This window comes from Nocardia terrae, assembly GCF_009760405.1.
Taxonomy (GTDB): Bacteria; Actinomycetota; Actinomycetes; order Mycobacteriales; family Mycobacteriaceae; genus Nocardia; species Nocardia terrae.
Genome location: NZ_WRPP01000008.1, coordinates 114,393 through 284,835, shown reverse-complemented (window position 1 = coordinate 284,835; position 170,443 = coordinate 114,393). Strand labels below are relative to the sequence as shown.

The 170,443-nt window shown below is 67.2% G+C and carries 158 protein-coding genes, 1 tRNA gene, 1 rRNA gene and 4 pseudogenes (1 of these 164 running past the window's edge); 97 read left to right on the top strand and 67 right to left on the bottom strand.

Features of this window, described 5'->3' with window-relative positions:
* The 8 genes from rrf to GPX89_RS34395 all read left to right on the top strand — a co-directional run bounded on the left by rrf (window position 1) and on the right by GPX89_RS34395 (window position 4,313).
* Window positions 1-117 (top strand): 5S ribosomal RNA (gene rrf, locus GPX89_RS34430).
* A gap of 105 nt (window positions 118-222) precedes the next feature.
* Complete coding sequence (locus GPX89_RS34425; RefSeq protein ID WP_157391867.1) at window positions 223-738, top strand: SUKH-3 domain-containing protein; 516 nt, start codon at window positions 223-225, stop codon at window positions 736-738.
* A 105-nt stretch (window positions 739-843) separates the two neighbouring features.
* Complete coding sequence (locus GPX89_RS34420) at window positions 844-1,362, top strand: hypothetical protein (RefSeq protein ID WP_157391866.1); 519 nt, start codon at window positions 844-846, stop codon at window positions 1,360-1,362.
* Window positions 1,322-1,867, top strand: a complete 546-nt coding sequence (locus GPX89_RS34415) for a hypothetical protein (RefSeq protein ID WP_157391865.1) — start codon at window positions 1,322-1,324, stop codon at window positions 1,865-1,867. Before GPX89_RS34420 ends, GPX89_RS34415 begins: the two co-directional genes overlap by 41 nt.
* Window positions 1,868-1,913: 46 nt before the next feature.
* Window positions 1,914-3,058, top strand: a protein-coding gene (locus GPX89_RS34410; RefSeq protein ID WP_157391934.1) for an IS3 family transposase whose coding sequence is annotated in 2 segments (ribosomal slippage) — window positions 1,914-2,190 and window positions 2,190-3,058 — 1,146 coding nt in all. Because the reading frame shifts where the segments join, the coding sequence is not laid out codon by codon here.
* On the top strand, window positions 2,940-3,500 hold the full coding sequence (locus GPX89_RS46350) for a toxin glutamine deamidase domain-containing protein (RefSeq protein WP_407939521.1): 561 nt from the start codon (window positions 2,940-2,942) through the stop codon (window positions 3,498-3,500). Before GPX89_RS34410 ends, GPX89_RS46350 begins: the two co-directional genes overlap by 119 nt.
* A 10-nt stretch (window positions 3,501-3,510) precedes the next feature.
* The gene (locus tag GPX89_RS34400; protein WP_157391864.1) at window positions 3,511-3,807 is read left to right on the top strand and encodes a YrhB domain-containing protein; all 297 of its coding nucleotides are present in this window, start codon (window positions 3,511-3,513) and stop codon (window positions 3,805-3,807) included.
* 35 nt (window positions 3,808-3,842) lie between these two features.
* A complete protein-coding gene (locus tag GPX89_RS34395; protein WP_157391863.1) occupies window positions 3,843-4,313 on the top strand; it encodes an SUKH-3 domain-containing protein in 471 nt (156 codons plus the stop codon).
* 285 nt (window positions 4,314-4,598) lie between these two features.
* On the opposite strand, the gene GPX89_RS34390 is transcribed toward GPX89_RS34395, so the two are convergent.
* The 5 genes from GPX89_RS34390 to GPX89_RS34370 form a co-directional block, all read right to left on the bottom strand.
* Window positions 4,599-8,072, bottom strand: a complete 3,474-nt coding sequence (locus GPX89_RS34390; protein WP_328602634.1) for a DEAD/DEAH box helicase family protein — start codon at window positions 8,070-8,072, stop codon at window positions 4,599-4,601.
* Window positions 8,069-9,265: a restriction endonuclease subunit S gene (locus tag GPX89_RS34385; protein WP_157391862.1), complete on the bottom strand. Its 1,197-nt coding sequence runs from the start codon at window positions 9,263-9,265 to the stop codon at window positions 8,069-8,071. The genes GPX89_RS34390 and GPX89_RS34385 overlap by 4 nt, the downstream gene beginning before the upstream one ends.
* Window positions 9,262-10,773 (bottom strand): type I restriction-modification system subunit M, encoded by a 1,512-nt coding sequence (locus GPX89_RS34380; RefSeq protein ID WP_157391861.1) that lies wholly within the window; start codon window positions 10,771-10,773, stop codon window positions 9,262-9,264. The genes GPX89_RS34385 and GPX89_RS34380 overlap by 4 nt, the downstream gene beginning before the upstream one ends.
* A gap of 342 nt (window positions 10,774-11,115) precedes the next feature.
* Window positions 11,116-11,340 carry an eS19 family ribosomal protein gene (locus tag GPX89_RS34375; protein WP_157391860.1) on the bottom strand — a complete coding sequence of 75 codons (225 nt, stop codon included), beginning with the start codon at window positions 11,338-11,340 and terminating at the stop codon, window positions 11,116-11,118.
* A gap of 7 nt (window positions 11,341-11,347) precedes the next feature.
* Window positions 11,348-11,551, bottom strand: a complete 204-nt coding sequence (locus GPX89_RS34370; RefSeq protein WP_157391859.1) for a hypothetical protein — start codon at window positions 11,549-11,551, stop codon at window positions 11,348-11,350.
* A 227-nt stretch (window positions 11,552-11,778) separates the two neighbouring features.
* Between GPX89_RS34370 and GPX89_RS34365 the strand changes: the two genes are divergently transcribed.
* The 5 genes from GPX89_RS34365 to GPX89_RS34345 are packed head-to-tail and all read left to right on the top strand — an operon-like array spanning window position 11,779 to window position 16,568.
* Complete coding sequence (locus tag GPX89_RS34365; RefSeq protein ID WP_157391858.1) at window positions 11,779-12,678, top strand: helix-turn-helix domain-containing protein; 900 nt, start codon at window positions 11,779-11,781, stop codon at window positions 12,676-12,678.
* Complete coding sequence (locus GPX89_RS34360) at window positions 12,675-12,881, top strand: DUF397 domain-containing protein (protein WP_328602633.1); 207 nt, start codon at window positions 12,675-12,677, stop codon at window positions 12,879-12,881. The genes GPX89_RS34365 and GPX89_RS34360 overlap by 4 nt, the downstream gene beginning before the upstream one ends.
* 48 nt (window positions 12,882-12,929) lie before the next feature.
* Window positions 12,930-13,250 carry a DUF6416 domain-containing protein gene (locus GPX89_RS46345; RefSeq protein ID WP_407939514.1) on the top strand — a complete coding sequence of 107 codons (321 nt, stop codon included), beginning with the start codon at window positions 12,930-12,932 and terminating at the stop codon, window positions 13,248-13,250.
* Between the two features lie 19 nt (window positions 13,251-13,269).
* Complete coding sequence (locus tag GPX89_RS34350; protein WP_157391856.1) at window positions 13,270-15,327, top strand: McrB family protein; 2,058 nt, start codon at window positions 13,270-13,272, stop codon at window positions 15,325-15,327.
* Window positions 15,324-16,568, top strand: coding sequence for an McrC family protein (locus GPX89_RS34345; protein WP_157391855.1), 1,245 nt, complete (start codon window positions 15,324-15,326; stop codon window positions 16,566-16,568). Before GPX89_RS34350 ends, GPX89_RS34345 begins: the two co-directional genes overlap by 4 nt.
* 121 nt (window positions 16,569-16,689) lie before the next feature.
* On the opposite strand, the gene GPX89_RS34340 is transcribed toward GPX89_RS34345, so the two are convergent.
* From GPX89_RS34340 to GPX89_RS34325, 4 genes are all read right to left on the bottom strand, one after another.
* Window positions 16,690-20,469 (bottom strand): DEAD/DEAH box helicase, encoded by a 3,780-nt coding sequence (locus tag GPX89_RS34340; protein ID WP_198347725.1) that lies wholly within the window; start codon window positions 20,467-20,469, stop codon window positions 16,690-16,692.
* A 116-nt stretch (window positions 20,470-20,585) separates the two neighbouring features.
* Window positions 20,586-21,401 (bottom strand): DUF4145 domain-containing protein, encoded by an 816-nt coding sequence (locus GPX89_RS34335; RefSeq protein ID WP_157391853.1) that lies wholly within the window; start codon window positions 21,399-21,401, stop codon window positions 20,586-20,588.
* Entirely contained in the window at window positions 21,398-25,921 is a 4,524-nt protein-coding gene (locus GPX89_RS34330; protein ID WP_157391852.1) for an AAA domain-containing protein, read from the bottom strand. Before GPX89_RS34330 ends, GPX89_RS34335 begins: the two co-directional genes overlap by 4 nt.
* A 760-nt stretch (window positions 25,922-26,681) precedes the next feature.
* Window positions 26,682-28,439, bottom strand: coding sequence for a GIY-YIG nuclease family protein (locus tag GPX89_RS34325; protein ID WP_157391851.1), 1,758 nt, complete (start codon window positions 28,437-28,439; stop codon window positions 26,682-26,684).
* A 164-nt stretch (window positions 28,440-28,603) separates the two neighbouring features.
* Here GPX89_RS34325 and rnhA (GPX89_RS45040) point away from each other — a divergent pair.
* From rnhA (GPX89_RS45040) to GPX89_RS34310, 3 genes and pseudogenes are all read left to right on the top strand, one after another.
* Window positions 28,604-29,068 (top strand): annotated as a pseudogene (rnhA, locus tag GPX89_RS45040) (ribonuclease HI); the annotation flags it as partial.
* Window positions 29,069-29,612: 544 nt separating this feature from the next.
* Window positions 29,613-29,951, top strand: coding sequence for a hypothetical protein (locus GPX89_RS34315; RefSeq protein ID WP_157391849.1), 339 nt, complete (start codon window positions 29,613-29,615; stop codon window positions 29,949-29,951).
* Entirely contained in the window at window positions 29,951-30,643 is a 693-nt protein-coding gene (locus GPX89_RS34310) for an enhanced serine sensitivity protein SseB C-terminal domain-containing protein (RefSeq protein ID WP_157391848.1), read from the top strand. The genes GPX89_RS34315 and GPX89_RS34310 overlap by 1 nt, the downstream gene beginning before the upstream one ends.
* Window positions 30,644-30,774: 131 nt before the next feature.
* Here the strand turns inward: GPX89_RS34310 and GPX89_RS34305 are convergent, their stop codons facing one another.
* Window positions 30,775-31,050, bottom strand: coding sequence for a DUF7683 domain-containing protein (locus GPX89_RS34305; protein ID WP_157391847.1), 276 nt, complete (start codon window positions 31,048-31,050; stop codon window positions 30,775-30,777).
* Window positions 31,047-31,228 (bottom strand): annotated as a pseudogene (locus GPX89_RS34300) (colicin E3/pyocin S6 family cytotoxin). Before GPX89_RS34300 ends, GPX89_RS34305 begins: the two are co-directional and overlap by 4 nt.
* A gap of 502 nt (window positions 31,229-31,730) precedes the next feature.
* Here GPX89_RS34300 and GPX89_RS46060 point away from each other — a divergent pair.
* Entirely contained in the window at window positions 31,731-32,159 is a 429-nt protein-coding gene (locus GPX89_RS46060; RefSeq protein ID WP_328602632.1) for an uL11 family ribosomal protein, read from the top strand.
* A gap of 28 nt (window positions 32,160-32,187) precedes the next feature.
* Window positions 32,188-32,583, top strand: a complete 396-nt coding sequence (locus GPX89_RS46340; RefSeq protein ID WP_407939520.1) for a CGNR zinc finger domain-containing protein — start codon at window positions 32,188-32,190, stop codon at window positions 32,581-32,583.
* An 87-nt stretch (window positions 32,584-32,670) separates the two neighbouring features.
* Here the strand turns inward: GPX89_RS46340 and GPX89_RS34285 are convergent, their stop codons facing one another.
* Together GPX89_RS34285 and GPX89_RS34280 are read right to left on the bottom strand one after the other, a co-directional pair.
* On the bottom strand, window positions 32,671-33,399 hold the full coding sequence (locus tag GPX89_RS34285) for a hypothetical protein (protein ID WP_157391845.1): 729 nt from the start codon (window positions 33,397-33,399) through the stop codon (window positions 32,671-32,673).
* A 242-nt stretch (window positions 33,400-33,641) separates the two neighbouring features.
* Entirely contained in the window at window positions 33,642-34,832 is a 1,191-nt protein-coding gene (locus GPX89_RS34280) for a Fic family protein (RefSeq protein WP_328602631.1), read from the bottom strand.
* A gap of 266 nt (window positions 34,833-35,098) precedes the next feature.
* Here GPX89_RS34280 and GPX89_RS34275 point away from each other — a divergent pair, with 266 nt between their 5' ends.
* From GPX89_RS34275 to GPX89_RS34260, 4 genes are all read left to right on the top strand, one after another.
* Window positions 35,099-36,286, top strand: a complete 1,188-nt coding sequence (locus tag GPX89_RS34275; RefSeq protein WP_198347722.1) for a TIGR02679 family protein — start codon at window positions 35,099-35,101, stop codon at window positions 36,284-36,286.
* Window positions 36,287-36,367: 81 nt separating this feature from the next.
* Complete coding sequence (locus tag GPX89_RS34270; RefSeq protein WP_157391844.1) at window positions 36,368-37,891, top strand: TIGR02677 family protein; 1,524 nt, start codon at window positions 36,368-36,370, stop codon at window positions 37,889-37,891.
* The gene (locus GPX89_RS34265) at window positions 37,884-39,143 is read left to right on the top strand and encodes a TIGR02678 family protein (RefSeq protein ID WP_157391843.1); all 1,260 of its coding nucleotides are present in this window, start codon (window positions 37,884-37,886) and stop codon (window positions 39,141-39,143) included. The genes GPX89_RS34270 and GPX89_RS34265 overlap by 8 nt, the downstream gene beginning before the upstream one ends.
* A complete protein-coding gene (locus tag GPX89_RS34260) occupies window positions 39,140-43,186 on the top strand; it encodes a TIGR02680 family protein (RefSeq protein WP_157391842.1) in 4,047 nt (1,348 codons plus the stop codon). Before GPX89_RS34265 ends, GPX89_RS34260 begins: the two co-directional genes overlap by 4 nt.
* A gap of 264 nt (window positions 43,187-43,450) precedes the next feature.
* Here GPX89_RS34260 and rnhA (GPX89_RS34255) read toward each other — a convergent pair.
* The 7 genes and pseudogenes from rnhA (GPX89_RS34255) to GPX89_RS34225 all read right to left on the bottom strand — a co-directional run.
* Window positions 43,451-43,866: pseudogene (rnhA, locus tag GPX89_RS34255) on the bottom strand (ribonuclease HI); the annotation flags it as partial.
* Window positions 43,867-44,336: 470 nt separating this feature from the next.
* On the bottom strand, window positions 44,337-45,215 hold the full coding sequence (locus GPX89_RS34250) for a hypothetical protein (protein ID WP_157391841.1): 879 nt from the start codon (window positions 45,213-45,215) through the stop codon (window positions 44,337-44,339).
* Window positions 45,216-45,233: 18 nt separating this feature from the next.
* Entirely contained in the window at window positions 45,234-45,755 is a 522-nt protein-coding gene (locus GPX89_RS34245) for a hypothetical protein (protein ID WP_157391840.1), read from the bottom strand.
* A gap of 164 nt (window positions 45,756-45,919) precedes the next feature.
* On the bottom strand, window positions 45,920-48,472 hold the full coding sequence (locus tag GPX89_RS34240; RefSeq protein ID WP_157391839.1) for a TPR repeat region-containing protein: 2,553 nt from the start codon (window positions 48,470-48,472) through the stop codon (window positions 45,920-45,922).
* A complete protein-coding gene (locus GPX89_RS34235; RefSeq protein WP_157391838.1) occupies window positions 48,472-48,783 on the bottom strand; it encodes a hypothetical protein in 312 nt (103 codons plus the stop codon). The genes GPX89_RS34240 and GPX89_RS34235 overlap by 1 nt, the downstream gene beginning before the upstream one ends.
* 122 nt (window positions 48,784-48,905) lie before the next feature.
* Entirely contained in the window at window positions 48,906-50,375 is a 1,470-nt protein-coding gene (locus GPX89_RS34230) for a sodium:solute symporter family protein (RefSeq protein ID WP_157391837.1), read from the bottom strand.
* Entirely contained in the window at window positions 50,372-50,707 is a 336-nt protein-coding gene (locus GPX89_RS34225) for a DUF3311 domain-containing protein (protein ID WP_157391836.1), read from the bottom strand. Before GPX89_RS34225 ends, GPX89_RS34230 begins: the two co-directional genes overlap by 4 nt.
* A gap of 342 nt (window positions 50,708-51,049) precedes the next feature.
* Here GPX89_RS34225 and GPX89_RS34220 point away from each other — a divergent pair, with 342 nt between their 5' ends.
* The 7 genes from GPX89_RS34220 (at window position 51,050) to GPX89_RS34190 (ending at window position 57,549) form a co-directional block, all read left to right on the top strand.
* A complete protein-coding gene (locus GPX89_RS34220) occupies window positions 51,050-51,586 on the top strand; it encodes a hypothetical protein (protein WP_157391835.1) in 537 nt (178 codons plus the stop codon).
* Window positions 51,587-51,588: 2 nt separating this feature from the next.
* Window positions 51,589-52,707, top strand: coding sequence for an exonuclease domain-containing protein (locus GPX89_RS34215; protein ID WP_157391834.1), 1,119 nt, complete (start codon window positions 51,589-51,591; stop codon window positions 52,705-52,707).
* Window positions 52,708-52,924: 217 nt separating this feature from the next.
* Window positions 52,925-53,905: an alpha/beta hydrolase gene (locus GPX89_RS34210; RefSeq protein WP_157391833.1), complete on the top strand. Its 981-nt coding sequence runs from the start codon at window positions 52,925-52,927 to the stop codon at window positions 53,903-53,905.
* Between the two features lie 88 nt (window positions 53,906-53,993).
* On the top strand, window positions 53,994-54,263 hold the full coding sequence (locus tag GPX89_RS34205) for an adenylate cyclase (RefSeq protein ID WP_157391832.1): 270 nt from the start codon (window positions 53,994-53,996) through the stop codon (window positions 54,261-54,263).
* A 60-nt stretch (window positions 54,264-54,323) separates the two neighbouring features.
* The gene (gene gcvT, locus GPX89_RS34200; protein ID WP_328602630.1) at window positions 54,324-55,424 is read left to right on the top strand and encodes a glycine cleavage system aminomethyltransferase GcvT; all 1,101 of its coding nucleotides are present in this window, start codon (window positions 54,324-54,326) and stop codon (window positions 55,422-55,424) included.
* A gap of 312 nt (window positions 55,425-55,736) precedes the next feature.
* Complete coding sequence (locus tag GPX89_RS34195) at window positions 55,737-56,195, top strand: GNAT family N-acetyltransferase (RefSeq protein WP_328602629.1); 459 nt, start codon at window positions 55,737-55,739, stop codon at window positions 56,193-56,195.
* A gap of 253 nt (window positions 56,196-56,448) precedes the next feature.
* Window positions 56,449-57,549: a branched-chain amino acid aminotransferase gene (locus tag GPX89_RS34190; protein ID WP_157391831.1), complete on the top strand. Its 1,101-nt coding sequence runs from the start codon at window positions 56,449-56,451 to the stop codon at window positions 57,547-57,549.
* A 289-nt stretch (window positions 57,550-57,838) separates the two neighbouring features.
* On the opposite strand, the gene GPX89_RS34185 is transcribed toward GPX89_RS34190, so the two are convergent.
* On the bottom strand, window positions 57,839-58,555 hold the full coding sequence (locus tag GPX89_RS34185) for an MBL fold metallo-hydrolase (RefSeq protein ID WP_157391830.1): 717 nt from the start codon (window positions 58,553-58,555) through the stop codon (window positions 57,839-57,841).
* 159 nt (window positions 58,556-58,714) lie between these two features.
* Here GPX89_RS34185 and GPX89_RS34180 point away from each other — a divergent pair, with 159 nt between their 5' ends.
* Complete coding sequence (locus GPX89_RS34180; RefSeq protein WP_157391829.1) at window positions 58,715-59,569, top strand: RpnC/YadD family protein; 855 nt, start codon at window positions 58,715-58,717, stop codon at window positions 59,567-59,569.
* A 312-nt stretch (window positions 59,570-59,881) separates the two neighbouring features.
* Here GPX89_RS34180 and GPX89_RS34175 read toward each other — a convergent pair whose 3' ends face one another.
* Window positions 59,882-60,847, bottom strand: coding sequence for a carbohydrate kinase family protein (locus tag GPX89_RS34175; RefSeq protein WP_328602628.1), 966 nt, complete (start codon window positions 60,845-60,847; stop codon window positions 59,882-59,884).
* 119 nt (window positions 60,848-60,966) lie between these two features.
* On the bottom strand, window positions 60,967-61,317 hold the full coding sequence (locus GPX89_RS34170; protein ID WP_040815950.1) for a HesB/IscA family protein: 351 nt from the start codon (window positions 61,315-61,317) through the stop codon (window positions 60,967-60,969).
* A gap of 284 nt (window positions 61,318-61,601) precedes the next feature.
* Here GPX89_RS34170 and GPX89_RS34165 point away from each other — a divergent pair, with 284 nt between their 5' ends.
* Window positions 61,602-62,180: a DUF3043 domain-containing protein gene (locus GPX89_RS34165; protein ID WP_407939519.1), complete on the top strand. Its 579-nt coding sequence runs from the start codon at window positions 61,602-61,604 to the stop codon at window positions 62,178-62,180.
* Between the two features lie 143 nt (window positions 62,181-62,323).
* On the opposite strand, the gene GPX89_RS34160 is transcribed toward GPX89_RS34165, so the two are convergent.
* Together GPX89_RS34160 and GPX89_RS45635 are read right to left on the bottom strand one after the other, a co-directional pair.
* Window positions 62,324-62,548 carry a hypothetical protein gene (locus GPX89_RS34160; protein WP_157391828.1) on the bottom strand — a complete coding sequence of 75 codons (225 nt, stop codon included), beginning with the start codon at window positions 62,546-62,548 and terminating at the stop codon, window positions 62,324-62,326.
* Window positions 62,545-62,667 carry a hypothetical protein gene (locus tag GPX89_RS45635; RefSeq protein WP_268893414.1) on the bottom strand — a complete coding sequence of 41 codons (123 nt, stop codon included), beginning with the start codon at window positions 62,665-62,667 and terminating at the stop codon, window positions 62,545-62,547. The genes GPX89_RS34160 and GPX89_RS45635 overlap by 4 nt, the downstream gene beginning before the upstream one ends.
* Window positions 62,668-62,753: 86 nt before the next feature.
* Here GPX89_RS45635 and GPX89_RS34155 point away from each other — a divergent pair, with 86 nt between their 5' ends.
* From GPX89_RS34155 to GPX89_RS34130, 6 genes are all read left to right on the top strand, one after another.
* Window positions 62,754-63,719 carry a helix-turn-helix domain-containing protein gene (locus tag GPX89_RS34155; protein ID WP_157391827.1) on the top strand — a complete coding sequence of 322 codons (966 nt, stop codon included), beginning with the start codon at window positions 62,754-62,756 and terminating at the stop codon, window positions 63,717-63,719.
* A gap of 68 nt (window positions 63,720-63,787) precedes the next feature.
* The gene (locus GPX89_RS34150; protein ID WP_157391826.1) at window positions 63,788-64,060 is read left to right on the top strand and encodes an LppU/SCO3897 family protein; all 273 of its coding nucleotides are present in this window, start codon (window positions 63,788-63,790) and stop codon (window positions 64,058-64,060) included.
* A gap of 62 nt (window positions 64,061-64,122) precedes the next feature.
* Window positions 64,123-66,141, top strand: a complete 2,019-nt coding sequence (gene cobT / locus GPX89_RS34145; protein WP_328602626.1) for a nicotinate-nucleotide--dimethylbenzimidazole phosphoribosyltransferase — start codon at window positions 64,123-64,125, stop codon at window positions 66,139-66,141.
* 261 nt (window positions 66,142-66,402) lie between these two features.
* A complete protein-coding gene (locus tag GPX89_RS34140; protein WP_328602625.1) occupies window positions 66,403-67,149 on the top strand; it encodes an adenosylcobinamide-GDP ribazoletransferase in 747 nt (248 codons plus the stop codon).
* A gap of 185 nt (window positions 67,150-67,334) precedes the next feature.
* Window positions 67,335-68,141: a bestrophin-like domain gene (locus tag GPX89_RS34135; RefSeq protein WP_235948746.1), complete on the top strand. Its 807-nt coding sequence runs from the start codon at window positions 67,335-67,337 to the stop codon at window positions 68,139-68,141.
* Window positions 68,142-68,184: 43 nt separating this feature from the next.
* The gene (locus GPX89_RS34130; protein WP_157391825.1) at window positions 68,185-69,186 is read left to right on the top strand and encodes a hypothetical protein; all 1,002 of its coding nucleotides are present in this window, start codon (window positions 68,185-68,187) and stop codon (window positions 69,184-69,186) included.
* Between the two features lie 10 nt (window positions 69,187-69,196).
* On the opposite strand, the gene GPX89_RS34125 is transcribed toward GPX89_RS34130, so the two are convergent.
* Window positions 69,197-69,505: a MetQ/NlpA family ABC transporter substrate-binding protein gene (locus tag GPX89_RS34125; protein ID WP_157391824.1), complete on the bottom strand. Its 309-nt coding sequence runs from the start codon at window positions 69,503-69,505 to the stop codon at window positions 69,197-69,199.
* A 105-nt stretch (window positions 69,506-69,610) separates the two neighbouring features.
* Here GPX89_RS34125 and GPX89_RS34120 point away from each other — a divergent pair, with 105 nt between their 5' ends.
* The 3 genes and pseudogenes from GPX89_RS34120 (at window position 69,611) to GPX89_RS34110 (ending at window position 72,617) form a co-directional block, all read left to right on the top strand.
* Window positions 69,611-70,492, top strand: a complete 882-nt coding sequence (locus GPX89_RS34120; RefSeq protein ID WP_407939518.1) for a MetQ/NlpA family ABC transporter substrate-binding protein — start codon at window positions 69,611-69,613, stop codon at window positions 70,490-70,492.
* Window positions 70,489-71,523 (top strand): annotated as a pseudogene (locus tag GPX89_RS34115) (methionine ABC transporter ATP-binding protein); the annotation flags it as partial. The gene GPX89_RS34120 and the pseudogene GPX89_RS34115, both read left to right, overlap by 4 nt.
* Window positions 71,524-71,927: 404 nt before the next feature.
* Window positions 71,928-72,617: a methionine ABC transporter permease gene (locus GPX89_RS34110; RefSeq protein ID WP_157391823.1), complete on the top strand. Its 690-nt coding sequence runs from the start codon at window positions 71,928-71,930 to the stop codon at window positions 72,615-72,617.
* A 27-nt stretch (window positions 72,618-72,644) separates the two neighbouring features.
* On the opposite strand, the gene GPX89_RS34105 is transcribed toward GPX89_RS34110, so the two are convergent.
* The 4 genes from GPX89_RS34105 to GPX89_RS34090 all read right to left on the bottom strand — a co-directional run bounded on the left by GPX89_RS34105 (window position 72,645) and on the right by GPX89_RS34090 (window position 79,791).
* The gene (locus tag GPX89_RS34105) at window positions 72,645-74,063 is read right to left on the bottom strand and encodes a DUF1254 domain-containing protein (RefSeq protein ID WP_157391822.1); all 1,419 of its coding nucleotides are present in this window, start codon (window positions 74,061-74,063) and stop codon (window positions 72,645-72,647) included.
* 103 nt (window positions 74,064-74,166) lie between these two features.
* Window positions 74,167-76,722, bottom strand: a complete 2,556-nt coding sequence (locus tag GPX89_RS34100; protein WP_157391821.1) for an Hsp70 family protein — start codon at window positions 76,720-76,722, stop codon at window positions 74,167-74,169.
* On the bottom strand, window positions 76,719-77,141 hold the full coding sequence (locus tag GPX89_RS34095; protein ID WP_157391820.1) for a hypothetical protein: 423 nt from the start codon (window positions 77,139-77,141) through the stop codon (window positions 76,719-76,721). Before GPX89_RS34095 ends, GPX89_RS34100 begins: the two co-directional genes overlap by 4 nt.
* Window positions 77,142-77,157: 16 nt before the next feature.
* Window positions 77,158-79,791: a hypothetical protein gene (locus tag GPX89_RS34090; protein ID WP_157391819.1), complete on the bottom strand. Its 2,634-nt coding sequence runs from the start codon at window positions 79,789-79,791 to the stop codon at window positions 77,158-77,160.
* Window positions 79,792-80,032: 241 nt separating this feature from the next.
* Between GPX89_RS34090 and GPX89_RS34085 the strand changes: the two genes are divergently transcribed.
* The gene (locus tag GPX89_RS34085) at window positions 80,033-80,977 is read left to right on the top strand and encodes a DUF2157 domain-containing protein (protein WP_157391818.1); all 945 of its coding nucleotides are present in this window, start codon (window positions 80,033-80,035) and stop codon (window positions 80,975-80,977) included.
* Here GPX89_RS34085 and GPX89_RS34080 read toward each other — a convergent pair.
* A complete protein-coding gene (locus GPX89_RS34080; protein WP_235948743.1) occupies window positions 80,968-81,426 on the bottom strand; it encodes a DUF6223 family protein in 459 nt (152 codons plus the stop codon). The two genes, GPX89_RS34085 and GPX89_RS34080, sit on opposite strands and share 10 nt — an antisense overlap.
* A 179-nt stretch (window positions 81,427-81,605) precedes the next feature.
* Between GPX89_RS34080 and GPX89_RS34075 the strand changes: the two genes are divergently transcribed.
* Entirely contained in the window at window positions 81,606-81,782 is a 177-nt protein-coding gene (locus GPX89_RS34075) for a hypothetical protein (protein WP_157391817.1), read from the top strand.
* A gap of 33 nt (window positions 81,783-81,815) precedes the next feature.
* Here the strand turns inward: GPX89_RS34075 and GPX89_RS34070 are convergent, their stop codons facing one another.
* Both GPX89_RS34070 and asnB read right to left on the bottom strand, forming a co-directional pair.
* Window positions 81,816-81,962 (bottom strand): hypothetical protein, encoded by a 147-nt coding sequence (locus tag GPX89_RS34070; RefSeq protein ID WP_157391816.1) that lies wholly within the window; start codon window positions 81,960-81,962, stop codon window positions 81,816-81,818.
* A 118-nt stretch (window positions 81,963-82,080) separates the two neighbouring features.
* Window positions 82,081-84,048, bottom strand: a complete 1,968-nt coding sequence (gene asnB, locus GPX89_RS34065; protein ID WP_328602624.1) for an asparagine synthase (glutamine-hydrolyzing) — start codon at window positions 84,046-84,048, stop codon at window positions 82,081-82,083.
* Between the two features lie 313 nt (window positions 84,049-84,361).
* Here asnB and ctaC point away from each other — a divergent pair, with 313 nt between their 5' ends.
* Both ctaC and GPX89_RS34055 read left to right on the top strand, forming a co-directional pair.
* On the top strand, window positions 84,362-85,480 hold the full coding sequence (gene ctaC / locus GPX89_RS34060) for an aa3-type cytochrome oxidase subunit II (protein ID WP_157391815.1): 1,119 nt from the start codon (window positions 84,362-84,364) through the stop codon (window positions 85,478-85,480).
* 12 nt (window positions 85,481-85,492) lie between these two features.
* Window positions 85,493-85,909, top strand: coding sequence for a cytochrome c oxidase subunit 4 (locus GPX89_RS34055; RefSeq protein WP_157391814.1), 417 nt, complete (start codon window positions 85,493-85,495; stop codon window positions 85,907-85,909).
* A 193-nt stretch (window positions 85,910-86,102) separates the two neighbouring features.
* Here the strand turns inward: GPX89_RS34055 and GPX89_RS34050 are convergent, their stop codons facing one another.
* Complete coding sequence (locus GPX89_RS34050; RefSeq protein WP_157391813.1) at window positions 86,103-86,918, bottom strand: SDR family NAD(P)-dependent oxidoreductase; 816 nt, start codon at window positions 86,916-86,918, stop codon at window positions 86,103-86,105.
* A gap of 133 nt (window positions 86,919-87,051) precedes the next feature.
* Window positions 87,052-88,311 carry an FAD-binding oxidoreductase gene (locus GPX89_RS34045; protein WP_157391812.1) on the bottom strand — a complete coding sequence of 420 codons (1,260 nt, stop codon included), beginning with the start codon at window positions 88,309-88,311 and terminating at the stop codon, window positions 87,052-87,054.
* A gap of 167 nt (window positions 88,312-88,478) precedes the next feature.
* Here GPX89_RS34045 and GPX89_RS34040 point away from each other — a divergent pair, with 167 nt between their 5' ends.
* The 5 genes from GPX89_RS34040 to GPX89_RS44035 all read left to right on the top strand — a co-directional run bounded on the left by GPX89_RS34040 (window position 88,479) and on the right by GPX89_RS44035 (window position 92,059).
* Complete coding sequence (locus GPX89_RS34040; RefSeq protein WP_157391811.1) at window positions 88,479-89,666, top strand: hypothetical protein; 1,188 nt, start codon at window positions 88,479-88,481, stop codon at window positions 89,664-89,666.
* A gap of 96 nt (window positions 89,667-89,762) precedes the next feature.
* Window positions 89,763-90,317 (top strand): NADAR family protein, encoded by a 555-nt coding sequence (locus GPX89_RS34035; RefSeq protein WP_328602623.1) that lies wholly within the window; start codon window positions 89,763-89,765, stop codon window positions 90,315-90,317.
* 102 nt (window positions 90,318-90,419) lie between these two features.
* Window positions 90,420-90,905 (top strand): DUF2231 domain-containing protein, encoded by a 486-nt coding sequence (locus GPX89_RS34030; RefSeq protein WP_157391810.1) that lies wholly within the window; start codon window positions 90,420-90,422, stop codon window positions 90,903-90,905.
* A 45-nt stretch (window positions 90,906-90,950) separates the two neighbouring features.
* Window positions 90,951-91,490 carry an NUDIX domain-containing protein gene (locus GPX89_RS34025; RefSeq protein WP_157391809.1) on the top strand — a complete coding sequence of 180 codons (540 nt, stop codon included), beginning with the start codon at window positions 90,951-90,953 and terminating at the stop codon, window positions 91,488-91,490.
* Between the two features lie 209 nt (window positions 91,491-91,699).
* Complete coding sequence (locus GPX89_RS44035; protein WP_198347721.1) at window positions 91,700-92,059, top strand: hypothetical protein; 360 nt, start codon at window positions 91,700-91,702, stop codon at window positions 92,057-92,059.
* Between the two features lie 3 nt (window positions 92,060-92,062).
* Here GPX89_RS44035 and GPX89_RS34015 read toward each other — a convergent pair whose 3' ends face one another.
* Both GPX89_RS34015 and GPX89_RS34010 read right to left on the bottom strand, forming a co-directional pair.
* Entirely contained in the window at window positions 92,063-92,812 is a 750-nt protein-coding gene (locus tag GPX89_RS34015; RefSeq protein ID WP_157391808.1) for an SDR family oxidoreductase, read from the bottom strand.
* Between the two features lie 72 nt (window positions 92,813-92,884).
* Window positions 92,885-94,186 (bottom strand): RNA-guided endonuclease InsQ/TnpB family protein, encoded by a 1,302-nt coding sequence (locus tag GPX89_RS34010; protein ID WP_157391807.1) that lies wholly within the window; start codon window positions 94,184-94,186, stop codon window positions 92,885-92,887.
* A 249-nt stretch (window positions 94,187-94,435) separates the two neighbouring features.
* Between GPX89_RS34010 and GPX89_RS34005 the strand changes: the two genes are divergently transcribed.
* Together GPX89_RS34005 and GPX89_RS34000 are read left to right on the top strand one after the other, a co-directional pair.
* A complete protein-coding gene (locus GPX89_RS34005) occupies window positions 94,436-95,263 on the top strand; it encodes a helix-turn-helix transcriptional regulator (RefSeq protein WP_328602622.1) in 828 nt (275 codons plus the stop codon).
* A 118-nt stretch (window positions 95,264-95,381) separates the two neighbouring features.
* Window positions 95,382-96,554, top strand: a complete 1,173-nt coding sequence (locus tag GPX89_RS34000; protein ID WP_157391806.1) for an FAD-dependent monooxygenase — start codon at window positions 95,382-95,384, stop codon at window positions 96,552-96,554.
* A gap of 92 nt (window positions 96,555-96,646) precedes the next feature.
* Here the strand turns inward: GPX89_RS34000 and GPX89_RS33995 are convergent, their stop codons facing one another.
* Complete coding sequence (locus GPX89_RS33995; RefSeq protein ID WP_157391805.1) at window positions 96,647-96,886, bottom strand: hypothetical protein; 240 nt, start codon at window positions 96,884-96,886, stop codon at window positions 96,647-96,649.
* A 327-nt stretch (window positions 96,887-97,213) separates the two neighbouring features.
* On the opposite strand from GPX89_RS33995, the gene crcB (GPX89_RS33990) reads away from it, so the two are divergent.
* Together crcB (GPX89_RS33990) and crcB (GPX89_RS33985) are read left to right on the top strand one after the other, a co-directional pair.
* Window positions 97,214-97,732: a fluoride efflux transporter CrcB gene (gene crcB / locus GPX89_RS33990; protein WP_328602621.1), complete on the top strand. Its 519-nt coding sequence runs from the start codon at window positions 97,214-97,216 to the stop codon at window positions 97,730-97,732.
* Entirely contained in the window at window positions 97,729-98,091 is a 363-nt protein-coding gene (gene crcB, locus GPX89_RS33985) for a fluoride efflux transporter CrcB (RefSeq protein WP_157391804.1), read from the top strand. The genes crcB (GPX89_RS33990) and crcB (GPX89_RS33985) overlap by 4 nt, the downstream gene beginning before the upstream one ends.
* A gap of 7 nt (window positions 98,092-98,098) precedes the next feature.
* On the opposite strand, the gene GPX89_RS33980 is transcribed toward crcB (GPX89_RS33985), so the two are convergent.
* Window positions 98,099-98,329, bottom strand: a complete 231-nt coding sequence (locus GPX89_RS33980) for a hypothetical protein (RefSeq protein ID WP_157391803.1) — start codon at window positions 98,327-98,329, stop codon at window positions 98,099-98,101.
* A gap of 138 nt (window positions 98,330-98,467) precedes the next feature.
* A complete protein-coding gene (locus tag GPX89_RS33975) occupies window positions 98,468-99,379 on the bottom strand; it encodes a helix-turn-helix domain-containing protein (protein ID WP_157391802.1) in 912 nt (303 codons plus the stop codon).
* A 199-nt stretch (window positions 99,380-99,578) separates the two neighbouring features.
* Here GPX89_RS33975 and cysD point away from each other — a divergent pair, with 199 nt between their 5' ends.
* From cysD to GPX89_RS33950, 5 genes are read left to right on the top strand one after another with little or no spacing between them, the layout of a single operon-like run.
* Complete coding sequence (gene cysD, locus GPX89_RS33970; protein ID WP_157391801.1) at window positions 99,579-100,484, top strand: sulfate adenylyltransferase subunit CysD; 906 nt, start codon at window positions 99,579-99,581, stop codon at window positions 100,482-100,484.
* Window positions 100,484-102,346, top strand: coding sequence for an adenylyl-sulfate kinase (gene cysC / locus GPX89_RS33965; protein ID WP_157391800.1), 1,863 nt, complete (start codon window positions 100,484-100,486; stop codon window positions 102,344-102,346). Before cysD ends, cysC begins: the two co-directional genes overlap by 1 nt.
* Window positions 102,346-103,563 carry a hypothetical protein gene (locus GPX89_RS33960; protein WP_235948740.1) on the top strand — a complete coding sequence of 406 codons (1,218 nt, stop codon included), beginning with the start codon at window positions 102,346-102,348 and terminating at the stop codon, window positions 103,561-103,563. The genes cysC and GPX89_RS33960 overlap by 1 nt, the downstream gene beginning before the upstream one ends.
* Entirely contained in the window at window positions 103,560-104,405 is an 846-nt protein-coding gene (locus tag GPX89_RS33955) for an SDR family oxidoreductase (protein WP_157391799.1), read from the top strand. Before GPX89_RS33960 ends, GPX89_RS33955 begins: the two co-directional genes overlap by 4 nt.
* A 19-nt stretch (window positions 104,406-104,424) precedes the next feature.
* Entirely contained in the window at window positions 104,425-105,558 is a 1,134-nt protein-coding gene (locus tag GPX89_RS33950; protein WP_157391798.1) for a sulfotransferase family protein, read from the top strand.
* Between the two features lie 42 nt (window positions 105,559-105,600).
* On the opposite strand, the gene GPX89_RS33945 is transcribed toward GPX89_RS33950, so the two are convergent.
* Complete coding sequence (locus tag GPX89_RS33945; RefSeq protein ID WP_328602620.1) at window positions 105,601-106,605, bottom strand: metallophosphoesterase family protein; 1,005 nt, start codon at window positions 106,603-106,605, stop codon at window positions 105,601-105,603.
* A 71-nt stretch (window positions 106,606-106,676) separates the two neighbouring features.
* A complete protein-coding gene (locus GPX89_RS33940) occupies window positions 106,677-106,829 on the bottom strand; it encodes a hypothetical protein (protein ID WP_198347720.1) in 153 nt (50 codons plus the stop codon).
* On the opposite strand from GPX89_RS33940, the gene GPX89_RS33935 reads away from it, so the two are divergent.
* The gene (locus GPX89_RS33935; RefSeq protein ID WP_157391796.1) at window positions 106,828-107,421 is read left to right on the top strand and encodes a TetR/AcrR family transcriptional regulator; all 594 of its coding nucleotides are present in this window, start codon (window positions 106,828-106,830) and stop codon (window positions 107,419-107,421) included. The two genes, GPX89_RS33940 and GPX89_RS33935, sit on opposite strands and share 2 nt — an antisense overlap.
* Window positions 107,422-107,459: 38 nt before the next feature.
* Window positions 107,460-107,777, top strand: a complete 318-nt coding sequence (locus GPX89_RS45630) for a DUF222 domain-containing protein (protein ID WP_328602619.1) — start codon at window positions 107,460-107,462, stop codon at window positions 107,775-107,777.
* A 35-nt stretch (window positions 107,778-107,812) separates the two neighbouring features.
* Here the strand turns inward: GPX89_RS45630 and GPX89_RS33925 are convergent, their stop codons facing one another.
* Window positions 107,813-108,868: an NAD(P)H-dependent amine dehydrogenase family protein gene (locus GPX89_RS33925; protein ID WP_328602618.1), complete on the bottom strand. Its 1,056-nt coding sequence runs from the start codon at window positions 108,866-108,868 to the stop codon at window positions 107,813-107,815.
* 33 nt (window positions 108,869-108,901) lie between these two features.
* Complete coding sequence (locus tag GPX89_RS33920; RefSeq protein WP_157391795.1) at window positions 108,902-109,789, bottom strand: LLM class flavin-dependent oxidoreductase; 888 nt, start codon at window positions 109,787-109,789, stop codon at window positions 108,902-108,904.
* 153 nt (window positions 109,790-109,942) lie between these two features.
* Here GPX89_RS33920 and GPX89_RS33915 point away from each other — a divergent pair, with 153 nt between their 5' ends.
* The 3 genes from GPX89_RS33915 to GPX89_RS33905 all read left to right on the top strand — a co-directional run bounded on the left by GPX89_RS33915 (window position 109,943) and on the right by GPX89_RS33905 (window position 112,508).
* The gene (locus tag GPX89_RS33915; protein ID WP_157391794.1) at window positions 109,943-110,341 is read left to right on the top strand and encodes a hypothetical protein; all 399 of its coding nucleotides are present in this window, start codon (window positions 109,943-109,945) and stop codon (window positions 110,339-110,341) included.
* 5 nt (window positions 110,342-110,346) lie between these two features.
* Complete coding sequence (locus GPX89_RS33910) at window positions 110,347-111,018, top strand: TetR/AcrR family transcriptional regulator (RefSeq protein WP_157391793.1); 672 nt, start codon at window positions 110,347-110,349, stop codon at window positions 111,016-111,018.
* 134 nt (window positions 111,019-111,152) lie between these two features.
* Window positions 111,153-112,508: a TIGR03118 family protein gene (locus GPX89_RS33905; RefSeq protein ID WP_235948736.1), complete on the top strand. Its 1,356-nt coding sequence runs from the start codon at window positions 111,153-111,155 to the stop codon at window positions 112,506-112,508.
* 64 nt (window positions 112,509-112,572) lie between these two features.
* Here the strand turns inward: GPX89_RS33905 and GPX89_RS33900 are convergent, their stop codons facing one another.
* Both GPX89_RS33900 and GPX89_RS33895 read right to left on the bottom strand, forming a co-directional pair.
* A complete protein-coding gene (locus GPX89_RS33900) occupies window positions 112,573-112,989 on the bottom strand; it encodes a hypothetical protein (RefSeq protein ID WP_157391792.1) in 417 nt (138 codons plus the stop codon).
* A gap of 27 nt (window positions 112,990-113,016) precedes the next feature.
* Window positions 113,017-113,526, bottom strand: a complete 510-nt coding sequence (locus GPX89_RS33895; RefSeq protein WP_328602617.1) for a DUF2231 domain-containing protein — start codon at window positions 113,524-113,526, stop codon at window positions 113,017-113,019.
* Window positions 113,527-113,655: 129 nt separating this feature from the next.
* Between GPX89_RS33895 and GPX89_RS33890 the strand changes: the two genes are divergently transcribed.
* A complete protein-coding gene (locus GPX89_RS33890; protein ID WP_328602616.1) occupies window positions 113,656-114,360 on the top strand; it encodes a helix-turn-helix transcriptional regulator in 705 nt (234 codons plus the stop codon).
* A gap of 42 nt (window positions 114,361-114,402) precedes the next feature.
* On the opposite strand, the gene GPX89_RS33885 is transcribed toward GPX89_RS33890, so the two are convergent.
* Window positions 114,403-115,278: a serine hydrolase gene (locus GPX89_RS33885; protein WP_157391791.1), complete on the bottom strand. Its 876-nt coding sequence runs from the start codon at window positions 115,276-115,278 to the stop codon at window positions 114,403-114,405.
* A gap of 194 nt (window positions 115,279-115,472) precedes the next feature.
* Here GPX89_RS33885 and GPX89_RS33880 point away from each other — a divergent pair, with 194 nt between their 5' ends.
* On the top strand, window positions 115,473-116,075 hold the full coding sequence (locus tag GPX89_RS33880; RefSeq protein WP_157391790.1) for a dihydrofolate reductase family protein: 603 nt from the start codon (window positions 115,473-115,475) through the stop codon (window positions 116,073-116,075).
* Here the strand turns inward: GPX89_RS33880 and GPX89_RS33875 are convergent.
* On the bottom strand, window positions 116,072-116,746 hold the full coding sequence (locus tag GPX89_RS33875) for a TetR/AcrR family transcriptional regulator (RefSeq protein WP_157391789.1): 675 nt from the start codon (window positions 116,744-116,746) through the stop codon (window positions 116,072-116,074). The genes GPX89_RS33880 and GPX89_RS33875 overlap by 4 nt on opposite strands.
* A 142-nt stretch (window positions 116,747-116,888) precedes the next feature.
* Here GPX89_RS33875 and GPX89_RS33870 point away from each other — a divergent pair, with 142 nt between their 5' ends.
* The 6 genes from GPX89_RS33870 to GPX89_RS33845 all read left to right on the top strand — a co-directional run bounded on the left by GPX89_RS33870 (window position 116,889) and on the right by GPX89_RS33845 (window position 123,313).
* On the top strand, window positions 116,889-118,040 hold the full coding sequence (locus GPX89_RS33870) for an acyl-CoA dehydrogenase family protein (protein ID WP_157391788.1): 1,152 nt from the start codon (window positions 116,889-116,891) through the stop codon (window positions 118,038-118,040).
* Window positions 118,041-118,069: 29 nt separating this feature from the next.
* Window positions 118,070-118,819 (top strand): 3-oxoacyl-ACP reductase FabG, encoded by a 750-nt coding sequence (gene fabG, locus GPX89_RS33865; RefSeq protein WP_157391787.1) that lies wholly within the window; start codon window positions 118,070-118,072, stop codon window positions 118,817-118,819.
* Between the two features lie 68 nt (window positions 118,820-118,887).
* Entirely contained in the window at window positions 118,888-120,045 is a 1,158-nt protein-coding gene (locus GPX89_RS33860) for an acyl-CoA dehydrogenase family protein (protein WP_157391786.1), read from the top strand.
* Window positions 120,046-120,122: 77 nt separating this feature from the next.
* Window positions 120,123-121,319 carry a 3-oxoadipyl-CoA thiolase gene (gene pcaF / locus GPX89_RS33855; RefSeq protein ID WP_157391785.1) on the top strand — a complete coding sequence of 399 codons (1,197 nt, stop codon included), beginning with the start codon at window positions 120,123-120,125 and terminating at the stop codon, window positions 121,317-121,319.
* Window positions 121,320-121,340: 21 nt separating this feature from the next.
* Entirely contained in the window at window positions 121,341-122,825 is a 1,485-nt protein-coding gene (locus tag GPX89_RS33850) for a long-chain-fatty-acid--CoA ligase (RefSeq protein WP_157391784.1), read from the top strand.
* A gap of 38 nt (window positions 122,826-122,863) precedes the next feature.
* Window positions 122,864-123,313 (top strand): MaoC family dehydratase, encoded by a 450-nt coding sequence (locus tag GPX89_RS33845; RefSeq protein ID WP_157391783.1) that lies wholly within the window; start codon window positions 122,864-122,866, stop codon window positions 123,311-123,313.
* A 74-nt stretch (window positions 123,314-123,387) separates the two neighbouring features.
* Here the strand turns inward: GPX89_RS33845 and GPX89_RS33840 are convergent, their stop codons facing one another.
* On the bottom strand, window positions 123,388-124,026 hold the full coding sequence (locus tag GPX89_RS33840) for a YdcF family protein (RefSeq protein ID WP_328602615.1): 639 nt from the start codon (window positions 124,024-124,026) through the stop codon (window positions 123,388-123,390).
* 444 nt (window positions 124,027-124,470) lie between these two features.
* On the opposite strand from GPX89_RS33840, the gene GPX89_RS33835 reads away from it, so the two are divergent.
* Window positions 124,471-124,935: a carboxymuconolactone decarboxylase family protein gene (locus GPX89_RS33835; protein WP_157391781.1), complete on the top strand. Its 465-nt coding sequence runs from the start codon at window positions 124,471-124,473 to the stop codon at window positions 124,933-124,935.
* A gap of 113 nt (window positions 124,936-125,048) precedes the next feature.
* On the opposite strand, the gene GPX89_RS33830 is transcribed toward GPX89_RS33835, so the two are convergent.
* Window positions 125,049-125,591 (bottom strand): carboxymuconolactone decarboxylase family protein, encoded by a 543-nt coding sequence (locus GPX89_RS33830; RefSeq protein WP_157391780.1) that lies wholly within the window; start codon window positions 125,589-125,591, stop codon window positions 125,049-125,051.
* A gap of 86 nt (window positions 125,592-125,677) precedes the next feature.
* On the opposite strand from GPX89_RS33830, the gene GPX89_RS33825 reads away from it, so the two are divergent.
* Together GPX89_RS33825 and GPX89_RS33820 are read left to right on the top strand one after the other, a co-directional pair.
* Window positions 125,678-128,722, top strand: a complete 3,045-nt coding sequence (locus GPX89_RS33825; RefSeq protein ID WP_198347719.1) for an AfsR/SARP family transcriptional regulator — start codon at window positions 125,678-125,680, stop codon at window positions 128,720-128,722.
* A 94-nt stretch (window positions 128,723-128,816) separates the two neighbouring features.
* Window positions 128,817-128,891 (top strand) — tRNA-Asp (locus GPX89_RS33820).
* Between the two features lie 8 nt (window positions 128,892-128,899).
* Here GPX89_RS33820 and GPX89_RS33815 read toward each other — a convergent pair.
* On the bottom strand, window positions 128,900-129,751 hold the full coding sequence (locus GPX89_RS33815; RefSeq protein ID WP_157391778.1) for an SDR family oxidoreductase: 852 nt from the start codon (window positions 129,749-129,751) through the stop codon (window positions 128,900-128,902).
* A gap of 90 nt (window positions 129,752-129,841) precedes the next feature.
* On the opposite strand from GPX89_RS33815, the gene GPX89_RS33810 reads away from it, so the two are divergent.
* Window positions 129,842-130,297: a MarR family winged helix-turn-helix transcriptional regulator gene (locus tag GPX89_RS33810; protein ID WP_328602614.1), complete on the top strand. Its 456-nt coding sequence runs from the start codon at window positions 129,842-129,844 to the stop codon at window positions 130,295-130,297.
* Window positions 130,298-130,323: 26 nt separating this feature from the next.
* Window positions 130,324-130,599, top strand: coding sequence for an Lrp/AsnC family transcriptional regulator (locus GPX89_RS33805; RefSeq protein ID WP_157391776.1), 276 nt, complete (start codon window positions 130,324-130,326; stop codon window positions 130,597-130,599).
* A 21-nt stretch (window positions 130,600-130,620) separates the two neighbouring features.
* Here GPX89_RS33805 and GPX89_RS33800 read toward each other — a convergent pair whose 3' ends face one another.
* Entirely contained in the window at window positions 130,621-130,929 is a 309-nt protein-coding gene (locus tag GPX89_RS33800) for a hypothetical protein (protein ID WP_157391775.1), read from the bottom strand.
* 95 nt (window positions 130,930-131,024) lie between these two features.
* On the opposite strand from GPX89_RS33800, the gene GPX89_RS33795 reads away from it, so the two are divergent.
* The gene (locus GPX89_RS33795) at window positions 131,025-131,561 is read left to right on the top strand and encodes a phosphoribosylanthranilate isomerase (protein ID WP_157391774.1); all 537 of its coding nucleotides are present in this window, start codon (window positions 131,025-131,027) and stop codon (window positions 131,559-131,561) included.
* Here GPX89_RS33795 and trpD read toward each other — a convergent pair.
* Together trpD and GPX89_RS33785 are read right to left on the bottom strand one after the other, a co-directional pair.
* Complete coding sequence (gene trpD / locus GPX89_RS33790) at window positions 131,558-132,613, bottom strand: anthranilate phosphoribosyltransferase (RefSeq protein WP_157391773.1); 1,056 nt, start codon at window positions 132,611-132,613, stop codon at window positions 131,558-131,560. The genes GPX89_RS33795 and trpD overlap by 4 nt on opposite strands.
* Window positions 132,614-132,678: 65 nt before the next feature.
* Window positions 132,679-133,092, bottom strand: coding sequence for a hypothetical protein (locus GPX89_RS33785; protein ID WP_157391772.1), 414 nt, complete (start codon window positions 133,090-133,092; stop codon window positions 132,679-132,681).
* Between the two features lie 170 nt (window positions 133,093-133,262).
* Between GPX89_RS33785 and ctaE the strand changes: the two genes are divergently transcribed.
* The 4 genes from ctaE to qcrB all read left to right on the top strand — a co-directional run bounded on the left by ctaE (window position 133,263) and on the right by qcrB (window position 137,586).
* Window positions 133,263-133,874 carry an aa3-type cytochrome oxidase subunit III gene (ctaE, locus tag GPX89_RS33780; RefSeq protein ID WP_328602613.1) on the top strand — a complete coding sequence of 204 codons (612 nt, stop codon included), beginning with the start codon at window positions 133,263-133,265 and terminating at the stop codon, window positions 133,872-133,874.
* A gap of 84 nt (window positions 133,875-133,958) precedes the next feature.
* Complete coding sequence (gene qcrC, locus GPX89_RS33775; RefSeq protein WP_157391771.1) at window positions 133,959-134,819, top strand: cytochrome bc1 complex diheme cytochrome c subunit; 861 nt, start codon at window positions 133,959-133,961, stop codon at window positions 134,817-134,819.
* A complete protein-coding gene (qcrA, locus tag GPX89_RS33770; RefSeq protein WP_235948733.1) occupies window positions 134,816-135,964 on the top strand; it encodes a cytochrome bc1 complex Rieske iron-sulfur subunit in 1,149 nt (382 codons plus the stop codon). Before qcrC ends, qcrA begins: the two co-directional genes overlap by 4 nt.
* Entirely contained in the window at window positions 135,961-137,586 is a 1,626-nt protein-coding gene (gene qcrB / locus GPX89_RS33765; RefSeq protein ID WP_157391770.1) for a cytochrome bc1 complex cytochrome b subunit, read from the top strand. Before qcrA ends, qcrB begins: the two co-directional genes overlap by 4 nt.
* Before the next feature lie 57 nt (window positions 137,587-137,643).
* Here qcrB and GPX89_RS33760 read toward each other — a convergent pair whose 3' ends face one another.
* Entirely contained in the window at window positions 137,644-138,837 is a 1,194-nt protein-coding gene (locus GPX89_RS33760; protein ID WP_157391769.1) for an oxygenase MpaB family protein, read from the bottom strand.
* Between the two features lie 97 nt (window positions 138,838-138,934).
* Between GPX89_RS33760 and GPX89_RS33755 the strand changes: the two genes are divergently transcribed.
* Complete coding sequence (locus GPX89_RS33755; RefSeq protein WP_157391768.1) at window positions 138,935-140,011, top strand: AraC family transcriptional regulator; 1,077 nt, start codon at window positions 138,935-138,937, stop codon at window positions 140,009-140,011.
* On the opposite strand, the gene GPX89_RS33750 is transcribed toward GPX89_RS33755, so the two are convergent.
* A complete protein-coding gene (locus tag GPX89_RS33750) occupies window positions 140,008-140,628 on the bottom strand; it encodes a class I SAM-dependent methyltransferase (protein WP_157391767.1) in 621 nt (206 codons plus the stop codon). The two genes, GPX89_RS33755 and GPX89_RS33750, sit on opposite strands and share 4 nt — an antisense overlap.
* Window positions 140,629-140,985: 357 nt before the next feature.
* The gene (locus GPX89_RS33745; protein WP_328602612.1) at window positions 140,986-142,743 is read right to left on the bottom strand and encodes a DEDD exonuclease domain-containing protein; all 1,758 of its coding nucleotides are present in this window, start codon (window positions 142,741-142,743) and stop codon (window positions 140,986-140,988) included.
* A 586-nt stretch (window positions 142,744-143,329) separates the two neighbouring features.
* On the opposite strand from GPX89_RS33745, the gene GPX89_RS33740 reads away from it, so the two are divergent.
* The 11 genes from GPX89_RS33740 to GPX89_RS33685 all read left to right on the top strand — a co-directional run bounded on the left by GPX89_RS33740 (window position 143,330) and on the right by GPX89_RS33685 (window position 153,630).
* The gene (locus GPX89_RS33740) at window positions 143,330-143,959 is read left to right on the top strand and encodes a C40 family peptidase (protein WP_157391765.1); all 630 of its coding nucleotides are present in this window, start codon (window positions 143,330-143,332) and stop codon (window positions 143,957-143,959) included.
* A 211-nt stretch (window positions 143,960-144,170) separates the two neighbouring features.
* On the top strand, window positions 144,171-145,175 hold the full coding sequence (locus GPX89_RS33735; RefSeq protein WP_157391908.1) for an NlpC/P60 family protein: 1,005 nt from the start codon (window positions 144,171-144,173) through the stop codon (window positions 145,173-145,175).
* A 110-nt stretch (window positions 145,176-145,285) separates the two neighbouring features.
* Complete coding sequence (locus GPX89_RS33730) at window positions 145,286-146,290, top strand: peptidase MA family metallohydrolase (RefSeq protein ID WP_157391764.1); 1,005 nt, start codon at window positions 145,286-145,288, stop codon at window positions 146,288-146,290.
* A 386-nt stretch (window positions 146,291-146,676) separates the two neighbouring features.
* Window positions 146,677-147,831, top strand: a complete 1,155-nt coding sequence (locus GPX89_RS33725) for a glycosyltransferase family 4 protein (protein ID WP_157391763.1) — start codon at window positions 146,677-146,679, stop codon at window positions 147,829-147,831.
* 85 nt (window positions 147,832-147,916) lie between these two features.
* Window positions 147,917-148,309, top strand: coding sequence for an SRPBCC family protein (locus tag GPX89_RS33720; RefSeq protein ID WP_328602611.1), 393 nt, complete (start codon window positions 147,917-147,919; stop codon window positions 148,307-148,309).
* A 35-nt stretch (window positions 148,310-148,344) separates the two neighbouring features.
* Window positions 148,345-148,782 carry an SRPBCC family protein gene (locus tag GPX89_RS33715; protein ID WP_157391762.1) on the top strand — a complete coding sequence of 146 codons (438 nt, stop codon included), beginning with the start codon at window positions 148,345-148,347 and terminating at the stop codon, window positions 148,780-148,782.
* Window positions 148,779-150,311, top strand: a complete 1,533-nt coding sequence (locus GPX89_RS33705) for an ArsA family ATPase (protein WP_407939517.1) — start codon at window positions 148,779-148,781, stop codon at window positions 150,309-150,311. Before GPX89_RS33715 ends, GPX89_RS33705 begins: the two co-directional genes overlap by 4 nt.
* Window positions 150,308-151,435 (top strand): hypothetical protein, encoded by a 1,128-nt coding sequence (locus GPX89_RS45030; protein WP_235948795.1) that lies wholly within the window; start codon window positions 150,308-150,310, stop codon window positions 151,433-151,435. The genes GPX89_RS33705 and GPX89_RS45030 overlap by 4 nt, the downstream gene beginning before the upstream one ends.
* Window positions 151,432-152,436, top strand: a complete 1,005-nt coding sequence (locus GPX89_RS33695) for an ROK family glucokinase (protein ID WP_157391761.1) — start codon at window positions 151,432-151,434, stop codon at window positions 152,434-152,436. Before GPX89_RS45030 ends, GPX89_RS33695 begins: the two co-directional genes overlap by 4 nt.
* A gap of 175 nt (window positions 152,437-152,611) precedes the next feature.
* Window positions 152,612-153,337, top strand: a complete 726-nt coding sequence (locus GPX89_RS33690) for a lysophospholipid acyltransferase family protein (RefSeq protein WP_157391760.1) — start codon at window positions 152,612-152,614, stop codon at window positions 153,335-153,337.
* Between the two features lie 74 nt (window positions 153,338-153,411).
* Window positions 153,412-153,630: a cold-shock protein gene (locus GPX89_RS33685; RefSeq protein ID WP_157391759.1), complete on the top strand. Its 219-nt coding sequence runs from the start codon at window positions 153,412-153,414 to the stop codon at window positions 153,628-153,630.
* A 4-nt stretch (window positions 153,631-153,634) separates the two neighbouring features.
* On the opposite strand, the gene GPX89_RS33680 is transcribed toward GPX89_RS33685, so the two are convergent.
* A complete protein-coding gene (locus tag GPX89_RS33680; protein WP_157391906.1) occupies window positions 153,635-154,132 on the bottom strand; it encodes a polyadenylate-specific 3'-exoribonuclease AS in 498 nt (165 codons plus the stop codon).
* Between the two features lie 127 nt (window positions 154,133-154,259).
* Here GPX89_RS33680 and GPX89_RS33675 point away from each other — a divergent pair, with 127 nt between their 5' ends.
* Window positions 154,260-155,648 carry a class II 3-deoxy-7-phosphoheptulonate synthase gene (locus GPX89_RS33675; protein WP_328602610.1) on the top strand — a complete coding sequence of 463 codons (1,389 nt, stop codon included), beginning with the start codon at window positions 154,260-154,262 and terminating at the stop codon, window positions 155,646-155,648.
* A 194-nt stretch (window positions 155,649-155,842) separates the two neighbouring features.
* Here the strand turns inward: GPX89_RS33675 and GPX89_RS33670 are convergent, their stop codons facing one another.
* A complete protein-coding gene (locus GPX89_RS33670; RefSeq protein WP_198347730.1) occupies window positions 155,843-157,873 on the bottom strand; it encodes a Stk1 family PASTA domain-containing Ser/Thr kinase in 2,031 nt (676 codons plus the stop codon).
* A gap of 107 nt (window positions 157,874-157,980) precedes the next feature.
* Here GPX89_RS33670 and GPX89_RS33665 point away from each other — a divergent pair, with 107 nt between their 5' ends.
* On the top strand, window positions 157,981-158,349 hold the full coding sequence (locus GPX89_RS33665; protein WP_328602609.1) for an Rv2175c family DNA-binding protein: 369 nt from the start codon (window positions 157,981-157,983) through the stop codon (window positions 158,347-158,349).
* A gap of 139 nt (window positions 158,350-158,488) precedes the next feature.
* On the opposite strand, the gene GPX89_RS33660 is transcribed toward GPX89_RS33665, so the two are convergent.
* From GPX89_RS33660 to GPX89_RS33645, 4 genes are all read right to left on the bottom strand, one after another.
* Window positions 158,489-159,433 carry a phytoene/squalene synthase family protein gene (locus GPX89_RS33660; RefSeq protein WP_328602608.1) on the bottom strand — a complete coding sequence of 315 codons (945 nt, stop codon included), beginning with the start codon at window positions 159,431-159,433 and terminating at the stop codon, window positions 158,489-158,491.
* An 11-nt stretch (window positions 159,434-159,444) separates the two neighbouring features.
* Window positions 159,445-161,181 carry an alpha-(1->6)-mannopyranosyltransferase A gene (locus tag GPX89_RS33655; RefSeq protein ID WP_235948729.1) on the bottom strand — a complete coding sequence of 579 codons (1,737 nt, stop codon included), beginning with the start codon at window positions 161,179-161,181 and terminating at the stop codon, window positions 159,445-159,447.
* 85 nt (window positions 161,182-161,266) lie between these two features.
* Entirely contained in the window at window positions 161,267-162,862 is a 1,596-nt protein-coding gene (crtI, locus tag GPX89_RS33650) for a phytoene desaturase family protein (protein WP_157391757.1), read from the bottom strand.
* A 40-nt stretch (window positions 162,863-162,902) separates the two neighbouring features.
* A complete protein-coding gene (locus GPX89_RS33645; protein WP_407939516.1) occupies window positions 162,903-164,036 on the bottom strand; it encodes a polyprenyl synthetase family protein in 1,134 nt (377 codons plus the stop codon).
* 269 nt (window positions 164,037-164,305) lie between these two features.
* Here GPX89_RS33645 and GPX89_RS33640 point away from each other — a divergent pair, with 269 nt between their 5' ends.
* Together GPX89_RS33640 and GPX89_RS33635 are read left to right on the top strand one after the other, a co-directional pair.
* Complete coding sequence (locus GPX89_RS33640) at window positions 164,306-165,247, top strand: methylenetetrahydrofolate reductase (protein WP_328602638.1); 942 nt, start codon at window positions 164,306-164,308, stop codon at window positions 165,245-165,247.
* Window positions 165,248-165,375: 128 nt separating this feature from the next.
* The gene (locus GPX89_RS33635; RefSeq protein WP_157391756.1) at window positions 165,376-166,203 is read left to right on the top strand and encodes a hypothetical protein; all 828 of its coding nucleotides are present in this window, start codon (window positions 165,376-165,378) and stop codon (window positions 166,201-166,203) included.
* A gap of 204 nt (window positions 166,204-166,407) precedes the next feature.
* On the opposite strand, the gene GPX89_RS33630 is transcribed toward GPX89_RS33635, so the two are convergent.
* The 4 genes from GPX89_RS33630 to GPX89_RS33615 all read right to left on the bottom strand — a co-directional run.
* Window positions 166,408-167,544: a glycosyltransferase gene (locus tag GPX89_RS33630; RefSeq protein WP_157391755.1), complete on the bottom strand. Its 1,137-nt coding sequence runs from the start codon at window positions 167,542-167,544 to the stop codon at window positions 166,408-166,410.
* On the bottom strand, window positions 167,541-168,224 hold the full coding sequence (locus GPX89_RS33625; protein WP_157391754.1) for an LppM family (lipo)protein: 684 nt from the start codon (window positions 168,222-168,224) through the stop codon (window positions 167,541-167,543). The genes GPX89_RS33630 and GPX89_RS33625 overlap by 4 nt, the downstream gene beginning before the upstream one ends.
* Before the next feature lie 99 nt (window positions 168,225-168,323).
* On the bottom strand, window positions 168,324-169,142 hold the full coding sequence (locus GPX89_RS33620) for a carotenoid biosynthesis protein (protein WP_157391753.1): 819 nt from the start codon (window positions 169,140-169,142) through the stop codon (window positions 168,324-168,326).
* A 307-nt stretch (window positions 169,143-169,449) separates the two neighbouring features.
* Window positions 169,450-170,443 carry the 3' portion of a phytoene desaturase family protein gene (locus tag GPX89_RS33615; RefSeq protein ID WP_198347732.1) on the bottom strand. Its footprint extends 620 nt past the window's final position, so 994 of the gene's 1,614 nt are visible here — the last part of the coding sequence; the start codon falls outside the window, past its right edge — the gene reads right to left on this strand; its stop codon occupies window positions 169,450-169,452.

Genomic DNA, 170,443 nt, shown 5'->3' with positions numbered 1-170,443 from the left:
TACGGCGGCTATAGCGGTGGGGAAACGCCCGGTCCCATTCCGAACCCGGAAGCTAAGGCCACCTGCGCCGATGGTACTGCACTCGACAGGGTGTGGGAGAGTAGGACACCGCCGGAACATCATTCGCAAAACCCCCTGACTTCGGTCAGGGGGTTTTCGCGTATCTGGACAACTACACCAAATCGATACGCACCCACAGCTTTCCAGCGGCGAATAATCTCTATGCGCTTCTTCTGGCCCAATCCCATTACGGCACAAGCTCTCACAGCAGCTGGCTGGACCTCCCGCCGCCGCATCGACATCACCGAATGGACAGACCGCCTGGAAGCTGAAGGCTTCCACGTCTCCCGCCCCGCGGCCACCATCCTCAAGCGCTTCGGCAACCTCGCAATCCGCCCACCAGAAATCCCCAGCGCTCTGTGGTCGGAAGACCCACTATTCTTCGACCCCATCGACGTAGCCCACGGCATGTACGACCGCTACGCCGACTTCGAATTGGCCCTCGGCCGCCGAATGACCCCAATCGCGGTCAATGCCACCGGCACAACCTTCCTCCTGGTCCTCGACAACGGCAACGTCGTCTCCGACTCCACTTCGGCCCTCCACCTCCTGGGCCCCACCTTCCCCCAAGCCCTGGATCTCATAATCCGCCGCCACCGCGAGCCCGACCTCCTCCTCGCTCACAGCCCTCACCCCACCCGGGTGGCGCAGAGTTTCAGCTCCCCTCTGGTTTGCTGAAAAGCTGCTGTACGATCCACCGTCGGACGCGCCTGCTTCGGCCTCGAAGACGCGCTTCAAACGGCGCTCCTCACCGAAACCAAGGCCCTCGAGGACTGCAGCGGAATGGCCGGCGTCGACGAGGCCGGTGTCGCCTGGGGCAAGGCATACGACCAACGCGTGACCGACCTCCTCGGCATGGTCTCCAACCTCGGTGAAGCACTGGAGCAAATCGGCGGCGTGATCGTCCAGGCCGGCTACAACCACTACCTGGCCGAATACAACAGCATCGTCGATCACACGGGTTCCCCGACCGCGATGCCGCCCGTCCCTGCTCCGTCCTGCCGCATCTACGGCAGCCCACCATCTGCGGGTGGCCCCAGCCACGGCCTGCGCGACGACGCCAAATCCCTCATCCGTCTCGCCGACAAGGTGGGCCTCCCGGTCCCCGACGGTGATACTGGAAAGCTGCAAACCGCCGCCGACGCCTGGAGTCGTCTGCACACGGCCCACTCCGAGGCTTCGGTCCTGAAGAACGCCGCCGGAGTCCTGCAACGCAACGACTCCGAAGACGCCCAACAGCTCTCCCAAAAACTCCTCGACCTTGCAAGGCGCACTCGACGATGTCCTCGGCGCCTGCGGTGACCTCTCCACTTTCTGCACCGACCAGAAATCCGCGCTCGACAACCTCCGCCACGAAATCCTGACCGACATCCTGAAGGAACTCTGCCTCGCCCTCGGGGCCGACCTGGCGCTTACATACGCAGCATCCTTTCTGACCTTCGGCGTGAGCGCACTCGTCGGAACCGCCGCGACGGAGGGCATTGTCGCCACCTACGCGACGCGTGTTGCCGAGGCGGTAAAGAGCTGGAGCACGGCCAAACGACTCTGGGAATCACAGGTTGTTCTGCGCGATATGAGCAAGCCCCGCGCGGCGGTACTCGAGGCGAAGAGCCTTCGCCGAGGAGCGTTTTCACCCGCTGGCAAGGCCGAGTTGGCGAGTTTGCCCGAGGGCGCTGCCATCTCGAGCGCCAACGCCGATCAGGCCCTGTTCGACAAGTTCTTCCCCGAACTCGCCAACATCAACCCGATGTACAAAACCGGCGAGTGGGGTGGGCTGTCCCCGATGAATGAGACCACTTGGTATTAGAGTCCTTGTTTGGCCTGGTGAGGGCCGAGAAGGGACACTGATCGACATGGCAGGACGCAAGCGGCATTCCGCGGAGGACATCGTGCGGAAGCTGCGCCGTGCCGACGAGCTGACCGCCGCCGGTAAGACCGGCGAGGAGGCTGCCGCCGAAATCGGGGTATCAGCGGCGACGCTGTACAACTGGCGCCGCCAGTACGGCGGAGTCGATACCGACGCGGCCAAAGAGCTCAAGGAACTGCGAGAGCAGAATGCCCGCCTCAAGCGGCTGCTCGCGGATGCCGAACTGGAAAAGGACGCGTTGCGCGAGATCGCACGGGGAAAATTCTGAGCCCAGCGGCCAAGCGCCGCGCCGTCGACATGCTTCGTGAGTGCAAGAGCATGTCGGAACGGTTCGCGTGCAAGGTCGTTGGGCTGGCGCGGTCGACCTATCGGCGGCTGCCTATCAAGAACACTGCGACCGATCCGGATGCCGGTTTGCGGGCGTGGTTGCGCTCGTACGCGGTCAAGAATCCCGGGCATGGGTTCCGGCGCGCCTGGGCGGGGCTGCGGTTCGACGAGGGCGCGAGGGTCAACATCAAGAAGGTCCACCGGCTCTGGCGCGAGGAGGGCCTGCAGGTCCGCCAACATCACCCCCGCAAACGGGCCGGGGTTTCCTCGGTCCCGCCGGTCGAGGCCGATGCGCCGAAGGTGGTGTGGGCGTTGGATTTCCAGTTCGATTCCACCACCGACGGCCGAGCGGTGAAGATCGCGTCGATGATCGACGAGCACACCCGCGAATCGCTGCTGCACGTGGTGGAACGCTCGATCACCGCCGAGCGACTGGTCGCCGAGTTGGAGAAGGTGTTCGCCGCGGCCGGCGGCCCACCGAGAGTGCTGCGGATGGACAACGGCCCGGAGATGATTTCCGCTGCCCTGCAACAATTTTGCGGCGATCGGGTCGGGATCTCCTACATTCCGCCTGGCACACCCTGGAACAACGGCTTCGTCGAATCGTTCAACCGGCGGCTACGGACCGAGTGCCTCAACCGCAACCACTGGACGACCCTGCTCGAGGCCCGGGTGGTGATCGGCGATTTCAAGGCCGACCACAATCGGCGGCACCGGCATTCGGCGCTGGGCTACAAAACGCCGGCCGAGTACGCTGCGGCCTGCACCCACACCCACCACCCGGTGGCCTGCGGGACCAACTGAGCACGGAACGAAATCACCTGGCTCTACTCCCGGGTGGTCTCGTCATCGGGGACCGGTCAGGGGATTCCGGAACAACTGTCAGTCCTGTGTCGTCTCAGTCGAAGAGCGTCTCGCCGGGAACGAGGTCACCGCAGTCCGCCGTTCGGACAAGGCCGCCACCGACTTCACCTGGCCGGACGACGTTCTCAACGCAGTCGGGCACGGAAACTCCTTCCACCAGGTCTCCGGTTACAAGGAGATCGAGCAACAACTCCTCGACGCCGGACCAGGCTCCCGCGGCATCGTCCACGGAGTGTGGCTCGACGAGAACGGCCTCTACGAATCGGGCCACGTCTTCAATGTCATCAACAGAGGCGGCAAGATCTTCTACGTGGACGGCCAAACCGGAACCTGGGCCGACCTCCACAACTACAGCGGCTTCGAATTCCTCCGAACGAACTGAAAGAGCCAACATGGATGAACCCCAGGCACGCGCACTGGCAGCAAACTATCTCGAGGGCTTCTCCTCCGCGGAGCGCCCCCTGTCCTTGTACCCCTCCTCGAAGGACTACAGCCGGTGCTTCACCTTCGGCTGGAACACCCAGCGCTACCTCGAAACTCGAAATATGTCGGACTCGATGGGCCCCGGCACCGGCCCCATCGTCGTGGTGAAAGGCAGCGGTGATGTCTGGATGCTCTCCAGCACACCGTCTTTCGACACCCAACTCGCCACCTACGCCGCAGAGCACGATATTGAACTGGCTGATTGACGGGTAGCATCTGCCGATCGGTATCGGATGATGCTATGAAGATCGACTGGCCGAATCCGGTCACTTCCGAGGTTGTCCCTGCGGCCGGTTGGACGCCGGATCGCCGGATTGACGTCACGGATTGGTTTGCTGATCTGGACGACCAGGGATACCTCATGTCCCCAGCTGCCGTCGAAATCCTGGAGAGCTTCGGCAAGCTCGCTCTGCGCCCGCCAGAAGCCCCTGAAGCGCTGTGGGGTGCTGATCCGATCTTCTTCGACCCGCTCGAGGTCGGTGACGGAAATTACGACCGTTACGCGGATCTGGAAGCAAAGGTCGGGCATCGGATGTCGCCGCTGGCGGCCAAATCCAGCGGCACGAGTTCGCTCCTCATCTTGGACGACGGTCGCGTAGTTTCGGACGATGTTCTCGGACTTCGGCTCTTGGGAACTACTTTTCCCGAAGCGGTCGATCTCGTTCTGCGCCGATACCGGAGGCCGGAGTTCCTCCTTCGATACGCCCGCTGACGATGGCAGTGTCAATCGCTGAGAATATCCCGTAGTGGGTGTCGGTGATTCTGATACGAGTCTGCCGATGGTTCTCGCCCGCTCCGAGAGCAAGAACAACGTCACGGGGGCAAGGCGATACTCGAGCTTCGGCACCCACCGACGAGCGAATGTCCCGCTGCCCAACGCTTCGAAGATCCAACCCCACCCATGACGAAGCCTTCGAGAAAGACAGCGCGACGGTTCGGCCTTCCTCCGCACATCGGATGCCGATCGGAGGGGACGCCGAACCGTCGCTGGTTCGGATCAGGTGGCGATCCGGTCGGAGAGTTCCTGATCGCCTACCGGAACTGCTGTCGTACGGAGATTCCTCAGCACCGCGACCATCCCATTGACCTCGTCCTCCGTGAAGAGGTCTTCGGGTCCTTTGGGGGCCAGCGACAGGAACGGTGGCTTCCACAGCGCCTTGACCTCGACTAGACCGTTTTGGGCGATGACATCGATGAGCAGATCGAGGAAGTGCAGCTGGTTGGCGGTGAGGTTCTTGCCCGCTTGGAACTGGTCGAACGCCTCGGCGGCGGCTTCTCGGTCGAGGCCGGTCAGCGAGCGCAGGAACAGCCCCAGTCCGCCGTGCTCGGATTTGGCGTGCTCGATGTCGGCATCGGTGCCGAATCCGTTGTCCAGGAAGATCTTCTCCAGCTCGGTGAGGTCGGCGGTGGTGATCTGCTTGTTGCGCAGGATCTTCTGGACCGCCAACTGGTCCTCGTGGCTGCGTAGGTAGGTGCGGACCTTGGACTGGAATCGGGCCATGCCCTTGCCGCTGCCGGGCAGACCCTTCACCTCGGTGACGGTGATGTCGCCGAGTTCGTCCTCGAAGTCGGTGTACAGCGGGTTCTGCTTCCCCTTCGGCTGGATGTTCTTCACCAGTCCGCGTAGTCGGCGGCGCATGGTTTCCAGCATGGGCAGGGTGACGTCCTCCCACCAGGCATCGCCGGCGACGTCCTCGATGAAGTCGTAGCGCTGCTTGATGGCGGTGATGCTTTGCAGGGTCGGGTCGTGCAGCTGGGAGGCGATCTCCTGCACCTGTTCCCGCAGTTTCGTGAATTTCGGGTCGGCGGTGAGCACCGCCAGTTGCAGTCGCAGCGCGAGATAGTCGAAACGCTTGGCCTGCGGGCTGTTCTCGTTCTCCTTGTATTCGGTGGGCAGCGCCGCCAGTTCGTCGACCCGGATGCGGATGTCGGGGGTGACGATGTCCCAGCTGTTCGGTTTGCTGAACTCCTCGACGTAGCGGAGCTTGTGGCGGACCTCCACGTTCTGCGGGTTCATGTTCGCCACCTCGAGTTGCAGCCTGTCGGCCAGCTGCCAGCGCAGGTCGAGAGTGGAGCCGGGCTCGGTGTCGGCGATCTCGGCGGGTCGCTGGCCGGGCTGCTGCATCTGGTCGATATCGCGCAGCAGGTCGGCGCGGGCGCTGAACAGCCGTTCGCTCATCGACGGCTGCGCACGGCCCTCGGCGGTCGGGATGTCCTGGTTGAAGAATTCGATGTTCTCGCACAGGTCGAACACCAGGAAACCGGTCTTGTCCTGGTTGGGGCCGAACAGGTCCGGGCACAGGCGGGTGCCGCGGCCGATCATCTGCCAGTACTTGGTCTTGGACCGCACCAGTTTCGCGAATACCAGGTTCACCACCGCGGGCACGTCGAGACCAGTGTCGAGCATGTCCACCGACACGGCGATATGCGGTGCGCTGTTGGTGTTCTCGAACTTGTCGATGAGGCTCTGGGCGTGGCTGACCTGGTTGGTGATCAGCTTCGCGAATTCGCCCTTGTACTCCGGGAACAGCGCGTCGAAACGCTCCACGATCAGCTCGGCGTGCTTCTGGTTGCGGGCGAAGACGATCGTCTTGCCGAGACGTTCACCGTCGGCGACTTTCGCGCCGTACCGCATCAGCGTCTCGAGCATCTTGTCGATGGTGTCCTTGTTGAACAGGAAGCGGTTCAGGTCGTCCGCGGCGACCTCGTCCGGGACGCCGGAGTCCTCGTCCCACTCCAGTCCGTCCCACTTCTCCTTCTCCTCGTCGGGGAGATCGTCGTAGCGGATGCCGTGCAACTGGAATTTCAACGGCACCGCGACGGCCTTCGGCGGCACCAGATAGCCTTCCGCGACGGCCTGTTCCAGATCGTAGGAGTCGGTGGGCACCCCGTCCTCGAGGCCGAACAGCCGATAGGTGTTGCGGTCGACCTCGTCCTTCGGCGTGGCGGTCAAACCGACCAGTAGCGAATCGAAGTGCTCGAAGATGGCGCTGTACTTCTGGTACACCGACCGGTGCGCCTCATCGATGATGACCAGATCGAAGTAGCCCGGCCCGAACCTGCGCTCCTCCTTGTCGTCCAACTCGTTGATCATGTTCAACATCGTCGGATAGGTGGAGACGTAGACGCGGGCGTCGGTGCTCTTCTCGGTCAGCAGATTCACCGTCGGCATCCCCGGCAGGTGCGCCTTGAACGCGTTCACCGCCTGATTCACCAACACCTGCCGATCCGCAAGGAACAGGACCCGCTTCACCCATCCGGCCTTGTTCAGCAGATCCACCAGCGCGATCACGGTGCGGGTTTTGCCGGTGCCGGTCGCCATGACCAGCAGCGCCTGCCGCTGCTTGTCCTCTTCGAAGTGCTCACCGATCCGACGGATGGCGCGAATCTGATAATGCCGGTTGGCGATCTCCTCGTTGACCTTCTCCGTGCTCAGCGTCTTGCGCCCCGCACGACGCGAAACCAATAGCCGCAGTTGATCTTTGGTGTAGAAGCCCTGCACCCGGCGAGGAGGATAGAAGGCGTCGTCCCAGATGTGGGTGTCGTAGCCGTTGGTGTAGAAGATCACCGGCCGCTGCCCGTGCTGCTGCTCGAGCGCGTCCGCGTACAACTGCGCCTGATGCTTGCCCGCCTCGGCGCTCTTGGAGGCGCGTTTGGCCTCGACCAGCCCGAGCGGTTTCCCGTTGTCGTCCCACAGCACGTAATCGACATGCCCGGTGCCGCTTTCGGTCGGCATCCCGGTCACCGTGTACTCACGATCGTTCGGACCCGACAGGTCCCACCCGGCCTCCTTCAACAGCAGATCGATCAGATATGTGCGGGTCTCGGCCTCGTTGTAGTCGTGGTGATCGGGCCGGGCCGCATTGGCCGCCTTCGCGGCCTTGATCTCCGCGCGCAGCTGCGCGAGCTCCGCCTCCCACTCCTTGGATTTGCTTCGCTCCTCGGCCAACTGCTTGCGATGCGCTTCGAGATCGGCCGCCATCTGCTGAATCTCGGCCTGCTTCTTGCGCCGCACCTCGGCCGGAATCGGCTTGGGAATCAGATTCGCATCGAAGGCGAGCACATCGGCCGGCACATGCTGGGCCTGCAGCGCATACGTGCGGGCCATCCAGAACATGACGTGAAACAGCTCGGCCACGACCATGATCGCATCGGCGGCCGCCACCGGGTTCTTCCGGTGCACGGCGATATTGCCCTGCCGACGCACCACATCCATCTTCGCCGACAGCCCCGCCCCGACGAGGTCCTTCAACGTCGGCTCGTGAATCATCCCCGACAGATCGGAGTGATACGGCTTCTTCAGCGTCCCATCGGCCTGAAACACCCACTCCAGTGCCAACTCCAGCGCCCGTCGCGCATAGAAACACGACACCCGCGGATCGCCCACCGCCGCCCGCTCCGCCCGCACCGCCTCCGCGAACAGCTCCGGCCACTCCGGCCGCAGGAACGCGAAATTGCTGCCATTGCTCACGAGACACCCTCCCCTACAAGATCTTTCGCCTCATGCTGCCACAGCTCGCCTCGGAAGGCTCGGGATTGGAGGGAGGCGAAGAGGGCGTCGAGTTCGGCGAGATGATTGCGGTGTTCCTCCGCGATGAACTGCACGCTTTGCAGACGATCACCGAACCGGCGCTGCTGCTCCAGTGAGGCGTCCGGCACCTCGATACTCCGTATTTGCTCAAAGTTAAGGCCGGGCTTAGTCTGCCCATACTGCATCGACCTTATCTGTTTCTGACCACGGGCCGGTAGGCTAAGAAAGAAGGCAAGGAACTTCGGATCGATGGTGTCCCTCTGTGGGCGTAAAATTGCCACATGCTGGCTTACGTAAGCACCGTCAAGGGTCCCGAGAACGGGTGCAACGCGTCCAATGCGTGAACCTGTGATAGTTAGAAGCACATCACCTTCGAAAACGCGAGTTCGCTTTGCCTCAGCGTTATCCGGTGCGTTCACGTACGCTGCATCGGCATCGTCGATCCAATTCATTCGGACATCGAGGGAGCGAATGAACCGAGTTCCATTCTCTGAATAATACTTTGCCCAGCCGCGACCACCACTTGTGACAAAGCTGAGACTTTCGCTGAGCTTCACTGTCTTCATCGTTGTTGGGAACATGTCGAGGAAGATGGATTGGGCGAGGTCGTCGAGGAGGGCGATGGCCTTCCGCCGCTTCTCCCGCAGCGCATCCACCCGATCCAACACCTCCGCAATCCTCTGCTGCTCCGATATCGATGGGAGGGGCACTGAAATTCGCGCAACGAAAGACGGTCTGGCTCGAAGAAGTGAGCCACCCACACCTGCAACTGTGTTCATGAACTGCGAATGAAAGGCATCGCTAATAAGAAGCTGCCTCAGATAGTTCGGATAAAACATCTTTGACCGAAAGATGATCCATTCACCAGATGCAATCAATCGGCGATCCGTGTGTGGCTCGACAATCCAAGCGCGACGAATGTGGGGAACGATCTTCGACAACAAGACGTCGCCAGGCTTGACTATCTGTTTGTTCGATCCAATCTGCGCTCCTTCTGTAATGTCAGGTGTACCGGTATCGAAGGCCGGAATGCTGTAAAGCTCAAACTCTTCGTCGGGATATTGCGACGGATCTACTGTGCCGCCACGACTCACCATGAATTCCGAGAGCTCCACTTGCGCAACCGAGCTCATCCCAACATTCCCTTCAACTCCGACATGCCCTGCTGGATTTCGGCTTCGATCCGCTCCAATTCCTCGATGATCTCCAGTGGCGGCCGATGCTCGACCTCTTCGTGGACGATCTCCTTGTACCGGTTGAGGGACAGGTCGTAGTCTTGGGCGGCGATGGCGGCCTTGGGTACGCAGAAGCTCTGTGCAGTGCGGGCGCGCTCGCGTTCGCTTCCGTTGCGGCGTCCCCAACGTTCGAGGACGTCGGGGAGGTTGTTCTTGGCGTGCTCACCCTCGGTGAGTTTGGTGGACGGTACAGCGCCGAGCTTGTCCTCGCCCAGCAGCGGAGTCCGCTTGTCGTCGAGGCTGAAACCGTCGGCGGCGACGTCATAGAACCAAACGTGGTCTGTCTCATCGTCTTTGGTGAAGAATAGGATGGCGGTGGAGACACCGGCGTAGGGCTTGAACACACCACTGGGCAGCTTCACGATCGCGTCGAGCTTGTGCTCCTCGACCAGGGTCCGGCGAAGTTCCTTGTGCGCCTTGGTGGATCCGAACAGCACGCCGTCGGGCACGATGACCGCGGCCTTGCCGCCGGGCTTGAGCAGGCGCAGGAACAGCGCCAGGAACAGCAGTTCGGTCTTCTTGGTCTTGACCACCTGGAGCAGGTCCTTGGCGGTGGACTCGTAGTCGAGGCTGCCCGCGAACGGCGGGTTGGCCAGGATCATCGAGTACTTCTCGCCCTCTCCGGCCACGGTTTGCGCGAGGGAGTCGCGGTAGCGGATGTCGGGCTGCTCGATCTCGTGCATGAGCATGTTCATGCTGGCGATGCGCAGCATGGTGGAGTCGAAGTCGAATCCGTGGAACATGCTGTGGTGGAAGTGCTTCTGCTGTTCCAGGTCGGTCAGCATGCGGGGGTGGGTGTGCTTGATGTACTCGGCCGCGCCGACCAGGAAGCCGGCGGTGCCGCATGCCGGGTCGCAGATCTCGTCGTGCGGGCCGGGGGCCATCATCTGCACCATCAGGTCGATGATGTGGCGCGGGGTGCGGAACTGGCCGTTCTGGCCGGCGGAGGCGATCTTGCCCAGCATGTACTCGTACAGGTCGCCCTTGGTGTCGCCCTGGCCGAAGGACATGCCGTCGAGCATGTCGACGGCCTTGGTGAGCAGGTTCGCGGTGGGGATGGTAAAGCGGGCGTCCTTCATGTGGTGGGCGTAGGTGGAGTCCTCGCCGCCCGCCGAGCGCAGCCACGCGAACACCTCGTCGCGCACCGTGGCCAGCATGGCCTCCGGGTCCAGCTCCTTGAACTTCGACCACCGCAGGTGCTCGGTCGCCAAGGTGTAGATCGGATTCTCCACCGGCTCGCCGGTCCAGTGCGCCTGCCGCTCCTTCGCGGTCTGCACGTCGTCCAGGCGGCGCAGGAACATCAGGTAGGTGATCTGTTCGATCACCTCCAGCGGGTTCGAGATCCCGCCCGACCAGAAGGCGTCCCACAATCGGTCGATCTTGCTCCGCAGTTCCCCTGTAATCATGTGGTGAGGGTATCGAACCGCGCCGACGAGCCGACTCCTTTCCCAGGTCGCCGTATCTGTCGGTGGAACGGTCCGCACTGCCCGACATGGCGGGGCGGCCTGATCGCGCCGCGCCGACCATCTTGATCTTCAACCTGTTCGGTCGGCGGCGGAGGCTGACCTGGCGGGTGATGAGGGCGCTATGGAAGCCGACTGCTGGGCCGACGGCGAGTCCTCAGCGCGAAACGCCCCGCGTTGTGCAGAAGGCCCGACCTCCCGATCTGACGACTCGGCGTACCAGCGCCCGTGGTGGAGAGGTCCGGAGCCGAGTCAGCCGAGTCGACCCAGGGATCAGGCCGTGAGCTAGGCGAAACGCCTTCCCTTCGTCATCAGGGCGGCGCGGCCGCGAGGGCTGATTCGCCAGCGGCCGCGGGGGTGGCTGGGGATGATCAGGCCGCGGGATTCGAGTTGGGCGAGGGCGTTTCGGGTTCGCCAGGTGGTCAGGGTTGAGGCCTGTTGGATTTGGGCTGCGGTCAGGACGTTGTCGGGGTGGAGGGCGGCCAGGACGGCTACCTCGGCGGGGGTCATTGTTTGGTCACTTTCGGGGGCGGGAGCGGTGTCTTCCGGTGGGGTGGCCGGTCGAGCGGGGGACGTCGAGGTGGCCGCCGCCGGCGAGCGGGAGCCGTAGGGAAGTTGGGCTTTTCGAGTGGCTGTCGGTGTAGAAGCCCCAGCAGGACCAGAGGATGACAGTGATGCAGAGGGCGATGATCGACAGCAGTGCCCATGCGTCCCAAGGCATTACGGACTCCTGTGACTCGGATCGAGCGATGACGGACGGTGTTGTTCGATGTCTGCTCAGTAGAGGACCTGAGACGTCGAGTTCGCGGCGAGATTGGATGAACCAAAGGAATCCGCCCGTTTCCCCTGCGGGAGTTCCAGGCCACGCGGACAATGGAATCCGCAGTTCTTCAAGCAGTCACCCACGATCGGGCATGCGCGCCATCCAAAGATTTTGGAGCGGTCTTGATGAGCAAGAATCCGACGACGATTCCTCGGCGGCAGTTGGGGAGGCAACTCCGGGAGCTGCGGCAAGCGGTGGGGCTCTCCCTGGCCGATGCGGCCAGGCTGATCGAGCGGGGAGCCGGGACGCTACAACGATTGGAGAAGGGGGAGAATCCGCGGATACGTCAGCTTGACGTCGAGGCGTTGTGCAAGCTCTACGGCGTGCCGGAGGAGCAGACGCAGCAGATGAAGGCTCTCGCGCTGCAAGCGGATCGGCGCACGCGGCCAGTTGATGATTCCCACTGGTGGACGAGATACGAGGATCTGATTCCTGCTGATTTCGAGACTTACATGTCGCTCGAAGTGGCCGCCGAACGGATCACCATGTACCAGCCCGACACCGTGCCCGGAATCATTCAGACGGCTGATTACGCGAGAGCGCTGGATCGTGTGTTCTTCAGCTCGGATACGGTCATGGAGCTGGAGCAGCGGGTGCAGGTTCGGATTCAGCGGCAGGCTGCGATTACTCGTCGATTGTCTCCGGTCGAAGTCGACCTCCTCATCGACGAGGCGGTACTTCGGCGAGTGGCAGGTTCACCCAGAGTCATGGCGGCACAGCTGCGTAGATTGGCCGACACACCGCCGAACGTCAGAGTTCGTGTGGTTCCGTTCCGGGTCGGGTTTCCTGTCGGCGGTCATGTCGGGCCGTTCGTGATGCTGGAGTTTCCTCTCGATCCGAGTACTGGCGAACCGGTGGAGCCCACGACAATCTATGTCGAGTCGTACGGGACACGGTTGTACTTCGACAGCGACACAGACGTCTCCCGCTACCGGGATGCCTACGTGAAGATCGGCCGCGTAGCGTTGAGCGAGACGGACAGCAAGCATCTTCTGAGATCGGTTGCGAAGGAGTATGAATCGTGAATGATCTGGCCGGAGCGCGATGGTTCAAGAGCAGTCGGAGCCAGGGCGGGGAGGCATGCGTAGAGGCTGCTCATCTACGTACTGGCCGGGTTGCTGTGCGTGACTCGAAGTTGGGTGAATGCAGTCCCGTCTTGGTTTTTGATGGTCTAGCCTGGGACAGCTTCACTCGTGCTGTGAAAGCGGGAAGCTTCGATCGGCCGTAGCGACCGAATCGAATTGACGTCCCCACCTCGATCGACAACCCTTGCGGAGTGAACATAGCGACGCAGCCGTGGACTCCTTCCGATGCCGATCTCGCCGCCGAAGTGTGGGATCGATTGTCCGACAAGGCTCGGGCGTTGCTCTCGGTGCTAGTGGATGCTCCGGGGCGGGAGTTCTCCGGTCAGGAGTTGGCGGAGCTGCTCGGGTTGTCGGGGAGCCAGTCGGCGGCGGGGATATTGTCCAGGCCGAGCCGGCTGTGCGCGGAGGCTGGACGCGGATACATGTGGCGGTGGCGGTATCCGGATGGCCAGCCCTGCGTGTACTCGATGGATGAGGACATCGCGGCGCTGTTCCGGGGCGCTCGAGGCTGAAGCCGGACCGAAGGCAGACATGAACATTCGCAACGCGATCGCCGAGTTCGACCGTGCCGCCTTGGCCGAGACGCTCGCCGCGGCCGAGGAACAGCGGCAGCAGGTCTTGAAGCTTTTTCCCTTGGAGGAATGGCCGAGCTTGCCCTTGAGCCGGTATGCGCTGGGGCTCGGAGCTGACGGAGACGATGTCACCTACTGCCGTCTGCTGGAGTTCAACACCCCCGCGCTGGGCAGTATCAGCGGTGGCAGCGCGATCAAACACATGATCTACCGCCATAACTCGGGCGAATGGCGGCTGGCGGCGAACCTGCGGGGTATGGACGTCGAGGACGCGTGGGTGCGACTGCGCGGGGAGTTCGCGGCCGCGCTCGAGGCTGTCGGCCGCGGAGATTTCTCGGTCCTGGACGATCTGCCGGTGCTGCAGTCGGGACAGGCGTTGGCGACCAAGACGCTGTCGGTCTATTACCCGGACCAGTTTCTGCCGATCGCGTCCGGCTCCCACCTGCGAGCATTCGTCCAAGCCCTCGGCGGAACCCCTGAACGCAATGCTCCGGCCTGGCGAGTGAATCGGCACCTTCGTGACATTGTGGCGGCCGATCCAGAACTGGCGCAATGGCATCCGATCGAAGTGATGCACTTCCTCTACTCGGAGTTCGATCCCCGCCCGGAGAAGCGCACCGTGTGGAAGATCGCGCCCGGCCGGAACGCGAGCTTCTGGGACGAATGCCTCAGCGGCGGATACATCTGCGTGGAGTGGGACGAGGTCGGAGACCTGGCCCAGTACACCAGCGACACCGAACTCAAGTTCGCGCTCGACTCCTATTGGCCGCGCACCGCCGGGGGCAATCTGGTCAAGGCGCGAAACCTGCTGGCCTACCGGGATCTTCAACCCGGCGACCGGGTGGTCGCCAACCTGGGCATGACCCACATCCTGGCGATCGGAACGGTCACCGAGGGCTATCGCTTCGACGAATCCCGTGCTCTGGCCAAGCATGTCGTGCCGGTCGCATGGGATACGAGATACGAGCAGGACCTGCCGGAACCGCAGCGGGCCTGGGTTCCCACCTTTGCGAAGGTTTCCGAACAGCTTTTCTCGCAATTCCTTCGGATGGGAGACCTCGCTGAATCCGAGGCTCTCGAAGTGCCCGTCCCCGAGGATGTGTCACAGCTGCTGGCGGTACTCGACCGGAAGAAGCAGGCGATCCTGCACGGTCCACCCGGGACAGGCAAGACCCGCTTGGCCTTGAGCGCCGCATTGGCCGTCGACGGCCGTGCCGCATCGATCGACACGCCCGACCGGGGATCGGCGATCGCGAAAATGCTGGCGGACGGGCGAATTCAGCTCGTCACCTTCCACCCCTCCTACGGTTACGAGGATTTCGTCGAAGGCTACAAGCCGGTCCACGACGCCGCCGCGACCGGACTGCGGCTGGCGCTGACCGACGGACTGTTCCATGACCTGTGCACCGCCGCCGCCAAGGATCGTGATCATGTCTACCTGCTGATCATCGACGAGATCAATCGCGGTGATCTGCCGCGCATCTTCGGCGAGCTGATCACCCTGCTCGAATCCGACAAACGTGGCATCGAGGTGCAGCTCTCGATCAGCAAGCGCCGGTTCGCCGTCCCCGCCAACGTGCGCATCATCGGCACCATGAACACGGCCGACCGCAGTGTCAGCCACCTCGACGCCGCCATTCGCCGCCGCTTCGGATTCGTCTACGTCGGGCCGGATCCCGACGCACTGTCCGGGGCGATCGGCCCGCTCGAGCTGTCGGCCTTCCTTACCTCCCTCAATGGGCGTATCGCTGAATGCCTCGACACCGACCATCAGATCGGTCACGCCTATCTGCTGTGCGACAGCGAACCACTCGCCACCGATGAGGAGCTCTTCACCGCCTACTACCACGACATCGTCCCGCTGCTCGAGGACTACTGCGTCGGGCGCGCGGAACTGCTGCGCCAGATCCTGGGTGGACTGGTGGATCAGGACACCGGCAGACCCGCTCAGGTCGCGGTGCAAGATCTCGCGTCCGCGCTGGCCGCCGAATTCCTGGCCGGCGGGGAAGCCAGTTGACGCCTGAACCCCTCGAACTGTCCGAGTACGAGACGATTTCGGTGCCGTTCGATGATCTCACCGAGCACGACCTGCAACGACTGCGGGCGCTCGAGGCTCAGCGCCGGGTAACCGTGTCCGCCGACCGGCACGGGTGGCGACTGACCGCGGGCGCCACAGTCGGCGTACTCGCACTCGACCGCAGGCGCTTGATCATGACGCCCAAGATCGCCTTCCCACGCAACGCTCTCCTGACGTGGCTGAGCTACGCGATCCACGCCCCGGTGCCGCACGAAGCCACCCGTCGCCGATGGTCGATCGATCGGCACGGGATCGCTGACCCAGTCGCAGCCGCCCTCGCCGATGAATGCCGAATCCTGTTGCGGGACGGTCTTCGTCGCGACTACGTTCCCCACGATCGAGTCGCACCGGTACTGCGAGGCCGTCTGGACATCATGGCGCAAGCGACCAAACGATTCGGTATGGTCGACCAACTCCACGCCCGCACCCATGAACGGGCGGTGCAGGTGTGGGAGAACGAGGTCTGCGGACTTGCGTTGCGAGTCGCCCAGACTCGGGTCGGGGATGCCGGTCTGGCCCGTGAGCTCGCCGCACTGGCTGCCGAATTCCCCACCGGGTCGCGCAGTTCGGTGGCCCGTCACCTGGATCGGGCCCACTACACCCGACTCAACGCTCGCTATCGCCCCGCACTCACCTGGGCCGGATTGCTGCTCCGCGGTGGCGGTGTCACCGACCTGCTGATCGACCGGGGGCTGGATGCGGAGAGTCTGCTGCTGGACATGCCGAGGTTGTGGGAGGCGGCCGCCTGCCGCCTGATCGGGGACGCGGCTCCCGCCGGTGCGGAATTGGTCGCTTCCAGCGGGAAGACAGCTCTCACAGTCTTCGGCGATCGCGAGAGCCGCCCGCCGCTCCGGCCCGATGCCCTGGTCCGTCTGAGCGCCGACCGCGTGCGGCCCGCGCTGCTCCCCATCGACGCGAAGTACAAACGCTATGACTCGAAGACGGTGAGTGCGGCGGACGTGCACCAACTGCTCACCTATATTGCCGGGTACTCGCCGGGCGACTCACCCGTCGCAGCCATCGTGCATCCCAGTCCGGGTGTGCATTCTCATCGGACGTTGCGAATTTCAGGGAACGAACGAAATTTGGGAACCATCCATGTGCTCGGGATCGACACGGGCGCGCAGCCGACCGAGGCGATGACACATGTTCGTGACGCTCTCTGGCCAAGTGTGAAATAGCGTCCGAATCTTACCGTCCGGGCGCAGGCAGCCAGCGGGGCGAGCAGTCCGCCCGGTTCCGTGTATGCCGCGAGAGTGCTGAAATTCGGTGGCGTTGAACAGTTCCCGAAGCCGTCGGGGACTACTCGCGGGTGGGGGCGGGAGTCCAGTGCTCGAGCAGTCCGCCCGGCTTCGCGTGCTCGGCAAGTGCGCTGAAATTCTGCAGTGAGCCCCACCGGTGGAAGTCTCCGATCACGACGAGTCGGCGACGGGCGCGGGTAACGGCGACGTTGAGCAAGTTGGGTGTGCCCGAGGCCCATTCGCGGGCTCGATTTTCGTGGGTGGCGGTGCCCAGGACGAGAATGACGATGTCGGCTTCCTTGCCCTGCGTAGTGTGGACCGTGCCGAGCCGGTCGCGTGGGATCGGCATGCCCTCCCTCCGGAGGTAGCGGTCGAGTGCCGTGGCGACCGCCCGGAATGGGCTCACGATGAAGATCGACTCCGCGAAGCGGGCGGCGATCTCGGCGTCCCGGTCACGTGGGGTGGAGTGGTGGTCGGTGCCCTCTCGCCTCAACTCCTCGTCGACGATCGCCTCGATGCGACTGTGGACCCGACGCAGGATCGTCAGCGCCAGTCGGCCTTCCTCCGGATTCCACTTGCCGCCACTCGTTCGGGCATCGACCTGCACCCAGAGATTTCGGTCGCCCAAGGGAAACGGCTCGTCGCGGCCCGTGACGCCGTAGACCATCATGTTGTCGTAAGCGATGGTGTTACTGACCTCGAACATGAGGGGGTCGCACCGGCGGTGGACGCGCAGTGGTGAACCGACCCAGATCCGCTCGGAGGTGTCGGGCTCGGGCAGCCATGTGCCGTAGGCGTTGACCCGGTCGGCGATCGACTGGACCGACGCGAACTGCGGGGTCCAGCGTTTGGTGAGACCGAACTTGGCGTAGAGACGTTGCTGGCCTTGCCACGGCAATGTCACCACCGGCTCCAACTGCCGCGGGTCGCCCACGACGACCGCACGTCGGCTGCGCCACAGCGCTCCGACGGCGGCCTGCGGTGTCGCCTGTCCCGCTTCGTCGATGAACAACCAGCCGAGGTCTTCTCTTCCGAGCGCGTTGAACATCGTCGGCACGGACGCGAATGTCGTCGAGACCACCGGAACGGCGAAGAACAACATCTGCCATGCCGCACGGGCCTTGTGCGGCGGAAGCTCGACGGGTGCAGCACCTTTGACAACGTCGACGGCCGCGCGCAGGTTGTCCCAGGCGAGTTTGGGCTCGGCGGTCAGAACGGCGTGATGAAGGGCCAGTGCGGCCAGAAACACCCGGGACCGTGCTTCGGCGAATTCCTTGTCCATCCACGGCGCGGATCTCTCCCGCTTCTCCATGGCATTGCGTTGGTCATCGGCCGTGGCTTCCACGCCCAGGGGATTCCATTCGTCGCCGGGAACCGCCCCGTCCCACAATTCTCTCGCCTGCTCGAGCAGCGCCGCTTCCTGCTGAATCTCGAACTGCCGTTGCCGCACAGAGTGAACGGTGGATCGCGCGTTGGTTTGTGCTTGTTGAATCGCCTGGTCGCAGCGGTCCAAACGCTGTCGGCAGTCGTTCACCGCGGCTGCGGCCGTGCTGTATTCGTGCTGGCGCTTGTGCCATTCGGTCTCGTACGACCCGCACAGGGCCTGGGCCGCATCGGCCGAACGACGGGCATCGGTGACCTCGGCGAGGAAGGGCCCCGCGGCGTCCTCCCAGTCCGGCATCGCTGTCCCACCCGAGAGCAGCCGCTTCAACCAGCCGGGCTTGGTGCCCGCATGCGCGTACATTGCTCGCTCAGCGTCACCGAGGCGAGCAAGTGCGGCGCGCGCAGCCGCGTCAGCTGCCTCGAGTGCCTGGACTGCAGTGGAAACCGCCTGTTCTGCACGATTTTTCGCGGAGATTGCGGAAGTCTCGGTGCTGGAGAGATCGGCCCGCATCGCCTGGAGCCGTTGAATCTGTTCAACGTGGTTGCGGGCTTGTCGGCGAAGCGTTCTCAGGTACGGGTCCTCGGTTACCGCCCGCTCGGCGATCTCTGCGACGCGCTGCCGCTCGGCGGCGAGTCGGCGGACGGTCGCGACCGCGTTCCGGAACGTCTGGACCGCCCGCGCGAACAAGTCGGGATCAGGCTGCATACCCTGTTGCGCGAGGTCCCTCAGAATCGGGCTCAATCCCGTGAGCTCTGTATTCGCGGATTGGGGACCACCACGGTCGATGTTTCCCCACCAGAATCTCTTGACGAATTCGGACCTGTTGTTTCGGTTCCCCAATCGTGCGGCCACGGCACCCCAGCACGGTTCTCCCGCGAGCATTGTGGCCGGACCTGAGAAGTATTCGGCATCGGGAAATGTCTGGCGGTCGACGGAGTCCAGCGCCGGCACTTCCATCGTGATGTTTTCCACCGCACCGTTATTCGATGATGCAACCACCATCTCGAATCCGGTCAACTCGGCAATGAGCGGAGTGATCCGCCGGGTGTGCCCGCTCTCGACACATGTCCATTCAACTGTCGAGCTGGAGGAGGCGAAGGCCGCGCGGGGATTCGGCAGATCGGCCAGCCGTTCGGCGCGCTTCACGATGACCGCGGCTATGAGGTCGCGCAGCATGGTGGTCTTGCCAGTTCCCGGCGGGCCGTTGACCGCATAGATTCCACGGGCCTCGGGATCGCCCAGAGTGGCGAGGATCTGGTTGACCGCGAATTGCTGACTCAGGTTCAACGGATGCTCCGGCTTGGCCGGCCAGCGTCCGAGCGGCATCGCCTCTGGGGATACCGCTTTCAGCATCTCGTGCGGCTGCTGGCGTACGTCGATCCGGCCGTCCGCGTTGATCGACTCGTCCGAACGCAGATAGGCCGTCAACGCTCGCCCGGCATTCCTGTCGAGAATCTCGGTAGCGACCTTCTCCAGGTCCTTGGCGTAGAAGCTGTTGATGATCTCGTCGCCGGACATCTCGTCGGCATGTTTCGCCGAGACCCGGAAGGACTTCACCCAGATCTCGGTCGGTTCGAGGACATCGTCCACGCCAAGTGCCTCGGCCACCCAGCGTGTGATTGCTGAAAGATCCTCGACAGTAAGGGCTTTCGTACCGAGATTCTTGGGTGTCGATTCCTGGTCGGCGGCGTTCTCCGCAGACGGCTCCTCGTCGTTCTCGGTCTTCTTCGCCCGCTTCTCGATTGCCGATGTCGCATCCTTCGCGAGCGCGTCGGACATCTTCTCGGCGACTTTGCCGGCCACTTCACCAAAGTGTTCGGTGACCGCGGTGCCGACGATGCCGGCCAAGGAGGCCAGCCCGCCGGTCGCCATATCGAGCGCCACCCGGGCACTCACGCCTGCGATGGCTCGCAAGACTCGCTTACCACCCGATTCGGGGTTTCCAGATGCTTCGATGCGGACTCGGCCATCGCCGATTTCGAACAACGTGGCCCGTATGTCCTTACTGCAATCGTCGAACCCATCCAGCCATTCGCTACTGCCAGGACCCGGGGGCAGGACGGTTCTGCCCAGGGCCCAAGCGCAGGAGGACACGGTGACGCTCTCCCTGTACAAGCGCCCGGTGTCATCGAGGGTGAGACTGAGAAGCGCACTCTGGCCGTTGATTCGACCAGCGTGATCGGGATCGGGTTCCGGGGTGGGCAGCGCGGTTTGCAGCACGTCGCGGATCTTCTCGATGTCGAAGACGCCCGCGTATACGGTGTGCCGCCAGACGAAGCCGGGGAAGATCGGCTTGGCCTCGCGTTCCCAGGGCAGAAGCTGTCCGGTGAAGACTCGCTCGACCTCTTTGGGGGCCTTTTTCGGTGAGTCGACCTGCTGCGGACTGAAATACTCCACCGCGCGCCAGAATCGAACGATCCTGGCCTGCCGCTCGGCCTCCGCGATTGCGCTGTCCATCCCTGCCGACCTCCCCCAAAAACGTTGGTGCACTGGCGAAAACAATACCGCGAGGAAGCGCTTATCGATCTTGTTTCCCGTTTCCGACCTGCCTCGCAGCAGCAGGGAGCCCTCGGCTACCGCAAAGCCGCCAGGTCGTTGAGCGCCGCGACCACCACATTCCACGCGATGCGGACGAGGTCGTCCTCGGGGCGGTATAGCTCCTTCCATTGCTTCTTGGGGTGCACCAGGTTTCGGTGGTTGCGGAGGACGTCGGCGTAGTCAGCGACGTCGCGGCCGATCCACTCTTCGTCTCGCGCACGGGCGATGAGGGTTTGGAGGTGGTCGGTGGGTTGTTTGCCGGTGTCGGTGTGGTTGACGGCTACGTCGTAGAGGACGCCTTCGAGGACGCTGCCGAGGAGGATGATTGCGGCGGTGGGGGCGCCGGAGTGCCAGCAGGTGTAGGCCTCGTCGAGGCGGTCGCGGAGTTGGCCGGCGAAGACGGTGTCGGTGACTATGTCGGAGATGTTGGCGGTTAGTTCGGCGGGGGCCTTTGAGGCGAGACGTGAAGTGGTGGTGGAGCGTTCGACCAGGTGGGGGCGGCCCTGTTCTTCGATGATTTGGAGGGATTCCATGGCTAGTAGGGAGTCGAGCTCTTCGATGACCGCGGTGTAGCCTTCGTCGTTGTCGATGTATTCGCGGCGATCGGCCAAGCGCAGCAGCACTTTTCGGAGGCTGTCCGAGTCGTTGCCGATCTCGTTCAGGCGTTCCATGGTCCAGTCTTTGCGGTAGCCCTCGTATTCCGGGACGTTGGGGAGTCCGGCGGCCTTGAAGAACCGTTCCAGCTCCTTGGCGGTTCGGTAGTACGGGTCTCCGTCTTCGCCGCAGATCAGGACGGCGAGGTGTTCGAGTACCCGTTCGTCGAGTTGGACTGTCGGGATGGTCTCGGTCATGGCAGCGTCCCTTCCTCGTCGGATTCGTCTTCATCAGCGAGAGTTGAGGGCTGCCAGGGTGCGCGGCTGTCGCCGTCGATGGTGCCCGGCATGATTCCCTTGTCCTGCAGTGCCTTCCAGACCGGGATCATTGCTTGCTCGGGGTCGAATTCGAATTCGCTTTCCCGGATGCGGATCGTGGTCCAGCCCATCCTGAACAGTTCGCGGTCCCGCCGGGCGTCGTTCGCCTGCGCGGACACGTCGGTGTGCCAGTAGTGGCCGTCGCACTCGACCGCGATCCGCCCGTTGTCGCCGACGACCACGAGATCCAGCCTTCGCGAACCGACCGGGTACTGGGGGACGACGTGGTATCCGCGCGATCGGAGAATGCGGAAAACCCTTTGCTCGAAGAGGGATTCGAACGGCGGGGTGCGCTTGTGCTCGGACACTTCGTCGACCGAGAGCGAGTCCCCGAACACCGACGGTGGATCGAGCATGTAACCGAGTAGGGACGCTCGAAGGCAACCCGGCCGGAGCTGGTCCTGCCCGACCGAGATGAACAACCACAGCTGGTCCTTGGCGCGGGTCGCGGCGACGTTGTATGCCTGCCGGTAGATCTCGGACGAGATCATCCGCGGTGAGTCCGCGACAACCATCGACAGGAAGATGACGTCGCGTTCGTCGCCCTGGAAGTTCGGTGCGGTGCCGACGCGGATTTGGCGGATCTCACGCACTTCCGGCGAGATCGATTCGTTGACCAGGTTCTCCAGCAGTTGGATGTGGGATTTCATGCTCTGCAGGACGACGATGCCGAAGGTCTTGCGTTCGTACGCCGGATCGTCGAGGCACCGGACGAGCGTATCGACGAGCATCTTGGCTTCGATGGGATTGCGCCGCCGGATATCTCGGCCCTCGGTGTAACCGCCTTCGACCTTCGTGACCCGCAGCGGCGGCAGCGCGTCGTGTCGCCGCTCCCGCAGCGGGATCAGCCCGCCGCGCCCGGATCCATCGTCGTAGAACTGCCTGGACGACCAGTTGATGATCTCGGGGACGCAGCGGAAATGCTCACGCAGCCGCACCAGGGCGTCCTTACCCGAACGAGCCGACAGCACCTCATACAGGTTCGACCGCGGGGTGAGGATCGTCCGGATATCGGCATCGACCTCCGCGAGGTGTTCATCATTGCGCGCGAAAACCTGATCGAGCAGGCCAAGCGTGCTCGATCCCGGCGTGCACTGCTTGTCGTCGCCGACGACGATCACGCGCGGGGCCATCCACAGCAGGTACAGGTGCTCGATGCCCACCTGGCTCGCCTCGTCCACGATGACGACATCGAATCGATTGCGGTCCGCCTCGATGTTGTCCAGCAGGTTGGGCAGCGGAACGACCCACGCCGGCACCGCGTCCTGTGCCTTGGTCATCGCGGCGCGCGCAGCCTTCCGGAATTCCCTTGTCTTGCGGCCGGTTCCGGCACCGATCTTCGACATGTGGGTGCGGTAGGCATTCAGAGCCCGCTGTTGGTCGTCGGTCAACCGTCGCAGGCATGCGGCCTGCGCCTCGATCGCGACCAGGCGTGCCGACAGAATCTTGATCTCGGATTCGTTTGCCTCGTACTCGTCGAGAAGTTCGTGTTCATGCTCGGCGGTCCGGCGCAGGCCCACGAAACGCTGTGCCTTCGACCAGGCCCAGGCCGCCGCGATGTCCCGGTCTTCCCACACCGGGTCCGCGTAAGTCGTGTGCAGCAAGGTCAACAGTCTGGGATGTGTGTCCGACAGCATCCGCTCGAGCTGAATTGCGCGCTGCTCCCGGATCTGCTGGGTCCGCAAGCCATCGAGCGATTCGATCACCTGGGCGTACTGCTGCACATCGCGCCGGGAGACGGCGTCGACCGCGTGCGTCAGCTCGATGCATGCGTTCGGTGCCGACGCCAGAGCAGTGATGTCGGTCCGGACCTGCTCGATCCGACGTTTCGCGCGGGTCAGCTGTGCATGCTTCTCCGCACCGGAAACGGACTGCAAAACCATACGGATCGAGGCGATGTCGTACAGCGGCAGCGGAATCGAGTACCTGCCAACGATTTCCGCGATTCGATCTCGCGCCTGATGGATTTCTCCGATCGCGCCGAGCATCCGCGCGTGCTCGGCGAGTTCATGAAGGATCTGATTGGCCTGAGCGGCGAACTGCACACCCGCCGCCACCGGGATTCCGGACTCGAACCAGCTGCGGCTCAGCTGTATCGCGGAAATCTCGGCGTGCACCCGATCCAGGGCTGCGCGCAGTGTCTCCGGTGAGTCGGGCGCCCGGCCGTCGACTACGACCAAATCGAGGAAGGGCTGTGCATCCTTCTGCGGCTTGGATGCGAAACGGGTCTTGAGCTTTCCGCCGCCGTCCAGGAATGCAAGCAGCGCTGAACCGCCTTGCAGGCACGCACGAGCCGCGCCGAGGTACTGGTAGCTGATCGGTGCACGCAGGTCGATCACGTAGCCGGCGGCATTGATGGCGTTGAGTGCCGAGAGCAATCGGGACGGTTCGTGCATGCTCTGCAGCGGGCCGGTCCACAGCCCGACATTCCTCCCGCCCAGACGGTCGTCGACCGCCCGTGCCACCCACTGGCACCCGGGTGATACCTGCGCTGCCAACCCATAGCGGTGCAACAGCTCCCACATGTGGTTGGACGCGAGACGCAGCTGCGACAGATCGTCGTCGGTGAGCCGTCCGAGGAGAGCGGCGTGCTCGTCGAGCTCTGTCCCGACATCGGTCGCCGATTCACGCTCGGCCGCAACGAGGTTCGTGAGCTCCGCGACACTGGGCAATTCGCTGGCCGGCGGCAGCACCTGCGCGGCGTGCGGCCTGCGGTCGGGCAGCAGGCCATCGATTAGCAGGCGACGCAGTTCAGTCCATTCCGAGGGCGACAGGGGCGGGGAATCACCGGCCGACTCGGGCACCTGTGGCATCCAATCATGGGATACCGCATCGGCTTTCACGTCGTGCACGATCTCGGACAAGGTCCCCCGATAGCGGTCGCTGCATCCAGCGACGACCGGCTCGTACACCCTCGACTCATCAGAGCGAAGGTCGCTGATCTCGGCATTCAATACGACATTGCGGGCCTTGAGCTCAATCCGCCGGTCGGACAGTCGGCGTGCTTCGGCGGCCAGGGACGACGCATCGGTCGAGGCGATGGCGGTGGACAGCGCGTCGAGGCCTTGCTGCAACTCGACCGACGCGTCCTTGCTTCCACCGGTGAGCAGGACACATAAATGCCGGAGCTCGGGCGGGATCTTGTCTCGTAGAACCCGCAGCGCCTGATCCTTCTGGCTGGTGACCAGCACCCGCTGCCCCTGCGCGAGCAGGGCCGAGATCAAGTTGGCGATCGTGTGGGTCTTCCCGGTACCGGGAGGTCCCTGGACAACGACACCGATCTCCGTCCGCAGCAGATCCAGTACCCGCAACTGTTCGTCGTTGGTTGCCAACGGGAACAGCGGATCGTGTCCGAGGACGTCGCCTCGCACCGCGCCCTGCTGATCGAGCCAGCGTTCGCGGTCCACGCGCTCGGTGTCGACGACGATCTGCGCCAGAGCCACCGGAACCTCCGCGCCAGGTTGTCGTAGGGCTTCGCCGATCCGGCGATAGGCCTCAGCGATCCGTTCCTGACTGCGGCGTCGCAGGATCAGCGCCGGCGCCGGCGCGAAACGGGGATTCGAGACGAAATCCGATGGCTGGCTGCGTGTTTCTTCGAGCTCGAAGATCTCGTCGATGGCGAGACCCAGCCACTCGCGCATCCCGTCGATCGTTTTGGTTGTCAGTACGGACTCGTCGGCAATCTGCAGCTCGGCTTTGGCCGTCTTGCCTCGATCCGGGTGGTAGACGTCGAGCCCTTCGAAGATCTCCCGGTCTTCGATCCGGCGCTTGCCGGGGCGGGAAAGTCGGATCGTGCCGGTCCGGTCCAGCGTTGGAAGCACTTGTTCGGTAAGCAGATGCCGACATCGGCTGTCACCTTCTGCGGGAACTGTCACCAGGCCAATCGCCAGTACGAACTCATATTCGTCGTCTCGCTGCTCCATGGACTTTGCCGCGGCTTCGAGGCTCTCGTACAGTGCGCGACGGTGGACCAAGAGCCGCTCTTCCTCGGCCCAGGACCGCCACTGTCGCAGCCAGCCATCGAAGGCGCGTCCGATTGAGGCGTCCGGTTGGTCTGTTATGGGCGATCTTTCGGAGTCGTCGCGGAGTTTGGGTTCCGGTCCGTCCACTTTCCTGATCGACGACGGATCCACCCAACCGACCAATTCGTTCGGCAACTTCGGCGGCGAAGTTTTCGGTATCGGGTGAATTATCAGCAATAGATCGTCGGAGTCCGGATCCAGGCTGATGCCGGGTGGGAACTCCTCAATCCACAGCAGTTTCTCGATTGCACCGGATTGATCGTTGATGATGTCCCGCAGTGGTTTTCGTGCCGACGAGTCGGTTAGATCTGAAAGGTAGTCGACGAGCCCGACCGTGGCCCGCAGTGCCTTCGCTTCGAGTTGCCCTGCTGATGTCATTTCCCCGCCTCCCGATTGACAACAGAGCAGCTTACAACCGGCATCACTGCAATCCAGGGGGATTTATCTGATCGTGCTGTTGGACGTTTGAGCCGACGGCTCTCGCCGGGCATAAAGGACCAACCGATCAGTTTTATCCACTTTATGGTTATTGAACTGCCGCTCGACTCGCTGCGTTCGCTCCCAATTCGAATCCTCCATATCGATGCGAACGTGCATGACACTATGAATTCGATTGGGGCCGCGCGCTTTTCGGGTCTCCAAAGCCGGCGTTACCGTCGAAGTCGGGGGTTCCGAAAGGAGCGACGATGACCGATGGTCGTCTCTGGTCGATACAGGTGTTCGGCACTTACGGTCCGCGGATACGCGACGAGATCGGAAAGAATGGTCGAGGCCGAGCATCTCGCCTCCTCGGCCGCGCAGGAGGCATGCGGGCATCAGTCCCAGTCCGTCTACGGGCAGTTCCATGCCGGAATCAGCGAGCGTTTCGCCGATTTCGGCAAGCTACCCGGAGCGGTGCTTGTGCGACCCGGTCGGGCTCCCTACCAGGTCCCCGTCGTGAATGGCGTTGCGCTGTACCCTTGGCGGCACTCGCGGCATCCCGAAGATGATCTGGGCTCGAGTCGATTCGGGACTTCCGAGGCCCGCCTCGCAGTGGCGAATCTCCTGCCGCGGCCGGTGCAAGGAGTGCTCGATATCGGCTTACCGGACCCGGATCTCACCGAGGATGAAAAGCGACTCGTCGAGATTGCGGAGAGTGTCATGAACGACCCTGCTGTGACCAGGCTGGTCGTCGTCGCGATCCGCAGCTCTGCCAGCGGATTGCACGCCGTGGAATGGGGCGAGGTCGCACTTCAGCCGGACGAGCGCCTGGAATGGGTTGGGTTCCATGAGAACCTGGCCATCTCTTGATCGGGACGGTCACGTTTATCTGTCGCCGAAACGGGCGGCCCAGAATCCGGCGTTGCGGAGCGCCGTGATGTTCTGCTGCGGGTTGCCGTCGAAGGCGAATGCGATGAGGTCGTTCCAGATTGGGTTCTGGCCGCGGGTCAGCACCCAGACGGTGTCCTGTGCTGGTGTAGAGGTAGTACCGTCGAGGCACCGCGGGCGCCGGATCCCACGCCACCTTTACGGAGGAGCCGTCCCCTGGGCTGTGGGTGATGGTGCCCGTGAGATGAAAGTCCATCACGGACACCAGGTTTCCCCGGCGGTCAAAGGGAACATCGTCGGTGGCGACGTTGCGTCGGGTCTGGACAGCGATCCGCTCGCCGGGGAGCATGTCGGCCACCTTGTGTTCGAAACGGGGGTTGGGCTCCATGCGCCACTCGCCGTCAGCTAGGAAGTCGGCAGTTTGGTTGCGGCGAAGCTTCTTCGGCCCTGGAGTGACGATCCAGTAGCAGATGACGTCGATGGCGTCTTCGCCGTCATGCTCACTCCCATCGATCGCAGCATCATCCTCTGGCACCTCGTCGGCTTCGGCATAAAACAGCGTGGGAACCTCGACGGCGGTGGTGTGATCCTCGACTTCGGTTGTGGGCCTGCTGTACTCGGGATAGACCGACTGCACGATTTGAGGGCAGTGGTAGCGGGTGTACTGACAGAACCGCTTCTGCATGACGTCGAAGACCAGCTGTGCGGCGGCGGTGGTGACCTGCGGGTCGTCGAGTATTCGTTGCAGCGACTCCAGGGTTGAAGCGTAAAGCAGGATGTTGTCGCTGCCGCTGTCCTCGTAGGTTGTGTCGACCAGTTCGATATCCGGGTGACGGCGACGGAATTCCCGTTCGGCTCGCTCTGTCGGTGCGACCAGACTCCAGCGTGCGTTCACGAACCCCGTCAGGTCGTCGTTCAAGACGAGGACCTCCATCTTTCCGACGCTGACGCACAATCGACGACGCCCACTGTAGGTTCCGGTGCTGACCGACCAGTATTGGAATTCGGTCGCCCGCGGCGCTGGCACGCAGGCTTCGAGGAACGTCCGCAGTAGGGTCGTTACCGCGGGTTCCTCAGCCTTCTCGTGATAGCGCCGTGCTGCCGTGGAATACCGGATCTCCTGCGCCGCCATCGATTTCAACGGAGTTCGATCGGAGCGGTTGAACCCGCGGGGATCAAGCAGCCACCTGTTCTGATCGGAGGGCGGCAATAGCTCGTCGAGGGCGTCGCGGCCGGTGTCGATTCTGGTGTTCAGCACATTTCGGAGTGGCACCCCGAGTGCCTCGAGTTCGCGGGTGAGTTCCCGTTCGCGTCGCTTCAGTTCTTGCTTGGAAGCGAGCTGGACTCGAAAACGTACAGTCGCGATCTCCTCGCCCCACTTTGCGTCGTGTCCGGACATCCGCGTTCGAAGGTTCACCGACTCGCCCACGTAGAAGGTGTCGTCGCGGAATCGCAATAGGTACCAGCCGCTCTGCACAGCCTGCTCGGACGTTGACGCTGTCTTGCCGGCCTCTGCGAAAGGTGCTGCGGTACTGAAGATGTGAGAGTCCGCCCAGGAGTCGGCGAGGGCTGTGTGCGGTTTCGGCATTGCTCGAGCCTACGGATCCGACGTGTCTGTTGAAAGAGGCTGAGCAGCAACGGGTTACGCGGATGACCTGTGTAGAACGATATGGCAGAATCGGTCAAATGGGACGCTGTGTCGGTGTGTCCCGTCCGATCACCTTCGGGTGCATCGACGCTAACCTTGTGATCATGGACGTCGAGATCTATACCGATGGCGCGTGTAGTCCGAATCCTGGGCCGGGAGGGTGGGGTGCCGTACTTCGGTTCGGCCGGCACGAAAAAGACATCTACGGCGGGGATTCGGGGCCTACGACCAACAACCGGATGGAATTGACCGCTCCGATCGAGGCGCTGGAGCGGCTCACACGCCCCTCGACGGTTCGGATCTACACCGATAGCACCTATGTGCGCGACGGCATCACCGCCTGGGTGCGGAAATGGCAGGCCAATGGGTGGGTGACCGCGAAGAAGGAACCGGTCAAAAACGCCGACCTCTGGCAGCGGTTGGTGGCGGCGTGCACGCCGCACGAGGTCGAATGGGAGTGGGTGAAAGGGCATGCCGGGCATCCGGAGAATGAACGGGCGGACCGGCTGGCCGTTCGCGGCGCGCGTGAGGCGGGTGCGGTCGAGGAGCAGCCGGGTCAGCGGATTCGGCGGGAGCGCGTTGTCCGCCCGCCCGCCAAGGTGGCCGGTGGTCGGTGTCGAGCCGTCACCAAGGCGGGGGTCCCCTGTCCCACAGATGCGGGACCGTCCGGGCTGTGCCATATCCACGATCCAGCCCTGCAATGCGGGGCACGGACGGCGAAGGGCAAACCTTGCGGTATCGCCACGGGCGGCGGCCGGTGCAAGACGCATCAGGGTATGGAGCGGATGCCCGAGGGCGAGACACAGACGGAACTCGGTCTGCTGGATATCTGAGCCTCCGGGCGGGCTCTGAAGCCCCTATCACCTCGGTGGCCAATGTGCGATCGACAGCGCGGTCAAACCTCCAGTGAATCGACCCGAAGACCGGATTGCTGACCGGCGAATCACCTATCGACACCGTGTTCTCAGTGAAAATCCCGGCCGGGACCGAGGTGTATGTTGGCCCGGTCGGATACCAGTCAGGGGTCCATCTCGGCGGTGCGGCGGAGCAGATATTCGTCCCGCAGCCATGGAAGATTCCTGGAGTCGATGTCGTCGGATCGGGGCCTCTGAAGTGAATGCCGAGCAGTACCGTCGCAGCCGCGAGCAGGCCGTGGGCGCTGTAGCCGACGTGCTGGCCGTCCTGGAGGGCGAACCTCGGCGGCGGGATGTTCTCTTCTGGCAGAACAGGTTTGCCGAAATGGCTCGCTACCTCGCGAACACCGAGGTGGATGATGAGCAAGCGTTGCGCGAGACTTCGGAGTTCGTTTCGGAGCTTTACGCCAGAGGGCGGAACATCACCGACTTCTATCTGGTCCGCACCGACTTCGATGAGCAGCGAGCAGTGAACATCGAGTTCGAGAACAAGCTCGCGGTGCTCGAACGCATCGTCGGTCGCGGGAAGGGACTGTAATGACGTTCCCAGCCAACCAGCTTGAAACTATGCTCATGGCAGCGAAAGCGGGCGACATCTCGAATCAGCAACTGCTGGAGGGCCTTCGCGATTCGTCTCTGTTCGTGCTGGTTAAGGACGATGGTTGCGCGACGGGCTCCTACAGCCTGCCGGGGGTGACGATCGATGGCACGCAGTTTGTCCCCGCCTATTCCTCGGAGGAACAGCTTGTCCTCGGCGCTGGGGAGGTCCCGAGGATTGAGCTCGCGGTATCCCGGCTGGTCGATCTCATTCCGGCCGGGGTGGGTATCGCGCTGAATCTGGGTGCCCCGGCTCCCGGGCTGCCGATTACGCCGTCGGGAGTCGCGGCACTTCGTGGTGGAGGTTCGACGGTCGCGGCGGGTTCGGAAGTCCGGCTGGGTGAGCCTTCGAACCGGCCTGACGATTTTCTGGAGCGGCTCTCTCACCAGCTTCGGCAGGTCGGTGAATTGCGAACGGCCCGATTTGGTTTGATGCAGGTCGGTACAGCCGATCCTTCGTACCTGGTCGGCATCGTGTTGTCGGACAACTCGCCCGCCGTAAAACGGAGGACTGCCGACCTCGTGCAGCATGTTGCCTCCCAGTTCCAGTTGGAATACGGGGTCGACGTGTACTTCGCCGAGGACGACGAGTTCGGCCGCCAGGTCATGGCATTGCCGGCAATCGCTCCGTAGTCTCGACGCGGATGGGGGCCAGGAGGACCTGGTAAATCGTGGGCTCCTCGCTCAGACGATGGAAGCTCTATTCGCTCGGTTGCATGTAGATCGCATTGCTCCGAAAGAGATCGCGGCTCGCACCGGAGTCATCACTCGTCTGCATCGACCGGCGGCCAGGTCTCGCCGGGAAACTCGGCTTGCCCTTCGAGGAAGTAGCTGCGTTTGTCGGTATCGACTGTCAAGGCAATGCCTGTCCGGCGACTGATCTCGGAGACCTGTTCGCTGTTCAATGGCTGTACGTACACGAGGTTCTCGAATGGCACTCCCAGCAGTTCGGCGGCACTTTCGTGACCGACAGCGGTTACATCCACCTCCTCGACGAGTCCCGCAGAAGCGTTGTCGAACACGGTAACTACGAGTCTCACGGCTCCACCTTCCTGGATGGATCGGCCGGCTCGGTCTGTACGCCGGTTTCGGGATCGAATTCACCGAGGTGCTTTCCGCGGTTGTTGTACGTCACGACGGTCTTGTGCTGATAATCCCATTCGAGAATGTTGCCTTTGGGTCGTTCCATCTCGGACGGAGACCGCCACCACCCTGCACAGACGTTTTTTGCTGGGCTTTCGACGCATAGGAAAATCAGGTGGTCAGCGCCAGAATTCGCCACGGCCCGGTTCAGTTGCCCATGTGCGGGCAATTCGCGGGAATCAGACTTCCTGTTTCGATCAGTTTCCGCCTGGCCTGCGCCTTGGCCGCACAGACGGACGTCGTGCAGTGGATGTGAGCCTGCATGATTCGATGGGCGTGCGACGCGGTCAGGGAGGGTTCGGGCGTCGGGCTGTGGTCGAACGGTGGAAGGCCGAACATGGCGGGTCCTTTCCTTGAACCATGGGTTTGGGCATATGTGTTGGTAGACGCGCCATTTCGGTAATCGGTTCCCGGCCAGCGTGGGCCGAAGGGTTTCCTAGCTACTCGAGCTTGTTCGGCCGATCGCCGCATTCAGCGCGTCCAGCTCTGCGAGCACGTCGGTTGCGCTTCGGTGGCGCATGCTGTCGCGGCATTCGGTCTTGACTCTTCCGTAGCGTCAATTTCTAGTGTTCTGTAGGTGACGAATAAGCCAGCCAAGCAGATCCGTGGTGTGACGATTCAGCTCGACGGGGGCGATGCCTCGATGGTCGAGCTCGGAAAGATGCTGGGCCCCACCGGAATCCCGCCGTTCGAGGTGAAGAAGGAATACGACGCGCTGACGTCCGCCAATCGCGGCGAGATCATTCCGGCGGTCATCACGTACACGCCGGATCGGAAATGGTCGATGCGGTTGAAGACGCCGCCGACATCGGCGTTGATTCGGACGGCGGTCGGTGTGCGAGGGGCGAGTCGGCCGGGCCACGAAATCGTGGCGACGCTGACCAGTGCGCAGTTGCGTGGCATCGCTCAGCGCAAGCTGCCCGACTTGAACACCTCGGATATCGAGAAGGCGATGCGGATCGTGGCGGGTACCGCGCGGTCGATGGGTGTGCGTGTCGCTGGCTGACCAATCGAAGGAAGGCACGGTGAGTCGAATGTGCGCGGCTGTACCGCATTTCGCGGCATTGGAACCCGCCCTGTCGGAGTTTGGGAAGCTCATGACGAGGGAGCCGCGACTGAGAGCGATGGTGTCCGCTGCGGCGCGCGGTGATCTGGATGAGGCCTGTGACATTCTCAATGTGATGCTGGAAGCCGCCGGAGCCACAGTTCGAGTCCGTCGGGCGCCCACGGGTTGGGCGTTGACAACCACAGACGTCGCGGTATCGCCCGCGGAATGTGTGTCGAGTCTCGCCCATCTGATCGCGGCCGACGGTTGGCGACGCATCAAGGTATGTGAGAAGCCCTCGTGTACAGAGGCATTCATCGATCGAACCAACGGCGGGACCCGTCGATTCTGCGACTCGCATCGTCGGAACATGGGTCGGCAGTGAACGATTGGTTCCATCCGCCTGCGGTTCGGGAATGGTTCCCGGTCGGGAACCCGGGTGAGCCTCGGCGACATGGGTCCGAACCGCTTGTCAGCTCGCAGTCGACGGCCCGATCCATTCGGGGAATTGTGGGAGCACAGGGTGGTGGGGTGGGATGTATTTGGCAGGTGGATATAGGCCGGTGCGGCTGCCGTCGCCGTCACCGACGGGGGCGAAGCCGGGGAAGGCTTGTTTCCACCAGGCCAGGCAGCCTTCGGGGATCGGTTGCCAGGCCAGGCTGAGGGTTCCGGTGCGGGTTATCTTCCAGGGGCCGAAGACGTTCCAAGTCGGTGGCATCTGCGCCCGAGGATCGTAGTGCTCGGGGTTCGTATTCGCGATGCTGGCGCGGCCGGGATCGGTGCCGGTGTTCTCGAGACGAATTCGAGTAGCGGAGTTCAGCTGGTCCGGATACTCAACCGCGGTGTCCGGTGAGATAGCGTAGTCGCAGACAACGGCTTCAACGGCGTGGTCGTCGGCGGTGAAATCGACGATGTGGGCATAGTCTGTGACCGCTTTCGGTGGAATCGTGCCGCTGTTCCACCAGTCGCCGAGCTGGGCGTCGGCTTTGGGCACGTTGAGTGCGTTCTCGTAGCCCGGAAATGAAGGATGTCCGACTTGCGCGTAGAGCTGCCCTGATTCGAAGGTTGCCCGGATGAGTTCGGCACCTCGGGAGAACAGGTCGATGCCGGGGTCGGCGGACCAGACTCTGGTATACGGAATCGTTGGGGGCGGAACGGGTTCCTGGCGCGCCGGCTGGTGTGAACATGCGGTGAGGCTCAATCCGATGAGGGTGGCGGCTGCGATGCTCGTCGTATGCACGGCTCGTTTCAATTCGGCTCGTATTGACTGCGTGGACTTTGACTGCGTGGACTGCGTCGGTCTGCGTGGTACCGCCGTCGTCGATCTGTTCCCAGGGCTTCGGTTGGCCATCGTGGTCGAACAAAGTCGGATAGTCTCGCCGCAGGTTATCAGGGATATCCGCGTGCCAGATGACGACATAGAGGTGGATGGCTCACCTCGGGTCAGGTCTGCTCGATCGTGCGCCTGCCGATGGCCGCGCTCAGTGCGTCCAGCTCTGCGAGCACGTCGGTTGCGGCCCAGATTTGGTTGCGTTTGCTCTCCGAGAGGAGCTCGAGAATCCCGGCGTCAGTCAGTTTCCCCAGCGCCCGGTAGGTGCTGGCGGCGGTGGTCCCGGCGATCTGTTGTGCGGTGTCGGCGTTGAGGATTGGGGTTTCGAGTAGGGCAGCGAGGAGGGCCTCGTCCGCGGACTTCGCTCGTGGGCGGGCGATGTCTCGCCAGCGACTTGGCAGGTCGGCGAGTGCCATCGCCGAATCCTGTGCGGCTTCGCTGGCGTGGACCGCACCTATCGAGAGGTACTCGACGAAGCCGTCGACGTCCCCATCGCGGAATCGATTGAGGTGCATGAAGTATCGGCCGGTGTCTGCCAGCATGACCGATGCCAGCGGTACGGTCACACGGTTGGCGAGGCCGCGGCGGCGTAGTACGGCGCTGATCAGTGCGCGTCCGATGCGTCCGTTGCCATCGGTGAACGGGTGAATGGACTCGAACTGGGCGTGTGCGATTGCGGCTTGCGCGAGTATCGGCAGATCGTCCCTGTTGACGAAGGCGAGCAGATCGGTAATCAGGTCCGCGACCAGTTCGGGGGGTGGTGGGACATGTGTGGCATTGATCGGCGTGTAGTCGCTGCCGCCGATCCAGTTCTGCACCTCACGCAATGGCCCGGCATCGCGCGCGGTGTAGAAATCGACACCCATCAGCAATCTGTGCGCCTCGAGCAGATCGTCCAGCCTGATGCTGCCCGAGCCCGCGGCATCCACCATCGCGATCAGGGCCTTGACCGCTGCCAGCTGCGACTTCGCCTCGTCGCTGGCCTTCCCGCCTCCGATCGCTTTGCCGAAGGCTCGCCAGCCGGCGTCGATATGCTCGATCTTCGAAGAGGCGACCGACTCGCTGCGCAGCAGGAAGTCGGCCAGCGGTGCGAGATGCTCGCCGAATCCAGCTTCCAGGCGCGCGATTGCGATCAACGCCGATTCATGAACGCGCGCAACGGTTCCGGTCGGGTCGTAATCGAGTGCGGCGATCATGGGCGGAATCGATACCGTGATCCGATCGAGCGTCCGGTCCGCCCGCGAGCCCTGTCGCTGGCGAGCGGTCCAAGACCTCTCCTCGCGCCGGTGCGGTGGCCAGTTCACCCCTGTCTCCTACGGGTAACCTTGACGAACTCTACGTTTATTATAGTTTAGATATAATAAATGCGACTATAGACCGCCCTAGTGTGCTTTGTGTGGCGATCCGCCAGTCCATCCCATTTGGTCACCGGCCGATGCCCAGCTCGTCGATTGGTGGAACAGCTCGGTGATGGCCCCCTTTCGGGTGCGGTCCGGTTGCGGCGAAGGGGTGGCGGGTCGATAGCCTCGGCCGGGTGACAGACCCTACCGCGTTCGGGCTCCCTGCCGGTTTGGCGCCGTTGTGGCGGGAGTTGCATCGGCGGCTGTCGTCGGGGCGGGCGGTGGCCAGGGTCAGGGTGGGGCCGTTGGATGAGGGGCAGCGGACTGCGATTGCCGACTTTTTCGGGATGGCCTACCTGCCGGGGGAGTTCGTCAGCGTGGCGGTGCCGGAAGTTGAGGCGGTCGTGCGCGAGGTGACCGGTTCGTCACTGCGCGAAGTCGTAGCGGGGATCGAGGGGCCGATCGGAGATCGGGCCGCTGATCGGGAGCGGGTGATGGGGGAGCGGAACTCGTTGTGGGAGTGGCTCTTCGAGCATGAGGTTGTCCGGGATCAGCCTGCCCTGCTGGAGTGGGCGGAGGCTACCCGGCGGGCCGGGGTGATCGGGGGCTCGGTGGAGCGCACCCGTGCGGAATTGGAGCAGGCGCTGCGGGTGATTCGGGAATTGCCGGGTGCTGGAACACCATTGCCCGTGTTCGCGGAGACTGTGCTGGGGGATCCGCACGGGCTGGATGAGGGGCAGCGCGTGCAGGGGTTGGTGGTGCGGGCGCTCGTGGCGCTGTACGGGATCGATCCACCGACAGGTCGGGCGGGATTGCGGGCGTTATGGGAGCGGGCGGGATTGGCCGGTGACGAGCTGTCATCGACGGTGCTGACGGCCGGGTTGAGAGTGGGCGGGGATTCGGTGGTGGCGCGAGTGCTGGATTCTTGTGTCGATGCGGGGCTTGCGGCGGTGCTCACCCTGCAGCAGTTGCGTGCTGCCCGAGGCGTCGCCGCGGTGCCGCGGCGAGTCTGGGTCGTCGAGAACCCGAGTGTTATCGCCCTGGCCGTCACTCGATTCGGTGTGCACACGCCTCCTTTAGTGTGCACTTCCGGCTGGCCGCGCAGCGCGGCCGTGGTATTGCTCCGACGGCTTGCCGACGCTGGGACCGACCTCTATTACCACGGTGATTTCGATGGCGAGGGTCTGCGGATCGCCGCGCACATGGTTGCCCGGTTGGATGCGACGCCGTGGCGGATGACCAGCGCTGACTATCTGGCCGCTCTCGGTGTCGACGCACCGCCCGTCGGCCGGGTGAGCCCGGTGCCATGGGATCTGGAGCTGTCGGAACATCTGCTTGCGACCGGCAGGTCCGTGCCGGAGGAACGCGTTGCGCCAGCCTTGCTGGACGAGCTGGCGAGGACGGTCGTCCAGAGCTGAGCGGGCGATCCCGTCGGCGGCTGTTTCGTGTCGGTGTGCAGGGCTATCGTGGGCGGTCAGAGCTCAGCGGGGGAGGCGCCGATGGATCCGATTCGTGTGCCGCCCGAAATGTTCCGCTTCACCAGCGGGGATCGGGCCGGACTGTATGTGGCGGTGCTGCATGCCTTCGCGGAGGCCAATGAGCGTATGGAGACCGCCCTCGGGCTCGACGACGTTCGGGCCCGGATGCGGTCGGTGGGGTGGTTGGAAGCGCTGGAGGACGAGGATCTGACCGCGGCGCTCGGACAGTTGCGGGCTTGGGGCTTGGTCGACGTCATCCAGAATCACTCCGAAAACTACCGGACCGCAACCGAATACGAGCGCCGCAATCTGCAGTATTCGCTCACCAGGCAAGGGGAGGCGGCGTTCGCGGGTGTGCTGCACGCGATCTCGCTGCTGGCGTCCACTGGCGCCTTGCAGACCGCGGTTCTCGACGCCATCGCCGATCGACTGGGCGATCTGGTGCGTGAGTTGGACCAGGGCACCGACAAAAGGGTCTTCACCGTGTTGGCCGAACTGGAAGGACACCTGGAAGCGCTGCGCGCCAATACGAAACAGTTCAATGGCGAACTGCAGCGGTTGTTGCGGGCTGAGGGCGTCGATCTGGCGGTCTTCGGTGAAGTGAAAGCGGCCACGGTCGTCTACCTGCAGGAGTTCCTGACCAATCTCGACCATCGTGCGCACACCATCGCCGAGCGGGTCGGCCGCATCGAGAGCTCGGGCGTTTCACGAATGCATGAGCGTGCCTTGGCGGGCGCCGAATTGCCGCAACTACCGGGACAGGATCCGGCGGCGGCGTGGCTGGAGCATCGCCGGGCTCGCTGGGAGGGGCTGCGCGCCTGGTTCCGCCCCCTCGCCGGTTCGCCCGCCCGCATCGAGCAGCTGAACCTGGTCGGCCGCCGGGCGATTGTCACACTGCTGCAGGTGCTGGACCGAATCACCGAGTCACGCAGGCGATCCAGCAATGCCGTTGCCGACTTTCGGGAACTGGCCCGCTGGTTCACGGTGCTGCCGGAGACCGCCGACCTGCATCGGTTGTGGTCGACCGCTTTCGGGGTGGGCTCGGCTCGGCATGCCCACCTTGCCCATCCCGATCCGGAATTGGTCAGTTCGACGACGCCGTGGTCGCAGGCTCCGCCTGTCGACGTATCGGCGCTGCTGCGCGCCTCGGGGCGTACCGAGCGTTTCAGCCGCCCGGGTCGGGTGCGCGATGTGGCGGCGGTGAAGGCTCGGCGTGCGGAACTGGCGGCGCTCGAGCGGGCCGAACTGGAGGCGGCTTGGGACATGCTCGACACCGGGGGTGTGGTCCGGCTGTCGGCCTTCGGGCGGCTCGAGCACGAAGTCTTCGAGCGATTGCTCGATCTCCTGGGACGTGCGCTGGGCAGCGCGCCGGACTCCGAAGGGGTGCGGCGCGGCAGTACCGCGGATGGACGAGTCGAGATCACGATTCGTCCACCGACCGGGGGCGGTCAAGCCGAGTTGAAGACGCCGCGAGGGGTTTTCCGCGGTCCCGACTATGTGGTCCGGGTCAGTGCGCCCGGCCGGAAGGCGGGGCGCGATGAGTGAGCTGTCCAATCAGCTGGTGATCGCCGAGCGCGAAGAGGTCTCGCGCGGCATCCGCTGGCTGCTGGCGGATCCGCTCATTACCGACCGGAACGCGCCGGACAAGTTCGATCTGGTGCGTCGGCGCCGTGACCCGATCACGAAATGGTTCGATTACTACTGCGGCTGGGCGCTCATCGTCGAGCCCAGGCTCGGGTATGCCCGCCTGGCAAAGGTGCGCATCAGCGACGAAACCCGCCCGGCTCGCCGATCTCGTTCCGGCCGTGCTCCTTTCGACCGTCGCCGTTATGCGCTGTGCTGTGTCGTCGCAGCGGAGCTGTTCGCGGCACCATTGACGACGATCGGGATGCTCGCGGACCGGGTGCGTGTCGCCACCGCGACCGATCCGGTCGTTTCGGCATTCGACACCGCCAGCCGCGCCGAGCGGATGGCGTTCGTCGATGCCTTGCGGCTGCTGGAATCTTTCGGGGTGCTGGATGCGATCGATGGCAGCGCGGACTCCTTCGTGGAATCGGAGACCGCGAAAGTCCTTTACCGCGTGGACCATACGCTGCTGCTGCGCTTGCTGGCCGCACCAGTGGGGCCCTCCCAGCTGGGCGTCCCCACGGATGAGGTGCCGTTGCGAGTCGACGACCTGCTCGCCGAGTTGACCCGCGAGCGGCGGTATGGGTTGGCGGCGGGGCGCCACGCCGATGTGACGGGTGTGTCGGAGACGCAACGCAATCTGTGGCTGCGGCACTCGGTGTTCCGCCGCTTGGTCGATGATCCGGTGCTGTACTTCGACGAGCTCGATAGCGATGAACGCGCGTACCTTGCCTCGCCAACCGGCCGCCAGCTCGTGCGGCGGGCCGCGGATCAAGGCGGGTTCGTCCTGGAAGAACGGGCGGAGGGGCTGATGCTGGTCGACCCGGACGCTCTGGCTACCGACGGGCGATTCCCCGATGACACAGCCACCGCGAAGGTCGCGGCATTGCTGCTACTCGACGCCGTGCCGGGACCGACCACCCGCGAACAGCTGTGGCGTGACGCCGCCGCTCTACTGGAACGGTTTCCGCGTTGGGCGCGCGGCTATCGAGGAATCGACGGACCCCGACAACTGGTCGACGATGCCGTCGCGGTGTTGACGGCGTTCCGTCTCGTGCGGACCACCAGCGCGGGGCTGGTGATCCCGCTGCCCGCGGCGGCGCGCTACCGGGTCGGTGAGATTCGTATCTCTGGTTCCGAACCGGATCGGGAAGGGCAGGAATCCGAATGAGCATTGCCGAATCACATTTCAGTGCAGGTGATCTCGATGCCGACACCCAGCGTTGGACGCCGATCCGCGCAGGCATCGTCAACGTCTGGCGATATTACGACGAGATCTTCGAATTCCACGACGGCCGGCTGCTGTTACGTGGTCCGAACGGCAGCGGCAAATCGAAGGCATTGGAACTGTTGCTGCCGTTTCTGTTCGACGCCAGCCTGCGGGCCAATCGGCTGTCGACCTTCGGTACCGCCGAGCGGACCATGCACTGGAACCTGATGGGGGAGGGTGCCACCGGGATCACCCGGGTGGGATACGTATGGCTGGAGTTCGGTATGCGTGGTGCGCCCGGCCGGTATTTCACCTGCGGCGCGCGGTTGCAGGCCAGTACACACACCTCAACGGTGACTCCCGACTACTTCTCCACCGAGCTGCGCATCATCGGCGAAACAGCTTTGTCTGCAACGGGATACATCAGCTTGACCGCTGACGGTAGACCGCTCACTCGCAGTGCGCTGGAGGAGTGTCTCGGTGACCACGGCACGGTTCACCCCAACGCCGGCATGTACCGCGACGCGGTCCGGGCAACCCTGTTCCCGGGCATGACCGGGCAGCGCTACGACGCTCTCATCACGGCGCTGCTGCAATTGCGTACCCCGAAGTTGTCACAGCGTCTGGATCCCGCGTTGTTGTCCGCCCTGCTCTCGAAGGCACTGCCGCCGATGGATCAGGACGAGATCGCCGATCTGGCAGAGGGTTTCGAGCGGCTGGACGCGCAGCGTGAGCGGTTGACTCGGCTGGCGCAAGAGGTGGAAGCCACGAAAGTCTTGGCTCGCCAACAGCGAACGTACGCGCAGCGGGTGCTGCGCTCGGCGGCAGCCGCCTTGCTGAGCGCCACCAGTGAGGTGGACAAACTCTCGGCGGCGGCCAAACAGTCCCAGGATGACTACGAGCAGGTGCAACGTGACATCAGCACGTGTGAGGCACGCTTGGAAGCGTTCGCCGTCGAACATGACGCTGCCGAGGCCCGGCGTGAGACCTTGATGGACTCCGAGGCTTACCGTGAGGGCCAGCAGTTGGACCGGCTTCTGCAGCAGACTGAGCAAGCTCGGCGCCGGGCCGACGAATTGCGCGGATACGCACGGGTTGGGCTGTCCGACGCGCGACGTGCCGCAGAACGGTGTACCGAAGCTACCCAAGAGGCTGATCGGCAGCGGCGTGTCGTGGACAGCCGTCTCGCCGACGCCGCGCAGGCATCGGTGCGAGCCGGAATGAGCAGTGTGCACGGCGAACTTGTCGCGACGGCGGACATCAGCCGCGTCCGCCAGCTGCTGCGCGGTGCGGTGCAGGGTCGCCGGACTGCGATCAAGGCGCTGGAGCGGGCTCTCGATATCCATGACCGTGCGGTGGACACCCGCGAACGGGCCGAGCGGGAGCTCGAGGCTGGGCGGAACGCATACACCGCCGCCGATGATCATCGGTCGGCGGCGCACCGGGCGCTGACCGATGCGTTCGACGCGCTGCGCGAAGGCCTTAGCAACTGGGCATCCCGCTGCCGCCAGCTCAACTTCACTGCCGTCGAGGAGCTGACCGACCGCGTCGAGAACGAGGCGGCTGTGCTCGCAACGATCAATTCGGCAGCCAACGCCGTGTTCGACGAGATCACACGGCGGGAATCGCGCTGTGAATCGGATATCGAGGTGGCCCGGGCCGACCGTGCCCTGCTCGTCGCCGAGCGTGACCGGTTGCGGAACGAGGAGGACATACTGCCCACGCCCCCGCATTGGCGGACCGCTGAACGCGACCCCTCGGCTGGAGCGCCGCTCTGGCAGTTGGTCGACTTCGCCTCCGCCGCAGCGGTATCGGACCGGGCGAATATCGAAGCGGCACTCGAAGCGTCCGGTTTGCTCGACGCTTGGATCGCCGCGGACGGGACGGTCGTCGGACACGAGCTCTTCGCCCTGCCCTCGGCGCTGCCTTCGGTGAACGGCCGGTCGCTGGCCGATGTGCTGATTCCGCTCCCGAACGCGGTGATCGGCATCGACACGGTGCGACGGCTACTGTCGGCGATCTCCTTCGGTGAAAGCCTGCCGATGGGTGCGGTGGCGATTGCCTCCGACGGCAGCTGGCGGATCGGCAATCTCACCGGCTCCTGGACAAAGGAACAGCCTGCGTTCGTCGGTGCGCTGACCCGGCAGCGGAACAGAGAACGCCGTCTAAGCGTAATCGCTTCGCAGATAACCAGTTTGGACGACCTTCTGGCTCAGCTCGCCGATCGGCAGCGGGTGCTGTCCGAACGACGCTCGGCAGTCGATGCGGAAGTCGCCGCTCGCCCGCGGCACGACGATGCGGCGAATGCGCAATTCGCCCTCACCGCAGCCGAATCCGATCTTCGTTCCGTGGATCGTCTCGTCCACGACCGGATCGCCCATCTCGACGAGTGTGAGAAGGCGGTCCGCGCAGCGCTGGTGGAATTGAACGGTCTCGCAGCGGAACATGGCATGCCTGCCGAGCGGGCGGCCGTGGATCGGATGACCAGCGCGCTGGAGGGTTTCGCCACCGTCGCCGAAACCTGGTTGGACGACCACCATCGGTGGCGATCCTTGGTCTCGGTAGCGGATGAACGCACCGAACAGCGAGATCGGGCCGAGGCGACAGCTGCGCAGCAGGATGCGCTCGCGAGTACGGCTGAGTCCGACCATCGCAAACTCGAAGCCGAGCTCGCGGAGGCAGAAGCTGTGGCCGCGGGACTGGGCTATCAGGACGTGCTCGCACGCCTGCGCGACCTGCGGTCCCGGCTCACTGAACTCGACGGACTGCTGAAAGCAGAACGCCTCACGCAGAATCAGCTGAGCAACCGCAGCGGAGAGCTGAAGAGCAAACACGAAGCCCACGTCCGCGCTCACGACGAGACGGTCGCTCACCGCGACGAACTGACTCATCGATTCCGCCACCTCGCCACCGGAACCCTGGCGGCCGACACAGAAATGCCGGACTTCCCCGCATTCAAGGCCACAGTCGACGGCTCGGAAGGCGTTCGCGCGGCGCGTGATGCAGCCCGCCTGATCGCTGCCGCCTGGCCGACCATCCCGTATGCCGACAACAATGTCGGCGACGCTTTGAATCGCCTCGCAGCCTCCGTCCACGAATGCCGCACCACGTTGGCCGCCCGGGCCGACCTCGATCTCGAAACCGATGGCAACACACAGATTCTCACTGCCGTCATCGATGGCGTGCGGGTCGGCGCGGCCGAACTGCTGCGTATCCTGCGCACCGATGCGGACCGGGCGCGGCAGGAGATCACGGACGCCGAACACGGTTTGTTCGACCGTACCCTGACCGGCGACACCCGCCGGCATCTCGCGGCCCGAATCCGACAGGCCAACGAGCTGGTCGACAGCATGAATTCGCGTCTGGCGCAGGTTCGTACGGCATCTCACGTCTCGGTTCGCCTGGTCTGGGAGATCGCGCCTGATCTGCCGCCCGGTACCCGAGCCGCCCGGGAACTCCTGCTCAAGGACCCGGTCCGCCTCACCGAAACCGACCGTGAATCTCTGCACCGCTTCCTTCGCGACCGGATCGAGGCAGCCAAGGCCGAAGACACCGCGACCACCTGGGAACAACAGCTGGCCCAGGTCTTCGACTACACCTCCTGGCACCGCTTCGTCGTGAAGGTGGACCGGGGAAAGGGCGACGGCTGGCAACTCCTCACCAAGAAGCTGCACGGCGCCCTGTCGGGCGGCGAGAAGGCCATAGCCTTGCACCTACCACTCTTCGCCGCCGTTGCCGCCCATTACCAGACGGTGCCCGAGGCTCCCCGCCCCATCCTGCTGGACGAGGTCTTCGTCGGCGTCGACACCACCAACCGCGGCCAGATCTTCGCCCTGCTGTCGGCCCTGGACCTCGACTTGATGCTCACCTCCGACCACGAGTGGTGCACGTACACCGAACTGCGCGGCATCGGAATCCACCAACTTCTCACCGGCGATGGGGACGACGCCGTCACCACAGCGCGCTTCACTTGGGACGGAGAACAATTGGTTTCGGCGGAGTGAGCGCCGCCGGGAGCAACCGCGGAACGAGGGCTGGTGCATCGGGGCAGTCGCGAATGGGTTGCCTTTGCGATTGATCGCGCCGCATTGCAGCACGGGGTCGTGCACATGGCAGAGCCCTGATTCGCGTGTGGGAGTGGAGCACTGCGCACCGGATTTGGTCACGGCGCCACAGGGTTTCGTGGGCGAGGTCGACGGCGTGCGCGGCGCACGTGGGCTGGGAGAGACAGTGCCTGGCTGATCCGGCGATCCGCCCACCGCGACCCTCCCGCGAACGGCCAAACGATCGGCTCGCTCGTTCTCCGGGTGTCCGGCATGGCCCTTCACCCACTCCCACTCGACCTCGTGCTCAGCGCACGCTGCGTGGAGTCGTTGCCACAGATCAGCATTCTTGACCGGCTCCTTCTTCTGAGTGAGCCAGCCATTGGCCTGCCACTCCGGCACCCATGCGGTAATCCCATCGCGGACATAAGTGCTGTCGATGAAGATTCGAACCTGTGACGAGCGGGTAAGCCGCTCCAGCGCCTGAATCGGGGCGGTCAGTTCCATCCGGTTATTGGTGGTGGGTCCGGGATCTCCTCCACAGAGTTCGAGTTCGCGTGTTCCGTACCGCAACACGGCACCCCACCCACCCGGCCCGGATTCGGACTGCACGCTCCGTCTGTGTAGATCTGAATCTCCATGCCGCCCCGGCCCTTCCTCCCGATTCCCGTTCCTCACTATGGCATCTTGCACGGCTCTCGCCCCTGGATTGTCTAGTCCGGGCCACTGCCGTAGCCGAACTGGCGCGCCAACGCCCAGTTGCTCTCTTCGATGACGAAGGGGCCAGGAAATGTGGTGCTCGGATTCGGTGATCACGGCTTCCTGGGTGATGTATCGGAAGGCTTCGATCTCGTCTGTGTCCTCCTCGGCGAGATCGGCGGACCGGTATTCGTAGCTGGCGGAGCCGCCGAGCCGTCTGCCGGGCAGTCTCGTTGCCCGCCTGCACATCTGGCTTGAGGTGACCCGCATCGACGGTACGTGATCCAGGAAGGAGTCGCGACCTGCCGGGTTTCAATGAGTGCGATCGTGGTTCGGGTGACGCTTGCCTCTGCATGTTGGTGTCACGCGAACCAGCCGTATTGGGGCCGCGGCGTATTCCGGGGCGCATCGGTCATGGCGGTGTGGTTTCGTCGTTTCTCGCGAGGAGGAATCGGGGTGGTATCGTGTGGCGGGGGATGTAGGCGTAGCGGAGGTCCGAGCCGCCTGGTCGGGATATCACGCCGTACCGCAGGGGATCTCCGGCGAACCAGGCCTGCATTGTGGTGTGGTTGATGAGTTTGCCGCGCTGGTGAGGCCAGGTGCTGAGCAGCAGGACGGTGACCGGTTTGCCGGTGGGGCCCAGGAGAGCTACCCATTCGTAGCGGCCGCCGCCGATGTAGGTGATCGGCCAGGCGGTCCAGGGGTGTCGGCGCAGCGATCGCGACTTGCGGTGGTGGAGCCATACCGCCGCGGCACCGAACACCGTGCCCAGGATTCCGAAAACGCCGGATAGCTGGGTTGTGATGGAAATCAGGAAATCCGGATTCACCGACCGGTCGATGAGGAACACCGCGAGCACCGCGCTTCCGATGCCGGCGAGCAAGAGAAGCCAGGCGCGAAATGCGCTCGCCCGCAGATTCGCTCGCGCCGCGGGGAAGTCGATGGCGGGCATCGGGGCGGGATCGGGCTCGATGACCGCGTTCCTGAACTTGTCCAGCTCCGCTCCGAACGCTGTGTTCAATCGCCGCTGCTCGTCGAGATCGGTTCGGACGAGATAGAAGTCGGCGACACTTCGACCGCCGGTCGACAGCCTTCTCAGATGCTCGACGGCGCCTTGAACCGCCTCGATGTCGGTCAGCTCGGTGCTTGCCAGCAGGTCCGAGATATCGAGAAATCTGTTGCGCCAGAGCAGGATCTCGTTGGTCTGACGTTCATCGTCCAGCATCGCGATGATCCGGGAAGCGGCCTTCGCGGCCTGCTTGCGTCGTTCGCTCAGGTGAGGGCTGCTCATCGGACCCGAATACCGGCGCTATTTGCCTGTGGGAAGGGGAGCCGGGGGTTGTTGGATGAACGGGCTGGGCATGAAGGGTTCGCAGGTCTGGCGTGCGAGATCATCGGACTGGCCTGGCCGTTGAACGAAATCGGCGTCGGCGTTGCCGACTACCAACAGGCGAGGCGTCGGGGACTTCTCACCTGTTGCGGACGGCTCACCGGTGAGGGCGACTATCGATCGGTAAGGCGTGTAGCGGAGATTGGGATCGCTCAAACTCAGCTCGCCATTTCCGGTGGTGGAGTACGCGCCGGGGGAGTTGTACATGCAGTAGGTGACCAGCCATCGGTTGTCTGGCTGGTCGTTCACTGCGACGGTGCGGTAGATGACTTCGCCGGTTTCGGGGCGCGGTCGGATGCCATCCGAGGACCAGCGTTGGTCGTGGCTGACCCGAGCGTTGATCTGTGGGATCAACGAGTCGTCTGGATGCACCTGCATTTTGGACTTCAGCACCTTGGTTTCGAGGGCGAGGTCCGCTGCGGCCGATTCGAGACCGGTCAAGGGGACCGCGTTGTCGTGCCGAAACTGAAGCGGTGGGTACGGGAATGCGGCTGCTGTCGCGCTGGGTGGAGCCGAGGATGTGGGGCTGGAAGACTCTGTGCTCGAACAAGATACGGCTGCGGTTGATGCCAAGGCGATGCACAACGCGGTCGTGACCTTCAGCTTCAAAGTTGATTCTCCTTGCCGTACAGGATGACCGACAGGCTGGTGCCGTTCTGTCCGATGCCCTGGAGTACCTCGATCCCGTGCGTTTGGCCGTAGTCGGTCAGGAACTGTCCGAATCCCTCTGAATCGAGGTATGCCTGAACGGAATCGCGCTCGGGTCGATCCAAAGAATCGCTCAGATTGACGGCTTGACCCGTGTGCTCGTCGATCAGATTGTGGGGCAGCCTGCCGGTGTCATGTGCCGTATCCAGCAGTTCCTGGCGAAAATGGCGTATTCCTGCCTCGTTGATCTCGGTCGCGTTCGGATACTGCACTTCCATTTTGTGCGGCTCGGGAATGAACTTGCTGATCAGACTTTCCGTGACCTTGTCTCCCAGAACGTCGGATACCTTCGAACTCACCTCGCCGCCGGGAGTGAACCCGAGCGAGCTTTGACCGACCTTCGCCACGATCTCGGCGGCAGCTTTCTTCTTCTCGTAGATATCCTGCATCTTGCTGTTGTATTCGTGGATGCTGTTGTTGTCCTGATAGCTCAGAGCATTCTGTGCGGCGTTGGTGAACCGGCCGTCGAGGCTCGCCAACTGCTGCAGCGACGACTTCGCGTACTCACCCGGCGGCAGATCGTGCTGGGTGAACGCTTGGTTCAGGATTTGGGTTTCGTAGGACTGCCGTGCGACTTCCAATGTCAGTCGGCCCTGGTCGGATTGGCTGGCGAGGAACAGCAGGCGGTTGGCGTCTGTCACTTGGAGTTGAGCTTCGCCGACCTCTGGAAGATAGGCGGTCTTGGGTAGATTCGTCGCGTCGGCAAACGCGTCGATGTTCGAGCCCATCGCGTGCGCCAAGGCACGGGACAGCTCCGGATTGGCGACGAATGCGTCGGTGGTCTTCACGAACTTGTCGTGGTCGAGCACACCACCACTGCGATTCAGTTGTGGCTGGTCCCCGTGATGCGCGGGATCCTGCGGTGCTTCCAGCGGTGCGAAGATCCCGGGTAGTCGGGTGAGTGTCTCGCGGGCGTGTAGCGCCTGCAGCGTGGGCTTGCCATCGGGGCCCAGATCGTGGGAGTCGGTCCCGATCCAGTCGACCATCGAGCCGATTGCCTTGCCGCCATCGTCCCAATTCTTGTGCTGGAACATCGAGTTGACGACCTTGGGGTCGTATGGTTCGAAGCTCTGGCCCGGGACCCCTTTGCCGAACAATTCATCGCTGCCGTGCCCCGTGAGCGTGGCGTAGGTGGCTTCGTGGTTGCGGGCACCCACGCTGAGGAAGTCCTGAGCGCTGTGGTCGGTGTTGCGAACCCAGTCCGATTCTTCCAGGGTTGCCGACTTGTACGGGGCGTAGCCGCCGTGGTCGGATATCCAGATCTGATGTGCGGCTTGGCGTTCCAGTTCCACCCCGAGGCGCTGACCCGGTATGTAGTTTGGATCGCCGCTGTTGAGGAAGCGGCCGAATTTGACCATGTCCTCGGTGTAGTCGAACAGGGCGTGGCGGTCGTCGATCGGGCCTTTCCCCCACATGACAGCGCGGTAGTCGTCGGGAAGGTCACGGGTGTTGGAGTCCGGTGCGCCGCCGACCTTCGGTCGGGTGCCGATCATTTCGCGGACTTCCGAGTTCAGCTTGTTGTAGCCGCCGCGATCGGCGACCTGGCCATCGGGTCCTCGGGTGACAACCTTCTCGTTGGAGAGGGTCAGCATGTTGTTGATCAGTTCCTGCCGCAGCTGGAGAGCTTGCGGTGATCCGTTGGCTTTCAGGGAATCCGAGAGCTGCCACAGGCCGTCGCGGCCGGCCTTGTCGTAGAAGTTCGATAGGTAGTCCATGGTCGATTGCGGGACCGTGATCTCGCCGCCTTTGGCCAGGATCGCCAATTGATCCGGCGGCAGGCTCGTTCCGGCGAGACGGTCTGCGATCTGTGCGATCTTCTTGTCGGACAGTTTCCCATCGGAGACGTCCTCGCCGTCTTTGCGGCCGAGCTCGGCCGGATCGACCTTGGTCAGAGACGGTGTATCGATTCCACTGCCGAGTTGATCGCCGCGGGTCCGAACGTTGTTCGAGGCGTTGACGATTCCGGCGATCACTTCGCCGACCGCGGTCAGCAGGCCGGATTTCGCGGTATCGATCAAGCCCTGGTGGTGGTCGATCCGCTCCTGGATCTTCTTCTTGTCCTGGTCGGAATAATCGCTCGCGGTGTACGGCTTGGCGTGAACCTTCCAGCCATCGTCGACGGTCAGTCCGACAGGGCAGTCGCCGTCGTGCTCGGCATCGGACACGCGCCCGAGCAGGACGCGTCGTTCGTCGGCGAGGCGACTGTCCGCGGTACGCAGCGCCGTCGAGACGTCCCGGATCTCCTGCGAGAGTTTGAAGCCCTCGTCGTGCTCTTCACCGAATCGGTCATACGCGGCGAGATAGGCATTGCCGGACCAGTCGGTGCCGCGAAATTGTGTGACGCTGCGGTCGAGTTGGCCTTCGTAGCTGGTCGTCTTGGCATCGAGCTCGGTCGCCCACTCCGATAGCTTCTCGGGCTTCCAGCTCTCGACATCCTTACGGCCCGGCATCAGGCGGTATCCCCGGTGCGGAAGAAGTGCATTTGTTCGAGGCGGTTCTTGAACTCGGTGTCGGTGACCTTGATGTCGTCGGCGCACTGATTGACGATTCCGGCGAGCGTGCGCATGCGTTCGGCGATGCGTAGCCACGCGCCCTCGGTGTACTCGCCCGCCTGCGAGCAGGCCGCACCGATCGGAATGCCGGGGAGCGCGTCGCCGACCTTGTCCCCGGTCGTGCGAACGTCCAGGTTGTCGATCTCGTCGCCGACCGAGGTCACTGTTGTGGCCAGCTTCTTGAGTTCGTCGATATCGGCCTGGAACATGCTGCAGCCGCCCCTCTGATCATCAGCAATCTTCTGGAAATGACTCCGATCAGGTTTGAAGTCATGCCTTGAATCTGAATCTTGCCAGATAAGCGTGCTTGAAAGAGTCGCCGGGTGGGTCGTTATGCCTTGTTGACCGCCTGCCTTGCGGTGAGCGGCAAATTGTCAGCAGGCTCCGATTGTCGGGAGATCGCTGCGGCAACCGCCAGGTTTGCCGCCAGGGCGAACAAGCCGCCGTTCACTCCGAAGAGCGGGTCGTAACCGGTGGCGTGGAGTAGGAGGACGATGGCGCCACCGGTGAGGAGGCCTGCGCCGACGCCGATAGCGGTCAGACGGCGCCAGTAGAGGCCTAGCAGGACTGCGGGGACCAGTTGGGCGATGCCCTCGTAGGAGAGGACTGAGAGGTTGACGAGGAGCTTCGGGTAGAGGACGGCTCCGCCCAAGGCAAGCAGGCCGACGAGGAGACCGATTAGTTGGGAGGCGCGGCGTTGGCGGGAATCGGTGGCGTTGCCGTGGAGGCCGCCGCCGAGGATTGTTCGGCCGCAGAGGGTTCCGATGGCGATGAGGAAGACGCTCATGGGGACGATGGCGGAGAGGGCGCCGGCTGTGCCGATCAAGGCGACGATCGGGGAGGGGAGGGAGTCGGTTACCAGGGTGAAGAGGGCCAGGTCGGGGTTTTTCAAGGCCGGGGCGGCGAACAGCGCCGCTGCCCCGATCAAGATGGGGATCAGGAGGAGGACCTGGTACCAGGGGAGGAGGATTGAGTTGCGGCGGAGGGCGTTTGGGGATTTGGCGGAGAGGTAGCCGGCGACTGTGGTCGGGAAGACGCAGATGGTGATGGCGTTCAGGAGGATGGTGGAGACGAACCAAGAGGCGCCGAAGGTGCCGCCGCCCGCGCCGGGGAAAGTCAGCCAGTTGGGCTTTTCGGCCACGAGACGGTTCAGAAGCTCGCTCGGGCCGTGGAAGTAGTGCCAGGGGATGTAGATCGCGAGGATGGCGATCGACAGGACTGCGAGGCTGTCCTTGAGGACGCTGACCCAGGCTGAGCCGCGTAGGCCTGAGGTCAGGATGAAGGTTTCGGCGACTATGAATGAGATGACGGCGGCTGTTTTCAGGTTGATTGCGCCGTAGGACATGGCGTTGACGACTACGCCCATGCCCTGGATCTGGAGCTGTACGTAGGGCACCAGGAAGATCGTGCAGATCAGAGCGACTGCGATGCCCAAAGGGCGTGAGCGGAAACGGTGTTCGGCGATGTCGGCGATCGAGACCAGGTGGTGGCGGGCGCAGTAGGTCCACAGGGCGGGGGCTACGAGGTAGGCGACGGCCAGGCCGGTGCTCAGGTACGCGATCAGGTAGAAGATCGGGATGCCGTAGCGGTAGGACCAGCCGGCCGCGCCGAGGAACGAGAAGCTGGTGTAGCTTTCGCCGGCCATCAGGACCAGGACGAAGAGGGTGCCGAGGCCGCGTTCGGTGATGGACCATTCGGACAGGGAGCGGGCTCGGCCGCGGGCGGAGAGGACGCCGATCGCGACCGTGGCGAGCATGGCGGTCGCGAACAGGGATACCGCTACTGTCGCGTGGCCGCTCATCGGGGGTCCTCGGCTTCGCCGTTGGGGCGGGTGATGCCGGGGGTCGATGATTCGGGAGATTCGCCCGATGCCGCGGAGGGGTCGGCGGGGATGAATTCCGGCGCGCCGGAACGGTATGCGGGGTCGAAGCGGGCGACGAGCCAGATCAGTGGGCCGGTCAGAATCGTCACGGCGATGAGATAGGCGATCAGGAACGGGATGCCGAGGATCCGGGGTTCGATGCGGTTGGCGACGACAGGGGCCGAGCAGTAGAGGGCCCCGGGTAGCGCTAGGAGTAGCAGCGCGGGGCCACGGCGGCGCAGGGGGACGGCGGGTGAAGCCGGGTCGGACATGGATCCTCCGTGTCGCGGGGGCGCTGTCCGTGCGAACTATTCCACGCGCCGGATCAGGGGTGGCATTGCGGCGCGCGGGCGTTCGGCGCTGTACCTCACCGAGCTTGGCACTCTCGAACAGCTCGCCGCCCTGACCCGCTTCGGTCGTCGCGAACCGCGTCGCCGACCTCGGCGCTCGCGAACAGCGCGGTCATCAGGGGTGTCTCGGTCGATGTCCCGGGAGCGACACCGGTCGGTCGGAACTGTTTGGCTCCGTTGAGGATTCGAGCGGGGTTCCTGAAAGTTTGTCGGGGGGATGCTCTAACGTAACCCGGTATCTGTCCGCTACCACCGTGGAGCGTCATGGTTGCCTCGTTCGACCTTCATCCCCTGACGGTGCTGGGTGCGGCCGAGGAGCGGCTGGTCATCTGGCATGTGAATGTGGGGGCGGCGCTGGGGGAGTCGCGGCTATCGGGCGCTTGGGTGCTGGAGCGGTCGCGGGTCGCGGAGATCGAGAGTCTCACGCGGGGTTACCCGGTGGTGGTGACCGATGATGCTCGGGTCGGCGGTACCGCGGGGATTGTCGACGTTGATGCCACGGTGGAAACCGTGCGCGCCGCAATCGAATCCGCGGATGAGAAGTTCGATGAGCATCAGGCCGCGGGCGGGAAGCTGATCCGGCCGCAGTGGCCGGTCATCGTGCCCCCGGAGGAGGTGTCGCTGACGGACAGCCAGGTCGATGTCGTCGACGACTACATTCGGCCGGTGCTCACGCTGGCCCGGGGGCTGGCGGAGCTGGCCGATGCGTGGGCGGCGTTCGAATCGCTGCGGTTGGCCCGCGCGTTTCTGGTGGAGCTCGGTGGTTCCGTCGCGCGGCCGTTGCCGCTCGCGGTGCGGTGAGTATGGCGGGATTGTCGTTCGCCGCTATCGATGTCGAGACCGCGAATTCCGCGCGGGGCAGTATCTGCGCGGTCGGTGTCACGGTGGTTCGGGACGGGCGGCGCGGGGACACCGCGTCGTGGCTGTGCCGACCGCCCGCGGGGCTCGACTTCTTCAACTGGCACAACATTCGCGTGCATGGGATCTCCGCGGCCATGGTCGCCGACCAGCCGGAGTTCGCGCAGCGGTGGCCGGAGGTGGTCGGGCTGGTGGGTGAGCTACCGGTCATCGCCCACAATGCGGGGTTCGACAGCGGAGCCATCCGAGAAGCATGCGGCCGCAGCGGGATTCAGGCACCCGCCTGGTCATTCGGCTGCAGCCTGGCACTCGCGCGCCGCCACCTGAACCTCGACAGCTATCGCCTGCCGAATGTGGCGGCCGCCCTCGGCATCGACTTCACCAACCACCACGACGCGGCGGCCGATGCCGCGGCGGCGGCCGATATCGTGATCGCCTTGGCCGCCCGCGCGGGCGTCGATTCGCTGTCCGCGCTCGAGCGGATGGTGGTCGAACGTCCCCTGCGCGTCGAGCAGACGCCGCAGAGCTCTCGGGCCACCGGGCCGTCCGCGCAGACGTCGGCGGGCGGGCGGTGGAAAGCGCGGATGTCGGCGTCGAGCGGACAGGCGTCGGGTTCGTCGGCGTCCGCTGGCAGCCGGCCCGCGCGCACCTCCGATCGTGCGGCATCGGGTGCGGTCTCGACCGAGGCGTCGTCACGCCGATCCTGGTTCGGCCGTGCGGAATTGGTGCTTCCGGAAGTCGTCGGTGGCGACCCGTCCCATCCGCTCTACGGCGAAATCATCGTTTTCACAGGCGATCTCGCGGCCATGACGCGGCAGGAAGCCTGGAACGCGATCGCCGCCTGCGGCGCGACCCCCGCCCGGAACGTCACCCGGCGTACGACACGACTGGTCATCGGCGACGGCTTCCAGGGCGCTGATCCCGGCGCATTCACCACGACCAAGGCGCGCCGGGTCGCCGAACTGCAGACGCGCGGCCAGCGCATCGAGGTCATGGACGAGGCTGGGTTCCTCGCCGTCCTCGGCAGGGAAACCGGTCGCCTCGAGACGAGTGACACGGCGTGACTCCTCGGGACCGCTGCGCGGCCCGCTCGATGCTCACCAGCAGCTCCACGGTCCGATCGAGGGGTCGGCATGCTCTGGCAATGGGGCAACTCCGCTGATGGGTGTGAGTTGTACGTCGTTGCACGGTCGTGGCGGGCTGGGTAGAGAAGGTGGGGGACGTTTGGATGGGATCGAGGCGGATATGACGAGTACGCGTGGCCGACGCCGGTGGGTAGCGGTGGGAATCGCACTGATGGCGACGGTTTTCGCGTCGATGCCAGGGATGGCTGCCGCGGTGGAACCTGTGAATTCCGATGCGGCGGCAGCGGACGGGTCGCATATCGATCATGTGGTTCGGCAGGACGACCGGAAATCGAGTGTTTTCGTATATTCGGCCGCGATGAATCGGACCGTCGAGCTCTCGGTCATTCGTGCCGCCGATAATTCGGTTCCCCGGCCGACGCTGTATCTGCTCAATGGCGCGGAGGATGGCGTCGATGGCAACGGCTCCGAGGTTTCCTGGGAGACCCGCACCGATGTCGTCGACTATCTGGCTGATCAGAACGTGAACGTGGTGAACGTGCTCGATGGCCGGTACACGTATTACACCGACTGGCAGTCGGACGATCCCATGCTCGGCCGCAACAAGTGGACCACGTTCCTCACCCGGGAATTACCGCCCGTCCTCGACGATGCGCTGGATGCCTCCGGGCGCAATGCCATTGTGGGAGTGTCGATGTCGGCGACATCCGCGCTCGCGCTCGCCGAATCGGCCCCTGATCTTTACCAGAGTGTCGGTTCTTTCAGTGGCTGCGCGCAGACCGGTACCGATCCGGGCCGCCGGTTCCTGCAGGCCGTGGTGGTCTCCGGTGGCGGAAATCCCTGGAACATCTGGGGATTCGACGGTGCACCGGCGTGGACTGCCAACGATCCCTCGACGCCCGCCAACCTCGAGAAATTGCGTGGCATCGACCTCCATATCGCCGCTGGAACCGGTGCGAACCCGGCCGGGGCGGGCGGGGGACAGGTCGGGGCGTCCAGCACCGCTTTGGAGTCCACTGTCGAAACCTGCACGCGCGCTCTGCAATCCGGCCTGGAAGCCGTTGATATCCCGGCCGCCTTCGATTATCTGTCCGGCGGCGGCCACAATTGGCCTTCCTGGCAGATTGACTTTCACAAAGCATGGCCGGGAATCGCGCGCAGTCTCGGCCTCCGATGACGACTGAAACGAGAATTGCCGTGTAATTGCCGAACCTCTGGTCGCGATGAATCGTGTAGTCCATATCGCTACCAGCAAGGAGGCGGTGATGCGCAGAATCATCGCGACCGCGGCAATCGTTGTCGCAACCGGTGCGGTGTTCGCGGCCCCAGCTGTCGCGACCCCGACCGGGCAGACCGGGCCCCCGGACCAGTCCTGCCAAGCGTTGGAACCGAACACCCCCGGCGGCTCGGCCAACAGCCCGGGGTCGCCGTTCAACGAACCGGGCATCAACAGTCAGAACGGTGGAACCGGCGGAGCGCATTACTCGCCGCAGTCGCAGTACGACGTCGCCTGCTTCCAGCAGTCGCAGCACTGAGAACGTCACGGTTCGCGGCGCGGCGCGGGGTCTCGTCGCGATACCGATAAGCTGCTTCGGGTGACCGACGAGAAACTGCTGCAGGGACCCATCCACGCTGTTCATGTCGAGCTGGGAGCCAGCTTCGCGCCGTTCGGGGGGTGGGAGATGCCGGTTTCGTATGCGGGCACCGTCGGCGAGCACACCGCGGTGCGCGCGACCGTCGGCCTGTTCGACGTCAGCCACCTCGGCAAGGCGACCGTGAAGGGGCCGGGCGCCGCGGCCTTCGTCAACTCGGCGCTCACCAATGACCTGAACCGGATTCGCCCCGGCAAGGCGCAGTACACGCTGTGCTGCACCCCCGAGGGCGGGGTCATCGACGACCTCATCGCCTACTACGTCAGCGATGACGAGATCTTCCTCGTGCCCAACGCCGCCAACACCGCCACCGTGGTCGCCGAGCTGCAGAAGGTCGTGCCCGAGGGCATCACCATCACCGACGAGCACCGCGGCTACGCCGTGTTCGCCGTCCAGGGCCCGCGTTCCGCGGAGGTGCTGGCCAAGCTCGGCCTGCCCACCGACATGGAATACATGGCCTACACCGACGCCGAATGGGACGGCCGCCCGGTTCGCGTGTGCCGCACCGGCTACACCGGCGAGCACGGCTACGAGCTGTTGCCCCGCTGGGACGACGCCGAGGCCGTCTTCCGCGCCCTGGTCGCCGAGGTCCAGGCCGCCGGCGGCCAGCCCGCCGGTCTCGGCGCGCGCGACACCCTGCGCACCGAAATGGGTTACCCCCTGCACGGACACGAACTGTCCCTGGACATTTCGCCCCTGCAGGCCCGCACCGGCTGGGCCATCGGCTGGAAGAAGCCCGAATTCTGGGGCAAGTCGGCCCTGGAAGCCGAAAAGGCCGCCGGACCCCGCCGAATCCTGCTGGGCCTCAAGGCCATCGACAAGGGCGTCCTCCGCCAGGGCCAGACCGTCATGCGCGGCGACGACCAGATCGGCGAAACCACCTCCGGCACCTTCTCGCCCACCCTCAAGGTCGGCATCGCCCTCGCCCTCATCGACACCGCCGCCGGCATCAACCCCGGCGACCAGGTCGAGGTCGACGTCCGCGGCCGCCGCCTCCGCTGCGAGGTCATCAAGCCCCCGTTCGTCGAAACCCGCACGGCCTGAGCTGATCCCGATGCCTGACCGGGACCGCCGACTGTTCGTGGGCGCTCCCGGTAGGTTTCTTGAAGCCGTGGCTGCTGGCGATCCACCGTCCGCATCTCCGGCGGTCGGCCCGAGCCGGGACTGCCACGCTGCGCCCGGTCGCCGTGCCCGCCTCCACCAGCCGCCGCCACTCGATGAATTCGAGTCGGGCCGGAAGCGCGGGTCCGTTCGTGGGGGAAGATGTTCGCCCGGCTCCGAGGTGGCGTCGCGCCAGTTGTCTCGTCGTTTGGCGGGGGCCGCTCGTGCCGGGCGGGTAGTGGTTAGGGGATCGCGGTGGCATCTGAGGCTTTGATTCGGCAGGCCGTTCCCGGCGATTACGACGGCATCGCGGCTGTTGTCGACGACTGGTGGGGGCGTTCGGTTCTGCCTGCGGTGCCGAGGTTGTTCCTGGATCACTTCGCTTCGACCAGTTTGGTGGTCGAGCAGGAGGACGAGCTCGTCGGTTTCTTGATCGGATTGTTCGCGCCGGATGAACCGACCGGCGCGTACATCCATTTCGTCGGTGTGCATCCCGACCATCGTGGAAGCGGGCTGGCGCGCGAGCTGTACGGCCGGTTCATCGCGGGTGGGCGAGCCGATGGCCGCACGGTTTTCCGGGCGATCACCTCGCCTGGGAACACCGGCTCCGTGGCCTTCCACCGTGCGCTCGGGTTCACTGTCGCGGGGCCGGTCCCGGACTACAACGGTCCGGGCCGCGACATGATCACCTTCGAATTGCGTTCGGAGAAGTGACTTTCTCGGCTGCACCCGGGTGTGGACGGGGTCGTTCGGCGGTCTTCGGGCCCGGTTCCAGCACACTCACGGCGATCGGGGCGACTGCCGGTGCCCGGTGGGAACGGCACCGCTCGGGCAGCGGCTGCGCCGGGTACAGGTGTATGCCTTGTCCAGGGTTCTGGACAGTGACGGAGGCGGGAACCCTGACAGTCGGGGCTGGCAGGGGTGGCCCCCACCGGCGTGTCCGGGGCGGCGAATTAGACTCCAGGTCATGACACTTGCCGCGCAGTTCACCCGTGTCCCGCATCCCGCGCCGCTACCGGCGCAGCGGCGGCAGGAGATTCTCGCGGAGCCCGGGTTCGGGCGCTACTTCACCGATCACATGGTGTCGCTGGATTACATCGACGGGCAGTGGACCAATGGTCGCGTCGAGCCCTACGCGCCGCTGGCCATGGACCCGGCGACCATGGTGTTCCACTACGGTCAGGCGATCTTCGAGGGCCTGAAGGCGTACCGGCAGGCCGACGGCAGCATCGCCACCTTCCGGGTGGACGCCAATGCCGCGCGCTTCCGCCGCTCCGCCGCTCGCATGGCGATGGCCCAGCTGCCCGACGAGCTGTTCATCGAATCCATTCGCCAGCTGCTCGAGGTCGACGCCGACTGGGTGCCGGCCGCCGGTGGTGAGGACGCGCTCTACCTGCGCCCGTTCATGTTCTCCACCGAGGTCGGTCTGGGCGTGAAGCCCGCCGCCGCCTACAAGTACCTGCTGCTCGGCGGTCCCGCCGGCGCATACTTCCCGCGCGGGCTGAAGCCGGTCAAGGTGTGGTTGTCCACCGAGTATGTGCGCGCTGCCCCCGGGGGTACCGGTGAGGCCAAGGTGGCGGGCAACTACGCCGCGTCGCTGCTGGCCCAGCAGCAGGCCGCCGAGAAGGGCTGCGACCAGGTGGTCTGGCTGGACGCGTGCGAGCACCGCTACGTCGAGGAGATGGGCACCAACAACCTGTTCTTCGTCTTCGGCAGCGGCTCCGACGCCCGCCTGGTGACCCCGGAGCTCTCCGGCTCCCTGCTCCCCGGTATCACTCGCGACTCGCTCATCACCCTCGCCGCCGACTCCGGCTACAAGGTCGAGGAGCGCAAGATCTCGGTCACCGAATGGCGCAAGGGCGTCGAAACCGGCGACATCACCGAGGTTTTCGGTTGCGGCACCGCCGCCGTCGTCATCCCCGTCGGCTCGGTCCGCTCCGCCGAGGGCGAATTCACCATCGGCACCGGCGAGCCCGGCGAGGTCACCATGGCCCTGCGCGACACCCTCACCGGCATCCAGCGCGGCACCTTCGCCGACAACCACGGCTGGATGCGCACCCTGGCCTGACGGCCGAGTGAACGAATTACGCCCGCCCCGAACGAATTCGGGGCGGGCGTAGACGTAGATGACAGGAAGCGCGCCGCCACATGGGATCTGGCTGGATGGCACCCCGGCCCGGCGCGGCGGGACCGACACGTCTCGAGATATCCCGGGGCGGATGCGCAGCCTTCAATCCCCGCGGCGACCGCCCTCGATCCAGTCCACCGACTCGCCTGCGAGATTCGCCGAGTGGCACATTCTGGAGGCGAGATCGGACGAATCCCCTCCAGCATGTGCCACTCGATGAATGGCGGGGTCAGCTGGGCATGAACATGTGCCACTGGTCGAGGGTTTGGGGGCGCATGACGTAGTTGTGTTCCTTGATGTGGGTGAGGGAGGCGCTGGTTTCTTCCGAGTACCAGTGGCCCGGGTACACGGTCGGGTTCGACTTCAGGTCGGCGAGGTAGCGCAGGCTGCGGAACATGGCGTCGGAGTCGCCGCCGGGGAAATCGGTGCGGCCGCAGCCGTCGACGAAGAGGGTGTCGCCCGCGATCAACCGGTCTTCGAAGAGGAAGCATTGGCTGCCGGGCGTGTGGCCGGGCGTGTGCAGGAGTTCGATCTCGAAGCCGCCGACCGCGACCTTGTCGCCGTGAGCGTGGCCGGTCAGCTCGCTCGGCGCGATGCCGGTGACATTCGCGACCCACGGCAGTTCCTCGGTATTGACGTGCACTGCCACATCGGTCTTTTCGAGCAGCTCCTTCACCCCGCGCAGCGTGAACCCCATCATGGTTCCGCCGACATGATCGGGGTGGTGATGCGTGGCGAGCACCCCGGTCAACCGCATCCCATCACCCTCGGCGATGTCGACGAGTTGCCCCGCCTCGTAAGCCGGGTCGACAACCACGCACTCACCACTGTCCCGATCCCCGATCAGGTAGGCGAAGTTGCGCATCTGCGTGGCGATCGGATCGCCCACAGCCCAGTCGCGCCCGGACAGCAACTGGCGAAAGTACAAACGGTCGTCGGAGGCCATGCCCACAGCGTATTGCGCGCGATGTATCTCCCCACACCCGGACCGCCAACGAAACCCGAAGCCCACCCGTCGAAACCAAGCATCCGCATCCGAGCCAAATGTCCGAAAATGCTGCTTGAACAGGCTTTTCTTGTCGGTCCTGGTCGCTAACCTGCCTCCATGCCCTCGGTAGTGCACGAAGTACTCATCGACCTGTTCCGGCACCGCCCGCAACTGGTCGCCGAGCTCCTGCCGCTGGTCACCGACACGCCACTACCCGAATTCGACAATGCCCGACTGGAATCCGGCGACTGTCCGGATATCGATCCCACCGAGTACCGTGCCGATGCCGTGATCGTGCTGGCCACGGGCACCACCTCTCAGCTGGCTGTCGTGGTTGAAGTCCAACTTCGGCCGGACGCGGGCAAGAGTTGGAGCTGGCCGGTGTATCTGACGACCCTGCGCGCCCGATTGCGTTGCGACACGGTATTACTCGTCCTCTGTCCGAGCGAGCACACTGCCGCACGGTGCCGAAGACCCATTCCCCTGGCTCCGGGATGCATTCTGACACCGATCGTGATGGGCCCGTCGGACGTGCCGATCGTGACCGATGCCGGTATCGCTACCGAGAACCCGGAGCTTGCGGTGCTATCCGCGATTGCTCATCGGAGGGCCCCGGAGAGGAACGCAATCTTGACCACGCTGGCGACCAACGTAGTCGACGCGCCAGACGGAAAAATGTACATTGACCTGGTAATGGCCGTCTTGCCGCCGACGGCCCGGCACTTCTTGGGGAGCCTCATGACCGCCGGAACTTACAACTACAAGAGCGAGTTCGCCCGGCGCTATTACAGCGAGGGGCAAGCCGACGGCGAGGCCAAGGCATTGTTGGCGTTCCTCCGGGGGCGGGGGATCGCTCTCGATGATCCAAGCACTGCTCGTGTCGAGGCATGCACCGATATCGAGCAGCTCGATGTCTGGATCGGCAGGGCCGCGACGGCGAGCTCGGCCGACGAAGTGTTCGGGGTCGAATGACTCCCAGGTGGTACAAGTACAAAAGTGATTTTGCTCGCCGCTACTTCGAACATGGCGCAGCCAGAGGTGAGGCAGATGCGCTGTTGACGGTCTTGCGATGCCGGGGGATAACCGTGGACGCGACAACCGTTGACTGGGTTGAGCATTGCGTTGAAATCGGGGATGTCGGACTGCTGGACGAGTGGTTGGAGGCGGCTGCGACAGCCCATTCGGCTGACGAGGTCTTCGGGGAGCGGACTTTCCATACGTCGTGAGACCGAGACGGCCCCACCGATCGCGTGATCGGTGGGGCCGTACTCGTGGAGCGATTGGTCAGCGGAGGATGGGCTCGATTTCGGCGGCGGCTTCGGGGCCGTAGGCGTCGCGGAGGCGCTTCATGGCCACGTCGTGGTCGAGGGTCCAGTCCTGGGGGCCAACGGTTTCCAGGACCAGGACCGCCACCAGGGAGCCGAGCTGGGCGGAACGTTCGAGGGAGAGGCCGGCGGACTGGCCGGTCAGGAAGCCGGCGCGGAAGCCGTCGCCGACGCCCGTCGGGTCTTCCTTGGCGATGTCGGGGACGACGTCGACGTGGAGTTCGGTGCCGTCGCGGTCGACGATCTTGGCGCCCTTGGAGCCGAGGGTCGTCACGCGAATGCCCACGCGCTCACCGATTTCCGCCTCGGACAGGCCGGTCTTCTGGAGCAGGATGCCCCATTCGTACTCGTTGGAGAACAGATAGTCGGCGCCCTCGATGAGTCGCAGGATGGTCGGGCCGTCCACGAACGCCAACTGCTGGGAGGGGTCGGCGGCGAAGGGGATTCCGGCGGTGCGGCACTGATCGGTGTGGCGCAGCATGGCTTCGGGATCGTCGGCGCCGATGAGCACCAGGTCGAGCTCGCGGCCGAGCTCGGTGATGTCGATGTCGCGGGCCTCGGCCATGGCGCCGGGGTAGAAGGACGCGATCTGGGCCATGGTCTCGTCGGTGGTACAGACGAAGCGGGCGGTGTGCAGCTCGGTGGAGACGCGCACGGCCGAGCAGTCGACGCCGTTGTCCTCCAACCACTTCCGGTAGTCGCCGAAGTCCTGGCCGACCGCGCCGACCAGCAGCGGATTGCGGCCGAGCACGCCCATGGCGTAGCTGATATTTCCCGCGACGCCGCCCTTGCGGATCATGAGGTCATCGACGAGGAAGCTCAGCGACACGTGGTGCAGTTGGTCGGCGAGCAGCACATCGGAGAACTTGCCCGGAAAGCGCATGAGGTGATCGGTCGCGATGGACGCGGACACGGCGATGGTCACGGGGTGCGATCCTTACGTGGGGGAGGCGGGCCGAAAAGGGTCCGCACTAAAGAAAATAACCCGTACACACAGCAGCGCGGAACATCCGGTACGGGATGTTCCGCGCTGTGTGGGCTAGCTCAGTTGAAGCTGTCGCCGCAGGCGCAGGAGCCGGTGGCGTTCGGGTTGTCGATGGTGAAGCCCTGCTTCTCGATGGTGTCGACGAAGTCGATCGAGGCGCCCTGGATGTACGGGGCGCTCATGCGGTCGACCGCGAGCTTGACGCCGTTGAACTCCACGACCAGATCACCGTCGAGGGTGCGGTCGTCGAAGAAGAGCTGGTAGCGCAGGCCCGCGCAGCCACCGGGCTGGACGGCGATGCGCAGCGCGAGATCGTCGCGGCCTTCCTGATCCAGCAGCGCCTTCGCCTTGAGGGCGGCGGCTTCGGTCAGAGTCGCACCGTGAGTGGTGGTCTCGTTCTCAACAGTCATGAACTCTCCTAAGGGACCTGTTTTCAACCCGTGAAGGCGCACGGCTCGATGCCTGTCAACACCAGTCGGCGGGCGACTATTCCCCATCCTACGCGGCGCGTATTCGCCGGAAGCCCCAGGTTGCGCAGTCGCTGGGAGATTGCTGCTGAGGTGTGCGACACAACAATCAGGCAGACCAGGATTTTCCGGCAGACCTGTCATCGAATAGCCTGGTCGGCGTGAAGTTCCTGCGCCGTGGCGAGTCCACCCCCACCTCCGACAGTGTCGTCGACACCGAGACCGCGGTGGCGGACAAGACCGTCACCCTGGGTAAAGGGCGTCCGACCCCGAAGCGGCGCGAGGCCGAGGGCCGCAAGCGCGGTCCGGTCGCGCCCGCGCCGAAGACCGCCAAGGAGGCTCGCGCCCGCCGCAAGTCGCTGCGCGGATCCAAGGCCGATCGCAAGGCGGATTCGGCTCAGCGCCGCGCCGACGCGCAGACCCGCCGCGCGCGCATGCTCGCCGGTGACGAGCAGTACCTGCTCCCGCGTGACAAGGGCCCGGTCAAGGGGTATGTGCGCGACATCGTGGATGCGCGGCGCAATCTGCTCGGGCTGTTCATGCCGCTGGCGCTGGTGCTGATCGTCAGCATGATCCTCACGCCGGCGCTGCAGGCGATCGTGACGCTGGCCATGCTGGTGATGATGCTGTTCATGATCATCGAGGGCGTCGTGCTCGGCCGGATCGTGAACAAGCGGGTCCGGGAGCGGTTCCCGGACGCCACCGATTCCTCGTTCTCGCTGGGCTGGTACGCGTTCGTGCGCGCCTCGCAGGTGCGCCGGATGCGGGCGCCCAAGCCGCGGGTGAGCGCGGGCGACGCGGTTTAGCCGACTCTCGGAACTCTCAGTGGGGGCAAGCCCCTGAGACCCCATGTGGGAGTTGGGCTCGTGGCCGTCGGCGCTGACGGCCCGGATGCTGTTCTCCGGCGGGCGGATTCGAGCCTCTTTCACGAGGATCTCGGGCCCGCCCGTCAGTTGTGTTCGCGGTAGGTGGACAACGCGCGGATCTCGAGGGCCATGCGGTCGCGGTCGCGATCGATGACATTCGTGGAACCCGCCAGTCCCCAGTCGCCCTCGCGGTGGAAGGGGACGGCGCGGCCGGCGGCGGCCAGCAGGGCGGCGAATCGGCGGAACATGGTGACTACTTCGGGGGTGCCGGTCGTGGTGGTGAACTGGCCGGGGGTGATGGCGGTCATGACAGGACCTCGCCTTCGTCGGTGGGGTTGGAGTTGTCTCCGGCCATGAAGCCGAAGGTCAGGGTGCCGAGCGCCGTCATTGCGGTTCCGGCTGCGACGATTGCGGACAGTGCGTGCATGGCAGTAAGTTTTCTATAGAGAACATACCGCCAACAGTGGCAGTTCTGACATAGTTCGCAAATATTCGGCCAGATGGGATCGGAACATGCTCTCGAAGGTCGCCGTGGTCCTCAACGACCACCTCGCCATGTTCGAATTCGGCGTCGTCTGTGAGGTATTCGGCCTGGACCGGACCGCGGACGGCTTGCCCGCCTTCGACTTCCGGGTCTGCGGCGCGGAACCCGGCAAGCCGCTGATCTCCAGCTCGCCGGGCATTCAGGTCACGCCCGAGTACGGGCTGGAGGAACTGCGCGATGCGGATCTGGTTGCCATTCCGGCCTTTCCGATCTACGCCGAGAAGCCGTTCGACCCGCGGGTGGTCGACGCGGTGCGGGAGGCCGCCGAGCGCGGGGCCACCGTGCTGACCGTGTGCTCCGGCGCGTTCCTGGCGGGCGCGGCCGGACTGCTCGACGGCCGCAAGTGCACCACCCACTGGCGCTACGTCGACCTGCTGGCGGAGAAGTTTCCGCAGGCCACCGTCGATCCGGACGTGCTGTTCGTGGACGAGGGCAATCTCATCACCAGCGCGGGCACCGCGGCCGGCATCGACGCCGCACTGCATCTGGTGCGCCGCGAACTGGGCAGCAATGTCGCCAATGCCATCGCCCGCCGCATGGTGGTGCCGCCCCAGCGCGACGGCGGGCAGCGGCAGTTCATCGAGCGGCCGGTGCTGGACTGCAACTCCGACAGCCTCAGCGACACCCTGCACTGGATGGGCGAGCACCTGGAACTGCCGCACACGGTCGAGTCGCTGGCGGCGCGCAGTGCCATGTCCACCCGCACCTTCGCGCGCCGCTTCGCCGCCGAGACCGGGACGACGCCGGTGAAATGGCTGACCGGTCAGCGGGTGCTGCTGGCCAAGCAGCTGCTCGAGGAGACCGATCTGGATCTCGAATCCCTGGCCCACCGTTGCGGATTCGGGTCCGGGGCGCTGCTGCGGCATCACTTCCAGCGCGTGGTGGGTATCGCGCCGGTCGAATATCGCCGCCGCTTCGGTATTCGGGTGTCCTGAGTCGACCCGGGCCGGGTGGCTCGAAACGGCGCTGCCCGAACGGATGCCGCCCGCTACGATGCGCAATCGTGCGTTGGGGAGTGATGGTCGCGGTCGTGCCGCTGGCGATGCTGGTGGCCGGGACGACGGCCGGGTGCAAGGATCCGCGGAACGCGGACGGGCAGTGCGTCACGGGAGATGCGCCGAACAGCGCGGGCAAAGTGGTCGAGTGTTCGAAGCCGCACGCGGGGAAGATCGCGGCGAGCGTGGACCACGCCTCGGACTGCCCGCAGGGCACGGACTGGTCGTTCACGTCCCGCGACCTGAAGGTCCAGTGCGTGCACAACCAGACCAACCCCTGAACCCCGGCCCGATGGCCGTGCCTACTCGGCCGGGGCACGGGTGCAATTGATACCGTGCTGACGTGTCGCACACTGCTCAGACAACCGATCGGCCGCTGCGGACCCTGGTGCTCGGTGGCGCCCGGTCCGGGAAGTCGGCCTACGCGGAACAGTTGGTCGCGTCGGAAGCGGTGCGGTACGTGGCGACCGCGGTCGCCGATCCCGCCGACGCCGACTTCGCCGAACGCATTGCGGCGCACCGGGCTCGGCGGCCCGCGCACTGGACCCTGGTGGAGGGCGACCCGGTCGCCGCGCTGAACGAGGCCACCCCCGTCACCCTGGTCGACGACCTCGGGACCTGGCTGACCGCGCGGCTGGATGCCCGCGCCGCCTGGGAGTCGCCGCGCGGCACCGTGAGCCCGGACCTGGATCGTCTGGTCACCGCCGTCGACCACTACCGCGAGCGGCTCGTCATCGTCAGCCCCGAGGTCGGTCTGGGCGTCATCCCCGCCACCGCCTCCGGCCGGTTGTTCCGCGACGAGATCGGCACCCTCAACCAGCGCCTCGCCGAGGTCTGCGACGAGGTGATCCTGGTGGTCGCCGGGCAGGCCCTGCGCGTGAAGCCCGACCGCGCCGCCGCCTCGGCCGCCGCCCTCACCGACGCCGCCGCCGCGAATTCACCGGTCACGGTGGAGAGTTCGGCCCAGCTGTTCGATAACGCGACGGGTCAGGCTGCGGCGCAGGGAGTTCCGGGCGCTGCCGACGCGGCTCGGCCGGTGGGTGCCGGGGCGGATCAATCTGCCCCGCCGGCGGTGCCGGGTGTGGGCAGTGTTCGGCCGGATGCCTCGGAGCTCGGGATGACGGCCGCCGTGCCGGGGACCGAAGCTGCCGCCTCGACGACGGCTGACGCGGGCGGCGTCGCCACGACCGGCGGTTCCGGTTCGAGCGTTGCCACAGCGGCGCAGGCGTCCGGTGCCGTTGTGGGCGTTGCGGATTCGGAGGTTGTTGTCGATGCGCCGCGGTTGAGCAAGCCGGTGCGGATTTCGTTCGGGCCGGTGATGGGGCCGGATCCGATGGTGCGGGCGGCTGCCGAGGAGCGGCAGTTGCAGTTGACCAAGCCCGCCGGGGCGTTGGGGCGGCTGGAGAAGCTGGCGAACTGGGTGTCGGCGTGCCAGGGGGTGTGTCCGCCCAAGCAGTTCGAGCGGGCGCGGGTCGTGGTGTTCGCGGGGGATCACGGGGTCGCCAAGCATGGTGTGTCGGCCTATCCGAGCGAGGTGACCGGGCAGATGGTCGCCAACTTCCTGCACGGCGGCGCGGCGGTGAACGTGCTGGCGCGCCTGGCCGATGCCAGCGTGCGGGTGGAAGACATTGCGGTGGAGGGGGATACCGCGCCGGAGATCTCCAAGCACAAGGTGCGGCGGTCGAGCGGGTCCATCGATCGCGAGGACGCGCTGAGCGAGGCCGAGGTGCAGGCGGCGCTGGCGGCCGGCGCGGCCATCGCCGATGAGGAAATCGATTCCGGCGCCGACCTTCTCATCGCCGGTGACATGGGCATCGGCAACACCACGCCCGCCACCGTGCTGATCGCCGCCATCACCGACACCGAGCCGGTGATCGCGGTGGGCCGCGGCACCGGTGTCGACGACGCCGGCTGGATCCGCAAGACCGCCGCCATCCGCGACGCCATGTGGCGGGCCCGCCCGGTCGTCAAGGACCCGGTTGCCCTGTTGCGCACCGCCTCCGGCGCGGACCTGACCGCCATGGCGGGCTTCCTGGCCCGCGCGGCCGCCCGCCGCACCCCGGTCATCCTCGACGGCGTGGTGGTCACCGCCGCCGCCCTGGTGGCCGACCAGCTGGCCCCGGGCGCCCGCGCCTGGTGGGTGGCGGGCCACCGCTCCAGCGAGCCCTCCCACACCATCGCCCTGCAACGCCTCGACCTCGAGCCCCTCGTCGAGATGAACATGCGCCTGGGCGAAGGCTCCGGCGCGGTCTCCGCCCTCCCGCTCCTCCGCGCAGCGGTCGCCACCCTCGCCGACATGGCCACGTTCGCCGAGGCCGGTGTCAGCACCGCCGACGCCCCCGCCGAATCGGCCGGTGCATAACTTGCCGCCGAGCGCGCCACCACGCCTCGCGCAGCGGGATGCGTTGGCGCGCAAACTCGCCCGGCGTTCACACAGCATGGTCCTCATGCGCGTGGTGGCTGGGCGACCGAGCAGAAGCCCCGCCCGTCGTCCCAGTGGGGCTTCTGCCGGGACCTCGCTCGCGGCAGTGAATTCCGGCGGGCGATCCGCCGGAATAGTTGGCGGAATTGCTGATCAGGCATCGGGATCAGCCGCCTGCACCGGCGTAGGCACGGTGGCCGAGTGAACGGGGTGCGGCTGGCGGTTTCATGGTTGACCGTGTTGCCGGTGCGGGGGCCTGACGAGGTGGATCGGGTGGTTGCGGGGCGGGCGATCGCGTGGGCGCCGCTGGTTGGGATGGTGCTCGGGGTCGGAGCCGCTGGATTGCTATGGGGGCTGGGCGAATTGGGGGCATCGAGTCTGCTGGCAGGGTTCGTCGTCGTGGCGGGGTTGGCGTTGATCACGCGGGGGATGCATATCGATGGGCTGGCGGACACGATGGATGGGCTCGGGAGTTATGGGTCGCCGGAGCGGGCTCGGGAGATCATGAAGAGTGGTGGGGCCGGGCCGTTCGGGGTGGCGGCGTTGGTGTTTGCCGTTGGGGTGCAGGCGGTTTCGTTTGCGGCGTTGGCGGGGGCCGGGCGGTGGGTGGCTGTGGTGCTGGCGGTGGCCGTGGGGCGGGTCGCGGTCGTGATGGCGTGCCGGAAGGGGGTCGAGGCTGCGCCCGGGGCCGGGTTCGGGGCGCTGGTCGCGGGGACGCAGATGCCGGTCGTCGGGCTCGCTTGGGGCGGGATCGCCCTTGTGGCAGGGGTGTTCGCGGTCGGGAATCGGTGGCAGGGGCCGGTGGCCGTGGTGCTGGCGTTGGGGGTGGCGGTGGTGTTGGCGCGGCATTGTGTGCGGCGGTTCGGCGGGCTCAATGGTGATGTGCTCGGGGCCGCACTGGAATTGAGCGTCGCCGTGGCCGCCGCGGTGCTGTCGTTCGCCCGTTAGCGGGGTGGGAGGAAGGCCCGGATGTAGTCCCAGGCCGCGTAGACGATGGGCTGAGCCCGTCATATCGGGCTAATTTCGGCGACGCGCCGTGGGCGTAACAGATTGTTTGCCGGTGCAATCCGACCGACCAGTGGTTGCGAATACATCGTGATCGCAACTGCCCTGGCCGGAAATGGAGTCGCGGAATGCTCGGAATTCTGTTGCAGCTGGGTGTGCTCGTGTCGTTCGTGGTGGTGGCGGTCGGCGTGTTCGTGCTGGGTGACCGGCTGCGGCCGAAGTCCTGGCGGCACAGCGACGATGCCGGGGCCGGGCACATGATGCTGGACATGGTCAACATGTTCTTCGCCGCGATCGTGGCCTTCGTGGTGGTGATCCTGTGGCAGCAGTACGACACCTCGCACGACCACACGGTGTCGGAGGGCAAGGCGCTGGTGAGCGTGTACGAGACCGCCAACGCCATGCCCGAGAAGGACCGCACCCAGATCCAGGGTCTGGTGAAGGACTACACGAAACAGGTCGTGGGCGACGAGTGGCGCACCATGGACGAGCAGCAGCGGCTCAGCCCGGCCGCCCAGGCGACTCTGGACGATCTGCGCGAGGCGGTGTCGTCCGCGCCTGCCGCCGACGCGGATGCGAAGGCGACCCAGGACAAGGCGATGACCGGCGTGGACGCCATCGCGGAGGCCCGCTACGACCGCAGCCTCGACGCCGCGTACCACCTGCCCGGATTCCTCTATGCGGCACTGTGGTTCTCGACCGTGATGCTGCTGTTCGGCACGGTGTTCTCCGGTGTGCTGGTCACCAAGCGCAGCATCCTGATGACCGGCCTGTTCGGCCTGGTGATCGGCGCGGTCATCCTGGCCATCTACCAACTCGACGAGCCGTTCTCGGGGAGTAGCCACGTCTCCAGGGACGCCTACGAGATGGCGCTGTCGCGATTCGACCACATCACCTCTCCGGCCCCGGCGGCCGCCGGCGTCAGCCAGCGCTGAGGTCCGCACCGGGTGCGCTCGGGATTCACATTATGGAGGCGGCGTGAACCGAACTGGCAGGGCGGCACGGGGATTCGCGGTCGCGACGGCCGTCCCGCTGGCGGCGGCGCTACTCGCGGTGCGACCCGCGGTGGCCGGGGCCGATCCCGCGGCCCCGGAGGTGCCGTCGATCGGTGAGATCCTCAGCGGCAGTTCTGGATCCGACGGGGTTGCCGGGCCGATCGACGCGCCTACCGGCAGCGCGCTCGGCTTGGGGACCGGAAGCAGTTACACGGGAAGCCGATCCGGTTCGGGCGGCGGGTTGTCCTCGGGCAGCGGGCTGGGACTGGGCCCGAGTCCCGCCGCGGGCGGATCGCTCAGCACCGGCAGCGGTGTGTCGGGCAGCGCCCAGACCGGCAGCGGAATCACCGCCGGCGCCGCCGGTCTGGCCTTGCCGAACCTGAATCCCCATGTGGCGCAGCAGACGCCGCGGCCGATCGAGGCGGCGAGCCCGGCCGCCGCGCCGAACACCCTCGGAGGTCTGGCCGGGCTGGATTCGGGCAGTGTCCTGACCGCCTGCGCGGGCAGCGCCGTGGTCGGCAGCGCCGCACTAGGTCTGGGCCTGCTGACCGGGAGCGGCACGGGCTCCGGTCTGCTCGGGCCCGGCTTCGTTCCCGGCTCCAGCGGGCTGGTCGGTCCCGGCTCGGCCGGGATGGGCAGCGTCATGGTGGGCAGTGCGCTGACCGGTAGCGCGCTGCTCACCTGCATGTTGCTGCTGCCGATTCCGATGCCGCCGGAACCCGGTATCCCCCTGGAGATTCCCTCGCCGCCGGTCGTGGCCCCGGCCGCCGCGCCCGTGCCGCCGCGGCCGGTGCCCGCTCCCGAGGTGATTCCGCCCGCGCCCGCCCCGGTTCCGGTGCCGCCCCCGCCTCCGGTCGCGTATGTGGCCCCGCCCGTGCCGCCGCAGCCGGTCACCTGGACCACGCTGCAGATCATGACCGTCATGATCATCACCATCATCATCGGCACCCGGGCCCGGGTCGCCCGCGCGAACCGCGGCCGCTAGACCCACGAGATCACTTGCGGAACTTGGTTTCCCGGTCGGTGGCGTTGTAATTGGCCAGGTAGCGGAGGTGCTGGAACTTGTTGAGATCGATCCGGCCCTGGGAGAGCGCCGGATTGGGCTGGTTGTAGTCGGTGAAATTGGTGAACTCGACGGTGATGCCCGCCTCGGCGGCCTTCTTCTTGAACACGTCCCAGTGCGGTTGTGCGAGGTCGTTCACACCGATACGGACCACGTCCCCGTGGTGTTCCCGGCCACAGGCGGCCGTCAACGCCAGTGCGAGCAGGACCGGAAACACCAGGTAACGGCGCAGTTTTCGCATTTCACGCACCGTAGGGGAGCCCGCGCGCGGGCCGAAAGCCTTTGACTCGCCCGGATCGCAATCATTGCCGGGCGATTGCTCGCACAGTTGCATATCCGGGTGCGAATCAAGTTGAACATTCATCGGGCACTGGCGATCCCGGTCCTGGTAGCGGCCGTCGCGAGCCTCACCCTCACGGCCTGCGGCAGCAGCGACAGCTCCGGCGGCAATACCGTGCGCATCGGCACCACCGAGTCCGACCCCCATTGGGACGTCTTCAAGGACGAGGCCAAGAAACAGGGCATCAACCTCGACATCGTCCACTACTCGGACTACTCGCAGCCCAATATCGCGTTGGCGCAGAAGCAGATCGACGTGAATCTGTTCCAGCATCTGCAGTTCCTCGGGCAGTACAACGTCGCCAACAACAAGGATCTGACGCCCATCGGGGCCACCTACATCGTGCCGCTCGGGCTGTACTCCAAGAAGCACAAGACGCTCGCCGACATCCCGCAGGGCGGGGAGATCGCGATCCCGAACGATCCGACCAATCAGGCTCGGGCACTGTTCGTGCTGCAGGCCGCCGGGCTGCTGAAGCTCACGGGCGACAAGGGACAGCCGACTCCCGCCGATGTCGACAAGGGCGCGTCCAAGGTCAAGGTGACCGCGGTCGATGCCGCCCAGACCGCGTTGTCGCTGGCCTCGGTGGACGGTGCGGTCGTCAACAACACCTACCTGTCCAAGGCCGACATCGACCCGAACAGTGCGCTGACCAAGGATGATCCGAGCAATCCGGGCGCCGCGCCCTACATCAACGCGGTGGTCACCCGCGCCGAGGACAAGAACAACCCGACCTATCTGAAGCTGGTCGACATCTTCCACAGCCCGGAGGTGCAGCAGGCCGAGGCGCAGGACTCCAAGGGCACCGCGCTCGAGGTGAAGAAGAACGGCCCCGAACTGGAGCAGATCCTGCAGCGGGTGCAGCAGACCATCCGCGACACCAAGTGAGCGACAACGAAACCGGGGCCGCGGCGGTCGAATTCCGTTCGGTCACCAAGGTCTTCAAGACCGGCAAGCAGCAGCACATCGCGCTCGACGGCATCGACCTGCGCATCGAGCGGGGCGAGATCTTCGGTGTGATCGGCTATTCCGGCGCGGGCAAGTCGACGCTGGTCCGGCTCATCAATGCCCTCGAGAAGCCCACCGACGGCACCGTCCTGATCTCCGGCGACCCCATCACCGGGGTCCCGGAGTCCCGGGTCCGCCACCTGCGCCGCGATATCGGCATGATCTTCCAGCAGTTCAACCTGTTCCGCTCACGCACCGCGGCGGGCAATATCGAATACCCGCTCAAGGTGGCCGGCTGGCCACGCGCCCGCCGCAAGGCCCGGGTCGCGGAACTGCTGGAGTTCGTGGGCCTTTCGGACAAGGCCCGCAGCTACCCCGACCAGCTCTCGGGCGGCCAGAAACAGCGCGTCGGCATCGCCCGCGCCCTGGCCACCTCCCCGTCCCTGCTGCTGGCCGACGAGGCCACGTCGGCCCTGGATCCGGAAACCACCGGCGAGGTCCTGCGCCTGCTGAAGAAGATCAACCGGGAACTCGGGGTCACCATCGTGGTCATCACCCACGAAATGGACGTCATCCGCGCGGTCGCGGACCGCGTCGCGGTGCTCGCCGCGGGCCGAATCGTGGAGTTGGCCGACACCTTCGACGTGTTCTCCGCGCCGATGGCCACCCCCACCCGCTCCTTCGTCGAAACCGTCCTGCACAACCGCCCGACCACCGGTGAACTGGAACGCCTGGGGGAGCGGCACCCCGGCCGCCTGGTCACCGTGGACATCGACGACGAGCGCGGCATCGGCGCGGAATTGGCGGCGGCCGTCACCGCGGGTGTGAGCTTCGAAGTGGTCTTCGGCGGCGTGAGCACTCTGCAGGACAAGACATTCGGCAGTCTCACCCTCGCGTTGAACGGCCCCGACCAGGAGGTGAGCCGGTTCGCCGAACGCCTGGCCGCCCACGACGCGGCGGCGCGGGGTGCTGAGGCGCTGATCGCGGCGGCGCCCGTGGTGGCCGAGATCGCCGACTCCCCTGCGGCCGAGGGCGTTCTGTCGGCGGGTGTTCCGGCTGCGGGCGAGACGCCGACCCGAGCGGCTGAGCTGGAGCCCGCGGGCCACGCCGTGGCGGCGGTAGGGGCGTCGGATGCCGGTGTGGTCGCCGATTCGGTCTCGGCTGAGACGGATTCGAGCTCGCGTTCCGTCGCGCAGGAACCCACGCGGACCCTGCTGGGCGGCACAGCGCCGCAGCGAGCGGCCGCGGGCAGGGGGGAACCGGCGGCACCGATCGCAGGTGACACGCGCACGGTGGACTCGGCCGCGGAAGGTGCGCAATCAGAGGTGCAGGAGGGCGCTGTGCCGCGGCCTGCTGGTGAGGTCAGGAGCGCGTGATGACCGGGGTGGTGACTCTGGCTGCGGTACAGACGGATTGGGATCGGCTGCGCCCCGTGCTCAGCGAGGCCGTCGGGACCACGATCTATCTGGTGCTGTTGACCTTTGTGGTGGGCGGGACCATCGGGCTGGCGTTGGGGACGGCGCTGTACACCACGCGCAAGGGTGGGTTGCTGGCCAATGCGCCGGTCAATGTGGTGTTGAACGTGTTGGTGAATGTGGTGCGGCCGATTCCGTTCATCATTCTGCTGGCGGCGTTGGGGCCGGTGACCTTGAAGGTGATCGGGACGACGATCGGGACCGATGCGGCGGCGTTCGTGATGATCGTGGCGGCGTCGTTCGGGATCGCGCGGATTGTCGAGCAGAATCTGGTGACGGTGGATCCGGGGGTGATCGAGGCGGCGCGGTCGATGGGGGCCGGGCCGGTGCGGATCATTCTCACGCTGTTGATTCCGGAAGCGTTGGGGCCCTTGGTGCTCGGCTACACGTTCGTGGTGATCGCGATCGTCGACATGTCCGCCATGGCGGGCACGGTCGGCGGTGGCGGGCTCGGTGACTTCGCGCTCGTGTACGGGTATCAGCGGTTCGACTGGCGGGTCACGCTGGTGGCGACGTTGATCATCATCGCCGGGGTGCAGGGCATCCAGTTCCTCGGGAACTTCGTGGCCCGCCGGGTATTGCGCCGATGAGGGGTGCGCGATCCGGCGGGCCCGCGGTCACGAGAGTTGCTCGAGCTTCGGGACCTGCCATTTGCGGTTCAGTACTTCGTCTTTCGGTGCGTAGAGCCGCAGGGTGAGGGAGAACCGGCCGCTGTCGGGAATGGGCAGCCAGTGCCCGGCGGGGACGTCCGGGCCGGGATCGGCGTGCTGGACGGTGATTTCGACGGTGCCGTCGGCGGCCGGTGCGATCGGGACCAGGTGGCCCACCGAGTAGATGCCCGCCGGGTTCGGCACCAGATAGGACTCGGCGTCATAGGCGGTCAGCGACCAGAACGCGCCGACCGGCGGCAGTTGATCCTTGGCGAAGGTCAGCCGGAATCGACTGCCGCCGTCGGCATTCGCGTTCACGGTCGGGTACACCGCGTCGCGGGGCAGGTTCGCGCCCAGACCGATCGCGGCGACCTGCGCGCGCAGCGGGTAGTCGGTGCCGTAGGCGCCGACACCGAGGTTGAAGGTCCAGCCGTTCTGGTTCTGGGCCTTGGGATCCCGATAGGCCGCCACGGACTTGCGGGCCGCGGTAGCTGCGGCGGTCAGCATGTCCGCCGGTGCGGTGGACATGGTGGCGCCCGGGGTGATGCCGATGGTGGCGAAGCGCTTCATGGCGTCGCTGTCGTCGGGTGCGGGCGGGTTGAGGGCCATGACGGCGCACAGGCGGTTGAAGAAGGTGGGGCCGTCCATCTGCGCGACCAGCTGTGCGGGGACGCCGCCACCCGTCGGCTGGGCTCCCGGACCGCCCTGGACGGCGTTGGGGTCGGCGTTCCAGACGCTGAGTGGGGCCAGCTTCAGCTGCTGCTGCAGGGCGCGCACGTTCTGAATGTCGTTGTCGCCCTTGTATTCGATGCGGCCGATCAGCCAGGTGGTGCCGGTCGGCATGGCCAGCTGGGTCATACCGGCGGGCACGCTGCCCTTCCACCCGGGGCCGGTGACCAGGTAGGTGTAGGGTGGGTTCCGGTCGCCCGCCTTGATTTTCGGGTCCGCACTGCTCGGGTCGTGCGCGGTATTGGTCCACGCGTCGAGGAACTGCATGAGCCAGTACCGCCCGGCCTCCATGGCGGGCACCTGCAGCACCATCGGTTCGGCGCGCAGATCCAGCCACGCCTGCGAGTAGAGGGTGTCCAGGTTGAGGCGGACGACCTGCTTCGCGGCGGGCGTCGGCGGATTCTGGTGCACGAAGTGGTTTGCCGGGCCGCCGGTCTCGCGGGTGACGTCCATCAGCACCAGCGGATATCCGAACACGTACGCGTCGGCGGCGACATCCTTGGGGTCGTTCGAGGCCGGGGTGGTGCCGGTCGAGGTCGAGCCGTCGCTCGACCTGCCGCACGCGGCCAGGCCGACGGCGGCCATGACGGCCGCGCCGAGCCCGATTGCCATGCGGCGGTTGACGCGCGGAATGCCCTGGTCGGACGTTGGTTCCATAGGTGCCGAGCCCTTTCCCGAGGTAGTGGTTGCGCCCGCCTTTTTGCAGTGTCGCTGCAAGTATATCGGCCAACCGAAAGCTACCGCGGTAGGGGATCGACCGCTACTGCGACTGCCGCATGCCCGCCTCGCGACCCCAGCCGTTGATGCGGTGCTCGAGCGGGCGGAGACGGTCGTAATAGATATTGCGAAGTTGTTCGGGAGCCGAGGGGCGGGCCGCGTCGACCTCTTCGACGGCGAAGGAGATGGCGGACAGGTCGGCCAGCAGGTCGTCGCGCTGCGCGGGGAGCTTGACGCGGTCGTGCTGGTCCACCCGCGAATCGGTCTGGAGCTCACCGTATTTGCGGCGGATGGCATTGTCGGCCGCGTCGATGCGGCGCTTCAGCCAATCGCGCAGCAGACTCGGAGTCTGCTGCATGACGGCGATCTCGCGAATGGACGGGATGTGCAGGATCTCGCGTTCGAGGTCGTCGAGCTTCTCGTTGACCCGCGGCCAGGCCACGAAATCGCCCGCGTCGTAGGCGGCGCGGCCCTGCTGTTCGAGGTCGTCGCGGCGCAGCCGGTACATGGGGGCGCTGTCGGGCTCCTCGCGCTGCAGGAACAGCACGAGTTCGCTGAGGTTGCGCAGGCTCTCCTCGAAGTCGGCCAGCGGCGGTTCCAGATAGTCCTCGGGCCCGCGGCTGTTGAGCAGGCCCTGCAGGATGGTTTCGGCCTCCAACAGCAGGTGATGGGCCTTGGCCTGGTCCTGGGTGCGGGCCACCAGCGGCTCGAGCGCGTCGAGGCGCTGCTCGATCTCCGGTCGCGCCTTGGCGGATTCGGCGCGGTGCGCCTCGCGCTGCATCTGCCGCCAGTCGGTGCGGGCCGCGGCCGCGCGGGTGCGGATCTCGTCCCACGAGGCGACCTCGCGGACCGGGATCTCGATCACCGCGGTGGCGCTGCGGTCCAGGTGGGGGATGCGCACCGAGGCGTGCACGGTCCAGCCGACCGCGAACTCGAGGGTGAGTTCCACGACCGCGCCCGGCTCCAGATCCTCGGGCAGGTCGCGGATCTTGACCACGCCGATGGGAATCCAGCCCTCGTAGAGCCGCACCGCCAGCGTGGTGCCGCGAATGGCGGTCTCCAGGCGCTGGTAGACGCGATGCGGAATCTTGGTGCCCGCCTGCACGACCCGGCACAGCTGGCGGTCGAGCAGCTCCACCGAGAAGTCGTGCGCCAGGATGTCACCGGCCAGATCCGGTACGGCGGTGGCGGTTTCGGCGCGCACGCCCACGCGCTCGACGGCGATCTCCCGGCCGTCGGCGAGCACCCGCACGACGCATTCACCGTCGCCCAGCGGCACCTCGATGAACAGGAAGGTGCCCTCGGGATCGGTGATCCGCTCGCGCTGCGGCTCCCAGCCCTCGGGCGCCACCTCGACCTCGATCTCGGCGGCCTCGATGTTCGACAGCAGCACCCGGCCCGCGATGTCCACGGAATCACCGTCCGGGACAAGGGCTTCCAGCTCCAATACCTGGCTGCGGGTGGCCAGGTTCGCGGCCTTCAGCGCCGCCCCGACCGCGACCACCAGCTCCGGATGGAACAGCCGCGGGGTGAGCCCGAAGCGCGCCTCGAGCAGCTCGGCCACCAGCGGCACCCGCGAGGACCCGCCCACCAGCACGATCTCGTCCAGATCGGTCTGGGTGAGCCGGGCCTTGCTCAGCGCCTCGGCGCAGTGGTCGAGCGTCTCGTTCACGAAACCCTCGATCAGCCGGTTGAATTCGTGCCGGCCCAACGGCAGGTTGATGCTCATGGGCAGGCCGGTGCGGTCCTCGAGATCCTGGTTGATGATCTCGGTCTCGGTCTCGCGGGTCAGGTCGTGCTTGGCGGTCTCGGCCAGGGACAGCAGCCGCGCCAGGCGTTCGGCGTCGGCGGCATCGCCGGGCTCGGCGCGCAGGTCGTAGGCGGGCAGTTGCGTGATCATCCAGTCCACGATGGCCTGATCGAAGTCGTAGCCGCCCAGATACCGGTCGCCGTCGAAGGATCGGCTGCTGAAGCCGTCCTCGGGATCCCAGGACACCACCGAGGTGTCGAAGGTGCCGCCGCCCAGGTCGTAGACCAGGAAACGCTTGCGTTCGGCGGCGGTGCCGCCGGACTCGTGCATGTGCGCCAGCGCCGCCGCGACCGGCTCCATGAGGGTTTCGGCGACCTCGAGACCGGCCTCGGCGCCCGCCTGGGTGGTCTGGGTCTTGGCGCTGGTCTCGAAGTAGGCGGGCACGGTGATCACGGCGCGGTCGACGGCGACGCCGAGCGCCTGCTCGGCCACGGTCTTGAGGTGCCGCAGCAGATGCACCGACGCCTGCAGGGGAGTCAGGGTGGCGTGGCCCGCGATGACCGGTTGATCGGTGCCCATATTGCGCTTGAAGAACATCGCGGGCGGCGCACCGGCCTGGCGCGCTTTGCGTTTGGCGAGCGCGCCGACCAGCGGGGTGCCGTCGGGCCCGATCCAGACCGCGGACGGGGTGGTCAGCGACAGGTCGGGATTGGCCACCAGCAGTGCGCCGCCGAGCGGGCGCAACCGCCGGCTGTCGATCAGGGCCTGCTTGTTCGGGATGTCGGTGTCGGCGGGAATGGCGATGCAGCAGTTGGTGGTACCCAGGTCGATGCCGGCGACGATGCTCATGCGGGGGTCTCCTCGGTGGGGCTGGGCAGCAGCCGGGGCAGTACGCGATAGTCCAGGCGGGGCGCGCCGTCGACGGCCGAATGCGGGCCGGAATCCTCTGCGGCGGACAGGGTTCGGGCCAGATCGAGCAGTTCGGTCAGCTCGGGGAGATCCTCGCCCTCGGGTTCGGTGCGGTGGGTGAGCAGTTCGGCCGCCAGCCGGGTGCGCGGGGTGGCCAGCTGCTCCTCGGCCGCATTGATCCGCGGCACGTCGAGGATCTCGCCGAAGAGCGGAAATCGCTTGGCGTCGTAGGAGATCCGCTTGCGTCGCGCGGCGATGCGGGTGCGCACGGTCGCGCGGTCCGCGGCCGGATCGATGTCGAGCACCTGGAATGCCGTCTCGTAGTACGGATTCCGATCGCGCCAGGCCCACAGGTTCATGATTCGCTCGCTCTCGTCACAGGAAGCCCAGCGCGTGGCCCTGGATGGAACGCTCCAGCTTCCCCGACGCGACCAGCAGTTCGCGGGCCTTGTCGTAGGGGGCGAGGGCGGGCAGCCCCAGCATGAGCGCGGTATTGAGATGGCCCGCGGCCCGGCGGAATCCGGTCCGGTCGTCGTAGGGATTGCGCTTGAGCCGGTCGTAGGTGGAGAACAGCAGGCTGGTGCCGTGCCAGAACTCGTGGCGGGCCAGCTTGGCGGCGAAGGCCATCCGATCGGATTCGCCGGTGGCCGGGCGGCGGCCGGTGGACAGCTGCCGGGAGGTCAGGCCGAGCCGGGCGCGCATCGGATCCACCAGGTCGGCAATGCGTTCCAGCACGGGCCGGGCGCGTTCGGCCCACTCCCGATCCGAGCGGCGGTGTTCGGTCTCGGCGGTCTCGATGCCGACGTCGAGGGCCTGTTCGGCCAGCGGGATATTGTCGGAGTCGATGTCGATCCAGGCCCGCACCTCGGCGAGGGCGCGGTCCAGGTCGCCCTCGCGGACGAGTCTCCGGATGCCCGCACCGGCTTCGCGGGCCAGTCGCGCGCGGGCGCGGTCGATGTCGGCGGGCGCGAAGGCCGCAGTGCGGATCAGGTCCAGATGCGCTCGCGCCCTGGGCAAGTCGTCCTTGCGCAGCTGCAGCACCAGGGTGACGTGCGGATCGAGCACCTGTGCGGGCAGCTCGCCGCGGGCCTCGTCGACGGCGATCGCCACCTCCTCGGGGGTGGTATCACCGGCCGTGGCGGTGAGGCGAGTGCGCAGGTCGTCCCAGAAACGATCGTCCGCGCCCAATCGCGCCCAGTAGCCGATGGCCCGTCGCCAATGTTCGAAAGCCGTGTCGTCACCGGCGATTTCGAGCTGATAGGCGCGGGCGTGCTCGGCGATGGCCAGATGGTGCAGCGTGCGCGGTCCGGTCCCCGTGGCATCACACGGCCCGGCCTCGGATGGTTCGAGCGGCACGATCCCGGTGACGTCATGCGGCGCGGCTCCAGCGGCCTTGTGTGGCGCGGCCCGGGTGACTGTGCGCTGCCCGGTCGAGGTGGCCGCGTCGTAGTCCTGCCACAGCCGCAATGCGGTTGGGGTCCAGGGCTGAACGGTCCCGTCCTCGCGCAGTGCGGCGAAGGCCAGCCGGTCGAGCGGTCGTTCGACGGACGTCTTCGCCCGCATTCGGTCGATGGTGTCGGCGATGCGGGTTGCGGTGTCGCGCAGGAGATTCGCCGCGTCGCCCTCGGCCCCGGCCAGGAGCTGGCGGGCCTGGGTGAGCAGGCGGTCGGTCTCCTCGAAGCGGGAGAACAGCGCGGCGCGGGCCGCCTCGGCGAGATAGGTTCGCGCGGTGGCGACCCGCATGGCGTCGAGATCCCCGCCCGCGCCGGGCGATCCGGCGTCCGCGTCGCCGATCAGCTCGGTCAGCAGCCCGGAATCGGTGCGGGACACCGCCGTCAGCACGGTCGCGGGGGCGACCATCGAATGGGTGGGCCAGTGCTCGCGGTAGCGCGCCAGCAGCATGCGCGCACCGGCGGTGAGCAGTTCGTCGTCGCCGTCGAGTGCGCCGAGCACCAGTCGCGCGTTGGCTCCGGGGCCGTCCGCGACCGTGGTGTCGGCCAGGAAGCCCCGCAGCCGGGTGCGTGCCGTCTGCTCGTCGCCGTCGCGGAGCCGATCGAGTGCCGAGACGAATCCGGCTGCCCGCCGGACATTCTCGTCCCCGTCGCGCCCCGCTTCGCTCAGCGCCGCGCTCGCCGGTCGGCCGGTCATCACCGCGGCGGTCCCGATCAGCAGCTGGCGATACGGGCTCGGCGTCCCCGGTCCCCGCAGGGCGTCCGCCGCTGTCGCACCGTTCAGCAGGCGCTGATGCGCGCCGATGTCGTGCAGCTTCTTCAACCGCTCGCGCGCCTGGGTCCCGCCGCCGAACCGGTCGGCCAGTTCGTACCGCCGCGCCGCCTCGGCCTCCTCACCGCGCCCCGCCGCCCGATCCCCGAACAGTACGAACCATTCCGGGCGGGTCGCCGGGCCGAGCGCGTAGAGCACCTGCCACACCGGTGACGCCGATCCGGTGAATTCGTGGGTGCCGAAGTCGGCGTCCACCATCTCGACCAGATGTGTGCGCGCCAGCTCCCGGAACGTCGCGGACACCACGGAGTTGTCGGCGAGCACCGCGGTGGTCACCCAGGAACCGACCGGTTCCGAAGTGGTCATGAGTTCGCTCGCCGCCGACCACGTCTCACCGAACGACGCGGCCTCCGGACGTGCCATCCAGGCCCCGAGCACCTGCCGGGCGAGCTTCTCGTCGAGGCCGAACCAGCCGCGCAGCCGGGAGACCAGCCGCACCCCGGCGTCCGGGGTGGCCGCGCCGATCTCCCCGGCCCGGGCCAGCAGGACGGCCCGCTCGGCGAGGATCTCGGCATCCTCGGCCAGCGCCAGGAACTCGTGCACCCCCGCCAGCATCGCCCGCGCCCGGGCGCTCGGTTCCGGCTCCGCGTCGGCCGCGGTCAGCCGTTCGTGGAAGCGCTGCCGGACCGGCGACACCGCCGCCGCCCGCACCGGCGCGACCGGCTCGCGTACCGGCTCGGGCTGCGCCCGCTGTTCTCCGTTATCGCGTGACCTACGCCATTTCATGCCGTCACTCCTGCCGGGAAACCGCACTGACCACGGTGGAGACGCCACCCGGAACCCGCCCCACTCGCGCCCGACCCTATCCGATTTGCCCGGACCGGAACGAGACCGCGGGTCATCCCGCGACCGAACCGACACCGAGCCACCGGGCGGCCCTCGGCCGCGAGCGATGCGCGGTCCAGAGCCGCCGCGGAGGTCCGTGTCGCCTCGGATACGCGAGCGGGGCGGCTGCAGATAATGAGGCATGAGCGATGATCAGACGGTGGGGGCCGCTCTCGGGCGGCTGGTCGACGACGGGGTGCTGACCGCCGAGCAACGCGATGCGGTGGTGGCGGCGCTGGAGCAGCAGCGGGCGCGGCCGCCCGCGGGGCGGGTGCTCGCGGAGATCGCGGCGTACGCGGGGGCGGGGCTGTTGCTGGGTGGGATTGTGCTGCTGATGGATTCGGCCTGGGGCCGGCTGGATCGGCTCGGGCAGGCGCTGGCGCTGGCCTTCGTCACCGCCTTGCTGGTGGTCGCCGGGGTGGTGCTGGCCGGGCCGAAACAGCTGTTCACCGAGCGCAGGCCGGTGCGGACCACGCGAATGCGGCTGGCGGCGGCCCTGTTCGCGTTGGCGACGCTGTCCAGCGCGGGGTTCGTCGCGGTCCTGCAAGCCGACACCGACGACGGGAACTGGGTGTGGGCCGTCCTGGTCGCGGCGGTGGTGGCCGTGGCGGGGTATCGGGCGCTGCCGTCGCTGCTCGGGTTGGTGGCTGTCGTCGGCTTCGGCACCTGGGCGGTGGGCGGGATGCTCGAATCCTGGGCGCATGCCCCGGACTTCGTGGTCGGGATCGCCGTCCTGGCGATGGGCGGAATGTGGCTGGCGCTCAGCCGGATCGGCCTGGCGGTCCCCAGCTGGGCCGGGTACGCGGGCGGCATCGTGATCGGCGTCATCGGCGCGGAATTCGCGGATCGCAACTGGTTGTGGGTCGTGGCGATGGTGCTGCTCATGGGTGCGGCCTGTTTCGCGCTGTATGTCACCGATCGCTCACCGGTGCTGGTGCTCGGCGGTGGTTTCTGCGTGGCCGCGGCCGTCACTCGCGCGGTCTGGCACTGGACCGATCACTCCACCGGCGCGGCAGCGGTCATCGTGCTGATCGGCGCGGTGCTGCTCGGAATCGCCGGAATGCGTCTCGTACGCGATCATTCGTGACCGACGGTGTCGCGGGAGCGGTTCAGGACGAGCCCGCCGAGAATCAGGCCGATCGTGCCCAGCCCCATGGCTGCCCAGGACGCGACGATCCCGTTGCCGGTGCCCGGACCGCCCGCGGCGGTGGCCGTGAGCACGCTGCCCAGCACGAGGCCGATCAGACCCGAGACCAGGCCGGCCGTCGCCCCGCGTCGAGCGTTCCCGGCGCGTCCACGGGCGATGCGGGTCAGGGTCGAGCCGCCGATGACCACGCTGAACAGACTTACGAGTGCGGTCAGTGAAGGGGCGACACGGCCGGAGGTCATGCCCGTGACCGCGGCGGTCTGCTGAACCGCGGCCGCCGCGGGGGCGGCGAACGCGATCCCCGTGACGAGGGTGGTGAGGACGGCGGCGGACAGCTGGCGGGCGGCGATGGGGTGCTCCTTTGTCGGACGACGCGACTGCCCCTTCATCTTGTGCGCCGTGTACGCGGCGGATCATCCTGTGGACGTGGACAATTCGTGCTGCGGTCGCCGCCGTATCCGGGCTGCCGCGCCCGCGGTACCGCCGGTGGAACTACCGCGTCCGCGGTAGTCGGCGGATACCGCGCGGGCAGGAGTTCCGGCTGCGGGATTGCGGCTAGGGTGCTGCGATGAGCACGGCGCGAATCCGCTTCGGAGACCGGGGGATCGCCAGTATGGCCTTCGCCCGGGGCCGGGACGCGCTGCAACTGGCGTGGTTGATCGCGGCGGCCGCCGCCGCCCGTGACCGCGCCCAATTGGTCATCCTCGCCTACGAATCCGGCCTGGTCACGGTGCACCGATCCTGAACCGCCCTGCCGCGGGCGGAAATCGGTGTGGGGTCAGGCCGTCATCGTGGTTCGGGGTGTGGTGTCGGCTTCGGAGAACATGACGCTGTGCCACCAGGCATCCAGCGGACTGGGGTCGGGCCAGACGACACCGTGCCGGACGCGGCGGACTGGGGGTTGGGCGGTGGTGGTGTGGCTCATGCGAACTCCTGGGTGCACGAACGTTTGGGGCAGCGACCACGCTGGCGCTGCCTATCCAAGATCGCTCAGTGCACCGGTCCGTCACAGAGGCGAAAGTCCGCTGTCGAGGGCCCGAGGGTTACAGATTGACCGGGTAGGTCGGCTCCTGGATCTCGGGCTTGATGCGGTTCTCGACGAAGATGCCGTGCCAGATCATGAAGATGATCAAGGTCCAGAGGCGGCGGCTGTGGTCGATCGGCCCGGTGCGGTGGGCTTCCAGCATGGCCAGGATGGCCTGCTTGTTCAGGAGGTGGTCGGTGCCGGACTCGGTGATCTGGGCGCGGGCCCAGTCGTAGAGTTCGGGGCCGCGCAGCCAGTGGCGCAGGGGGACCGGGAAGCCGAGCTTGGCGCGGTTCAACACGTGCGGGGGCACGATGTCGGTGAGCGCCTGGCGCAGGGCGTATTTGGTGGTGTCCTTGGTGATCTTCTGGTCGTAGGGGATCTTCTCGGCGACCTTGTAGACCTCGGGGTCGAGGAAGGGGACGCGCAACTCCAGGGAGTTGGCCATGGTCATCTTGTCGGCCTTGACCAGGATGTCGCCGCGCAGCCAGGTGAACAGGTCCAGATGCTGCATGCGCGCGACCGGGTCCCAGTCGTAGCCCTGCATGGCGTAGATGGGGGCGGTCACGTCCTGGTGCGTCCACTCGGGGCGGAATTCCCGCAGCACCGAACGCAATTGGGCGTCGTTGAAGCTGCGGGCGTTGCCGTAGTAGCGCTCCTCCATGGTGAGCGAGCCGCGGTGCAGCAGGCTCTTGCCGCGGGTGCCCTCCGGAATGCGGTCCGAGACCTTGCCCACCAGCTTGCGCAGCCCCTTGGGCAGGTACTCGAAAGGCTTGAGCGACAGCGGTTCCCGGTAGATGGTGTAGCCGCCGAACAGCTCGTCCGCGCCCTCGCCGGAGAGCACGACCTTGACGTGCTTGCGGGCCTCCTTGGCCACGAAGTACAGCGGCACCAGCGCCGGGTCGGCGACGGGTTCGTCCAGATACCAGACGATTTCGGGAATCGCGGCCGCGTACTCCTCGGGGGAGACCATGCGCACGTAGTGCTTGGCGCCGATGGCCGCCGCGGTCTCGGCGGCCACATCGGCCTCCGAGTAGCCCTGGCGCTCGAACGCCGAGGTGAAGGTCAGCAGGTTCGGGTTGTGCCGGATGGCCAGCGCCGCGGTGGCGGTGGAGTCGATGCCGCCGGACAGGAACGCGCCCACGGTCACGTCCGCGCGCATGTGCTTGGCGACCGAGTCCTCGAGCGCCTCGGCGATCTCCCGGTAGAGCTTGTTCTCCGAACCGGTGGCCAGCTTCTGAACCCGGAACTGCGGGTTGAAGTAGCGGGTCACCCGCGGGGCCTCGCCCGGCTCGACCCAGGCGTAGCAACCGGATTCGAGGCGGCGGACGTCCTTGTGCAGGGTCTCGGCCTCGGGCACGTACTGCAGCACCGTGTAGTGCTCGAGCGCGCGCGGATCCAGCGCGTCGGAAAGCTCCAGTGCCGGAAGCAGTCCCAGCAGGCTCTTCTTCTCACTGGAGAACGCGGTGCCGCCGTCGCCGGTGGCGATGAACAGCGGCTTGATGCCGAACGGGTCGCGCGCCAGGAACAGCTTGTTCAGCTGGGTATCCCAGATGGCGAAGGCGAACATGCCGCGCAGGCGGCCGGGAGCCATCGCGCCCCAGTAGTGGAAGGCGGCCATGATGGCCTCGCCATCGCCCTCGGTACGGAACATGGGCGCGTCGCCGTACTCGGCCTCGTGCGCTTCCTTCAGCTCGGCGCGCAGCTCGAGATAGTTGTAGATCTCGCCGTTGAAGGTCATCGCGTAGCGCTCGGGGTTCTCCGGCGGACCCCAGCGCAGTGGCTGGTGCGAGTGCTCGATATCGATGATCGACAGGCGGTTGAAGCCGAAGATCATGTGCTCGTCGGTCCAGGTGCCGCGCTCGTCGGGGCCACGGTGGCGCTGACAGTGCAGCGCCTCGTACACCTGCGCCGCGGTGGTTTCGACCGTCCGGCCATCCGGGGTGGTAGCCGTGCTAGCTGTCAGAAATCCGAGCAGTCCACACACTGCGGCAAGAACCTCTTTCCGGAATCAAAGGATTGGGGCGCACCCGCACGGGCACGCGAACGCGAAACCTACTGCCCGAGTATGCCGTACCCGGGCAGATCCCGCCGCCAGAGCCCATATCCAGTGCTTATGAGGTTTCCGGAGTGTCGAACCGGACCCCGTCACAACAAGGGCTGTTTCTTGGTCTACGCTGCGTAGTACTTGGGAAACTCTCAGGGTCGGTTGTGCGTTGCCGCGTATCCTCCCGCGAGACCCAAACTGTGCTGAAAATGTGTCGCCCGGCGGAAGGGAGCTCGGGCGACGCGGTGTCGGAATGACGACCAGGAAGGCGTTGAGCGTGGCGCACAAGGCGAGCGAGGCGATAGGGGCACGACCCGCCCAGGGTCGGCGGGGCCGCATCCTTCGGCGGGCCGGGCTGGCGGTGTCCTTGGGGATGACCGCGATGCTCGTCTCCGGCTGCTCGATCGACAACGTTTGGCTTCGATTCGGCTGGCCCTCGGGCATCACGCCGCAGGCCACCAAGATGCGCGAGCTGTGGACCTGGTCCGTGCTCGCCGCGCTGGCGATGGGTGTGCTGGTCTGGGGTCTGACCTTCTGGACCATCATCTTCCACCGCAAGAAGCCGAACTCCCCGGAGTTCCCGCGCCAGACCGGTTACAACGTGCCGCTGGAGCTGAGCTACACGGCGATCCCGTTCGTGATCATCGCGGTGCTGTTCTACTTCACCGTGGTCGTGCAGAACTACGTGCACGAGAAGGTCGGCAACCCGGATGTCACCGTTGACGTGACCGCCTTCCAGTGGAACTGGAAGTTCGGGTACCAGAAGGTCGTGATGGCCGACGGCTCCATCTACAACGGCGTCGACGAGGCGCGTCAGAAGATGAACGAGGACACCAAGACCAGCTACGAGAACCGGACCAAGGACGGGCACCCCCAGCCCGGCCCGAACGCCGGCCTCCCGGCCAACGACATCTCGTACCTGAACTACGACCTGATCGAGACCAAGGGCTCCTCCGACGAGGTCCCGGTCCTGGTCCTGCCGACCGGCAAGAACATCGAGTTCCAGCTGGCCGCCGCCGACGTCATCCACTCGTTCTGGGTGCCGGAGTTCCTGTTCAAGCGCGACGTCATGCCGAACCCGAAGCAGAACAACTCGGACAACGTCTTCCAGATCACCAAGATCGAGAAGACCGGCGCGTTCGTCGGCCGCTGCGCCGAGATGTGCGGCACCTTCCACTCGATGATGAACTTCGAGATCCGCGCGGTGACGCCGGAGAAGTTCCAGCAGTACATCGAATTCCGGAAGGACCACCCGCTCGCGACCAATGGCGAGGCGCTGGCCAGCATCGGCGAGTCGCCGGTGGCCACTTCCACCAAGCCGTTCAACACCGACCGCAAGGCGCGCGGTAACGAACTCGCCGACGCCAAGTGAGGATGAACTGACATGAAGGTCGAAGCTCGCATCTTCGAACTGATCACGGTCTTCTTCGTGATCGTGGCCGTGGTCTACGGCTACTTCACCGGCCGCTCCCGCACGGGCGTCGAGTGGGCGGGCACCACCGCCATCGTGCTGTCGGCGGGCCTGGCCCTGATCGTGGCCACCTACTTCCGCTTCGTCGCCCGTCGTCTGGACCTGCGTCCCGAGGACTACGAGGAGGCCGAGATCGTGGACGGCGCCGGCGACCTGGGCTTCTTCTCGCCCGGCTCGTTCTGGCCCATCCTGCTCGCGGCCGCGGGTTCCATCACCGCCCTGGGCCTGGCGTTCTTCCAGTTCTGGCTGATCGGCATCGGCGTTGCCTGCGTCCTGGTCGCCGCCGGCGGTCTGGTGTTCGAGTACCACCTCGGCCCGGAAAAGCACTGACGTAGCACGCTTCTGAAGCGCCCCATCCGAGTTCGGATGGGGCGCTTTGCTGTTCGAACCGGTCCGGTGCGGACCGCCCGGGAATGGAACTGCCGGGGAATGGGTTTCGAAAGGCGGGGTGTCCGCAACGTCCTCCGGGCACCCCGCCTTCCCCCTCATGGGAGATACCGCGGGCCTTCGGGTTTCGTCCGGGTCAGATGCCCAGGGCGTGCTTCAGGCGGGTGGTGCGGGGGGCCATGGTCGCCAAGCCGAGCAGGGCCCGGGGGAAGCGGGGCTGGAGCTGGGCGGGTCCGGTGCGGATGGCCGATTCGATCCAGCGGGCCGCCTCGGCGGGATCGAGTCCCGAATCCGAATGGTAGGTGGGGGATTCGGGGCTGAGCCGGAAGGCCGGGTACTGCACCGTGGTGACGTGGATGCCGCGGGGCGCGAGTTCGGCGTCGGCGCACTGGCCGAAGGTGGTCCAGGCCGCCTGGGCGGCGGCGTAGGAGGAGAAGTTCGGCGCCGCGCCCGTTTCGGCGCTCCAGGGGCCGACATTGACCACGTGGCCCGAACCGCCCGCCAGCATGGCGGGCAGCAGGCCGAGGGTCAGGCGCAGCGGGCCGAAATAGTAGGCGGCCATCATGCGCTGGTAGTCGCGAAAACGGTCCAGGGACTGCAGGACCGGGCGGCGGGCGGGGCGGCCGGTGTTGTTGACCAGGACGTCCACGGTCTCGAACTCGGTGAGCAGCCATTCGACCAGCTGGTCCACATCGCCGAGCGCGGAGATGTCGCAGCGGTACCAGTGGGCGCGGCCCCCGGCCTGGACGATGGTGGCGCACTCCTCGACCAGCTGGGAGCCGTTGCGCGCGACCAGGATCACCTCGGCGCCGTGAAATCCCAGTAGTCGCGCGGTTTCCCGCCCGATCTCGGAGGTGGCGTCGGTGACGACTATGCGTTTACCCGATATGGGCACTTCCCCCGCGAGGGAACCGGCGGAGCGGGGGCGGCGGGCAGCACGGAATTCGATCATGGGACAGGCAACCTTCATCTGAGGATTGAGCATGAACCATGCACCGGCACCCCGCCGACAGCGCCGATACCGCCGCACGCCTGCGCTGAAGAAAAGCTGCTAACCGATTGCTGGCAGTGCGGCGGAACACATTCTATTCGGTCGGGTCATAACGCCGGGCGCGTTCGGCGACACAGATCTCGTCGATTGCGGAAACGATGTCCCGCAACAGTTCCGAGGGCAGCGCGGCCGGGCGCAGCCGGCAGGTGAAGGTGATGAAGCCGTGGTCCTCGTCATCGAGTTCGCGCAGGTAGCGGGAGCGCACACCGTAGGTCATGGCCGAGATGACGGTGAAGCAGCCGGTGCGCTCGCGGTGTCCGGCGAACAGGTCGTGCAGGCCGTGGAAGACCCGGGCGTAGTTCGACAGCGGCGCGAAAACCGAGACGCGGTAGGCCGGTCCGCGCTCCGAGGAGGAGATGACGGTATCGGCCAGATACTCCGCGTCGCGCAGCGTCAGCACCTTCGGAGCGAACATGAGCGCGCCGGCGGCGGCATTGCGGACCGGCATACCGGCGCGGCCGCCCGCCGAGGCGGCGATGGCGCCCAGCGACTTTCGGGCGCGCGCGCCGACCTCGCGGCGGGCGCGCAGCGAGAGGTTGGGGGTGGTGGGGTGCAGGCTCGACCACTGGCCGAAGCGCACGGTGCCCAGCTGCACGGTTCCGGTACCGACCGGTCGGGCGACCTTCAGGGGCGCGGTGTCCACCCAGCGACCCACCTGCAGCATGGCGTCGCCCGGCGACTGAATCGCCTTGTAGGAGTGCTCCACCCAGGTGTCGAAGTCCAGGAAGCGGTGCGCGTCGGTGGTGAGCCAGGTGCGGTCCTTGTCCACCCCGGTCACCTCCAGGGTGAGCGCGGTGATGACCCCGGTGCGCCCGCCGCCACCCAGGATCCGGCGGAAGCGCTCCGCGTGGTGGGCGCGCCCGCAGGTGCCGAAACGCCCGTCCTGATCGACGTATTCGAGCTCCACCACATTGTCGCTGAACATGCCGTAGCGGTGCGAGGCCGCCGAGAGCCCGCCCACGGCCGCGAAGCCGCCCGCGGTGATGTCCCGGTGATCGCCGACGATGGGCAGCCCGAGCCCGTGCGCGCCCAGGGTGCGGTCGATGTCGTAGAGCCGCGCGCCCGCCTGCACCCGCACCGTGCGGGCGTCGGCGTCCACCACCTGGACCCGGTTCATCTTGCGCAGGCTCAGCACCCCGCCCTGATCCGGCAGCGCGAGCTCCTCGTCCGGCCGTTCCCCACCCCGGATGATCAGCGGTTTCGTCGAACGTCGCGAATCCCGAACGGTCCGAACCACATCCGCGGTGTCGCGGGGCAGAAATTCGTCGGGGTGGGTGGAGACGGGCGTGCTCATGGCGCTACAGCTAACCATAGTCACGCGCATTGTGCTCGTACTTGGACGGGCGTCTGACCGACCACCGGTGAGACACCGTGTGAACAGCGGGTTTTCGGTTATGGCACACAGGTTCCCTGTGGGTTTGCGGGGAGCGTTGGTCGCCGTCCGCGCGTAGAGTCCGCGCCATGGGTTTTCTGGGCGGGGTGTGGCGAAATCGCTTCGGTAGAAGAGTCTTGGAACAGGTCCTCGCCTACGACGCCGTGGAATCGGCCGAATACGACGAACGGGCCTACGAAATCGCCTACCGGTTGAAGAACGGATACGCGGCCAGGCTCAATCTGGACACCCTGTATCAACGCTTCGACGGGAAGATCGGGGCCGGACTCTTCCAGGCCGTCGAGAACCTGCTGCTACCGCCGGACGCGCCCGCGGACTGGGAGCAGGTGGCGACCAAGCTGCGACCGGTGCTGCGCCGGGCCGGCTACGGTGCGGCGAATGTCGAAGGGCCGCAGGGGCACGACCGGGTGCTCGCCCGGCCGTCGCTGCCGTTCCTGTCCGAGCTGGTGGTCATCGATCTGCCGCGCACCGTGCAATTCGTGACCGAACAGGATCTTTCGCGCTGGGGTGTGGACGCGGAGACGGTGTATTCGATCGCGCACGCCAATCTCACCGAGCTGGCCATGAACACCATGGAGGCGTTCGATCCGCCGCAGAGCGTGCGGGTGCTCGAGTTCGCCGACGACGACGGCGAGAGCTATGTCGGATCGCTACCGTTGGTGGCGGGCTGGCTGGCCGGGGTGCGAACCCGGAGCGAAACGCGCCCACTGCTTTTCCTACCCGGGCACCTGGGCATGTTCGTCGTGCTCGGTGCCACCCCGGAGATCACGGTGCAATTGATGTCGCTGGCCCAGGAGCGCCACGAGGCCGCCCTGCGCCCGCTCTCGACCGTGCCCTACACCGTCGACGAGGAAGGCGAGCTGATCCCGTTCCACGTCGATTCCGACCATCCCGCCCACACCGCCATCCGCCACGCCCAGATCCAGCTGGCCGTCGGCGTCTACCACGCGCAGACCGAACGACTCAGGGCCGAAAGGGAAGGCGAACTGGGCATTCCGGAGCTGCTGGCGCTGCGCGACCCCGACGGCGCCGAGACCACCATGACCTCCTGGCCCGACGGGATCCCCAACCTGCTACCCAAGGCCGACTTCATCTGCTTCGTCGGCGCGGGCGGGGATGTCTTCCGGGTCGCCTGGGACGAGGTGGCCCGGCTGGTGGCGCTGGAACCGAGCGACGACTACCACCCGCCCCGCTACCGCGTGCACGACCATCCGCCCGCCGACATCATGACCCGGCTGCGCGCGTTGGCGAGTTGACCACGCGGGCGCGGGAAGTCGCGCGGCGCGGCGCGTCGGTGCGGCGTGGCGGGATATCCACGCGACCGTGTCACCCGCGTCGGCTATGGTCGCGGCGTGGACAGGGCGCAGCTGACAGCTGACATGGCGGACGGGGCGAGACCGGAGTTCCTCTTCTTCTGGGGGCACACCCGCACCCCCGGCCACGAGGTCGGCAAATGGGTGCTCAGCCAGTGGTGGCCCATCGAATTCACCGTCGACGGCCAAACCTACGGCAGCGCCGAACATTTCATGATGGCCGAGAAGGCGCGCCTGTTCGGCGACGAGCCCATGCGCACCCGCATTCTTGCCAGCGGCACCCCCGCCGACGCCAAACGCCTGGGCCGCGCCATCTCCGGCTTCGACCAGGACACCTGGGAAGCCCACCGCTACGACATCGTCCTGCGCGGCAGCATCGCCAAATTCGGCCAGCACGACCTACTCCGCGACTTCCTGCTCGCCACCACCGAGAAGGTCCTGGTCGAAGCCGCGCCGCGGGACACCATCTGGGGCATCGGCCTGGGCGCGGAGAACCCGGCCGCCGCCGACCCTTCTCGATGGCGGGGCGAGAACCTGCTGGGTTTCGCCCTGATGGACGCCCGGGACGCCCTGGCTCCCGCCCGCCAGCACTGACGGATCACCGGTGACAGCGGGTTCGCCGCGGGGACTCAGCGTTGTCACAGCAAGTGTGTGGAGAGTTTGACGCGTTGTCCGTCCCCTCACAGGAAGTCGCCGATGTCAGCGATTCATGGCTTGCCCGCCCATATTCTGCTCGTTCACGCCATCGTGGTGCTGGTGCCGCTCACCGCGGTGCTGGGCGTGCTGTCCGCGGTGTGGCCGGCCGCGCGGCAACGTTTCGCATGGCTGGTGCTGGCGCTGGCCGCGCTGGTACTGGTGCTGACACCGGTGACCACCGAGGCGGGGGAGTGGCTCGAGAAGCGGGTGCCGCGAACCGCGGATCTGCACAACCACACTCACCTCGGTGACACCTTCATCTTCTTCGCCTTCCCGCTGCTGCTCGGCGCGGCCCTGCTGGCCTTCGTGCACCGCCGCGAAACCCGCGGTCAGACCCCGTCCCGGCTGCTCGTGGGCGGCATGGCGGTTCTCGTCATCGCCGCGAGTGTCGCCGCCACCGTCCAGATCTACCGCATCGGCGACTCCGGCGCGCAGACCACCTGGACCGGCGTAGCCGACCGCGCACCCCTGCCGCGCACCAAATAGAAGCGAGATCCCTGATCCTGGTCGGAGGTGGGGGAGGATCGGGGGATGGAGACGATCGGGACGCGTGAGATCTATTCGAATCGGTGGATCACGTTGCGGGAAGACCGGGTTCGGCAGGCCGATGGTGAGGAGACGATCTACGCGTTTCTCGAGAAGGCGGACTTCGCGGTCGTGATCCCCTGGGATGGGGAGCGGTTCCACCTGGTCGAGCAATACCGGTATCCGCTGCGGCGCAGGTGCTGGGAGTTTCCGGGTGGGGCGGTGCCGGGCGGGGAGTTCGATCCGATCGCGGTGGCGCGGCAGGAGTTGCGGGAGGAGACCGGGTTACGGGCCGGGCAGCTGACGCTGCTGGGGAAGGTTTCCCCGGCACCGGCGACCAGCACGCAGTACGGGTATGTCGTGCTGGCCACCGAGCTCACCGAGGGGCCGCACGAGCGGGAGCCCTCGGAGCGGGACATGGAGTCCGCCTGGTTCACGCGGGGCGAACTGGAGGACATGATCTCGACAGGCGTGATCATTGACGCCGATACCGTCGCCGCGTATTCCTTTCTGCTGCTGCACGAAAGGCGTGGCGCCGGGAACTGACCCTGGTCGGCGTTGCGTCCGCTCGTAGTTCAGCCGGATAGACGGTTTATCACCATGAAAACCTGAAGACTCGCCGAAGCCGAACCACAACACCGCTTGCGCCGTGAAGCGGACGGCGTTTAATCGTCGGCGCGGTCCACGCATCGAAGGGCCGGGGGAAATGATCATGGATCGCATTGGTGCACACTGCGACACGAAGAGCGATCGATATGTTGAGAAGACTCCGGCCGGCGCTGATGGCGGCCGCCCTGCTCATGGCTCCCCTGGCGACCGGCACGGCCGTCGCCCAGGCCGCCCCGCCCACCGGCCCGGCGGGCATCACCGCCACCGGCCACCGCGAAGGCGGTCAGGACGGGTCCGGTGACCAGGGCGGCCCCGGTGATCAAGGTGGCCAGGGCGGCCCAGGCGGCCAGAACGGGCAAGGCGGCCAAGGGGGTTTCGGCGGCCAGGGCGACTTCTGGTTCGATCACCACTGCCGTCAGCTGCACGAATGGTGGCAGCCGCGCTGCCGGCGCGACGGCGGCGACATGTGGCATCGGGGGGAGCCGCCGTCGATCGGCAGCTGGTAGCCCTCACCATTCGATCTGCCCGTACTCCTCCTGTCCCCAGATGTAGCCGAAGAACGTTCCCGTCGGGCCGTCGGCGGGCAGCGTGGCGAGGTGGACGCTGGGTTCCGCGCCCTGCTCGACGGTGCGGAACCCGCTGTTGCCGTTGAGATCGGTGGCGGTGTAGCCGGGATTGGCGGCGTTGACCTTGATCGCGGTGTCCTTCAACTCCATCGCGTACAGGACCGTCACCATGTTCACGGCCGTCTTGGACGAGGTGTACGGGATCGCCGAAACCATCTGCGACAGTGGATTGTGCGGATTCGTGCGTCCACCCAGCGAACCGACCTCGCTGGACACGTTCACGATCCGCCCCGCCGCGGACCGCCGCAGCAGCGGCAGCATCGCATTGGTGACGGCGACGAGCCCGAACACATTGGTCTCGTACACCCGCCGCAGCATGGCGAGGCTGCCCGAGGAGGGCTTCCCGTCCCCCTCCATCCCACCGCTGATGGCGGCATTGTTGACGAGAACGTCGAGCGCCCCGAAGTCCGCCTCGATCCGGGCCGCCGCCGCGGCAACGGATTCCTCGTCACTGACATCGATCCGAACACAGTGTGCGTCGGCTCCTTCGGCTCGCAGCTTGTCGACCGCGGCCTGCCCGAGCTCGGGATCCCGCGCCCCGAGCAGAACCGTCATGCCTCGCGTCGCGAGCTGCCGAGCGGTCTCGAACCCGATGCCTTTGTTGGCGCCTGTGATAAATGCTGTTGATTTCATGTGAAAAGCATCGCCCCTCAGCCGTTTCGGCGGGAGGACCAACTTGTACCAGGTTGGAGCACTTGACCATTTTCATGAACTCGTGTCTCCTTCGATGCACTTCACACCGAGGTGTGTCCTGACACCGGGGCGACCTCCTCCTGTCACGACCTCGAGAGGTCGCGACAGGCCCACCTCGCCCGCTACACCGTTGGCCCAGGAGAAGGCCTCCGGCTTACATTTCCGCGCGATCTGGCATGCGCCGTTGACATCCGCGTTGAGGATCTGGCCGGTAGCAAGGACTTTCAAGCGTCCTCGGTTGATCCGCTGTGCTGCGTACTCGTGGTGTTTCACTGGCAGCTCACCGGCGAGCACGCTGGTCTTGGATGTATAGGATTCCTCGGTCTCCAGGACTGTGATCCCGTATCGCCGTGCCTTATAGGTGATCTGGTTGACCAAGACGCGGTGCGGAATCGACCGGAATCGGCGGTTGCCGACCCTGCCCATGGTCGACTGGGTGGTCGATTGGGTTTTCCAGTTGGGATTCCATCCGATCACCAGGGTCGTGACATGGTGGGCGCGGCAGTAGTCCACTACCCGTTTGGAGGCAGTGTGCAACTCGGCTTTCACCACCGAGTTTCGGTGTCGCCACAGGGCTTCCCGACGCGTGGAATCGCGTTGTTGCCGGGTTCCTCCTTCCAGATTCGGTAATAGGGCTGCGTAAAGGTCGGAACGGACGTTGGCGAACCGGTTACGGGACTTGATCGACCGTCCATCGACGATCAACGGCCGCACGGCCGCATCGTCGCAAGCCACGGTGATCAGGTTGTCGATCCCCAGATCCGCCCCCGCCACCCGTGACCAATCTGGCGACTCCACCGGCTCTGCCACGGTTTTGACCCATACGATCTCAACATCGAACTCCCGTCCCGATGGCAGGATCCGGACCTCCTTGATCCTGTCCCAACTCACCGGCAGCGGACATAAATCCAACTTCATTCCCGCTACGCCCAGCATCCCTCGCTTCGCCGGCTGTGCGCGAAGGGCGTCGATGGAAAACCGCAGCTGGTATCGAGATCGCCCTTGGAGATACTTCGGCGGCTGTGCTCGGCGGCCCTTGGTTCTACGGAGTACGCGGACGCTGCGCCAGTCCGCATCCAAGCCCCGAGACACTTCACGGGCTACCTTGGAGGGCAACGCCTTCCATTCCGCAGTAGTCTTGCGATCTTTCCGGTCGATGTTCTCGTTGAACTCCAGATCAGCGAAGAACATCTGACGCCGGTCGTAGTTGATCGCATTACGCAGCCGTCGCGCGGCCAACGCCATCCGATCCAGTTCCGGCCAGGCCGGATGTTCGGCCCCAACCCGCACGGTATGGACCCGATACTCGAGCATCTGAACCCCAACTACCCGAGATTCGCTGTGTTGCAACAGTTCCGATCAAGAACATAGTGAGACGATAACAGCGGTATCGAATGTATGTTCTACATCCATTGGACTCGCCGCACTCGTCCGAATTGACCGTGTTGAACGACTGTGCCGAATCTGCCCTCGGGGAGAGGCTGCTGACGGCAATACTGGACGTCGGGTGACGGCCTCCTGGATCTCATTCCCCGAACGGGATTGCTGGCCCACACTGGATTCGTGGCTGATAGAAGCGAACTCGCGGCTTTCCTCAAGGCTCGGCGCAATCGGCTGATGCCCAGTGATGTCGGGTTGCCCCAGGGGCTGAATCGGCGGGCGCCGGGGTTGCGGCGGCAGGAAGTGGCGCAGCTGGCGGGGATTTCGGTGGATTACTACATCCGGATGGAGCAGGCGCGGGGTGCGAAGCCTTCGCGGCAGGTGCTGGCGGCGCTGGCTCGGGCGTTGATGTTGAGCGTGGATGAGCGCGATTATCTGTTTCGGATGGCGGGGGAGCAGACGGTCGCTGTTGCCGGGCCGAACAAGGCTGTGCCGCAGGAGATTCGGACGATTCTGGACAATCTTGCGGCACCGGCGTATGTCGTGGACGCCACCTATGAGGTGCTGGCGTGGAATCGGGCCGCGGGGCCGTTTCTCGGGGATCTGGAAACCGTGCCCGATCACGAGCGGAACATGGTGCGGTGGATGTTCCGGGAGGCGGCCGACCATCCGCAGTGGTCCGACGCCGATACCCGCGACTTCGCTCGTGCCGTGGTGGCCGACCTGCGGGCCGCCTATGCTCGCTATCCCGGCCATCCGGCGTTGGCGGCGCTGGTGACCGAATTGCTCGGTACCTCAAAGCGTTTCGCCGAGATGTGGGGATCGCACGAGGTCCGGGTGCGCCGGACGCATCGCAAGCGGATCCGGCATCCGGAGTTGGGGCCCTTGGATTTTCACTGTCAGGTGCTGCACATCTCGGATACCGATCAGCGGGTGATCGTCTACTGCGCGACGCCGCACACCCGCACGGCGAGCGTCTTCCAGTCCCTGGCCGCCGCGACCGAGGGCTGAGGGCGTAGTGCGGTCAACATTCGTTGGCCAACAAGTGTTGACATGGCTTCGACCGGGCCGTACCGTCTAATTCAACAGACGTTGGCCAACAGATGTTGGCAGAGCTTCAGGAGTCGTCATGAACACCGTCCCCGCTACCGCCTCGGTCGTCATCGTCGGTGCCGGGCCCGCCGGAATGACCGCGGGCATCGCGCTGGCCGACGCCGGTGTGAACGTGGTGCTGCTCGACAAGCTGGCCGAGGGCGCGAACACCTCCCGCGCGGTGGTCGTGCACGCCCGCACCCTCGAGGTGCTCGAGCAGTTCGGCGTCACCGAGCAGCTGCACGAGCACGGAATCGTGGTGCCGCACTTCGCCTTGCACGACGGTGACCGCGTGCTGGCCCGCATCGGCTTCGAGGGGCTGCCCACCAAGTACCCGTACACGGTCATGATCGGTCAGGAGTCCACGGAAGCGATCCTGTCGGCGCGCCTCGAGAAGGCGGGCGCGCAGGTGTACCGGCACACCGAGGTCACCGCCGTCACACAGGACGGCGAGGGGGTGACCGTCGAGTACACCGACCTCCACGGAAACGCGAATTCCATTCGGGCCGAATGGGTCATCGGCGCGGACGGCATGCACAGCAAGGTGCGCGAGGCCGCCGGAATCGGGTTCACCGGGGCGACCTACCCCGAATCCTTCGTCCTCGCCGACGTCCGCATGACCTGGCCGGACCCGCGCGATGAGGTGTCGCTGCACCTGTCGCCCGAAGGCGTCACCGTCGTCGCGCCGCTGCCCGACCCGCAGCCCAACCGCTACCGCATCGTCGCCACCGTGGCCGACGCCCCCGAACACCAGGACCTGGCCTATGTGCAGGCGCTGGTCGACGCCCGCCGTCCGGGTGCGCACGTGCAGGTGCAGGAGATCATCTGGAGCTCGCGGTTCCGGGTGCACCACCGGGTCGCCGACCACTACCGGGCCGGGCGCATCCTGCTCGCCGGCGATGCCGCTCACGTGCACAGCCCCGCCGGCGGGCAGGGCATGAACACCGGTATCCAGGACGCCGCCATGCTGGGCGGTCTGCTGGCCAGGGTCGTCGAGGGCGCGCCCGGGGCCACCCTCGACGAGTACGAGAAGACCCGCCGCCCGGTCGCGCTGGGTGTGGTGGCCTTCACCGACCGCGTCACCCGCATGGCCACCCTGCGCCCGCTGCCCGCCCGCCTCATCCGCAACCTCGTCATCGGCACCGCGACGAAGGTTCCGGCGGTCCGCCACGCCATCGCCTACCAGCTGTCGGAACTGGCCAATCGCTGAGCACGACGGCGAGAGACGGCTCGCGGCAACAAGTTTCGGCGGCCCGCACCATCGGTGCGGGCCGCCGCTGGTTCGCTGACGGATGCTGCCGGCTAGCGACGGTGATCCCAGTGGTGATCACGGTCGTGATGCTGGCATCTGGGCTGCCACCACTCGTGCATATCGCGGCAGTGGTGCCGCCACCAGCCGTGATCGTCCTTGACGATGGTGCTGGTGCTGGTCTGGACCGGCGTCGCGGTCTGCGCCGACGCCATGCCCGCGGTCACCACCGGTGCCGCCGCCAGTGCGGCGACCATGAGCACTCGGTTGATCTTCCTGAGCATGTCGATCACTTCTCGTATCGTGTTGTGCATCAATACGATCCACGTGACCATCCCCCGGCCCTGGATCCATGGACCGCGAGGCCCATTCAACGCCGCCCAGACGACCGACCCCGGTTCCGCCCCGAGATCTTCAGCTCATCTTCAGGTTCGGCAAGGCCCCGCGCGCCCACGTGATCTCGTTCACCATTGCCCCGGTATCCTGGGCGAACGACTAGCCTGAACAAGATTGCGGCGGTGGGGCTCGCCGCTCCGGATCGGTCCGGAACAACCGTGGTTTTTGCCACCAACAGTCCCTACCCCAATAATTCGCTTCGGCGGTTGGAGTAGGAGACGTCTGTGACCAGCAAGGTGAGTGCGCTCGGCAGAGCCGGCGACGATGAGCCCATCGATCCCGACATCGATATCCACGAGCCCGCGCAGCGGGGGGAACTGTCCCGCTCGCACGGCGCGATCGTGGCGGTGATCGCCGTCGGCGGCGCGATCGGCGCGCTGGCCCGCTACGGCCTGGCTCAGCTGTGGCCCACCCCGCACGGCGGATTCCCGTGGGCCACCTTCGTCACCAATGTGCTCGGCTGCTTCCTCATCGGCATCCTGATGGTCGCCGTCACCGAGATCTGGGTCGCGCACCCGCTGGTCCGCCCGTTCCTCGGCGTCGGCATCCTCGGTGGTTTCACCACCTTCTCCACCTACGCCAACGACACCCGCGCCCTGCTGCGTCCCGACACGATCGTCACCGCCTTCGTGTACTTCGGGGTCACCCTGCTGTGCGCTCTGCTGGCCACGCTCGTCGCGGTCCGCCTCGCGCGCTGGGCTTACGAGGCCACGCGCTCCACCGAGCGGAAGGCCGCGGCATGACCCCGTTGCTCATCATCCTGGGCGCCATGATCGGCGCACCCCTGCGCTACCTGACCGACCGCGCCGTCCAGACCCGGCACGACAGCGTATTCCCCTGGGGCACTTTCACGGTCAACCTCGCGGGTTGTCTGGTGCTGGGCGGCATCTCCGGCGCGGCCCTGTCCACTCCCTGGATGATGGTGGTGGGCACCGGTTTCTGCGGTGCGCTGACCACCTACAGCACCTTCAGCTACGAGACCGTCCGGCTCGCCGAGCAGCGCGTCTACCTCTACGCGGCCCTCAATATCGTCACGAGCCTCGTCGCGGGCCTGGGCGCGACCCTGTTGTCCTACACCGTGGTTCAGGCCCTGACGGCCTGATCGGATCTCAGCGCCAGGCGGGGCGCAGCGTGGCCGCGTGGTTCACCGGCCGTCCCGTGCCACCGGTGTCGTCGACCAGCTTGCGGTCGTGGCGGACGTAGACGTTGTAGTAGCCGAGAGCGACCGCTCCGAACCAGGCCACCAGCAGGTTCGCGACTCCGCTGTGGAATATCGCGACAGCGAAGAAGGTCACCACGACCGCGGCCACGGCCGCGCTATCGAGAATCCTCCCGTTCACCGAACTTCTCCTGTTCCGGCCACTTCGGCGTGACCACTTGCCGCTTCTTCCAGACGGAAGTAAGGCAAATGTATAGAGCAGGTAAAGCGAATCATCATGCGATGGGATGATTTTGACGAAATCCTCACGCGCGACGAGTCAGGCGTGCAGGGTTCGGGTGACCGTGGCCGCGGTGTCGATGGTGGCGGCGGCCAGCTCGCGCAGGCGGGCCGCGGACAGGTTGGTGTCGGGGCAAGCGACGACCGAGGCGGTGACCGAGCCGCCGGGGGCGAAGATCGGGGCCGCGACCGAGACGACCGCATTGTGGTCGGTCAGCTCGTCGGGGAGGTAGTCGATGGTGATGAGGTCGGCGATCATGGCCGAAAGCCGGTGGCGCAGTGGGTCGGTGACCGGGGAATGGCGCAACCCGGCGAGGGCCTCGAGCATGGGGGCGGATTCGTCGGCCAGTCGTTCGACGGAGTAGCCGCGGGCCCGGATGGCGTCGAGGACCGCGGCCAGGCGGGGGCGGTGCAGCGGGTCGGCGGCGGCCAGCCAGGTCTCGCGCTCGGATTCCGGTGCCCAGGCGATGAATTCGCGGCACACCGGCGGGGCGAAGGGCATGCGGCGGGCGGGGCGGATCCAGGGCACCGACGGGGTGCCGATGACCTCGGTGATGACGATCGAATCGTTCTCGCGCTCGGCGAGGAAGACCGGTACGCGCCGGTCGTCGGCGAGCGCGTGCAGCGCGTCGAGGGCCAGGCGGCGCAGCGGGAACGCGGTGTCCGCGCGGCGGGCGACGGCCAGCAGGCCCAGTCCGAGACTGTAGTTTCCGTCGCCGTCGCGCACCGTCCAGCCGTCGGCGGTGAGCTGGGTGAGGACCGCGTGCGCGGTGGCGCGGGACATGCCGGTGGCGCGCACGATGCGCGCGAGCGAGAGCCGTTCACCGGGGTGCCGCGACAGTAGTTCGATCGCCTGGACCACGCGATGGGTCGGCGGTGAGGCGGAGGCGGGAGTCGGCCCGGCCGCCGTGCCCGGCTCGGAAGCTACTGGGGCGGTGGTCGATTCAGGCAACTCGTTCCCTGTTGGTGTCGGTCCCGGTGGCACGGGAGGGTCGCGCCCGATCGTATCGGTTCGCGCGCGGGTATTGACGGTCGCCCAGGTGCCGACCTATCGTCGGTGTCACATTATCGAACAATAGCGTCGAGTATTCGACATCGCAAGCCTTCGGGTAGCCGGGATCGGGACGACGCGAACGAGTGGGTAGAGGCAGATGCGCGCGGGATATGAGCTGTCGCACCTGAACGCCTTGGAGGCGGAATCGGTGCACATCATCCGGGAGGTGGCGGCCACCTTCGAAAGGCCGGTGCTGCTGTTCTCCGGGGGCAAGGACTCGGCGGTCATGCTGGAGCTGGCGCGGCGGGCGTTCTGGCCCGCACCGCTGCCGTTCCCCCTGCTGCACATCGACACCGGGCGAAACTTCGACGAGGTCATCGACTTCCGGGATCGCACCGTGGCGCGGCTGGGAGCACAGCTGCTCGTTGGCAAGGTGCAGGACGACATCGACGCGGGACGGGTGACCGAACGCCCGGGCGAGACCCGCAACCGGCTGCAGACCGCCACCCTGCTGCGCACCATCCGCGAGCACCGCTTCGACGCGGTCTTCGGCGGCGCGCGGCGCGACGAGGAGAAGGCGCGCGCCAAGGAGCGGGTGTTCAGCTTCCGCGACGAGTACGGCGCGTGGGATCCGCGCGCCCAGCGGCCCGAGGTCTGGAACCTCTACAACGGGCGGCATCAGAAGGGCGAGCACATCCGCGTGTTCCCGCTGTCGAACTGGACCGAGCTCGACATCTGGGAGTACATCGGCCAGGCCGAGGTGGAACTGCCCCCGCTGTACTACGCGCACAATCGCACCGTGGTCGAGCGGGACGGAATGCTGCTGGCGGACAACCGATTCCTGACCTTCGGGCCCGACGAGACCAAGTTCGAGGCCACCGTCCGCTTCCGCACCCTCGGCGACGCCGACTGCACCGGCTGCGTGGAATCCGCCGCCGCCACCCCCGCCGAGGTGATCGCCGAGACCGCGACCACCCGCCTGACCGAACGCGGCGCCACCCGCGCCGACGACCGGATCTCCGAGTCCGGCATGGAAGACCGCAAGCGAGAGGGCTACTTCTGATGCGCCGCAACCTGTTACGGCTCGCCACCGCCGGCAGCGTCGACGACGGCAAGTCCACCCTCATCGGGCGGCTGCTGTTCGACTCGAAGAGCCTGTTCAGCGATCAACTCGACGCCATCGAGCGCGCGAGCCTCTCGCGCGGCAACGGCGGGCCGGACCTGTCGCTGGTGACCGACGGCCTGCGCGCCGAACGCGAGCAGGGCATCACCATCGACGTCGCCTACCGCTACTTCACCACGCCGCGACGCAAATTCATCATCGCCGACACCCCGGGGCATGTGCAGTACACCCGGAACATGGTGACCGGCGCGTCCACCGCGGACCTGGCGCTCATCCTGGTCGACGCGCGCAAGGGCGTCTCCGAGCAGACCCGCCGCCACGCCTTCCTGTCCTCGCTGCTGGGTGTGGGACACCTGGTGCTGTGCGTGAACAAGATGGATCTGGTCGACTGGTCCGAGCAGCGGTTCGAGGAGATCCGTTCGGAATTCGCGGATTTCGCCACCAAGCTCGATGTCGGCGACCTGAGCTTCATCCCGGTGTCGGCGCTGCACGGGGACAATGTGGTGGATCCGTCCGCGCACACCGCCGACTGGTATCCGGGCCCGCCGCTGCTGCGGCACCTGGAGGAAGTGCATGTCGCCTCCGACCGCAACCTGATCGACAACCGGCTGCCCGTGCAGTACGTGATCCGCCCGCACGGCGGGAGCCAGCGCAGTTATGCGGGCACGGTCGCGGGCGGCATCTTCAAGCCGGGCGACGAGGTGGTGGTGCTGCCGTCGGGGCGCACCAGCCGGGTCAACCAGATCTGGGCTCCGGGCGGCGGCAAGGTCGACGAGGCGTTCACCGGCATGGCGGTCTCGCTCACCCTCGACGACGAAATCGACATCGGCCGTGGCGATATGCTCGCTCGGCCCGGCAACCAGCCGCACACCGATCGTGAACTCGACGCCATGGTGTGCTGGTTCTCCGACGACACCCAGTTGCGCGCGGGGAACTCGTACTCCATCCGCACCGCCACCCAGACCTCCAAGGTCGAGGTCAGCGACCTGGACTACCGGCTCGACGTCAACACCCTGCACCGGCAGACCGACGCGGACAGCTTGTCGCTCAACGACATCGGGCGCGTGACGCTGAAGACCCGGCAGCCGCTGCTGTTCGACCCCTACCGTGAGAACCGCGCCACGGGCAGCTTCATCCTCATCGACGAGACCACCAACCAGACCGTCGCCGCGGGCATGATCACCGGACGCTCCACCGGCGCACCGCGAGTCGAGCACAAGGCGTCGAACGTGGTGTGGCACAGCTCCGCGGTCGAGCGCGGGCAGCGGCTGAGCACCGGCGCGACCGTATGGCTGACCGGGCTGTCCGGCTCCGGAAAGTCCACCATCGCGGTGGAATTGGAGCGGCAGCTGATCGCCTCCGGGCAGCCCGCCTACCTGCTCGACGGCGACAACCTGCGGCACGGGCTGAACAAGAACCTGGGCTTCACCGACGAGGATCGGCGCGAGAACATCCGCCGGGTGTCCGAGGTGGCGGCGCTGTTCGCCGACGCCGGTGTCGTCGCCATCGTCTCGCTCATCAGCCCGTTCCGCGCCGAGCGGCGGGAAGCGCGGAAGCTGCACGACGGCCGGAACCTGGCGTTCCGTGAAGTCTTCGTCGACACCCCGCTCGAAGAGTGCGAACTGCGGGACCCGAAGGGCCTCTACAAGAAGGCCCGTTCCGGGGAACTGCCCGAATTCACCGGTGTCAGTTCACCTTACGATCGGCCGGAGTTCGCCGACCTGACCATTGTCCCCTCGGACGGGACGCCGTCCGAGATCGCCCATCGAATTCGAGAATCACTAGGGATCGCTGAAAACTGATGACAGACACAGAAAAGGCCGAGGTCATGGAAAAGCACGCGGAGCTGCCGCTCACCGAGCCGTTCCTCGCGGCCGTCGCCGAGGCGGAGAAGCTCATCGCCGCCGCCGATTTCATCCGGGACCCGCACGACCTGGCGGAGGGCTACGACTACCTGCAGGCCGGGATCGCCGCGGTGCTGCAGCTGTCGCGGGCGCACGGCACTTCGCACCCGTACCTGGTCACCGCGACCGGGCCGTATACCAAGATGGGCCTGGACAACCCGGACACGCTGTACTACAGCGCCAATATCGATCCGAGCGCGGAGTACCTGCTCACCGGCGTGCGCGGCAGCACCGTCGACCTGAGTTTCCAGGTGCTCAAGGGCGATTACACCGCCTCCGACGTGCCCAACGGCGACGACGCGTTCGACGACCGGCGGCTGCGGATCAACGAGGACGGCAGCTACCAGCTGCGGTTCGGGCCGCCCAAGGAGAACCCGGGCCCGAACTATTTCGTGCTCTCCGAGGGCGCGTCCATGCTGGCCGTGCGCGAGGTGTACGGCGACTGGAATACCGAGCGCAAGGGCACCATCCGCATCGAGCGGGTCGACACCGTCGGCACCGCGCCGGTCGAGCCGGGCGTGGAACAGCTGCGCAAACGGTACCGGGCGGCCGGGCGCATGCTGCTGACCCGGGTGCACACCTGGTTCAACTTTCCGAAGTGGTTCTATTTGAACCTGCCGGTCAATACGCTGACCGAGCCGCGGCTCACGCCCGGCGGATTGAGCACCCAGTACTCCTCGGTCGGGCACTTCGAGCTCGACGACGATCAGGCGCTCATCATCACCGTGCCGAAATCCGATGCGCCGTACCAGGGTTTCCAGCTCGGCAGCCGCTGGTACATCTCGCTGGACTACGTCAACCATCAGACCTCGCTGAATCACCGGCAGGCGCAGGTGGATCCCGACGGCATGATCCGCATGGTCGTCTCCGCGCGGAACCCCGGTGTCGCCAACTGGATCGAGACCACCGGCCGCAAGCTCGGCATCCTCCAGTTCCGCTGGCAGCGGGTGGACCGGCCGATGACCCCCGAGGACGGCCCGACCATCGAGCTCGTTCCTTTCGACAAAGTGGCTGAACAACTGCCCAACTTCGAACACAATCGGATCGACGAGGCCGGATGGCGTGAGCGGATCGCCGCTCGCCAGCGCGCCTTCGCGGAAAGGATGCTCGGATGACCGAGGACAACTCTCGTAACTCTCAGGGGCAAGCCCCTGAAACCCCGAACCGACTCCAGACGGGTCTGCTCGCGGGCAAGGTCGTGGTTGTCAGCGGAATCGGGCCTGGTCTCGGTCGCTCCATCGCACTCGAGGCCGCGGCCGCCGGGGCGAAGGTCGTGCTCGCGGCGCGCACGGAGTCGCGGCTGAAGGAAGTCGCGGAGGAGATCGCGGCCGAGGGCGGCGCGGAAACCCTGTGCGTGCCCACCGATATCACCGACGCGGCCACCGTCGAGAACCTGGCCGCGCGGACCCTCGAGACCTTCGGTCGCGTGGACGCCCTGGTGAACAATGCCTTCAAGGTGCCGTCCATGAAGCCGTTGGCGCGCACCGACTTCGAGCAGATCCGCGAGAGCGTTGACCTGACCGTGCTCGGCAATCTGCGCATGACCCAGGCGTTCACCGACCCGCTGGCCGAGACCAAGGGCTCGGTCGTCATGGTCAACTCCATGGTGCTGCGGCACTCCGAACCCCGCTACGGCAGCTACAAGGTCGCCAAGGCAGCCCTGCTCGCCATGTCGCAGACCCTGGCGACCGAGCTGGGGGAGAAGGGCATTCGCGTCAACAGCGTGCTGCCCGGCTACATCTGGACCGATCAGCTCAAGTGGTACTTCAGCGAGATCGCCAAGAAGTACGGCATCACCGAGGAACAGGTCTACCAGCAGACCGCGTCCAAGTCCGACCTGAAGCGGCTGCCGCTGCCCGACGAGATCGCCCAGACCATCGTGTTCCTCATGTCGCCGTGGGCCAATGCCATCACCGGGCAGACCATCGACGTCAACTGCGGCGAATACCACGTCTGAGCAAGGAGTTCCACCCATCATGACCGGACGTACCAACGTCGGCACCGTCGAGGATCTGCACCACTCGGCGTCGAAAGTCTGCGGCCTCACCGATTTCGGATCCGACGACTACCTGGAAGCGCTGCAAGTCCTGCTGGAGTCCTATCAGCGCGACGCCGGGCTCACCGAGCTCGGCTCGAAGATGAGCCGCTACTTCCTGCGCGGGGCGCTCGTCGCCCGTGCCCTGAGCGAAGCCTCCTGGGCCGCGAACCCGACCCACACCGAAACCCGCATCACCAGGCCGATTTTCGTGACCGGCCTGCCCCGCACCGGCACCACCGCCCTGCACCGCCTGCTCGCCGCCGACCCGCAGCACCAGGCATTGGAAATGTGGCTGGCCGACTTCCCGCAGCCGCGCCCGCCCCGCGACACCTGGGCCGACAACCCCGTCTACCAGGCCGTCGACCAGGGCTTCGCCCAGCACCGGATCGAAAACCCGGAATACATGGGCCTGCACTACATGACCGCCGCCGAGCCCGAGGAATGCTGGCAGCTGTTGCGGCAGACGGTGAAATCGGTCTCCTACGAGTCGCTGGCCTACCTGCCGACCTACTCGGAGTGGCTGCGCAAACAGGACTGGACCGACGCCTACGCGCGGCACAAGAAGAACCTGCAGCTGATCGGCCTGGGCGACGAGCGCCGCTGGATCCTCAAGAACCCCAGCCACTTGTTCGCCCTCGACGCGCTCATGAAGGTCTACCCCGACGCGCTGATCATCCAGACCCACCGCGACCCGGTCACCATCGTCGGCTCCTCCTGCAGCCTGTCCGAGGCCACCACCCAGGGCTGGTCCACCACCTTCGTGGGCGAGAAAATCGGCTCGACCCAGCTGGAACTGTGGTCCCGCGGCCTGCGCGAATTCAACACCGCCCGAGCGCGATACAACCCCGACCAGTTCCTCGACATCGAATTCGACGAACTGCGCGCCGACCCCTTCGCCACGATCGAGAAGATCTACACGAAATTCGGTCTCGACTACACGGATTCGGCCCGCACCGCCATGACCACCCTCGACGAGGAATCCAAGTCCGGCGACCGCAAACCGGTCCACAAATACTCTCTGGCCGACTACGGCCTCACCGAAGCCCAGGTCCGAGCCGAATTCCAACTCTGACCACCGCGCGGCCGGATGCGCACTCCGCCCATCCGGCCGCGACTATCGGGGAAACTCGGGCACGTTGAGCTGCAAGGCGGTTGCGAGGGCGATCGTTTTGCGGGGTGTGGTGCACTGCTCGGTCAGGCTTGACAGGTCGAGCCTGTTCCGGCGGGCTTGGAACAGGTACGGAGCGGCGGGATGCTGTTGAAGTCGATCGGTGTCGAGTCGAGTTGCGGTGGTGTGGGCGGCGGTGACCAGCGCGGGGAGCATCGAGCGTAGGTCAGTGGACCACTGCTCGACCGCGGTCAGCCAGGCGGTGGTGGGGGCATCCGAGGTGGGGGAGAAGCGGGTGATTTCCCGGGCCAGTTCCGGCCAGGTGTAGTCGTGCCACGGCTTGGTTTTCAGGACCGGCAGCTGCCACTGGTCTCTGACCTGCGACCAGTGATCGGCTCGTGCCGGCACCGAGTGAATCATGAAGTCCGGCAGGCTGAGCGCGGTCAAGACGCCGCCGTGGCAGGCGCCGGTGTCCAGGCCCAGAATGCGGTTGTCGCGGATCAGGGGCTCGGGGCCGGTGACGTGATGGCCGAACACGATGGGCTTGGCGTCGGTGTAGTGGTCGTGCCAGAAGCTGTCGGGGAACAGGGTCTGGAGTTCGCGCTCGCCACGGGTGGAGCCGCAGAGGATTTCCTCGCGTTGGTCGGCGAGCGGGATGCCGGGCACCAGGCCGGCATGGACGACGCGGACGTGGTCGTTCTCGAAGTAATAGGGCAGCGTCCGCATCCACTCGACCATGTCGGCATAGCCGTCACCGGCCTGCAATCGGGTGATTTCCTGTGCGTAGGAGTAGATCCCGCGGACATGCTTGCGTTCGTGGTTGCCCATGACGGCCACCGAGTTCGGGCGTCCACGAAAGAGGTTCACCACATCGAGCGGCTTCGGCCCACGGTCGACCAGATCCCCGACACTGACGAGCAGATCGTCCTCCGCGAGCTCGACCTTCTCGAGCAGCCCGACCAGCTCGTCGAAGCACCCGTGAATATCGCCGATGATGACAGTTCGCCGCACCTGAAAAACCGTAGCCACAGCCGCTTTCGGCGAGCAAAGCAATATCCGCGGGGGTCCCTGCGGCGGAATCGTCAGGTGAGATCCCAACCGGCCTCGGCGGCGTGGGCGTGGAATGCCTTCCAAGCCTGCCCGGCTCGGGTCGCGCCGAATCGGGCGTTGAAGCGTAGGACATCTCGGACGTCGTCGATGGACGCGCCGCCACCGAGGGCTCGCTGGGTGTGCATGCGGAAGGTCCCCAACGCCCGCGGTCGCGGCGAGATGCTCCGGGAGGAGATCGTCGGGACCGCGATGGTGATGCTCGATGAGCTCGCCGATGACGAGGCGCTGTCGCTGCGTGCCGTGGCCCGGGCCATCGGAATCGCCGCGACGTCGGTGTATCTGCACTTCCCGGACCGGGATTCGCTGGTGCTCGCGGTGGCGCGGCGGTGTCACGAGGATCTGGTGGGGGCGGGTGACGCGGCCGAGGCCGCCGAGGCGGATCCCGGCCGCGCCCTGCGCGCCCGCATGCTGGCCCAGATGGCTTGGGCGCAGGAACATCCCGGGCTCTACAAGGTCCTGCACGAGAGTCTGGTGCACCGTAGACTCGGCATGCCCTTCAAGGAGGTCATGGTCCAGCGCACCGTCGACGCCGTCCAGCGCTGCATGGACGCGAACCTCGCGCCCGCCGACGACGCCACCACCGTCGCCATCGATCTGCGCACCGCCGTGAACGGCATGCTCTCCCAGCGCATCAACGAACCCGACATGCCCTGGCCGCCCGCCGCCGACCAGCTCGACCGCTTCCTCGTCAAACTCGTCGGCCTCGCCCGGACATAATCGAACATATGTTCTAAGTCTGCGGTATGCTGCGTCGCGTGAACACACACTCGACCGCGCTGGCGCCGAAGGCGTCGGCCTCAGGATGGCCGGACCTGGCCGATGTCGACTTGCTGCGCACCCTCGTCGAAACCGAACGCCGCCGCAGGCGACTCGATGCCGCCATGCGCGCGGCCGTCGCCGAAGCCGAACGTCGCGGCCTCGCCGCGGACACCGGCTACCGCGACACCGCGGACCTATTGACCGATCTTTTGCGCATCAGCACTGATGAAGCCCGCCGTCGAATCGAATACGCGGCCCCGCAGCCTCGCCCGCGCGCCAGGAAGGTCTGGCGGGTCCTGGCGGCGGCGAGCTGAGCCGGTTCGAATCCGGGCGCGAGCCGCCCGGGTGATCAGCGTGCCAGGTCCGGGTGCGCGCGGCCGGTGACCACGGGCATGTCGACGAAGGTCAGCAGGCCCGGTTCGGCGGCACAGACGTAGGGGATCGAGTTCACGCAGTGCGCCGCGGTCACGACGATGCCGGGATTGCGTTCCAGCCCGGCCGCCACGCTGCTCGGATGCCAGCCGTGGATCGTCACCCGGCAGTCGGGGTCGCCCTTCACCTCGACCTCGAACCGGACGCCGCCCTCGCCGAACTTCCAAGGCGGGTCGAGGTTTTCATCGCCCATCAGCCAGTTGACCGCGACCCTGACAACCTTGGCGTCGCCGATGAACGCCTCCCAGGCGAAGCGCTGGGCCGCGACCTGGCCGGGCTGGATCTCGCCGATCGGCGAGTCGATCGGCGCGGTCGCCACCGCCACCTCGCGACTGCGGCGGATCTCGGCGTCGGCGAATCCGAGGGTGTCCAGGCACATTCGCACCGACTGGTCGAACCCGTTGTCCAGCAGGGCCAGCATCGGACCGTGCATCGCCTGCTCGGGCGACTGGCCGAAACCCATGAGGTGGCGTACCACGTCGGGGGCGTCGTAGGTGCGGATGTCGGAGTACTCCTCACCGCGGACGAACGTGATCGCGCTGGACAGGCCCGTGAAGAACAGTGGCTGCTGCTCGGTGGCGCCGCCCGGGTCGATCCCGGTCCCGTGCAGCGTCACGCCGCCCTCGAGGGCGGGCGCCACCATCCGCTCCTTTTCCTCCGCGGTCGGCCAGAACCAGCCCAGCGGTGTGACGACGTTCTTGCCCGAACGCAGAATCGCCGCAACCTCTTTCGGATTCGGCATCAGCGGCGAGTACAGGACGCAATCGGCGTCGAGCGCGAGGATCTCGTCGATGCTGTCGGTGGCGATGACGCCGATCGGGCCGATCCCGGCCAGCTCACCGGCGTCCCGGCCGACCTTGCCCGGCGAGTGCACCCAGCACCCGACGAGCTCGAGATCCGGGTGCAGCCGGATCTGTCCGATCGCGGCCCGGCCGAGTCCACCGGTGGCCCACTGGATCACGCGCAGAGTCACACCAGGAATGGAACACGTTTCATTCCCGGAGCGTCAAGACCGCGCGGCCACCACCTCGGATGCCACCTCGAGGAACTTCAGGTCGGTGACGGCCGGGACCAGGATGAACTCGTCGCACCCGGCCTGCTCCGCGCCATCGAGAATGGCCGCGAGCGCCTCGGGACTCGATGCCCGCGTCGTGTCGGCGATCACCTGGGCGAGCTTGGGCCCGAGGAAGCCCAGGTAGCGAGCGGTGAAGGCGCGCAGCACTTCTGCTGCGTCGGTGACGCCCAGGGCGGTGAAGCAGGCGCTCACCTTGCGCGGGCTCGTCGCACGACCCGCCTCGGCCCAGCACTGGTCGGCGAGGTCGTTCGTCGCGGCGATCTCCTCGGCGCGGCCCGGGATGCTGAAGCCGGAGATGCCGTCGGCCCACCGCGCCGCCCGGCGCATCGCCTTCGGACCCATCGCTCCGGCGAGGATGATCGGCCCGCCCGGCTGCACGCACGCCGGCCCGACCGGATCCGCGCCCTCGAACGGCGGCTCACCGGCGAGCAGTGACTTCAGCTCGGCGACCTTGTCATCGAGCTGCTGGTGCCGCCGCGTGAAATCGGCGCCGAGAGCGCGATAGTCGTGCTCGCGCCCACCGACGCCGACGGCTACCTCGAGGCGGCCGTTCGCGAGCTGGTCGAGCGTGCCGATCTGCTGGGCGACCATCGCCACCGGATGCTGCGGCAGCACCCACAGGTTCCCCAGCACCTGCACCCGCTCCGTCACCGCCGCGCAGGCGCCCAGCGTCGCCACCATTTCCGGATTGGAGAACGTCACCCGCTCGCCCACCGAGACGCTCGAGAACGGGCCCGCGTCGATTCGCCGAGCCCAGTCGAGCGTCGTACCCGGTCCGTAGCCGGGAGCCATCTGTGGAAGTGCGACACCGATCTTCATGGGGCCGACCCTGCCAGACCTACCCGGACGGGTCGGGCGGTTTCGATGCCTGGACGTGCGGACCGAGGTGTTGCGCCGCACACACTTGAACACGTTCAAAAACTGGCCTACTCTCACAGTTGAACACGTTCAAATAGGCAAGGAGCTGGGAAAATGAATCTCGTCGTCGTCACATATGCGACCTATGCGGTCGTCAGCTTGGCGGTCACGTTCTGGGTGGCGCGGGTCCTGCATCGCACCGGTGCGCGATTCCTGGTGGATGTCATGAACGGGGACGGCGACCTCGCCGAAGCCGTGAACCATCTGCTGGTGATCGGGTTCTGGCTCGTGAACGCGGGCTTCGTGGCACTGGCTCTGCGCATCAGCGGCCCGGTCGTCGATGCGCGCGCCGCGATCGAGGACCTCGCCTCGAAACTCGGCATGGTGCTGCTCGTGCTCGGTGGCATGCACTTCGCGAACCTGATCGCCCTGAACAAAATTCGGCGCAGCCGGCACATGGAGCAGCAGGACGATGTCCCCCCGCTGCAGATCGACGCTGCCCAGTTAGCCTGAGCCCCATGCCCCGCCCCGAGCCCGCGACCGCGCGCGGCGAGGAAACTCGCCAGCAGATCATCGACGCCGCCCTGCGCCTGTTCGAGCAGAACGGCTACACGAAGACCACCATGCGCGCGATCGCGGGCGAAGCCGGTGTCAGCGTCGGCAACGCCTACTACTACTTCACCTCCAAAGAGCAGCTGGTCCAAGGCTTTTACCAGCACATCCAGGTCCTGCATCAGCAACGGGTCGAGCGGGCCCCGCGCAGCGGCTCCCTCGCCGCCCGATGGCTGGCCATGGAACTGGCCTTCGTCGACGTGGCCGCGCCCTACCACGAGTTCGGCGGGAAATTCTTCGCCATCGCCGCCGAGCCCACCAGCCCGCTCAGCCCCTTCAGCGACGAAAGCCGCCCGGCCCGGCAGGCTGCCACCGCCATCATGAGCGACGTGGTCATCGGCACGGACGTCAAGGGCGACAAGCGGCTGATGGCCGAGCTGCCGAATCTGCTGTGGCTGGCCCACATGGGCATCGTCCTGTTCTGGGTCCACGACCGCAGCCCCGAGCAGGAACGCACCCGGCTGCTGATCCGCCGGACCGCGCCGCTGGTCGAACGCATCGTGGCCCTGTCGAGACTCCGTCCACTGCGCCCGGTCCTCTATCCGGCCCTGGATCTCATCGAGGATCTGAGCAGCTGATCAGCCGCTGGACCTGCGGGAACGGTGGTTCCGGGTGGAAATGAGGGTCCCCTAATGACGATGGCTCGAGTGGCAGCTATGGTTAGCATCACCTAACGCCGCACCTGGGCGTTGTGTTGGAAGAGGACCTGAAGATGAACGGACGCTCGGGCGGTATGTCGCCGGTGCGCAAGAACCTGCTGCGGGTGTCGGCGGTGGGGGCCGCGCTGGTCATGGCGGCGGCGTGCAGCAGCACGAAGTCGAACCACGACGACGTGAAGGCGCTCGACGGGAACCGCTACACCCAGGTCAATATCGCCTCCAACAAGGAGTCGGACCAGGCGCAGTTCACCGATCCGAACTTCATCGACGCGTGGGGCCTCGCCAACCGGCCCAAGGGCGTGGGCGGGCACTTCTGGGTCGGGGCGGGCGGCTATTCGTTCCAGTTCGTCGGTGACGTGACCAAGTCGCCGGATGCCAAGTACCAGAAGATGTTCCAGGATCCGCTGAAGCTGGTGAACGTCCCCGGCGCGGACTCCATCCCGGACGACGACGGCGACGACTCCGAGGGCAAGACCACCGGCGTGGTCTTCAACCCGGCCCCGCTCAACTCCGACATCTTCGCGGTGAAGGACCAGCCGGTCAGCTACGACGGCAAGGACGAGAAGCTCACCGGCTCCGCGCGATTCATCTTCGCCGCCGACTCCGGCAAGATCTCCGGCTGGACCGAGCAGGGCGCGGGCGGCGCGATCGTGCGCCACGACGGCCCGGCCGTGCTCGAATTCGACGGCACCGCAGCGGGTATGAAGTTCAAGGGCATCGCCCTGGACCCCTCCAACACCAGGCTGCTGGCCGCCGACTTCGGCACCGACCCGCAGATCCGCACCTTCGACAAGGACTGGAAGCTGGTGCCCACCACCGGTTTCGCCAATCCCTTCGCCACCGGTGACGCCATCGACCCGGCCGACCCGGCCAAGGGCAAGAAGCTGAAGGTCGGCGACCCGGCCCCCTTCAATGTCGCCACCATCGGCGACCGCGTCTTCGTCACCTACGCCGTCACCCAGTCCGAGGGCGGCGACCCGAACAAGCTCAAGGCGGGCGAGGAAGACAAGCTCGACAAGGACAAGGAAAAGGACGCGGGCGACAAGGCCGAGAAGGGCCGGATCGCCGAATTCGACAAGAACGGCAAGCTGGTTCGCACCCTCGACGCGGACGGCCGACTCAACGCGCCGTGGGCCGTCACCCTCGCCCCGCAGAGCTTCGGCCCGCTCGCGGGCAAGCTGCTGGTCGGCAACTTCGGCGGCGCGGGCCACATCCTGGCCCTCGACGACAAGTCCGGCGCGTTCGTCGACTACTTGCGCGACGCCGACGGCAAGCCGGTCGAGATCGACGGCCTGTGGGGCCTGATGTTCGGCAATGGCGAGAGCCTCGGCGACGCCGACGCGCTGTACTTCACCGCCGGCCCGAACGACGAGAAGGAAGGACTCTTCGGCAGCCTGCGCCTGAAGTAGTCCGCACACGCGAGATCCCGCGGCCCCGAGCTGATCCCGGCTCGGGGCCGCGGCCGTTTCGCGATCAGCTCCCGACGCCGAGCGCGGTCAGCAGCACCAGCACCACGGTGATCACCGCGAACAGGCCGTGCCCGCCCACGACCAGGATCGGGAAGTGGCGCTCGGCCGGCTCGGCCTGCCCGACCGCGGGCGTGCCGGCACGGTACACCGGCAGCCAGCGGAACAGCATGAAGAAGCCGAGCAGCGCCACCGGAACCAGCAGCGCGAACGCGACCCAGGCGAGCGCGTCGACGTCGGCGATCAGATAGACGATCCACAACACCAGCCCGGCGGCGGCCAGCAGGAAGTGGCCGAAGATGACGGGCGGGGGCAGATGGCTGCGACCCGGCTCCCGCACACCGCCTTTGGCGATCCAGGTGCCGAGCAGGAAGAACCCGCCGCCCGCGGTGAGCAGCCAGGTGATCAGTGCCGCGATGGCCATGACGAACTCCTGTCGAAGAGAGGGGATTCAGCGGTGGAAACCGGTGGCCTGGGTGGCCTCGTCGGCGACCCGGACGCCATAGCGGTAGGCGAGTTTGCCGCCGAGATAACCGGATACGGACAGCGTCGCGAGCGCCGCCGCCGACAGCAGCAGCGGTCCGATCGGCACCGCGCCATGGGCGCCCTCGGCTCGCCGCCACACGAAATCCAGCGCGAAGGCGACGGTCACCGCGAGATTGAGGCTCAGGTGCAGCAAGCCCGTGCGGAAGGCCGGTGTCCCGGCCGGAATGGCCAGGAAATCGAGGAATCCGACGGTCGCCGCCGCGAGCGCGCCGAGCACGCCGAGGGCGATCAGCCACAGCGCACCCCGGGCCAGGAACTCGGGGTCCTCGACCACGTGCGAGCCGATGTCGAAGACCAGGCTCGCCACCCAGGCTCCGATGGGCACCGTCACCAGGATCGGATGGAACGGATGGCCGTACGGCCCGGCCAGCATCGCGCTCACCGGGCGTTTGGCCTGCTGTGGATCCGCGGTCACGACAACCTCCCAACCAGCACCGAATTTCGGAAAGTATTTTTGGTGTAATTATCTCTCCGGGTCAAGCGCTACACGCCGAACGAGTACCCATTGCCTTTCGGACAACACGGTGGGAGTTATCGTGGTCCTGTGACCAGTCCCGCCGCGATCGGTGCCGTCGCCGCCCTCGACGACGACTCGCGCCGCCGCATGTACTGGTTCATCCGCCGCGCCCGCCGCCCGGTCACCCGCGACGAGGCCGCCGCCGAGGTCGGCATCTCCCGCAAGCTCGCCGCCTTCCACCTCGACAAGCTCGTCGCCGCCGGCCTGCTGCGCGCCCACTACGAATCCGTCGGCACGATCCGCCGCGTCGGCCGCACCCCCAAGGTCTACGAACCCGCCGACACCGATGTGCGCGTGAGCATCCCGGAACGTCGCTACGAGATCCTCGCCGAAATCCTCATGGGCGCGGTCCTTTCCGAGGGGGCGGACGAGACCGCCCGCGAGACAGCCGTTCGCGTCGCAGCTCAACGCGGCGTCGACCTCGGCGACGCCGAACGCGACCGCCTCAAGCCCGGCCGCCTCGGCGCGGAACGAGCGCTGACGCTGCTGCAGGCCCTGCTCGCGGACCAGGGTTTCGAGCCGGGCCGCGCGGCACCGTCCTGTATTCGCCTGCACAACTGTCCTTTTCACCCCTTGGCGGCCAAGGCCCCGGAGTTGGTCTGCGGCCTGAACCACGCCTACCTCACCGGCGTCATCGACGGCTTGGGTGCGGAGTCCGTCGAAGCGATCCTGGCTCCTAAGCCCGGTGAATGCTGCGTCGAATTGCGTCCGCGCACCGCGAATCCCGCGTAGCCGGGTCGCTTCGCGAGGTCGGGCCCGGCTCGACGTCGGTGGCTACAGGATGCTCCGCACCGGGGCGAGGGCTGCGGTGAGAGCCGCGCCGCCGGTGGCCCAATCGGTGTCCGCCGGTTGGGAAGTCAGGATGACGACGGCGTAGCGGTCGGGCTGGGCTGAGGTGCCGACCAAGCCGGTGGTGTCGAGGGTGGTGGAGGTGTCGAGGGTCATCCAACCCTGTTTGACGGCCCAGGTGTCGGGGGTGAGGGCGTCGGGGATGCCGAAGAATTGGTCGGTGCCGTCGGCGGCGATCCGGTCGGCGTGGTTGAGGGCGGTCAGGAGGAGGGTGCGGGATGGGGCGGGGACCCGGGTGGTGATGTAGTGGTAGATGGTCACCACATCCGCTGGGGTGGTGAGGGTTTCGCCCCACTCGGTGGGATCGGATGGGGGCTGGGTGCCGGGCAGGCCGATGAGATCGGCCATGCGGGTCACGATGTCGTTGCCGCCGTTGGCATCCCACAGGGCGTCGGCGATGTCGTCGTCGCTGGCGGACAGCATCTGGGTCACCTCGTCCGCTGTGGCCGAATCCGGTTGCCAGCCTTGGGTATTCAGGGCGTCCAGGGCGATCAGGAGCTTGACGACCGACGCGGTGTAGAACTGCTGACCGGTATTGAGGCCGACGAGAACCGCCCCGGTGGTGGTGTCGGTGATGTCGATGCCCACCTGGGTTCCGGGGGAGGAGGCTTCCACGGCGGCCTGCATCTGCTCGGCGAGCTGGGCGGCGGAGGGGGTCGGGGCGCTGGGCTGGGTGGCGGCGACCGGAGTCGGTGCGGGTGATGCCGCCGGGGTGTCCGGATGGTGGGCGTCGGCGATTGCCACCGGAGCGGACAGCAGTGCCGCCCCGGTGATGAGGGCCGCGCATGCCACCGTCGACACGCGCCGCCACGAAGATCCCCCCGCTACCCGCTTCCGATTCGGACTCATGCCTGTTAGATCGGCAGATGGCTGCAGGCATCCCGTGAGCCCGCTGGGAGAAAGCTGTGAGCGGGTGCGATGAATTCCGTTGGCGAGCCCCGTCCTATCCGATAACCGCGCGGCCGAACCCATGACGAACTGCAAGGAGCACACCGATGCGCAAGATCACCGCTGGAATGTTCATCTCGCTGGACGGCATTGTCGCCGACCCGCAGGACTGGCACTTCCCGTACTACAACGAGGAGATGGGCGAGGCCGTGTCGGCGCTGGCCGCGACCGCCGACACCATGCTGTTCGGCCGGGTGACCTACGAGGGATTCGCGGGGGCATGGCCCGAGCGGGAGAACTCCGGCGAGGCGGACGCGGGCTTCGCGAAGGCGCTCGGCGATATGCGCAAGGTCGTCTTCTCGCACCGCGAACTCGATCTCACCTGGCGCAATTCCGAACAGCTGCCGGGCGACCTGGTCGAGGCCGCGGCCATGCTGAAAGCCGAAGTGGGCGGGGACATCACGTTGAGCGGCTCCACCTCGATCGTGCGGCAGTTACTGGCCGCCGAGCTGCTCGACGAGCTGCACCTGTTCGTGCACCCGGTCGTGCTCCGCAACGGCGGATTGCGGCTGTTCGACGAGGGGAATCCGATTCCGCTGCAGATGCTTTCGGTGACGCCGTTCAAGACCGGTGTGCTGCACGTGGTCTACGGTCCCGCCGCGGCCCCCGCGGCGGCTGGGTACGAGGAGGCCCGGGAGCACCTGGCCTAATCGGATTCGGAACCTGTGGAGCGGGACCGCCGGCGGCGGGCCCGCTCCTTTTCGATGGCGTCGTAGCGCAGCTGCAGGCCGTCGACGAAGGCGGACAGGGCCAGTTCGAAACTCTCGGCATCGATTTCGTCGGCCTTGGCGCGCAGCAGGTGCGCCTGTTCGAGATGGGGGTAGCGGTCCCGGTAGACCTGGACGTCGTCGACGAAGCCCCGGGAGAACGAGCCCATGGTGGCGCCCATGACGAGGTAGCGGGTGGCCGCGCCGATCATGGTGGCGTCGCGCGGGGGCCAGCCCGCGGAGACCAGGCCGCCGTGGACCGCGTCGGCGGCGCGCAGGTTCTCGTCGCGGGTACCGGGGCCCGCCGAAAGGTAGGCGACGAAGTTGGGGTGGCGGACCAGGGCGTCGCGGTAGGAGTGGGCCCAGGAGACGAGGCCGACGCGCCAGCCCTGGTCGAAGGCCGAGACGTCCACCCGGGCCATGAGGCCGCTCGCGATGTCGTCGAGGACGGCGTCCTTGGTGGGGTAGTGGGTGTAGAGGGAGGCCGCCTGCACGCCCAGTTCGGCGGCGAGCTTGCGCATGGACAGCTCGGCGAGCCCGTCGCGGTCGATCAGGGTCAGGGCCGCCTCGCGGATGCGTTCGCGACTCAGCAGCGGCACTTTCGGCCTGGCCATCCGGCTCACCTCCTCTGTGCGGGACCCCAATGACCCCTGGTGTGGGGGTTGAATTTATCACTCGGTCCTTGATTAACCGAACGCTGTTAGGATAGCTTCGAGTCATAAACCTAACAACGTTTGGTTAGGAGAGATCACAACCATGGACTTCGAACTCGGCGAGTCGCAAAGCGAACTGCGCGATGTGGCCCGGGCCTGGGTCGACAAAGAGGTCGTCCCGTACGCGGCCGAATGGGATCGCGCCGAATCGGTCGACACCGCCGTCGTCGGCAAGCTCGGCGAGATGGGATTCCTCGGCATCGAGATTCCCGAGGAGTACGGCGGGTCCGGTGGCACCGCCCTGGACTACTGCCTGCTGCTCGAGGAGCTGGGGCGCGGCGACAGTTCGGTGCGCGGCATCGTGTCGGTGTCGCTCGGGCTGGTCTCGAAGACCATCAAGACCTATGGCACCGACGCGCAGAAGCACGAGTGGCTGCCGCGGCTGTGCGCCGGGCAGGCGCTGGGCTGTTTCGGCCTGACCGAGCCGGGCACCGGATCCGATGCGGGCAGCCTCACCACCAAAGCCGTTGCGGACGGCGATGATTGGCTGCTCTCCGGCACCAAGATCTTCATCACCAATGGCACCTGGGCCGATGTCGCCATCATCTTCGCGCGCACCGGCGGCCCGGGCCCCAAGGGCGTGACCGCCTTCCTGGTCCCCACCGATGCGCCCGGCTTCGAGCGCAAGGAGATCAAGGGCAAGCTCGGCCTGCGCGGCCAGGCCACCGCGGAGCTGGTCCTCGACCGGGTCCGCGTGCCCGACGCCAACCGGCTCGGCGAACTCGGCCAGGGCTTCAAGATCGCCATGGCGGCCCTGGACAAGGGCCGCATGGGCGTGGCCGCCGGATGCGTCGGCGTCGCGCGCGGCTGCCTGGAAGCCGCGGTGAAATACGCTCGGGAGCGCGAACAGTTCGGCAAGCCGATCGCCTCCTACCAACTGGTTCAGGAACTGCTCGCCGATATCGCCGTCGAGGTCGAGGCGGCGCGGCTGCTCACCTGGCGGGTCGCCGACCTGGTGGAGAAGGGCAAGCCGTTCGGCACCGAGGCCTCGGTCGCCAAGCTGTTCGCCAGCGAGGCCGCGGTGAAGGCCGCCAACAACGCCATCCAGGTGTTCGGCGGATACGGCTACATCGACGAATACCCGGTGTCGAAGTTCCTGCGCGACGCGCGCGTGCTCACCCTCTACGAGGGCACCAGCCAGATCCAGAAACTGCTCATCGGCCGCGCCCTCACCGGCGTGAACGCCTTCCTCTGAACGTCACTCACAGACAGGGAGATCCACTCATGTCGAAAGTCGCAGTCGTGACCGGTGCGGCCCGCGGAATCGGCGCGGGCACCGCGGCCCGCCTGGCCGCCGACGGATTCGCCGTCGCCATCGTCGATCTCGACGAGGCCGCCTGCAAGGACGCCGTGGACGCCATTGTCGCCAAGGGCGGCAAGGCCATCGCGGTGGGCTGCAATGTCACCGATGAGGCGCAGGTCGCCGCCGCGTTCGAACGCGTTGCCGCGGAACTGGGTTCGGTGGACGTGCTGGTCAACAACGCGGGCGTGCTGCGCGACAACCTGCTGTTCAAGATGTCGGTCGACGACTGGGACATCGTCATGTCGGTGCACCTCAAGGGCGCGTTCCTGTGCTCGCGCGAGGCGCAGAAGTACATGGTGAAGCAGAAGTCCGGCAAGATCGTGAACACCTCCAGCGTGTCCGCGCTGGGTGCGCGCGGCCAGGCCAACTACTCGGCCGCCAAGATGGGCATCCAGGGCCTGACCCGCACGCTGGCAATGGAATTGGGGCCGTTCGGCATCAACGTGAACGCTGTCGCGCCGGGCTTCATCGTCACCGAGATGACCGACGCCACGGCCGCCCGCGTGGGCGTCTCCCCAGAGGAGTTCCGCGAGCAGGCCGCCAAGATCACCCCGCTGCGCCGCGTCGGCGAGCCGGTCGACATCGCGAACGTGGTGTCGTTCCTGGTCTCCGACGACGCCTCCTTCGTCACCGGCCAGACCATTTACGTCGACGGCGGCCGCCGCCTCTGACGAGACGCCCAACTCTCGGTAGCTCTCAGGGGCTTCCCCTGAAACCCCTTTACAAGAACAGAAGAGTCATGCAGAGAACAGTTTTCGACAAGGACCACGACGCCTTCCGCGAGACCGTGCGGGCATTCATCGAAGCCGAGGTCGTCCCCGTCTACGAGGAGTGGTACGCCGCCGGTATCGCGCCCCGCGACTTCTATTACAAGCTGGGCGAACTCGGCGTCTTCGGCATCGAGGTGCCGGAGGAGTACGGCGGCGCGGGCATCGAGTCGTTCAAGTTCCAGGCCATCCTCATGGAGGAATGCGCCCGCGCGGCGGTGTCCTTCGGCGGGTCCGGGGTGCACGTCGGGCTGTGCCTGCCCTACATCAAGAATCTCGCCACCGAGGAGCAGAAGCAGCGCTGGCTGCCCGGCTTCGTCACCGGCGAGATCATGTTCGCCATCGCCATGACCGAGCCGGGCACCGGCTCGGATCTGGCCGGAATGCGCACCACCGCGAAGCTTTCCGCGGATGGCACGCACTACGTGCTGAACGGGTCGAAGACCTTCATCACCGGCGGCGTGCTCGCCGACCGCGTCATCGTGTGCGCCCGCACCGCGCCGCCGTCGGAAACCGATCGCCGCCACGGCATCTCGCTGTTCGTCGTCGATACCAAGTCCGAGGGCTACAGCGTCGGCCGCAAGCTGGACAAGCTGGGCCTCAAGGTCTCCGACACCGCCGAGCTCAACTTCACCGACGTCAAGGTGCCGGTCGAGGACCTGCTGGGCGAGGAGCACAAGGGCTTCTCCTACCTGGGGCAGAACCTGCCGCAGGAGCGCCTGTCCATCGCGGTCGGCGCGTACGCCCAGGCGAGCGCGGCCATCCGCTTCGCCAAGGAGTACACCAAGCAGCGCAATGTCTTCGGACAGCCGGTCGCCGCCTTCCAGAACACCAAGTTCGAGCTGGCCGCCTGCCAGGCCGAGGTCGACGCGGCCGAAGCGGTCGTCGACCGCGGCCTCGACGCCCTCGACAACGGCACCCTCACCGCCGCCGACGCCGCCTCGGCCAAACTGTTCTGCACCGAGGTCGCGCACCGCGTCATCGACCGCTGCCTGCAGTTGCACGGCGGCTACGGATTCATCAACGAGTACCCCATTGCCCGCCTCTACGCCGACAATCGCGTGAACCGGATCTACGGCGGCACCAGCGAGGTCATGAAGACCATCATCGCCAAGAGCATGGGACTGTAGGCCGCGACGATGACGATCCCCGGTATAGCGTTGCCGCGCACGGGAATTGCCGAGGCTCGGGTTGGGGGAGCCTCGGCATGACCGCCGCATATCTGGTCGCCGGCGTGCGCACTCCGTTCGGTCGCTACGGCGGCGCGCTCGCCACCGTACGACCGGACGACCTCGCCGCACACGTGATCGCCGAACTGGTGCAACGGCTTCCGTCCGTGGACTGGGCGGCTGTCGATGACGTCATCTTCGGCTGCGCCAATCAGGCCGGGGAGGACAACCGGAATGTGGCGCGCATGGCGGGGCTGCTGGCCGGGCTGCCCGTGGAGGTAGCGGGCAGCACGGTCAACCGGTTGTGCGGATCCGGGCTGGACGCGGTGGCGAGTGCCGCGCGCGCGGTCAAGGCCGGGGACGCCGATCTGGTCATCGCGGGCGGCGTCGAGTCGATGACCCGTGCGCCGTTCGTCATGCCGAAAGCCGGTGCGGCGTGGGCGCGTTCGAACGAGGTCTTCGACACCACCATCGGGTGGCGGTTCGTGAATCCGCGCATGCGGGAGCAGTACGGGACCGACGCCATGCCGGAGACGGCGCAGAATGTGGCGGTCGAATTCGGGATCTCGCGAGAAGACCAGGACGCCTTCGCCCTCCGCTCCCAGGAGCGGGCGGCCGCCGCCCAGCGCAACGGGCGGCTGGCACGAGAGATCGCGCCGGTCACCGTGCCGCAGCGCAAGGGCGAGCCGATTGTGGTCGCCGCGGACGAACATCCGCGTGCGACCTCGCCGGAAGCCCTGGCGAAGCTGCACGCCGTGGTGCCCGGCGGAACCATCACCGCGGGCAACTCCTCCGGCGTCAACGACGGTGCGGCCTGCGTGCTCATCGCCTCGGAGCGGGCGGTCGAGCGATACGGCCTCACCCCGCTGGCACGGGTCGGCGCGGCCCTGTCGGTCGGCGTCCCGCCGCGCGTCATGGGCATCGGTCCCGCGCCCGCCACCGAAAAGCTGCTGGACCGAACCGGTCTCGGCATCGGGGACATCGACATCCTCGAGGTCAACGAAGCCTTCGCCGCGCAATCCCTGGCCGTGCTGCGGTCTCTCGGGCTGCCCGACGACGCCGACCACGTCAACCCCAACGGCGGGGCCATCGCCCTCGGGCATCCGCTGGGCGCCAGCGGCGCCCGGCTCGCCCTGACCGCCGCCCTGGAACTGTCCGACCGCGACGCCCACCGCGCCATCGCCACCATGTGTATCGGTGTGGGACAGGGCATTTCCGTCCTATTCGAACGCTGATCCGATCGAACCGAGGTCTCAATGAACGCGACTCTCTCCCTGGCCGGCATCCTCGCCGAACCGGCGTGGCGGCGACCCGACCACCTCGCCCTGATCGAGGGCGACCAGCGCATCACCTTCCGCGACCTGTGGCGGCAGGCCCGCGAACAGGCCGGGGCGCTCATCGAACTCGGGGTGCGCCCGGGCGACCGGGTCGCGCTCATGGGACCCAATACCGCGGATTTCCCGCGCGCCTACTTCGCCATCCTGGCCGCGGGCGCGACCGTGGTGCCGGTGCATCTGCTGCTCACCGCCGACGAGGCCGAGTACGTGCTGCGCGACAGCGGGGCCAAGGTCATGATCTGCCATCCGATGGTGGAGGCCGTCGGCAAGGAGGCCGCGAGCCGGGTCGGCATCGACTGCCTGAGCCCGAAAGAGCTGACCGGAGAAGCGATTCCGACCTACGTCGCGCGCAGCCCGCTCGACACGGCGGTCGTGTTCTACACCAGCGGGACCACCGGGCGGCCCAAGGGCGCGGAGCTCAGCCACCTCAATATGGTCATGTGCGCCACCGTGAACGCCTTCGACGCCAACGAGGTGAACCGCGAGGACATCGCCCTGGGCGCGCTGCCGCTGTTCCACGTGTTCGGGCAGACCGTCTCCATGAACTCGCACTGGCGGGTCGGCGCGACCCTGGTGTTGCTGCCGAGATTCGATGCGGCACAGGCGCTCGAGCTCATGGTGCAGGAGAACATCAACACCTTCCACGGCGTGCCCACCATGTACCACGGGCTGCTCGCGGCGGCGAAGGACGCGACCGCGCTGCCCGCGCTGCGGCTGTGCATCAGCGGTGGCGCGGCCATGCCGCCGGTCATCATCGAGGAATTCGAGAAGGTCTTCGGTTCGCACATCCTCGAGGGCTACGGCCTGTCCGAAACCTCGCCCACCGCAACGGTGAACCAGCCGACGCTCGGACCGAAGATCGGCACCGTCGGCCATCCCGTCTGGGGCGTCGAGGTCGAGATCGCCGCCGCCGACCTGCGCGACCGCATCGAGCTGCTGCCGGTCGGCGCCATCGGCGAGGTCGTGGTGCGCGGGCACAATGTGTTCAGCGGCTACACCGGAAACCCCGACGCCACCGCGGAAGTCATGGTGGACGGCTGGTTCCGCACCGGCGACCTCGGCATCAAGGACGAACAGGGCTACCTGCGCATCGTCGACCGGATCAAGGAGATGATCATCCGCGGCGGGTTCAACGTGTACCCGACCGAGGTCGAGGCGGCGCTGCTGCGGCACCCGAACATCGCGCAGGTGGCGATCATCGGCGTGCCGGACGAGAACTACGGCGAGGAGATCCTCGCGGTCGTCGTGCCGTCCGGGCCGCTCACCGCCGAGGAAGTCATCGACTACGCCAAAGAGCATGTGGCACGGTACAAGTACCCGCGCCGCGTCGAGTTCGTCACCGAACTGCCCATGGGGCCGACCCACAAGATCCTCAAGCGTGAACTCAAGCAGCGCTACGCGTAGCGGATTTTCGAACACTGCCTAGCCCGGAGGAACAGAACATGATCGACTTCAGCGACTTCGACCAGCTGCGCGCCGCCGTCGGCACCGAGGTCGGGGTCAGCGACTGGATCACCGTGGACCAGAAGCGCATCGACACCTTCGCCGACGCCACCGGCGACCACCAGTGGATCCACGTCGACGCCGCCCGCGCCGCCGCCGGACCGTACGGGCGCACCATCGCGCACGGGTTCCTCACCCTGTCGCTGACCGTGCCGATGACCGCCGAGGTCATGAACGTCAGCGCGAGCATGGCGATCAATTACGGGCTCAACAAGGTTCGCTTCATCAACCCGGTGCTCGTGGACAGCCGCATCCGGGGGCGGTTCACCCTCGACTCCGTCACCGACATCCCCGGCGGCGTGCAGGTCGTGCGGACGGTGACCGTCGAGATCGAGGGCGTGGAGAAGCCCGCGTGCGTCGCCGAGAGCATCACCCGCTATCTCGCCTGAGTCGCGCGAAATGGGCCCGCCGATCGAATCGATCGGCGGGCCTTCGCTTTTCGGCTGGCTGTGCGGCTTCTCGGCTAGCTGTGCGGTCCGAACGGCACCGCCGACAGCGGGGCAGCGTCCGGCGTGACCGTCGCGACCACCGAGATCCCCGCCGCCTGGAAGTTCGACAGCGCCCGGGCGATGTGGTCCGCCGAGGTGATCAGGATCGCGGTGTGCGCGCCGATCAGGTCCATCAGCTGCGCCGAGAAGGCCGCGTTCTGGACCGTCGAATTGGCCTTGGTCTCGGTGTGGATGCGATCGCGGTCGATGCCGTGGTCCACCAGCCAGTCGGCCATGGCGTCCGCCTCGGTCACCCCGTTCTGCGGGTTGCCGCCGGTCACGATGACCGGGGCCTGCGGGGACAGCAGCGCCGAGACGTACCCGGCGTACAGGCGCGCCATGAGCTCCGGGCGCATCTGACCGTCCGGCTGCAGGCCATAGCCGAGCACCACGATCGCGGTGTCGGGGGCGAACAGCGCGGGCAGGTTGATGCCCGGGAGGTCCACGCCGGGAAGGGCATTAGACAGGTCGACATTCGTGAAGTTCAGCGTCGAGAGCGCGTTGATGTCGGCGGGTATGTCCTGGGTCAGGCCCTCGAGCGGGTCGATCGGGGGCGGCGGCGGTGGTGCTTCGGCATGCGCCGTGCCGCCGGTGGCCAGCGCGATGACCGTCACACCGGGCAGCATGGCCTGAATGGCCCTGGTGCGGAAGGTTTTCGGTGCTGCCCGGTGATGTCGGCCGGTGCGGCCGCGTCCTGCGGTCGGGTGGACCCCCTGCCACTGACCGCCGGGTGAGATTCTCCGATGTCTGCCTGCGTCGAGCATCGCAACCCCCTGAGTAGTCCGATAGTGACTACCGTTCGGTTCACAATCTTCGAATCATGATCGCGCCGGGGTCACTTCCGTGGGGCGGTTTCGCGAAATCAAGATCCGAAAAATGGGGGCATCGCGGCCGAACAGCGCGCGAACAGCGGAAATATCAACCCCGCCCGGCATTCTCGATGTCGTCGCGAAGGTTCCGGCGCGGTGATCGGCATCACAGCCGAGCCGATGTCACACCCTCGCGGACCGCGTCGTCAACCTGACGAAGCCAACGAACAACACGGAAAAGAGAGCACGATGACCCGCTTCAACCTGTACGAGAACGAAGTCGCCGGCAAGTTCAACAAGCGCCTCGTCACCGCGGCCCGCGTCATCGACGAGTCCACCCTGCCCAAGACCACCCAGGAACTGGTGAAGATCCGCTCCTCCCAGATCAACCGCTGCGGCATGTGCCTGGACATGCACACCAAGGACGCCGCCCACGCCGGCGAGACCCCCGTGCGCCTGGCCATGGTCGCCGCCTGGAAGGAATCCACCGTCTTCACCGACGCCGAGCGCGCCGCCCTCGCCCTCACCGAGGAGGGCACCCGCCTCGCCGACACCGGCGGCATCACCGAGGACACCTGGGCCCAGGTCCGCAAGAACTACGACGACGACCAGATCGGCGCCCTGATCTCCCTCATCGCCACCATCAACGCCTGGAACCGCCTCAACGCCATCTCCGGCCTCGTCGGCGGCGAATACGTCCCCGGCCAGTGGTGATCTGACGAGCCAACGAGTGGCACACCCTGGCGGGCAACCCATCCCGCCGCGCTGTGCCACTCGGCGTTCGGGGGCGGCGGACCCCTCGATGCGGCCGACCCGGCGGGGGTGGGTCAGTCGGTGTGGCGGGTCTGGGGCCAGTCGATGGCTACTCGGCCTGCGGTGGTCACGTAGGTGGTGAAGACGTTCAGGGCTACATGGGCGATGATCTCGAGCAGGAGTTCGGGGGAGAGGCCGGTGGTGTGGGCGGCCAGGAGGTCGGCGTCGGTGACCGTGCCGTTGTGGATCAGGAGGGCGTGGGCGAAGGCCAGGCAGGCTTCGGCTTCCGGGTCGGTGGAGTCGGCTCGGCGGGCGCGGGACGCCTCGTCCGGGGTGAGGCCGGCGACCTTGGTGGCGCGGTAGGTGTGGGCCGAGAGGGCGTAGTCGCTGGAGTTGTGCTGGGCTACCAGCAGAGCCAGGCGCTCGCGGGTGGGCAGCGGAATTCGGCCGTGCCGCAGGGCATCCGAGAGATCCAGATAGCCGCGCAGGGCCGAGGGGCTGTTTGCCATGGCCTTGGTCAGGTTCGCGGTCATGCCGAAGGCTTGCTGAGCCTCGGCGAACAGGGCGGCGGTGGCGGCGGGCGCGTCCTCCGGTTCCAGCAGCGGGAATCCTGACATGCGTTCGAGAATCCGTGCGCGCGTTGATAGATTCGCTGTACATCGGCGATGTGCCGAACGAACAGCGGCTCATGGTGGATGTACGGGTGACAGTAAGACTGACGGTGCTCGGTCCGGTCGGTGTGATGGTGGACGAGCGGGCCGTACCGGGACTCGCGCCACGCCATCGCGCCGTATTGGCCTACCTGTTGCTGAACGCGCGCGCGGTGGTCACCGTCGAGCAGCTGACCGACGCGCTCTGGGGGCCCACCCCGCCCGACACCGCGCGCTCGCAGATCCACCACGCCATCACCGCCGTTCGCAAGGTGCTGCGTAGCGCGGGAATCGCCGACATCCTGCACACCCGCGCCAACGGCTACCTCATCCACCCGGCCCCCGGCCAGTGCGACCTCGACGACTTCGCCGCCGAAACCGCCACCGCCGGCCGCGAATCCGCCGCCGACCCCGAGGCCGCCGCCCGCCGCCTGCGCACCGCCCTGCGGCTGTGGTGCGGCCGGCCGCTGGCCGACGTGAAGGCCGACTACGTCCCCGACACCCGCGCCCGCCTCGAGGACCGCCGCCTGCGCGCCGTCGAACTCCTCGCCGAACTCGACCTCGCCGGCGGCCGTCACGACCACGTCATCGACGAACTCCCGCCCCACCTGGCCGCGAATCCGTTGCGCGAGAAGCTCGCCGCCCACCTGTCCCTCGCCCTCTACCGCGCCGGGCGCCAACTCGACGCCCTCGCCACCGCCCGCTCCTACCGGACCCACCTCGTCGAAGACCAGGGCCTCGACCCCAGCTCCACCTTCGACGACCTCGAACACGCCATCCTCCGCCGCGACCCGGCCCTGGATTATCGCCCGGCCGACGCGCCGATCGACCCGCCGCGGCCCGCCGCCGTCGCGGCCTATTCGAGCGGCCTCGCACCCGATGCGAGTGGTGCCACATTCGATGCGGACCGTGTCGCGCCCGGTCATCCCGGCGCAGGTGTGGCCGGGATCCACAGCGACGGTGTCGATTCCGGCCGAGATCACGCCGGAATGACCGTGAGCTTCCTGCCCTACGACATCCCCGACTTCATCGGGCGCACGGAGGATATCGAGCGCCTGGATGTGTGGCTGACCGGGAACGAGGCCGAGGTGACGGCCATCGACGGGATGGCCGGGATCGGGAAGACCGCGCTGGCGGTGCGGTTGGCGCATGCGCTGGGGGAGAGGTTTCCGGAGGGGCAGCTCTTCATCGATCTGCAGGGGCACACGCCGGGCAAGGATCCGCTCGATATCGGAATCGCGTTGGGGGCCTTGCTGCGTCAGCTGGGCGTGGCCGATGACGCGATCCCCTCGGGGGAGGCCGATCGGGCCGCGCTGTGGCGGGCCAGGCTGCGGGATCGTCGGGTGATCGTGGTGGTCGACAACGCTGTCGACACCGCGCAGGTGCGCCCGCTGCTGGCCGGGCGCGGGGCGCACCGGGTGATCGTGACCAGCCGGCGGCGGCTGCTGGATCTGGACGGGGCGCAATCGCTGTCGATGGAACTGCTGGCCCCGGCCGACGCCGTGGAACTGTTCCGGGCCATCGTGGGGGAGCGGGCGGACACGGAACCCCTTGCGGCACTGGACGTCCTGCAGCTGTGCGGCTTCCTGCCGCTGGCCATCCGCATCGCGGCGGCCCGGCTGGCGCACCGGCCGCAGTGGACCGTCGAGTACCTGGCCGGGCGGCTGCGCGACCAGCGGCGGCGGCTCACCGAGCTCGCCACGCCGGAACGCGGGGTGGCCTCGGCCTTCGCGCTGTCGTATCAGCAGCTCGAACCCGCCGAGCAGCGCATGTTCCGGCTGCTCGGACTGCATCCCGCGCGCGATATCGAACCGTACGCCGCCGCCGCGCTGACCGGGCTCGACGCGGCCGATGCCGAGGACCACCTGGAGCGACTGCTCGACGCGCACGTGCTGACCCAGCTGCGGCCGGGCCGCTACACCATGCACGACCTGCTGCGTGAGCACGCCCGCGCCACCGCTGCGGCAGAGGAGACAGCCGAGGCCCGCGACGCGGCGGTGGAAGCCCTCTACCGGTACTACCACGACACCGTCGCCAACGCCGTCGGACTGCTCTTCCCCGACGGCTCCCGCATCGGACCCGTTGATTCGGTCGGTGCACAACCCATTACGATGCCGACCCTGACCTTCGACGAGCCCGCGCAGGCCATCGAATGGCTCGACGCGGAACGCATCAACCTGGTGGCCATCTGCATCGCACCCGACGAGGCGACGCGACCCGGATACACGGCCGGGCTGGCCCGCAGCCTGCACGCCTACCTCGACGGAAACGGCCACTACGGGACCGCGCACACCATGCACACCCAGGCCCTGCGCAGCAGCCGCCGCGACGGCGACCTCGCGGCGCAATCCCGGGCGTGCAGCGATCTGGCCTGGATCGCCTGGCGCTTCGGGCGATTGGACGAGGCGCACGAATTCGGCGAGCAGGCACTGGATCTCGCCCGCGCCGCCGCCGACGGGCGCGCCGAGGCTCGCGCCCACTACGTCTTCGGCTACGTCTTCTGGCAGCGCGACATCGAGCGGGCCGGTGAACACTATCGCCAGGGTCTGGCCCTGTTCCGGGAATTCGGCGACCGCGCCGGCGAAGCGGCCTGCCTGACCAGCCTCGGCACCGTCAACGAACGCCTCGAACGCTACGCCGAAGCCCACGAACTCCTCGCCGAAGCCCTCGGCCTCTACCGTGGATTGGGTTCCCGCACAGGCGAAATCGTGGTCCTGAACAATATCGGCCCGGTCTACCTCGGCGAGGACCGTCCCGACGAGGCCCGCCGCCAACACCGCCGCGCCCTCGACCTGTGCCGCGAACTCCGCTTCCGCAGCGAGGAAGCCGAGGCCCTCAACGGCCTCGGCGAAATCGCCCTCGCCCTCGGCGACCCGGCCGGTGCGGTCACCGACTTCGCCGCCGCCGTCACCGCCTGCCGCGACCTGGGCGACCGCGCCGAGGAGGCCCGTGCCCTCCTCGGCCTCGCGCAGGCCCAGCAGGCACTCGGGCAGACCGTGGCCGCCCGCGACCATTCCGCCCGCGCCCTGGCCCTTTTCGAGGAACTCGAGGTCCCCGAGGCTGACGACGCCCGCGCCCTGCTCGCCGAACTCGGCTGATCCCTCGCCGGAAAATCGGTTTCGCTTTCGGCGCGGGGTCGTTACTGTTCTCGTCGCCACCGACGCCCTGGCGCGCAGGTCGTGGGGTGGTCCAGCCGGTGTGGAGGAGTCCGGAGTCCTCGCTTCCCCGTCAAGGAAGAGACCACGGGTTCGAATCCCGTTACTGGCGCAAGAGATTCAGTCGGTGAACGCCGCGCGGTGGGCGTCGCACCATTCGGCGAAGGTGCGCGGCGGGCGGCCCAGCAGTTCGGCCACCGTGCCGGTGCGGGCGCCGACGGCGTCGGCGCGCATGAGGGCGAAGCCCTCGACGATCGCCTCGGCCAGGCGCGGGGGAGCGCCGTTGGGGTAGCGGGCGGCGACCGCCTCCTCCGGGGTGGCGACCTCGCGAATCTTGATGTCCCGGTCCAGGGTTCGGGACAGGATCGCGACCTGCTCGCCGAGCGTCAGGCTCTCCGGTCCGGTGAGGTGATAGGCGGCGCCGGTGTGGCCGGGCTCGGTCAGGCAGACGGCCGCCACGGCCGCGATATCGGCGGGATCGATCGGGGCGAAGCGGCCCGGGCCCGACGGGTCCAGGACCGGGTCGCCGGCGCGCAGCTTCGGAATCCACTCCAGGGCGTTGGACATATAGCCGCCCGGGCGCAGGATCGTGAACGGAATTCCGCTCTCGCGCACCAGGTTCTCGCGTGCGTGGTGCCAGCTGCCCATGGCGGGCAGCGGCTCGACCAGCACGTGGGCCGAGGAGATCATCACGATCCGGCCCACCCCCGCCTGCCCGGCGGCGCGCAGGAGCGCTCGGGTGTGATCGAGCCCGATGCCGGGGACCAGTAGGAACAGGCGGTCCACGCCGAGCATGGCCCGCTCCAGGCTCGCTGGATCGTCGAGATCGCCCGGCACGAGTTCGGCGCGTGCGGGCAGGGTTCGGGCCCGCGCGGAATCGCGGACGAGGGCACGGAATTCGAGGGATTCGGCGTCGAGGACGCGGGTGAGTTCGCGGCCGATGTTCCCGGTCGCTCCGGTGAGCAGTAACATGACATCTCCAGATCGTTAGCCGTCTACCGAAAAACGTTAGACGGCTAGCGATCGATGGTCAATACCCATCCGCACCCGACCGGAGGCTCAGTGTCCGACTTCCTCGACCTGCACGGCCGCACCTCGAAAGCCTTGCGCGCCTTGGCCGATCGCGATATGCGCCGCCTCGGCCTGCACCTCGGCCAGAATCACGTGCTGGCCGTGCTCTGGGAGCGCGACGGCCGCACGCCGGGGGAGATGGCCGCCGCCCTGAACGTCACCACCCCGACCGTGGTGAAGATGGCCACCCGCATGACCGCCGCGGGCTTGCTCACCCGCCGTCGTGACGACAAGGACAACCGCCTGGTCCGGCTCTGGCTCACCGACCTCGGGCGCGAACTCCGCGAGCCCGTCGAGGCCGATCGGAAGGCGCTGTCGGACAAGGTCACCGCCGACCTCACCGACGCGGAGCGAAAGCACCTGATGTCGGCGCTGGAAAAGATCCACCGCGCCGCCGCCGAACTGCTGGGCGGCCCGATCGACCACACCGAGTCGATCCCGGACTGACACGGCGATCACCTAGAGTTGGGCGCATGATTACCGCGATTGTGCTGATCTCCGCCGAGCCGGATCGGATCCCCGAGACCGCGCAGGAACTCGCCGACATCAAGGGCGTGGCCGAGGTCTACTCGTGCGCGGGGGACGTGGACCTGATCGCCGTCGTGCGGGTGCGCGACCACGAGGAGATCGCCGAGGTGGTCACCGGCCGCATCAACAAGACCCCCGGCGTGCTGCGCACCGCCACCCACATCGCCTTCAAGTCGTACTCACGCGCGGACGTGGAGGCCGGTTTCTCGATCGGCGAATAGCCCGGCCGGACACCGCCCGGGTCAGCGGGTCTGAACCGACGCGCCCAGGGCGGTGCCGGTGTGCCCCGGCTCGATGATGTGTGTGACGCCGCCCTTGCAGCCGGGGAACAGATACACCCGGGCCCGCAGCGCGGTCTCGTTGTCGACGGAGAGGCGATGCGGGACACTGCGGATGGTCACGCAGTCGTCGGGTGTGCCGTAGCTGCGGCCGTCCACGCTCAGACTGCCGGGTTCAGCGGACTCCGTATGGGCGAAATGCGCCGCGGCCACCGGGATGCCGATGCCTAGGAACACGGCCACCAGGCCGGGCAGCACCACTCCGTATCGCATGTCGAAACTGTAACGCCGTTGTGACAATCCGAATGGCAAACACACAGCTGGGTGGTCCGAACTCTCAGGACACTCAGAGGAAAGAGCGGGAATACATGTTCGTGAAGGTGTGCGGACTGACCACCGAGGAACAGATCGACTGGGCCGTCGAGCTCGGCTATTCCGCCATCGGCGTGGTGGGCACGACCAAGAGCAAGCGCTACGTCGAGCCCGCCCGGGCCCGGGAGCTGGCCGCCCACGCGCGCGGCCGGATCCGCAGCTTCGTCGTCGCCTTCGACAAGACCGAGGTGGAAGCGGTCATCGACGACTTCGACGTCGTCCAGCTCTACAACTGGACCGCCCTGCCGAACCTCGCCTACTGCTCGGCCGCCGCACCCGCCCCGGAACAGCGCAGCGAGTACTTCTTCTACGACGCCAGCACCGGCTCGGGCGTCTTCGCCGAATTCCCGGACTGGCTCGACACGGTGCCCGGCAAGGTCGTCCTCGCCGGCGGCCTCAGCGCCGGCAATGTCGCCGGGGTCATCGAGGCCCACCGGCCCTACGGCGTCGACGTCTCCAGCTCGGTCGAACTCGCCCCGGGCGTCAAGAGTTTCGACGCCATGCGGGACTTCCTCCGGGCCACCGAGGGCTAATTCGCGTCGAGTTCGTTGGAGACGGTGACCCAGCGTTCCAGCAGCGCCGAGGCGGCGCCGGAATCGACGGTCTCGGCCACCCGCTTCAGGGCCACGGCCAGCTTGGCGTGCAGATCGAACTCGACCTCCTCCGGGCGCAGGTCGTAGGCCACCAGCGCCGCCGCCGAGTTCAGCAGCACCGCGTCGCGCACCGGGCCCGGATCCCCGGCGAACATATTGCGGGCGATCACCGCGTTCATCTCCGCGTCGCCGCCGCGCAGCGCCGACGGATCCACCCGCTCGATGCCGAGTTCGGTTGGGTCGACGGTGGTTTCGTGCCGCAGGCCGCCCGCGACCACCCACACGTCGGTGGTGTCGGCGGTGGTGATCTCGTCCAGGCCGTCATTGCCGCGCACCACCAGCGCCGACGCGCCGCGCTCGGCGAACACGCCCGCGATCACCGGCACCAGATCGGGGAAGGCGCAGCCGATCAGGCCCGCGCCCGGCTGGGCCGGATTGGTCAGCGGGCCCAGGATATTGAAGACCGTCGGAATGCCGATCTCACCGCGCGCCTTGCTGGCGTAGCGCAGCGAGGGATGGAACACCGGTGCGAAGCAGAAGCCGATCCCGGTCTGCCGCACGCATTCGGCCACCGACCGCGGGCCGAGCGCGATCTTCACGCCCAGCGCCTCCAGCACATCCGCGCCGCCGCTCTTGGAGGAGGCCGCCCGGTTGCCGTGCTTGACCACCGGAATCCCGCTGGCCGCCACCACGATCGAGGACATGGTGGAGATGTTCACGCTGCCCGAGCGATCACCGCCGGTGCCGACGATATCGATCGCCGGACCCTCGAGCTCGACCCGCCGGGCGTGCGAGAGCATGCCGCTGGCCAGGCCGTTCAGCTCGGTCGGGGTCGGGCCCTTCATCTTCAGGGCCACGCCGAAGGCGGCGATCTGCGCGGAGGTGGCGTTGTCGGTGAAGATCTCGTTCATCGCCCACGCGGCCTCATCCAGGGACAGGTCGTTGCCGTCGGTGAGGATGCCGAGAATTTCTCGCCAGCTGCGCGCACTCATGGGGGCAACTCTAGTGCGGAGACCCCGACTCTCGGGACTCTCAGGGGTCTTCGACCCCCGAACCCCTACCGGCCCGGCTCCGCGGGCTGCAACGCATCCCAGCCCAGCACGTCGCCGTCATGACGGTGGGCTATGGCGGTAATGCGGGAACGCTCCTGCGAGCAGTGCAGAGCGTCGAGAACCTGCACCCGCTGCAGGACCAGCTTCACGGGGTCGGATTCACCGACCGCGGCGGTGTCATAGCCGATCTGCGCGGCAATGACTTGCACCGCATTCACCTGTGCGGCAGGCACTCGCAGGTGATGGCGGAGCACCACGGGCTGGTCGGCGGTCCAGTCGAGCGCCTTGCCCAGTGCCGTTGAACAGGCCTCGGCGTCATCGAAACTCGACGCCACCACCACCAGATCCGGGCGCGCCGGATCCAGTTCCGTTGTCGCGCTCCGCCCGAGCAGCCGTCGCCACCACGATTTGACACTCATAAGACCCTCTCAGCACGGCTCAGCTTCCTCTTACCTGCGCAATCTAGGCTCCACCGTGACACGCCGAGAGCCCCCGCGAGACGCTCGCTCGCCCTGGGCTTTCCGACACGTACGACGAACTTTCGTACCCCGCTACGCCTGTCGTACTACGACAAGTCATACTTACCGGCGTGACGACCGCAGTAGGGACCCCAGGATCGGCCATTACCCAGCGTGTGCATTCGCTGAACCGGCCCAACATGGTCAGCGTCGGTACCATCATCTGGCTGTCGAGCGAGCTGATGTTCTTCGCCGGCCTGTTCGCCATGTACTTCGTTGCTCGCGCGCAGGCGCACGGAAACTGGCCGCCGGAGCCGACCGAGCTCAACATGAAGCTGGCCGTGCCCGTCACCTGCGTGCTGGTTGCCTCGTCCTTCACCTGCCAGATGGGTGTGTTCGCGGCCGAGCGCGGTGACGTGTTCGGGCTGCGCCGCTGGTACGTGCTGACCTTCATCATGGGCGCGTTCTTCGTCGCCGGTCAGGCCACCGAGTACCACGGCCTCTACTCCGAGGGCACCTCGATCTCGAGCAGCGTGTACGGCTCGGTGTTCTTCATCACCACCGGCTTCCACGGTCTGCACGTCATCGGTGGTCTCATCGCCTTCATCTTCCTGCTGGTGCGCACCAAGCTCAGCAAGTTCACCCCGGCGCAGGCCACGGCGGCGATCGTCGTCTCGTACTACTGGCACTTCGTCGACATCGTCTGGATCGGCCTCTTCGCCACGATCTACTTCGTCCGCTAGCACCGGACACGGCCGATGCATCCAGCCCCGCGTCGGCGACCACAGCTTGTACAAGTCGGTTCCGTCTACTCCAAAGGGACACAGATGAGTTCATCTCCCCCGTCAGCGCCAGATCCCGAGGGGATCGGCCAGGCCACCAAGATCCGCAAGCAGCGCCGCACACGCCGGCGGCTGGTCGGCGCCGTGGTTCTCCTGATGGGCCTCGTCGGAGCCGGCTTCGCGGCGTCGGCCCTGACCCCGCAGGCTCAGGTCGCGACCGCTAAAGAGGACCAGTCCGCGCTGATCCGCGAGGGCAAGCAGATCTACGACACCTCCTGCGTCACCTGCCACGGTGCCAACCTGCAGGGCGTCCAGGATCGCGGTCCCAGCCTGATCGGCGTCGGTGAGGCCGCGGTCTACTTCCAGGTCTCCACCGGCCGCATGCCAGCCGCCCGCAACGAGGCGCAGATCCAGCGCAAGCCCCCGAAGTTCGACGCGCACCAGACCGACGCGCTCGGCGCGTTCGTCGAGTCCCAGGGCGGCGGTCCGACCGTGCTGCGCGACAGCAACGGTGAGGTCGCCTCGGAGTCCATCGTCGCGGATCGTGACCTCGGCCGCGGTGGCGAGCTGTTCCGCATGAACTGCGCGTCCTGCCACAACTTCACCGGCAAGGGTGGCGCGCTGTCGTCCGGCAAGTTCGCGCCGCCGCTGCAGGAGGCCACCGAGCAGCAGATCTACCTGGCCATGCTCACCGGCCCGCAGAACATGCCCAAGTTCTCCGACCGGCAGCTGACGCCGGAAGAGAAGAAGGACATCGTCGCGTACATCAAGGACCGCATGGAGACCAAGTCCGAGGGCGGCTACGGCCTCGGCGGCTTCGGTCCCGCCACCGAGGGTCTGGCCATCTGGGTCGTCGGCATCGTGGCCCTGGTCGGTTCCGCGATGTGGATCGGTTCCCGGTCATGAGCGAACAGGAGCGAAACAGCATGGGGGACAACCCCACTGACCCCACCGATGAGCAGCTCGACGCCATGTCGCGCGACGAGCTGGTCAAGCTCGGTACCGAGCTCGACGGCGTCGACGTCGCCTACCGCGCCCCCCGCTGGCCGGTCGAGGGCACCCGCGCCGAGAAGCGCGCCGAGCGCCGCGTCGCCATGTGGTTCGGCATCTCGGCCATCTCGGCCGCCGCGCTGATCGGCATCTACCTGTTCTGGCCCTGGGAGTACAAGGGCCGGCACCAGGACGGCAACGGCCAGTACACGCTGACCACGCCGCTGTACGGCATCACGCTCGGCATCGCCGTGCTGGCCATCGGCATCGCGGTCGTGCTGATCCGCAAGCACTTCATCCCGGCCGAGATCTCCATCCAGGACCGCCACGACGGCACGTCCAAGGAGGTCGACCGCCGCACCCTGGTCGCGCAGCTGATGGACGCCGGCGAGACCTCCACCCTGGGCCGCCGCAAGCTCATCACCCGCACCGCGGGTCTGGGCGCGGGCCTGCTGGGCGTCGGCGCGGGCCTCGTCTTCATCGGCGGCATGATCAAGAACCCGTGGGCCAAGCGCGACAAGTCGCCGCTGTGGGTCTCGGGCTGGACCCCGGACTACCCGGGCGAGACCGTCTTCCTGCGCCGCGACACCGGCCGTCCCGAGGACATCGTCCTCGTCAAGCCGGAGGACCTGGACGCGGGCGCCATGGAAACCGTCTTCCCCTGGAAGGAATCCTGGCGCGGTGACGAGCACAAGACCCTCGAGTCGCTGCGCGGCATCCGCAACGCGGTCATGTTGATCCGCCTGCGCACCAAGGACGCCGAGACCGCCATCAAGCGCAAGGGCCAGGAGAGCTTCAACTACGGCGACTACTTCGCCTACTCGAAGATCTGCACCCACCTCGGCTGCCCCACCTCGCTGTTCGAGCAGCAGACCAACCGGATCCTGTGCCCCTGCCACCAGTCGCAGTTCTCGGCTGTCGAATGGGGTAAGCCGGTCTTCGGTCCGGCCGCGCGTGCACTGCCGCAGCTGCCGATCACCGTCAACGCCGATGGCTACCTGGTCGCCCAGCACGACTTCATCGAGCCCCTCGGCCCGGCCTACTGGGAGCGTCGTTCATGAGCCCGAGCAAAGCGGCCGTGCAGGCCAACGAAATCGACGAGCGCTACCGGGTAGCGGCCTTCGCCAAGCGATCGATCAACAAGGTCTTCCCGACCCACTGGTCGTTCCTGCTCGGTGAGATCGCGCTGTACGCGTTCATCATCCTGCTGCTGTCGGGTATCTACCTGACGCTGTACTTCGACCCGTCCATGTCGGAGACCGTGTACCAGGGCGCCTACCAGCCCCTGCGCGGTGTCACCATGTCGCGGGCCTACGAGACCGCGCTGAACATCTCCTTCGAGGTGCGCGGCGGTCTGTTCGTGCGACAGGTGCACCACTGGGCGGCGCTGCTTTTCGCGTCGTCGATCATCATCCACCTGTTCCGCATCTTCTTCACCGGCGCGTTCCGCAAGCCGCGTGAGGCGAACTGGGTGATCGGCTCGCTGCTGCTGATCCTGGCCATGTTCGAGGGCTTCTTCGGCTACTCGATCCCGGACGACCTGCTGTCCGGCACCGGTCTGCGCGCCGCCTTCGGTGGTATCACCATGGGTGTGCCGGTCATCGGCACCTGGATGCACTGGCTGATCTTCGGCGGTGACTTCCCGGGCACCATCATCATTCCGCGCCTCTACATCGCGCACGTGCTGCTGCTGCCGGGCATCATCCTGGCCCTGATCGCCGCCCACGTGGCGCTGGTCTGGTACCAGAAGCACACCCAGTTCCCCGGACCGGGCCGCACCGAGAAGAACGTCGTCGGCGCCCGCATCATCCCGGTGTTCGCCGCCGACCAGGGCGCGTTCTTCGCCTTCACGCTCGGCATCGTCGCGATCATGGGTGGCGTCTTCCAGATCAACCCGATCTGGAACCTGGGTCCCTACAACCCGTCTCAGGTCTCCGCGGGTTCGCAGCCGGACTTCTACATGATGTGGACCGACGGCATGGCGCGTCTCATGCCGCCGTGGGAGCTGTACCTGGGCCGCTACACGGTCCCGGCGCCGTTCTGGGTCGCTTTGATCATGGGCCTGGTGTTCACCGTGCTGATCGCCTACCCGTGGATCGAGAAGCGCCTCACCGGCGACACCGCCCGCCACAACCTGCTGCAGCGTCCGCGCGACGTGCCGGTCCGGACCGCCATCGGTTCCATGGCCATCGCGTTCTACATGGTGCTGACCCTGGCGTGTGTGAACGACATCCTGTCGCTCAAGTTCGACATCTCGTTGAACGCCACCACCTGGTTCTTCCGCATCGCGCTGCTGCTGGCCCCGCCGCTGGCGTACTTCGTGGCCTACCGCTTCTGCATCGGCCTGCAGCGGTCCGACCGCGCGGTGCTCGAGCACGGCATCGAAACCGGTGTCATCAAGCGGCTTCCGCACGGTGAGTACATCGAGATCCACCAGCCCCTGGGCCCGGTCGACTCGCACGGCCACCCGCTGCCGCTGGAATACCAGGGCGCCCCGGTGCCCAAGAAGATGTCCAAGCTCGGCTCCGCCGGCGCCCCCGGCACCGGCTCCTTCATGCGCGCCGACCCGGCGTCGGAGCAGGAGCAGAACGTGGCCATCGCCCACGAGGAAGAGCACAACATGCTCGCCGCCCTCGAGTCGGCCCAGAACGCCGCCTCCGGCAACGGCAAGACCGATCACTGATCGCTCGTCACAAGGGAAGGCCCCGAGTCGAATTCGACTCGGGGCCTTCCCCGTTTTTCAGGGCTTGGGTGTGACTGCATCCCGGGGGTCCACTGGGGCGGAGGCGGCCTTCATGGCGTCCAGGGCGCCGGACAGGATTCGGCGCTGGGTTTCGGCAATGCGCTCGTCGGAGCCGAGTCTTCCTGTGCGGCGGAGGTATTTGCGGGCGCGGGCGACCTGACGCAACGTCAGAATCGCGGGGTGATGGCGGGGCGGTGTGCCGTCGGGGTCCGAGTAGGCGGTGACGATACGGCCGGTGCCGCCCCAGACCAGGGTGGAGATCACGGGGCGCAGGACAGGGGCGGTCGGTCGCCAGAAGGGTTGGGGGAGGAGACGTTCGGGGTGGAGACCGGTGCGCAGCAGGGCTCGGGTGAGGGTCTCGGTGTCCTCGTCGGGCGGGGCGAAAATGATCGTCGCGGCGCGGCTGACATTCCCGGCGTCGTCAATGGAGTGGGCGAGCAGATTGTCGGGGATGCCCATGAGACAGCCGATCCAGCACCATAACTGGCGGATGGCTTCGAGTTCATCAGCGGTCAGGGTCATGTCGAACAGGCCGTACAGGGACAGCGGCATGAGGAGGAAGGCGTCGGCGGTGACCGCCATGCCGGTGGCGTGGATGGGGTCGCCCCAGGCATCGCGCTGCCAGGCGCCGCTGAGGCGCAGGTGGCGGCGAACCATGGCGTGTACGAAGCGGATTCGGATGGTCGCGTCGAAGCCGGTGCCGCCGGGGACCAGGGTGCCCGGATCGGTGGCGGCCAGGACCCAGCGGGAGGTTTCCTCGTAGCGGCGGGCGGCCATGGTTTCCGAGCGGGAGTTCATGGCCTGGGGCTTGTTGAGGTCGCCGAAGCGGTAGGCGGTGATCAGGGTGCCGCCCATGCCGATGATGACGGCCGGGGCGAAACGCCACCACAGCTGGGCGCCGCGCCGAATCTGGATCGGGTCGAACCAGTCCGGGGGATTCAGCAAGGGGGTCAGTAGTTCTCGCAGCGAGTCCGGTGCACTGGGCGGGTTGGGATCGCGGTGGCGCAGGGCCTCGCCGAGCAGCCGCCAACCGGTGCCGCGACCCAGGCCCGCGAAGTCCTCGACGACCGAATCGATCACGCTGTCGGTTCGGAACATGCCGTCGACGACTCGGTCTACCACCTCGTCAGGCAGAACGTCCCGGGCTCTGGCGATGCGCGCCGCTCGGGCGGCATCGAAGGGAACGGTCATGGGCCTTCCTCTCCTCGAAACTCTGTATTCGACGGTAGGAAGCCGGGGTTCGGGCGGACAGGTGACAAGGTGACCGGTATTTGTTAGTTTCCGCCATATGGGGGAGCCGGTGCGGCCGTCGCGGTGGGAGATCGCACGTCCGGCGGTGTCGACGCGATATCTGCTCGACACCGGGCGCGCGCACGGGCTGACCACGGCGGAGTTGCTGGCTGGGAGTGACTTGCGGGCAGCGGATCTCGACTACCCGGGGGCCGTGGTGCTGCCTCGGCAGGAGTTGCGGGTCATCCGGAATCTGCTGGCGAGCGGCGAGGATCCGCGTGGGCTCGGGCTGGAGACCGGGCTGCGGTACTCGCTCACCAGCGCCGGGATGCTCGGGTACGCCCTGCTGTCGAGCGCAACTGTGCGTGAGGCGCTGCGGCTGCTGCGGCGATTCGTCGAACTGACCTCCGACTTCTTCGACGTCACCTTCACCGAGAACGCGGCGGGGCTGCTGGTGGAAGTAGGAGACGGGGACGTACCGCCCGATGTGCGGCCCTTCCTGCTGGTGCGCGACCTGGTCTCGGGCTTCCGCGTCGCGTCGATGCTGCTGTCACCCGCGGTGCTGGAAGCCGTCGAGACCCTGGCCGACCCGGTCCGCCTCGAACTGACCGCTCTCGAGGAACCCGCCTACCTCGACGCCGCCCGCGCGCTGGTCGGTCGGTTCGGCATCGAGATCGTCATCGAATTCGGCGCTGCCCGAAACGCTTTCACCATCCCCGCCATCGTCCTCGACCGCCCCACGCCCGCGCCGGAACCGCTCACCGCCGCCCTGTGCGTCCAGCAATGCGAAGCCCTGCTCGACGAGCGAGCCCGCTTCACCGGCGCAGCGGCACAGGTACGCCATCTGCTGCTACAGAACCCGGCCCGGATGCCTTCGCTGACCGAGGTGGCACGTGAACTCGCCATGTCCGAGCGGACCCTGCACCGCCGGCTCTCCGAGGAACACACCACTTTTCGTGGCGTCCTGGACCAGGTCCGGCAACTCCTCGCCGTTGAACTCCTGGAGCAGGGCCTCACCGTAGAGGCCGTAGCCCGCCACCTCGGCTACTCCGACACCGCCGCCTTCAGCCACGCCTACCGCCGCTGGCACGGCCACCCGCCGAGCCGCGCCCACCGCGGCCCGCGGTGGCACTAAGCCTGCGGCGCGGTCGGATTCGGCTTGGTCCACACCAGCGAATAGCGCCACAGGAGGTGGCGTCGGTAGCGGACTCCGGGCAGCAGTGTCGTGGCGGTGCGCCGCATCTCGGCGTAGGTTTCCGGCGGCGGCCACACGATCGGCGAGGGGTGGGCCCACTGGGCGCGGAACAGGCGGTCCTTGAAGCTGGTCAGCAGGGCCGCGGCCTCCCAGGGCAGGTCCGCCGGAAAGTCGTTGCGCGCCATGCCGATAATCGCGAGGGTGCCGCCGGGACGCAGGAGCTCCCGCATGCGGGTGAGGGCCCGGGTCGAGTCCATGTGGTGCAGAGCCGCGATGGAGACGATCCCGTCGAAGGACTCCGGCTCGAACGGGTACTCGAGGAAATCGGCCTGCAGATAGGTGATGTCGCCCTCGGCGGACTGCTCCCGGGCCAGCTCTATGCTGCGCGCGTCGGGGTCGATGCCGGTGACCTCGGCCCCGGTGCGCCGAATCCGACGGGCCAGCATGCCTTCCCCGCACCCGACGTCGAGGACGTCCTTCGCGCCCGCGATCGCCGTCACCAGGAGGGAGTGGTACTCGACGTTGTGGTTCCAGCGTTCGACATCGGGAACGTACATCCCGCCATTCTGGCAGCGACCGCGGTTCGCCGCCCCGCCTTCGGCTCCCTCGTGCACCGTGGCACCACGAATTCACCTCCGCGGCCACGTATTTCGACGCCATGGACGGTGACCCTCGGTTCGAATGCCGCGTCCGGCCCCTGGCTCGTCGGTCCAGGTACCTCGGGGATGCCGGACGGACACCGCGGTCGACGGCTTCGTCGCCCGAGGGCCACCTGCGCCGATCGACGTCGATGCCTACCTCACCCGACGGGGCGAGCAGCCGTTTCGGCTGGAGGGGTGAGATGCGAGGCTCGCCTCCTCGGCAGTGCGCGCGGCTTCCCGAGCCACCCACTCACGCTCCGTCGGGTTCGGCTGTCAGAGCGTCGAGGTCTGACCCGGCTCGGTAATTTGTGCGGCGGCCTCGGCATGTTCGGCCCATCGCAGCCACCCGCCCGCGCCGAGGCGGGGTTCGGCGTAGCCGTCGGTGGTGCGGACTATGCGGGTGCCGGGTTGTTCGAGCCAGCGGACGAGGAGGCCCGCCTCCTCTGGAAGGGCACCGCGCAGTGGGGGATAGGCGCGGTCCTCGTCGGGCCCCGACAGCAGTGGGGGGAGGACGGTTTCGGCGGAGGCGGCTAGGCGGTCGACGACCGGCATGGGGGAGACGCCGCGGACGGCGGTGCCGGCGGCGGCGAGGCGGGCGTGGCGGATGATCGCGAACTGCCAGCCACCCGCGCCGTCGGGGTGGGCAGCTATCAGTTCGGGGATGGCGGCCAGGGCGGCGAGGCGTTGGGTGCGGCGGAGGGCCCGGATCACTGCCACAGTGCGATCCCGCAGTCGGGCTGCGGCTTCGAAATGTTCTGCGGTGGAAAGGGTTTCGAGCTTGGTGGCGATGTCGTGCAGCAGGGCGTCGTCGGTGCCGGTGAGCAGGGCGCGGATCGCGGCGGGGGCTCGTTCGTATTCCTTTATATATAGGGGGCTGTTTTGGGCGCTCGCGGGGCAACCGCCGACCACGGCGGGCTGGCAATCGTGCCGACCGGTTCGTGGGATCCGTGTGGTGCAGGTGCGGAGGCCCGATTGTTCGGCGAGAGTCGCGGCGATCTCCTGGGCGTCGGTGCGGGAGGTGAAGGGGCCCAGGGCGTCCCGGGTGGGGGTGCGGGAGACGGCGAAGCGGGGGAAGGGCTCGTCGGTCAGGGTCAGCCACCACGCCCGTTGGGGGAACTTCGATCTGCGGTTGTAGGGCGGGGTGTGGGCCAGCAGCAGACGCAGCTCGCGCACGCCCGCCTCCAGGGCGTGCGCGCACTCGACGTGATCGACGCGGGTGGCCAACTGCACCATCTCGCGCATGCGCGGGCGGGTGTCGGAACCGGTGAAGTAGTTGCGGACGCGGCGGCGCAGGTTCACCGCGGTCCCTATATAGAGGACTTCCTCCGACGGACCGCGGAACAGGTACACCCCCGGCGTCGCCGGAAGGTCCGCGGCCATCACACGTTTGGCGCGCTGGCGGCGGGTCACCTCGGGCAGATAGTCGAGCAGCTCGGTGAGGCTGTGCACGCCCTGATTGCCCACCCGGGCGATGAGCGCGTGCAGCACGTCCACGGTCGCCTTGGCGTCGTCGAGGGCCCGGTGCGTGGGCCTGGTCTCCGCGCCGAGCAGCTGCGCCAGATACCAGAGCTTGGCCGAGGGCGCTTCGTCCTTCGGCAGCACCCGCCGCGCCAGCTGCACCGTGCACACCGTTTGGAAAGCGGGCCACGGCAATTCGCAGCGCGCCGCCGCGGCCTTCAGGAACCCCACATCGAAGCGGGCATTGTGGGCGACCAGCACCGCGCCCCGCGCGAACTCCAGAAACCCGGGCAGTACCTGCTCGATGCGCGGCGCGTCCACCACCATGGCGGTCGTGATCCCGGTGATCTGCACGATCTGCGGCGGAATCGCGCACCCCGGATTCACCAGCGTCGCAAACTCTCCCAGCACCTCGCCCCCGCGCACCTTCACCGCGCCGATCTCGGTGATCGAGTCGCCGTCCGGACTGGTGCCGGTGGTCTCCAGGTCCACGACGACGAAGGTCGTGTCATAGAGCGGGGTTTCGAGCTCATCGAAGGCCAGCTGCCCGGCCGGATCGGATCTCGAAGACACGGACGGCAAGCGTAGGCGCAGGGTCCGACAAGCGGGGGAACCCGCAGGCCGGACCGGGAGTTGATCATTGCGAACTGGGGAAATGTCTGAATTTATGATCGAGATTCTCGAGATGAAATCCCCGAATTGCTGAAATATGCGAGATTGTGACCAGGGTCACTTTAATTCGGATTATGGATCAATTTTGAGGAAGGGGCCGGTTGGTCCGGATCGGGGTGGGGTGTGTGCTGTCCCGCTGTCCTGCGGTCGGGCGTGTCGCTCGAGCGTGTCGCAGACCCCCAGGTCAGAGGCCGTCGCTCTGACCTTGTGTTATGCGGAATTCGTCCAGGTCGGAAGGGCCTCGAGGGCGCTCTTGCTACCCACTGGTAGCCATTGGGACGCTCTCGCGGAAACGCCAGCCGTTATTGTTTCGTGATTGCTGTGACGTTTGTCGCACCGAAAAAGGGTCGCGTAACAATTTCGGTTCACGTACCGACCGCCTCGGCTTTACAAAGCACCGTTATGTGCTCGTAATCTTCCTGAGACCTCGCGGAGTCCGACGCACCACCGGGTGCAGCGTCGCGGGGCAGATTGGAAGTACCTCACCATGGCGACCACCTCCACCAAGCGACAGGTCCGGGGCATCCAGCGCACCGCGCGCCGTGCCGCAGCGGCCGGAGCCGTCGGCGCTGCCACGCTGAGCGCGCTGCTGCTGCCCGCCACGCCCGCGTCGGCCCAGCCGGTCAACACTCCGGTCGGCGTCTTCGATGTGCCCGACCAGATTCAGCTTCCGGCCATTCCGGGCGCCCCGGCGTCCATCCCGGTGAACATCCCCGAGATCCCGGGCATCGTCACCCCGCAGGGTCCCGGCCCGGCCGCCCCCGCCCCGCAGAACAACGTGCACCAGGCCGCGGTCGACGCCGCCATGAGCCGCATCGGCGACCCGTACGTGTACGGCGCCTCCGGCCCGAACGCCTTCGACTGCTCGGGCCTCGTGCAGTGGTCCTACGCGCAGGCCGGTGTCAGCCTCCCGCGCACCAGCTACGAGCAGGCCGGCGCGGGCGCGCCCGTCTCCTTCGACGACCTGCAGCCGGGCGACGTGGTGTCGTTCTACGGCGGCAGCCACTCCGGCATCTACATCGGCGACGGCAATGTCGTGCACGCGTCCACCTCCGGTCAGCCGGTGAAGGTCGCGCCGATCTCCTCGATGCCGTTCGCGGGCGCCGTCCGCATCTAGCTTCACCTCGGATTACGACGCGGCGGCCGTGACGATTTCGTGGCCTGCTGGACACAACCGGTCGCCGTTTCGTAATCTATTCGAGACCTTCTTGACCAGCTCGGGGTAAGAGAACGGGACGACACCAACCGTGGCAGCGCAGCAGCCTCATCGGACACACAGTCAACGCACCAAGCGACTGGTGGGTGGAGCCCTCACCGTAGGCGCCCTCATGGTCGGCTCCTACGGAACTCTGGGTATCGGACCCGCGATCGCCGATCCGGCCTCCGCACCGACCACTGCTGGGGAAGCAGTGCAGCGGCTCATCGATCTCTCGCGGCAATCCGAACAGCTCAATCAGCAGGCGCTCAACGCGCAGGCCGATCTGGACACCAAGGTCGCCGCTTCCGACGCGGCCGAGAAGCGCGCGGCCGACGCGGCCGCGACGCTCGACGCCGCCAAGGCCGAAATTCGCCAGTACCAACCGGTCATCGATCGCGCCGCCAGCTCCGCACTGCTCGGCAGCCGCACCAATCGACTCACCTCGCTATTGGTCAGCAATTCGCCGCAGCAGCTGCTCGACCAGATGTCGATCGTCGACTTCGTGGGCGCGCGCACGAATGATCAACTGAGCCAGTTCCAGAAGGCCACCGACGCCGCCTCTGCCGCCGAGACCGTCGCGCGCACCGCCGCGGACGCCGCCAAGGCCGCCAGCGCCGCCGCCGACTCGGTCCGATCCGATCTGGAATCCAAACGCGCCGCGCTGCAGGGCTCCATGGCCGGTGTCATCGCGGCGTGGGGTCAGCTCTCGGCCGGCGACAAGTCCGCGCTCGCGGGCTCCATGTTCCCGCCCGGTTTCGACCGCGACAGCCTGCTCAAGGGCCTGGTCCCCGGTTCCGGCACCAGCGCCCTGGCCGCCGCGCTCACCCGCGTCGGCGACCCCTACGTGTGGGGCGCCACCGGTCCCGACCAGTTCGACTGCTCCGGACTCGTGCAGTGGGCCTTCCATCAGGTAGGCAAGGACGTGCCCCGCACCAGTCAGCAGCAGTCCTCCTACGGCACGCCGGTCGACGAGAAGGACCTGCAGCCCGGCGACGTGGTCTTCTTCTACTCTGACATCTCACACGTGGGCATCTACGCCGGCAACGGATTGATGCTGCACGCTTCGACTTTCGGCGTTCCCGTCCAGGTCGCGCCGATGGGCTCCACACCGTTCCATTCGGCGCGCCGGTTCTGAGTTCGCTGGACCGGGCATGAGAGGTCAGGACCCGAAGGAGGCAGCTTGCGTAACCACGTAGGGTCCCCTCTCATGCCCCATGGGCACAGCATGAGCACGACGAGGTGGCGATGAGCGCTCTGCGGCGGGTGCGCGGCTGGTTGGCCGCGCGACGGCGGTTCCAGTTCGTCGCCACGCTGGTCATGGTCACCGGTCTGACCGCCGCCTGCGGCGCACTGCTCATGCTGCCGAACTCGGTGCTGCCGACGCTGCGCGCGGTCGCCCCGGAATCCGGCGGGCTCAGCGCGACCGATCCGCAGGTGCCGCTGGTGAAGCGGAGCATGGAGTATTACGGCAAGCCGGTCGCGGAGACGGTGTCCACCGGATCGGGGCGGGTGGGTGTCGTGCTCGGGCATTCCGGGCAGCGGAACGATATCGATGTATTAGCAAGCGAACTCGCAGCATCCACCACGGCGGTGACTTCGCTGTGGGGTCAGCAGTGGAATCAGGCCCCTGTCGTGGTGGTCGCGTCCAGTCCGGCCGAATTCGCCGCACTCACCCACGCCGTCGGTGACGTTCCCGCCGGGGTCGCCGCCTCCACCGTCGCCGATCCGATTCGGCCCGGTGCCGAATTGACCGGACAGCGCGTGGTTTTCGGGCCCGAGGCCGGGCATCGGCTCGGAGCCGACGGGCTGCGCGCGGTGCTGAGGCACGAGCTCACGCATATGGCGACGCGGAAGATCACCGTCGACGGCTCGCCGATGTGGATGCTCGAGGGCGCGGCTGAATACACCGCCTACCGCGGTATGCACCGGCCCATCACCCAGATCGCGCCGACGTTGACCACCAAGGCCCGCACCGGCGATCTCCCCGCCGATCTCCCGTCCGACGCCATGTTCACCCCCACGAGCGGCCAAGCCTCCCTCGCCTACGAACAGGGCTGGTCCGCCTGCGCTTTCATCGCCGACCGCTACGGCGACCCCAAACTCGTGGACCTGTACCGCGATCTGGCCTCCGGCCCGAAGGACCGCACCGCGGTGGAGAACTCCCTCCGCACCGCCCTGGGCACGACCTACCGGGACTTCCTCACCGACTGGCGCGTCTGGATCACCGCGCGCACCGCAGACGGCGCATAACTCTCACAAGAGCCAGGGAGCTCTCACCGAGGAGATTCGTCCGAATTCCCGCGACGACAGCTCCCTGATCTTGAAATGCGGTGGGGTTTCGGGGTCGGAGCCAGATGTCGAGCCGTCGTCCGGACGGACGGGTGGGGCGGAGAGGTGGAGGGTCCAGTGGGTGTGGGCGCGTTGAATCGCTCCACGTCGACGCGGAGCAGCATTCCGCCGCCAGGCTCGGCCCGTTGCTCCATGAGCAGCTCCAGGTCCGCGCCTCGGGTCGCCATGATCGCCCTCGTATGGGCGCGCGGCGGGGCGACCGGGTACGCGGTGGGGCGACACGAGGGGCGGGGTGGGAGGGTTCGGGGTGGGGAGAGGCGGGGGCGGGGGTGCAGTAGGTTTGGGGTATGGGGCGAACTTTGCTGGTTACCAATGATTTCCCGCCGCGGCCGGGTGGGATTCAGTCGTATCTGCATGCGCTCGCCTTGCAGTTGCCTGCCGATGAGCTGGTTGTCTACGCGCCTCGGTGGCGGGGGGACAGTCATCTCGAGTTCGATGCGGAGCAGCCGTTTCAGGTGGTGCGGCATCCGACGACGTTGATGTTGCCGACGCCTCTGGTGGCGCGGCGGGCCAAGAAGCTGATGCGGGACGAGCAGTGTGATCGGGTGTGGTTCGGGGCGGCCGCGCCGCTGGCGTTGATGTCGCCGGTGCTGCGGCAGGCGGGGGCCGAGCGGATCATCGCGTCGACGCACGGGCACGAGGTCGGGTGGTCGATGCTGCCGGGGGCGCGGCAGGCGCTGCGGGTGATCGGGGATCACACCGATGTCGTCACCTATGTCAGTAAATACACGCGGCGGCGGTTCGCGGCGGCGTTCGGGGCGCAATCGGCGCTCGAATATCTGCCTCCCGCCGTGGATTCCGAGGTGTTCAAGCCGGATCCGGCCGCGCGGGCCGAGTTGCGCGAGCGGTACGGGCTGGGGGATCGGCCCACGATTCTGTGCCTGTCACGGCTGGTGCCGCGCAAGGGGCAGGACATGCTGATCACGGCCATGCCCGAGATCAAGAAGCGGGTCGACGGGGCGGTGCTCGTCATCGCGGGCAGCGGGCCGTACGAGCAGAAGCTGCGGGCGTTCACGCAGGCGATGGGGCTCGGTGCGGACGTGATCTTCACCGGTCGCGTCCGGTCGAAGGAGCTCGCCGCCCATCACACCATTGCCGATGTCTTCGCCATGCCGTGCCGCACCCGCGGATTCGGCCTGGACGTGGAGGGTCTCGGCATCGTCTTCCTCGAGGCTTCCGCCACGGGAGTGCCGGTGGTGGCCGGGGATTCGGGTGGCGCGCCGGAAACCGTGCGCGAGGGCGAGACCGGGCGCGTGGTCGGCGGCAAGGACATCGCCGCGCTCACCGACGCCATCGTCGACATCCTCTCCGACCGTGATGCCGCCGCCGCGATGGGCGCGGCGGGCCGGCAGTGGGTGCAGCAGCAGTGGCGCTGGGATCTCATGGGTGCGCGACTACGGGAACTGCTGGACCCGAGCCTGCGCGCGGGCCGTGTCCACTGAGCTACCCGGGACGGGGTGGCCTGAGCGGCGGCTCCCGGTCGGCGTGGGTCCGAGGTGATCGGCGTCCTGCGCTAGGCTCAGCCGCGTGAGCAGTATCCAGGTTGCCGATCAGACCTTCGTCGCCGCGCCGGGCGAGGCCGTGGCCGAGGTGCTGGCCGATCGTGCCCGCTGGCGCCGCTGGTGGCCCGATCTGCAGTTGCAGGTCCGGGAAGACCGGGGCGAGAAGGGGATTCGCTGGACCGTCAGCGGTGGCGCGGACGGCACCATGGAGGTCTGGCTGGAGCCCATGCTGGACGGCGTCATCATGCATTACTTCATGCACGCCGAACCGAAGGGCGGCATCGCCGGTATGTCCGGACGGGAGCTGCTGGCCATGAACCGGTCTCGCCGCGTCGCGGGCAAAGTCATGTCCTTCGAGATCAAGGCCCGCCTCGAGGCCGGGCGCAAGGCCGGGGTCGCGCCCGCCGCCGTTCGCTAGCGCCGTCGCTCACCAGAAAGGAAGCGTTGCCGCCCATGGCCGATCGAACTCAGAGGTCGATCGTGATCGACGCCCCCTCGGACCGAGTGATGGCCGTCATCGCCGACCTGGAGTCGTATCCGGAATGGGTCGCCGCGGCCCGCTCGGTCGAAGTGCTGGACAAGTTCCCGGACGGCCGCGCCCGCACCGCCCGGTTCGTGCTCGACGCCGGCGTCGTCAAGGACACCTACAGCCTGTCCTACACCTGGCGGCCCGACGGCCGAGCCGTGAGCTGGAGCCTGGTCGCCGGTGACCTGCAGAAGGCGCAGGACGGCACCTACGAACTCATCGCCCTGCCCGACGGCACCACCCAGGTGGTCTACGAGCTGACGGTGGACCTGAACATCCCGATGATCGGCATGTTCAAACGCAAGGCGGAGAAGGTCATCACCGATACCGCGCTCAAGGAACTCAAGAAGCGGGTCGAAGGCTGACCACCGGCGGTACCGAACGCTCGCCGCGCCCCGCCACCCGCGTCGAGCTCTTCATCGGCAAGGGTGGCGTCGGAAAGACCACACTGGCGTGCACCACCGCCCTCGCCTACGCCCGATCCGGCCAACGCGTCCTGCTGGCCTCGCTCGACCAGGCCCATTCCCTCGGCGACGCCCTCGGCTACCGGCTGCGCCACGACGCGACCGCAGCCGTCGCCAGCTTGCCCCTGCCCATGTTCGCCGCGCCCGCACCGCAATTCGCCGACGGGCGGGAACAATTCGCTGCCGAGCGGGGACCCGGAGTCGCCGCCGCGGAGTTCAGCGCCGCGTGGCGGGGTGGGATGGCCGACGATATCGGCGACACCGAGTCTTCGGCGACCGACGTCGGACCCGGGTTCACGGCGAGGCCGTCCGGCTCCGGCGCCTCGCCGCGCGCCTCCCGTGGCGAGTCTCTCGCCGCCGCACCGGCCCTCGACGTGATCGAGGTGGATTCGCTTGCGCTGCTGGAGGATCGGTTCCGGCAGGTGCTGGTGATGGCGTCCGGTGCCGGGCATGAGCACGGATTCGATCTGGACGCACTGGATCCCGCTGAACTGACCGGGTTGCCGGGCGTGCAGGAACTGCTCGCGCTGCTCGAGATCACCCAGTTCGCCAAGGACGCCCGCTGGGACGTGATCGTGGTGGACTGCCCGCCCTCGGCCGACATGCTGCGCATCGTCACCGCGCCCGACACGGTGCTCGGGTATCTGGAACGGGTGTGGCCCGCGCACTCCCGGACCATGGAGACCATCGGAACCGACTTCCGTAAGGCCGTGCTCGCGGTGACCGTGGAACAGATCGTGGCCGCGGTGACCGATGCCCGGGATCTGCTCGTGGACCGGACCCGCACGGGCGCGCGGCTGGTCACCGCCGCCGAGCAGGTCGCGGTCGCCGAATCCGCGCGCGTGCGTTCCGCGGCCGCTCTGCTGGGTATCCGACTGGATGCCGTGCTGGTGAACAAGGTGCTCACCGAGATGCCTGCCCCCACCGAGCCACCGCATCCCGCGGTGCAGTGGTACTTCAATCGGCGTGGCGAACAACTCGACGTGGTGACCGAGCTCCGCAAGCGCCTGCGCGATGTTCCGGTGCAGGTCGTGGGCCATGCGGGGGCCGAACCGGTGGGGCTGAGCTCGCTCGCGGCGCTGTCCTACGCGGTGGACGCGAGTGGTAACTGGGTGGGATGGCGTCCGATCCCTATGCTTGGCACAGATGCGGACGGTGTGCTGCCCGTTCCCGCCGAGCCGGTGGTGCGGCTGGAGTCGGGGGCGGGCGTGCACTCGGTGTTCGCGATGCGCATGCATCTGCCGGTGGTCGATCCGTCGACCCTGCGGCTGGGACGAGTGGAGGACGATTTGATCGTGGGAGCGGACGGGGTCCGGCGGCGCTTGCGGCTGGCCCCGGTATTGCGGCGGTGCACGGTCGAGACCGCCGAGCTCGACGGCGACCAGCTGGTCATCCGTTTCCGGCCCGATCCACAGGTCTGGCCGAAATGACCACGACCCACCCGCGTCCCGGACACCCCGAGGAGAACCTCGGCGAATTCGCCGAGGAACTGCGGCTGTTGGCCGAGGCCGTCCTGGAACGCGTCGAACCGGTGCTGCGCCGTACCGCCTCCGACGGCCGCGTCGAATGGTCCAGCTGCAGTTGGTGCCCGGTCTGCGCGGCCGCGGCCATCGTGCGCGGCGAGCACCACGATGTGGTGGCCGCCATCGCCGACCACGGCACCGCCATCGTCACCGTGCTGCGCGAGGCGCTCGCGGGGGTCCCGGTGGACCCGGTCATCCCGCCCGACCTGGATCCGGATTCCCCGGAATACCATGCCTGGCATCACTATTCGCGCACGGCCACCGATCCCGGCTCGGGGGACCTGCCCTTCGCCGACGCATACGCCACCGCCCGCGGCGACGCGGACACGAGTGAATCGGATGACAACGGCGCCGAATCCGGTTGGGGCGAAAGCGAATCCACCGAGGCCGGGCACCCGCACCGTCCGGGCGCGAATCTCACGGCGATGCTCGCCCGCTTCGTCGTCGGTATGCAAGGCCGCGCGGCAGCCAGGAATCAGGCTCGGCACAACGCCTTCGGCACCGACCCCGACGCGATGGATGGTCCACCCGGCCCGCGCCCCGGTGCATCCGGCCGGTCTGCCGGCGACCCGCCGGACCCGGCATCCGCTGGGGGAGCGGACGACTCCGATGCCGGCGGGAACGATCATCTCGGCCGCGGACCGGGCGCGGCCCGATCCCCCGCGGGGTCCGGCGCGGCCCGCGCCGAAACCCCGCGGCGCAAGAGCTTCGGCGCCGGCGCCGCCGGTGGCCCGGTCGGTGCGCCCGGCGGGATGCCGTTCGGTCCTCCGGTGGCAGGCCCGGCGGACGACATCGGCGGATCGATTCGTCCCGGCGGCGTTTCGGCGCGCGGGCCCGTCCCCGGCGCGGTCGGTCGGTCGGCCGCCGATTCCACGGCGGGTTACGGTCCCGGCCGCGCGGATTCGTCCACGGCACCGGATGCGGGCCGTGATCCCGGTCCCGCGACGGGACGCGGCGCGGCGCAGCCGAGTGGCGGCCGTCGCGCCAAGCGCGCCAAGTATGTGCCCATCGACGTGAACATCAAGGCATGAGGGCGGGTGAGGATGTGCCGTTGACCGTGGGAATCGATGTGGGCGGCACGAATATTCGGGCGTCGGTGGTGGACGGGTCGGGCGAGGTGCTCGATACCGTGACCGCGCCGACCCCGCATTCGGCGCGTGCCCTCGAGGACGGGCTGGCCCGTGCGGTGCGGGAGCTGTGCGGACGGCATGCCATCGGCGCGGTCGGGCTGGCCGTGGCCGGATTCGTGGACGAGGACCGCGCCACCGTGCGGTTCGCCCCGCATCTGCCGTGGGAGGACGCGCCCGTCGCGCAGCGGCTCACCGAGCGTCTGGGCCTGCCGGTGATTCTCGAGCACGACGCCAATGCCGCGCTGTGGGCGGAGTACCGGTTCGGCGCGGCGGCGGGCGGGCGCAATGTGGTGCTGGTGGCCATCGGCACCGGCATCGGCGCGGCGCTGCTCAGCAATGGCCAGCTGTATCGCGGAAGTTTCGGTGTCGCACCGGAATTGGGTCATCTGCAGGTGGTGCCCAATGGCCGCGCCTGCCCGTGCGGCAAGCGCGGCTGCTGGGAAAGGTATTGCAGCGGAACGGCTCTGGTCGACACCGCGATCGAGTTCCTGGCCACCGACCCGCAGCGCTCCACCCTGCTGGCCCGCGAATCGGGTCGTGATCCCGGCTCGCTGACCGGTCGCCGGGTGGCGGGCGCGGCCCAGGACGGCGACCCGGTGGCCCAGGAGGTGATGGCGGACTTCGCCCGCTGGCTGGGCCTGGGTCTGGCCTTCGTGAGCGACATCTTCGACCCGGACCTGATCGTGGTGGCCGGCGGCGTGAGCAGTTCGGCCCCGCTGTTCCTCGACGACGCCCGCGAGCACTACGCCGCCTCGATCACCGGCGCCCGCCACCGCCGCCTGGCCCGCATCCGCACCGCCCAGCTGGGTGAGGCCGCGGGCATGATCGGCGCGGCCGAACTGGCCCGCGCGGCCGTGCTCGCGGAGCAGAATGGGCATCCGGTGGCCCAGGCGCGGCGCTGATCGAATTCACGAGCGCGCCGAAGATCGATTCCATTGCTCGGGACGAAAGTCCCGACATCGGAGAATCCCGTCACCACCGGTTGGTTACCGCCAGGTCTCGGCGGTAGGGTAGGCAAGCAGTGGTGGTGCCCGCAACGAGGCCGGTCCCGGGTATCGAAACAGGGGAAAGGACGCAATGTTCTACTGGCTGCTGAAGTACGTCTTGGTGGGGCCGCTGATGCATCTCATCAACCGGCCGAAGGTTGAGGGCGTCGAGAACATTCCCGCCAAGGGCGCGGCCATTCTGGCCGGCAACCATCTGTCCTTCACGGACTGGCTGTTCACCCCGTTGATGAGCCCGCGCCGGATCACCTATCTGGCCAAGGCCGAATACTTCACCACCCCGGGTCTCAAGGGCCGGCTGCAGAAGTTCTTCTTCTCCGGCACCGGCCAGTACCCGATCGACCGGTCCGGTGCGGACGCGGCCGAATCCGCCCTCAACACCGCGCGCAAGCTGCTCGGCGAGGGCCGCCTGGTCGGGCTCTACCCCGAAGGCACCCGCTCCCCGGATGGTCGCCTCTACAAGGGCAAGACCGGTGTGGCACGCCTCGCCCTGGAGACCGGAGTGCCGGTGATCCCGGTAGCCCTGATCGGCACCGACGAGGTGTGCCCGCCCGGCCCCTTCCGCTGGCGCCCGCGCAAGGTCACCGTGAAATTCGGTGCGCCCATCGACTTCTCGCGCTACGAGGGCATGGGCGGCAACCGCTTCGTCGAGCGCGCCGTCACCGACGAGATCATGTACGAGCTCATGCGGATGGGCGACCAGGAGTACGTGGACGTCTACGCCGCCTCCCTGAAGAAGGGCGTCCCCTCCGGCAGCCGCCCCGACGAGGACCGCATCCCGCAGACCATGGCGGGCTGACACCCACCCCGAACCACACGGGCCCCGAGCGAATTCACTCGGGGCCCGTTGTCGTCCGGGGCTACTCTCGTGCCATGGAGCGGGGTGTGGTCGAGTCCTTCGACGCCGAACAGGGTTGGGGCGTCATCACTTCGAAGGCGTTGCCGGACGGCGAGGCCGCCTGGGTGCACTTCTCCGCCATCGACGGAACCGGCTTCCGCGCCCTGACCGCGGGCGACCGGGTCGAGTTCAAGTTCCGCCCCGCCAACCAGGACGGGTACCACTACGTCGTCACCCGAGTCCGGAAGCTCTGACCCGCTAGGACGCCTGGATCCGCCGATACGCCTCGATGGCCTCGAACTTCGCCAGGTTGTGCCGGGCGTCGGCGAGCGCGTCGTGCGCGTCCTTCGGGACCGGCGGCAGCGGCGGGCGGCCGTGCTGGTCCCAATGCTGGCGCAGCTCATTGGTGTAGCGGGGCAGCGCGTTGGGCAGGTCGACCATGGAACCCCACAGCTGGCACAGCGCCACGTGGTCGTAGGCCCCGACCCAGGCCCACAGTTCGGGTTCGACGCCGGCGCGCGGGACCAGGAACTTGTAGAGGTCGTCGCGAATGCGCTGGCGGGAGCGCCATAGCGGGGACGAGGGCGGCGGTAGCTTCGGCAGGACGTTGCGGCGGACGAACGGCCCGGCCTTCTCGGGGTCGAATTCGGTGGAGACCGCGTAGAACTCGCGTCCGTCCTCGCAGACCACCGCGATGGAGACGAGGTCGATGACGGTCCCGTCCTCGATGAATTCCGAATCGTAAAAGTACCGCAGTGAGATGGGTCTCTCCTGACCTCGAGCTCGGGGTTTGGGTCCGGGCTGATCATACGACCACCCGGTGTGAGCAATCCCAGCCCTGGGGGTGGTCCACCGCACCAAGGTCGATCCGTATTCTGAACGGGTGAACTGGACCGTCGACGTACCGATCGATCGCTTGCCGGAACTTCCTCCGCTGCCCGCCGAGCTGCGTCGGCGCCTCGACACCGCACTCGCTCGTCCCGCGCTGCAGCAGCCGTCCTGGGATCCCGAGCAGGCCGCCAAGATGCGCACCGTGCTCGAGAGCGTACCGCCCATCTGCGTACCCGCCGAGGTCGAGGAGCTACGGCTGCGTCTGGCCGAGGTGGCCCGCGGTGAAGCCTTCCTCATGCAGGGCGGCGACTGCGCGGAGACCTTCGCCGACAACACGGAGCCGCACATCCGCGGCAATATCCGCACCCTGCTGCAGATGGCCGTGGTGCTCACCTACGGCGCGAGCCTGCCGGTGGTGAAGGTGGCGCGGATCGCGGGTCAGTACGCGAAACCGCGCTCGTCCGACACCGATTCGCTGGGCCTCAAGTCCTACCGCGGTGACATGGTGAACTCGCTCGTCGCCGAGGACGCGCTGCGCGTGCACGATCCGTCGCGCCTGGTCCGCGCCTACGCCAACGCGTCGGCGGCCATGAACCTGGTGCGCGCGCTCACCTCCGCCGGCATGGCCGACCTGCACAAGGTGCACGACTGGAACCGCGAGTTCGTCGCGCAGTCCCCGGCCGGCGCCCGCTACGAGCAGATGGCCACCGAGATCGATCGCGCGCTCGCCTTCATGAAGGCCTGCCGCGTCAACGATCCGAACCTGTCGAGCGCCCGCCTCTACGCCAGTCACGAGGCGCTGGTCCTCGACTACGAGCGCGCCATGCTGCGCCTGAGCGAGCACCCGGTCTCGGGTGAGCCGGTGCTGTACGACCTTTCGGCGCACTTCCTGTGGATCGGTGAGCGCACCCGCCAGCTCGACGGCGCGCACGTCGCCCTGGCCGAGCTGATCGCCAACCCGATCGGCCTCAAGATCGGCCCGACCACCACGCCCGAGCAGGCCGTGGAATACGTCGAGCGGCTGGACCCCAACAACGAGCCCGGCCGCCTGACCCTGGTGGCTCGCATGGGCAACGGCAAGGTCCGCGACGTGCTGCCCCCGATCATCGAGAAGGTGCAGGCCACCGGCCACCAGGTGATCTGGCAGTGCGACCCCATGCACGGCAACACCCACGAGTCCTCGACCGGCTACAAGACCCGCCACTTCGACCGCATCGTCGACGAGGTCCAGGGCTTCTTCGAGGTGCACCACGCGCTGGGCACCCACCCGGGCGGCCTGCACATCGAGCTCACCGGTGAGAACGTCACCGAATGCCTCGGTGGCGCGCAGGACATCTCGGACCTCAACCTGGAAGAGCGCTACGAGACCGCCTGCGACCCGCGCCTGAACACCCAGCAGTCGCTGGAGCTGGCGTTCCTGGTCGCGGAGATGCTGCGCTGAGAACTCACGCTCTGTAGGAGAGCCCGGACCGTTCGAAACGGTCCGGGCTCTTTCGTATCCAAGAGTGACAAGTGATTTCGCTGCTATCGGGGTAACTCATCGGGTACGGCCACAATGGTTTCGGCACTTTGCCGTGGTCCGGATGCGGGACGGTTGACGGCTCTCCGCTGTCCGCTGAAGTCGCGGGGAGGCGGCTACGGTATCGCTACGAGGGTGATCGTGGAGCCCGGTTCGACCGCGTCGCCCGGGGCGGTGCTCTGCGAGATGATGATCGAGCTGTCGTTGCTGGCCAGCTGTCGCACGGTGACCGAGAGTCCCATTCCCTGTAGCTTGCTGCGAGCGGCGGAGACATTGGAGCCCAAGAGGTTCGGCATCTCGAGTGCGCTGTTGACGATCAGCACCACACCGCTGCCGGATTCGGCGCTGGTGCCCGCGGCGGGATCGGTGCCGACCACCTGGCCGGGTTTGATCTTGGCGTCGTACTGGTCCCGGGTGGAGCTGACGGTGAGCCCGGCCTTCTGCAGGGCCGTCTTGGCCTCGTCCTCGGTCTTGCCCTTCACGTCGGGCACCTTGACCGGCTGGGATCCCTTGCTGCGGTAGACCTTCACCTGCGCGTTGGCGGGGAGTACGGTGCCGGGGCCCGGATCCACCTTGGCGAGGCTGCCTTTCGGGGCGGTGCTGCCGATCTCGCCGCTGTCGACGGGGGTCAGTCCGGCGTCTCTGATGGCCTTGTTGACCGACTGCAGGTCCTGTCCCGCTTGCACATCCGGCACTTTCGGCTTACCGCTGGAGACCAGCACCGCCACCAGCGAGCCCTTGGTGACTCTGGTCCCGGCGGCGGGATCGGTGCCGACCACATTGCCGACCGGGATGGTGTCCGACGCCTTGTTGCGGGTCTCGGTCTTGAAGCCCGCGTCCTTCAGGGCGGTGATCGCTTTATCGGTGTTCATCCCCGCGATGGACGGCACCGCCGAATATCTGCCGACCCCGAGCCACCAGCCGCCGATGCCGAGCAGCACCGCCAGCGCGAGCACGATGCTCAACCAGATGATCACCTTGCGCCGCGACTTGCCGCGGTCCTCGATCAGATCCGATTGATAGCCATGGTTGTTCGGCGGTCCGGACTGCTGCGGCGCGTACTCGGTGGGCGGATAGTCGGCGGGCAGCTCGCGCGCCGCCGTCATGACTCTGGTGTGTTGCGCCTGGGGCACACGCAATGTCGCCGGGTCCACCCGCATGGTCGGCGGGTCGGCGGGCAGGCGGGTGGTCAGATCCGCCGCGCCCGGAATGGGCCGCGAGGGCGGATGCAGCGGCGCGGCCGGTGCGGGCGTGGGCCCGACCCGGTACTTGGCGCTGAGATGCTCGGCCGACTCGGTGGGCGCGGGCACCCGGTACTCGGGCAGCTGCAGTTCCCGTGCGATGCGCCGCAGTTCGCCCGCCATCTCGGTGGCGTTGGCGTAGCGGTGCATGGGTTCGCGGGCGGTGGCGTGGGCGACCAGCTCGTCGATCTCGGGCGGGATGCCGGTGATGAACCGGCTCGGGCTCGGCACGTCCTTCTCGACCCGCTGCAATGCGATGGACAGTGAGTTGTCGCCGGTGAACGGGGTACGGCCGGTGAGCATTTCGAAGATGAGCACGCCCGCGGAGTACACGTCGCTGCGCGCGTCGGCGGTGCCGCTGGTCACCTGTTCGGGGGAGAGATAGGCGGCCGTGCCGAGAATCACGCTGTCCGAGGTGATCTTGGCCTCGGCGACCGCGCGCACCAGCCCGAAGTCGGCGATCTTCACCTCGCCGGAATCGGAGATGAGCACGTTCTCCGGCTTGATGTCGCGGTGCACCAGCCCGGCGGCGTGCGCCACGCCGATGGCGGCCAGCACGGGCTCGGCGACGGCGCGCACGGCGTGCGGGGGCATGGGCCCGCGCTCGCGCAGCAACTCCCGCAGGGTGCCGCCTTCGACGAGTTCCATGATGAGGAACGGATGGTCGCCGTCCACGCCCTGGTCGTACACCGCGACCAGGGAGGGGTGCTTGAGTTTGGCCACGGCCCGGGCCTCGAGCTCGAAGCGGGTGAGGAATTGCGGGTCGGACGCGAACTTCGGGTCCATCACCTTGATGGCGACCGGTCGATCCAATCTGGTGTCCACCCCCCGGAACACCATGGACATTCCGCCACGCGCGATCGGCGCGTCGATGCGGTAGCGCCCTTCCAGCATCTGGCCGATCAACTGCAACCCTTCCGATTTTCTCGAAGCCGCCCGGCGCGGCTCACCCGATGGTAGTCGCGTCGGGGTGTGATGCGACGGTGGCGACGCGACGGACTACCGTAGTCGGCGTGAGTGCCTTTCCTTGCAGCGAAGACGTCCTGCCGGATTCGGTGACCCTGATCCCGCTGCCCGACGTGGCCGAGCAGCTGGGCATGGTGGTTACGCGGGTGCATCAGATGCTGCGCGACCATCAGATAATCGCGGTGCGCCGCGACGGCGTTGCGGGTATCCCGAAGGAGTTCTTCGACTCCACCGGCGCGGTGGCCAAACACTTGACCGGTCTCATCACGGTCATGCGTGACGGCAAATACACCGATGAAGAAATCCTCCAGTGGGTCTACACCGAGGACGAGACCCTGCCGGGCCGCCCGATCGATGCTCTGCACGGTCCCCTGGCCCGCGAGGTGATCCGCCGAGCGGCCGCCGATCCCTTCTGAGACCGGATCATCTGCGTGCACGGCGGCTGGGCCGCCGTGCACGGCCTGATGCCCAGGGCGACAACTGATTTGGTACCGTGCGGGTGACTCGTCGGGGACATCCAAGAGTTGACCCGCTCCCGACCGCCGGTCCGGTGATTCAGTTGGTGGGCTCCCCGAAGATCGGCAAAAGGCGCGGGGAGGCGGATAAGCATTCCCGTGCGGCAACGCGCAATCGGCGGTGCTGCGGCACCACCGCGCGGCGGGCGAAGACCTCGTAGTCGGCGCGCTCGATCTCGTCGAGGATGCCGCCGTAGAGGGCGGCCGCAGTCCGGATCGCCGGGCGCACCCGCGGTGTGAGCAGATCGATACCGGGGACGGCCCGCCTATAGACACCGCGATTGATCGCGATCAGATGGGCCAGCGCGCGCCGCACCCGCGGCTCGGTCCGCCCCGATTCCCGGCAGTGGAACAGCAGTTCGGCGTCCACGCCGAAGGCCGCCAACTCGTCAGCGGGGAGATACACCCGCCCGCGATCCAGGTCCTCGCCGATGTCCCGCAGGAAGTTGGTGAGCTGGAACGCTTCTCCCAGCGCGGCCGCCGCCGGTTCGGCATCGGCCACCGGGACCACCGTGCCCAGCACCGGCAGCAACTGCAGCCCGATGGCGGCCGCCGAGCCGCGCATGTAGTCGTTCAGCTCGGCCATGGTGGCGTAGCGGTCGCGGTACTGCGGCCCGCCGGGGATGTCCATGCGCATGGAGTCGAGGAACACCCAGAAGTGGTCGGCGGCAATCGAATACCGCCGGATGGTGTCCGACACCGCCAGCAGCACCCGCGCCTCGCGCCCGTCGGATTCCTCGACGGGCGCGTCCACCAGCCGCGCCCGCAGTTCGTGTTCGATCCGATCCAGCTGCGCCGCGGATTCCGCCGCCCGGCCCGCCGCGTCGCTCGCGTCCACGATGTCGTCGACCAGCCGCGCGAAGGCGTACAGCGCGTGCACGGCCGGTCTGCGCTCGGGCTCCAGCAGCCGGGTGGCCAGGAAGTAGGTGCGCCCGTGGGCGGCGGCGATTCGCCGGCAGTCCCGGTAGGCGCGATCGAGTGGCACGGTGGATCGACTCACGCCGGGCCGGGCGCGGCGGTGCCGCTGAACTGATCGGTGGGCGGATGCCGGTCGGTATGGGACTGTGCCGCACGCAGTTTCAGCGGATCCACCTTGCACAGCGACAGCGCCGCCACCACGGCGAAGAAGATGGCCAGCGTGCCGTGCACGATGCTCGACACCGGTGAACCGTCCGGCTGGAAGATCAGCATCAGCCACGTGCACAACCCGACCAGCACCTGCAGCGTCCGGGTGGACAGCGCGAAACCGGCGGCCAGGGCCAGCGGCCACGAGTAGTACCAGGGCAGCGCGGCCGGGGAGAGCACCACGATGGCCACGAACGCGACGAGAATGCCGAACACGGCCACCTTCTCGCTGCTCTTGAACCGCCACCAGGCCCACACCAGCAGGCCCACCATCACCACCGCGCACAGCATGCGCGTCCACGACAGCACCGCGTCCAGCGTCAGCGGGGTCACCCAGGTGACCATGTGCGCCATGATGGTCGGCAGCGACAGCCAGTTGATGATCTTCTTGGACCCCGACAGCGCGGTGAGCCAGCCGAACCAGCTGTTCACCGGCAGCCCCGTGGCCCAGCTGGCCAGGACGAATACGGCCGCGAAGATGGTCACGCCCAGTGCGCTGATCTTCGCGAAGGTCCGGAACGGATGCGGCAGATCGCCCTCGTTCAGCGCGGCGCGGCGTTCGCGTTCGTGAATCATCCAGATCCACACCAGGAATGGCAGCGCCACGCCCGCGGTCGCCTTCACCGCCACGCCGATCGCGACCACCACGATGCCTTCCACGTGCCGGTGCTCGAGCACCAGCGCGATGCCCGCGGCCATCAGGCCGACCATCAGCATCTCGTTGTGGACGCCGCCGATCAGGTGGATCAGCACCAGCGGGTTCAGCACCGCGAGCCACAGCGCGATGGTGGGCTTGCCGCCCAGATGCTTGGTCAGATGCGGGATCGCCCACACCATCAGCACCAGGCCGGGCAGCATGACCAGGCGCAGCGCGATGGTTCCGGCCACCACATTGTCACCGGTGATGGTGGTGATGGCGCGCCCGATGAGCAGGAAGACCGGACCGTAGGGCGCGGTGGTGTAGAGCCAGACGGGGCTCACGTTGTCCAGGACGGTGGCGGCGTTCTGCCCCAGCGCCGACGGACCGAGGGCATACGGGTTGATGTGGTCGCGCAGCATAGCGCCCTGCGCCAGATACGAGTAGGCGTCGCGGCTGAACATGGGGACCGCGAACAGCAGCGGGAAGATCCAGATGCCGACGATGGCGCGCAGCTCGCCCAGCGTCACGGTGGCGCCCGGCTGCTTGCCGATCACGATGCGCCCCAGCCGGACCCACGCGGTGATCATGGCGATGACGCCGAGCCACACGAACACCGACGACAGCACCAGCCCGTGCCCGAAGCGCAGCCACGACAGGTGCATGGCCTCGAGCAGCGGGTCGCTGCGGCGCACGCTGCCCGCGCCGAACCCGCCGAAGGTGATCAGCAGTGCGCCGAAGAATCCGAGGGTGGCCGAGTGGCCCTGCGGGCTGCGGGTGAAGTCGGAGGCCAGGCGCAACCAGTGCTGGGTGGCGGTGGCCGCGGCGTCGGACGATGCGCTGCCGGGGGTGGCCGACGATGCCGTGCCGGGGGCGGCAGGCGGTTCGGCCTGCGCGACAGCGCGGACGGTCCGCGTGGCTGTGCTGCTCGCGGCGTCCGGTCCGGCGGAGTCCATCTCGGGGGTCGGCATCGGCGGTCGTTCCCCCCGGAAAGGTCGGCGGCGCGGCGGCCGCATGGTTCAGGACGCGGGTCAGTCTAGTGCTTACCCGCCGGTACTACCCGCCCTGGTGGCAAGTGATCGGGGTAGCGGCATGTCGAACGCCGCCCGTGATGCGTTCGGCGGCCAGTTTCCCGGAGAGCAGGACGGTCGGCACGCCGACGCCGGGCACGGTTCCCGAGCCCGCCAGCACCACATTCGCGCGGCCCCGCACCAGGTTTCGGGTCCGGAAGGGACCGGTCTGCCGGAACAGGTGCGCGGCCGCGAACGGGGTGCCCGCGATCATGCCCGCGGCCCGCCAGGTGCGCGGGGTGTCGACGTGGTCGATCCGGAAGTGCTCCGAAATCCCTTGGTAGCCGCGCTCTTCCAGGGTCTGCAGGAGTTCGCGCAGGTAGAAGGGGGTGAGCTGGTCCCAGCCGAGCGGCGCGGCAGCCAGATTCGGGCAGGGGGTCAGCAGGGAGAGCGGTTCGTAGCGCGCGGTGTCGCGCAGATGGCCCGCCTCGTCGATGTGTTGTTCGGCACGGTCGATGTAGAGCGAGGGATCGGTGAGCGCGGGCCGGGTGAGCAGCAGCGAGGGATCGCTCATCAGCCGTCCGCGGCCGGGCCGGGCCGCGATCTCGGTGAAGGTCTTGTCCCATTCGGCCCCGAAGTCGATGGTGTGATGCGCCTGCACCGGCCAGGTCCGCGCCACCTCGGCGGGAATCGTGCCGTGCGCCACCACCGCCGACGGCGAGGCCCGCAGCCCGCGCCGGTGCCGCAGGCCGAAGCGCGGCAGCGACCCGATGTCGGCGGTCACCACGACCGCGTCGCAGTCGAAGACGCGTCCGTCCGCGGTCCGCACCGCCTCGGCCCGCTTGCCCCGGTAGTCGATGCCGATCACGTCGGCATTCAGCTCGAGCGTTCCGCCCGCGGCCGTGAACGCGCGCGCGAGCGCCTGCGCGACCGCCCGCATGCCGCCCTCCGGGTAGTAGACGCCCAGGCAGGTGTCCATGTAGGGAATCGCGCCGTACACCCCGAGCGCCTGGCTGGGGGCCGTCCCCGCGAACAGCGCCTGGAAGCTGAACAGCCGCGCGACCTGCGAGTCCCGCACGATCGCGCCGACTTTGGGCCCGAGTCGCCCGAAAGCGCCCAGCCGCACCAGTTTCGCCAGCGCCGCCCGCTTCTCGGGCATCCGCACCATGTCCAGCGGCGAATCGAAGTTGGTGTCCATGAACTGCCCGAACTCGGCCTCGTACACCGCGCGCAGCCAGCCGCGCAGTCGCCGGTAGCGGTGCGCCGTTTTCGGCCCGCGCACCCGCTCGACCTCCTCGGCCATCTGCTCCTCGTCGGAGTAGACGCCGATCACCGACCCGTCCGCGAACCGCGCCCGATACGCGGGCGCTATCTCCAGAATCCGCAGCCCCACCGATTCCCGGGTGTGCCCGACCACCCCGAGCGCCTCGTCGATCAGCTCCGGCAGCGTGAGAATGGTCGCCCCGGAATCGATCTCGTAATCCGGCCCCCGGTACAACCCGACCCGCCCACCGGCATGATCGGCCCGCTCCAGCACGGTCACCTGCCGCCCGGCCGCCACCAGATGCAGCGCCGCCGCCAGCCCGGACAACCCCGCACCCACCACGACGACCCGATCGCTCGGCCCCGCAACAGTTTTCATGCCACCACTTCTTCTCTGTCTGCCGCTCGAGCGCTCGGGATCAGTAGGAGCGTGCGGTGGCGGCCAGCGCCATGGCGCGCAATTGCCGCTTGGCCTCGGAGGTCGCGGTGCTCGCGTCCAGTGCGGTCAACGCCTGGTCGGTGAGTGAGCTGATGCGCTTCTCCACCGCGTCGACCGCGCCGAGTTCGGTGATGGCCGTGCGCAATTCGGTGACGCGCTCGGGTGTGACATCGGTGCCGAGGCTGGTCCGGATGAGGTCGGCGACGGCCGGGGCGTCGACGTCGGCGCGCTGCAGGGCCTCGGCGATGAGGACGGTGCGCTTGCCCTCGCGCAGGTCGTCGCCGGAGGGCTTGCCGGTGACGGCCGGGTCGCCGAAGACGCCGAGCAGGTCGTCGCGCAGCTGGAAGGCGATGCCGATGTCGGTGCCGAATTCGCGGTAGGCGGCGATGAGCTCGGGGGAGGCGTCGGCCAGCGCCGCGCCCATGTGCAGCGGCCGCTCGATGGTGTAGGCCGCGGTCTTGTAGCGGTTGATGCGCAGCGCCGCCTCGACCGATTCGTCCCCGGCGGACTCGCCGTGGATGTCGAGCAGCTGCCCGCCCAGCACCTCGGTGCGCATGGCCGCCCACACCGGCGCGAACCGGGCGGCGGCGTCGGCGGGCAGTCCGGCGTCGCGGGTCATGTCGTCGGCCCAGGCCAGCGCCAGATCGCCGATGAGGACGGCGACGCTGACCCCGTAGTGATCGGAGTCACCGCGCCAGCGCTGATCCCGGTGCCGCTGTTCGTAATCCACGTGCACGGTCGGGAAGCCGCGGCGGGTGCGCGAGGAATCGATGATGTCGTCGTGGATCAGCGCGCACGCCTGCACCAGCTCCAGCGCCGAACAGGCGGTGAGCACCGCGTCGGCGTCCGCGTCGTCCACGCTGCGGCCCGCGCCCAGCCACCCCGTCCACGCGAACGAGGGCCGGGTGCGCTTGCCGCCCCGGATCACGAAGTCCTGCAAGGCCCGTGCCGCGTCCACGAACACCGGTCCGAGCGGCTCCACGATCGGACCCCGGGTCTCGAAGAAGGCATTGAGCCGTTCCTCCACGGCGGCGACGACAGAGCCCGTGCCGACCGGGTGGCGGGTCGGGGTACCAGGTCCGGCGGACAGGGGAGCCTCCTTGGTGCGCGCGATTATCGAGCCTGCCGCCGCGATATCTCTCCGTACGACATCTCTCCGTACGACGAGGGAGTGGTTGCCATATCGCGGGCGAAGCCCAGCGGTCCCGACTCTACCGACCACGCAGTCCCCGTCGGCAATCGGTCGGGTCGGGTCCGGTCCCACCTGCTGGGATAAGCCCAGGTCGGGGTCCGGTGCCTCGCGCGCCCCCGTAAAATGTCCGCGTGAGTTTCGACAATGTACGGGGATATTCGACCCCTGGCCGAGTTTCCCGCACACCCCAAGTGTCCGGAACTCGCTCCGTGGTCCAGCAGTTGGGCCCGCGTCCCGACGGGTCGGTCCCGTTCTCGGTCGAGTTCAATCCGCCGCGCGACGCCGCCGGCGAGGCGCGCCTGTGGCGCGCCGCCCGCGAATTCGAGCGGCTGCACCCGGCGTTCGTGTCCATGACCTACGGCGCGGGCGGTTCCACCCGCGACCGCACCATCCGGATCACCGGTCAGCTGGCCAGTGAGACCACCCTGCTCACGGTCGCGCACCTGACCGCGGTCGATCACTCGGTCGCCGAGCTGCGTTCGATCGTCGGCGCCTACGCCGATTCGGGCATCCGCAATCTGCTGGTGCTGCGCGGCGATCCGCCGGGCGATGTGCTGGGGGAGTGGGTCAAGCACCCCGAGGGCGTCGAGTACGCCGACGAACTGGTCCGCATGGTGCGCGAGCTGGGCGACTTCCACGTGGGCGTGGCCTCGTTCCCGCAGGGCCACCCGCGCTCGGGCGACCTCGACGAGGACACCCGCTACCTGTGCGCGAAACTGCGTGCGGGCGCGGAGTATTCGATCACCCAGATGTTCTTCGATCCGGAGCACTATCTGCGCCTGCGGGATCGGGTCATCGCGTGCGATCCGGTCGAGGGCGCCAAGCCGATCATCCCGGAGCTGATGCCGATCACCTCGCTGCGCACCGTGGAGCGCGCGGTCGAGCTGTCGGGCCGGGATCTGCCCGCCAAGGTGATGGAACGTCTGCGGAAGGCCGCGGGCGACGGTCCGGAGGAGAACCGCGCGGCGGTCCGCGAGGTCGGCATCGAGATCGCCACCGAGATCGCCGAAACCCTCATCGCCGAGGGCGCGCCCTGCCTGCATTTCATCACCCTGAATTTCGCCAAGGCCACCAGCGAAGTGCTGGCGAACCTCGGCTACACCATGTCCCCGGCGCCGGCCGCGGTCCGATAGCCGCGGCGGCAAGGCACAGGTTTGCGGATCCGCTGAACAAGTGACCGGCATGCCGGACGAAATGTCTGGTTTTCGCTGGTCAGCGGAGTAGCGTTCCCCCCGACTCGTGACCTCGAGGGGAGCCACCCATGTCCGTGTTCCACCACCTCGTCCGTGTCGCAGGCGCTTTCGGCGTTTGCGCGGTGTTCGCCGCCGCCGGCCCGGCAACCCTCGCGGGACCGGCCGCCGCGGCGCCCGCCGATTCGGCCCCCGCCGGCGTTCCCGCGCCCGCGACCGCCACGCCCGCGAATGCCGCGGCCGCCGCCGCGCTGGCGGCGATCACCGCCGCGGGCAATGCCTTCGCCGGAACCGACAGCGGTACCGGCACCACCGCCAGGTCCGAGACCGCCGCCCCGTCGGACTGGCTCTCGGCCTACGGCCAGACCGTCGACGGCCTGCAGGCCCTGGGCATCCAGCCGTTCCTGTTCCCGACCGCGGCCCCCTTCTGCCTCGGCGGCACCACCCTCGGGCTGGCCCCGGCGGTCGCGGGCACCATCCCCGGCCCGTGGCCCCGCTACGCCGTTTCCATTCCCGGACTGGACCTTTCGGCGGTGAAGGCGGGCCAGACCATGTTCGCCTTCGTCCCCTACGGCATCACTCCCGACGGCGCGGACACCTCGGGCATGCAGGTCGCCTGGTTCAACCTCAGCAGCGGCCGCGGCGGCCTGGTCCCCATGGGCCCGCTGAGTCAGGTCCTCAACGCCATGATCCCGCCGCAGGTCCCGAACGAGTTGCGCCCCATGGTCGAACAGGCCGTCCGCGACTACTTCACCGCCGCCCTGCCCGTCGGCGGCGTCCGCGCCGTCCCGGTCAACACCGGCTCCGGCAGCGTGCTGGCCGCCATGTTCGGCACCGTCCGCAACGGCGCCACCACCTGCCTGTTCCTGCCGACCGTCGGCCTGACCACCGTCCCCTGACCGTCCCGCATCGGCACTGGATCGCCCCCTCGCTCCGGCGAGCGCAACGCTGGAATCCAGCTCATGCCAACGGATTCCGGCCGAGAGCGCGCCGGAACAGTGTGGCGACGCCTCCTGGACGGTGAGGCCGCACCGATCGATTGGGTCAGTACCTTCCCGACTTGGCTGAATCACGTTCCGCCCTGGGCTTTTTCAGCGCGGTGGTCAGAGCGCTCGGCGCTTCCACCGGAGTCTGTTGTCTCGGTACGCCCGATGAGATCGGGCCGAGAGCACGAGGTAAGCGGCCACCGATAGCGGGTGTGCGAGGGCCGCAACGATATCCGCGCGCGTCGGTCGTCCGCCGGTCTCGGTGGACCGAGCCAGCAGGCGGGCCGCCACGCCCGCGCCGTAACCCAGCAGGCCGACCCGGCGGAGACGCCCGCGTCCGCACAGCGCGGCCAGAGGCGGGGCCCAGAAGGCCAGCGCCGCAGCCGAACCGACCGCGATGCTCCCGGCCGGACCGCCGTAGGCCGACCACAGCCAGCGGGTGTAGCCCTCGGTGAGTTCGGTCGTGTTCCGGTACATGCGGGTCTCGGCCAGCGTGCCCGCCACGACCAGCGTGGTGTGTCGCCCGCTGCGGCGCAGTTCGCGGGCGATGGCCAGATCCTCGGTCACGCTGTCGGCCACCGCGGCGTGTCCGCCGATCGCCCGGTACGCGGCGGCGTCGAAGACCAGGAATTGGCCGCAGGCCACGGCCATCGAGGGGCGCAGGGTCCGATTCGCCAGTGCGACCGGCAGTGTCGCGGCCCACGACCAGCCCAGCAGCGGCTGCACCAGGCGCTCGGCCGCGGATTCGGCGAGCTGGCGGGGCCAGGGGCAGACCAGTGCGGCGCCCGTGGAACGCAATTCGCGGACCGCCGCGGCGAGCGCGCCGGGGGCCAGCCGGGTGTCGGCGTCGAGGAAGATCAGCACGTCCTCGCCGGAGGCGAGCGCGCCCAACCGGGCGCAGGCGGCGGTCTTGCCGGTCCAGCCCGGCGGGGGATCGATGTCGTTGCGGGACAGGAAGAATCGCTCGTCGTCGCCGATGGCGGCGAGGGCGGCGTCGGCGGTGCCGTCGGTGGAGCCGTCGTCGAGGATCAGCACGCCCAGATCGGAAAGACCGTGCTGGGCGCGCAGATCGGCGATGAGGGCGGGCAGGCGGTCGGCCTCGTCGCGGGCCGGGATCAGGACGGTGACCGGTTCGGTGATGTCCTGATCCGCGGGCCGCAGCCGCGGCGCGCTCAGCCGGTTCGCGAGGGCGACGGCCGCGCCGAGGACAGCGACGGCGCTACCGGCCGTCACCACCCCGGCGAGGCGGGTCATCGGGTCTTGGCTCGATCGGGGCGCAGCCAGCGCGCGGCCCGGACGTAGGCCGGCGGATCGGGGTTCCGGGTCATGTAGGCCAGCACCGCGACCACGGCCGCCACCGCCAGGGTGATGCCGCCGACGATGCCCGCCCACCCGGCGAAGGATCGCGTATTCGGGTCCGCGTAGCCGACTTCCGCGCGCAGGGTGGAGACGTCACCGGCGGGCAGCTTCCAGGTCACCACCGAATCGCCCTCGCGGGTGCCATTGGTGGTGGCGACACGGGCCGGGAAGGCGACGGTCATCTGCACGTCCGCACCCTGCGCGGGCAGGCTCTTCAGGTCCACCCGGCCGGTCAGGGTGACCAGGTCGCCGGTGCGGTTGAAGACCAGGTTGAACATGCCGGAGGTCTGATCGGACATCGAGCCGAGCTGCTGCACCTCGCCGAAGGACAGGTTGTCGAAATACACCTGGCTGCCGACGTATCCGTCCTGGGCGTACGGGTCCACCCGCACCTTGCCCTGCAGTCCGTCGGGCGCCTTCAGCTGCGGGCCCTTGTCCTTGTCGTTCTGCGGGACGGCCGCCGCGACAATGCGGCCCGACACCCGGTCATTGGAGGACACGCCCATCGACACCTGCACCCGCAGGCATCCGGTCAGCATGACGGTCAGCCCCGCGAACAGGACCACCGCCAGCATCCGCACCCACCGGCGCGGCCGCCTGATCGGGTGGCCTTTCGGGGAGACAGGCTCGGACGTTTCCTCTGCTGTCGACATGTTGGGACTCGGCTGCACGGCTCACATCGTGCCATGCGGCCGGGGCCCCAGGGTGATTCGACGGGCGTTCAGCTCTCGAAGCAGCGGAAAGCCCAGCACACCGAGCCCGCAGAACCCGTACACCGCCGAGACCGGCAGCCCCAGGAACACCGCGTGCGCCAGCGTCGACCCCAGCCACGTCCACACGAACACCGCGACCGGAACGATCCGCGCCGCACCGCTGTCCGCGCCCCTGCGATCCCACCACTCCAGCAACCCCGCCATCACCAGCGCCACCACGAACCACCCCGCATAGTTCGTCACCGGAATCCGCCCCAGCCCCGGCAATCCCGCAACCCCCGAGCGCCACGCCCACTGCCCATCGGCCACCATCTGCGGATCCAGAAACAAATCCCACCCCACCGCCCCCACCGCGGTCAGCGCAACCCGCGTCACTCCAGGCGAAAGCCGCCCCATCGCACCGTGACTCACGATCCCCGCCACGGTCCACACCGGATAGAGCCCACCCGTCCACGCCAGCGGCACGACCAGGGGCACCCCCATCAACGCCGGCCCCAGCCGCCCGCTCGCATAGGCATAGCAACCGAACGGAAACCCTGTCGCGGTCCCGAGCACCTCCGCTGCCAACCCGATGCCCGAAAGAATCACCAGCAACCCGGTGGCCCACAGCATCCCTCGCGTGATCCCGGCGTGCACCAAAGCCGTACCCGCCGAAACCAACACGACCACCACGGTCACCCGATCCCGCCCGGCACCGTGCGTCAGCGGATACGTGATCTGCACCAGCACCAGCACAATCGCGGGCGCCGCCGCGAGCGCCGCGGCTCGTCGAGCGGACATAGCGTACGGCCGCCTCGAACCAATGGTCATCGGCCACCGCGTATATCGATGTGGCCGACTCCGAACGAGTCACGCGGCCACCGCCGAGGCGCGATCCTCCTACTCGGCGCGTCCCTGGTGGACCGTTTCGCGGCGTGCGCGGATTCCGGCATAGGCCAACGCCGCTGCGCCACCGCTTTCGACGAGATGAGGCGGGCGTTCGAGTACATCGGCGGGGCCACGGCGCCGATCCGGTGATGCGGACCGTGTGCGGAGGATTGCTGCGTACCCGATGGACCGTCCTTCGCGCCGGATAGCGGGCGATCCGTCATCGCCGTGGCCGGAACAGGCGGCGAGGGCGTGAATCGCTCTCCACCAGGCGGGCCGCGCTGCGGCCGCTCGCGCCGGACACGCCGCCACCGGGGTGGGTGGACGCGCCGGTGAGGTAGAGGCCGGGTGCACCGGGCACACGCTGGCCCGCCAGTTCCGGCAACGGCCGCCACATGAACATCTGGTCGATGGACATCTCGACGTGCATGACATTGCCGCCCAGCAGGCCCATCTCGCGTTCCAGGTCGGCGGGGGTCTGGACGTAGCGCTGGGTCACCGTGTCGGTGAATCCCGGTGCGTGGGCGTCGACTTCGGCGATGATCCGGTCGGCCTCGCGGTCGGCGTGATCGGACCAGCTGGTTCCGTCGGCCAGGTCGTAGGGGTGCCACTGCGACCAGAGGGTGAGCTGGTGTTCGCCCGCCGGCGCGAGGCTCGGGTCCAGAGCGCTGAAGCTCATGGCCAGCACCACCGGCCGCGGCGGCAGGTCACCGGCCAGCGCGGCGCCGTGGGCGCGGCGCAGCTCGCGGCGGTCGGTGACGAGAAGCTGCAAGCCGTGGGCGGATTCGGCGGATTCGGCGCCCGGATAGCGGGGGAGGGCGGTGGTCGCGGCGCGCACCACCATGCCGATGCCGGGGCCGACCCGGATCCGGCGTCGCCAGTCGGCGAGCACCCCGGCGTCGAATCCGCCCTGCTCCAGCAGGTTCAGCGTGGTGAGGATGTGGCAGCCCGCGATGACGGTGTCCGCGAGCACGTTCCGGCCGCTCTCGGTGCGCACCTGCCAGCCGTCGCCGACCCTGGTCAGCGCGGTGACCGCGTCGCCGGCGCTGACCGTGCCGCCATCGGACTGCAGCCGCTCCACCAGGGCCGCGCTCAACGCGCCGCTGCCGCCGACCGCGCGTCCGGGCGGCAGGATGTGCATGAGCGCGGCGAATCCCACCATGGGCGCGGAGCCGGGTTCGGACATGGGCGGCCCGGACTGCGCGCCGAACCAG

Bases quoted from the DNA above. Each gene is read 5' to 3' on its own strand.
- GPX89_RS34380 (WP_157391861.1), bottom strand. From the start codon at position 10,773: ATGATTACAGGGGAACTGCGGAGCAAGATCGACCGATTGTGGGACGCC.
- GPX89_RS34230 (WP_157391837.1), bottom strand. From the start codon at position 50,375: ATGAGCGGCCACGCGACAGTAGCGGTATCCCTGTTCGCGACCGCCATG.
- GPX89_RS33695 (WP_157391761.1), top strand. From the start codon at position 151,432: ATGAGGGCGGGTGAGGATGTGCCGTTGACCGTGGGAATCGATGTGGGC.
- GPX89_RS34010 (WP_157391807.1), bottom strand. From the start codon at position 94,186: ATGCTCGAGTATCGGGTCCATACCGTGCGGGTTGGGGCCGAACATCCG.
- GPX89_RS34205 (WP_157391832.1), top strand. From the start codon at position 53,994: ATGCGCAGAATCATCGCGACCGCGGCAATCGTTGTCGCAACCGGTGCG.
- GPX89_RS45030 (WP_235948795.1), top strand. From the start codon at position 150,308: ATGACCACGACCCACCCGCGTCCCGGACACCCCGAGGAGAACCTCGGC.
- GPX89_RS33625 (WP_157391754.1), bottom strand. From the start codon at position 168,224: ATGCTGGCGGTGGTCCTGTTCGCGGGGCTGACCGTCATGCTGACCGGA.
- GPX89_RS34400 (WP_157391864.1), top strand. From the start codon at position 3,511: ATGGATGAACCCCAGGCACGCGCACTGGCAGCAAACTATCTCGAGGGC.
- GPX89_RS33760 (WP_157391769.1), bottom strand. From the start codon at position 138,837: ATGACCGTTCCCTTCGATGCCGCCCGAGCGGCGCGCATCGCCAGAGCC.
- GPX89_RS34220 (WP_157391835.1), top strand. From the start codon at position 51,050: ATGGTTGCCTCGTTCGACCTTCATCCCCTGACGGTGCTGGGTGCGGCC.
- GPX89_RS34040 (WP_157391811.1), top strand. From the start codon at position 88,479: ATGGGTTTTCTGGGCGGGGTGTGGCGAAATCGCTTCGGTAGAAGAGTC.
- pcaF (WP_157391785.1), top strand. From the start codon at position 120,123: ATGACCGCCGCATATCTGGTCGCCGGCGTGCGCACTCCGTTCGGTCGC.
- GPX89_RS34250 (WP_157391841.1), bottom strand. From the start codon at position 45,215: ATGAGCAGCCCTCACCTGAGCGAACGACGCAAGCAGGCCGCGAAGGCC.
- GPX89_RS33845 (WP_157391783.1), top strand. From the start codon at position 122,864: ATGATCGACTTCAGCGACTTCGACCAGCTGCGCGCCGCCGTCGGCACC.
- ctaC (WP_157391815.1), top strand. From the start codon at position 84,362: ATGACGACCAGGAAGGCGTTGAGCGTGGCGCACAAGGCGAGCGAGGCG.
- GPX89_RS33730 (WP_157391764.1), top strand. From the start codon at position 145,286: ATGAGCGCTCTGCGGCGGGTGCGCGGCTGGTTGGCCGCGCGACGGCGG.
- GPX89_RS33915 (WP_157391794.1), top strand. From the start codon at position 109,943: ATGAATCTCGTCGTCGTCACATATGCGACCTATGCGGTCGTCAGCTTG.
- GPX89_RS34095 (WP_157391820.1), bottom strand. From the start codon at position 77,141: ATGAACCTGTGGGCCTGGCGCGATCGGAATCCGTACTACGAGACGGCA.
- qcrB (WP_157391770.1), top strand. From the start codon at position 135,961: ATGAGCCCGAGCAAAGCGGCCGTGCAGGCCAACGAAATCGACGAGCGC.
- GPX89_RS33875 (WP_157391789.1), bottom strand. From the start codon at position 116,746: ATGGCCAGGCCGAAAGTGCCGCTGCTGAGTCGCGAACGCATCCGCGAG.
- GPX89_RS34000 (WP_157391806.1), top strand. From the start codon at position 95,382: ATGAACACCGTCCCCGCTACCGCCTCGGTCGTCATCGTCGGTGCCGGG.
- GPX89_RS34110 (WP_157391823.1), top strand. From the start codon at position 71,928: ATGACCGGGGTGGTGACTCTGGCTGCGGTACAGACGGATTGGGATCGG.
- GPX89_RS33815 (WP_157391778.1), bottom strand. From the start codon at position 129,751: ATGTTACTGCTCACCGGAGCGACCGGGAACATCGGCCGCGAACTCACC.
- GPX89_RS34335 (WP_157391853.1), bottom strand. From the start codon at position 21,401: ATGACCGAGACCATCCCGACAGTCCAACTCGACGAACGGGTACTCGAA.
- GPX89_RS34365 (WP_157391858.1), top strand. From the start codon at position 11,779: ATGAGCAAGAATCCGACGACGATTCCTCGGCGGCAGTTGGGGAGGCAA.
- GPX89_RS34070 (WP_157391816.1), bottom strand. From the start codon at position 81,962: ATGAGCCACACCACCACCGCCCAACCCCCAGTCCGCCGCGTCCGGCAC.
- GPX89_RS34185 (WP_157391830.1), bottom strand. From the start codon at position 58,555: ATGGCCTCCGACGACCGTTTGTACTTTCGCCAGTTGCTGTCCGGGCGC.
- GPX89_RS34180 (WP_157391829.1), top strand. From the start codon at position 58,715: ATGCCCTCGGTAGTGCACGAAGTACTCATCGACCTGTTCCGGCACCGC.
- GPX89_RS33740 (WP_157391765.1), top strand. From the start codon at position 143,330: ATGGCGACCACCTCCACCAAGCGACAGGTCCGGGGCATCCAGCGCACC.
- GPX89_RS44035 (WP_198347721.1), top strand. From the start codon at position 91,700: ATGTTGAGAAGACTCCGGCCGGCGCTGATGGCGGCCGCCCTGCTCATG.
- GPX89_RS34125 (WP_157391824.1), bottom strand. From the start codon at position 69,505: ATGCGAAAACTGCGCCGTTACCTGGTGTTTCCGGTCCTGCTCGCACTG.
- GPX89_RS34160 (WP_157391828.1), bottom strand. From the start codon at position 62,548: ATGACCGCCATCACCCCCGGCCAGTTCACCACCACGACCGGCACCCCC.
- GPX89_RS33940 (WP_198347720.1), bottom strand. From the start codon at position 106,829: ATGCACACCCAGCGAGCCCTCGGTGGCGGCGCGTCCATCGACGACGTC.
- GPX89_RS33655 (WP_235948729.1), bottom strand. From the start codon at position 161,181: ATGCCGACCCCCGAGATGGACTCCGCCGGACCGGACGCCGCGAGCAGC.
- GPX89_RS33900 (WP_157391792.1), bottom strand. From the start codon at position 112,989: ATGGCCATCGCGGCACTGATCACCTGGCTGCTCACCGCGGGCGGCGGG.
- GPX89_RS34270 (WP_157391844.1), top strand. From the start codon at position 36,368: ATGGATCCGATTCGTGTGCCGCCCGAAATGTTCCGCTTCACCAGCGGG.
- qcrA (WP_235948733.1), top strand. From the start codon at position 134,816: ATGAGCGAACAGGAGCGAAACAGCATGGGGGACAACCCCACTGACCCC.
- GPX89_RS33950 (WP_157391798.1), top strand. From the start codon at position 104,425: ATGACCGGACGTACCAACGTCGGCACCGTCGAGGATCTGCACCACTCG.
- GPX89_RS34025 (WP_157391809.1), top strand. From the start codon at position 90,951: ATGGAGACGATCGGGACGCGTGAGATCTATTCGAATCGGTGGATCACG.
- GPX89_RS33735 (WP_157391908.1), top strand. From the start codon at position 144,171: ATGGTCGGCTCCTACGGAACTCTGGGTATCGGACCCGCGATCGCCGAT.
- GPX89_RS33880 (WP_157391790.1), top strand. From the start codon at position 115,473: ATGCGCAAGATCACCGCTGGAATGTTCATCTCGCTGGACGGCATTGTC.
- GPX89_RS34085 (WP_157391818.1), top strand. From the start codon at position 80,033: ATGAGCGATGATCAGACGGTGGGGGCCGCTCTCGGGCGGCTGGTCGAC.
- GPX89_RS33635 (WP_157391756.1), top strand. From the start codon at position 165,376: ATGTCCGTGTTCCACCACCTCGTCCGTGTCGCAGGCGCTTTCGGCGTT.
- GPX89_RS33785 (WP_157391772.1), bottom strand. From the start codon at position 133,092: ATGAGTGTCAAATCGTGGTGGCGACGGCTGCTCGGGCGGAGCGCGACA.
- GPX89_RS33830 (WP_157391780.1), bottom strand. From the start codon at position 125,591: ATGTCAGGATTCCCGCTGCTGGAACCGGAGGACGCGCCCGCCGCCACC.
- GPX89_RS34235 (WP_157391838.1), bottom strand. From the start codon at position 48,783: ATGTTCCAGGCCGATATCGACGAACTCAAGAAGCTGGCCACAACAGTG.
- GPX89_RS34395 (WP_157391863.1), top strand. From the start codon at position 3,843: ATGAAGATCGACTGGCCGAATCCGGTCACTTCCGAGGTTGTCCCTGCG.
- GPX89_RS33955 (WP_157391799.1), top strand. From the start codon at position 103,560: ATGACCGAGGACAACTCTCGTAACTCTCAGGGGCAAGCCCCTGAAACC.
- GPX89_RS33870 (WP_157391788.1), top strand. From the start codon at position 116,889: ATGGACTTCGAACTCGGCGAGTCGCAAAGCGAACTGCGCGATGTGGCC.
- GPX89_RS34055 (WP_157391814.1), top strand. From the start codon at position 85,493: ATGAAGGTCGAAGCTCGCATCTTCGAACTGATCACGGTCTTCTTCGTG.
- crtI (WP_157391757.1), bottom strand. From the start codon at position 162,862: ATGAAAACTGTTGCGGGGCCGAGCGATCGGGTCGTCGTGGTGGGTGCG.
- GPX89_RS34225 (WP_157391836.1), bottom strand. From the start codon at position 50,707: ATGTCCGACCCGGCTTCACCCGCCGTCCCCCTGCGCCGCCGTGGCCCC.
- GPX89_RS34215 (WP_157391834.1), top strand. From the start codon at position 51,589: ATGGCGGGATTGTCGTTCGCCGCTATCGATGTCGAGACCGCGAATTCC.
- GPX89_RS34425 (WP_157391867.1), top strand. From the start codon at position 223: ATGCGCTTCTTCTGGCCCAATCCCATTACGGCACAAGCTCTCACAGCA.
- GPX89_RS33860 (WP_157391786.1), top strand. From the start codon at position 118,888: ATGCAGAGAACAGTTTTCGACAAGGACCACGACGCCTTCCGCGAGACC.
- GPX89_RS34240 (WP_157391839.1), bottom strand. From the start codon at position 48,472: ATGCCGGGCCGTAAGGATGTCGAGAGCTGGAAGCCCGAGAAGCTATCG.
- GPX89_RS34050 (WP_157391813.1), bottom strand. From the start codon at position 86,918: ATGATCGAATTCCGTGCTGCCCGCCGCCCCCGCTCCGCCGGTTCCCTC.
- GPX89_RS33960 (WP_235948740.1), top strand. From the start codon at position 102,346: ATGACAGACACAGAAAAGGCCGAGGTCATGGAAAAGCACGCGGAGCTG.
- GPX89_RS34330 (WP_157391852.1), bottom strand. From the start codon at position 25,921: ATGACATCAGCAGGGCAACTCGAAGCGAAGGCACTGCGGGCCACGGTC.
- crcB (WP_157391804.1), top strand. From the start codon at position 97,729: ATGACCCCGTTGCTCATCATCCTGGGCGCCATGATCGGCGCACCCCTG.
- GPX89_RS34325 (WP_157391851.1), bottom strand. From the start codon at position 28,439: ATGCCGAAACCGCACACAGCCCTCGCCGACTCCTGGGCGGACTCTCAC.
- GPX89_RS33805 (WP_157391776.1), top strand. From the start codon at position 130,324: ATGATTACCGCGATTGTGCTGATCTCCGCCGAGCCGGATCGGATCCCC.
- GPX89_RS33690 (WP_157391760.1), top strand. From the start codon at position 152,612: ATGTTCTACTGGCTGCTGAAGTACGTCTTGGTGGGGCCGCTGATGCAT.
- GPX89_RS33905 (WP_235948736.1), top strand. From the start codon at position 111,153: ATGAACGGACGCTCGGGCGGTATGTCGCCGGTGCGCAAGAACCTGCTG.
- GPX89_RS34350 (WP_157391856.1), top strand. From the start codon at position 13,270: ATGAACATTCGCAACGCGATCGCCGAGTTCGACCGTGCCGCCTTGGCC.
- GPX89_RS33800 (WP_157391775.1), bottom strand. From the start codon at position 130,929: ATGCGATACGGAGTGGTGCTGCCCGGCCTGGTGGCCGTGTTCCTAGGC.
- GPX89_RS33795 (WP_157391774.1), top strand. From the start codon at position 131,025: ATGTTCGTGAAGGTGTGCGGACTGACCACCGAGGAACAGATCGACTGG.
- GPX89_RS33910 (WP_157391793.1), top strand. From the start codon at position 110,347: ATGCCCCGCCCCGAGCCCGCGACCGCGCGCGGCGAGGAAACTCGCCAG.
- qcrC (WP_157391771.1), top strand. From the start codon at position 133,959: ATGAGTTCATCTCCCCCGTCAGCGCCAGATCCCGAGGGGATCGGCCAG.
- GPX89_RS34015 (WP_157391808.1), bottom strand. From the start codon at position 92,812: ATGAAATCAACAGCATTTATCACAGGCGCCAACAAAGGCATCGGGTTC.
- fabG (WP_157391787.1), top strand. From the start codon at position 118,070: ATGTCGAAAGTCGCAGTCGTGACCGGTGCGGCCCGCGGAATCGGCGCG.
- GPX89_RS33750 (WP_157391767.1), bottom strand. From the start codon at position 140,628: ATGTACGTTCCCGATGTCGAACGCTGGAACCACAACGTCGAGTACCAC.
- GPX89_RS46340 (WP_407939520.1), top strand. From the start codon at position 32,188: ATGTGCGCGGCTGTACCGCATTTCGCGGCATTGGAACCCGCCCTGTCG.
- GPX89_RS34135 (WP_235948746.1), top strand. From the start codon at position 67,335: ATGCTCGGAATTCTGTTGCAGCTGGGTGTGCTCGTGTCGTTCGTGGTG.
- GPX89_RS33620 (WP_157391753.1), bottom strand. From the start codon at position 169,142: ATGTCCGCTCGACGAGCCGCGGCGCTCGCGGCGGCGCCCGCGATTGTG.
- cysC (WP_157391800.1), top strand. From the start codon at position 100,484: ATGCGCCGCAACCTGTTACGGCTCGCCACCGCCGGCAGCGTCGACGAC.
- GPX89_RS34190 (WP_157391831.1), top strand. From the start codon at position 56,449: ATGACACTTGCCGCGCAGTTCACCCGTGTCCCGCATCCCGCGCCGCTA.
- cysD (WP_157391801.1), top strand. From the start codon at position 99,579: ATGCGCGCGGGATATGAGCTGTCGCACCTGAACGCCTTGGAGGCGGAA.
- GPX89_RS33755 (WP_157391768.1), top strand. From the start codon at position 138,935: ATGGGGGAGCCGGTGCGGCCGTCGCGGTGGGAGATCGCACGTCCGGCG.
- GPX89_RS34385 (WP_157391862.1), bottom strand. From the start codon at position 9,265: ATGAGCTCGGTTGCGCAAGTGGAGCTCTCGGAATTCATGGTGAGTCGT.
- GPX89_RS33850 (WP_157391784.1), top strand. From the start codon at position 121,341: ATGAACGCGACTCTCTCCCTGGCCGGCATCCTCGCCGAACCGGCGTGG.
- GPX89_RS33725 (WP_157391763.1), top strand. From the start codon at position 146,677: ATGGGGCGAACTTTGCTGGTTACCAATGATTTCCCGCCGCGGCCGGGT.
- GPX89_RS34080 (WP_235948743.1), bottom strand. From the start codon at position 81,426: ATGAAGGGGCAGTCGCGTCGTCCGACAAAGGAGCACCCCATCGCCGCC.
- GPX89_RS34105 (WP_157391822.1), bottom strand. From the start codon at position 74,063: ATGGAACCAACGTCCGACCAGGGCATTCCGCGCGTCAACCGCCGCATG.
- GPX89_RS34420 (WP_157391866.1), top strand. From the start codon at position 844: ATGGCCGGCGTCGACGAGGCCGGTGTCGCCTGGGGCAAGGCATACGAC.
- GPX89_RS34340 (WP_198347725.1), bottom strand. From the start codon at position 20,469: ATGGACAGCGCAATCGCGGAGGCCGAGCGGCAGGCCAGGATCGTTCGA.
- GPX89_RS34075 (WP_157391817.1), top strand. From the start codon at position 81,606: ATGAGCACGGCGCGAATCCGCTTCGGAGACCGGGGGATCGCCAGTATG.
- GPX89_RS33630 (WP_157391755.1), bottom strand. From the start codon at position 167,544: ATGACCCGCCTCGCCGGGGTGGTGACGGCCGGTAGCGCCGTCGCTGTC.
- GPX89_RS34370 (WP_157391859.1), bottom strand. From the start codon at position 11,551: ATGCCTTGGGACGCATGGGCACTGCTGTCGATCATCGCCCTCTGCATC.
- trpD (WP_157391773.1), bottom strand. From the start codon at position 132,613: ATGAGTGCGCGCAGCTGGCGAGAAATTCTCGGCATCCTCACCGACGGC.
- GPX89_RS33835 (WP_157391781.1), top strand. From the start codon at position 124,471: ATGACCCGCTTCAACCTGTACGAGAACGAAGTCGCCGGCAAGTTCAAC.
- GPX89_RS34030 (WP_157391810.1), top strand. From the start codon at position 90,420: ATGTCAGCGATTCATGGCTTGCCCGCCCATATTCTGCTCGTTCACGCC.
- GPX89_RS33715 (WP_157391762.1), top strand. From the start codon at position 148,345: ATGGCCGATCGAACTCAGAGGTCGATCGTGATCGACGCCCCCTCGGAC.
- GPX89_RS34090 (WP_157391819.1), bottom strand. From the start codon at position 79,791: ATGAAATGGCGTAGGTCACGCGATAACGGAGAACAGCGGGCGCAGCCC.
- GPX89_RS33685 (WP_157391759.1), top strand. From the start codon at position 153,412: ATGGAGCGGGGTGTGGTCGAGTCCTTCGACGCCGAACAGGGTTGGGGC.
- GPX89_RS33935 (WP_157391796.1), top strand. From the start codon at position 106,828: ATGCGGAAGGTCCCCAACGCCCGCGGTCGCGGCGAGATGCTCCGGGAG.
- GPX89_RS34310 (WP_157391848.1), top strand. From the start codon at position 29,951: ATGACGTTCCCAGCCAACCAGCTTGAAACTATGCTCATGGCAGCGAAA.
- GPX89_RS34260 (WP_157391842.1), top strand. From the start codon at position 39,140: ATGAGCATTGCCGAATCACATTTCAGTGCAGGTGATCTCGATGCCGAC.
- GPX89_RS34170 (WP_040815950.1), bottom strand. From the start codon at position 61,317: ATGACTGTTGAGAACGAGACCACCACTCACGGTGCGACTCTGACCGAA.
- GPX89_RS34265 (WP_157391843.1), top strand. From the start codon at position 37,884: ATGAGTGAGCTGTCCAATCAGCTGGTGATCGCCGAGCGCGAAGAGGTC.
- GPX89_RS34045 (WP_157391812.1), bottom strand. From the start codon at position 88,311: ATGAGCACGCCCGTCTCCACCCACCCCGACGAATTTCTGCCCCGCGAC.
- GPX89_RS34100 (WP_157391821.1), bottom strand. From the start codon at position 76,722: ATGAGCATCGTCGCCGGCATCGACCTGGGTACCACCAACTGCTGCATC.
- GPX89_RS34375 (WP_157391860.1), bottom strand. From the start codon at position 11,340: ATGACCCCCGCCGAGGTAGCCGTCCTGGCCGCCCTCCACCCCGACAAC.
- GPX89_RS33920 (WP_157391795.1), bottom strand. From the start codon at position 109,789: ATGAAGATCGGTGTCGCACTTCCACAGATGGCTCCCGGCTACGGACCG.
- GPX89_RS34155 (WP_157391827.1), top strand. From the start codon at position 62,754: ATGCTCTCGAAGGTCGCCGTGGTCCTCAACGACCACCTCGCCATGTTC.
- GPX89_RS45635 (WP_268893414.1), bottom strand. From the start codon at position 62,667: ATGCACGCACTGTCCGCAATCGTCGCAGCCGGAACCGCAATGACGGCG.